This is a genomic window from Agrobacterium sp. CCNWLW155 (assembly GCF_036888815.1).
In the GTDB taxonomy this organism is placed as follows: domain Bacteria; phylum Pseudomonadota; class Alphaproteobacteria; order Rhizobiales; family Rhizobiaceae; genus Agrobacterium; species Agrobacterium radiobacter.
This window is the reverse complement of sequence record NZ_JBAKFW010000001.1, coordinates 561,273-785,447: the sequence shown is the minus strand read 5'-3', so window position 1 is coordinate 785,447 and position 224,175 is coordinate 561,273. Positions and strand designations below refer to the sequence as shown.

The following is a 224,175-nucleotide window of genomic DNA, read 5'->3' as shown; positions in this document are numbered from 1 at the left end:
CGATTCATGATGCTTTATCGGAAGAATTCCGAGCCGCTGGACTTCGATTTCGCGAAAGTGACCGAACAATCGAAGGATAATCCGGTTTTTTACGTGCAATATGCGCACGCCCGCTCAATGTCGATCTTCCGGCAGGCGCAGGAAGCGTTTCCGGGGCTTGCTCCCTCTGCGGAAGAGATGGCGGCATCTGTCACTTTGATCAGTGATATCAATGAGTTGCAGCTGGTTGCAAAGCTCGCCGAATATCCGCGCCTGATCGAATCCGCAGCCCTTTCGCATGAGCCACACCGGCTTGCTTTTTACCTCTATGATCTCGCCAGTTCCTTCCATGGACACTGGAACAAGGGTAAAGACCAGCCGGAATTACGTTTTATTAACGATAAAAACCGAGAATTGAGCATTGCCAGACTTGGGCTGGTGAATGCTGTCGCAAATGTTTTGAGGTCCGGCCTTACGCTTTTAGGAGCGGACGCACCTGCTGAAATGCGATAACATATCACCATTATTTGCTCACAATACGCTGGCAAGAGCTGCAATGCGTAGATGGTGGAACACGTAATGGTCGAAAAAAATGTCGCGTATAACCGGGACACCCGGTCCGAAGGCTTCGCTGACAACGATCCTCTGGCAGAGCTGGCACGTATCGTCGGCTTCGAAGATCGTCCTTCGCATGCGGGTTCCGAAGCTGCGCCACGCGCTGCCTCACCGGCAACCCGCCGCGAACCCGAATTCAACCTCGAAGACGAGCTGCTTCGGGAGTTCGAGGTTTACGATGCGCCGCACGCCGATCCGGTCGTTCTTGATCCGGCAAACGATGTCCGTGCGGGCATCCATCCCAACGATTTCATGCAGCGTGTCGAATCCGTTTTCGCCCGCCGCGAGCCGGAGCTTGCGCCGGTGGCCGAACCCGTGGCCGCGTCTGCGCCAGAGGTGAGGGAAGAGCCGCTTCCGGAAATCGATCAGGCCTATATTCACAACTACGTCGAAACGACCACCCAGGATATTCGCGCGGATTTCCGTGATGATGCCGGCGCGGTGGCCGAAGTTTTCGATGTGCATTCGCGCCAGTCGCGTCCCGCCGAGCCGATGGTTTATCAGCCGGCCGCCCAGCAAGTGGCATGGGAAGAGCCGCAGGCCGCTGAGCCCGTGCAACCCGAATGGCACGCCATGCCGGAGCTCCCGGCCGATGTTTCGAGCAATGTTCAGACCTATGCGCCGGAGCCGCAGGCTTTCGATCTCGCCGATGAGGTGGAAATAGCTGTCGCCGAGGAAGCGCCCGCACCGATTTCCGTGCGTCCGCCGTCGCATGGCGGCCGGTCTTCGCTGGAATTCTCCAGCCTGCGGCTGCCGCTTGCCAATTTCGGCGCGCGCCGGGATGTTTCGGCTGTCGATCCGAAGCGGGTTGAGCCGCGCTCCGAGCAGCAGCCTGCCGCGGCCCGTATCGAGCCGCAGGTCGAAGCCGCTCCCGCGCCTGCCGTCGTTCAGGCGGAAGAGACCGCTCCGTCCTTTACGCCTTCGGTCGCCGAGACCTTCATACCTGCCGCAGAGCCTCTGGCGTTTGAGGTTGCCGAGAAGCCGGCATCGAAACATCTCTCGCCGATGGACGAGCTGATTTACGACGTCGCGAAATATTCCATTCCCGGTCGCGGCGAAACACCGCTCGTGCAGGACGTTCCCGCTGCGCAGGCTGCGGAGGTGGAGCTGCCCGTGGTCGCCGCCGCGCCGGTGAAGGCAGCGCCGATTGTCGCTGCTGCGCCCGCAGCGCCCGCTGAAGAACTGGATTTCACGGATTTCGCCGGCTTTAACGATGATGATTTCGAGCTCGCGCTCGACGATCTCGATCTTGATCTGGATTTGTCTGAAATCGCCGAGGCGGAGGTTGCACCTGCGCCCGCGCCGCAACCCGTTCGCCAGCAGCCGGCCGCTCCGGTTACCGTTGCTGCCGTCGCGCCGCAGCCCGTGAGAGAACAGCCCGCGCCGCAGCCGCGCCCGGCTCCCGTTGCCGCACCGGTCGCTGCTGCTGTGGTTCAGCCGCGTCCCGCTGCTGCAGCACCGCAGCCGGCCGCACCGCAGACGCTGGAAAGCCTGCCTTTCGATCCTTCGCAGATCGGCGAGACGGAAGAACATCCGGAAACCATCGTCGAAATGGATGTGCCGGAACTGCCGGTCGGGGTTTTTGAACCCAAGCCGGCCGCGCGCCGTCACGAGGAAGATCTCGATATCGATACCGAGCTAGCGACGCTGTTTGCGCCTGCTGTCGCCGGCGGTCTCGACCGTCACAAACATGCGGAAAATCGCGGCGCCGCCCAGGCGCGTCCTGTTCAGGCTCCGGAAGAGGCCGATGAATTTGAACGGGCGCTGGAAGAGGATTTCCGTCGTTCCATGCAGGAGGCTGCGGCTTCCCGTGGCAACGCGTCCCGCGACGCCGAGAATACCTATGTGGAGCATCCGGCGGCTTATCGTGACGAGGATGAACGCGGCGGTCGCCGCTGGATCATGCCGGTTGCAGCCGCAATCGGTCTGGTGCTGATCGGTGGCGGCGTTTACGCGCTGGTTTCCGGCGGCTCGTCCAGCACGGGCTCCAATGGCGCACCTGTCATCATCTCCGCCGACAACGACCCGATGAAGGTCGTGCCGGAAAATCCGGGCGGTCGCGTCGTGCCAAATCAGGACAAGGCGGTTTATGACCGCGTGGCTGGCGGCAGCGCTGCCGATCCGAAGCAGCCGGCGCTGATTTCCAGCAACGAGCAGCCGGTGGATGTGGTTCAGCGCACGCTGATCCCCGAACAATTGCCGCTTGAAGGCGAAAACGACGCGGATATGGAAGCCGCCGGCACGCCGGTTGGCGAGACCGAGGATCCGCGTCTGCTTTCGCCGGAAGAAAAGGCCGCACAGAACGAAGGTTCGGCTGCAACCGGCGTTTCGCCGCGCAAGGTCCGCACCATGATCGTCAAGCCTGATGGCACGCTGGTTGCCCAGGAGGTCGAGGTACCTGCAGCCCAGCCGCCGAAGGCCGACAAGGTCGAGGAGCTTGCAGCGCCGCAGACCGCGAAGCCCGGTGAGGGCGCTCCCGCCGTCATCGCCGCATCGCGGGTTCCGGTCGCGCCGGAGCAGGCTCAGCCGCAGGCCAACACACCTGCCGCCGCCGCCAAGCCGGCAGCGCAGTCGGCAGCACCGCTTCCAGCGGCACGTCCGTCCTCGCAGCCTGCCAATGTAGTGGCAACGGTGACCAACCAGGGCAATGTGCGCCCCGCGACCGCTCCGGCACAGCCGCAGGCCGCGCAGCAGCAGACGGCAGCCGCGACCCCGGCAGCGACCAGCACGCCTTCTGCCGGTGGCTACTACATCCAGATCGCCTCGCTGCCGAGCCAGGCGGAAGCCCAGAAGTCCTACCAGAACATGTCGGCCAAGTTCGGCTCGGTCATCGGTGGACGTGGCGTCGACATCAAGGCCGCCGAAATCGCCGGCAAGGGCACGTTCTACCGCGTCCGCATCCCGGCGGGTGACAAGAACGAAGCCGTGGCGCTGTGCGAAAAGTTCCGCTCAGCCGGCGGCAGCTGCCTGGTAGCGCGCTGATAGAGGCTGATCCGGCGTAGAAAGATTGGGGCTGCCGCATGAGGCAGCCCTTAGAGTATTTGGACCTTCCATCACACTCTGCATCATCCTCGGGCTTGTCCCGAGGATCCACAACCCGGAGCGATGGATCCTCGGATCAAGCCCGAGGATGACGGCGGAGAGGTTATCGGACGATTTTCGCAGTCCCGATGGCGCAGTCTCCTTACCCTTACCCCTATCTTCCCTGAGAGCGTGACATCATGACCGATTGCAAAGCTATGATCCTCGGATGCAGCGGGCTTTCGCTGACCGCCGACGAGATTGCCCTTTACCGCGATGAACAGCCCTGGGGCTTCATCCTGTTCGGGCGCAATATCGGCGAGCCGCAGCAGATCACCGATCTCGTCGCCGCCATGCGCGACGCCGTCGGGCGGCCAGACGCGCCGGTTCTGATCGATCAGGAGGGTGGGCGTGTTCAGCGCATCAAGCCGCCGATCCTGCAGGCCTATCCGAATGCCCGCATTCTCGGTGAAATCTATGAGCGCGACCGGGGGGCGGGTCTGCGTGCCGCCTGGCTGATGTCGCGCCTGCATGCCTTCGACCTCATGAAATTCGGTATCAATGTCGATTGCCTGCCGGTGCTTGACGTGCCGGTGGAAGGCGCCAGCAACGTCATCGGCAACCGCGCCTATGGCTACACGCCGACCATGGTGGCCGAGATGGGGCAGGCGGCCGCCGATGGCCTGAAGGCGGGCGGCATGCTGCCTGTCATGAAACATATGCCGGGTCACGGTCGCGGCATGGTGGATTCGCATCATGAACTGCCTGTCGTCGATGTACCGCTCGATGAGCTGGATGCCCATGATTTTGTGCCGTTCCGGGCGCTGAACCACGAATTGATGGCGATGAGCGCGCATCTGGTATTCAATGCCGTCGACCGCGAACGGCCTGCTACGACCTCGCCGAAGGTCATCGAGGAGATCATTCGCGGTCGTATCGGCTTTGATGGCCTGCTGATGTCCGACGACAGTTCCATGAACGCGTTGAAGGGTACGCTGGGCGAGCGGGCTGCGAATATTGTTGCGGGTGGCTGCGATATAGTCTTGCATTGCAACGGCGTGATGGGTGAAATGCTTGAAGTCGTGAAGGAGGTTCCCGTTCTTTCCGGCCGCTCGCTGGAGCGGGTGCGGGCAGTTGAAGCGGGTTTCCCGACTGCGGACCCGTCCGACGAAGCGGAACTGAGAGCCGAATTCAACGCCATGTGGGCCGTTTCCTGACGATCTTGGGGGCGGCCGCTCACTCGGGATCAAGGCCGGACGCCCGGCGGATGGAACAATGGCCGCAGACAAGTCTCGCAATTCAACGCCGATGGACAAGCTCTGGCAGGATGTGACGCCGGAGCGGTTGACGGGTGAGGCCGGGCTGGTCATCGATGTCGCGGGTTTTGAAGGCCCGCTCGATCTTCTCCTGCATCTTGCCCGCACGCAGAAGGTCGATCTGTCGCGCATTTCGGTGCTGGCGCTCGCCGAACAATATCTGCAATTCGTGGAAAGTGCGCGCCGCGTGCGCATCGAGCTGGCGGCCGATTATCTCGTGATGGCGGCGTGGCTCGCCTTCCTCAAATCCAAGCTCCTCATTCCGCAGCAATCCAAAGATGAAGGCCCCTCGGGCGAGGAAATGGCCGCGACGCTGGCCTTCCGGCTGAAACGCCTGGAGGCGATGCGCGAGGCGGCGGAACGCCTCGTCAACCGCGCCCAGCTCGGCCGCGATGTTTTTGCCCGTGGCGCGCCGGAGCATATTCCGCATATCAACCGCTCGGCCTATGAGGCCAATCTTTACGATCTGCTCAGCGCCTATGCCAATCTGCGGCAGCGTCAGGCGATTACCCAGGTCACGATTGAAAAACGGCAGGTCTGGTCGCTTGTCGAGGCGCGCGAGCTTCTGACCCACCTCCTTGGCGATGTCGGGGAATGGACCGTGCTCGATCAATATCTGCTGCAATATGTGCCCGATCCGGCCATGCGCGTGACGGCGATTGCCAGCGCCTTTGCCGCTTCGCTGGAGCTGGTGCGCGAGGGCTCGCTGCAAATCCGGCAGGACGGTGCTTTCCAGCCCATCTATATGCGCCGCGGCGCAAGGGACGACCGTGCCGTGAATGCCGAAAGGACTGATAATGATGAATGACGATGAGACCGCCGAGGCCACCATCGCGGCAGATGGGGCCGAGCCCGAACAGACGGTATTTTCCGAACGGCAGCTGAAGGAGGCCGCGCGGATCGCCGAGGCTTTGGTCTTCGCCTCGTCCGAGCCGGTTTCCGTCGGTTTCATCGCCGAGCGCCTGCCGCGCGGCATGGATGTCGTCGCCATTCTGCAGCGTCTCAAGGTTCTCTATGCGGAGCGGGGCGTCAATCTCGTGCAGGTGGGCGGGCAATGGGCTTTTCGCACCGCCGGTGATCTTTCTTTCGTCATCCGCGCCGAGGAGAAGGAGCCGAAGAAGCTGTCGCGCGCGGCGCTGGAAGTTCTGGCGATTATCGCATATCATCAACCGGTGACACGCGCCGAAATTGAGGAAATCCGCGGTGTTCAGACCTCGCGCGGCACGCTTGATGTGCTGATGGAGGCGGGCTGGGTCAGGTTCCGTGGCCGCAGGCGTACACCCGGCCGGCCCGTGACGATCGGCACCACGGTGGAGTTTCTCGACCATTTCGGCCTTGAGGAACTGCGCGATCTGCCGGGCCTTGAGGAATTGAAGGGCGCAGGGCTGCTTTCCGGCCGCATTCCCTCCAATTTCGGCGTGCCTCTGCCGATGATGAGCGACGAATTGCGTGAGGACGAAGACCCGATCACGCAGCTTGATCTTGAGGAACTGGGCCTGCTTGCGCCTGGCGGCGGCGATGGCGACGATTGATATCGCCATCCTGTTGGCGCGGCCACGAAAACTTTATGCGCACTCGCTGTTGAAGCGACGATTTGTCGTTTGAAAAAGCCTTTCAAACGTCTTACATCGTCTGAAAGCGAAATTCAGGAGTTTCAGTTATGGGTTCTTTTAGTGTGTGGCATTGGCTCATCGTGCTGGTGATCGTTCTCGTCCTCTTCGGACGCGGCAAGATTCCGGAATTGATGGGTGATGTTGCAAAGGGCATCAAGAGCTTCAAGAAGGGCATGGCTGACGAAGACCAGACGCCGCCGCCGGCCGATGCCAACACGAAGACCGTCGACCACAAGGCTGACGAGATCAAGTAAGCGGCCTTGCCGCTTGGTGTGAGACTGACGGGCGTTAGGGTCTCGGGAGCATTTTGATGTTTGATATCGGCTGGAGCGAGCTTCTGGTGATTGCGGTCGTTTTGATCGTGGTCGTCGGACCGAAAGACTTGCCGCCCATGATCCGCGCCTTCGGCAAAACGATGGCCGGCCTTCGCAAGATGGCGGGGGACTTCCGCACGCAGTTCGATGAGGCGCTCAAAGAGGCCGACATGGACGATGTGCGCCAGACGATCTCCGATGTCCGCAATCTCAACCCCACCAACTCGCTGCGCGATGCGATGAACCCGCTTCGACAGCTCGGCAACGAGATCAAGTCCGATCTTCAGAAGGCGACGGCTGCGCCGGATGGCCTTTCGTCCACGCCGGCGCCGGCGACAAGCGAGCCGGTCGCGCCGCTGGTCAGCGTGCCTGAGCCTGAAATGAAGCTGCCGGATGCGCCGCCTGTTGTAGCCGCACCCGCTGCGCCGGTTGCCGCGGCCCTCGCTGCGGAGGAGAAGCCGAAGCGCGCGCGGGCGAAATCTATTGCTACTGTTGAGGCCGAAGCGGTTGCCGCCAAGCCGAAACGTGCAGCCCGGAGCAAGGTTGCCGCAGCGCCCGAAACCGCCGTCACCGCGAAAACCAGTGAGCCCGCCGCCTCGAAGCCCGCCGTGAAGACCGTCGCCAAAAAGGCGGCCGTCCGGAAGTCTTCCGCAGACAAGGCGGCGGTGGCCGATGCCAAGCCGGCGAAGACGGCAAAAACCAAGGCTGCAAAGCCCACAAAGGATGAAGTATGAGCGGGGATATCGAGGATAAGCCGCAGCCGCTTATTGAGCATCTCATGGAGTTGCGCACGCGGCTGATCTGGGCGCTCGGCGCGTTCTTCATTGCCTTCATCGGCTGCTTCGCCGTTGCCAAACATCTCTTCAACCTGCTTGTCATTCCCTATAAATGGGCAGTGCTCTGGGCGGGGCTGGATGTGACGAAATCGTCACTGATCTATACTGCGCCGCAGGAATTCTTCTTCACGCAGATCAAGGTTGCGATGTTCGGCGCCATGGTGATCTCCTTCCCGGTGATCGCCTCGCAGCTTTACAAATTCGTGGCGCCCGGTCTCTACAAGAACGAGCGCGCCGCCTTCCTGCCATTCCTCATCGCTTCCCCGATCCTGTTCCTTATCGGTGCGGCGCTCGTCTATTTCTTCTTCACGCCTATGGTCATGTGGTTCTTCCTCGCCATGCAGCAATTGCCGGAAGATGGCGAAGTCGCGATTTCACTGATGCCGAAGGTGTCGGAATATCTGAGCCTCATCATGACGCTGGTGCTGTCCTTCGGTCTGGTGTTCCAGCTGCCCGTCGTCACCACGCTTCTGGCGCGCGTCGGTCTTCTGACCAGCGACTGGCTCAGGGAAAAGCGCAAGTTCGCCATCGTCATGGCCTTTGTGGTTGCCGCCGTGCTGACGCCGCCCGATCCCATGTCCCAGATCGGTCTTGCACTGCCTGCGATCATTCTCTACGAGATTTCCATCTACATGGCTCGACTCGTGGAGAGGAAGCGCGCTGCGGAATCCGCAAGCACGGAGCTGGAGGAGACCTGATTTTCCTGAAGGTCTCGCCGCTCTGAAAATCTCCTCGCGCCGGGTTCATGCCCGGCGTTTTGCTGTAAAACACGGGCAATGCAACAACGGTCTGGAACGACGATGCACGACATTAAATGGATACGCGAAAACCCCGAAGCCTTTGATGCGGCGCTTGCGCGCCGCGGCGCGGAGCCTGCCGCCAGCGGCCTGATCGCGCTCGATGAAAAGCGCCGTTCCGTCATCCAGTCCCTGCAGGACATGCAGTCGCGCCGCAATGCCGCCTCCAAGGAGATCGGCGCCGCCATGGCGCAGAAGAACATGGAGCTTGCTGACAAGCTCAAGGCCGAAGTCGCCGACCTCAAGGACAACATGCCGCGCGCCGAGGAGGAGGACCGTCAGGTCACCGCCGAGCTGAACGACGCGCTGTCGCGCCTGCCCAACATGCCTTTCGACGATGTGCCCGACGGCAAGGACGAGCATGACAATGTGGTCGCCCGTGTGGTCGGCCAGAAGCCCGGCTGGAACCATGAGGCAAAGGAGCACTTCGAGATTGGCGAAGCGCTCGGCTATATGGATTTCGAGCGTGCCGCCAAGCTTTCCGGCGCACGTTTCACCGTGCTGACCAGCCAGTTGGCGCGTCTGGAGCGAGCGCTCGGCCAGTTCATGATCGACCTGCACACCAGCGAACATGGCTATACCGAAGTCTCCTCGCCGCTGATGGTGCGCGACGAGGCGATGTTCGGCACCGGGCAATTGCCTAAATTCTCCGAGGACCTGTTCAAGACCACGGATGGCCGCTGGCTGATCCCGACGGCGGAGGTGACGCTGACCAACCTCGTGTCCGGCGAAATTCTCGATCAGGAGAAGCTGCCGCTGCGCTTCACCGCGCTGACGCCGTCCTTCCGTTCGGAAGCGGGCTCGGCCGGTCGCGACACGCGCGGCATGCTGCGCCAGCACCAGTTCTGGAAATGTGAGCTCGTCTCCATCACCGATGCGGAAAGCGCCGTTGCCGAGCATGAGCGCATGACGGCCTGCGCCGAGGAAGTGCTGAAGCGTCTTGGCCTGCATTTCCGCACCATGACGCTCTGCACGGGCGATATGGGCTTCAGCGCCCGCAAGACCTACGATCTGGAAGTGTGGCTGCCCGGCCAGAATACCTATCGCGAAATTTCGTCCTGCTCGGTCTGCGGCGATTTCCAGGCGCGGCGCATGAATGCGCGTTATCGCGGCAAGGACGACAAGGCGACGAAGTTCGTTCATACGCTGAACGGTTCCGGCACCGCCGTCGGCCGCTGCCTGATCGCCGTTCTCGAAAATTATCTGAACGACGATGGTTCCGTCACAATTCCGGACGTGCTGCTGCCCTATATGGGCGGGCTGACGCGGATCGAGAAGGCGGCCTGATTGGCCGTCTGTTAAGCGGCCGTCCTACCGGCCTTGCGCCGGTATCCAGCCAGCCCAAGTCATTGGGCTGAAGAGACTCTTCCCGCCGCGCGGATGCGCGTCGACTGGATTCCGGCTCAAGACCGGAATGACGGTTGTGGGGATGCTTCTGTGAGAGAAATCATTGTGTCCTCATAGCGGGATACAGCAGCGGAGGAAAACATGCGGATTTTGCTGACGAATGACGACGGTATTCACGCCGAAGGTCTGGCCGTGCTGGAGCGTATCGCCCGCACGCTGTCCGACGATGTCTGGATCGTTGCGCCGGAGACCGACCAGAGCGGGCTTGCCCATTCGCTGACGCTTTCCGAACCCCTGCGTCTGCGCAAGGTTTCCGACAAACATTTCGCGCTGCGCGGCACGCCCACCGATTGCGTCATCATGGGCATTCGCGAGGTTCTGCCGGAAAAACCCGATCTCGTCCTCTCAGGCGTCAATGCCGGCGCCAACATGGCCGATGATGTCACCTATTCCGGCACCATTGCCGGCGCCATCGAAGGCACGCTGCAGGGCGTGCGCTCCTTTGCGCTGAGCCAGGCGTTCACCTACGCCGAAGGCCGCGTTGTGCCGTGGGAAGTCGCTGAAACCTATGCGCCCGATCTCATTAGCAAGCTCATTGATGTCGATCTGCCTGACGGCACCTTCCTCAACCTCAATTTCCCCAATTGTGCGCCAAAGGATGTGCAGGGCGTGTCCGTCACCGGGCAGGGCAAGCTCGATTTCGGCCTGACGGTGGAGGAGCGGCAGGATGGTCGCGGTCTTCCTTATTATTGGCTGCGCTTCGGCGAGCGCCTCGGCACCTTCCGCGAGGGTACGGATATTCACGCCTTGAAGCACGGCAAGATTTCGGTCACACCGCTTAAGCTTGACCTGACGGACTACACGGTGAAGGATCGGGTTGCGCAAGCACTTGGATTCGGAGTCGCCGATTGAAATCCGCAATGGTCGAAAAGGAAGGTTTTGCCGCTCTCGTTCTCCGCTTAAGGGGCGAGGGGATTTCCGATCTTGACCTTTTGACGGCGGTCGAGCAGACGCCGCGTTCCAAATTCGTGCCGCCGCAATTTGCCGCCGACGCCTATTCCAGCCGCACCATCCCGATCGACTGCGGCGCCTTCATGGAAGGCGCTGACATGGCGGTGAAGATCCTTGCCCGCCTGCAGCTGAAACCCGGCCAGCGCGTGCTGGAAATCGGCACGGGCAGCGGTTTCATGACCGCGATCATTGCGCGCCGGGTGGAGCGCGTCTTTTCGCTGGAGCGCTACAAGACGCTGGTGCAGCAGGCGCAGAACTGTCTCGACGATCTCTCCATCCGCAATGTCGTCATCCGTCAGGCGGATGGCAGCAATGGTCTGGTGGGCGAGGGAACCTTCGATCGTATCGTCTCCACCGCCGCCTTTACCACCATGCCCCGCTTCTTTGCCGAGCAGATCGTTTCGGGCGGCATGATGATCGCGCCGATCATTCTTGAAGGCGACCGTTGCGTGATGACGCGTTTCTCCAAGACCGGTAGCCGCTTCGAGAAGGAAGAGCTGTTCGAGGCGCCTTATCTGCCGCTCAGCACCCATATTGCGCGTCATTTGTGACAAATTGAAAATTTTGGAGACATTCTATTTTTGTCTCCTAATGTTCTGAATTTTCGCAACTATCTGATTTTTAATATCATTATTGTCTCAACATGACGCATCTGGTTTCCGTCATGGTTATCGAAGTGTCAAAAAAGCACTGAGCGGCTTAACGTTTTAACGGCGTGGTAACACTAACGCGCTTTAATCATAAACATCGACGCATGGTTTTCCCCACCTCGGGAAATGGGCCTTGCAAGAAGTGAAATTTGTGCCGGATCGCATCTAGATGCGGCGGGTTGGCGTCAGTGTAGATCGAGTCATGCGTATGAGACATTCGTCTAAAATCGGAAAATCAGTCGCAAAAATGTTCGCAGCGGCATTGCTGGCAAGCGTCGCAACGGGCTGTAGCTCGGATGCAACGCGGTTCAGCGGCCTCTTTTCCAGTGGACCGGATCGGATGACAACGGCGTCAATTCCTGCCCGTCAGGGCGGCGGTGCTTACGGGCAGGTCCCGGTCCCGCAGGGCGACATGAATGGCGGTTACGCCTCTGCCGCGCCGCAGGGTGGTTACGCCAACCAGAACATGGCCGGCAACTCCTATCCGCAGTCCGGTGGTTATGGCGGCGTTCAGCCTTCCACGGCCCGCGCGTCGGCCTCGCCGGTGCAGCGTTCCGAGCTTTCGGCCCCAACCGCCGTGGCAAGCCGCGATCCGTCGACCCGCAACGAAGCCATGGCCCAGCCTTTCCCGTCCGCTCAGCCCAAGGCCGCGCCGTCTCTTGCAGCGCCCGCCCAGCAGGCTGCCGCCCCCGTCGCCGACAACCTGACCACCGCGACCGTACGTTCCGACAAGAATGGCTGGCACACCGATGGCGCTTCCTCCGTGACCCTGCGTCCCGGCGAAAGCATCGCGACACTCTCCAACCGTTACGGCGTTCCGGAAAAGGAACTGCTGCGCGTCAACGGTCTGAAGACCGCATCCTCGGCGCAGGCCGGCCAGTCGATCCTCATTCCGAAATTCGGCCAGGCCCGCAATGCCGCCAAGGATGCCGCCGGCAATATCGCTCTCAACCGCAATGGCGACCAGCCGACCCCGCTGCGCGGCCCCGAGGGGAACGTAGCCGTGCTGCCGTCGCAGACCGCCGTCCGTGACAAGGTTTCCTCCGAAGCCGGCAAGCTGACGCCTCCGGGCGGTAAGCCGTTGCCGCCGACCGGTGGTTACAAGGTTCAGCCGGGCGACAGCCTGGCGAAGATCGCCCGCGAAAACGGCGTATCGGTTGCTGCCTTGAAGGCCGCGAACGGTCTCGGCAATGAAAGCATCCGCGTCGGCCAGACGCTCAACATGCCGGGCGCTTCGACGGATGCCATCAAGACAGCTTCCGTTCCCGCCAAGGAAGCGGCGAAGGCGGTCGAAACCGCATCCGTCAAGCCTGAGCCCTACAAGGCTCCCGCTGCTGCCGCCGCTCCGACTGCGCCTGCCACACCGGCCACGGCAAGTGTCAGCGATATCGAGAAGAAGGCCGACATGGCCTCCATCGCACCGGAATCCACCGGCATCGGCAAATATCGCTGGCCGGTACGCGGTGCGGTCATCAACAATTTCGGCGACAATGTCGAAGGCAGCCGCAACGATGGCATCAACATCTCCGTTCCCGAGGGAACGCCGATCAAGGCCGCCGAAAACGGCGTGGTCATCTATGCGGGCAACGGCCTGAAGCAGCTCGGCAACACGGTTCTCGTCCGTCACGACGATGGCAAGGTCACGGTTTACGGCAATGCCGCCAATCTCGACGTACAGCGTGGCCAGAAGGTCCAGCGCGGCCAGACCATCGCCACCTCAGGCATGACCGGCAGCGCCAAGCGTCCGCAGGTTCACTTCGAAGTCCGCAAGGATGCGACGCCGGTGAACCCCTCCAGTTTCCTTGAATAGGTATTGCGTCTCAAGGAATGATGAAGCCGGGTGAAGAACCCGGCTTTTTCATTTTTGGGGTGGTGCGTGCGGAGAAGGTGCTGGAATGGGTGCCACGGGCTTAGTGGGTGTTGGTTTCCTCGCGGTTTTCTCCTCCGTCATGCCGGACCCGATCCGGCATCCAGTCGACGCGCGTCTGCGCGGCGGAATGAGTCTCCTCAGCCCAAGGACTTGGGCTGGCTGGATACCGGCTCAAGGCCGGTATGACGGATGTGGGGATGCAGCCCAAGTCACGTCGATCCGCTACGTGTCTAGCCCCTGACCAGCCCAACCGTCTTCTCGATGAAGTCTGCGATCGTGGCGGTATCGTCGAGATCGAAGACGGGAAGGGTGGCGTCCGCCACCTCATGATCGGCGGCAATGGCGATGATATGCGGGTCGAGCGGCGCAAGCGGTTCGGTCTTGGCGGCCTCCAGACGGCGCGCCTCGATCTTTGGCACCGGCTCATATTTGTAACCTTCGATCAGCACCAGATCGCAGGGGGCGAGGCGAGCGAGGATGTCCTCGAAGGAGGGTTCCGGTTCGCCGCGCAGTTCACGCATGATGGCGAAACGGGTGCCGGAAACGATGGTAACCTCGTGCGCGCCGGCCTGCCGGTGACGCCAGCTATCCGCGCCGACCTTGTCGATGTCGAAATCATGATGGGCGTGCTTGATGGTGGAGACGCGGTAGCCGCGCGCCGTCAGTTCGGTGACGATGCGCACCGCAAGGCCTGTTTTGCCCGAGTTCTTCCAGCCGGCAATGCCGAAGACCTTTTGTGCCGTCATGGTTCCATGCTCTCCAGATAGCTTCGCGCGAGCGCCAGTTCATCCGGCGTGTTGATGTTGAAGAACGGATCGAGGCTGCCCTTTGCCGTTTCCAGCGGCGGGAAAGCCACGCCGATGGTGACATGCCGGGCAAGATAGGCGCGGATGCGCCGGTTCGCATCGTTCTTCAGCCACGCCTCGAGATCATCGGCGAGGGCCACCGGCCACAGCGCAAAAACCGGGTGAAGCTGGCCGCTGGAGGCGGCGATGACGATCGCATGATCCGATACGTGCTCGCAAAGGCGCGCCACGAGATCGTCGGGAAAAAACGGGCTGTCGGCGGGCGCGGTCAGGAAGTGGCTAGCCGCGTTCTCGCGGTGCTGGAAATGACGCATGCCGGCCAGAATACCCGCGAGCGGCCCGGCATGGCCGTTCAGTGTATCCGGCAGCAGCGGCAGGCCGAAACTCTCCGCCCAGCCATTGGCAGCATTGATGGTGACATCGCAGACCTGCGGCGTGATGCGGCCGATGACATGGGAAATGAGGGGGCGATCGCCCAGCTGCACCATCGCCTTGTTGCTGCCCATGCGCCGCGAAAGCCCGCCGGCGAGCACGAGACCGGGTATTTCAAAAGGGGCCGTCATTCCCGCTTTTCCTGCAGCCTTACGATATAGGTGGTGAGGAGGGCGACAAGGCCGGTCGCCAGCATCACGAGAAGAAGCGGCCAGGTTCCATCCTCTTTGGACAGGACCGAGGAGGCGAGCACCGACAATGCCGCGCCGCCGCCGATGGTCATGGCGCCGCCGAGACCGGAGGCGGAGCCTGCCAGATGCGGCTGGACGCTGACCATGCCGGCATTGGCGCTCGGCAGCGTCACGCCGTTGCCGACGCCGATCAGGGCAAGCGGCACGAAAAACGCATAGGCGCTTTCCGCCCCGGCCGAGATCAGCACCATGGTCGTGACGATGCCCGCAATGGCGATGACATTGCCCGACAGCATCATGCGGGTGATGCCGATTTCGCTGGCATAACGGCCGGAAATGAAGTTGCCGAGCATATAGCCGCTGGCCATGAAGAAGAATTGCAGGCCGAGCATGGCCGGCGCAAGCCCGTAAAGCACGCTGCCGACGAAGGGCGCGCCGCCGAGGAAGGAAAAGAACATGCCCGATGAGAAGGTCGAGGTCAGCGCATAACCCCAGAAGAGCGGCGAGCGCAGCAGCTCCGGCCAGGCGTGAAACTGCTGGGAAAAACTCGCCGATTTGTTGTGGTTGGTTTCTCCGAGGTCGAACCAGGCGAGCACCAGAATGCAGATGCCGAGCAGGCAGAGGAGGGCGAAGCTCGACTGCCAGCCGGAGATGTCGTTGAGCAGCCCGCCAACCGTCGGCCCCACCATCGGCACCACGGACATGCCCATTGTCACATAGCCGATCATCGAGGCCGCCTGTTCCATCGGCACCATGTCACGCACGATGGCGCGCGCCAGCACGAAGCCCGAAACGACGGCCGCCTGCGCGACGCGCCCGATCATGAAAACGGTGATATTGGGCGCCAGCATGCAGACGAGCGTTGCGACGATCATGATGGCGATGCTGACGAGCATGACCGGGCGGCGTCCCAAGAGATCGGAAAGCGGGCCGATGATGAGCTGCAGGCAGGCGGTGGCGGCAAGATAGCCCGAAACGGCAAATTGCATCACGGCATAATCGGTCTCGAAATAGAGCGCCATGGCCGCAAGCGAGGGCAGGAACACGTTCATGCACAGCGCGGCGACGCCGGCGATGACGACTAGCGTGATGATGTGAGGCGGAGTGGTCCTGTCGAGAAAACGGCCGCTGTTCATCTCATTCTCCCGCTTCTTCCGCAACGGCGGCTTTCGTTACGGAATCCGGCCGCACCGTGGTGGCGGCGGTGGGTGTCGCAGCCGAGCGCTTGGCAATCTGCGAACGCTTGCGCAGGCTTTCGCGATAGAAGGTATAGAGGCCCGAACCGATGACGATCATGGCGCCTGCGATGGTGTAGCTGTCGATTTTCTCGTTGAAGAAGAACACGCCGATCATGAAACCCCAGAGCAGGCTGGTGTAACGGAATGGCGCGACAAAGGAGATTTCGCCTGATCTCATCGCGAGAATGATCGCCTGATAGCCCACCAGCACCAGGATGGCGGAACCGGCGAGATGCGACAGGATCATGAAATTCATCGGCTGCCAGCCGCCGAAGGGCACGATCAACAGGCCGCCCACGGCCATGTTGACGAAGGCGGTGATGACGGTGATGGCGAGCGAGGGCACATCCGCATACATTTTCCGCGTCAGCAGGTCACGCGCGGCGGTGACCGCAAGCGATGCGACGACGAGCAGCGCTCCCGGCGTGAAGCCTTCAGGGCCCGGGCGAATGATGATCAGCACGCCGATGAAACCGGTGATGATGGCCGCCCAGCGCCGCCAGCCCACGGGTTCGCGCAGGAAAAGGGCAGCCCCCAGCGTCACCACCAGCGGCAGGGATTGCAATATGGCCGAGGCGTTGGAGAATTCGATGAGGCCGAGCGCCGTCAGATAAAGCACGGCGGCTGTCACCTCGCAGAGACAGCGCAGGATGATGATGGGCCGCAGCAGGGTTTTGAGCGGCCGGAGCGCGCCGAAATGGCGTGCGGCGATATAGATCAGCACCACGGTCATGATGCCGCGCACGAACATGATCTGGCCGGTGTTGATATAGGGAGTGACGGACTTCGTCAGCGCATCATTGGCCGTGAAGCTTGCCATTGCGAGCGCCATGAAAAGTGCGCCGCGCGTATTGTCCGTCAATGCCATTCCCAAATATCCCAGACCATGCGCGGTTTACTCCGTCCGCCCTTGCGGGCGATCTGGAGCCGCCGTTCCGGCGCAACCACGCATTCCTCCATGCAAAGAGACGTGGCACGGCACAGCCGGTATTTCAACCGCTTATATGGGCGGGTGGACGAGAAAGAGGCTCAGCCGCCGGTCACGCTCATGTGGCGGGAGACGGCGGGCCGGTTATGGGTTCGGTCGATGATGAAATCATGCCCCTTCGGCTTGCGCAGCAGGGCTTCATCGATAGCGCTGGAGAGATAGGCGTCGCTGTCGGAGGCGCGCAGCGCCGTGCGCAGATCGGCGGCGTCATCCTGGCCGAGACACATATAAAGCGTGCCGGTGCAGGTGAGGCGCACGCGATTGCAGCTTTCGCAGAAATTATGTGTCATCGGCGTGATGAAGCCCATCCGGCCGCCGGTTTCCTTCACCGTCACGTAACGGGCGGGGCCGCCGGTCTGGTAATCGCTGTCGATGAGTGTGAAGCTCTTTTCGAGATCGGCGCGCAGCTGCGAAAGCGGCAGGTAGCGGTCAGTGCGATCTTCCTCGATCTCGCCCATCGGCATGGTTTCGATGACAGTCAGGTCCATGCCGCGGCCATGGGCGAAACGCATCAGATCGGGAAGCTCGGCGTCGTTGAAGTCCTTCAGCGCCACGGCGTTGAGCTTGACCTTGATGCCCGCGGCCTGGGCCGCATCCAGCCCTTCCATCACCCGGTCTATATCGCCCCAGCGGGTGATATGGCGGAATTTATCGCGGTCGAGCGTATCGAGCGAGACATTGATGCGGCGCACGCCGCAATCGGCAAGTTCGGCGGCGAATTTCGCAAGCTGCGAGCCGTTGGTGGTCAGCGTCAGTTCGTCGAGCGCGCCTGTGTGCACATGCCGGCCGAGGTTCCTCACCAGCGACATGATGTTCTTGCGCACCAGCGGCTCGCCGCCAGTCAGCCTCAGCTTGCGCACGCCGCGCGCGATGAAGACGGAACAGAGGCGGTCGAGTTCTTCGAGCGTCAGAAGGTCCTTCTTCGGCAGGAAGGTCATGTGCTCGGACATGCAATAGGTGCAGCGGAAATCACAGCGGTCGGTCACGGAAACGCGTAGATAGGTGATGGCGCGGCCGAAAGGGTCCACCATCGGTGTGCTGTTTTCCGTCAGGGTTTTCGCTTTTTCAAGCGAGCCGGGGAAACTGTTCACGTCTCCATCCTCATTGCGCCTTGCGCCGGGCACACACGCCTGATGTGTGCTCTATTAGGTGATGTAGTGGCTTGCCTATCGTGAGGCAAGTCCGTAATTCTGACGCATGTGACGAGCTTGCGGAAGTGAAAAATGAGTGATGCCTGGCCGACCGAGCTGCTTGTGTCGAAAGACCGGCGCGAATTGACTGTTTCCTTTGATGATGGAAGCGTTTACCGGCTTGGCGCCGAGATGCTGCGCGTGCTTTCGCCCTCGGCGGAAGTGCAGGGCCACGGGCCGGGACAAAAGGTCACGGTGCCCGGCAAACGCAATGTCGCCATCCGTTCCATGGTCGCGACCGGCAATTATGCGGTTCGCATCGTTTTCGACGATGGCCACGATAGCGGCATCTACACTTGGAAATATCTGAAGGAATTGGGTGAGACAGGGGATGCGCTGTTTGCCGATTACGAACGGCAGCTCGCCGAAAAGGGCTTGAGCAGGGAACCGCGATTCCGGTAGGCGCTTACTTCCCTCATTCCGGTGACAAGCACAGGAATGAGGGGGGAGCACAGGGCATCTGAAGCACCATGTCCCGGCAGCAAATAACCCGTTGAATCTGCGCGCCGTCCGTCAGTAAAATCGTTTTCGCTTTTCCCGTCGATGCGCTAGGAAGTGAGGGAGGGAACACCCTCGTCTTATTGATTTTCAGCGGGGTGGCGTGTGGCTGTAGAAGCGAACGGAAATGATCTGGCCCAGGTGGTCGTATTGTTGGCGGCAGGCGTTGTCGCCGCGCCGATCTTCAAGCGCATCGGCCTCGGCTCGGTGCTCGGTTATCTGGCCGCCGGCCTTGTGATCGGGCCTTATGGTCTCGGTTTCTTTTCCGATTCGCAGGCCATTCTGCATATAGCGGAACTCGGCGTGGTGATGTTCCTGTTCATCATCGGCCTTGAAATGCAGCCCTCGCGGCTGTGGTCGATGCGGCAGGATATTTTCGGGCTGGGTGCCTTGCAGGTGCTGGTCTGTATGGCGGGTCTGACGCTGGTGGGCGTCAGCCTCGGCTTTCCCGTCATCATGTCCTTCGTCGCCGGCACTGGTTTCGTGCTGACCTCGACGGCGATCGTCATGCAGATGCTGCAGGAACGCAACAGCATGTCGAGCCTTAAAGGCCAGCGCATCATAGCGATCCTGCTGTTTGAGGATCTGGCCATTGTGCCGCTGCTGGCGCTTGTCGCCTTCCTCGGTGCGGGCGGCGAACATGTGACGGCGTCGGAGCGCTGGGTCTCCGTCGGCATCGCGCTTGCCGCCGTCGGCGCGCTCATCCTGGCCGGGCGTTATCTTCTCAACCCGTTTTTCCGCCTGCTGGCTGCTTCCGGCGCGCGTGAGGTGATGACGGCCGCGGCGCTGCTGGTGGTGCTCGGTTCGGCGCTTCTGATGCAGGTCAGCGGTCTTTCGATGGCCATGGGCGCTTTCCTTGCCGGCGTGCTTCTGTCGGAATCCTCTTTCCGCCACCAGATTGAGGCGGATATCGAGCCGTTTCGCGGTATTCTGCTCGGGCTGTTCTTCCTCGGCGTCGGCATGGCCATCGATCTTGCCGTCATTGCCTCCAACTGGCAGCTCGTGCTGGTTAGCGTCGTCGCCTACATGCTGCTCAAGGCCTTCCTGATCTATGGCGTGGCGCGGGCGCTTGGCACTACCAGGCGCGAAAGCCTGGAACGGGCGGTACTGATGGCGCAGGGCGGTGAATTCGCCTTCGTGCTTTATTCGGCCGCCGTCAGCGCTGGTATTCTCGACCGGGAGGCGAACGCCATCCTGACGGCGACCATTATCATCTCCATGGTGCTGACGCCGCTGATAGTCATCCTGCATGACCGGCTGGTGCCGGCGGCGGTTCCCAATACCGACGATCTCGACGTGCCCGAGAATGTCGAGGGCAGCATTCTCCTGATCGGCTTCGGGCGTTTCGGCCAGATCGTCAGCCAGCCGCTTCTGGCGCGGGGCTATACGCTGTCGCTCATCGACAAGGATGCCGAGTTCGTGCGCGATGCGGCGGAGTTCGGCTTCAAGGTCTATTATGGCGACGGTTCGCGGTCGGAAATCCTGCATGCGGCCGGCGCCAGCACGGCGCGCGCGGTTCTCATCTGCGTCGATGACAAGGAGGCGGCGGTCAGGATCGCGGAGATCGTCAAGCACGAATTCCCGCTGGTGCCCGTCCTTGCCCGTGCTTACGACCGTGGCCATGCCATCGATCTGCTCAAGGCGGGTGTCGATTACCAGATCCGCGAGACGCTGGAATCGGCGCTGAATTTCAGCGAGGAAGTGCTTGGCGCCATGGGCGAGGAACGGGAAGACGCTGCCCGTCTGGTGGAGGAATTCCGCGACCGCGACGAGGAACGTTTCGCCATGGAAGTCGTCGGCGGCATCTATGCCGGCCGGTCGCTGATCCGCGGCAACGCCCAGCCGGCCGATCTGGTTGCCGCCCGCACGGCGCGCGAGCGGGCCGAGCGGGAAAAGGCGGAAGCGGCAGAGGAATAGGACGCGCCGATCTTTCGATGTCGGCAAAGGGAATTCGTATGGATAGGAACGGATATGACGATCATTCGCACGGTTGAGGAATTGAAGGCCATCTATGACGGCACGAGCGAGGCATCGATCGCCAAGGTGACAGCCACGCTGACGGCCGAATACCGGCTGATGATCGAGACTTCGCCGTTCCTCGCGCTGGCGACGGTCGGGCCGGAGGGCATGGACTGTTCACCGCGCGGCGACAAGGGCGGCGTGGTCAGGGTGGCTGATGACAGGACGGTGCTTCTGCCGGACTGGCGCGGCAATAACCGCGTGGATTCGCTTTTGAACATCGTGCGCGATCCGCGCGTGGCGCTGATGTTCCTGATCCCCGGCTCGAACACGACGATGCGCATCAACGGCCGCGCCGTGGTCTCCGTCGCTCCCGATCTGCTGGAGAGCTTCGAGATGGATGGCAAACATCCGCGCACGGTTATCGTGGTGACGATCGACGAAGTCTATTTCCAGTGCGCCCGGGCGCTGATGCGCTCCGAGCTGTGGAACCCCGATAATTTCGTCGATCCGGCGGCGCTCCCGACACCCGGTCTTCTGCTCAAGGCGGCGAAGGCGGAGTTCGATCAGGAAACCTATGACCGCGAATGGGCGGCGCGGGCGGCGAAGACCATGTGGTGAGGCGCAATAAAGACGCGACCGTCGGGCCGCTGAGGCAAGCCTCGCAAGGCTTACGCCATTGGCGAAAGCGGAGTGTCTCACTCCGTCACCCCGGACTGGTCCGGGGTCTAGCGCGATCAAGTCCTTGATCGCCAGAGACTCTTTTCACGGCGCAGACGCGCCGTGACTGGATGCCGGATCAAGTCCGGCATGACGGGGGAGATAGTGGCGCGTACGCCAACATCCTCAAGTCCGATAAATCAGCCAGTTCTTCCCGACATAGTTCTTCTGCATGCCGTCCTCATAATAGACGGAGCGGTTCCGGCCGGTTTCCTTGGCATGGTAGAGCGCCGTATCGGCATGGCCGTAAAGCTCGCTCGGATTGGTGGCCTGTGCGGCGGAGGCGAAGCCGATGGAAATTGTCACCGTGCCATAGTCGGCGCCCGATCTCGAATTGCGGAACGGCGTGCTTTCCAGCGACAGGCGGATGCGCTCGCACGTCACCATCACCTCTTCGGGCGTGTTGCCATCCAGAATGATGGCGAATTCCTCGCCGCCGCTTCTGGCGACAAAACCATCCTTGCGGACATTGGCGCGGATGACCGAGGCGACGGTGGCGAGAATCTTGTCGCCGACCGGATGGCCGAATGTGTCGTTGACCCGCTTGAAGTGATCGATATCGAGCAGAACCAGCGTGGTATATTGCAGGCCGATGGAGCTGTCATAAACCGATGCCAGCCGGTCGTCGAAGGCGCGCCGGTTGGAGAGGCGCGTCAGCGAGTCGGTATTGGCGATGCGCTTGTATTCGTCCAGTTCGAGGCGCACCTGATGCATTTCCTCGGCATGGCGATTGACGTCATTGAACGCCTTTTCGCCGTCGATGATTTTCGAGCCGGTGGCTTCGGCCAGCAATGAGATTGCATTCCTCAGAATATTGCTGCTGGCGGCGTTCTTGTCGTCGATGCGCTGGCGCGTTTCGCCGAGAATCCTGTTGTAGTTTTCGATGGAGGATTGTTCGCGCCTCAGCGTTCCCAGCAGACCCTCCAGTTCACGCCGCAGCTTGTCATGCGCATCGTCGATCGACCGTGCGGGATTACCTTCGCCGTAGCGTGAGGACAGCTCGTCCAGATCTTCCTGCGTCACCCGGTTGCCGAGCGCGGCCAGATCCTTCGTCAGGGCAGGGTTCGAACCGATATAGGCTTCGTAAAACAGGCTGTAGTTACGCGGGATCGGCGAAACACCCATGCTCCGCATGGCATAGGCAATCTGCCCGGCAATGTCGGGCCCCGTGGTTTTGGGCGTGGATGCCGTGTTCATCAAGAAACTCCAGTGAGTCTGCTTATCGACTATGATTATTATTATGAAGCTAGTTTTGGAAAGCTTAATTTACGGGAAACTAATTTTTGTTTCCAGAAACTCGTTTTTCGCCAATTTTTATTTTAGTTAATTGATAAATATAAGTAATTTTCATTTTGAAGAATTCCGGAGCTTTTTATCTCTACTATTCGTCTTGGTGACAGCATCGCATTTATTCTGTCAATCCCAATAACGGGGTTGGTGTGATTTATTTTGGCACAACAATAAGGAAAGATATTGCCGGGATGAAAAGAGATGAGGTTTTTTGAGTTGGGAGAGACACCGCCTATAGGCGGCGTTTTCTGTCATCCGTGTCGGGATACAGTAACGTTACAGTTTTATTTGCGGCTCCATGCCATGCGGGATGCGGCAGTGCCATTTTGTGACGGCGCCGCAACCATTCGGCAAATTTTGCGAAGGGATCAATTATGCTTCCGGCCGCAGCTTCGGCCGCACCGACTGCGTGTCAGGATTTCAGCCTTATGACCGGGCATTCCGCCCCGGCGGTTGCCGCCGGCGCATGTGGCGGGCGCACGATCAGGCCATCGGAATGGGCCAATATCTTCATCATCGATGAATCCTGCTTCGCGTAGGCTTCCGCCACCAGCATGCCGTTTTCGTCCGTGCTGAAACGGGCGCGCAGATAGTCCTGCCGTTGGTCATTCGCCTTCAGCGGTGTGGCGGTGCGGGCCGTAGCTTCGCGTTGCAGGGGGGCGCGGCGGGCGATGCTGCGGACCAGGGGTTCGAGGAACAGCAGGCCGCAGAGGAGGCTTGCAACCGGGTTTCCAGGCAGGCCCAGAACCTGCATGGCGCCGATGGCGCCGACCATCAGCGGTTTCCCCGGACGCATGGCGATGCGCCAGAAATCGAGCTGCATGCCTTCCGCCTTCAACGCGGCCTGCACGAGGTCGTGGTCGCCAACGGAGGCGCCGCCGAGCGTCACCAGCACATCGACCTTTGCCGCGACGGCCTTGCCGATGGCGGCGCGGATCAGCCTGTCGTCATCGGCGATGATGCCGAGGTCGAGAACCTCCGCGCCGGCCTGCCGGGCAAGGGCTGCGACACCGAAGGTGTTGGAGGCGATGATCTGGGCGGGCTGCGGTGCGCTTCCCGGTGGCAGCAACTCATCGCCGGTGGCGAGGATGGCGATGCGCGGCTTGCGATAGACGGTCAGCGCGGCATGGTTCATCGCCGCCGCCAGTGTGAGGTCGGTGAAGCCAAGTTCACGCCCGGCCTTCAGCGCCGTTTCGCCTTCGGTAAAATCCTGCCCGCGCGGGCGGATATGTCGCCCGGCGGTGACGTCGAAGGCGGTGCGGATCTTTCCGCTCTCCAGCACTTCGGCATCTTCCTGAATGAGGACTGTATCCGCACCCTGCGGCACGGGCGCGCCGGTGAAGATGCGCACGGCCTGGCCTTCACCAACAGTGCCGGCAAAAGCATGGCCGGCGGCGGCCTGACCGATGACAGTGAGGACCGAACCGATATTGAGCGCATCGGCGCTGCGCAGGGCATAGCCATCCATGGCCGAGGCATCAAAGGGCGGCTGGGTGAGACGCGCCGTAAGGTCGGCCGAGAGAACGCGACCATCACATTCGGCAAGCGGCAGGGTCTCGCTTTCGGTCACCGGAACCGCTGCCTCCAGAAGGCGTGTTATGGCCTCATCCACGGGCAGCAGCGGTTTCATTCAGGTCTCCTGTCGCCGGAAATCGCCGGATTTGCCGCCGCTCTTTTCGAGAAGGCGGATATTGACGATTTCCATCGCCTTGTCGGCGGCTTTCGCCATGTCATAGATCGTCAGGCAGGCAATGGAGACGGCGGTCAGCGCTTCCATCTCCACGCCCGTTTTGCCAGACAGTTTCACCATGGCCTCGACTCTCAGGCCGGGCAGGGCGGTATCTTCGGTAATATCGACCGCAACCTTGGTCAGCATCAGCGGATGGCAGAGCGGAATGAGGTTTGCCGTCTGCTTGGCGGCCATGATGCCCGCCAGACGGGCGGTGCCGATGACATCGCCCTTCTTGGCATTGCCGTCGCGGATGAGCGCCAGCGTTTCCAGCTTCATCTTCACAAAGCCTTCGGCCACGGCGACGCGGACGGTCTCGGCCTTGTCGCCGACATCGACCATATGCGCTTCGCCGCTCGCATCGATATGGGTGAGCCTGTTTGCCTCGCTCATCGGGGCTTTATTCCGCTGCCAGAATGCCGGATTGGCCTGTCAGCAGCGCTTTGGTCGCCGCCGTCACATCATCCTTGCGCATCAGGCTTTCGCCGACGAGGAAGGTGCTGATGCCGCTCTTTTCCAGACGCTGGCAATCCTCGAAGGTGAAGATGCCGCTTTCGCCCACCAGCAGCCGGTCAGCCGGCACGAGGCCCGCCAGCTTCTCGCTGGTTTCGAGACTGACTTCGAAGGTGCGCAGGTTGCGGTTGTTGATGCCGAGAAGCGGCGAGGCGAGTTTCAGCGCCCGTTCGGTTTCTTCGGCGTCATGCACCTCGACCAGCACATCCATGCCGAGCGCAAAAGCCTCGTCTTCAAGGCGTTTCGCCTCGTCGTCGGAAAGCGAGGCCATGATGAGGAGAATACAGTCCGCGCCCCAGGCACGGGCTTCATGCACCTGGTAAGTATCGAACATGAAATCCTTGCGCAGCGCCGGCAAAGCGCAGGCATTGCGGGCGGCGGTCAGGAATTCCGGTGCGCCCTGAAAGCTCGGCGTATCCGTCAAAACCGACAGACAAGCGGCGCCACCGGCTTCATAGGCGGCGGCCAGCGCCGGCGGATCGAAATCCGGACGGATCAGGCCCTTGGAGGGGCTCGCCTTCTTGATTTCGGCGATCAGCCCGAACTTGCCTTCGGCCTGCTTTGCCCTCAGCGCTTTATAAAAGCCGCGGGGCGCGCTCTGGTCTGCGGCCATGGCCTTCAGATCGGCCAGCGAAACCTTCGCCTTGGCGGCGGCGATTTCCTCGCGCTTGTAAGTCTCGATCTTTTTGAGAATGTCGCTCATGATCTCGCTCTCATTCTTCGTTGGACACGGCAACCAGACGGTCGAGCGCGGCTGCGGCCTTGCCGCTGTCCAGCGCCTCGCTGACGATCGCCATCGCCTCAGTGAGCGTTTCCGCCTTGCCGGCAATGACCAGCGCTGCGGCCGCGTTGCACAGCGACACGTCACGATAGGCGTTGCGTTTGCCGGACAGGACCTCGCGCAGTGCGGCTGCATTGGCAATGCCGTCGCCGCCCTTCAGGTCTTCCATGGAAGCGGGCTCGACGCCGAAATCCTTCGGCGTCAGGTCGAAAGTGCGGATCTTGCCGCCTTCCAGCGCCGCCACATGGGTAACGCCCGTGGTCGTCACCTCGTCCATGCCGTCGCCATGCACGACCCAGATGCTTTCAGAACCGAGATCGCGCAGCACTTCGGCAAGCGGCACCAGCCAGCGCGGCGAGAAGACGCCGAGCAGTTGGCGTTTTGCGCCTGCCGGATTGGAGAGGGGGCCAAGCAGGTTGAAGATCGTCCGCGTGCCGAGTTCGACGCGGCTGGGGCCGACATGGCGCATGGCCGAATGGTGCAGCTGCGCGAACATGAAGCCGAGACCCGCCTCGCTGATGCAGCGGGCGATGAGCTCGGGACCGATATCGAGCTTCACGCCAAGCGCGGATAGTGCGTCTGCCGTGCCGGATTTGGAGCTCAGCGCCCGGTTGCCATGCTTGGCGACGGGCAGGCCCGTTCCGGCGACGATGATCGAGGCGAGTGTCGAGATATTATAGGTGCCGATGCCGTCACCGCCGGTTCCGACGATATCGATGGCATTGGCGGGAGCCGAAACCGGCAGCATGCGGGCGCGCATGGAGGAGACGGCGCCGACGATTTCGTCCACCGTTTCGCCGCGCACGCGCAGCGCCATCAGGAAGCCGCCAATCTGCGACGGCGTGGCTTCGCCCGACATCAGAACGTCAAAAGCCGCCCGCGATTCCTCGCGGTTCAGGCTCTCTCCATTTGCGACCTTGGCGATCAGCGGCTTCAGTTCGGCCATCTTGTCGCCCCCCGGGTTAGAAGCCGACCATCGCCTGATCGGCGAGGGCCTGATTGATGGTGACACCATAGTCATTCTGCAGGCGGTTGACCATCTGGTCCAGCATGTCGTCGCCGGCCGCGCGGGCAATGGCGGCAAACTGCTGGTCGTCATTGGCAAGCGCGTCTGCCGGGGCATTGGTGTCGACGGAGGTGACCTTGAAGAGGATGCGGCTGGAACCCTCGGCATCGGCGGCGGTGCCGACCACGCCTTCGGCGCCCGAGAAGACGGCGGCGATGGTCTGCCGTCCGAAAATAGCGTCCTCGCTGGTGCGGCGCAGGCCGGATTTCTGCTCGACGGCAAGGCTCAGCTCACCGGCCACGGCTTCCAGCGTGTCGCCCTTTTCGACGCGCGCCTTCAGTTCCTCGGCCTTGGCGGCAAGCGCGTTGCGCTGCTGTTCCGCCGTCCAGTCGGCCACGACATCGTCGCGCACTTCGGCAAGCGTGCGGTCGCGGGCGGCGATGATCTGGTCGACATCGAACCAGATGTAGCCTTCACGGCCGAGATTGATCGGCAGGGCTTCCGTGCCGGGTTCGGTCTTGAAGACCTCCTGCGCGAGCTGCGGGGAGGGCAGGCCCTGAATCGCATCGCCCTTCTCATCGAGGCCGGAAGCGTCGATGGCGGCGATGGTGACGGCCTTCAGGTTCAGCTGCGTTGCCGCATCCGCGAGCGAAGAGCCGCCGGCGCGCAGGTCCTCGTAACGGTCATGAACATTGGTGATTTCTTCCGCAGCGGCGGCGGTGGCGAGGTCCTTGCGGATATCCTCTTTCGCCTCTTCCAGCGTGCGGGTGGTTTCCGGCTTGATGCCGGTGACGCGCAGGAGCACCGGGCCGAAGGAACCTTCGACCACCGGCGATACGCCGCCATCCTTCTGGATGGCGAAAGCGGCATCGGCAATCGACTGGTCGGGGATGGTATCCTTGGTGAATTCGCCGAGCGTGACGTCCGACGCGGCCTTGCCCTGATCCTTCACCACCTGGTCATAGGTGGTATTGCCGAGGCGGATCTGTTCGGCGGCTGCTTCGGCCATTTCCTTTTCAGGGAAGGTCAGCTGCTCCACCGTGCGGCGGCCGGCGGTGCGGAAGCTGTCCTTGTGGCTGTTGTAATAATCAGCGATCTGGGCGTCGGTGACGGAGGCCTGATCGGCAATGTCCGACGGTTCCAGCTTCACATAGGTGAACTTGCGGAACTCGGGCGCGCGGTATTTCGTCTTGTTGGTCTCGAACCAGGGCGTGAGCACATCGTCGCCCGGCGCCTTGACCGGCGGAATGACGGCGTTCGAAAGAATGACGTAGTCGACCGAGCGCTGTTCATTACGATATTGCTTCAGCGCATCCACCAGCACCTGCGGTGCGGCAAAACCATCGGAGACGGCTTCAACGATCTGGCTTCGGACGGCAACCTTGCTGCGTTCCTTGATATAGTCGTCCTCGCGGAAGCCGGAATTGCGCAGGCGCTCGCTGAAGAGATTACGGTCGAACTGGCCGTTGACCGACTTGAAGGCCGGGTCTTCGGCGATGAGGTTGGCGAGGCGGTTTTCCGAAAGGCCGAGATTCATCTTCGAGGCCAGCTCGTCAAGGGCTGCACCGGCCGCAAGCTGGCTGAAGACCTGACGGTCGATGCCGAAGGCCTTGGCCTGTTCGGTCGTCAGCCGGGTGCCGAACTGGCGGCTGAGATCGGAAATCTGGCGCTGATAGGCGAGGCGGAACTCCTCAGGGCTGACCGTCTGGTCGCCCACCGTCATGACGGCGTGGGAATTGGCGGTGACAAGCGATGCGGAGACGCCCCAGACGCCAAACGAAACAACAAGCAGGAGAAGCAGCAGCTTGGCTGCCATGGTTCGAGAAGCATTTCTCAGGGAATCGAGCATCGTTATGCAAACCTCACAGGAACGTCATCGCGGTCGCCGGCTGTCCGGCCCGCAACGTATCGGCGTTCCTTAAATCAATCCAAACGGAAATTGAAGGGAATTTGCCTTTGAAAAACGGGGTTTTGAAAACGGTTGTGTGATTGGAGGCGCCGAAATGGAGGCGATGGTCCGATATCGGCTGCCTCTCCTTACCTCATTCCTGTGCTTGTCACAGGAATTAAGCCAGCTCAAGTCCTTGGGCTGAAAGGACTCCTCCCACTGCACGAGAGCCGCGTCGGCCGGTTTCCCGTGACAAGCACAGGAATGAGGGAAGGAGAGGCTGGCGGCTTGGCAAAACAAAACCGCCCGGAAGGTCCAGGCGGTTGAAAAGAATCATTTCTAAGGGGCCGTCGGGTCGGTTCGCCGCGCTCAGAAGGCGCGGTCGCGCCGGATCGTCGCCTTGAATTCCTCATCCTCCCGCCGCATCTCGGCGACGACTGATATCATTGATGTCACGAACATTACGCTGATCAGGGCCAGAAGCATCGTCAGAAATGTGAACATTGATATCGTCTCCGGGAGTTATGGGGAAATTCTCCCCGTTCCTCAGTAATAATTCATATACTGGTAACGGGCGGTCAGCTGCGGGTAGTCCGGTCCCTGGGTTTCAGGCTTCTGCTCATAAAGGCTAAACGTCGTTGCTACCATTGCGATAACCAGTACTGTCCAGGCGGTGCTGATGACGCTGATTTTCGCCGAAGTAGACTGTTTTTCTCTTACAAACATCTGTCCGTTCCTTTGGTTCTTTCTTAACGCGCCATGTCTCGACATGTTCCGCGTCAACCGTAAAAATCGATTAGCATCGCGCCTGTGAAACTTCCTTGAATGGCTCGTTCATCTGGCGTTCAGGAAACTGGCTAAGGCCGTCATTCGAGAAAAAGATACTCGGCAGCGAATGATGCGATGATCGAAAGGACGATCATGAAGGCCAGCATTTTCAATTCTCCGGATGCTTAACGAGTGAGGGGCGTTTCGGTTTCCCGATGTTGTGCATTTAAACAAAATAGCTGTGAAACCGCACTGAACGGCCCATTCATCCCGGGTTCACGCCGCAGCCGGGCTTGTGAGGGATGGTTATAAAGTCTTGCGCCGCGTGCCTCTCCATGACAAAAGGCGGGCACATGATACCCAGCATCGAAGCGCGCCCACCACCTGAGAGCGATATGACGATTGCCTTTTATCCAGGATCCTTCGATCCGATGACCAACGGACATCTGGATGTGCTTATCCAGGCGCTGAACGTGGCGTCGAAAGTCATCGTTGCCGTCGGCATCCATCCCGGAAAAGCACCGCTGTTCAGCTTCGAAGAGCGGGCGGCGCTGATAAAGCAGGCGCTTTCCGAACAGCTGCCCGATCAGGCGGCGCGCATGGAAGTCGTTTCCTTCGATAATCTGGTCGTTGACGCCGCGCGCCAGCACGGCGCGCATCTCCTGCTGCGCGGCCTGCGTGACGGCACAGATCTCGATTATGAAATGCAGATGGCCGGCATGAACCGCCAGATGGCGCCTGATATTCAGACCGTGTTCCTGCCCGCCGGCACGTCGTCGCGACCCATTACAGCCACATTGGTCCGGCAGATCGCCGCCATGGGCGGCAATGTCGACGCCTTCGTGCCCAAGGCCGTGCTTGAAGCCCTCAACGCCAAGCTGAAGCGCTGACTTCAGCCTCACATTCTGGAGCCAATCCGATGAAACTCGTTCGATTTGCCTTTGCCGGCGCCATGTTTGCAGGCGCGCTTGCCGCCAGCACCCTCGCTTCGGCCGCCGAACTTCTCACCGTCCAGCTGAAGGATGGTCCCGTTGTCATCGAGCTGATGCCCGATGTTGCGCCGAAGCATGTTGCGCAGATCGAGGCGCTGGCCAAGAAGGGCGCTTATGACAACGTCGCCTTCCACCGCGTCATCGACGGCTTCATGGCGCAGACCGGCGACGTGCAGTATGGCAACATGGAGAAGGGCTTCAGCGCCCAGCGCGCAGGTACGGGTGGTTCCGACCTTCCGGATATTCCGGCCGAATTCTCCAAGGTTCCGTTCACGCGCGGTGTGGTCGGCATGGCCCGCTCGCAGGATCCGAATTCCGCCAATTCGCAGTTCTTCATCATGTTTGCCGACGGCCCGTTCCTGAACGGGCAATACACCGTGGTCGGCAAGGTCGTGTCCGGCATGGAAGCCGTTGACAAGATCAAGCGCGGCGCCGGCGGCAACGGCGAAGTTTCCAACCCCGACCGGATGATCAAGGTCACCGTCGGCAAAAAGTAAGGTAGGGCAATAGAGCCCGAACAGAGGAGAATAACCATGGCCGAGATCAAGGATCCGGAAAACACCATCATCATGGAAACGACGACCGGCAAGGTCGTGATCCAGCTGCTGCCGGAAGTTGCTCCGGGCCACGTTGCCCGCATCAAGGAACTCGTATCGGAAGGCGCTTATGACGGCGTCGTGTTCCACCGCGTCATCGAAGACTTCATGGCCCAGACCGGCGACGTGCAGTTCGGCAAGAAGGGTTCCGACAGCTTCAACCCGGCCCGCGCCGGCATGGGCGGTTCCGACAAGCCGGACCTGAAGGCTGAATTCTCCGCCATCCCGCACGTGCGCGGCACCTGCTCCATGGCCCGTTCGCAGAGCCCGAACTCCGCCAATTCGCAGTTCTTCATCTGCTTCACGGATTCTCCGTGGCTCAACAAGCAGTACACCGTCTGGGGCCAGGTCATCGAAGGCATGGAAGCCATCGATAAGGTCAAGCGCGGCGAGCCGGTGAAGGATCCCGATTCGATCGTTTCCATCAAGCTCGCTTCGGCGGCCTGATTTTCGGAAGTTGCAGTTTGACCCGTCCCGCAGTTTATGCGGGGCGGGTTTTGATGTTTATTGACGGTGCTTGATGTGGAGGACGGTGCGGCAGATTTGACGATTGCTGTTCTTTGCGCCGTTTCCTTTTTCCCTCATTCCCGTGCTTGTCACAGGAATCCAGCCAGCCCAAGTCTTTGGGCTGGAAAGCCACCCTCGCCACGCAGACGCGCGTCGACTGGATTCCTGTGACAAGCACAGGAATGAGGGGAGTGGGCGGGATGCGGCGGACCGAAATTCACCGTGCCGTGTAAAGTTTTGATGTCTGGAAGACCCTTGCAATGCGTGTAGACCTGTTCGATTTCGATTTGCCCGAGGAGAATATCGCCCTTCGCCCGGCGAACCCGCGCGACAGCGCGCGCCTGCTGGTGGTCGATCCGAATGAAAGCCGCATGGATGACCACAGCGTCTTCGACCTGCCGACTTTTCTGAAGCCGGGCGATGCGCTTGTCTTCAACGACACCCGTGTCATTCCCGCCCAGCTTGAAGGCGTTCGCCTGCGCGAAGGTGCGCCTGAGACGGCGGTTTCGGCCACGCTGCACATGCGCGCCGACCAATCGCGCTGGAAGGCTTTCGCGCGTCCCGGCAAGCGCATCAAAGAGGGTGACCGCATCCGTTTCGGTTATGAGCGCGACAATGCCTGCGGCCTTGCCCATCTCGAGGCCACCGTCGAGGAAAAGGGCGAAGAGGGCGAAATCACGCTGCTTTTCGACGTTTCCGGCCCTGTTCTGGATGAGGCGATCGCCTCCGTCGGCCATATTCCCTTGCCGCCCTACATTGCCGCCAAGCGGCCGGAAGATGCGCAGGACCAGACCGATTACCAGACCATCTATGCCCGCGAGAAGGGCGCCGTCGCAGCCCCCACCGCCGGACTGCATTTCACGCCCGATCTGTTCGAATCTCTTGATAAGGGGGGTATCGAGCGACATTTCGTGACGCTTCACGTTGGGGCAGGCACCTTCCTTCCGGTGAAGTCCGACGATACCGACGATCACAAGATGCATTTCGAGATCGGCCATGTGTCGCAGGAAACCGCAGCCAGGCTGAATGCCGTGAAGGCGCGCGGCGGGCGCATCGTCTGCGTCGGCACCACCTCGCTGCGGTTGATCGAAAGCGCTGCCTCCGAAGACGGCGTCATTCACCCATGGTCAGGCCCCACAGGCATCTTCATCACGCCCGGATATCGCTTCCGCGCGGTCGATATTCTGATGACCAATTTCCACCTGCCGAAATCGACGCTGTTCATGCTCGTTTCGGCTTTCTGCGGTCTCGAAACGATGCGTGACGCTTATAAGCACGCCATCGAAACCGGATACCGCTTCTATTCCTATGGCGATTCCAGCCTGTTGTTCCGGAAAAACTGATGCACGAGAAATTCACCTTCACCCTGAAAGCCACGAGTGGCGGCGCACGCCTTGGCGAGGTTGCCATGCCGCGCGGCGTCATCCGCACGCCCGCCTTCATGCCTGTTGGCACTGTCGGCACCGTCAAGGCCATGTATCTCGATCAGGTGCGCGAGCTGGGGGCCGATATCATTCTCGGCAATACCTATCACCTGATGCTGCGGCCCGGCCCGGAGCGCGTGGCAAGGCTTGGCGGGTTGCATGAGCTTATCCGCTGGCCGCATCCGATCCTCACCGACAGCGGCGGTTTTCAGGTCATGTCGCTTTCCGGCCTGCGCAAGCTGGACGAGAAGGGTGTGACCTTCAAGAGCCATGTGGACGGTTCGCTGCACCATATGTCGCCGGAACGCTCGATCGAAATTCAGGGCATGCTTGATTCGGACATCCAGATGCAGCTTGATGAATGCATCGCGCTGCCAGCCGAGCGCAAGGAAATCGAGCGCGCCATGGAAATGTCGCTGCGCTGGGCGGAACGCTGCCGCGTTGCCTTTGGCGAACAGCCTGGCAAGGCCATGTTCGGCATCGTGCAGGGTGGCGACCAGCCGGATCTGCGCATTCGTTCCGCCGAAGGGCTGAAGGAGCTTGATCTCAAGGGTTACGCGGTCGGCGGCCTTGCCGTCGGCGAGCCGCAGGATGTGATGCTGGGCATGCTCGACATCACGCTGCCGGTGCTGCCCACTGAAAAGCCGCGTTATCTGATGGGCGTCGGTACGCCTGACGATATTCTGAAATCCGTCGCGCGCGGCATCGACATGTTCGACTGCGTGATGCCGACCCGTTCCGGTCGTCACGGGCTTGCCTTCACCCGTCGCGGCAGGGTCAATATCCGCAATGCCCGCCATGCGGAGGATATGCGGCCGCTCGATGAGCAGTCAAACTGCCCGGCCTCGCGTGATTACTCCCGCGCCTATCTGCATCATCTTACGCGCTCCAACGAGGCGCTGGGCGGCATGCTGCTCTCCTGGCACAATCTTGCCTATTATCAGGAGCTGATGCAGGGTATCCGCAAGTCGATCGAGGAAGGCCGTTTCGCCGATTTTTATGCGGAAACCATCGAGATGTGGGCGCGGGGCGATATAGACCCGGTCTGACGTTTCCCGACCCTTTCTCCTGTTTCGGACGCTTTCATTGGCACATGCGCCTTACGTTCTTTTCCGGGATGATACGACCGGCACGGTGACTGCCTTCACCGAGCCGGAAGAGATCATCGTCGCGGACGAGCCGGAAGCGTTTTTTGCCGCCCTGACGCGCATGGAGCAGCTGCGCCGCGCCGGGAAATACCTTGCCGGCTATATGTCCTACGAGGCGGGTTTCCTGTTCGAGCCGAAACTTGTGGACTTTGCTGCCGAGCCTCGCAACGTGCCGTTCCTTCGCTTCGGCGTCTTTTCCGGCCCACAGCCGGATGAGGGGCGATTTGCGCGGCCCGAAAGTCTGCCGGATGCCGATGCGTTTCTGTCCGATCCCGCGCCCGCATGGAGCCTTGAAGATTATTGCCAGCGCTTCGAGCGGCTGCACGGGCATCTGCGTCGCGGCGACTGTTATCAGGGCAATCTGACGATGCCCGTTCACGCTCGCTGGAGCGGCGATCCGCTCACGGCTTTCTGGTCATTGGTTGAGCGCCAGCCGGTCAAATATGGCGCGCTGGTCGATCTCGGTGGACCGGTGATCCTGTCGCGCTCACCGGAACTGTTTTTCTCGGTGGACGGGCAAGGTTTCATTGAAACCCATCCGATGAAGGGAACGACGCCGCGCGGTGCGAATGCGCAAGAGGACCGGGCGATCATCGCGGCGATGCTTGAGGATGAAAAGACGCTTGCCGAAAACCGCATGATCGTCGATCTCCTGCGCAACGATATTTCCCGAATCACCGAAGTCGGCAGCCTCCATGTGCCGCGACTGTTCGATATCGAGACCTATCCCACCGTGCACCAGATGGTCAGCCATGTGCGCGCGAAGCTTTTGCCTGATGTGACGGTGGAGGATATTTTCGCGGCGCTTTTTCCCTGCGGTTCGGTGACCGGCGCGCCGAAAATGTGGGCGATGAAGATCCTGCGCGAACTGGAACAGACGCCGCGCGACGCCTATTGCGGCGCGATCGGCGCCATATCGCCTGGTGGGGAGATGAGGTTCTCCGTGGCGATCCGCACGATGACGCTGTTCGATGACGGTCGCGCGGTCTTCAATGTTGGCGGCGGTATTGTGTTCGATTCCGATGCCGAGGCGGAATATGATGAGTGTCTGCTGAAATCCAAATTTGCGGTTGGGGACAGACTGTTACGGGGGTGATTATCCCGTGCGTTGCGTCTCAGTTTACCGGTATTGCGAATCTGTAAGGCGGACATCCCGAAAGAACGATTTAATCTTATCCTGCACATTCGCGTCAGGCGTCGTTACTTCATAGAAGCTACTGTCGATTGCCCGAATGGTCACCCATTCCTGATCCAAGGCTGGCGACAACGCAGTAAACTGCCCCCATATCACTTGTTTCGCCTTCTTCGCGAGGTCGGCCAGAACGGCGCCTGAAATACGCGCATCTTTCTGGGCCAACATCTCGAGGTCATCTCGCGATTCACCCACCACCTCAAACCATTCATCGGCGGATTGCAGAGACTTGACCGTGGAAACGACCCAAGTTGCCGTTTGAGAGGCCGGTGCGAGGAGATGAAGGAGATCGTAAAGATCGGCTGCAATTACGCCCTCGCGAATGTCATAAATTCTTAGTGTTTGATGGGGATTTTCGGATGTGAGGGTAGCAATATTGTCTCCAGCCCTATCTCGAGCCGACGTGACAATGGCGATGTCACCATCCTCGATCAGCACTTCCTTCGCCGCCGGATGGCTGAGAAAACCCGAAGGGCTAGCGGTGGCGCCATAGGCGCCCGATTGCAGGATTGCCAGGAGATCACCAGCCTTCAGCTTCGGCAGGGCCGCATTGCGGGCCAGGGTGTCGAGCGGTGTGCAGAGCGGGCCGACGATGGTTGCCGTTTCCTCATAGTCTGCCTGCATCATGGCCGGTGCGACGATGGGGTAGTTGCGCTTGACGATCTGGCCGAGATTGCCGGAGGCGGCGAGGTGGTGGTGCATGCCGCCATCCATCACCACGAAGGTAGTGCCGCGCGAGTTCTTTACCGAATTCACCTCCGCCACATAGATGCCAGCCGGGCCGGCGAGGAAACGGCCGGGTTCGACAATGATATGGGCGTCTGCGACTAGCGGATGCGCCTTCAGAAGCGCCTTGAGGTCGGGAATGGCGGCGCTGACTTTCTCAAGATCGAGCGGTGTTTCCCCGGCGAAATAGGGGATGCCGAGACCGCCGCCAAGATCGATGGTCTCGAGCGGCTTGCCGAGCATCTCGGCCATGCGCGCGGCAAGGGAAATGCCGTGTCGCCATTGGGAGACGAGCATGTCGGCATCGAGTATCTGCGTGCCGCCGTAAATATGGACGCCGATGAGATCGATATGGCGGGCGTCCTTGAAGAGTGGCAGGACATTTTCCAGCTCTTCCTCATCGAAACCGAAGGCCGTGGCCTTGCCGCCCATACGCATCGCGCCGGCCTGTGCATCCGGCACCGGATTGATGCGGATCGAGGCTTTGACCGGCTTGCCGATCGCCTCGATGCGGCCGATTTCCTCGGCGCTTTCGATGTGGATTTCGCCGATGCCGCCCTCGATCACTTCGCGCAATTCGGCTTTGCTTTTGCCGGGGCCGGCGAAGATGATTTTTTCCGGTGCGACACCGGCCTTGATGGCGGCGCGGTATTCGCCGACGGAAGCAATTTCCGCACCGGCGCCTTCCTGGCGGAAAAGCGAGATGATGGCGGGCAGGGGATTGGCCTTCACCGAATAATAGATGTCGGCAAAGCCACTGAGCGCCGTTTCGAGATTGCGATAGGCGCGGCGCATGGCGCTGGCGTCATAGAGAAAGCATGGTGTTCCGGTTCCGGCGACAATATCGCGCACGGGAAGTCCACCGATCATCAGATCGTTTTCGCTTATGCCGAATAACGCGGCTGCAAAGGCCGGGCCGTGGCTCTGGGGTTTATCCGTTGGCGCCATTGTCCGTCCGTTCGCGCACCAGCGCGCGGTAATCCACCTTGCCATTGGCCGTTGTCGGCAGTCGTTCCACCAGTTCGATGGCGCGCGGGATCATGAAGGGGGCGAGCATTTCGGCGGCTTTTTTAAGCGCGGCCGAAACATCGATATTCTGGTTGGCGGCGGTCGCCACGGCATGCACCTTTTCGCCCGCAAACGGGTCGGGCAGGCCGATAACGGCGACCTGCTGGAAAAGCCCTGTCGACATCAGGCTCTCCTCGACCTCGGTCGGGCTGATGCGATAGCCTGAGGATTTGATCATTGCATCGTTGCGGGCAACGAAACTGAAGAAACCGTCCTCGTCTTCCACTGCCAGATCGCCGGAATAACAGACGGTCTCGCCGCCCAGCGCCGCCGGAATGAAGGGGTGAGGGCGCAGCACCTTGGCGGTGTCCTCCGGCCGGTTCCAGTAACCAAGCGAGACGGTCGGGCCGCGATGCACGAGAATGCCGGGTTCACCCGGTTTTGCTCTCTGTCCCTCGGCGGTGACGATGAAGATTTCACATTCGGGAATGGCCTTGCCGATGGAGGTCGGGCGGCGGTCGATTTCATCAGGCGGCAGGAAGGTGGAGCGGAAGGCCTCGGTGAGGCCATACATCAGGTAGATTTTCGTATCCGGCAGCTTCTCGCGCAGCGCTTTTACGGTTTCCTGCGGCACGCGTCCGCCGGAATTGGTGATGTAACGCAGATGCGGCAGAGGCGTCTTTGTGAGCGATGGGGCCGCTTTCGTCAGGATCGCCCAGATGGTCGGCACGCCGGCCAGACCCGTGATGGCGTGGTCGCGCAGATCGCGGACGATCTCATCGCCCAGCCGGAAGGTGGAGATAACAGTGGCCGCGCCCTGTTCCACCGCCGTCAGCAGCTGGTTCAGGCCATAATCGAAGCTGAAAGGCAGGAGGGAAAGAATGCGGTCCCTGCCGGTGATGTCCAGATAGGTGCGCACGATGCGCGCGCCGGCCAGAAGATTGCGGTGCGACAGCATCACGCCCTTGGGCGAGCCGGTGGAGCCGGAGGTATAAAGAATTGCGGCCAGGTCTTCGCCGATCGCCGCCGAAGGCCGGGCGGGTGCGCCGGTGCGGGTCCCAATCTCCTCCGCCAGCAGGATCGTGACATCGGGAAGGTCTGCCAATGCTGCATTCAGCTCATCCATCATCGCAGCGTTGCTGATGACGATCTTTGCGCCGCAATCCCTGATGATATGGCGGATCTGCTGCGCCTTCAGCAATGCGTTGACAGGCACGAAGACGCCGGCCGCCATGCTCACGCCGAAGATCGACCAGCATTCCTCGATGCCGCGCGGCAGATAGATGACGACGCGGTCACCGCGTTGTGTTCCGGCTTCCTGCAATGCCGCTGCACAACGGGCTGCTGCCTCGGCGAATTCGCGATAGTTCAGCGATCGGTCCTTGTGGACGACGGCCGGATCGTCGCTCGCCGCGCGCGCGGTAAGAAGATGGTGCAGCAGGAAATGGGGTGTCATCTCCTCCGTTCCCTGAGGACGAAGGCGATGAGATCGGCCGGCGTGCCGAGATTGTCGGGGGTGAAATGCTCGTCATCGAGAATGATGCCGAAACCCTCCCCGAGGAAGATCATCAACTCAAGAAACCCGAGCGAATCGATCACACCGCCTTCGAGAAGCAGCGTGTCGGCGGAAAAGGGGGCATAGGCGGGAAAACGATTGGAGAGGTAGGAATAGATGGTATCAGCAACGTCGATTTCACTCTTTTGCGCTGCAAGCATGCTCGTTCTCCGATTTCCCTCGTGTTCCCCAGAAGACTGCCCGGAACGGCGCTTTGTCTGTAAAGGCCAAGATTCCGTCAAGTCGCGCACGAATCACTAAAATACCTACGGTGGCAATAACACCAACTCTGAGTATGTTTCGTTAATAAATTGTGGGTTCCATACGCCTTTTACTTGTATGGGTGCAGATTTATGTGCGGCCAGGCCGCCGGCCTTTCGCTCTCCCTCAAGCGCCGCCATGGTCAGCGCAACCCGGCCGTGGCCAAGAAGGTGGCGGGCAATTGCGGATATGTGCCTTTGCGCAACCTGCCGGTCGTCGCAATGGATGAGGCGCGCGGAGGGCAGTCTTCTGGTTGTGGTTTTCAGGAAGACCAGCGGGTGGTGGCGGTTCTCCGCCTCCATCACGGCCACGATGCAGCCGAGGCGGGCGTGGTCTTCTAGCATGTCGCGCGTTTCGGCGGACAATATTCCCGGTTTTATGTCCGCAAGCGGGCGGAGCCGCGCACTCGCCGGGCGAAGTGCAGCAAAGGGCAGCGGATAAAAAAGCGTGCAATCGGTCACCGTCGCAAAGCCCAGCCTCTCATTCAGCCTGCAGGCTTCGGGAGAGGGGGTGAGATCGGTGAAGATTTCGTCCTCATTGGATGAGGCCATCTGCAGCATGCGCGGTGCGAACCAGCGGCAGGAAGGCTCCACATACCAGCTGGACAGGTTGACGATGATCGTGCCGGTACCGGGCAGGCGGCTTTTGATCGTCAGCAGCACACCTGCGGCATCGTCGCCCTTGATCAGTAATTGCCCGATCGGACCCAGTTCGCGCCGCTCGTGATGCTCGCTGATGAGCGACAACCCGCGCGACCAGAAGGCCTCGCTTTTTTCCGGGAAGCCTTTCGCCAGAAGAGCGACGGCGGCGACGCGGTTTCCGTTGTCGATCGGTACGATTTTCAGGGTCGCTCTCCGCTGGTCTGGCGCCGTTCTGGGCGGGGAGGGATTTTCAACTCCACCGCGCAGTATCGGCTTACGACGATAGATTTACCGTCCAGTTAATCGCAATGGCTGCAGGCGGTTGGAGGCGATCACATTTGCATGAAAGGCGGGCGCGCGCGGTTACGCGCGCCCGCCTCCTTCTTATCCAATCAATAAACCACGACGCCGCGGATGCTTTCGCCCTTATGCATCAGGTCGAAGCCCTTGTTGATGTCTTCTAGCGGCATGGTGTGGGTGATCATCGGGTCTATCTGGATCTTGCCTTCCATGTACCAATCGACGATCTTCGGCACATCCGTGCGGCCGCGCGCACCGCCAAAAGCGGTGCCCATCCAGTTGCGGCCGGTGACGAGCTGGAACGGACGCGTGGAGATTTCCTGGCCGGCGCCGGCAACGCCGATGATGACCGACTTGCCCCAGCCGCGATGCGAGGCTTCCAGCGCCTGGCGCATGACCTTGGTATTGCCGGTGCAATCGAACGTGTAATCCGCGCCGCCGATTAGGTCGCCATTACGCTTCGTCATGTTGACAAGATAGGGCACGATGTCCTCGCCGACTTCCTTCGGGTTGACGAAATGGGTCATGCCGAACTTCTCGCCCCAGGCCTTGCGGTCGGGGTTGATGTCGACGCCGATGATCATGTCCGCGCCGGCAAGACGCAGGCCCTGCAGCACGTTGAGGCCGATGCCGCCAAGGCCGAAGACGATCGCCGTGGAGCCGATCTCGACCTTGGCGGTGTTGATGACCGCACCGATGCCGGTGGTGACGCCGCAGCCGATGTAGCAGACCTTGTCGAAGGGTGCATCGGGATTGATCTTGGCCAGCGCGATCTCCGGCAGGACCGTATAGTTCGAGAAGGTCGAGCAGCCCATGTAGTGATGGATCTTGTCCTTGCCGATCGAGAAGCGCGAGGTCCCGTCAGGCATCACGCCCTGGCCCTGGGTGGCGCGGATTGAGGTGCAGAGATTGGTCTTGCGCGAGGTGCAGGAATAGCACTCGCGGCATTCCGGCGTGTAGAGCGGAATGACATGGTCGCCCTTCTTGACCGAGGTGACGCCCGGTCCGACATCCACCACGATGCCCGCGCCTTCATGGCCGAGAATGGCCGGGAACAGGCCTTCCGGATCCGCGCCCGACAGGGTGAAATCGTCCGTATGGCAGATGCCGGTCGCCTTGACCTCAACCAGCACTTCGCCGGCGCGGGGGCCTTCGAGTTGAACGGTCATGACCTCAAGCGGTTTTCCGGCCTGAATGGCAACTGCGGCGCGAACGTCCATATCTTATCTCCTGGCATTGTCTTGTGATTGAACAGGGCTGTTTTGCCCGAGCTTGGCTGGAGGGACAAGGGGCAAACCCCGGTTTGTCGCCCCGAAGAAAACTGCATTGCCGAAATCGGCCCCGTCATGCACGGCATGATGGCCACAATTCATACGTTCTAATTTATTAATAAATGAATTAAGCATATGAATTTACAGCATATTTTCCGGTTTTTGTTGGCCTTTGGTTTACGGTTTCCGTGCTAATAACCCCGTGGATTTTAAGAGGTCGGCGAGAACTGCTCCCGAAAAAGCGTTCGCCAATCGACAGGCAATTTTCAGCACCCGGCGGCAGGCCGGATATTTTTTAGCGTGGCAGAAAGCCGGGCGCACCGCTTTTCACAGTGCGCCTTTCCCGCCGCGATGAGCGACATGAGACGGTGTTTTCAGGATGTTTGAGTGGACAAGAAAAAAAGCTGTTCGTGAAGGGCTGTTTTCGCTTTTCATAGGCGACCGCACGGCCGCCTTTGCGATCATGACGGCGCTGCTTCTGCCGGTTTTTATCATCCTGATGGGACTGCTTTTTGAGGGCGGTAGAGGCCTGAGTTATTTTCTTCAGTCCAAGCGCGTTATGGCGCTTGCCTGTGAGCGCTCGACCAAACCGACGCGTACCGATGTGGGTGCGGATTCGACACGCCGTGAAAATGTGCTGACAACCTTCGATGCGATGATCCAGTCGACAAAACAAAAGGTGCTGGAACGTGATGTCACCATCAACTGGCTGCGGACTGATATCAAAGCCGAATTCAGCTATCGGCTCTTGTTTGCGGATATGTTCGATGTCGATGAGATGAAATATCGCCTTGCCTATTCCTGCGAGGGTATCCCGCCCTATCCATATGACGGTGAAGTACTCGTCGATAATAATTTTGAAAACAATACTCTCGGCCGGGAGCGTATTCTGAAGAACGGCATAACGACCCAGACGCCCAGCGGGTGCTGGGGTGTGTATCCTTACACGGAGTTGAAATGGCACGGCGGAACGGGACCCGGTATCGAATTGCAGGACTGGAGTAGCCCTTGCTGCCGTAAGATCCATGCATGGGAGGGATATCCGGAAGGTTTCGAAAAAGAGGCTGAAAAGGGAGACGAAACCGCAAATGACAAGGCTTGCAAGTTAAAAGGAAATGAAAAGGCAGTGCAGTCAAGTGACAGGCCGCTGTTTGAGGAGGGTGCCAATAGCAGTCTTGCGTCCCTGCCCACTCGCTATGTTATTGAACTGGATAGTGACTGGGGGACATCAATACAGGGCAAGAAGCGCACTGATGCAAACAGCTCGATCTACAAAGACGTCGAACTTCACCCGGGAAAATACGAGATTTCGGTTTGGTACAATGGCCGAAAGAGCAGTTTTAACAACGTGAAAAGTGCCGAACTGACCAATGGTATCGATATATCTCTGCAACCGCTGCTGCCGCAATCCGGGGCGGTGAAAACCATCTTCCAGATGAAACAAGGCCCGGGGATGAAAAACGCCATCGATCAGGTCATCAGATGGCGGCAGTACCGGGAGCAGATCACGGTCGACACTTATTCCATATACAGGCTGACCATTGCGGCTTCGGGGTTAAGTGATAGCTTCGGCGGCATCATTACCGGCTTTGAGTTGCGATATATCGGACGGTACGGCGATGAGCGTTCCTGAAATCGCACCTGCGGCTCATGGCGGCAAGCAATCGCATGACGGTTCACGGCACCGGCTTTTCAGGCGGCTTTACCTGAGGATTCTTGCCGACAGGCAGGCTGCCGCCGCCGTTGAAGTGGGCCTGCTGTTGCCCGTTTTTCTGATTTTGATTTTCGGAATCCTCGAAATCGGGCTGCTGCTGCTCTACCATCTTTATCTCTCAACCGCTTCGAGTGCCGGCGTTGAATATTTGCGCCGAGCTGCGATGCATCGTCAGCAGGTGACGGAGAGGGCATTGCGGCAGGCGATTTCGTCCGGGTTCATCACCGCGACTAGTGCGGATAATTTGAAGATTTCACTCACGCCAATACTTGATGACGACATTGCCGCGGCCCCCGTCGCATTTCCGATAGAGAACAGCTTTCAGTCGCCGACCGCCGCGGCAGGACAATATATTCTGGCGGTGGGGTACAGGTGGAACTTCGTCATGCCGACGACGCACCTGCTCGTTCCAAGCTCAGGGACTGTCCGTCAGCTCCAAAATGTGTCGCTGGCGATAACGGCTGTGCGGGTGACCGAATGAGCATCATGCGACCTATATCCCGTCTGTATTCCATGGGGCTTTGCCGCTCCGGCGCCGCTGCCGTCGAGATGGCTCTTCTGGCGCCACTGCTCATCCTTGTTCTGGCCGTTGTTCTTGAAATCGGACGCGGATGGCTGAGCTACGATCGCTTTGTGACGGCCGTGGACAATACGGCCCGTTGGTCGGCACGGTTTCCGGAGTTCGAGACCCGGGTGAGAACAGGCGTCAAAACGTTCGTGCTCATGTCCGGAAACGGTCTTCTTCAGACCGAAAAGCTTAACCTCACTTTGAGAAGCGCAAAGCTGGTGGGCAATGTTCCCGAGCTGCAATTTCAGCCGTATAATTTCTTCGGTTCAGCCGAAGGCGTAAAATGGGACAAGGCGATTAAGGACGGCAATTTCGGGCCAAATGAAGCGATTATCGTGGTTTCAGGGCGTTACAGCTATCGACCGCTATTTGCCTTTCTGGCCGATACCACCATAGACTTCGAATATGTAACGGCGATCAATCCATTCTTTTCGCGGCACTACCCCTATCAGTCCGGCAAATCCGATTTCAATAAATGGAATGTCATGTAAGCCATGACCGCGCCCCGCCATTGCGTGGAGCGCGGGTGGTCTCAAATTCAGGATGTGGCGACGGAAGCCTTTGAAAGGTCGAGCCATTCCGCGCAATCCCTCAACGCCCGCGCTGCAATCAGCTGGCGTTTCATGATCGTCTTGTCCTTGCCGCGAAAACGCTTCACGCCTTCAGGCTTGACGATCGAGCCCGGCGTCAGTTCCGGGAAGAGGCCGAAATTGATGTTCATCGGCTGGAAGGAACGTTTGCCCGGCTCATCATCGGAGGAGAGGTGGCCGCCGGTGATGTGGTTGAGAAGCGAGCCGAGCGCGGTGGTGGCCGGCGGCAGGCTCGGGGTCTCGCCCTTCTGCTCGGCGGCGGCGAAGCGGCCGGCGAGAAGGCCGACGGAGGCGCTTTCCACGTAACCTTCGCAGCCGGTAATCTGGCCGGCGAAACGCAGGTCCGGCCGGGATTTCAGCTTCAGCGAGCGGTCGAGCAGGATGGGGGAATCGATATAGGTGTTGCGGTGCAGGCCGCCAAGGCGGGCGAATTCCGCATTTTCGAGGCCCGGAATCATGCGGAACACATCCGCCTGAACGCCATATTTCAGCTTGGTCTGGAAACCGACCATGTTGTAGAGCGTGCCGAGCGCATTGTCCTGGCGCAGCTGGACGACGGCATAGGCCTTGACGGTGGGATTATGGGCGTTGGTCAGGCCCATCGGCTTCATCGGGCCATGGCGCAGCGTCTCACGGCCGCGTTCGGCCATGATCTCGATCGGCAGGCAGCCATCGAAATAGGGCGTGCCTTCCCATTCCTTGAAACCGACCGTGTCGCCGGCAATCAGCGCATCGATGAAGGCGTTATACTGTTCCTCGTTCAGCGGGCAGTTGATGTAATCCTTGCCCGTGCCGCCGGGGCCGACCTTGTCGTAACGCGACTGATACCAGCAGATATCCATGTTGATGCTATCGCGGTGCACGATGGGGGCGATGGCGTCGAAAAAGGCGAGCGCATCCTCACCCGTCTCGGCCTGAATGGCGGCGGCGAGATCCGGCGAGGTGAGCGGGCCGGTGGCGATGATCGAGTTGCCCCATTCCCTCGGCGGCAGGCCGTTCACCTCTTCGCGCACGATCGTCACCAGGGGGTGACTTTCCAGCTCTTTCGTCACGGCTTCAGAAAACCCGTCTCGGTCGACGGCGAGTGCACCGCCGGCCGGCACCTGGTGTCTGTCGGCGCAGGCCATGATCAGTGAGCCGGCGAGCCGCATTTCCGCATGGATGACGCCCACTGCGTTCGCCGTTGCATCGTCGGAGCGGAAGGAGTTGGAACAGACCAGTTCCGCCAGCGTATCGCCCTTATGCGCATCCGTGCCGCGCACGCCGCGCATTTCATGCAGGATGACGGGCACGCCGCTTTGCGCGATCTGCCATGCGGCTTCCGAACCGGCCAGTCCGCCGCCCACGACATGAATGGGAGAAGTGGTCTTGTCTTGCATTTCGGTGTCCATAGGCGGCCGCGGGGCAAAGGCTCCCGTCCGGCGGCTGTCTTTCGAGTGATTGTTCCGCGCGGGTCCCGAAGGACGCTGCATTGTTTGCGGATGCACTAGCATGCATGGCCGGGGCAGCCAAATGTTTTTGGGGTGAGGATTACGACGGAGGGGATGTGGTCTTTATGCTAGCAGGTCGCCCAATGTGATTGGTGACCTCGTCTTCGTCTGGATGTGTAATTTGCTGTGATGGTTGGCAGCGTTTTCTTGTAGGGGGCCATCTTCCTCCGTCATTCCGGCCTTGAGCCGGAATCCAGTCAGCCCAAGTCTTTGGGCTGAAAGGACTCTTCCCACGGCGCAGACGCGCCGTGACTGGATGCCGGATCAAGTCCGGCATGACGGGAGAGGAGTGTAGCGGAAGAGCAACCGACAAGGAGGGGGCGACACCACATGGCGTGGTGTGCTGATGTCCTTCAACCGCCGACTGGCGAGAATTTCCAGCATATTCCGCCAGAATCAAAAACGGCGCCAGAGGCGCCGCTTTTTTAACCTGTCGCTCGATCGTCGCGCCCTGGAGGTCGGGCAGCGGGACGATCGTTTACGCCTTAGCGGAACGAACGGGCTGCTACGTTACGGATGTCGTAACGGGTCAGGCCGATGTCGCTCAGAGCCTGGTTGGACAGGCTGCCAAGTTCGTTGATCGTGCGGCGGTAGGAGATCCAGTTCTTTGCGATGCGGATGGGGTTCATGGTCGTTTCCTCAATCTATCTCTGTTGATTTCGTCTGCCGGCTCAGTGTTTCTCTGTGCTCTCGGCTGTTGAGGTTTATATATAGACATTGAGCCATGTTGTGCAGTGCAGAATTTAGGCTACTGCCATGCATTTGTGCACTATGTCGGCTAAATTTGCGGCTTTGAATATCATCTGGGCAAAATATGAGCGGAAATGCCTGCGTTTCAGGCGGTTTTGACTGATTTGGCAGCCTTTGGCGGCGCAGGAGAGGCTTTCCGGCGTCAAAAGCAGGCTTGGGAGAGGCTCCAGCGCGATCCAGGTCTGTGCAAATGGTCGGCCCATCGATGCATTTTTCATCTGCCGATGCGGCGAGTGGCTGTGCAGTCGCCCAAAACGAAAAAAGGCCGGAGGCGGAAGCCTCAGGCCTTTTTGGGTAGGTCGTCTCGCATCCGCCGCAATAAGCGGCGGGGCGTATAATTAGATGCCGACGGCGGTGCGGGCGACGCGACGGATGTCCTGACGGCCGATGCCGAGGTCATTCAGTTCGCGGTCGGTCATGCGGCCGAGTTCGGTTACGGTCTGACGATACTTGCGCCAGTTGGTCAGCGAGCGTGTGATGTTCATTTTCATCTTCCTCTTCGTGCTGTTCAGTCTCTACGGCCAGTCTTGGGAGGCTTTGGTCCGGGGCTGAACTCGATCTCTGTATGACCATGAATATAATCGGTTTAATCAAAACAAAAACAGACAAAGCAAGATGTCACCTATGCATTAAACGCAAGGCAAGTGGAGAAATCGACCCGATTGCGGCGATCCGTGCATAATTTGTGACCAATTTGTGTGCTTTTGGTGATCGAATGGGGTTGGGCGTTGCGAATCCGGGAGGCATGGCCGGATACGGGGTGGGCGCGGCGCAGAAGCCTCGAATTGCAGATATGAAGCGGGGGGGCGGCAATCCGGCAATGTCGGTTGCGGGAGAGGCTATATATAATGTCAATGTAGCCGCATAAATATTGCCTGCTTCCCCGCCTGCTTCCATGCGGATGTGCCGCTTAATGCCCCGCGGTTTCCCGTTTCCAGCCCAGAATCGCCCCAGTCCGATCCTTGCGCCTCATCCCCTGGCGGCGGCGGCAAATAAGCTTAGGGGGCGGCTGCCTCTCCCCGCCGGCGCGGGCAACAAGAAAAGTCCGGAGGAAACGAAAGGCGGGGGAACGGCGTGCTTGACCCTTTCAGAACATTGTGACATACCGCCGCCCAACGTGCGGGTATGGCGGAATTGGTAGACGCATTGGTTTTAGGTACCAACGCTTCGGCGTGGGAGTTCGAGTCTCTCTACCCGCACCACAAGCAAGGCATGGCTGTGCCACGCTTGCGCCAGAGTGCATCTTTATAAGATGCGGGGAGCTTCGGGGTTCTTTTCTCCCCTTTGGTCTTTGGTCTCCGGTGCAGGCGCAAAGGTGTGCGGCAGGCGCTTGTGTAAAGAAATAAGGGAAGCCACGGCCGGGGAACGAAGTTTCCGGCGCAGTGCTCGAAAGTAAACCAACGGCTGTCTGAGCACCGCCGCCATGATGTGAAGGTTTGAGAAAATGCAGGTTATTGAAACGCTCGCTGAAGGGCTGAAGCGCGAACTCAAGATCGTTATCCCGGCTGCCGACATGAAGGCCCGTCTGGACGAGCGCCTGGTTGACGCCAAGGACAAGGTTCGCATCAACGGTTTCCGTCCCGGCAAGGTGCCGATGGGTCACCTGAAGAAGATGTATGGCAAGTCCATCATGGCCGACCTCGTCAACGAGCTGGTTCGTGAAAAGCCTTCCGAAATCCTTTCCAGCCGCGGCGAGAAGTCTGCTACCCAGCCGGCCATCTCCATGACCGAAGACGAGCAGGAAGCTGAAAAGATCCTGTCGGCCGAATCCGATTTCGAATTCACCGTTGCCTATGAAATCATCCCGGCCATCGAACTGAAGGCCAATGACGGCATCAAGGTTACCCGCGAAGTTGTTGAAGTCTCCGAAGACGAAATCAACGAGCAGATCCTCAAGATCGCCGAAAGCGCCCGCACCTACGAGGCCAAGAAGGGCAAGGCCGCCGATGGCGACCGCGTCACCATGAACTATCTCGGCAAGGTTGACGGCGTTGCCTTCGACGGCGGCGCTGCTGAAGACGCTGAACTGGTTCTCGGTTCTGGCCGCTTCATCCCCGGCTTCGAAGACCAGCTCGTTGGCGTCAAGGCCGGCGACGAAAAGACCATCACCGTGACCTTCCCGGCCGACTACCCGGCTGCGAACCTCGCGGGCAAGGAAGCCAACTTCGACATCACCGTCAAGGAAGTTGCTGCCGCCGCTGCTGTTGAAATCAACGACGAACTGGCCACCAAGCTCGGTCTCGAATCGGCTGAAAAGCTGAAGGAAATCGTCAAGGGCCAGATCGAAAGCCAGTACGGCAACGTCACCCGCCAGAAGGTCAAGCGTCAGATCCTCGACCAGCTGGACGAGATGTACAAGTTCGACACGCCGGCTGGCCTCGTCGACGCCGAGTTCGATAACATCTGGCGCCAGATCAACACCGATCTCGCCCAGTCCGGCAAGACCTTCGCTGACGAAGACACGACCGAAGAAGAAGCCCGCGAAGAATATCGCAAGCTTGCTGAGCGTCGCGTTCGTCTCGGCCTCGTTCTCTCCGAAATCGGCGAAAAGGCCGGCGTTGAAGTGACCGAAGAAGAAATGCAGCGCGCGCTGTTCCAGCAGCTGCAGCAGTTCCCCGGCCAGCAGAAGGAAATCCTCGATTTCTTCCGCAACACCCCCGGCGCTTCCGCTTCGCTGCGCGCTCCGATCTTTGAAGAGAAGGTCATCGACAAGCTGCTCTCCGAAATCTCGGTAACGGACAAGACCGTTTCCAAGGAAGAGCTGCTGGCTGACGACGGCGAAGAAGAAACGGAAACCAAGAAGAAGGCTCCGGCCAAGAAAAAGGCTGCTGCCAAGGCTGACGCCGCCGCTGAAGGCGAAGAAGCCGCTCCGAAGAAGAAGGCTCCGGCCAAGAAAAAGGCCGCCGAAGGCGACGCCGAATAATCTTCTTCGGTGCAAGCTGATTGAACAAAGGGCCGCGGCGAAAGCTGCGGCCTTTTTGTTTGGGCGCCGGTTTTCTGGCAGTATTGCCCGCCCGGTTTCGGGCTTTTGACATCGTTGCGTCATTCTGAATCATTATCGTTAGAGACCGTGGCCGCCGAACCGGAAATATAGGCACCATCGCCACGACGCCGGGGAATGTTGAAGGGTCGTGTTATGGGTGTCAGAAACTATTTGATCGAGGGTGTTTCCGGCACCGGTAAAACCTCGGTGGCAACCGAACTCCAGCGACGTGGCTATCATGTCATCCACGGCGACCGTGAACTTGCCTACAAAGGTGATCCTGAAACAGGCGAACCGGTCGATCTCTCGCTGTTTCAAGGGGATGGGGATATTATCTACCGTCATCGGCATCATATTTGGGATGTCAAAAAAGTGCAGGCGCTGGTGACTGATCGACGTCACGCGATCACGTTCTTCTGCGGCGGCTCAAGGAACTTTGGGCGTTTTATAGACCGCTTCGATCAGGTCTTCGTTCTGGATATCGACGTCGCGATCTTGCGAAGACGGTTGATGGAGAGGCCTGAGGACGAGTTCGGCGGAAAGGCGGCCGAACGCGAATTTGTCTTGCAACTCCATGCGACGAAAGAAGACCTACCCGCCTCTGCAACGGTCATTGATTCCTCCAGGCCTTTAGACGTGGTGATTGATGACATCCTGGCCCGCTGCGTTGGCCCGACCTCAGGAAATGAGCAGCACGGGGATTCTTCGTTTTGATCACAATGCGGTGCAGCATGATTTTTTGCTGCATCTGCTCTTGTTCATCTCCCGTTCATCTGGCACCCTGCGCAGCATGATTTGCCCCGGTCGCTGAACGCGGCCGCTCGGGTACTGTGCGCCGCTTTTATGCGGCCTCATCGCTGCCAAACCATTGGCCTTGAGCTTTTACCGTGCCTGCCGGGTCTTCCGGCGCGCCCTTAATCTGCCAGGGGACAAATATGTCGCTCCGAACGGGTTCTGCCCTTGTATTGTCGTTCTTTACCGCCGCCACGGCCGCTCATGCCGATGAGGCCGGGCTGATCTGGAAACCGGTCAAGAATTCCGATCGTTCCTACACGGCGCGCATCGGCGCCAAGCTGCCGGTCGATACGCCGATCCGGGCGGGGCTGGAAATGGGCATGAATGCCTCGAGGACGGGGCAGGTGGTGGATACGCCGGTTCGGCTGTGGGGTAATGTCACGCTGCTGGCGGAACAGCTGCCCGGTGTCTCGCTTGCACGCGATGTCGGTGTCATCGTCAATGCATTGACGGGGTCGAGCAGCCTCTCCATGACATCACAGCAGAAGCGCATCGTCACGCCGGAACTGGATATCGAGGCGAACCGCAATTTCACCGTGCGTTACGACGGCACGGCGCAGCAATGGAACGGTCTTGATGTGTCGCAGTCGTTGCGCCTGTCCCGCTCGGAAACCGGCACGGCCTTCGTGCTGACGGGGGCGAGCCGCAACAGCTTCAACGAGTTCAGCAGCGGCGTGGCGGTGGAGCAGAAGATCGGCGATAATCTGACGGTGCGCGGAACGCTTGACCAGGGTTTTGCGGATCATTTCCGGCCGGGGGTGAGTGCGCGGTATAGTATTCGCTGGTGAGGGGGGCGGGCTGCTTGGGCCGGGATCATCTCTGGACAAGAGGAAAGATGCAGGTGAATGTCTCTCTTCCGTCATGCCGGACCTGATCCGGCATCCAGCCACGGCGCGTCTGCGCCTTGAGGCGAGTCTTTTCAGCCCAAGGACTTGGGCTGGCTGGACCCCGGATCAAGTCCGGGGTGACGAGGAGAGGAGGCTACGACCTTACCACAAGCGCCCGTATGGCGTTGTGCCGTTCCGCTGAATACTCTCTCAATCCTTCTTGATCTCACCCATGCGGTTCCACGCATCCAGCCCGGCAATCTTGTAGGCTTCCGCGAGCGTGGGGTAATTGAACGTATTCTCCACGAAATATTCCACCGTGCCTTTGAGATTCAGCACCGCCTGGCCGATATGCACCAGTTCCGTTGCGCCTTCGCCGACGATGTGGACGCCGAGCAGGCGGCGGGTTTTCAGCGAGAAGATCATCTTCAAGAGCCCGCTGTCGAGACCCATGATGTGGCCGCGGGAGGTTTCGCGGAAATGGGCGATGCCGCATTCATAGGGAATGGCGCGTTCGATGACTTCTTCTTCCGTCAGGCCGCAGGTGGAGATTTCAGGCACGGCATAGATGCCGTAGGGGAAGAATTGCGGCGGTTCGCCGGCCGGTGCACCGACGGCATGGCGGGCGGCGATGCGGCCCTGTTCCATGGACGTGGATGCAAGGCTCGGGAAACCGATGATGTCGCCGGCGGCATAGATGTTCGGCACCGAGGTCTGGAAGGTCTCGGGATCGACCTTCAGGCGGCCGCGGCTGTCGGCCTCCAGCCCGCAGGCCGAAAGGTTGAGCGTATCGGTAGCGCCGACGCGGCCGGCGGCAAACAGCACCGTCTCGGCCTTGAGGACGCGACCATTGCCGAGCGAGACGAGGCATTTGCCGCTGTCGTCACGCTCCACCTTTTCCGCCTTCTGCCCGAAGATCAGCTTCATGTTGCGGTCGCGCAGCTGATAGGCGAAATCCTCGACGATTTCCTTGTCGATGAATTCCAGCATCGTTTCGCGCGGCTCCACCACCGTCACCTGCGTGTCGAGCGCGCTGAAGATGGTGGCGTATTCGATGCCGATGACGCCGGCGCCGACAACGATCATCGAGCGCGGCAGTTCCTTGATCTCGAGAATCTCGTCCGAATCGAGCACCGCTTCGCCATCGAAGGGAATATGCGGCGGCCGGTAGGGGCGGGTGCCAATGGTCAGCAGGATGGATGTCGCGGTAACGGTCATGATCTCACCATCGCTTTTCACCACCTTCATGGTGTTGGCGTCGATGAAGCTTGCCGTGCCGCGAATGTGCTGGACGCGGTTGCGGGCGAACTGGTGCTCCAGCACTTCCACTTCGTGATCCAGCGTGATGAGCAGGCGGCGGCGCAGGTCTTCGGCGTCGATCTCCTGCTTGACACGATAGGCGCGCCCGTAAAAACCGCGCTCGCGCCAGCCGGTGAGGTTGAGCGCCGTTTCGCGCAGGGTCTTCGAAGGGATGGTGCCGGTGTGCACCGAAACGCCGCCGACGCGGCTGCCCTTCTCGATGACCAGAACCTTCTTTTCGAGCTTGGCGGCCTGAATGGCGGCCCGTCTTCCCGCCGGACCGCTGCCGACAACAATCAGATCGAACTGGTGCATGAAAAACCCCGGAACAGAATTATTGCAATGACCGGATGTCGCATCCGGTATGGCGTCGCCGCGAAATGGTCGTGATGCCATTTTGACGATGGGGAGTGATTCCCCCTTCAGCCTTGCCCGCAAGAGTGCAATGCAACAAACGCCTGCGTCAATCTGTAGCGTAAGAATCTGACGGATTCGTAACTGGGGGTGAGCTTTCAGGAGGTTGTGCGATTCTTAGTGGGCGGGGTAAGCCCCGCGAACTTCGGTCGACTTTTCCAGAAAACACTCTAAAACCCCAACAGCTTCATCCCGCACGGCGCTACCGGGCGGGGATGGTTTGGGCGTCGGGCGATTGCCCGGCCGCGCTTTGGTTGGGGTTGGTGTGGGTCGGATGCGTTGCGCAGCCGGGTCTTTCACCATGCCGTATTTCGCAAAGGGCCGTGCACCGCCTGTTGCGAAATGGTCCTTTCCACGAACGTTGCCAGCGTTCCCACCACAGGACCGTCCCTTGGTTTCCGCCACGTCTGGCAGCCACCCGGCAGGACTGCGTTCACTCTAACAGCGCGCCGCGGAGCGGGGAAAAGCGGGGACGAATTTTTCCGGCGTCAGTCTTCCTTGCGGGTAACGTGGCGGTGGAGCGCGGCAAGGTCCTGGCGGAGCGCCGCCAATTCGGCCAGCACTTTCACATCGATCTTTTCATGCAGTGAAAGAACCTCGAGCTCGGCCTTCAGGTTCACCTCATAATCCTTGGCGGCCTCAAAACGGTCACGGGCGGCCTGACGGTTCTGCGACATCATGATGATCGGCGCCTGAATGGCGGCCAGCATGGAGAGCAGCAGGTTGAGGAAGATGAAGGGATAGGGGTCGAAGGCGCGCGTCGTCAGCACGATGGTGTTGACGATGGCCCAGACCACCAGGAAAAAGCAGAAGCTGAGGATGAAACCCCAGGAGCCGCCGACCTTGGCGATATTGTCGGCCAGCCTGTCGCCGAGGCTGGCGCCGGCGGAAAATTCCGCGTTGATGTCGCTCGAAACCAGCTTTTTCTGGTGCGAGAGTTCGAGAATACGCTGCTCCACCTCGCCGATTTCGCGGGAGGAGCGCTTGAAGTGCGAAACGATATAGTCGGAGATATCTGACACGGTGTTTCTCCGGTTCTGATGGGGCGATGCGGATGTTTCCCGAGATAAACCCGCATGGCGGTGGAATTCAAACGATTTCCACCGCCATGCGGTTCAGGCGTCCCCGCCGAAAACCATCAGACCGACGGCGCGCCCTCATGCAGCCAGTTGAAACCGGGGAAGAAGCGCTCGCGGCCATATTGCTGGCCGAACATCATGTCGAACTGCAGCAGGCGGTAATCGCGCACCACGTCGGGAATGGAATTGGGCGCAATCGACCAGTCGGGCAGGGCCTTGCCGTCGGTCGCCACCAGCATATGCCGGTCGATGACGGAGAAGGCCTTCTGCACCTCGCCCAGTGTGCCGGTATAGAAGGGATCGGAGAAGCCGGCCGTCTTCAACACATGATAGGGCAGAAGCGCCGGGCTGATGGTGCCGATATTCTTGCGCACGCCCTTCCTGGAGGACCAGACGACGAGCGGTGTCTCGTGTTCCTTCTTCATCACCTCCAGCGGCGCACGGCGGCTTGCCACCATGCCCGGCATGTAACCGCTTTCCACGAAGGTCTGGCCGAGCGGCGGCAGGTGATCGCCGAAGAGGACGATGATGGTTTCACGGTCGCGTTTTTTTGCCCAGCGCATCAGTTTCAGCAGCGCTTCATCGGCTTCCGCCACCCCTTGCGAATAGGTGGCAAGCGCCTGCGAGGCGGAGGCGGAGAGATCACCTTCGACGCCGATGGTGTTTTCGGCGTAACGGGTGGCCTCGTAAGGGCCGTGTCCCTGCAGGGTGACGGCGAAGAGGAAAAGCGGGTTCTGCGTCCGGTCCGCCGTCGCCATGATCTCGTCCATCAGCGCATCGTCGGAGGCGAAGTTGCCGCGTTTTTCCATGGCTGGCAGCGTCTCTTCCGAGCGGAATTCCTCGAAGCCGAAATTCCTGTAGACCTGCTTGCGGTTCCAGAACCATTCCTGGAACGGGTGCATGGCGATGGCCGAATAGCCTTCACCGCGGAAGAAACTGGCGAGCGAGGGCACCGGGCGGCGAATATATTGCTGATAGGGTATGCTGCCATAGGGCAGGAAGGCGTTGGAAAAGCCGGTCAGCGCCTCGAATTCCACATTCGCCGTCATGCCGCCGAACTCGGGCGAAAAGACGTTGCCCGACTGTTTGGCGCGGATGGTCGGCATCGGATCGGCCGAAAGCTTCACGTTTTCGAGCCGCGCCGGGTCCCAGAGCGATTCGCTCATCAGCATGATGACGTCAGGGTAGTCGCCCTTGTTGGCGGCGAAGGCGGCGGGTTTGGACGTCAGGTCGGCGATGCTGTTTTCACCGTAACCCTGCGGCGCCGAGACATTGGCCATCGGAATATTGAAGGCGAAGGCCATCAGGAAACCGTTGTGGCGGTAGTTTTCCTGCTGATCCCACATCATGGGTATGATGTTAAGACGGTCACGTGCCCAGGAATAGTGCGAATAGTCCATCAGCGAGGCCAGACCGGCAAGAAGCGGCAGCGCCAGCGCGAGACCAGCCGCGCGCTCACGCCAGCGCAGGACGGGCGAATGGCGGCGCGCCAGCAGCCATAGCGCCACAAGTGCCGCAATGGCGGCGCAGATGCCAAGCCCGAGCAGCGCGGCCGTCAAGGGCTGTGCTTTCAGCATGGTCGGCAGAAGCTCGAGGATCTGCCGGCCGAACAGCAGGTCGGAGGGGTAAAGCGGATCGGAAAGATAGGTCTGTTTCTGCGCGGAGATCAGCCCGGTCATCGCGCAGAGCGGTGCAATGGCGATCAGCGACAGGTAACGCCGGCCAAGGATGGCATCCAGCGCCACGAGAAGGGCGAGCACGGCGGCAATGGTGGTCATGCCGGGGCGTGCGGATGAGGTGAGGAAAGCACCGACATCCGTGAGCGAACCGCGGGCGATCCACTCCAGCACCACAACGAGCACAACGGATGCGACCGTCAGATTGGCAAGCGTATAGGCCGTGCCCGAAAGCTTCGAAAGGCTCCTAATCCCTGCAGGCGAAAAGACAAAACCAGCCTTTTCGGAAGCCGTTGTTTTTGGCGCCGAATGTCTCAAACCCATACTCCGGTATTTCAGGCGGCACGGCCGATCCGGGGAGGTGAATCGGGTGTCGCAAAAGTGTCATGTAACTGTCACATAAGCGCGATGAACGCGACATGAACTTTGCGCAGCCTGGCCGGTGCGGCGATAACCTTAGCGTGAACGCGCGCGCCCGATGCGTAACGGCGCCGCCATGCAATTGCCGCGTTGCGGAGCGGGCACGGGCGCGGTATTGAAAAGCCATGAGCGACAGACACGATATCCAGAACCATCTCCGGATTGCCGTCGGGCAGTTCAATCCCACTGTTGGCGACGTGGCGGGCAATCTCGCCAGGGCGCGCGAGGCTAGGGCCGATGCGGCAACGCAGGGCGCAGACCTTCTGCTTCTGACCGAACTCTTCATTTCAGGCTATCCGCCTGAGGATCTGGTGCTGAAGCCGGCTTTCCTGAAAGCATGCCTGAAAGCGGTGGAAGAACTGGCGGCGGAGACCGCCGATGGCGGGCCGGGCGTCGTTATCGGTTTTCCGCGACAGGGCGAGACGGGCCGGCACAATTCCGTGGCGCTTCTGGATGGCGGCAAGATCATCGCGCTGCGCGACAAGATAGACCTGCCGAATTACGGTGAATTCGACGAAAAACGTGTTTTCTCCGAGGGTTCGATTTCCGGTCCCTATAATTTCCGTGGGGTCAGGATCGGCATTCCGATCTGCGAGGAAATCTGGAACGATATGGGTGTCTGCGAGACGCTCTCCGAAAGCGGGGCGGAAATCCTGCTGGTGCCGAACGGTTCGCCCTATTATCGCGGCAAGCTGGATGTGCGCCATCAGGTGGCGCTCAGGCAGGTGATCGAAAGCGGCCTGCCGCTCGTTTTCGCCAACCAGCTGGGCGGGCAGGACGAGCTGGTATTCGATGGCGCAAGCTTCGGTTTCAATGCCGACAAGACGCTTGCCTTCCAGATGAGCCAGTTCGAGGCCACACTTGCCGTCACCGACTGGAAACGCACGGCAGATGGCTGGCGCTGCGAAAGCGGGCCTTTCTCGAAGATTCCCGAAGGTGAGGAAGCGGATTACCGCGCCTGCATGCTGGGCTTCCGTGATTACGTCAACAAGAACGGCTTCAAGAGCGTGGTTCTCGGCCTTTCCGGCGGCATCGATTCGGCGATCTGTGCCGCCCTTGCCGTCGATGCGCTGGGCGAGGAGCGGGTGCGCTGCATCATGCTGCCTTACCGTTATACCTCGGAAGAATCGCTGAAGGACGCGGCCGATTGCGCCAGGGCGCTGGGCTGCCGCTACGATATCGTGCCGATCGTGGAACCGGTGGAAGGGTTCCTCTCGGCGCTGTCCGATCTCTTCGAGGGCACGGAAGAGGGCATTACCGAGGAAAACCTGCAGAGCCGCACGCGCGGCACCATCCTGATGGCCGTCTCGAACAAGTTCGGCTCGATGGTGGTGACGACGGGCAACAAGTCTGAGATGTCGGTGGGTTACGCCACGCTTTACGGCGATATGAATGGCGGTTTCAACCCCATCAAGGACCTCTACAAGATGCAGGTCTATGCCATTTCCAGCTGGCGCAACGCCCATGTTCCGCCGGGTGCTCTCGGCCCTTCCGGCGAGGTGATCCCCGCCAATATCATTTCCAAGGCTCCTTCGGCCGAATTGCGTCCCAACCAGACCGACCAGGATTCGCTGCCGCCCTATCCGGTGCTCGACGATATTCTGGAATGCCTTGTCGAGAAGGAAATGTCGGTCGAGGAGATTCTCGCGCGCGGCCATGATGTGGCCACCGTGCACCGGGTGGAGCATCTGCTTTACCTCGCCGAATACAAGCGCCGGCAGTCGGCGCCGGGTGTTAAGATCACCAAGAAGAACTTCGGTCGTGACCGGCGTTATCCGATCACCAACCGGTTCCGGGATCGGTGATTGAGGGCGCGCGCCATTGATTTCTGGCGGGTGAGTTACTGACTTTCTCCGTCATCCTCGCCCTTGAGGCGAGGATTCATGCGCGGTTGAGATTGTGGGTCCTCGGGTCAAGCCCAAGGATGACGTCGCGTGTGAGGAGCTTTTTGACAGCCCATAGACGGCGCGGAGAACACCCCGCGCCGCTCGCTCATCTCAAATAGCCTGCCCCACATCGATGCGGTTGCCATCGGGGTCTTCAAAGACGAAGGCGCGCAGGCCGTAATCCTTGTCCTGCAGGCCCTTGATGATGCGCAGCCCGTGGCTCTTGCAGAGCGCGTGAAGCGCATCGACATCGCTCACCATCATATGCGCCATGTTGAAGGGCGCTGCCTTGTGCGTGGGCTGCAATGTCAGGTGCAGCTCGGCATTGCCCTGTTTCAGGATCATGAAGCCGACGGGAGCGCCGTTTTCGAAGGCCTTTTCAAAGCCCAGCACGCCAACGTAGAAATCATGGGCTTTTTCGATATTTTTGACAGGAAGCATTGCGGCGATCCGGCCGAAGCGGATGCCGTGATCGGCGATGGTATTCATCGCGGAACCTCGGATTTGGGAGAAACGGCAAGCGGCGCGGACGGTGCCGGGGCGCTGGCGTTTTTTCCGGTTTGAATTTGCAGGACGGTGCCTGCCGCCCTAGGATCATAATCAGGGCCATGGCGGATGCAAACGGAATGTCTGCATTGCCCAGCGCTTTGAACGAGAACACGGACACGCCCCGGGAGGCAGAATGCGCAGCTCCATCGAAATCTTCAACATCCGCACCCGGCAGATGCGGGTGGTGTGGCAGACGCCTGATCTCTTTGAAGCGCCGAACTGGTCACCGGATGGAAAATATCTGCTGTTGAATTGCGAAGGCCTGCTTTATCGCCTGTCTCTTTCCGGTGATATTGCGCCGGAGAAGGTCGATACCGGCTTTGCCACGCTCTGCAATAACGATCACGGCATTTCGCCCGATGGTTCGCTCTACGCCATTTCCGACAAGGTGGAATTCGGCAAGAGCGCCATCTATCTCATGGCCTCCGCGGGCGGCGCGCCACGGCTGATGACGAAGAACCTTCCTTCCTACTGGCATGGTTGGTCGCCGGACGGGAAGAGCTTCGCCTATTGCGGCATTCGCGATCAGGTCTTCGATATCTACTCCATGGATATAGAAAGCGGCGTCGAGACGCGGCTGACCCATGGCGAAGGTCGCAATGACGGGCCGGATTATTCGCCTGACGGTGCGTGGATCTATTTTAATTCCAGCCGCACCGGATTGATGCAGATCTGGCGCGTACGGGTGGATGGCTCCGCCGTCGAGCGCATCACCGACAGCCCCTATGGCGACTGGTTTCCGCACCCGTCTCCGAAGGGAGACAAGGTGGTGTTCGTCTCCTATGACGGCGACGTTTTTGACCATCCGCGCGATCTCGATGTACGGGTGCGGCTGATGGATATGGATGGCGGTAATGCCGAGACGCTGTTTGAGCTTTTCGGCGGGCAGGGAACGATGAACTCGCCTAACTGGTCACCTGAGGGGGACGAGTTCGCCTATGTCAGGTATTTCCCTGTGTAATGGGGGAGGCAGGCCACATTGCCGCACCACCGGCAGAATACTTGCATTCGCAAACTTTTTTGCCCATAGCTTCCTTTGTCAGGTGCCCGCCCTTGCGACGGGAGAATCGGGAATCCGGTGAAAGCCCGGAACGTGCCCAGCGCTGTGAGGCGGACGCTCTTTTTTAGAAGCCACTGAAGCAATTCGGGAAGGCGAAAAGGGCGGATGAAGCCAAGTCAGAAGACCGGCCTGACGGGATAGACCGAACCGCGCGGACGGCGGCAGGTTGTTGTCGAGGCGGGGTGCGCATTTGCGCCCGGCCTTCGCATTGTTGGGGATAAACGATGCCAGCCGATCCGTCCGTGAGCAATCCGCCCGGCGCCAGTTCTTTCGATCATGCGCTGTCACCCGCCCGCCCGTTTTCCGGTGAGGAGCGCGAGGTGATTTACCGCGCCATTGAAACCCGTCGTGACGTGCGCGATCAGTTCCTGTCCGATCCGCTGCCGGATGATCTGGTGGAGCGTCTCCTGAAGGCGGCCCATTCGGCACCCTCGGTCGGTTTCATGCAGCCGTGGAATTTTACCCTCATCACCGATGGCGCGATCCGTCAGGCGGCCTTTGTGGCCTTCAGCCGTGCCAATGAGGAGGCGGCGGCGATGTTCGAGGGCGAGCAACAGGCTCTCTACCGGAGCTTGAAACTTGAAGGCATCCGCAAGGCCCCGCTCAGCATCTGCGTCACCTGCGATCCCACACGCGGCGGCAAGGTGGTGCTGGGCCGCACCCATAATCCGCGCACGGATGTCTATTCCACCGTCTGCGCCATCCAGAATCTCTGGCTCGCAGCCCGCGCCGAAGGCATCGGCGTCGGCTGGGTCAGCATTTTCCACGATAGCGACATTCGCACCATTCTCGGTATTCCCGACCACATCGAAATCGTCGCCTGGCTCTGCGTCGGCCGTGTCGATGCGCTCTATACCGAGCCGGAACTGGCGGTGAAAGGCTGGCGGCAGCGCGTGCCGTTGGAGGAGCTTGTGTTCCGCAACCGCTGGGGCGGGGTGTAAGGCAGATAAAAGTTCCGCGAGGGAAGCGGGGCGTTGCTGCTTGTTCTTATCCCCGGCGGGGAGAAGATGGCCCGAAGGGTCAGATGAGGGGGCAAGCTCTCAGCATATCTCTACCGTAGCCCTCTCATCCCGCTGCCGCGGACTGAAGAAACAAGCGGCGTCCGCTCGCTCCACGACGGCTTCACTGCTGCGGCTGTATACCCTTCAATGCCGGGTTCTTCAGGTCGATCCGGCCTGTCTGGTCCGGCAGAAATTTGGGGCCGATGATGCGCACTTTCGTATCGTTCGGGTCATAGTCGCGTTCGGGAACGGGCTGTTCCGGCGGCTTGGCGGCCTGCTGCTGCTCGGCGGGTTTGGGGGCGGCCTTGTCACCTTGCGGTGAGGGGATTTTCGTGATGCCGGAATAGGGTGTTTCGGATTCCGGCCGGGCGGCTTCTTCCTGCTTCTGCATTTCTTCGTGATAGGCGGCCATGTTACAGGCGCAGCCCGGCACTTTTGCCGGGGCGTTCCTGTAGGCGAAGGCGGTCGGCAGGTCCCTGTAGGGTTTTCCGGTTTCCGCAGACACCATGTCGGCGGTTTCCTGATCCGTCATGGAGTGGAAATAAAGTTCCGTCTCCGTCCCCGGACACATTTTCTGGCATTGCTCGGCCTGGGCGCGGAAATCGAGCGGCGAGGCATTGGAAGCGATGGGGAAGAACGAGCCGTCGCAGGTGCGCACGCACAGTGTACGAAGCCCGCCTTCGGCGGCGGCGTTGGGGTAGGGGGAAAGCCCCGCCTGTCCCGGCTCACCGCCATTCTGCCGGAAGGCGTCGGGGTAACGCGTCACATCGGAAGGCGGCGGCAACTGTGCTTCCGTCTGCGGCGCGGTGCTGCAGCCATTGGCATCGAGGGCGGCGAGGATACGCTGGCGCCTGATATCGCCATCGTTGTCACGCGCGGCCGCCATGGCATCGTCGCGATCACGGATGATGGCGTCGCGTTCGCTTTCCGCTTCCGCCAGTGCATCGCCGATCTCGGCGCAGACACCGGCATTGGGATTGCCGTAGACGATGACGCTGCCAGACGAGCAGCCATAGCCGCGCAGGTCGTTCCTGATCTTGCGAATGACGATGTTCTGGCGGGCGAGCGCATTGGCGTAACGCCGCACCTCGGCCGTATTGCCGATGACGCGTGGCGGCTCGCGCAACTGCGCATAAAGCGTATCGCAGACCTGATCCGCAAAAGCGGTGGCCGGAGCAATGAAAACAAGGGGAAGCAGGAGGCCGATGATGCGGCTGCGCCGGGTCAATTGTGCGATCCGTTCGATGTCCCCGACCGGTGGCAGGGGCGTTATACTTCACGAAATCCGTGTTTCAGGAAGATAACATAAGCTGTTGCCGCAATGCGGCAACAGCATGTTCAAAATTGCGTTAATGCGGCCTCTATCACACCGAAGGATGCGAGGCCTGCACCACGGCAAACGCCGCCATGTTGACGACGCCGCGCGAGGTGACGCTGGGCGACAGGATATGGGCGGGCAGGGCGCTGCCGAGGAGGATCGGGCCGACATGCAGGCCTTCCGTCAGCGTGCGGGTGACGCCGAGCGTGATGTTGGCGGCATCGAGGTTCGGGAAGACCAGAAGGTTCGCCTCGCCCGTCAGCACGCTGTTCGGCATCGCGCGCTTGCGCAGCGCTTCCGAAAGTGCGGAGCCGCCCTGCATTTCGCCGTCCACTTCCAGTTCCGGTGCTGCCGCCTGCACGATCTTCAGGGCGCGGCGCATCTTGCGGGCGCTTTCGGAATCGCGCGAGCCGAAATTGGAATGGCTGGCGAGTGCGATCTTCGGCGTGATGCCGAAGCGGCGGATTTCCTTGGCCGCGAGAATGGCCATCTCAGCCACTTCCTCTGACGTCGGGTCGTTGTTGACGAAGGTGTCGGTGAGGAACAGCGCACCCTGCTGGGTGATGAGCAGGCTGAGACCCGCAAAGGAACGTACGCCTTCCTGCTTGCCGATGATCTGGTTCACGTCGCGCAGGTGCCGGTCATAACGGCCTTCGAGACCGCAGATCAGCGCATCCGCCTCGCCACGCTTCACCGAAAGCGCGCCGATGACGGTCGTGTTGGTACGCACGATGGTACGCGCCGCTTCCGGGTTGATGCCGGCGCGGCCGACAAGGGCGAAATAATCATCGACATAATCGCGGTAACGCGGATCGTCTTCCGGGTTGACCACGGCGAAATCCGTATGCGGCCGGATGCGCAGGCCGAAGCGCTTCAGGCGCGTTTCGATGATCTGCGGACGGCCGATCAGGATCGGGATGCCGGTGCCTTCTTCCAGCAGCACCTGGGCGGCGCGCAGCACGCGCTCGTCTTCGCCTTCGGCAAAGATGATGCGCTTCTTTTCGGCGGCCTTGGCAGCATTGAAGACCGGCTTCATGATGAAGCCGGAGCGCCAGACGAAACGGTTCAGCTGGTCGAAATAGGCTTCGAAATCGGTGATCGGCCGGGCGGCGACGCCGCTCGCGGCCGCTGCACGGGCGACAGCCGGTGCGATGCGCAGGATGAGGCGCGGATCGAAAGGCGAGGGAATGAGGTAGTTCGGGCCGAAGACCGGTGTTTCACCGCTATAGGCTTTTGCCGCGACTTCCGAGACTTCCTCACGCGCAAGCTCGGCGATGGCCTGCACGGCGGCCATCTTCATTTCCTCGTTGATCGTGGTTGCGCCGCAATCCAGCGCGCCGCGGAAGATATAGGGGAAGCAGAGAACGTTGTTCACCTGGTTCGGGAAGTCCGAACGGCCGGTGCAGATCATCGCATCCGGGCGGGCCGCACGCGCCGCTTCCGGCATGATTTCCGGATTGGGGTTGGCAAGCGCCAGGATCAGCGGGTTTTCCGCCATGCGCTCCAGCAGTTCCGGCTTCAGAACACCGGCGGCCGAAAGGCCGAGGAAGACGTCGGCGCCGTCGATGGTTTCGGCCAGCACACGCTTGTCGGTCTTCTGGGCGTAAACTTCCTTCCACTCGTCCATCAGCTCGTTACGGCCGTCATAAACGAGGCCTTCGATGTCGTGGACCCAGATGTTTTCCTTCTTCGCGCCCATGGCGACCAGCAGGTTGAGGCAGGCAAGCGCCGCAGCACCCGCGCCTGACGCGACGATCTTGACGCTTGAGAGCGACTTTCCGGCCAGTTCCAGAGCGTTGGTGACAGCGGCGGCGACGATGATCGCGGTGCCATGCTGGTCATCATGGAAAACCGGGATATTCATTTTTTCGCGCAGCTGGCGTTCCACCTCGAAACATTCCGGCGCCTTGATGTCTTCAAGGTTGATGCCGCCGAAGGTGGGCTCCAGCGCTGCGATGGTGGAAACCATGTCGTTGATGCCGGGCGCATCGATTTCGATGTCGAAGACGTCGATACCGGCGAATTTCTTGAAGAGAACGGCCTTGCCTTCCATCACGGGCTTGGAGGCGAGCGGGCCGATATTGCCAAGTCCGAGAACCGCCGTGCCGTTGGAAATGACCGCGACGAGGTTGGCGCGGGCGGTATATTCCGCTGCCATTTCCGGATTTTCATGGATGGCGAGGCAGGGGGCGGCAACACCCGGCGAATAGGCAAGCGCCAGATCGCGCTGGTTGCCGAGCGGCTTGGTGGCCTGGATTTCCAGCTTGCCGGGGCGCGGGTAGCGGTGGAAAAAGAGCGCCTGTTCCTCGATGTCGGCCTTTGCCGTGTTGGCGGGCGTGTTGTTCTTATCGTGAGAGGTCATTCTTCCACCGTCATGTCTGGTTCAATTCCGGTCCCCTGAATACAACAAACTTTCCCATGGTACAGCCGTTATTTACCGCCCCCTTATGCAAATGCGGCCATGGCTTATTCGCGTTTTCGTGATGGTCTTCGTCATATTCCCTATAAAAACCGGCGTTTGTCATGTTGCTGCAACACGAGTCTGGTTCTGAGAGGTAAGAAAGCCGCAGGGACGCAACCGAACAGGGGGATGAAATCCGTGGCCGGTCAAATCGAAACCAGACAGTTCAGAACGCTTTTCATTTCGGATGTTCATCTCGGCTCCAAGGCGGCCAAGACGGACTATCTGCTCGACTTCCTGAAATATCACGAGGCCGAGACGATCATCCTCGTCGGCGACATCGTCGACGGCTGGCGCCTGCGCCGCAGCTGGTACTGGCCGCAGGGCTGCAACGACGTGGTGCAGAAGCTTCTGCGCAAGGCCCGCAAGGGAACCCGCATCGTCTATATTCCCGGCAATCACGATGAATTCCTGCGGGAATTTCCGGGCATGCATTTCGGCGGCATCGAAGTGGCCGAGCGCATGATCCACGAGGCGGCCGACGGCAAGAAATATCTCATCATCCATGGCGACGAGTTCGACGTGGTGGTGCGCAACGCCCGCCTGCTCGCTTATCTCGGCGACTGGGCCTATGACGCTGCAATCGCGCTCAACATCGTCATCGCCGCCGTACGCCGCCGCATCGGCCTGCCTTACTGGTCGTTCTCGGCCTGGGCCAAGCTGCAGGTCAAGCACGCCGTCAACTTCATCGGCGAATTCCAGCGCGTGGTGGCAGACGAGGCACGCCGCAACAATGTCGACGGCGTCATCTGTGGACACATTCACCATGCTGTCATGGAAGACATGGACGGCATTCGTTACATCAACACCGGCGACTGGGTGGAAAGCTGCACGGCAATCGCCGAAAATGCCGATGGCAGCTTCGAGCTGATCACCTGGATGCAGACGAGCGAGGTTGCCGTCGAACAGGCATCGGATGAGATGGAGCCGGTGGATATTCCGGGGCTGATCGGGAAACACGCGGCCTGATTGAGGTATGCCAGCTTTCGCGACGACGCGTTTCGTTGGGGATGCGCTGGGGCAGGTTGGCTAATGTGTATGAAGGCGATGGTGTGACCTCGCTGGTGGTGCCGACATACTCTGATATAGCTTGCTTATGTCATCCTCGGGCTTGACCCGAGGATCCACAAACCGGAGCGATGGATCCTCGGGTCAAGCCCGAGGATGACAGTGGAGAGGTTTAGATTGCCGTTTGCTGTTGGTGAAGGCCGGCGCGGACGGAATTACGGCACGCAGTCGCGTCATTCTTAGTCCACGCGAGAGCGGCGCCCTCCAATTTCCAGCAGGCCGGATAAATCAGCGACCCTTTAGAGATATGCCCCAGCTCCTTCATGCGAGGCGAGCGCGTGCCGCTTGTGTCTTTCTCCCCGAGGAGGGGAGAAGGTCGCGGCAGCGGGATGAGGGGGCGACGTTAGCGATAACCCGAAAGCTTGCCCGCTCATCCGACCCTTCGGGGCCATCTTCTCCCCGGCGGGGAGAACAAACAAGCGGTGAGGTCGTGCCTTTATCTTGTTTCTCTGCCTTCAATATCTAGGGCTTACCCCCACAATTCCGGCCGCGCCGGATAAACCAGCGAACCCTCATAAACCAGCCCCGGCTCGCGATCCTCGGCCAGCAGCAGCGGCCCGTCGAGATCGGAAAAGGCTGCTCCCTGGGCGGCGAGTATGGCGGGGGCCATGCCGAGCGAGGTGCCGAGCATGCAGCCGACCATGATGGTGAAACCGAGCCGTTCCGCTTCCGCCTTCATGACAAGCGCTTCCGTCAACCCACCGGTCTTGTCGAGCTTGATGTTGATCGCGTCGTAGCGGTCGCGCAGGTCGGCGAGGTCCTTGGTGGAATGCACGCTTTCATCGGCGCAGATCAGCACCGGATGGTCGATACGGGAGAGAATGGCGTCCTTGCCGGCGGGCAGCGGCTGCTCGATCAGCGATATCTTCAGTTCCGCCGCAAGTCTCAGATAATATTCGATATTATAATCGTTCCAGCCCTCATTGGCGTCGATGATGATGCGCGCCTCCGGTGCTGCGGCGCGCACGGCGCGCAGGCGTGCCTCGTCATCGGCGGTTCCGGTCTTGATCTTCAGCAGCGGGCGGCCTGCGTTTTCCGCCGTTTTCGCGGCCATGGTCTCGGGGTCGGCGAGTGAAATCGTATAGGCGGTGACGAGCGGTTTTGCCGCCTGTCCGAGAATGCTTTCGGCGGCGCTTTTACCGCTCATCTTGGCTTCGAGATCCCACAGCGCGCAATCGACCGCATTGCGGGCGGCGCCGGGTTGCATCGCCTGCTGCAATTCCTGTCGGGTCAGGCCGTCGGCGATCCGCTCCGCCATCGTCTCGATATCGGCGATGACGCCTTCGATGCTTTCGCCATAACGCGGATAGGGCACACATTCACCTCTGCCGGCGAAGGAACCATCGAGGATGGTGCACGTTACGACATCCGCATGCGTGCGGGTGCCGCGTGAAATGGTGAAGCTGCCGGCAACGGGAAAACGTTCTGTTGTGGCTTGCAGGTAACGGGGCATGTTTTTTCACTTCCGATTGGGCGGCAAAAGACACATGACGCCAAATTTATCACGAATTGTCGGCGGTCACTGTGGCTTGCCGAAGGCCAAACCGTTATGAAACCTTTAAGAATCTCGTGACGGCTGCACTCGCTCGGAGCATTATGCAAGAACAGGACACACGGCAACAGGCGAACCCGGCCGCCATCACCGAAGACGATAGCGTCTCCGGCGGCGGCTTGCGTTTTGTCATGAGCGGCTCCTGGCGCAACAGCAATCTCTCCGGTGTTTTCCCCAGTCTCGAAAAGATCGAAAAAAGCAGATCCGCCGGCGCGGTGGAAATCGATCTTTCTGCCGTCGAGGCCATCGATACCACGGGCGCATGGATCATCCAGCGTCTGCGCAAGGACCTTGAGGTCAACGGCGCCACCGTCACCGTGACGGGTAATGACCATATTGAAGAGGTCATCGGCCAGTTGCCCGAAAAGGTGGAGATGGAGGGCGAAGCCGGTCCGAAGGAGGGGCTTGCCGAGCGTATTTTTGCGCCCATCGGCAAGGCCGTGATCCAGAACGGCGCGGATTTTCTGGCGGGCATGTATATTCTCGGCTCCGCCGTGCGCGGCGCGCAGATGAAGCTCGGGCGCGGGCGTGGCGTCTCACCGGCGGCGATCGTCAACCAGATCGACCATATGGGCGTGCGCGCCGTGCCGATCATCATGTTGATGTCGTTCCTGATCGGCGCGATCATCGCCCAGCAGGGTGCGTTCCAGCTCAGATATTTCGGTGCGGAAGTCTTCGTTGTCGATCTCGTCGGCATTCTGCAATTGCGTGAAATCGGTGTGCTTCTGACCGCGATCATGATCGCCGGCCGTTCCGGCAGCGCCATCACTGCGGAAATCGGCTCCATGAAGATGCGCGAGGAAATCGACGCGCTGAAGGTGATCGGTCTCAATCCCGTCGGCGTGCTGGTGTTTCCGCGGCTGGTGGCGCTTACCATCGCACTGCCGCTTTTGACCATTCTCGCCAATTTTGCAGCGCTTTTCGGCGCTGCCATCGTGGCGCTGCTTTATTCCGGCATCACGTTCGAGGTGTTCCTGTCGCGCCTGCATGGCGCTGTCGAGGAATCGACCATTGCAGCGGGCATGATCAAGGCGCCGTTCATGGCGCTCATCATCGGCATTGTCGCGGCGGTTGAGGGCATGAAGGTGGGCGGTTCGGCGGAATCGCTTGGCCAGCACGTCACCTCCTCGGTGGTGAAGTCGATCTTCGTCGTCATTCTGGTGGATGGTCTTTTCGCCATCTTCTACGCAGCCATCGATTTTTAAGGGAGGGCGCGTTGGAGAAACTGGACCAGAAACCGCACGAGACCAGAACCGGAAAAGACGGCCGCGAGGTGGTGCTTTCCGTCGAGGGCGTGACCGTCGGTTTCAACGGCCGGAACGTGCTCGAAAATCTCGACCTCGATGTCTATCGTGGTGAAATTTTGGGCTTTATCGGTCCCTCCGGTGCTGGCAAATCCGTGTTGATGCGCGCGATCTTGCGGCTCCTACCGCGGCAGGCGGGTGCGATCCGCATTCTGGGCACCGATTACGACAAGGCGAGCGAAGACGACCGCATGATGCTCGACCAGCGTCTTGGCGTGCTGTTCCAGCAGGGGGCGCTGTTTTCCGGCCTGACGGTGAAGGAAAACATCCAGCTGCCGATGCGCGAATATCTTGACCTGCCGAAAAAGCTGATGGACGAGCTCGCCTATCTCAAGATCGAGATGGTGGGGCTGAAGCCCGATGCGGGCGACAAATATCCGTCCGAACTGTCAGGCGGCATGATCAAGCGCGCAGCCCTTGCCCGGGCGCTGTCGCTCGATCCCGACCTCGTTTTCCTCGACGAGCCGACATCCGGCCTCGATCCCATCGGGGCGGCGGAATTTGATATGCTGATTGCGCGCTTGCGCGATTCGCTCGGCCTGACCGTCTATATGGTGACACACGACCTCGACAGCCTGTTCTCCGTCTGCGACCGCATTGCGGTGCTCGGCCAGAAGAAGGTGCTGGTGGAAGGGACATTGCAGGACATGTTCGCCTGCGACGACCCTTGGGTGCAGTCCTATTTCCGCGGCAAACGGGCGCGCTCTGTCGTTCTTCCGGACGGCAGACACGAAAATCCGGTGGAGTAACAAGAAGCATGGAAACCAAGGCGAACTACACCATAGTCGGAATTTTCACGCTGATCGTGATCGCCGCCGCATTCGGCTTCGTTTACTGGATGGCGGAATTCGGCCGTGGCGGCCCGACGGCGCAGCTTGTCGTGCGTATTCCCGGTTCGGCCAACGGCTTGTCCGTCGGTTCTCCCGTGCGCTTCAACGGTATTCCTGTCGGCACCGTGCGCGGCCTTGCCATCGACCGCGACGACCCGGCCTATTCCATAGCGTTTACTGAAGTGCAGGCCGATGCCCCGGTTTTCCCGTCCACGCGCGCCGTGCTTGAAATCCAGGGCCTGACGGGCGCTGCCTATATCGAGCTTTCCGGCGGCAACAAGGATGGCGAGCGTATTCTGCAGAAAGCCGTCGAAAGCGGCGTTCCCGCCGAGCTGACGGCCGATCTTTCCAGTGTCACCAACCTGCTTGCCACCGCAGACAAGATCCTGAAACGTGCGGACGGCGCGATCGGCGAGCTGCAGGGCTTCGTGCAGGATGCGCGCGGCCCGCTGACGCAGACGGTGCGCAACGCCGAGAAATTCTCCGATGCGCTGGCGGCCAATTCCGACGGCATCAAAAACTTCATTGCAAGCCTCAGCTCGCTTTCGACCACCGTGCAGTCGGTCTCGGTGCGTCTCGATGGCACGCTGACCGCGATCGAAGATCTGGTGAAGGCTGTGGATGCCGGCAAGATCGATTCCATCCTGTCGAATGTCGACAAGGTGACGAAGGATGTGGCCTCGGCTTCGAGCGATATCCAGGGCATCATGGAGACGGTGCAGAGCACGGCGCGCAATTTCGAGGCGGCGAGCACGGAAGTGCAGACGGTCGTGAAGCGCGCGGATGAGCTTCTCGCCTCGGTTGATCCCGCCAAGGTGGGCACCGTCGTCAACGACGTCTCGGCTGCCACGGCCGATGCGCGCGACGCGGTGGCGAACTTCAAGCGGATCGCCGACGATGTCGGCGCGCGCCGCGCCGATATCGACCAGGCGGTTTCCGATTTCACCGAAATGGGCCGCAAGCTGAACCTCGCCTCCAGCCGCGTTGATGGCATTCTCGCCAAGGTGGACGGCATGCTCGGCACGGATGACGCCAATTCGCTGTTTGCCAAGGCCCGCGAGACGCTCACTTCCTTCAAGGCGGTGGCCGACAATCTCAATGCCCGTATCGGGCCGATTGCCGACAATCTCACACGCTTCTCCAGCTCGGGCCTGAAAGATTTCCAGGCGCTCATCGGCAGCACGCGGGTGACGGTCGACAATCTCAACAACGCCATCACCAATATCGACCGCGATCCGCAGCGGTTGATCTTCGGCGGCGAAACCGTGAAACAATATGACGGCAGAACAAGGCGCTAAGAGGGGTATGGGCCAATGAGACTATCGATGAACGGCCAAAGGCGCCGCGCCCTCATTCTGGCTCCGCTGCTTGCCGCGATGATGGCGGGCTGTGCGGGTGCGCCGAAGAACGATACTTTCGATCTTTCCGTCTCTTCGGCGACGGTGACGCAGGGGCCTTCGCTCAGGAGCCGGCAGCTGCTGATCGCCGATCCGACGGCGTTAAAGGCGCTGGACAGCGAAAACATCGTGGTGCGCCTTTCCGGCTCGGAGGTGCAGTATCTCGGCAATTCGCAATGGAGTGACCGCCTGCCGCGCATGGTGCAATCCAAGCTCGTGGAAGCCTTCGAGGATACCGGCAAGCTGGGCGGCGTCGGCCGGCCGGGGCAGGGGCTGGCAATCGACTATCAGGTCGTGACCGATATTCGCGCTTTCGAAATCGATACGGCAAAGAACCTCGCCAATATCGAAATCTCGGTGAAGCTGCTGAATGACCGCAATGGCACGGTGAAGGCGCAGGAAGTGTTCCGCGCCAGCGCCCGTGTCAGCGGCTCCGGCAACGCCAATTTCGTAAAGGCGCTGGATCAGGCTTTCGCTGCCGCCACGCGGGAGATCGTGGCCTGGACGCTGAAATCGCTCTAGGCGTTTCAGCGGTCATTGCCGTCAGAAGAAATCGCTTTATGTTTGCGTCAGACCGGTTGCTGATCGGTCCATATGCAATATTGCCGATCCGTGAGTTCGTGATGCGATTTCTGCTGCTGCTTTGCCTTGTGCTTTCCACCCTGTCTGGAGCCGGTGCCGCCATGGCGGCCGGTCTCCGGCTGATCGAGGTTCCAGCCGCGAATGGCAAAGCTGCCATGAAGGCTGCGGTGTGGTCGCCCTGCGCGGCCGCGCCGGTGGAGGTCAGGATTGGCCCCTTCCTTTTACCCGCTGTCAGGGATTGCCCTGTGCCCGAAGGGAAATATCCGCTCGTCGTCATCTCTCATGGTTTTGGCGGCACCTATTTCAGCCATCGGGACACGGCGGCGGCGCTGGCGGATGCCGGCTTCATTGTCGCGGCGATCAATCACCCCGGAGACAATGCGCTTGAAATGCAGAAGGCGGGTGAACTTTCCGCGCTGACGGGCCGGCCGGCGGAGATTGCCCGCTTGCTGGATCATCTGCTTGAAGGTTTTAGCGAAGCCGGTTCCATCGATGCCGGACGGATCGGCGTTTTCGGATTTTCGCGTGGCGGTTATACCGCGCTGGTGCTTGCCGGCGGCACTCCCGACTTTGCCAATGCCGCGCTGCCCTGTCCGGACCCGCAGGCGCCGATTTGCGCGCAGATGCGGCAGAAGACGACATTACCGCAGCACGGCGGTCAGGATGCACGTGTGAAGGTTGTGGTTGCTGCCGACCCGTTGAATGCCTTTCCCGGCGCGGGCGACCTGAAGAATATCACGATCCCGGTCCAGCTCTGGAGTTCGGAACGCGGTGGTGACGGTGTCGCGCCGCAGGATGTTTTGCGGCTGCGCGGCGATCTGCCGGCGAAACCGGACTATCGGATGGTGAAAGGGGCGGGGCACTTTTCGTTTATCGCCCCTTGCCCCGCCGAGATGGAAAAGGCCGTGCCCCAGATTTGCAGCGATGCGGCTGGCTTCGACCGGGTGGAGTTCCATCGCGGCTTCAACGCCGATGTCGTCAGCTTCTTCAAGGCATCGCTGCGCTGAGGCGCTGCCCTAGCGTGCAGTGGAAGCCGTCGATCAGACGCCGTCCTGCTGCGACTTCCATTCCGGAAGGGGGAAAACCCGGTCGTAGCTCCAGTTGAAGACAAAAGCATAGACCACGTAAAACAGCGCAAACGAGATATCCATCACCAGGGCGTGCGCAAGGCTGATATTCAGATACCAGGCAATGAAGGGCATCAGCACGATCAGGAGGCCCAGTTCGAACAGCACGGCGTGGGCGACCCGAAGAGCGGGCGTTTTCAGCGTCGTGCCTTTCAGCCGCTGCATGGCGTGGTCGAAGCCGAGATTATAGACATAGTTCCAGACCGTCGCCAGCGTGGCGCTGACGAGGCCGACAATGCCGATATCTTCCATAGGCATGCCAAAGAGCAGTGCGCCCAAGGGAATGACGAGCAGAAGGCCGATGATTTCGAAACTGAGGGCGTGGCGGATACGATCTTGCAGGGAACGCATTTCATTCTCCGGTATGTGACCGGGCCGTCCCGCATGCTGTCGCCGATATGGCCGAGGTCGTCCTCGCGCTGGGTCATATAGAACCTTTGGGCGGAATTTTCAAGCGCTGCGCATTTGGGGGGCTGGGAGTGTTCCGCCTGTTTCCTCTCTCGGGCGGGGAGAAGAAAACGCGCGGCAACGCGTTCGTTTCTCTCGCGCGCACCAACGAAACCGTGATCGGAACAAGACCGGCGCATTTTCGTTATCGCTTATGGAAGGAGGCGTGCCATGCAGCAGAATTCCTCTGAAGGAAGAACGATCAAGGCCGCCAACACGGCGAAGGTTTCGACTTACACGCCAAGCCTCATTTCCCTCAAGGGAAGCTATGTGGCGATGATATTTCGCAGACCGCTTTGCCGAAATCCGCTGGATGTGCGGAAGAAATAAGGGCAGGGGAATCTGCCTGTTACTTGGCCCCGCACATTGATGACGACGACTGCCGAAATGATCGAGAGCTTTAGATGTCTCTAAAGTGTGATTTTCAATCCGGCCCGTCTCCACTTAGACTGGAGATCGCCACAAGAGCGAAGGGAGAATGACATGAAATCAGTTCTCATTATCGCCGCTGTCTTTGGTTTTTCCGCCAGTGCAGCGCTTGCGGAATGCGCAGGTCATCAACAGATCAACGCTTCCGTTCCTGCCGTAGACCGTGAATTCAAAACTGCAAGCATCGTTCCGCCGACGGACCCGGTCGAGAAGCCTGTCGTCATCCTGAAAAAGACCGACCGCCTTCCGGCTGCGGTTGCGACGACCGGTGAGCCCGAAGCCGCAATGCAGCGCATGCAATAGACAGAATAATAACCTCTTCATTCAGAAATCCCGTGCGTGAGGTGATCCGCACGGGATTTTGCTTTTTGAAAACGAGAGGGAGGCAGGAATGCTAACGGTAAAGGCCTGCTTCGCGAGCCTTCTCCGGCATTTCCAGGGCGACTAGCTGTCGAGTTTCAGCGACAGCTGTTTCGGCCCTTCGTTCTTTTTCAGCACGTAAAGCGGCCGGGTGATGATGACTTCCGTTCGCCGTTGCAGTTCGCGGCGTCGTTCGAGCGCGCGCTCGCGCATGTCGCGGGAGCGGGCGACAACGGAAAGGGCATTTTCTATGGTTGCGTCTGCTGTGTTCATCGCTGACCTCCATAATGTTCACTTTATGTTCTCATTATTGGTGGCTTGTGTCAACACTATGGCAGGGTTGCGGGCAGGTAATCGATACGTCCCGCCACGCTGGGCACGGCGGTGCGAAAGGCCGCGTGGGAGGCGTGGCCGCATGGGATCGGCTTTGCTCCACGCGGCGACCTTCACGACATGATCTGTTCCGGCAGTGTCGACAGGGACACTCCGGGCCAGCTACGTCGATTTTCACGATGATGTTTCGAAGGCGCGGGGCTGATCCGCCCTGCTTCAGGAGGGGATCAGGAGAGGGGACGTTGATCCGGCGCGGGAAGGCCGCCGGCGGTCAAGAGATCGGTGAGATGCTCGCTGGCGAGCGCGACGATGGCAAGGGCGGCCTGCTGGCGGTTCCAGCCGGCATGTTCCGCTTTTTCGATCAGCCCTTGAATGGAAGGCTCCAGCGCGAACTGGCACTCTGCCTGATAGTCCATGGTGTCGATCGAAAGCGACGGGGAATTGATTGCGGCCCGCATCCTTTGGTCTCCCTGTTTTCCGGCATGCCATCATACGCAAGACGCAAATCGGAACATGCACATTCAGAGGCCGGTGATATCGGGTATGGTCATGAGGCCCGCATATCACTGGCAGCGAATCCCCCAGCAGGCGGACGTTAACGGTAAGTCTTGATCGCTGTCAACGAGCGTGGGGTGGCAGGGGATGTCGCCATGCTCGTTTTCAGAGCCTTCCGCTCCGGAAAGGCTTTCGCCGCCAGATCAGCAGCGCCATCACGTAAAGCGCAAAAAGCACGAACCATGTGACGGGCAGCACCATGAAAAGCGCCGCATAAGCGCAGTTTCCCTCAAAACAGGAGCCGAGAAATCCGGAATCGGCAAGCGCTGCCGACAATAAAAACGCACATATCCCGCTCCCGACTGCGCCGAGAATGAAAAGCAATATGTTGATGAACAATCTCATGACCCCGATCATAGGGATGATTGAGACAGCTTTGGGGAAACGGCGTCACGGCGAGACCTATATTCACCGTTTCGGCAGCATTGAGAAGGAATGAAGATCTTTTCCAGTCGCAACGAATTGACGAAAACATTAAGTCGAATTTTAAATATGACTCGCGTTTTACGGGAATTCTGGTTTTATTACTTCGGGGTTATAAATGGGGATTTTCAGATGATCAGGGTCGTTTTTATTACGCTCGCATTTTTTCTCTTCGCCATACCGCCGTCGGTTGCTCAGGATACAGCTCCTGACTGGAAAAAATTTGGTTCCGAATATTTGACCTATAATGGTCAGGCCCTGACGTTCGACGCGGCAGACCTGCAGCGCCACCAGAACCGCTTGCGTTGCGTTAAAATGAATAATTACGGATGCGTTATGGGGAGAAGCTGGCAAGGGGCAGCCGGCAACGACAGGGCCGGTCATGCCATCTTCGAGCATCCGAAATGGTCGGTACGCGCAGTTGTCCGGGATTATTGCTCGAAGAACCGGAGGGGATTGCGATCTGCAATGCAGATTGCCGAGACCTATTCACCCTGGTGCGATACGCTCGGCACCGTCGGGGTTCGAAACGGCTGGGGCAGATCATGCGCTGGTGGTCCGCAGCCGCCCGCAGGCTTCAAAGGTCCTCTCTGCGCAAAACCCGCAAACGGCACTCCGGCGGCCGGCCAGTGCGGAAGCTGCAATTGCCCCGATGGCGTTGCGCGGGGCATGGCGGCCAGCGTGAACGCCGGGATCAATGACAATCTTGCGCTTTTTGGTGCTGACGGCTCACCGAATGTCGGCAATCTGGTTGCCGTTCTCGGAAGCAAATTCCGGCGGGAGACCGGTTTTGCGGTCAATGAAGGGTTGATCAAGGAAGGTATCGAGCTGGCGGGGCAATGCCGCTGACAGGTTTTTAGCTCCGCGTGAACGATGCACTTTGGGAACACCGACAGAGGCGGCGCAAGCCGCCTTTTAACGGACGGCGTCTAAGGCTCGCAACTTGCCCCTGGGCATCATCGGCCCGTATGGCCGACGCTGGCTGCGTCCGTTAATTTTATGATAAATCAAGGAGTTAATGGTGGGTGATGTAGGGCTCGAACCTACGACCCGCTGATTAAGAGTCAGCTGCTCTACCAACTGAGCTAATCACCCGACCGGCACCGTGTGGCGGTGTGAGGGGGCGTATAAAGGGGAAGTTTGGGCTTGTCCAGCGCGGAAATGAAATTTCTTCGATTTTTGTGACGAAAAAATTTCAGTCGCGCTGGAAAAGCCTGGAAATCCGGGGTTTTACGGATTTTTCCTTTTATTCATCCGCGTCTGAAAGCCCGGCCGATAAGGATGAGGATGCAGGCGCCGATGAAGCCGGCGATGAGATAACCGAGCCAACCTTGCAGAACGATTCCAAATAGCGAAACGATGGCGTTGGCGACGATCGCACCAACGATTCCAAGAAGGATGTTCATGAAAACACCCATATTGCTTTTCATGAATTGTTCGGCGAGCCACCCGGCGACACCACCGATGATGATGGCTGCGATCCAGCCAATGCCAGCAGATTCCATGATTTCCTCCCATGTTGCTGCATCATCAAAGGTGATGATTCCCCTGGTGAAAAGCAAGGCAAACTCCTGAAAACCTCGCTTTATGCGGGTGGTTTTCCGCGCGGCAGGCGCTAAATAGCCTGATGCGGCGCAAAGAGACGAAAGGCATGGATGTGCGGTTGATGTTGGGCGGATTGATGGACGGCAAACGGGTGTTCGGCGGCTTGACGCGGGATCGGCGGCAAAGGACCGCCATGGCGGCGATAATGGCCATGGTGCTGTTCCTGGTCGGCGGTCTTTTGTCGGCAATGCCCGCCTCGGCGCAGGAGGGAACGACATCGCCCGCCCCGGTGGCTATCCAGGCTTCGACCGTCGAACAGGCGAGGGCGGAGCTGGAGAAATGGAAGGCCGATGTCGCGGCAATCGCCAGACAGGTGGAAGCGGGCGGCAGCGACGACGTGCAGCTTGTGGACCTCAAGGGACGGGCCGATACCATTGCCGCCGATGCGGCCGCCGCCAACACCAAGCTGCGCACCCGTCTCGACCAGATCAAGACCCGGCTGGATGCGCTGGGTGCGGCGCCTGCGGACGACCAGCCGCCGGAAGCCAGCATGGTGACGGAAGAGCGAAACCGGCTGACGGCGGAACGGGCCGAGGTGAATGCGATTGCCGGCGAGGTGGAGAGCACGGCCACCAATGCCGCGCAGATCTCCAACAATATCACCGCCGTTCGCCGGGCGCTTTTCGCCGCCACGCTGTTCAAGCGCACGGAAGTTTCGGCGCAGACGCTGGGCGATGCGTCCTCCGCCTTTCTGACCGAGCTGACCAACCTGAACAACGCTTTCAGCGGCTGGGCGAGTTTCGTCTGGAATTACAAGCGCCTGCCGATGTTCGGGGCCGTGACGCTGTCGATCATGGCGGCGCTCCTGTTTCTGGTGGGTGGTTACCGCTTTTTCGGCAGCCGCATGGACCGGCGGGCGTTTACGGGCGAGCCTTCCTATCTGAGACGGCTTTCGGTGGCCTTCTGGTCCACCATGGTGCAGTCGCTGTCGCTTTTCCTGTTTCTCGTCACCTCGGCGTTTTTCCTCGATAATTTCAACGTGCTGCGGTCTGATATCGCGCCCATCCTGTTCGGGGCCATGGCGGTCACGGGCTTCGTTTATTTCGTGTCGCGGCTGAGCTATGCGATCTTTGCGCCGACGCAGTCGGAATGGCGTCTGCTGCAGGTTTCCAATCGCGGCGCACACACGCTGTCCTCGGCCGTGCTGCTGATGGCGCTCGTCAACGGGCTCGATTATCTGTTCGGCACGATCAGCGAGACGCTGTATTCGCCGCTGATCGTCACCGTTGCCAAGAGTTTCGTCGCCTCGATCATTATCGGCCTTATCCTGCTCACCGTGTCGTTCCTGCGGCCGGTCATCGGCGAAGGGCAGGATTACGAGACCGGCAATCAGCGACTGCCGCGCTGGCTCGTCATTCTGCTGCGGGTTGGCGGTCTCGTTCTCATCGGCGCCTGCCTGACGGGTTATGTCGGTCTTGCGCGCTTCCTCGCCACGCAGATCGTCGCCACCGGCGCGGTGCTGGCGACGATGTATATCGGCATTCTCTCCGGCAAGGCGATTTCACGGCAGGGGGCCTTTTCGGAATCCCTTGCCGGCCGTTATCTCGGACGACGGTTCGGCCTCGGCCCGGTTGCGCTCGATCAGGCCGGTCTTGCCGCCGGGCTCGGCATCTATGCGGTAGCACTTGCGTTCGGCGTGCCGCTCATCCTGTTTTCCTGGGGTTTCCAGCCGGGCGATATTGAAAGCTGGGCCTATCGCCTGCTGACCGGCATCACCGTCGGAAATGCCTCGATTTCGCTGATCGGCCTCTTTGGCGGTGTTCTCGTCTTCGCCATCGGTTATATCATCACCCGCTGGTTCCAGAAGTGGCTGGACAACAACGTCATGGCGCGCGGGCAGGTGGATGCCGGGGTGCGCAACTCGGTCAAGACAGGTATCGGTTATCTCGGTATCGCAGTTGCGGCCATCTTCGGTGTCTCTTCGGCCGGTCTCAACCTTTCGAGCCTGGCGCTGGTGGCTTCTGCCCTTTCGGTCGGTATCGGTTTCGGCCTGCAGAACATCGTCTCGAACTTCGTCTCCGGCCTCATCCTGCTGGTCGAGCGCCCCTTCAAGGTGGGGGACTGGGTGGTGACAGGCACGACGGAGGGCACCGTCAAGCGGCTTTCCGTGCGCGCCACCGAGATCGAAACTTTCCGTGGACAATCGATCATCGTGCCGAATTCCGAATTCATCAATTCCTCTGTTGGCAACTGGACGCACCGCAACCGCATCATGCGCGCCGAAATCCCGGTTTCCGTGTCTTACGATTCCGATCCGCAGAAGGTCATGGATATTCTGCTGGAACTCGTGCGCGCCCAGCCGCCGGTGCTGCGCAATCCCGAGCCGCATGTGGAATTCCTGCGCTTCGGCGATTTTTCGCTGGATTTCGAACTGCGTTTCCATCTCGCCGATCTGTCGAACGGGCTTGGCGTGAAAAACGCGCTGCGTATCGCCATCCTCCAGCGCTTCCGGGAGGAGGGGATCGACATCCCGTTCCCGCAGCGCAACCTCAATATCCACGTCGAAGGCGACGCCAATCCGCAGATGCTGGCGGCGCTGCTTTCGGAAGAGGGCGACAAGGCGGTGGTGGCCCATACGGGTGCGGCATCGCCCGTTGCCGGCAATGCGCCGGAAAAGGATGCCGGCAAGGCGGGCGACAAGACTGTTGCGGAACAGCCAGCCGCGGCAAAAGCGGCCGGAAAGGACAAGTGAGCGGCTGCGGCTGGTATCAGTCCGGACGGGTGCGGGGCAGGCCTCGCATCCGACTGTCTTGCGGTGAATGATGGGCGCACCGGGGCGGCTTTTACTTGATGGAGGCGGGATGCGCCCGACTGCCGTCATGAAAATATAATCAGAATACCCGCAATGACTGTATTGTTGTGTAAACTGTAAGTTGATATATTGTGGTTATTATTTAGTTTATTTCTTTTCTGTCGGGGTTCAAATGCCGGATCCAATCGATGAGAATGCCCAGCCTGCCCAGCCTGCCCAGCCTGCCCAGCCTGCCCAGCCTGCCCAGCCTGCCCAGCCTGCCCAGCCTGCCCAGCCTCCGGGCCCGGTTTCTGCGAAAACATCTCTTCGGGAAAGACTGAAGGGTTTTTGGGCGTGGATGCAGCCCCATGCCACCCGGCTGTCCCTTCTGACGGCTGGGGTCGTTATCGGCTCGGCGGGTCTGTTTTTCCTGATGGGCGAGACGGATGTGACCGACGATTACCTGCCCAAACGCTGGAACGAATCCATCCGCCGGTTGGGCATCGAGCCGGTCTATCCTCCGCAGGAGGATATTTATGTCGGAGACATTATCGCCGAAATTGTCGATTCAGGGCACAAATTCAAGTCTTTACCTCCCGATCTTGAAAGTGAGTCCTTCATCGGCCGTTACGTCAAGATAACCCAGATACCAAATTTGCGGGGTTATCTCGGCGTGAAGTCGGAGGCGCCCTATTTTGGCGACAGCACCTGGCTGGAGGACAAGAAGACGCTCTCGGTTGCTCAACCCCGTGCGGAGATTGCAACGGACGGAACCACCTCGGGCCTGCAGGTGAAGGACGCGCTTTTTCCCGTCATCAAGATAGAGCGCAAGGAAGGCATGGCGGGGCTTCTGCGCAATATCGCCTTCGGTGGCGCACGGGCGGATGTCGAGGAAATCGAACTTCAGAATGTTCAGACCTACGCGATCAACCCTTTCCATGCGCAAAATGCGCTGATGGCGTTTTGCAATGACAAAGACACCAAGGTCTATTGTGCGGACGAATATCTTCGCGAGAAACTGTCCTATATTCTCAGCCGCGACATTTTGAGAACCGGGGATACGGAGGATTGTGGTCCGCGTTATATTTACGATATCCGTCTGCTGGTTGTGCGCCAGGCGTTTCTGACACGCGGCGTCAAAGTTACCAACGGACGGGGCCGCTCGGCTTTTCTGGATGCGGGGGGTAACAGGGGAGACCCCGAAAAGGGTATGTCCGATGCCGCTGAGGCTGCGACCACCGCGCCGCAGGGCAAGCAGCCCGCGCCCAAAAATATGGCCGATAGTGACAACAGCATTCACAGCACAAACAGCTCTGGCCTGTTTTCCGATCGCCAGTTTGCGCGGCCGCTCGTCATAGGCTTCAACAGCGTTTCCATAGGCATGCGCAACAGCACGCCTGCCTGGCTGGATGCCGCAGCAAAGGCGGCCGCCGGCAAGGAAGTTAAAGACAGCGCCAGGATTTGTGCGTCTTCGCAGGAGGTTGCGAATTGAGAAGGCTCATTTTTCTCTTCGGTATGTTTTTTCCGGTTTTAGCAAGTGCGCAGGATGTCGTTCGCCCGTCTGTGACTGCAGGGGGCCTTGAGCAATTCACCACTGATTGTATCTATCGCATTCCGCCTTGTGGCGGCGGTGGCTATCCACCGCCACCGCCTCCGCCCGGTGGGGGCGGTGGGATACACAATCTGCCAGGTGGTCCTGTCTTCAAGGACTCGATCATCGTTCCGGGCAATGATGTCCTCAAGGGTTTGAAACTGGACGGCCCGGATGTGCGGGGGCTGCAAATGCAGCTTCAGAACCGATAGTCGGCAAGTCCGGCCCGTGGCCTGCCTTTTGGTCGCGGGTCGCAATCCCGGTCTGTTTCGGCCGGATATTTCTCGATATCTTTGCTGCCGTCTCTGCAAGAGGCGGCGGCAATACGAAAGCCCACCCAGTGGAGGCAATTTCTTCCCTGTCGCAGCACCCTATGGCCATGTCGCAATCAGGCGGCTGAACGGCCGACAAGCGCTTCATATTCCTCCCATCCAATGTCGGCGGAATAAGGCAAGGCCGGCGCTTTTCAGGGGTTCTGTAAATGAAGACACATGCACGGGCGGTGGTGATCGGTGGCGGCGTCGTCGGCGTTTCGACGCTTTATCATCTTGCCAAGAAGGGCTGGAGCGACAGCGTTCTCATCGAGCGCAAGGAGCTCACCTCGGGTTCCACCTGGCATGCCGCCGGGCTTCTGCCGCTGTTCAACATGAGCTATTCGGTCGGCCAGATCCACAAATATTCCGTCAAGTTCTATGAGGAGCTTCAGGAAGAGACCGGCATGAATGTCGGCTTCTCCAAGGTCTCCAATATCCGTCTCGCCCGCACCAAGGATCGCTGGGACGAATATATGTATTATGCCGGCATCGCCGAGACCATCGGTGTGCGGGTCAACATGCTGACACCGGAGCAGGTGAAGGAAATCTGGCCGCTCTGCGAGACGGACGGTCTGCTGGGCGCCATCCAGCATCCGGATGACGGTTATATCCAGCCCGCCGATCTGACACAGGCGCTGGCCAAGGGTGCGCGTGATCGTGGCGCGACCATCTATCGCAACACCACCGTCACCGCCATCGAGCAGCTGGAAGACGGTCACTGGAAGGTGACGACGGATAAGGGCGAGATCATCGCCGAACATATCATCTCCTGCACGGGCTCCTTTGCCCGCAAGACCGGCGAGATGGTCGGCATCAACATTCCGGTCATTCCGGTCGAACATCAGTATATCGTTACCGAGCCGCACCCGGCCATTCAGGAACGTCGCCGCCAGGGCCTGCCGGAAATGGGCGTTCTGCGCGAATCCGACTCGGCCTGGTATATGCGCGAGGAAGCGGGCGGCCTGATCCTCGGTCCTTACGAAGTCGGCGCACCGGTCTGTTATGTCGACGGCCCCTCCGATGACAGCGAATATGAGCTGTTCCAGGAGGAACTCGACCGCCTGATGCCGCATATCGAAACCGCCATGGTGCGTGTTCCGGCCTTCGGCGAAGTGGGCATCAAGAAGGTCTATAACGGTGCTATCGCCTATACGCCTGACGGTAACCCGATCGTTGGTCCCGCACCGGGCCTGAAGAATTTCTGGCTGAACGAAGGCCATTCCTTCGGCATCACCGCCGCCGGCGGCGCCGGCTGGCAGCTGGCCGAATGGATCGTCGACGGCGAGCCGACGCTCGACCTGATGGGTGTCGATCCGCGCCGCTTCGGGCCTTACGCAACGGAAGGTTACCTCATCGCCAAGAACGAGGAAGCCTATGCCAACGTCTTCACCATGCATTATCCGGATGAGGAGCGTTCCGCCGCCCGTCCGCTGAAGACCACGCCGGTTTATGACCGCCTGAAGAAGCTCGGCGGCGTGTTCGGCTCGGTTTATGGCTGGGAACGTGCCAACTGGTATGCGCCGGAAGGTTATTCGCTGCGCGAGGAAGATCTCGGCGTCGGTGCCGATGTCATCACCAGCCACAATCATGCGCCGGCTCTGGATGATGGCCGTATCGTTGAAAAATGGTCCTTCCGCCGCTCGAATTATTTCGAACATGTCGGCAACGAGGTGAAGAACGTTCACCAGAATGTCGGTGTGCTTGATATGTCGGCCTTCGCGAAGATGGAGGTTTCCGGCCCCGGTGCACGGGCATGGCTCGACAGCATTCTCGCCAACATCGTGCCGAAGAAGCGCGGCCGTATCGCGCTCACCCATCTTCTGACGCCGACTGGCGGCGTGAAGGCGGAATTCACCGTCTATGAGTGGGCGCCGGGCCGCTTCTACATGGTTTCGGCCGGTGGTCTCGAGACGCATGACCATGACGTGCTGCGCCGTCTTGCGCCCACCGACGGGTCCGTGGTGCTGCAGCCGATCACGCAGAAATACGGCGTGCTGGTTCTGGCCGGCCCGAAGTCGCGCGATCTCCTGAAGAAGCTCACCCGCACCAGCCTTGATAACAAGGATTTCCCCTGGCTCACCGGCAAGCAGATTTCCGTCGGCGTGGCGACGGCGCATGCGCTGCGCGTCAACTTCGTGGGCGAACTGGGCTGGGAACTGCACCATCCGATCGAGATGCAGAACTACATCTTCGACCGGCTGATGGAAGCGGGCGCCGAATTCGGCATCAAGCCTTTCGGTATTCGCGCCATGGTGTCCATGTCGCTCGAAAAATCCTACCGCAATATGGGCCGCGAACTGTCGGTTGAATATAACGCCTATGAATCCGGCCTCGACCGCTTCGTGCGCCCGGAAAAATCCTTCATCGGCCGCGATGCGCTGGTGGCTTACAAGGAAGCCGGCGCGAAATGGGTGTTCTCGACGCTGACCGTATCAGGCAATACGGATGTCGATGCGCGCGGTTCGGAAGCAATCGTTGATGAAAACGGCGTGCTTGCTGGCCGCGTGACAAGCGGCGGTTTCGGCTGGCGCATGGGCAAGTCAATTGCGCTCGCTATGCTCAAGCCGGATTATGCGGCCGTCGGCACCAAGCTCAAGATCCGCATTCTCGGCACGTCCTATGATGCCGAAGTGGTTGAAGAGAGCCCGTTCGACACCGAAAATGCGCTTCTGCGCGTATAAGACCACATCCCCTCCCAAAGTCGGAATACGGCCCCTCGCGGGCCGTATTTCCTTTTAAGTAAGCATGTGCTCAACTGGCTTTCACGCAAAAGTGTTATTAATCATTCTGAAAAATGAGCCTGCTATCTTTCCCTGACATACGATGGGGGATCGGGGCAGAATGAATTTCCTGGGCATTACGGGCATGCAATATTCTGGCGTGCCTTTTACCAACAGCCGCATCTTGCTGGCGGAAGATACAAATGTGTTCACCCAGATGGTGAGCATGCGCCTGAATGAATTACTGGGCGTTACCGTGGAAGTGTGCCGCAATTTCGAGGAGTTGCAGGCCTGTTACGAACATTCTCCCGAACCGGTGACGCTGGCGATTTCCAACATCAACCTGCCGGGGGCGGAAAAGGGCGAGGCGCTGGAATATCTGATCGATCTTTCGATCCCGACCATCGTTTTCACCAGCACCTTTCACGAGGGGACGCGCGAAACGCTGATCGCCAAGGATGTGGTCGATTATATCCTGAAGGACAATATTTTCGCCGTGGATATGCTGACGGAATCCGTCTGCCGTTTTCTCACCAACCACCGCCACCATGTGCTGATCGTTGATGACAGCCCGACGGCGCGGGCGCTGCTTTCGAGCCGCCTCAAGCGTTATAATTTCCGTGTCAGCCTGGCAGATAGCGGCGCCAAGGCGCTCGAAATCCTGAAGGCCAATTCCGATATCGGCCTCGTGGTGACCGACTATAACATGCCCGATATTGACGGCTTCGAACTGACGCGGCGCATCCGCACCGTACGCGGGTCGCATGAGCTGCGCATCATCGGCGTGTCGTCCTCCACCAACCGGCTGCTTTCCGCACGGTTCCTCAAGGCGGGCGGCAATGATTTCATGCTGCGGCCCTTCATTGACGAGGAGTTCTATTGCCGCGTCAACCAGAACCTCGATACGCTGGTTCAGATACGGCTGGCGAAAGCGGGGGTAAGGCCGGCGGCCTGACGGGGAGCGGCGTGACGGCCTGTCAAAGCTGCGATTCAAACGGCAGGAAGCGCATGATACCGGCGACGATGCGGCGGCTGATGTCGGCGTCGGGTTCGCGCCGGTAGGTTTTCGTCCGGCCCTGTTCTTCCGTCATCCAGACAATATGCCTGCCTTTGTCGATTTCCAGCTCGAAGCTCATGGTGCGGCGGATTTCGTCGGCGAATATCTCATCCATACGGGCGACCAGCGGGGCCGAGTTGAACACGACGCCCATTTCCGTATTGAGCGAGGCGGAGCGTGGATCGAAATTGAGCGAGCCGATATAGCCGGTCTTGCCATCACGGGTGAAGGCCTTGGTGTGCAGGCTCGCCTGTCCCGAACCGCGCAGGGTGAAGTTCGACTGATCCGCCTGCGCGCGCAGCTCATGCAGCTGCACCCCGCCGGAGAGGAGCGGTTTTCGATAGCGGGCATAACCGGCGTGAACGGCGGCAACATCGGTCGCCGCCAGCGAATTGGTGAGGATGGCGACTGACACGCCGTTTTCGGCGAGTTGCAGGAATATCCCCACCCCCTGTTTGCCGGGAATGAAATAGGGGGAGGTTATGTGCAGACTGTCGCCTGCTGCCTGCATCAGCGGCAGCAGGCTTTCCATCAGGAAGTTGTGACCCTTGCGGCGTTTGCCCGCCGCTTTCTCCGGCGGATCGGCAAGGATATCCGCCGCCTCGACCCAGTGCAGGCGGTCCGACATCAGGAAGTGGTCGCGGCCATACTGGCTTTCGACGCGTTCCAGATAGGGTTTGGCCGCCTCGCTTTTCGGCAGGGCATCCAGTTCGCGGCGCAATTTGGCGAGTTTGTTTGGCCTGCGTGAAAGCAGGGAACGCACGGGAACGGAAACGGCGCTGTTCCAGTAATCGTCGAAGATCTCGGTGGCGTCGGCGACGATGCTGCCGAAACCGAGAATATCGAAATCATGGAAATTCGCGCGCTCGGCGGCATCGAAATAGGCGTCGCCAATATTGCGCCCGCCGACGATCACGGCCCGCCCGTCGGCAATCCACGCCTTGTTGTGCATGCGCCGGTTGACGCTTCGGAAACGCAGCACCAGCTCGATGCCTCGATGCAGCATGTTTTCCCGCGCCCGGGTGGGATTGAACAGCCTGAGTTCGATATTGGGGTGGCTGTCGATGGCGTGAAATATACGGTCTGAGATGGAAACGCCGAGATCGTCGAGGAGCAGACGCACGCGCACACCGCGATCGGCGGCGGCGATGACTTCGCGCATCATCAGCCGTCCGGTCAGGTCGGCATTCCACATGTAATACATGAGATCGAGGCTGCGCCCCGCCGCCCGGGCCGCCGCCACGCGCACCGCAAAGGCATCGAGATTGGAATGTAAGAGGCAGAGCGCGTTCTTCTCGTTCCAGCCGTTTCGGATCGATTGCCAGTGCCGGTCCAGCGCCGTTTCATCCTCGGCAACGGGCAGGGCGGTGGAAGGGCGCTTGGGAATGGCCTTTTCCCGCTGCTTGCCGATGACGACGAACAGGCTCGGTCCTATGACCAGGAGAAGAATGATGATGAAGACCGTAAATGCAGTCACTTGTTTTGATCGCTCCCGGCCCGAAGAGTATCAGGCGCAGTGAAAACGCGCGAGGGGAGAAAGCGTTCACGGAATTGGACGCTGTGGATGAAAAACGCTGCCTTCCGCCCGCCGAAGGGACTTGTGAATCAGATAAGTGTGTGCTTATGTGTTGTCATGACTGAGAACGATATTTTCCGTGCGCTGGCCGATCCGACACGCCGCGCCATTTTCGAGAAGCTGGCGGACGGCGCCATGAACGCTTCCGCCTTGCGCGAAGGCATCGAGATTAGCCAGCCGGCCATGTCGCAGCATCTTTCTGTCCTGCGCGGGGCGGGGCTGGTGGTTGAAAGACGGCAGGGCCGTTTCGTCAATTATGAGGTCGATCCGGGAGGATTGACCCGCATTGCGGCATGGCTCGCCAAATATCGCGCCTATTGGCCGCAGCGCATCGAGGCTCTGAAGCTCCTGCTGAAGGATATGGATCAATGAACAGGCAAATACCGGAAGCACCGAAAAACGGTCTGGAGCTTGAATATGATCTGGACGAGCCGCCGCAGAAAGTGTGGCGTGCGATCAGCATTCCCGCCTTTCGCGAACACTGGTTGCCGAGGCAAGCCCTGGCGGAACCAGAGGCGATAAAATCCACGCCGGGGCAGGAGGTCTGCTACCGGCTGCGGGAGGATCATCCGCCATTTCTGGAAAGCACCGTCACGTTCCAGATCGCAGCGAATGACCATGGCGGCACCAGCCTGCGCATCATTCATGACCTGCCCGTAAATACCGGCCGCATGACGAAGGCCGCCGCAAACCACAACGGTTCGCCGATCAAGCTCGCAGCCTGATCCGGCACGTTTCCCGATATTCTTAAACGACAGGAGTTCGCCGATGCGCGAAACGATGCAACTCGTCCCTATGGTAGTCGAACAGTCGTCAAGGGGAGAAAGGTCTTTCGACATCTACTCCCGCCTGTTGCGCGAGAGGATCATCTTCCTCAACGGAGAGGTGAACGATACGGTTTCCGCGCTGGTTTGCGCGCAATTGCTGTTTCTTGAAGCGGAAAACCCGAAGAAGCCGATCCATCTCTACATCAATTCGCCGGGTGGCATGGTGACCAGCGGTTTCGCCATGTATGACACCATGCGCTACATTCGCGCGCCGGTGCATACCTTGTGCATGGGGACGGCCCGTTCCATGGGCTCGTTCCTGCTGATGGCGGGCGAACCCGGCACGCGGACGGCGCTGCCCAATGCCAGCATCCTCATTCACCAGCCATCAGGCGGTTTTCAGGGGCAGGCGTCGGACATGCTTATCCACGCCGAGGAAATCAGGCAGACAAAACACCGCATGACGCGGCTTTATGCCGAACATTGCGGGCGCAGCTACGAGGAGTTCGAGAGGGCGATGGATCGCGACCGCTTCATGACGGTGCAGGAGGCTCTGGAATGGGGCCTGATCGACCGCATTCTGGAAGTCCGCGAGGATGCGGCCGCATAGGGCCGGACTTACTCGGATTTCCGGCTGATATTGGCACCTGCTGGCAGGACTTCCAGGCTGCGCCGGGCAAGCTCAGCCACTACTTCCTCGAAACCGAAGCGGGATGTCCAGCCCAGCTCCTCTGCGGCGCGTGCGGGTGAATAGATCCGGTCAATGGTCGCTGGCAACGTCCATCCCATCTCCGCGAAAGTGGCGGCGACGGCCGGGGTCCGCTGCCGCAGGATGAAGGCTGCATCCCGAGCGAGAATGTCGCTGTCATCAGCGGAAAACGGGGTCGCGGCCGATATGATATAGCGTTGGAAATCGTCTCCAGCATTGCTCAGCGCCTGCACATGGGCATCGGCGACATCGCGGATATCGACGCCGCGATGCAGCCGGTAGGCCGCCATCACATCGGCGGGCTCCGGGAAACTTCTGGACATACGCAGCACGCGCACGGCGAGATGCGGGCCGGCCATCTCCGCCAGCACCTGCTCGGCTTCGAGCTTGGTGCGGTGATAGATGCTTTTCGGCCGGGGCGGCGTCTCTTCATCGATAAATGTGCAGGACCCTGCAGATACCGCCTGTCCGTAAAGCGCCGTGGTGCTGGTGAAAACCAGCCGTGGCACACCCGCCGCCATGGCCGCTTCCGCCAGCATGCGGGTCCCGCCGACGTTGATGCGCTGAAATTCTGCGTCTGGAACGATGCCGACATGCGGTGCATGGAGCGCTGCCGCATGGATCACCGCATCCGCTCGCTCCAGAGCGGAACGCAGCAGTTTTATGTCCGCGAAATCGCCGACAATGTGAGTGGTGGAAAAGGGGGAGCGGTCAATGCCGGTAACATCGTGCCTGCCGGCCAGGGCGCTGAAAATCGCGCGGCCGACCCGACCGGAACTGCCCGTCAGCACTATCCGCATGAGGTTCCCTCCACACCAACACAAAAGGCAGCGCCATGCGCTGCCTTTCAGGGGTGCATCCGGATGATCAGATATCCAGATTATCCGCGAAGGCCGCCCGCTCCTGAATGAAACGGAAGCGGGCATCGGCCTTGGTGCCCATCAGATTGTCGACGGCCTCGCGGGTGCCTTCGAAATCCACATCGTCGATCTCGACGCGCAGCAAGGTGCGCTTTTCGGGATCCATGGTGGTTTCCTTCAGCTGCTGGGCCATCATTTCGCCAAGGCCTTTGAAGCGGCCGATTTCGACCTTCTTGCCCTTGAAGATGGTTTCCATCAGTTCGGCGCGGTGGGCGTCGTCGCGGGCATAGGCGCTCTTGGCGCCCTGACGGATGACGTAGAGCGGCGGCACCGCCAGATAGAGGTGATTGCCGCGAATGAGTTCCGGCATTTCCTGATAGAAGAAGGTGATGAGCAGCGAGGCGATATGGGCGCCGTCGACATCGGCATCGGTCATGATGATGATGCGTTCATACCGCAGGTCTTCTTCGCGGTATTTGGTGCGGGTGCCGCAGCCGAGCGCCTGGATGAGATCGGCGATCTGCTGGTTGGCCGAGAGCTTTTCGCGGCTGGCGCTGCCGACGTTGAGGATCTTGCCGCGCAGCGGCAGAATGGCCTGATTGGCGCGGTTGCGGGCCTGCTTGGCGGAGCCGCCCGCCGAGTCACCCTCGACGATGAAGAGTTCCGCATTTTCCGCCGTGTTCTGGGCGCAGTCCGCCAGCTTGCCGGGCAGGCGCAGCTTGCGCACCGCGGTCTTGCGGTTGACTTCTTTTTCCTTGCGGCGGCGCAGGCGCTCTTCGGCGCGCTCGATCACCCAGTCGAGCAGCTTCGCCGCTTCGCCCGGATTGCCGGCGAGATAGTGGTCGAAGGGATCGCGCAGCGCGTTTTCAACGATGCGCTGGGCCTCGACGGTGGCGAGCTTGTCCTTGGTCTGGCCGACGAATTCAGGCTCGCGGATGAAGACCGAGAGCATGCCGGCGGCAGAGATCATCACGTCGTCGGTGGTGATGTCCTTGGCGCGCTTGTTCTGCGTCAGATCAGCGTAATTTTTGAGGCCCTTGGTGAGCGCGATGCGGAAACCCGCCTCATGCGTGCCGCCTTCGGGCGTCGGGATGGTGTTGCAATAGGAATGAATCTGCGTATCGCCGCCATACCAGGTGACGGCCCATTCCAGCGCGCCGTGGCCGCCGGTCTTTTCGGTGCGGCCAGAGAAAATCTCGCGGGTGACGGTGAATTCCTTGCCGAGCGTGGCGGCAAGATAATCCTTGAGGCCGCCGGGGAAATGGAACACGGCCTTCTCAGGGATTTCGCCGCCGGCCGGCACCATGCCGGGATCGCAACTCCAGCGGATTTCGACGCCGCCGAAGAGATAGGCCTTGGAGCGGGCCATGCGGAAGATGCGGGCCGGTTCGAACTTGGCGTGATCGCCAAAGATTTGCGGGTCCGGATGGAAACGCACGCGGGTGCCGCGACGGTTGTGCACGTCGCCCAGCTCCTCCAGCCCGCCGATCGGCGCGCCGCGCGAAAAACGCTGGCGGTAAAGCTTGCGATTACGCGCCACTTCCACTTCCAGAAGATCGGACAGCGCATTGACCACGGACACGCCGACGCCGTGCAGGCCGCCCGATGTCTCATAAGCCTTGCCGTCGAACTTGCCGCCGGCATGCAGCTTGGTCATGATGACTTCGAGTGTCGACTTGCCCGGAACCTGCGGATGGTTTTCCACGGGAATACCACGGCCGTTATCGGTGACTGTCAGGAAACCTTCGGTATCGAGATGGACTTCGATGAAGTTGGCGTGGCCGGCGACGGCCTCGTCCATGGAGTTGTCGATGACTTCGGCAAAGAGGTGGTGCAGCGCCTTCTCGTCGGTACCGCCAATATACATGCCGGGCCGCATGCGCACCGGCTCCAGCCCTTCGAGCACGCGGATCGACGACGCGCCGTATTCGTCACCGGAAGGAGACACAGGGGCCGGAGGGGCAGGCGGCGTAACGGCCGCAACGGCTGCGGGTTTCGGCTGCACATTCAGGTTGGCGGGCACGTTGGCGGCCGCGGTCGCCGGCGTCTTCGCGGCGTCCTCGTTCGTTTCCGTATCGCTGTTTCGTGCTGCCGGAAGACCGGAGAAGAGATCGTTGCTGTCGTCCATCATGTCCAAAGTTCAAAAGCGTGTGTCAGAATTTCGCCATGCGAATCATTATGCCAGTAGCGTCAATCATAACGCCAAACGCGGTTCCCGTCCGATTGAAGTGGGTCCGTCGGGCAAACGCGGCGCATCCTATGCCACGATTGTGTCAGGGTTTCGCAACAGGAGGATTGCGCTGCCGGCCTTGCAATGGCAAGTCTCGCAGCCACGAATGAACGGTTAGCCAAGGCATGTCCACAGCTCATTTCACGTTTTGTACTCTTTTCAGCCTGACTGTTGCGGCCATGCCGGTTGCGGCTTCGGCCTCCGACGGGCCGCTGCGCCCCTTCAAGGATGAGCTGTTTTCCGCCCAGACGTTGCTTTCCACCGGGGATGGCGGCGCATCCGAGGTCATCGACTATCAGGAAATGCGCGACATCAACGGCCGCGACGAAGTGCCGGAGCGGCGGGTGAAGCGGCAATATGTCGATATGACGCCGAAGAAGGCGCAGGCGCTTGAAACCGTGTCGGTCGAGGGCAGGGCGCTCGAGGTGGGGCGCGTCGGGCCGGCAAGCGGTCAGGCATTCACCGTCATCTTCATCCACGGGCGCGGTGGTGACCGGCGGCTCGGCATGAACGACTACACCTTCGGCGGCAACTTCAACCGGCTGAAGAACCTGGCCGTCGCCAATGGCGGCACCTATTATGCGCCGAGCGTGCGTTCCTTCGATGAGAACGGCGTTGCAGATGTCGCGGCGCTGATTGCCGATGCGGCCAAAAAATCGGGCGGCAAGCCGGTCGTACTGACCTGTGCCTCGATGGGCAGCTTCATCTGCTATGGCATCAGCCGCGACAAGGCTGCTGTCGCCAACCTCAAGGGCATGGCGATCCTCGGTGGTGCGGTCGATCCCGATTTTCCGAAAAGTGCCTTTGCCAAGGCCAGGAAGCCGGTGTGGTTCACCCATGGCAGCGCCGACAAGGTCTATTCGGTCGATCAGCAGGCGACGATCTTCCGTACCCTGCTGAAGGCCGGTGAGCCGGCGCGGTTCACGCGGTATGAGACCGGCAGCCACGGCACGCCGGTGCGCATGACCGACTGGCGGGCGGTTTTGAACTGGATTTTGAGCCGCTGAGGCCTCAATTTGGGTCAGCGGCGGTGAAATTTGCGAAATCGGCCGTCGTTTTGAACCTAAGGGCCGCTTTTTTGTACCATTTGCGGCCTTCTGCGGTTAAAGGAATATCCCGGGATTTCCGGCAGTATTTCTGTCGTGATTAAGGGCCGCTTGCGGCTGAGGGATGGGGCGCCGCCAAAGGCGGGGCCAGAGACAAAGGGAATGGATACGCATGACGCCGAATGTTCGACCGCTTGTTGCCGGAAACTGGAAGATGAACGGCACCCGTGCCTCGCTCGATCAGATCAAGGCCATGGCAGAAGGCGTCAAGGGCGCGCTGTCCGAAAAGGTGGATGCGCTGATCTGCCCGCCCTCGACACTGCTCTATGTCGCAACAGCGCTCTGTGATGACAGCCCGCTGATGATCGGCGCGCAGGATTGCCACCAGAACGCATCCGGCGCTCATACCGGCGATATTTCCGCCGAGATGATCGCCGACTGCTTCGGCACCCATGTCATCGTCGGCCATTCCGAGCGCCGCACCGACCATGCCGAGACGGATCATCTGGTCCGCGCCAAGACCTCTGCCGCCCATCAGGCCGACCTCATCGCCATCGTCTGCATCGGCGAGACGGCGGATGAGCGCAAGGCGGGCCAGACGCTCGATATTCTCAAGCGCCAGCTTGCCGGCTCGCTGCCGGATGAGGCGACGGCCGAAAATACCGTCATCGCCTATGAGCCTGTCTGGGCAATCGGCACGGGCCTGACGCCGACGGTCGAAGACGTGCGCGAGGCCCATGCCTTCATGCGCGACGAACTCGTCAAGCGCTTCGGCGATGCCGGCAAGACCATGCGCATCCTCTATGGCGGCTCGGTAAAGCCGGCCAATGCGCTGGAACTGATGGGCGTCGAGAACGTCGATGGTGCGCTGATTGGCGGTGCGAGCTTGAAAGCTTCCGACTTCCTTTCCATCTATGCGGCATACGAGCAACTGACGGCTTGATCCAAGCTTTCCTGCACGAGTGGCGGGAAAGGGGCTTGGAATAAGCCGTCGCCTCATGTAAAGAGCCGCAAAACCTTCTTTATGGTGCTCCGCGCGGGGCATGGAATGGATTGTCATGCAGACCGTTTTGATTGTTATTCACCTCATGATCGTGCTGGCGCTTGTCGGCGTGGTCCTGATTCAGCGTTCCGAAGGCGGCGGCCTCGGTATCGGCGGCGGTTCGGGCTTCATGTCCGCGCGCGGAACGGCCAATGCGTTGACCCGCACAACGGGGATCCTCGCCGCGCTGTTCTTCCTGACGTCGCTCGGCCTTGGTCTTATGACCCGCTACGAATCGCGCCCGACCGACATCCTGAACCGTATTCCGGCCACGCAGGGTCAGGGCAACGGCATTCTCGACACGCTCGGTCCGGCAACGACGCCGGCCCCGGCTCCGGCTGAAAATGGCGTTCCGACAAATAATGGTGCGGCCGCTCCGGCGCAGACGACACCGGCCCCTGCCGCTTCCGGCACGGCCGCCCCGGCACCGGCGCAGCCCGCCGATCCGAACGCAGTTCCGACCGGTCAATAAGCCCGGTTTTGATTTAACGCTCCGGCAGGCCAAAAGCCTGCCGGTTTTCTTTTGTTCGCATTCCGGCTCGCCCCATCGCGGATTCGTCAACAGCGAATTTTCGAAACCATTAATTTTGGGCTGGCGGAATCAGAGGTAAAAAGGTATCCGGTGAATCCCATGGCGCGATATGTATTCATCACAGGCGGCGTGGTCTCCTCTCTAGGCAAGGGCATCGCCGCGGCAGCACTCGGAGCTTTGTTGCAATCCCGTGGTTATCGGGTGCGGCTTCGCAAACTCGACCCCTATCTGAACGTTGATCCCGGCACCATGAGCCCGACACAGCACGGCGAAGTGTTCGTGACGGATGACGGTGCCGAGACGGACCTCGACCTTGGCCACTATGAGCGCTTCACGGGGCGTTCGGCCACCAAGACCGACAACATCACGACCGGTCGTATCTACAAGAACATCATCGACAAGGAACGGCGCGGCGACTATCTCGGCGCAACCGTTCAGGTCATTCCGCATGTCACCAACGAGATCAAGGATTTCGTGATCGAAGGCAATGACGACTACGACTTCGTCATCTGCGAAATCGGTGGCACGGTGGGTGATATCGAGGCGATGCCGTTCATGGAGGCGATCCGCCAGCTCGGCAACGACCTGCCGCGCGGCACCGCAATCTATCTTCACCTGACGCTGATGCCTTACATTCCGGCAGCCGGCGAGTTGAAGACAAAGCCGACCCAGCATTCCGTGAAGGAACTGCAGGCGCTCGGCATTCACCCCGACATCCTGCTTGTGCGCGCCGACCGGGAAATCCCGGAAGCGGAACGCCGCAAGCTTTCGCTGTTCTGCAACGTGCGTCCTTCCGCCGTCATCCAGGCGCTGGATGTGGCGAATATCTATGACGTTCCGATTGCCTACCACAAGGAAGGCCTCGATTCGGAAGTGCTGGCCGCCTTCGGCATCGAGCCGGCGCCCAAGCCGCGTCTGGAGCCTTGGGAAGAGGTCTGCAACCGCATCCGCACACCGGAAGGCGAGGTAACGATTGCGATCGTAGGCAAATATACCGGCCTCAAGGACGCGTATAAATCGCTGATCGAGGCGCTGCATCACGGTGGCTTCGCCAACCGGGTCAAGGTCAAGCTGGAATGGATCGAGTCCGAGGTCTTCGAAAAGGAAGATCCCACACCCTATCTCGAAAAGGTCAACGGCATTCTCGTGCCTGGTGGTTTCGGTGAGCGTGGTTCCGAAGGCAAGATCATGGCGGCGCAGTTCGCGCGTGAGCGCAACGTGCCCTATTTCGGCATCTGCTTCGGCATGCAGATGGCGGTCGTGGAAGCGGCCCGTCACCTTGCCGGCATCGAAAATGCCTCCTCCACCGAATTCGGCCCGACTTCCGAGCCGGTCGTCGGCCTGATGACGGAATGGGTCAAGGGCAACGAGCTGGAGAAGCGCTCCTCCAAGGGCGATCTCGGCGGTACGATGCGTCTTGGCGCCTACAAGGCGGCGCTGAAGAAAGATACCAAGATCGCCGAAATCTACGGCACCACGGATATTTCCGAGCGCCACCGCCACCGCTACGAGGTGAACGTGGACTACAAGGACCGCCTGGAAAATTGCGGCCTCGTCTTCTCCGGCATGTCTCCGGATGGCGTCCTGCCGGAAACGGTGGAATATCCTGACCATCCGTGGTTCATCGGTGTGCAGTATCACCCGGAACTGAAGAGCCGCCCGCTTGATCCGCATCCGCTTTTCGCCAGCTTCGTTGAGGCGGCGGTGGAGCAGAGCCGGCTGGTTTGACAGTTTGAATGAGATGAAGAGGGCCGCTTTTGCGGCCCTTTTGTTTGGTGATAATGGGCTTGGGACGCGCGGTGCGCTGCGATGCGCCCCATGCATCAGGTCAGAAAGCTGCGTTTCTTAAGCCACGCTTCGTACCATGTCGGCCATGCTTCGGTGAGAGTTCCGGGCTTGCCCATGCCAAAGCCGTGACCGCCGGACGCGATTGGATGAAACTCGACATCCGCGCCGGCCTTTTCGCAGGCCTGCTGCATGATACGGCTGTTGGCCGGATCGGAAATGCGATCGTCATCGGCCTGCGTCAGGAAAATCGGCGGGCAATCCTTTCCCACATGGCTTTCCACCGACCATTGCCGCGTTGCCGCATCCGTCGGATGTCTGCCGACAAGCGATTTGCGGGTCGAGGTATCGTCATAGGGAGCCGATAGCGTGATGACCGGGTAGATCAGCGCTGCGATATCCGGCCGGGCTGATTGCCTGTCGATATCATCGAGGGCATCGTAAGATGAGAAGGCGGAGCGGGCCGCAGTCAGGCCCATCAGGTGGCCGCCCGCAGAAAAGCCAAGCGCGCCGATCTTGTGCGTATCGATCTGCCATTGCGAAGCGCGGGCGCGGATGAGCCTGATGGCACGCTGTGCATCCTGAAGCGGGGCAAGCGGACCGGCGACCCAGCCTTCGATCGGCAGGCGATAGGTGAGGACGAAGGCGTGGATACCCCTTGCGGCAAGCCAGCGTGCTGCAGGATAGGATTCCTTGCCTTCTTCGATGCGTTTATATCCACCGCCACCCGCGATAATGATGGCGGAACCGTTTGGTTTCTCGGGTGCGAATATTTCAAGGCTCGGCAGGCTGATATTGCTGACCGCGCCTTTCCTGCTGATCTCCAGAGCGCCACCCGGACCGCTGCCGCCGGGAGGTGGGCCGGGCCAGAGAGGTATTTGCAGCCGCCTGTCCCGGGCCAAGACATCTGGGATTTTCAAGGCCGCCGCGAAAAGCGCGCCGCCCAGCAGGAGATTGCGGCGGCATATCATGGCGTCATCCTCATCGCGCTTGGGGTTTCGGCATTTGCGCCGGAGACCGGCTCACAAGGACGATCTTCAAAACGGCAGGCGAGGTCAATACCGGACCATCGCAGCCTGTCCAGCTTGGAGCCTGTCCTTATCCATCCGGCAATAAAAAACGGGCCCGAAGGCCCGTTCCAATTCCAGCGATAAATCCCGACCGGCTTATTTCGGGCCGATCATGTTTTCCGGGCGTACAAACTGGTCGAATTCCTCGTTGGTGAGGTATCCGCCACCGACCGTTTCTTCGCGCAGGGTCGTGCCGTTCTTGTGCGCGGTCTTGGCGATCTTGGCGCAGATATCGTAGCCGAGCTTGCTGTTGAGCGCAGTCACCAGCATCAGCGAGTTTTCGACGCCCTTCCGGATGTTATCTTCGCGTGCCTCGATACCGACAACGCAATTGTCGGTGAAGGAGACGGCCGCATCGCCCAGAAGCTGGACCGACTGCAGGAAGTTGTAGGCCATCATCGGGTTATAGACGTTGAGCTCGAAGTGGCCCTGCGAACCGGCAAACGAGAGCGCTGCATTGTTGCCGAAGATGTGGGCGCAAACCTGCGTCAATGCTTCCGACTGGGTGGGGTTCACCTTGCCCGGCATGATCGATGAGCCGGGCTCGTTTTCCGGCAGCGACAATTCGCCAAGACCGGCGCGCGGGCCGGAACCGAGGAAGCGGATGTCGTTGGCGATCTTGAACAGTGCTGCGGCAGCCGCATTGATCGCGCCATGGGAGAAGACCATGGAATCGTGCGACGCGAGCGCTTCGAACTTGTTTGGCGCAGTGACGAAGGGCAGGCCGGTGATCTTGGAGATTTCTTCCGCGACCTTCTCGGCGAAGCCGATTGGGGCGTTGAGGCCCGTGCCTACAGCCGTGCCGCCCTGGGCGAGCTTGGAAAGTGCGGGCAGGGTGGTTTCGATATTGGCGATGGCCGAGGAGACCTGCGCGGCATAGCCGGAGAATTCCTGGCCGAGCGTCAGCGGCGTTGCATCCTGGGTGTGGGTGCGGCCGATCTTGATGATCTTTTCGAACTGCTTGACCTTGGCTTCCAGCGCCTTGTGCAGGTGCTTCAGGCTCGGCAGCAGGTGGTGAACGATCTCTTCCACGCAGGCGATGTGCATCGCCGTCGGGTAGGTGTCGTTCGAGGACTGGCTCATATTGACGTGATCGTTGGGGTGAACCGGCTTCTTGGTGCCCATTTCGCCGCCGAGCATTTCGATTGCGCGGTTCGAAATCACCTCGTTGGCGTTCATGTTCGACTGCGTGCCGGAACCGGTCTGCCAGACGACGAGCGGGAAATGTTCGGTCAGCTTGCCGTCGATGACTTCCTGAGCAGCCGCGATGATGGCGTCGCCGACTTTCGGGTCGAGGCCGGCCAGGGCCATGTTGGCGCGGGCCGCTGCCTGCTTGACGATGCCGAGCGCGCGAACGACAGAGGCGGGCTGCTTTTCCCAGCCGATCTTGAAGTTGCCGAGCGAGCGCTGCGCCTGCGCGCCCCAATAGCGATCGGCCTGAACTTCAATGGGTCCAAATGTATCGGTTTCCGTGCGTGTGGCTGTCATCAATCTTGCCTTTTTACTCGTGTTCCTCCGCCAAAACGGCGCCTTCGCCCGCCTTGCGCGGCCGATATATAGAATCATCGCGCCGGCAATGAAAGCGCTGCAATACGGCGGAGGCAGATATTTCCCGCCGTGCAAAAGCGATTTTACCGTGTGGCGTGGTGCGCGGAGAAAAAGGCGTCGGCGTGTCATTTTTACTACGACGCGAAATGGCCGGAAAACCGGGCTTTACCGGGTGCGCTGACGCTCCGTTGGGGCAGGGTAAAGTGAATGAAATAAATAGAAATTTAACCATTCTCGCCAATTCTGGAAATTACGTTTTTATGGCTTTGGCTGTATCATAAGGTTCATTTCGGCACGGTTGTGGGCTTTGGGCGTTTTCTTTTCAACGGGCCGGCGATCGGCTAGACAGGCATGAAACTGATGCCCGCCCTTTGCTGGCGGTGCTGGGTGCTACGAGGATCAAATTGCAAGTCACATCTGGAAAATCATCGGCAGCGCTGGTGCTGGCTCTCGGTCTTTCCGTTTCCACCGCTCTTCCCGGCAGCGCCGGGGCGGTAACGCTGATGGACCTCCTGCGCGGCGGCCCCGGCAAGATCGCGCGTGATCGCGGTGAATTGCCGCCGGCCGGCATCGTCACCTCGCCCTCGGCCTCTGGACCTGGCGCAGGACAGAGTGCGGACGCTTCCGACCCCGAGCCTTTGCCGCGCGTTTCCGGCCCTCGCTATTACGACTACAAGGCGGATACGGCCCGTGTCGTAAACACCGCGAATTTCGGCGAAGGTCTCGCCAATCTGAAGTTCAGCGCCACGCCTGAGATCGCCAAGGCGCTGGAAGCCTATTATGGCGCCGGCGGCAAGACGCTGTGGGTTTCGGAAGGTGAGCTTACCGCGCGCGCCAATGCCGTCATCACCTTTTTCGAGACGGTGGGCGAAAGTGGCCTCGATCCGGCCGATTACAGCATTTCCGCACCGGCAAAGGACGTGACCGCCAGCATCAGCAGCAACGCTGCCGGCACGACTGCAACGGGTACGCCGGTCGAAACGGCCTCGGCACCCGTATCCGATGCCTATCAGCGGGCGCAGATGCAGTTCGAGCTGGCGCTCTCCGCCAAGGTTCTTGCCTATGTGCAGGATACGACCCGTGGCCGTGTCGATCCGAACCGGCTTTCCGGCTACCATGATTTCAAGCGCAAGACGGTGAACCTCGCACCCGTGCTGAAGCTTGCGGGCCTCAGCCCCGATGTCGCCGCCTATCTGCGCAGCCGCGAACCGTCTAGCGCCGAATATCTTGCGTTGAAGACCGAACTTGCCCGCCTGCGCGGCGAGGGTGACGCGGCGCATGTCGTGCGCGTTCCCGCCGATCTGGTGCTGAAGCCCGGCAACAGCAGCGCGGATATGGCCAATGTCGTCAAGGCCATCGAACATCGCGCTTCGCCCGCCTTCAAGGCCGAGCATGCGGCGATCATTTCCGCGTATCAGCAGACGCCGGATTATACGCCTGATCTCGTCGATCTGGTGAAGGCGTTCCAGAGCGAAAACGGCCTGAAGCCGGATGGCGTGATTGGCCGCGCGACCGTGCGCGCCATGGTCGGCGAAAGCAATGACGCCAAGATCGCCAAGGTGCAAGTGGCCATGGAGCAGGTCCGCTGGCTGCCGGCCGATCTCGGCCAGCGTTACGTCTTCATCAACCAACCCGCTTTCATGGCCTATTACCACAATGACGGCCTGGAACAGTTCGGCATGAAGGTGGTGGTCGGCTCGAAGGCCAACCAGACCTATTTCTTCCAGGATGAGATCCAGACCGTCGAGTTCAACCCCTATTGGGGCGTGCCGCAGTCGATCATCGTCAATGAGATGCTGCCGAAGCTGCGCCGTGATCCGTCCTATCTCGACCGTCTGGGTTACGAAGTGCAGGTGGGCGGCCGTGCCGTTTCTTCCACCAGCGTCAACTGGTACGGCTCGACCAACGCGATTTCCGTGCGTCAGCCGCCGAGCAGCGACAATGCGCTGGGCGACCTGAAGATCCTGTTCCCCAATGCGCATGCCATCTACATGCATGACACGCCGGCCAAGAGCTTCTTCAACCGCGACATGCGGGCGCTGAGCCATGGCTGTATCCGCCTGGTCGATCCGCGCCGCATGGCCGCGGCCGTTCTCGGCACCAGCGTCGACAAGGTTGGCGAGCAGATCGCATCCGGCAAGAACCGGGCCGTGCAGGTGCCGGAGAAGGTTCCCGTCTATGTGGCCTATTTCACCGCGTGGCCGGACAAGGATGGCAAGGTGCAATTCTTCGACGATGTCTATGATCGCGACAGCTATGTTCAGAAGGCATTCGCCGTGACGACGAAGGCGCGGGCCGTGTCGATCTGATCAGCATACCATCAAGAGAAAAAGCGCCGGAGACGGCGCTTTTTTGTTTGAAGGAAAGGCCTTCCCGATTTGTTTGGTGGTAGGGTCCGCCTGCTACATTTGGCGTTAACGGCAACACCGTACTCTGTCACCCCGGACTTGATCCGGGGTCCAGCGCGATCAAGTCTTTGATCGCGAGAGACTCTTCTCACGGTGCAGACGCGCCGTGGCTGGATGCCGGATCAAGTCCGGCATGACGGAAGAAGGGGCGCGCAACCCTCAACGCGGTTGAGTGTGCCGCTCCCTCGCTTTTTCCGCCTAGCCCACAGCCTCTCAGGCCGCAGCGGCACCCTTAGCAACCAGTTCTTCGAACAGCGCCGGCGTCAATTCATTGAAATCGTCGATCACGACATCCGGCTCGAGTTTCACCATCGGCACATCCGTATAACCGAAGGTGACGCCGATCGATGGCACGCCAGCGTTCTTTGCGGCGAGGATGTCGTTGATGCTGTCGCCGACCATCACCGTGCGTTGCGGGTCACCGCCGGCCTTTTCGATGGTGCCGAGGATGTGGCGCGCATCGGGCTTGCGGTACTCAAAGGTATCGCCGCAGGTGATGGCGGCGAAATAGGGCGTGAGGCCGAGTTTTTCGAGTAGCGGCACAGCGAGGATTTCGGTCTTGTTGGTGCAGACGGCAAGCGTGATGCCGGCGGCCTTTAGCGCGTCCAGAGCCGCGACGATGCCCGGATAGGGAAGGCTTTCGCCGGGCATTTCGGCCCGGTAATGGGTGATGAAGCGCTCATAGAGCGGATCGATCTCGGCTTCCGGCAGTTCCGTCTCGCGCAGTGCGAAGGCGCGCTTGATCATCACCCGAGCGCCCTGGCCGACGAGATGCGTCAGGTCGTCATAGGTAACGGGGGCAAGCCCGGCTGCAGCGATGGTGTGGTTAAGGCTCGAGACGAGATCGGCGGCGGTATCGACCAGCGTGCCGTCGAGATCGAAAATGGCGAGCGGGGAGAGCGTGCGGGTTGTCACGGGAACTGGCCTCTTGGAGAATGCGGATTCTGGGATATGGGTGCTTTCATTTGCGCCAAGCCTAGGCAAACGGGCCTGTCTTTGCAACCGCGTCACAACGTTCTGTTCGTTGCCTTGAAAAAGGCTTTCGTTTGGCTTTCGACCCGTGTAAACAGCACGGCGACGACAAAGCTACCGGAGTTTCAGGCACATGGATGCCCGCCAGATGAAGATCAAGGCCGCCGAGGCCGCATTGTCCCACGTTCAGGACGGGATGCGGCTTGGTATCGGCACGGGTTCGACGGCCGAGGAATTTGTCCGGCTTCTGGCCGAAAAGGTCGCAGCCGGTCTCAAGGTCGAGGGCGTGCCGACATCCGAGCGTACCGCGCGCCTGTGCGTCGAGCTTGGCGTGCCGTTGAAATCCCTCGATGAATTGCCGGAGCTTGATCTGACCATCGATGGCGCCGACGAGGTTGATCATGCGCTGCGTCTCGTCAAGGGCGGCGGCGGCGCGCTTCTGCGCGAAAAGATCGTGGCTGCGGCATCCGCCCGCGTGATCGTCATCGCCGACCAAAGCAAGGTCGTCGAGACGCTTGGCGCCTTTCCGCTTCCCATCGAAATCAACCCGTTCGGCCAGGTGGCAACGCGCATCGCCATCGAAAAACTGGCGGCGCGATCAGGCCTTTCGGGCGCGTTGACGATGCGCTCGTCCGGTGATGGCGCCTTCATGACCGACGGTGGACACCTCATCCTTGACGCATCTTTTGGCCGTATTCCTGATGCAGAAGCGCTAGCACGCGAGCTGAACACGATTCCCGGTGTCGTCGAGCACGGACTTTTCATAAATTTGGCATCGCTTGCCATCATCGCGGGTCCTGAAGGCGCCCGCGTGATGCAGGCAGTATAACAGGAGCGAGATTTTCATGGTCAAACTAGCGGGACTGGGCAAAGCTGCCGCTGCTTCGATCCTCATTTCCGGCATCGTGTTCGGTACTGCCGCACGCGCTCAGGAAATTTCGGAAGCGCATATCGCTGCCGCACGGCAGGCTATCACCTCTCTTGGCGTTACCGACCGTTTCGACGACATTCTGCCTGGACTGGCGGAGCGTCTGAAAGCCGAACTCATTCAGGCCTCGCCGAATGTGCAGGACGCGATCACCGAGACCGTTGACGCGAAGGCGCTCGAGCTTGCGCCGCGCCGCGCCGATCTGGAACGCGAAGCCGCGCTAACCTACGCGCGCGCCTTCACCGTTGAAGAGCTGAACGCCATCTCCACCTTCTACAGCAGCGAAGCGGGCAAGAAGCTCCTGAAGGACGGCCCGATCGCCACGCGCGAACTGATGAAGGCCGCCGACATCTGGGCCGCCGGCATCAACCGTGACCTGAACGCCTCCAGCATGTCGGAACTGCAGAAGGTCGCAGGCGCCGATCTGAAGCCGCTTCCGGCCGATCAGAACGCCACGGGCGGCGCTCCGGCAGCTCCCAAGCCCTGATTGAAGAAACAGTTCAGAAATATTCAAAGCCCGGTTGCAAGACCGGGCTTTTCATTTGTGCGTCGCAGCACCTATATGTGCCGTGAATGCGCCGCCACCCGTCTCGAGGCTGAGGACGGCGGTTTTGATCAGGGGTTTTGACTATGACAGCTTATGACTACGATCTCTTCGTCATCGGTGGCGGTTCTGGCGGCGTGCGCAGCGGCCGTGTAGCGGCCTCGCTCGGCAAGCGCGTGGCAATCGCCGAGGAATACCGCTATGGCGGCACCTGCGTCATCCGCGGCTGCGTGCCGAAGAAGCTGTTCGTCTACGCCTCGCAATTCCCGGAACATTTCGAGGACTCGGAAGGATTTGGCTGGAGCGTCGGCGAACGCAGCTTCGACTGGAAGAAGCTGATCGCGGCGAAGGACAAGGAAATCACCCGTCTCGAAGGGCTCTACCGCAAGGGTCTTGAAAACGCCAAGGCGGACATTTTCGACAGCCGGGCGGAACTGGTTGACGCCCACACCGTGAAGCTCACGAAAACCGGCCAGACGTTCACGGCCGAGCGTATCGTGATCGCCGTCGGCGGCACGCCGAACGAGCACAAGGCGCTGCCCGGCCATGAGCTAACGATCTCGTCCAACGAGGCTTTCGATCTGGAAGAGCTGCCGAAATCGATCCTGATCGCCGGCGGCGGTTACATCGCCGTGGAATTTGCCAATATCTTCCACGGGCTTGGTGTCGAAACGACGCTGATCTATCGCGGCAAGGAAATCCTCTCGCGGTTCGATCACGACATGCGCAAGGGCCTGCATGAAGCGATGGAGGCCAAGGGCATCCGCATCATTCTGGAAGACATCATCGAGGACGTCAGCAAGGATGGCGCCGGTGGCTTCGTGGCGCGCACGAAGCAGGGCGGCTCGCTGCATGTCGGCCTGGTGATGCTGGCGCTTGGCCGTGATCCGAACACCAAGGGTCTTGGTCTCGAAAATGCCGGGGTGAAGCTCGATGCGCGCGGTGCGATCATCGTCGATGATTACTCGCGCACGAACGTGCCGAACATCTTCGCGCTGGGTGACGTCACCGACCGGGTACAGCTGACGCCGGTGGCGATCCACGAGGCCATGTGCTTTATCGAAACCGAATACAAGAACAACCCGACCAAGCCGGACCACGAACTGATCGCCACGGCGGTGTTCTCGCAGCCGGAAATCGGCACGGTCGGGCTTTCCGAAGAGGAAGCGGGCCGGAAGTACCCGGAACTGGAAGTCTATCGCGCGCAATTCCGCCCGATGAAGGCGACGCTATCTGGCCGTCAGGAAAAGACGATCATGAAGCTGATCGTCAATGCTGCCGACCGCAAGGTTGTCGGCGTCCATATTCTCGGCCATGAGGCGGGCGAGATGGCGCAGCTTCTCGGCATCACGCTGAAAGCCGGCTGCACCAAGGATGATTTCGACCGCACCATGGCGGTTCATCCGACAGCGTCCGAGGAACTGGTGACGATGTATTCGCCGAGCTACCGCGTGGTGAACGGCGAAAAGGTCTAGTCACCCTCCCACTTCGGCACATCGGTGATTTTCGCCCGATTATCACCGACGCCCGCTGAACAGGCTCTCGTTGCTCTTCAAAAGGGCAACGAGGCGGTCTATGGCGAGCCGCATTTCCGCGGCATGCCGGTCGTCATCGTTGACGACGATCCATAGCGGATGGGATAATTCTTCGATTGCCTCGCCATCGCGGACGAGGCCGGGCAGGGCATCACCAACGAAGCACGGCAGGACGCCTTTTCCCGCGCCGCCCTGGATAAGGCCCGGTAAAAGTGAGGGCGCGTTTGTCCATGTGTGGATAAGCGGTTCCCGATGACGAAATACCCATTTTTCCGCGTCGGACGCCGCCACCTCGGTTCCAATTGAAATCCATTGCGTCAACGCTGCGCCTGAACTGTCCTGCGGGCGATAGGCGCAATAGGCGACGTCGACCGATTTGCGCACGGCAAAATTTCCGGTGGCTGGCTTGTCGTGCCTTATCGAAATCAGGCCGCGCCGATAGGTCAGTTCGTCTTCGTTCTCGCATTGCTTGCAGCACAGCCGAAAAGCGTCGGATGGGGCCCGGATGGCTGCTGTATTGGCCGCTATGAAGCCCGCAATCCAGATGTCGCTCGATATCGAAACAATCGGCAGCGAGAAGGCCTCACCGTGCCATTGCGCGATCTCTGCCGCGCTTTGCCGCATGATCAGAACCTTTTCGAGCAGGACCTCGCCATCCGGGGCGAGCCTGTATCCGTTCTGGCTTCGAATGAAGAGCGTTCGTCCGATCTTGCGCTCCAAAAGGAGCATTTTTCGGCCAATCGTCGGCGCGCTGAGCCCGGCTCTGCCTGCAGCACCGGCCAAACCTCCCTCTGTCGCAACAATGTCGAAAAGCTTCAGATCGTCCCAGTCCACTTCCTTCACGGCATCTTCTCCAAATCACCGCAGCACCTTATGCGCATCAGGGGCCGCTTTCTCCGTTTTTGTATGAAACGGGTCTTTCAAACGTGCATCTATGCTCTCCCGCCGGGTCCGCTTAACTCGTCTCTCCACACCAAGGAGACAAAAATGTTGCCGGAAACCATGTTCCTGATGGAAAAGATGAGACGCACTGAAGCACTGTGCAGGCAAGGCGGGGGCGATGATGAGTGGGAGACCTGGCCATCCTCTGCCATGGACCGACTGGCGGTCTTTCTCTTCCATCTGCCTCTTTCCTTGCGCCAATACATCCGCACAAAACGGGGAATTTCTTGATTGCACGGGAGCAGGCGGACACCATCTTGTGATATTTTAATCGTTTGAAACGATTTTTCTGCGTCAGACGGCATCAAAAGGGTCGGAAAGGGAGGAGCGGGTGCACGAGTGTCTATGCAAACTCGGCGCTTGGAGCTATAAGCCGCTCAATTTTTCGAGGCGGTCGCGCCGCTGTTGCGCGGGCGAGAAAAGGGTAAGAACATGGCACAGAATTGGACCCCCGGCAGCTGGCGGCAAAAGCCAATCCAGCAGGTTCCCGAATATCCTAACGCGGCAGCGCTTGCGGCAACGGAAGCCACGCTTGCGACCTATCCGCCGCTCGTTTTTGCCGGTGAAGCCCGTCGCCTGAAAAAGCAGCTTGCCAATGTGGCTGAAGGCAACGCCTTCCTGCTGCAGGGCGGCGATTGCGCCGAAAGCTTCCTCGAGCATGGCGCGGACAATATCCGCGACTTCTTCCGCGCTTTCCTGCAGATGGCCGTCGTGCTGACCTATGGCGCGCAGCTGCCTGTCGTGAAGGTAGGACGCATTGCTGGCCAGTTCGCCAAGCCGCGCTCTTCCAACGTGGAAGTGCAGGATGGCGTTTCCCTGCCGTCCTACCGTGGTGACATCATCAACGGCATCGAATTCAACGAGGCTTCGCGTATTCCGAACCCGGAGCGTCAGCTCGACGCCTACCGCCAGTCGGCGGCGACGCTGAACCTGCTGCGCGCTTTCGCGATGGGTGGTTATGCCAACCTCGAAAACGTTCACCAGTGGATGCTCGGCTTCATCAAGGACAGCCCGCAGGCGGACCGTTACCGCAAGCTGGCCGACCGCATCTCCGAAACCATGGATTTCATGAAGGCGATCGGCATCAGCGCGGACAGCAATCCGAGCCTGCGTGAAACCGACTTCTTCACCAGCCACGAGGCGCTGCTGCTCGGTTACGAAGAGGCGTTGACCCGCGTCGATTCCACCTCCGGCGACTGGTACGCCACGTCCGGCCACATGATCTGGATCGGCGACCGCACGCGTCAGCTCGACCATGCGCATGTGGAATATTTCCGCGGCATCAAGAACCCGATCGGTTTGAAATGCGGACCGTCGCTGACGCCCGATAACCTGATCGAGCTGATCGATGCGCTGAACCCGGCGAACGAGGCCGGCCGCCTGACGCTGATTTGCCGCTTCGGCCATGACAAGGTGGCGGACAGCCTGCCGAAGCTCATCCGGGCGGTGGAGAAGGAAGGCCGCAAGGTCGTCTGGTCCTGCGATCCGATGCATGGCAACACGATCACGCTCAACCACTACAAGACGCGTCCGTTCGAGCGGATCCTGTCGGAAGTCGAAAGCTTCTTCCAGATCCACCGCGCCGAAGGCACGCATCCGGGTGGCATCCATATCGAGATGACCGGCAAGGATGTGACGGAATGCACAGGTGGTGCGCGCGCCGTGACGGCGGATTCGTTGTCCGACCGTTACCACACCCATTGCGACCCGCGCCTCAACGCCGATCAGGCGCTGGAGCTGGCGTTCCTGCTGTCCGAGCGCATGAAGAGCGGCCGCGATGAGAAGCGTCTGGCGATTGCCAACGCCTGACCTAACGAAATAAACAAAAAAGCCGCCGGGAGACCTTCCGGCGGCTTTTTCGTGCGCGGTGCTGAACTATTGCACCAGCGCGGGTTGCTGGCAGCGGACATCCGTGACCCGCACATCGGCTTCGCCGATCTTGACGCCGAGAACCAGCAGCACGTTGTAAAGCAGCTGATCGACGGGTGCTGTGACCACCGCAAGCGTGTTGGCAAGCGCCGCCTGAATGCCTGCGAGGCCTCCCAGATCAAGGTTGAGGAAGAGAAGCCTGATATCCAGATTGAGGTTCTTCAGCAGTGAACTGACGAGAGTAGTAACGGTGTCCTTGGTGGAGACACTCTTGATCTTGGCCTGGGTGATATCGGACTGCGTGAAGGTCAGCTTGGTCTTGGTCATATTGGTGGCGTTAATGAGGGCGCTGCCATTGATGGCGAGCAGCGCCGAATCCACGATCGCCGCCTTGGTGACGCGCGGATCCTTGCCGAAATTGGCAAAGGCCGTGGTATCGACATTGCCAAGAGCGATTTCCGCAACGCCGGGAACGACCTCGACATCGACGGTTCCCTGTCCGCCGCCCGTGCAGCGAATATCGGCAAGCCGCGCTTCGGCATGGGCGACTTCCACATAGAGCGGAAGATTGACCTTGAGGCCTGCTATGGCCTGAAGCCCGTCAACCACGACATTGACCGCAAGCCGGGTCTGTGCGGTGCGCACCACGGTGCCCTGACCTCCGACGGCAAGCGACGGCGTTTCGACCGGCGGTTCACCGATGGCAAGCGTTGCCTTGACCGAGGCGAGACCGAGAAGATTGGCGTTGAGATTGAGGCCCAGCTGATTGCCGCCATTGCCGGCTACCGCTGCGGCATTGATGAGATCGAAGACACCGGCGGTGACCTTGAGGTTTTCACCCGTACCGATCAGCTTGTCCGAGAACGGGCCGAGATTGAGGATTTCCTCGAGCTTGATCTTGACGTTGCTCTTGTTGACGGTTTTTTGCAGCGTATTCAGTATGTTGACGACCGTCGGCTGTAATCCCGTGGTTTTCGTCAGCACGTCGAGGAACTTGCCGTAGCTGATTTCGGTTTTCAGAACATCCTTGTAGGTGCCGGCGGTGAGGTTGAGATCAATGGCGAGCGCCTCGACGATCTTCAGCGCGTTGACATCAGCGGCGAGAAGCGCCTGATAATCCATCAGCTTCAACGACACCGTGGTGCCGAGCAGGCCGCCGAGCAGGCTGTTGAGAATTCCCTCATCGAGGCTGGCGAGCCGAGATCCGACCGAAAATGCGGCGATCTTCTGGGACGAGGCCGTTCCGACGGCCGAAACCTTGGGCGGCTTGGTGAAGGCGGAGGCGAAGAATATCTGCCCCTGTTCGACGATGTTCACTTTTATCGCATTGGTGGGCAGGGCGTTATCGACGAAACGCTGGCCGACAGGGACCGTCGCATCCGGCTCGTAGTGACCCTTGATGACTTCGGCATAACCCTTGCTGCTGGCGAATTCATTCAGGGGATCGAAGGGTTGGAGCCCCTTGGCGGTCAAAATGCCCTGGGCCGTCCTGACGCCGAGATCCATGCCGTTGAGGGCAAAATATTGCTGAACCGCTTTTTCGGCATCGGCGGCATTGGCTGCCGCCGATATGGCTGCGAGGTCGGCGGTCTGCTGCAATTGCCGTTTCTGCAATGTCAGGTAACCGTAATCGACACCGAGCGCTAATATGCCGATGAAGAGCGGTGCGGTGAGCCCCGCCGAGATGGCGATGTTGCCCGTTCTATCCCTAAGGAAGCGGGGGAGCAGGGAATGGATATCTCGCATGTCATGCTCCTCCGATCCGGATGGTGGAAAAACGCCGGATGACCGGCTCGGGCAGGGTGTAGCTGTAGAGGCTCCAGATCGGCAGGTTGCGGGCGTCATATTCGACCTTGACCGTGAACTGGTTGGAATTGGCGGGATCGGTGGCGACGTTGACGGTGAAACGCGTCTTGTCCATGAAGGCGTAGCTGAGATCGCTTTTGCTGACGAAATCGCGGGCAAGCTGCTGGCGTTCGGTCGTGTTCAGCCCGGCAACGGCCGTTCTTGCCGCATCGGCGGCGATCTGCTGCACCGAATAGGCGGCCATCAGATAAATGCCGTAGGCGATCATGGTGAGCAGGACGAGAAAGAATATCGGTGCGACGATGGCGAACTCGACAGCAGACGAGCCGGATCTATCGCGAAAGAAACGCACTCCATTAAACATAAAGCACCCCCGTTCCTTCAGGCATCAAGGTTCGATGCCTTGATTTATTATTTTCGGAAATGCTAATTTATAGGTGTTAATTTTGTGTTGATGCCGCCTCTATGGGTTGCAACTCGCGTTAAACTTTCGCGTTTGCTTCAGATCAGCCGAAGGCCTTTGAAGCTGGCGTGGCCATCCTTGCCGATGATGATATGGTCGTGAACGGCGATGCCGAGCGGCTTTGCCGTATCGATGATGGTTTTGGTCATCTCGATATCCGCTCGCGAAGGGGTGGGGTCGCCACTCGGGTGATTATGTATTAAAATCAAAGCTGTAGAGGATAGCTCAAGCGCGCGCCGCACGATTTCGCGCGGGTAGACCGGCGTGTGGTCCACGGTTCCCTGACCCTGCACCTCGTCGGCGATCAGGACGTTGCGCTTGTCGAGGAAGAGGATGCGGAACTGTTCCCGCGTCTCGTGGGCCATGGCGGCATGGCAATAATCGATGACCGACGACCAGGAGCCGAGAACCTGCTTGTTGCGGATTTCGCTTTTCAGCATGCGCTGGGAAACGGAGGCGACAAGCTTCAGATCAAGCGCCACGGCTTCGCCCACGCCCTTCACTTCCTGCAGCAAGGCCAGAGGAGCACCGAGAACGCCGCCAAGGGTTCCGAACCGGGCAAGGAGGGCCTTGGCGATGGGTTTGGTATCGCGCCGCGGGATCAGCCGGAACAGCAGAAGCTCCAGCAACTCGTAATCGGCAAGCGCTGCATCGCCGCCATCGCGGTAACGCGCCCGCAGCCTGTCGCGGTGACCGTGATAATGGGCCGCATCCGCTTCCTGTTCTGAGATGGCTGCGGCCCGCTCGGGTTTCCTGGGCGCATTTCGCGGTTCTGCAAAAAAGCCGCGCTCATCCGCCCCTTCAAAGAGATCGCCTTCGCCCGCCTCAAAGCCTGACGTCGTGGAAAGATCGGCGGAAGGCGAGGCGGGGCGTTTTGCCATAGGCGGTCTGGCCTTATGCGGGGGGAAGCGGCGGCAGGCCCGGACGATCAAAACCACCCGGTGACAGCGTGAAGATTTCGCAGCCGGTGGCCGTGACACCAACGGCATGTTCATATTGGGCGGAAAGGGAACGGTCACGCGTCACCGCGGTCCAGCCGTCCGAAAGCACCTTCACATGCGGTTTGCCGAGATTGATCATCGGCTCGATGGTGAAGATCATGCCCTCGCGGATTTCCGGGCCTTCATCGGGGCGGCCGTAGTGCAGGATGTTGGGTGTGTCATGGAACAGGCGTCCGACGCCATGGCCGCAGAAATCACGCACCACGGAGCAGCGTTCCGCTTCCGCATAGGCCTGGATCGCAGCGCCGATCGCGCCGGTGCGTACGCCGGGCTTTACGGCCGCAATACCGCGCAGCAGGCATTCATAGGTCACTTCCATCAGCCGCTCGGCAGCGCGCTTGATCTGGCCGACCGGATACATGCGGCTCGAATCGCCATGCCAGCCGTCAAGCACATAGGTCACGTCGATATTGACGATATCGCCTTCGCGTAGCGGCTTTTCATCCGGAATGCCGTGGCAGACCACGTGGTTGATCGAGGTGCAGACGGATTTCGTATAACCACGATAATTCAGCGTCGCCGGCAGCGCGCCATGGTCGGCGCCGAATTCGAAGACGAAGCGGTCGATGGCGTCAGTCGTCACACCCGGCTTGACGATGGCTGCCAGTTCATCGAGGCAACGCGCCGTCAGCTGGCAGGCCCTGCGCATGCCATCAAAATCCTCAGGCGTATAAAGGCGGATGACGCCGGTATTCTTGAGGGGGGCGGAGGCTGCGTCGATATAGGTGACCATCATAGTGCTTTCTGTCTCTTTACGTCCCTGTTCATAAAACAGCCGGACGCCATTCGTCCATCTTAACCGTTCCGCTGACTGAAATTTGTGCCGGGGAGACCGTGCATTTCACCGCATAGGCCTCCACGCCGCGCGCCATCGCCCGCTGAAACGCCAGCGCATAGACGGGATCGAGATCGTCGCAGATACGCATCCGGTCGCAATCATCGCGCTGGATGAGATAGAGCATCACCGAACGGTAACCAACTTCCGCTGCGTCACCCAGTTCTTCGAGATGTTTCGCGCCGCGTTTGGTGGCGGTGTCAGGGAATTCGGCCAGACCTTTTTCGCGCATGAAATGCACGTTCTTCACTTCCACATAGGCATCCGGCCGGCCGGGTTCCGACAGCAGGAAATCGATGCGGGAATTGCGGCCGTATTTCTGTTCGCGCCGGATCGTCGAATAGCCGCCGAGTTCCGGAATGCGGCCGTTCAGGATCGCCTCTTCCGCCAGCCGGTTCGGCATGCCGGTATGGATGCCGACCACGGTGCCATCGGCCTCGACCATTTCCAGCATGTGACGGTATTTGCGGGTGGGGCTGTCGTGTTCGGAAAGCCAGATGCGGGAGCCCGGTGTCGTCAGCCCGCGCATGGAGCCGGTATTGGGGCAGGAGCCCGTGATCGTCGTGCCGTCTTCCAGAACGGCATCGAACAGGAAACGCTTGTAGCGGGAGATCAACGTTGCGGGAATAAGCGGGGGCGTGAAGAACATGGGGCCTGAAAGATTAAGAGGTAGCGGGCGTGATCAGGACAGGACATAGGTTCCTGGCGCATCGCCGAACACCGGACGCCTGCCATCTCCCGGTTTTCGCGCCTTCACCTTTTCGGCACTCTGGTTTTCGATCCAGCTCTGCCAGTGCACCCACCACGAGCCCTTATGGGCCGTGGCGGCGGCCTGCCAGGCGTCGAAGTCCCCAGCTGGTGACGGCCCCGTCCAATATTGGTATTTCTCAAGCTGCGGCGGGTTGACGACGCCGGCAATGTGGCCGGAAGCGCCGAGCACGAATTCCACCGGCCCGCCAAACAGCGCAGCGCCCGTGAAGACCGATTTCGCCGGCGCGATATGGTCGTCGCGGGTGGCGAGATCGTAGACAGGGATATTGATATCGCCGAGATTGATCCGTTTGCCGGCAACGCGCATCAGTCCACGTGCGAGATTGTTCTCGAGATAACAATTGCGCAGATAAAACGAGTGGCTGGCGGCGGTCACCCGGGTCGAATCGGAGTTCCAGTAGAGCAGGTCGAAGGGCAGGGGCTCGGTGCCGCGCAGGTAATTATCGACCACATAGGGCCAGATGAGATCGGAGGCGCGCAGCATGTTGAAGACGGTCGCCATGATCGAGCCGTCGAGATAACCGACCGCCTGCATGTGCTTGTCCAGCGCCGCCAGCTGGCCTTCGTCAATGAAGACCTTGAGGTCGCCGGCATGGATGAAATCGGTCTGGGCGGCCAGCAGCGTGGCGCTACGGATGCGTTCATCGCCTTCCTGCGCATGCAGCGCCAGCGCCGAGGATAAAAGCGTACCGCCGACGCAATAACCTATGGCGTTGATTTGCCTCTCACCGGTCCGCTCCTCGATGGTATCAAGCGCAAAATCGATGCCTTCGCGGATGTAATCGTCCCAGCCCTTCTCGGCCAGACGGGCATCCGGATTGATCCAGGAGACCATGAACACGCTGTGGCCCTGCTCAAGGCACCAGCCGACGAAGGATTTCTGTGGGTTGAGATCAAGAATGTAGAATTTGTTGATCCATGGCGGCACGATCAGCAGCGGCCGCTTGAAGGCCTTCTGCGTCGTCGGCGCATAATGGATGATTTCGCAGAGCGGGCTTTTCGCCACCACCTTGCCCGGCGTGACGGCGATATTCTGGCCGATGACGAATTTGCTGTAATCGGTCTGGCGCAGTTTCAGGTGGCCATTGCCGGCTGCGACATCTTCCGCCAGCTGCGCCATGCCCTTGACGAGATTGGCGCCGCTGGAAGCCACCGTCTCGCGGAAGACCTGTGGATTGGTGAAGACGAAATTGGCTGGCGAAAGCGCCTCCGTTACCTGCCGCATATAGAACAGCGCCTTGGTGCGGGTATGTTCGTCAAGGCCTTCGGCTTCCGTCACCATCCGGTCGGCAAAACCGACGGTGGTCTGGTAGGCTTTCAGGAGAAAATCGAAGAAGGGATTGGCCTGCCAGTCGGCATCGGCAAAACGCCTGCTCCTGCGTTCGGCAGGACCGCTTTCGGCGGGTTTTTCCGAAGCCGAATCGGCGTCGTCGGAAAACTGCGCCACCGATTTCGCCCAGAGATCGTAATAGCTGGAAAGCAGATGGGTCTGCGCTTCGAGCGAGCGCTTCGGTTCTGCCATCCAGTATTCGGCGACATCGGAGAGCGTCTTGACCAGATCGGTCACGGGATCGGCGCTTGCCTGCGGGATTTCACCGCGTTCGCGTGGCGCCAGCCACTCGGAGGCGGCCTTGCCGAGATTCTCGAGCGCGCGGGCGATATTGATCGCGAAGGTTTCCGGGTCGCGGATCAGGTAGGCCTCGGCGGAAGTAGCGTCGAAACCGGGCGTTTTTCCACCCTTTTTCTCTGCCCCGCCGTCAACACCTGCCATGCGCCATCCTCCACCAAATTTGTGTTTGCACATTCTGCATGAAAACGAATACAAGTTCCACCAGCAAGGGGAGGCCGCAAAGGGCCGAACCGCAGTCGAATTCGATATCGGCGATATCCTTACAGGCGGAACATGACGATGGGCAAGCACATGGGCACATGGGGAACATATGCGGAAAACGCCGCGAGAATCGCTGTTCTTTCGCTCTCCGGCACCTTGCTCGTCACCGCGCTTGCAGCCTGCAAGGCCCCGGAGCCGATTGTTGCGCCCGCCCATATGCGCCGTCCGACGACTGAAATCGTCGGTCCGCGCCCCGTCAGCGACAATGCGGTGAGCCAGAAGCGCGACACCGACACCTATCCGACCTTCTCGCAGCCGCTGACGGCCGCGGGCACCCAGATGGGTGACGATGAGGCCTCCACCATGGAATCGAGCCTGTCGCGCCTCGGTGCGGCACGGCGCAACGGCCAGATTTCGGAAGCCGAATACAAGCGCCGGGTGGCCGAGCTGCGGGCGCTTGCCGAAAACCAGAAGCCGGTTGCGACGCCTGCAGCCTCGCAGTGAGATCATGCCGCGTATTTTGCGCGGTTTCAGAGACTGGCCAGACCATCTTTGTTGACAAGACATGCCCCCAAACGGTCGATTCCCTATGGAGCGAGCGGGTGTGCTTTGTTTCTTCTCTCTGGCGGAGAGAAGAAACATGCGGCGATGCCGAGCTTGTAACCCCTTCTTTACCCTGCCTTTGAACCATCCGCTTACCCAAGATGTTAAGCGGATGGATGAGGTTTGCCGCTATGATGCAGCCATAACAAACAGGCCGCTGAAAAAGCGGGGCACGGGGTGAAATATCATGAAATGCATCGCCGCTTTGCTGGTTCTTGCCGGTTTTGCGCTCGCACCCGCACAGGCGCGGGCGCCGCACATCAATTTCGGGACACCTGCACTTCAGGGGCAGTGAGAGGGCAAATTCCGTCAGTCGTTGCCGGCGGCTTCGCTCAGCACGTCGAGATCAGGCACCGTGATGTGACGGTTGTTCTCGATGCGGATAATGCCTTCCTTGCGCAGCTTGGTCATTTGCCGGCTAACCGTTTCGATGGTGAGGCCAAGGAAATCGGCGATGTCGGCGCGTGAAAGCGGCAGGTCGAAACAGGATTTGTCGTCGTTTTCCGGGTCGATATGGGTGGCGATCATATAAAGGAAGCTGGCAACCTTTTCCTGTGCCGATTTGCGACCCAGCGTCAGCATCCAGTCACGCGCCTCGTCCAGTTCCTTCAGGGACTGGTTGTGAAGCTTGCGTTCCATGTCAGGCACTTCGGACACCATGCGGTCGACAACGCGGCGCGGAAAGAGACAAATCTCCACATCGGTTGCGGCTTCCGCCGTCATCTTGCTTTCCGCCAGGAACGGACGGCCGAGGAAATCCGGTGCGAATTGCAGGCCGACGATCTGCTGACGGCCATCCGACATCATTTTCGACAGCTTCACCACGCCCTTCAGGATATTGCCATAGGAGGTGACGAGTTCGCCCTGGCCGAGAAGCTCGTTGCCGGCTTCCAGCTTTTTGCGGCTGGAATGGCGGTTGAGATCGCAGAGCTGCTGTGGTGTCAGCGTGCTGCAAAGACCGCCGTGACGCGCCTCGCAGGAGCGGCAAACAACGGGCTCTTCCGAATTGTGGATGGTCTTCTGCAGCGTGTCCATAAGCCTTTTCCAATGCTGGCTTTTCGGGACGATTGCGACCGTGGGTATCAAATACGGTCTCTTTGAAGGCTTGCGCCATGTAGCCGTCGTCCCCGCGTCTACTTTAGCAAGAACTTATGGCGCAATTTGATTGAAGTCAAAGTTGCAAACTGTCGCAGCCGTTACTGAAAGAGAGGAAATCGACATTTTCTTGATAAAAGGCAAATCGGGTGATGAATACCGAACTTCTTCACAAATATTCGGGTGCAGTGCCGCGTTACACGAGCTATCCGACCGCGCCGCATTTCCACGAGGGAATCGATAATGGCACCTATCACGGCTGGCTCGGCGCGCTTGGCCACAGGAATCGCATATCGCTTTATCTGCATATTCCCTATTGCGACCGGCTGTGCTGGTTCTGCGCCTGTCACACCAAGCACACGCTGAAATACGAGCCGATTGCAGTTTATCTTGAAGCACTTAAGCAGGAGATTGCGGCGGTTGGCGCGCTTGTTTCGCCTGATGCGGTGGTGAGTGCTGTCCATTTCGGCGGCGGTTCGCCCACCATGCTGAAGCCGGAGGATATGCAGAGCCTGATGGACTGTCTGCGGCGTCACTTCACCTTCGGGCTCGCACCTGAAATCAGCGTCGAGATGGACCCCAATGATCTGGACGACAGCCGCTATGATGCGCTTGCCGCCATCGGCATGTCGCGGGCGAGCCTCGGCGTTCAGGACTTCGATGACAAAGTGCAAAAAACCATCAACCGCATCCAGTCCTTCGAACAGACGAAATCCGTCGTGGATGCCGTGCGGGCGAGGGGCGTGCATTCGGTCAACTGCGACATCCTCTATGGGCTGCCGTTCCAGACCTGTGAGACATTGGAAAGGACCGTCAACCAGATCGTGTCGCTCGATCCCGATCGCATCGCGCTTTTCGGTTATGCCCATGTTCCCTGGATGAAAAAACACCAGTCGCTGATCCCCGAACACGCGCTTCCGGATATTGCCGAGCGCTACCGCCAGATGACGATGGCGGGCGCGATGCTGAAACAGGCGGGTTACAAGGCGATCGGCATCGACCATTTCGCCAAGCCGACCGATACATTATGCCAGACCGCAGAAGCCGGCGCGCTGCGACGGAATTTCCAGGGCTACACGACCGACACGGCCGATGCGCTGATCGGGCTCGGTGCATCGTCGATCGGCAGGCTGCCGCAGGGTTATGTGCAGAACATGGTGGCGACGGGGGAATATCAGCGTATGGCGGGCGAGGGCGGTCTTGCCGTCGTCAAGGGCATTGAACTGTCGGAGGAGGATCATCTGCGCTCGCATGTCATTGAACGGCTGATGTGCGATTTTTCGATCGATCTTTCGGAATTGCAGCACCGTTTCGGTAAGGTGAGCCATTCCGTGAGGGATCAGGCACAGCTGTTCGCCGCAGGCGACAGGGATGGCGTGGTGCGTCTGGATGCCGATATTTTTGCCGTGACGGAGGCTGGAAAGCCGTTCGTGCGTAACATCGCGGCAATCTTCGACACCTATCTCGGTAACGGACGCGGCCGTCATTCGGTTGCTGTTTAGGCAACAGTTTTGGGGCAAATTACAAAGTTACGTCACGAAACCATTGGCTTTTTTGTGCGACTTGCCTATGTGGTGCGTCAGACAGGATAATTCATACGAACGACAATAAGGATTATGGGCGTGACAGCTACATTCGACAAGGTTGCCGACATTATCGCCGAAACCAGCGAAATCGACCGCGAAACCATTACGCCGGAGAGCCACACGATCGACGATCTGGGCATCGACAGCCTCGACTTTCTTGATATCGTTTTTGCGATCGACAAGGAATTCGGCATCAAGATTCCGCTCGAGCAGTGGACGCAGGAAGTCAACGAAGGCAAGGTTTCCACCGAAGAATATTTCGTGCTGAAGAACCTCTGCGCCAAGATCGATGAATTGCGCGCAGCCAAGGGCTGAAGCAACGATGCCCGCTTCAGGCGGGCATTTTTCTTTCTGGACCCAGCCTGTAAAGGCGGGTCGCAACCGACCAGAGACGGGCCGGACAGATGCTGCTTGAATATTTTCAGATGATCGACAAGGTCGAGGCCGTGGACATGGCGACGCGCACGTTGAAGGCGCAGTCGATCGTTCCCGACCAGAGCCCGGTATTCGAAGGTCACTTCCCCGGCATGCCGCTGGTTCCGGGTGTGCTGCTGATCGAAACCATGGCGCAGGCTTCCGGCATGCTGGTTCTGGCCTTCAGCGATTTCGCGTCCATGCCGTTCCTGATGTCGGTCGACGGCGCCAAGATGCGCACCTTCGTGGAGCCGGGCGCGGTTCTCGACATCGAGGCCGTGCTGGAGCATGACGGTTCCGGTTTTGCCGTAACCAAAGCGAAAATCACCTCGGACGGCAAGAAGGTCTGCGACGCGCAGCTTAAATTGCGCACCATGCCGTTCAGCGAAATTCCGCTCGGGCCTATCGTCAAGAAGCGGGCGGAAGAAGTCGGCCTGATGGCGGCGATTGCCGCGGATGCGCAGAAATAAGCGTTTCCACCCGTTTCGAAGGAGAGCGTTTTCCCGTCGGCCCGGTTTTGACGCACGAAATTCGTAGGCTCGCGACGGCGGATCGGGCCTTCACCATTGCCAATCCGCATCGCGCGCTTTATTCCGCAACGCATGAAGTGGTTGTTCGCAACCGCTGTGGATAGCCGTGACCGTTTCTGCGGGGCCGGCTGCAAAGGATGACAGACGATGAAATCTGACAATGATGTGGTGATAACGGGGGTCGGCATCGTGACCTGTCACGGCGTTGGCAGCCAGGCGCATGTGGCGCTTCTTTCTGGAACCGCCGCGCCGGCGACGATTGTCGAGACCGAAAAATTCAAACCCTATCCGGTCCATCCCATGCCTGAGATCGACTGGTCCGCGCAGATTGCCAAGCGCGGCGACCAGCGCCAGATGGAAAACTGGCAGCGGCTTGGCGTTTTTGCCGCCGGTCTGGCGCTCGATGATGCCGGGCTGAAGGAAAATGCCGAAGCCTGTGCCACAATGGACATGATCGTTGCCGCCGGTGGTGGTGAGCGCGACATCAATGTCGATACGCTGATCGTCGACGAGGCGCTGAAGCGCAATGACCGCGAAAAGCTGCTCAACGAGAAGCTGACGACGGAACTGCGCCCGACGCTGTTTCTCGCCCAGCTTTCCAACCTGATGGCCGGCAACATCTCCATCGTGCACAAGGTCACCGGGTCTTCCCGCACTTTCATGGGCGAGGAAGCGGCGGGCATTTCCGCCGTCGAAACCGCATTCCACCGCATTCGCTCCGGCGAATCGAGCCACGCGCTGGTGGGCGGTGCTTTCTCTGCGGAACGTCCCGACATGATCCTGCTGTTTGAAGCCATCGGTGCACATGCGCAGGGCGGCTGGCAGCCGCTCTGGTCGCGTGGTGACCAGGACGGCGGCGGCATGGTTTCCGGTTCGCTGGGCGCCTTCCTTGTGCTGGAATCGCGCAAGCACGCCAGCGAGCGTGGCGCGCGCATCTATGCCCGCATCGACGCCATCGAGGGTGATCGCGGCAGCCGTGACGAAGGCAAGATGGAAAAGCGCATGGAGCGTCTGCTTGCCCCTGCCAAGGACGGCGCAGCCACTGTCATCTTCTCCGGCGCAAGCGGTTATGACGGTGTGACGGCCCGTGAGAAGGATATTCTCGAAAAGGCTCTGCCAAATGCTGTCATCCGCGGTTTCGGCGGTATCACCGGCCACGGGCTGGAAGCGCAGTTCCCGCTTGGGCTGGCGCTCGCGGCGCTGACCCTTGAAAGCGGCGCGAAGGTGCCGGTTTTCGATGCGGCTGAGGAAAAACCCATGGGCGAGGCGGCCAGCGAAGCCGTCGTCACCACCGTCGGCCATGTGCGCGGCGAAGGTGTCGCCGTTCTGTCCCGTGACGTGTGAGGAGAAAGACCATGACTTCCAACTTCAAGGATCATCTCGGTCGTCCCATCGTTGCCGTGACCGGCATGGGCATCATCACGTCGCTCGGGCAGGGGCTCGCCGATAACTGGGCGGCGCTGACATCGGGCAAGTCGGGCATCCACAAGATCACCCGTTTCCCGACCGAGGGGCTTTCGACGCGGATCAGCGGCACGGTGGATTTCATCGATATCCCGGTTCCGAATTCGGTCGAACGTTCCTATGCTTTTGCGCGTGAGACCACCATCGAGGCTCTGGCGCAGGCCGGTATATCAGGTGATTTCGACGGTCCGCTGTTTCTTGCAGCACCGCCAATCGAGCCGGAATGGAGCGCCCGTTTCGAGCTTGCCGACCGATCTCCGCCGGCCGCCCAGCCGGGTGACGCCTATGAGCGGTTCCTGACGGCTTTCCGTCAGCGTCCCGATCCGGCGTTTCAGGAAGCAGCACTTTTCGGCGCGATTTCCGAGCGTCTTTCCGACCGTTTTGGCACGCGCGGCCTGCCGGTCACGCTTTCGACCGCCTGTGCATCCGGCGCGACCGCGATCCAGCTTGGTGTCGAAGCAATCCGCCAGGGCCGCACCGAGCGGGCGCTGACGGTTGCGACAGACGGTTCTGTCAGCGCCGAAGCGCTGATCCGCTTCTCGTTGCTGTCGGCGCTTTCGACCCAGAACGATCCGCCGGAAAAGGCCTCCAAGCCATTCAGCAAGGACCGCGACGGTTTCGTGATCGCCGAAGGTGCGGCGACGCTGGTGCTGGAATCGCTCGAAGCCGCCGTTGCACGCGGCGCGAAGGTTCTCGGCATCATCAAGGGCGCCGGCGAAAAGGCCGACAGCTTCCACCGCACACGCTCTTCGCCCGATGGCGGCCCGGCGATCGCGACGATCCGCGCGGCACTTGCCGATGCGGGCGTGGCCGAAAGCGATATCGGTTATATCAACGCCCACGGCACCTCGACGCCGGAAAACGACAAGATGGAATATGGCTCCATGCTCGCCGTCTTCGGCGAGGGCCTGAAGAACATCCCGCTGTCGTCCAACAAGTCGATGATCGGCCATACCTTGACCGCCGCAGGCGCTGTGGAAGCGGTGTTCTCGCTGCAGACCATGCTGACCGGCACCCTGCCGCCGACGATCAACTACAACAATCCCGATCCGACCATCACGCTCGACGTGGTGCCGAATGTGAAGCGGGATGCTCAGGTGAGCGCGGTTCTGTCCAACTCCTTCGGATTTGGCGGGCAGAATGCAAGCCTTGTCATGACGCGGGAACCGGCCTGACCGGTTTCACCACTAACAGGAGCGTTTTCGCTTGAATTGCGAAAACGCTCTCGCTTCTTTGATTACGCATTCCGGCCGCAAAACCGTTACAGAGGTTTGCTGGAATAGCCCTTTAGATAAACGCCCTCGGGCGAAGGACTGATATATGCGCGCTCTTCAACTCGTGGACGACCGGAAGCTCGAAAAAGTGGACCTGCCCGAACCGGATGCTCCGGCACCGGGCGAGGTGACGCTGCGCGTCAAGGCGGTTGCGCTCAACCACATCGATGTGTGGGGCTGGCGCGGCATGGCTTTCGCCAAGCGCAAGATGCCGCTCACCATCGGTGCGGAAGCCTCCGGCGTGGTCGAAGCCATCGGTCCGGGCGTGTCGAACGTGCTGCCCGGCCAGCTCGTCGCAATCTATGGCGCGCGCACCTGCGGGCTGTGCAAACCCTGCCGCGAAGGCCGTGACAATCTGTGCGAACATGTGCAGGGCGTTCACGGTTTCCATCTCGATGGTTTTGCCCAGGAAAAGATCAATATTCCCGCCCGCCAGCTCGTGCCCGCACCGCATGGCGTCGATGCCGTTGCGGCTGCCCTCGCACCGGTCACCTTCGGCACGGTCGAGCACATGCTGTTCGACAATGCCAAGCTCGAATCCGGTGAGACGATCCTCGTGCATGCCGGCGGTTCCGGCATCGGCACAGCGGCGATCCAGCTTGCCAAGAAGATGGGCTGCACCGTCATCACCACCGTCGGCTCCGACGACAAGATCGAACGGGCGAAGGCTCTGGGCGCCGACCACGTCATCAACTACCGGACCGACCGTTTTGAAGGCGTCGTGCGCAAGCTGACGAAAAAGAAGGGCGTCGACGTTGTATTCGAACATGTTGGCAAGGACACCTGGGCGGGCTCGATGTTCTCGCTGAAGCGCGGCGGCCGTCTCGTCACCTGCGGTTCTACGTCTGGTGTCTCCACCGATATCAACCTGATGATGCTGTTCCAGCAGCAGCTGAAGCTGCTCGGCTCCTTCGGCTGCCGCATGGAAAACATGGCCAACGCCATGCAGAAGATGGCGCGTGGCATCGTGCATCCTGTTATCGACACCGAAGTCACCTTCGACGATATCGACCGGGCGCTGGAACGTATGGAGACGCGTCAGGTGTTCGGTAAAATCGTTCTGCGGATGGATTGACCGTCTTGAAGCTTTTCCTGACACGGATCGTCCTGAAACTGGACCACTTCCGGCAGTGGCTGATCGCGACATTCGCCTTCGGCCTTCTCAACCTGCTGAAGCTCTTCCCCGCCGATGCGGGCATTCGCGCCGCCGACCGGCTGGCGCGCTGGGTGGGGCCGAAGACTGGTCGCCACAAGCTGATGCTTTATAACCTGGCACGCGCCTTTCCGGAGAAGTCAGAGGAAGAGCGGCTTGCGATCGCCATGGATAGCTGGGCCAATATGGGCCGGCTTGCGGCGGAATATGTGTTTCTCGACCGGCTGTTCGATTTCGATCCGGAAAAGAACGAGCCGGGCCGCATCGAGGTCGAGGGCACCTCGACCTTCCTCGAACTGCGCGACAATCCACGACCCTTCATCGTCTTTACCGCCCATAGCGGCAATTTCGAGCTGCTGCCGGTTGCCGGCTCGGCTTTTGGTCTCGATGTGACGGTGTTGTTCCGGCCGCCCAACAATCCCTTCGTGGCTGACAAGGTTTTCAATTTCCGCAAGGAGCGCATGGGTAATCTCGTGCCCTCGCATGCCGGCTCTTCCTTCGCGCTGGCGCGACAGCTGGAAAAGGGTGGCGGCGTGGGCGTGCTCGTCGACCAGAAATTCGGCAAGGGGCTGACGACGAAATTTTTCGGCCTTGAGGTTCGTACCAATCCGCTTCTCGCCAAGCTGGTGCGGCAGTTCAACTGCGATGTTTATCCTGCCCGCTGCGTGCGTCTTCCGGATAATCGCTACAGGCTGGAAATAGAGCCCAGGGTTGAAATTCCGCGCGATGAGAAGGGCAATGTCGATATTCAGGCGACGGCGCAGCTTCTGAACGACAAGGTGGAAAGCTGGGTGCGCGAATACCCCGGACAATGGCTGTGGTATCACGACCGCTGGGACGTGAAGCATCAGATTTGACGGGATCGTGTGCGGCCGGATTTTCGGCGATTCTCACGAAATTCGACGGGAAAATCGTGCGTTTCGGTACTTTTCCATATTTGCGGAACCTCATTTTTCGTTCATGGATTATCGAAATTGAAAAATTAGCGGCTGCTGTGATATTTTGAACAACAATCCTCGCGGCGTTCCTGCGTTTCGTTACGTCATTTTTAAGCGCAAAGACGCTACAATCAGGGGATAAAGGCTTAATCCGTTCGCATAGGTAGCGGGGTTATGCCCGTTCAGGGAGAGTTGGGTTGAAAGATTTGATTGAGTTGTTCTGGCTGCGTTATACGGAACTGCAATCTGCCGTTGGTAAAAACGAAGCCGACAAGATTGCCGTGCTGGAACGTGAACTGGAACAGCTCCTCGAGCGGGTTGTCGGACGCAAGACAGAAAACTCCGAAGATATCCGCGAGCAGTTCCGTTTTGCCATCGATCTCCTCAACCACGAGGCGGAAGACCTTGGCTGCGTGCAACGCAACTCCGAGCTTCTTCGCACGCTTGTCGATCGCTACGTCGGCATGCCGTCAAAGGCGAAGGTCGTCGGTGACGAGGACGAAGACACTCTGGAGTGGCATCACCGCCATCTGATCCTCGATGAGGATATGCTCAACGATCTCGACGAGCCGGTGGTGATCGTTTCCCCTGGCTACCGCGTTTCCTTCGCCAATGCTCTCGATGCATTTCAGCGCAATGCCCCGGAAGGGCTTGTCGGCTGCCATATCGCCGAACTTGTCGGCGTTCACCGGTTCCAGAACAATCTCAGGGAAAAGCTCGACAATTGCTTCAAGGGCGATACGTCGAAATATACCTATGCGGAAGATCAGAATGGCCGCACGGTCGTCAAGTCGCTGGAAATGTCGCCGTGCTACTCGTCCGCCTACAAGCTCGTAGGTGCGATGGTGGTGATCCGCGAAATCGCCGATCGCCGTCGCCGCGCCGCTGGCTGAGGCAGCGAGGCGCTTTCCCATCGTCGTAAAGACGGGAAACGGCGTTCCACCATCCCTTATTTCGGGAAGATGGTTTCCCAGACCGTTGCGATGGACCAGGCGGACGATGCATCGACAAGAAGTTTCGTCGCCATGGCGAGACATGACAGGACGAGAAGCGGGCGTATGATCTTCGCGCCGTTTTTCATCGCGAAACGGGATCCGATCTGCGCGCCGATGAACTGGCCGACCCCCATGGCCAGGCCAAGCTTCCACAAAACCGCGCCACCCATTGCAAAGACGAGAAAGCCGCCGAAATTCGAACCGAGGTTGAGAAGCTTCGTGTGGGCGGTCGCCTTCAGCATTCCAAAACCGGCAAGGCCCACAAAGGCCAGCATGTAGAAGGACCCAGCGCCAGGGCCGAAAACACCGTCGTAAAAACCGATCAGCGGCGCGACCGCAAGCCCGAACACGAAGGGCGTGATGCGGCGGTGGCTGTCGATATCGCTGAGCTGCGGCTTGAAGGCAAAATAAAGCGCGATCGCAATCAACAGGAACGGCATGATGGCGCGCATGAGATCGGCCGGCACGAAGGCGGCTGTCAGCGCGCCGAGCATTCCGCCGGCCATGGCCATCAGCGCCATCGGCAATTGTTCTTTGAGATTCACATGGCCGCGTCTGGCATAGGCAAGGGTCGCAGAGGCGGAACCAAACTGCGCCTGCAGCTTGTTCGTGCCGAGCGTATCGAGCGGGGCGATGCCCATGATCATCATTGCGGGAATGACGATGAGGCCGCCGCCACCGGCGATGGAATCGATAAATCCGGCAAAGATGGCGACGCAGAAGAGAACGATAAAAACGTTGAGGGCGATGTCTTGCACTGGGAATGTCCGGGCAGGCGGGAGGAGAGGGCTTCTTCTTTCACCGAAAAGGCCACCGCGCAATATCTTTCTGTACGTTCGGCTGCGGGAAGGGGGATTGCGGTGTTGCCGCTTATCGTTATGTTTCCGTGGCGCGTCGCCGGAAGGCCTGATGGCGCTTGAGACATACGGATGAGGGCATTATGCATAAAGTGATATTCGATACGGATCCCGGTGTGGATGACGCCATGGCGCTTCTTTTTCTGCACCGCCATCCCGATATCGATCTGATTGGCGTCACCACCGTTTTCGGCAATGCGCCCATCGATATCACCACCCGCAATGCGCTTTTCCTGAAGCGGGAATGGCAGATGACCGCACCGGTCGCCAGGGGCGCCGGCGTGACCTTCGATCCCGCCCGCAAGGAAGGCCACTGGCCGACCTTCATCCACGGCGAAAACGGTCTCGGCGATATCGATATCCCCGAGACCATCGATCTGCCGCTCGATCCGCGTCCGGCGCATCGCTTCATCATCGAGACGGTCAAGGCCAATCCCGGTGAGGTGACGCTGATTGCCGTCGGTCGCATGACCAATCTGGCGCTGGCGCTCAGCGAAGAACCTGACTTCGCGGCGCTGGTGAAGGAAGTGATCGTCATGGGCGGCGCCTTCGACATGAACGGCAATGTGTCGCCGGCGGCCGAGGCTAATATTCACGGCGATCCTGAAGCGGCCGATCTCGTCTTCACCGCGCCCTGGCGCGTGATCGTTGTCGGTCTCGATGTGACGATGAAAACGGTGATGACCAGCGCCTTCATGGCTGACATGGCAAAGGCCGGCGGCAAGCCGGTGCAGCTGCTTTCGGACCTGTCGCAGTTCTACATCGATTTCTACAAGACCCGCACCGGCGACGGCATGGTGGTGCATGACAGCTGCGCCTGCGTCTATCTTGTGGCGCCTGAGCTTTTTGAAACCCGCAGCGGCCCGGTACGCGTCGTCTGCGGCGGGCTTGCCGACGGCCAGACGATCCAGAAGCCGGATGGCCGCGCCTTTCCGCCGGGTGACTGGGATGGGCATCCGAGCCAGCTCGTCTGCACAAATATCGAGCCGGAGCGCGTGCTTTCGGTCATCCGCGCCGCAATTGTGACCGGGGAGCGCGGCTGAAGGGCGGGAATGGCCGTTCTTGAGCATGGCTTGCCTTGCATTTTCCAAGAATCTGGCGTTATGCAAGTTCCCTGATCATAGTGCGCGATCCGCCATGCCGGAGGGGCTGAAAAGGCCGTGCCGGAAGGACGGGCGGATGGCCGCTATGCGGCGTGGGCCGAGAAAACCCCTGTAGGTTTTCCCGTGCTTTACGCTACAATGAATAACGCCTGCCGGGTCGGTTCGTGTCGGCGGCGTTTAACAACAAAAAACGAACCTTCGTTATGGACCGGAAGAACCGGTCCATTCCCATGAGGAAAGAGATGGAAGAGTTTCATAAGGTCCGGCGTCTGCCGCAATACGTCTTCGAACAGGTCAACCGTTTGAAAGCGAGCGCGCGAGCGGCCGGGGCCGATATCATCGATCTCGGCATGGGCAATCCCGACCTTCCGACCCCCAAGGCGATCGTCGACAAGCTTTGCGAGGTCGTTCAGGATCCGCGTACCCATCGTTATTCCTCCTCCAAGGGCATTCCAGGCCTTCGCCGCGCGCAGGCCGGTTATTATGCCCGCCGTTTCGGCGTGAAGCTGAACCCCGATACGCAGGTCGTCGCGACCCTCGGCTCCAAGGAAGGCTTCGCCAATATGGCGCAGGCCATCACCGCGCCGGGCGACGTCATCCTGTGTCCGAACCCGACCTATCCGATCCATGCCTTCGGTTTCCTGATGGCGGGCGGTGTTATCCGTTCGATGAATGTCGAGCCTGATGACAGTTTCTTTGGCCCGCTGGAGCGCGCCGTGCGCCACTCCATTCCGAAGCCGCTGGCGCTGATCGTCAACTACCCGTCGAACCCGACGGCGCATGTCGCCTCGCTTGATTTCTACAAGGACGTGATCGCCTTTGCGAAGAAGCACGAGATCATTGTGTTGTCCGACCTTGCCTATTCGGAGATCTATTTCGACGACAACAACCCGCCGCCTTCGGTTCTCGAAGTTCCCGGCGCCATCGACGTCGCGGTGGAGTTCACCTCCATGTCGAAGACGTTTTCCATGCCCGGCTGGCGCATGGGCTTTGCCGTCGGCAACGAGCGGCTGATCGCGGCGCTGACCCGCGTGAAGTCCTATCTCGACTACGGCGCCTTCACGCCAATCCAGGTTGCGGCGACCCATGCGCTGAACGGTGACGGCTCCGACATTGCCGAAGTGCGCAATGTCTACCGCCGCCGTCGCGACGTTATGGTCGATACCTTCGGCAAGGCCGGTTTCGAGGTTCCGCCGCCGGCTGCGACCATGTTCGCCTGGGCGAAGATCCCGGAAAAATTCCGCCATCTCGGCAGCCTGGAGTTCTCCAAGCTCCTGGTCGAGAAGGCCGATATCGCCGTTGCTCCCGGCATCGGCTTTGGCGAGATGGGCGACGATTACGTCCGTCTCGCGCTCGTGGAAAACGAGCACCGAATTCGTCAGGCAGCGCGCAATCTGAAGCGTTTCCTGTCGAGCGCAGACGAAACGATGCACAACGTCGTTTCGCTTAACGCCCACAGATAAGGGCAACCGAAGGCGGCCGGGCCTCGGCCGCCACCATCACCAGCAAATCAGGAACATACCCATGGCAGATTCATTGAGAATCGGCATAGCGGGGCTCGGCACTGTCGGCGCTTCGCTCGTGCGCATCCTCCAGCAGAGAAGCAACGAACTTGCGATTACCTGCGGACGCGCGATTGAGATTATTGCGGTGAGCGCGCGCGACCGTTCGCGCGACCGCGGCATCGATCTCAAGGGTATTACCTGGTTCGACACGCCCGAGCAGATGGCAAGCGAAGCCGATATCGACGTCTTCGTCGAACTGGTCGGCGGCGCTTCCGGTCAGGCGGAAAATGCGGTGCGCGCGGCACTCGCCCGTGGTCTCCATGTGGTGACAGCCAACAAGGCGCTGCTGGCCAAGCATGGCGTCGAACTGGCGACGATTGCCGAAGACAAGGGTGCGCTTCTCAATTTCGAAGCGGCGGTGGCCGGCGGTATCCCCGTCATCAAGGCGCTGCGCGAATCCCTGACCGGCAACCATGTGTCGCGCATCTACGGCATCATGAACGGCACCTGCAATTACATCCTGACCAAGATGGAGAAGGAAGGGCTGTCCTTCGAGGCCTGTCTGAAGGAAGCGCAGCGGCTGGGCTATGCCGAAGCCGATCCGGCTTTCGATATCGAGGGCAACGACACCGCTCACAAGCTCGCCATTCTGACCACGCTTGCCTTCGGCAACAAGATTTCGGCTGATGACATCTATCTCGAAGGCATCACCAATATCTCCAGCGAGGACATTCAGGCGGCCGCCGAACTCGGTTACCGCATCAAGCTTCTCGGCGTGGCGCAGGTGACCGAATCCGGCATCGAGCAGCGCGTGCATCCGACCATGGTGCCGCTTGATTCCGTCATTGCCCAGGTGGACGGCGTGACCAATGCGGTGGCGATCGAATCCGACATTCTCGGCGAATTGCTGATGGTCGGGCCGGGTGCCGGTGGCAACGCCACGGCGTCTGCCGTGCTGGGTGACATCGCCGATATCGCCAAGAGCCGTCCGGGCGCCCAGCAGGTGCCTGTCCTCGGTCGTCCGGCGAAATCGCTGTCGGAGTATCGCCGCGCCAAGATGAAGAGCCATGAGGGCGGTTATTTCATCCGCCTGACGGTGAAGGATCAGGCAGGCGTCTTCGCCTCCATCGCCACCCGTATGGCTGACAATAACATCTCGCTGGAATCCATCGTGCAGCGCCAGCGCGTGCATGTGGAAGGCGCGCCGCAGACCATCATCCTCGTCACCCATGCGACGATGGAAGATGCGATCCGCAAGGCCGTGAAGGCCATCAAGAACGAGAAATATCTCGTCAGTGAGCCGCAGGTCATCCGCATCGAGCGGACCTGAGACGCTTCATTATTTTGATGACACCGAGAGCCGCGCTTCCATATGGAGGCGCGGTTTTTCGTTGTATGGCTGCCTGTATAGCGCCGGTGGTCCGGCGCCCATAAAATTTGAGGGGAAGGCGTCGGAAGCGCTGGAAAACAAGGCGATTCGGCACTATGGTTAATCCTGTTCACCAAGCGAGGGAGGCGTGGCCGTGACATCGATCATCCTGTTCAAGGACAATAAGCGCGCTGGCATTGCGGCCGCCCATCACCGGGCGCGGCCTCACAATGCCAATGACAATATTCGCACTATGGAATTCGACATGGGGGAGCATGAGCGCAACTGGTGTTCGCTCGCCGTCTTCTCGCTGCTGCTGCTCGTTGGCGCTGTCTCGATCGTCAGCCCGTTTTTCTCGATTTTTTCGGTGTGAAACCTCATATGCGCGTTTTTGCTTGAAAAACGCGCCACCGCCATTTAGCCCGTCTTAAGAGCGCGATCAGGCGCATGACAGGACGAATGGACAGGATGGCAATGATGGAGCCGGCCGATACCGTGGCCCGCGCATTTTTAAGCGTGGAGCGGTCGGCGACAGAACAGCGCTGGGTATCGCGGCTGGATCAGGCCGGGCAGAACCGCGCGCTGGCCATGTCCCAGATTCACGCCATTCCCGAATTGATCGCACGCGTTCTTGCCGGACGCGGGGTGGGTGTCGATGACGCCCTGGCATTCCTTGATCCGACCATCCGCTCCCTGATGCCCGATCCGCATATGCTGACCGATTGCGAGAAGGCCGCCGAGCGGCTGGTACGCGCTATCGAGACCGGCGAGAAGGTGGCGATCTTCGGCGACTACGATGTCGACGGTGCTGCCTCTTCCGCACTGATGTATCGCTTCCTCGCGCATTTCGGTCTGACGCCGGAAATCTATATTCCCGACCGTATTTTTGAGGGCTACGGGCCGAACCCGGCGGCGATGCAGCAGCTTGCTGCCAATGGCGCGACGCTGATCGTGACGGTCGATTGCGGCTCAACCAGCCATGAATCGCTGCAGGCCGCCAGGGACGCGGGAACGGATGTCGTGGTGATCGATCACCACCAGGTCGGCACGGAGCTGCCGCCGGCGGTGGCGCTGGTCAATCCCAACCGCGAGGACGATCTTTCGGGGCAGGGGCATCTCTGTGCGGCAGGCGTGGTGTTCCTCGTGCTGGTCGCCACCCTGCGCCTATTGAAGGACAGGCGGAACCGGCAGGCCTTCACACTCGATCTGCTGTCCCTTCTCGATATCGTTGCGCTTGCCACCGTATGTGATGTGGTGCCGCTGAAGGGCCTCAACCGCGCCTATGTGGTCAAGGGGCTGATTGCTGCGCGCCACATGAACAATGCAGGTCTCGCTGCTCTGTTCAAGAAGGCGGGGCTTGGTGGCCCTGTGACGCCTTATCATTTCGGTTTCCTGATCGGGCCGCGCATTAATGCCGGCGGCCGCATCGGCGATGCGGCGCTCGGCAGCCGACTGCTGACGATAGATGATTCCTCGCAGGCCGAGGTGATCGCGGAGCGGCTGGATGAGCTGAACCGTGAGCGGCAGGCGATGGAAGCGGTGATGCTCGCGGAAGCCGAAGCGGAGGCTCTGTTCGAATATGGCGACGGCTCGGGTGCGGGCGTCATCGTCACCGCCCGGGAAAACTGGCATCCCGGCATTGTCGGCCTGCTCGCCTCGCGTCTGAAAGATCGTTTCCGCCGCCCGGCTTTCGCCATTGCTTTTGATCCCTCCGGCAAGGGCACCGGCTCCGGCCGTTCGATCAACGGTTTCGATATGGGGCGCATGGTGCGCGCCGCCGTGGAGGCCGGTTTGCTGGTCAAGGGCGGTGGGCATGCCATGGCGGCCGGTCTGACGGTTGAGCGCGCCAATCTCGGCAAGCTCAGGACCTTCTTCGAGGAGGCGGCCGCAAAGACCGTGAATGAGCTGGTGGAAAGCAGCGTGCTGAAGATCGACGGCGCCATCGGCGCCTCGGGTGCTACATTGCAGCTTGTCGACCAGTTGGAGCAGGCCGGTCCTTACGGATCGGGCCACTCGCAGCCGATCTTCGCCGTGCCGGCGCATCGTTTGCGCGATGTGCGGCTCGTGGGTACAGCTCACGTCAAGATCACGCTGGAGGCCATGGACGGCTCGCGGCTGGACGGTATAGCGTTTCGCGCCGCAGAAGCGCCTCTGGGGCAGATGCTGTTGAATGCACGCGGCAGGAACATTCACGTTGCAGGCACCGTGGGCGCCGATCTTTGGCAGGGTCAGAGGCGCGTGCAGCTGCGCGTTCTGGACGCGGCTTTCGCGCCCTGAAGGGGCCTTCGCACTTACCTTGAACTTTATGGAACACTGTCTCTGGCGAATGGCCGAGACGCGCCAATGCGTCTTCACGCTACGCGCTAAGATTTTCGTGCAGACTACTGATTTTTATGGAGAAGCAAGTGGCACGCCCTAGGGGAGTCGAACCCCTCTTTTCAGAATGAAAATCTGACGTCCTAACCGATAGACGAAGGGCGCGTGCGCTTGTGGTGTGGCGCCCTTATAGTCAGGCTCCCGTTGCTCCGCAAGCGGAAAAATTGATTTTTTTCGCTTCCTGACGAGTTTTTTTATGGAAGCCGGAACGGCTGTGGAAAACTGCGCCGGGACTGGCCAAGGCCTTGAAATTTCGCCGCTATCACTGCGCGCCGGCAATGCCTGCATGCCTCGTGGAAGGCCCGGGGCGTGCTTTTCCAACCCTTAGCTGGCATCTGCTGCCCGCCAGAAAGAACCGACGTTGTGATTTGGCTGGAAGGGGAAAGGCAAGCCGGTCGATTTGCCCGCTGGCGCTTCATCCGGCTTGCCTTCCATCGGGGGACAGCACTCTAACGTGTCGCCCGGGAATCGGTTCCGGCGCATCGATCACGCGTGACGAATTCGCGATCTACGAATCTGCTTTATATTTTCGAAGGGGGGGGAACACGAAGGCAAGTGGCACGCCCTAGGGGAGTCGAACCCCTCTTTTCAGAATGAAAATCTGACGTCCTAACCGATAGACGAAGGGCGCGTGCGCTTGTGGTGTGGCGCCCTTATAGTCAGGCTCCCGAAGGTCTGCAAGCGGAAAAATGCATGATTTGACAAAAAAATGACATGGACCGCCAGAAGCCCTGAGAAACAAGGATTCTTGTTTCGTAACAAATGGTTAAATGGTCGGGCTGTGGCTATTTTTGAGGCCTGTTGCTTTGGATGTGGGCTGTGAAACGACGACTCAGCACAAGCGTAGGCTGGATTGGAACTAACGGCGAGGCAGTAATGAGGTAGAACATATTTGCCGTCATCCTCGCCCCTAAGGCGAGGATGACGGTGGGTGTGGCCACTGTTTCTGCAATAAAAAACGGGGCCGAAACGGCCCCGTTGGATGATGCGTTGATGGTAAAAGTTCTCAGTGCAGAATCTGGCTGAGGAACAGCCGGGTGCGCTCGTGCTGCGGATTGTCGAAGAATTCGGCGGGCGAGTTCTGTTCGACGATCTGGCCCTGGTCCATGAAGATGACGCGGTTTGCCACCTGGCGGGCGAAGCCCATTTCGTGGGTCACGCACAGCATCGTCATGCCGTCTTCGGCAAGGCTGACCATGGTGTCGAGCACTTCCTTGACCATTTCCGGGTCAAGCGCCGAGGTGGGTTCATCGAACAGCATGATCTTCGGCTTCATGCAGAGCGAACGGGCAATCGCCACGCGCTGCTGCTGGCCGCCGGAGAGCTGGCCGGGATATTTATGAGCCTGCTCGGGGATCTTGACGCGCTTCAGATAGTGCATCGCCACTTCTTCGGCTTCCTTCTTGGGCATCTTGCGAACCCAGATCGGCGCCAGCGTGCAGTTCTCGAGGATCGTCAGATGCGGGAAGAGATTGAAGTGCTGGAACACCATGCCAACCTCGCGGCGCACCTCGTCGATCTTCTTCAGATCGTTGGTGAGCTCGATGCCATCGACATTGATCGTACCCGACTGATGTTCTTCCAGCCGGTTGATGCAGCGGATCATGGTCGACTTGCCCGACCCCGAAGGACCGGCGATGACGATGCGCTCGCCTTTCATGACCTTCAGGTTGATGTCGCGCAGGACGTGGAAGTCGCCATACCACTTGTTCATGCCGATGAGTTCGATCGCTACGTCCGTTGTCGAGACGGTCAGTTTTTTTGTTTGGGTTTCTGCCATTTTGAGCGTCCCTTATCGTTTATGCCCGGTGTCGAGGTGCCGTTCCATGAACAGCGAATAACGCGACATGCCGAAGCAGAATATCCAGAATACGAAACCTGCGAAAATATAACCTGTCATTGCGGTGACGGGTGTCGCCCAGTTCGCATCCGATTGGTTGAGTGTGACAATGCCGAGCAGGTCGAACATGCCGATGATCGAAACCAGCGACGTGTCCTTGAAAAGCCCGATGAAGGTGTTGACGATACCAGGAATGACGAGCTTAAGCGCCTGCGGTAGCACGATCAGTCTCGTCTTCTGCCAGTAGTTCAGGCCGAGCGAATCCGCCCCTTCATATTGTCCCTTCGGAATGGCCTGCAGGCCGCCGCGGATAACCTCCGCCATATAGGCGGATGAGAAAAGCGACACGCCGACAAGAGCGCGCAGGAACTTGTCGAAGGTCCAGCCGTCGGGCAGGAACAGCGGCAGCATGATGCTGGCGAAGAACAGCACGGTGATCAGCGGGATGCCTCTGATGACTTCGATGAAGAGCACGCAGAGCATCTTGATGACCGGCAGGTTCGACCGTCGGCCGAGCGCCAGGAGAATGCCGAAGGGGAGCGACACGGTGATCCCGAAGAAGGACAGGATGAGCGTTACCATCAGGCCACCCCACAACTGCGTTTCCACCTTCGGCAGGCCGAAGACGCCGCCGATGAGCAGGAAAAACGCAATGAAGGGCAAGATGATGAAAAGCACCAGCGCGTTGAGGCGCTTGAAAGGCGCTTTTGGAATCAGCATCGGTATCAGCAGGATGGCGAATGTCACCATCACGAGGATGGGACGCCAGCGTTCGTCGATCGGATAGCGGCCGAAGACGAATTGTCCGAGCTTTGCCGAAACGAAAGCCCAGCACGCACCGGACTGGCCGTCCGGCAGCGCGCCGCCCTGCGAAGCGGTCAGGCAGGCGATACGATCGCTGCCGGTCCACACCGCGTCAATGAACAGCCACTTGATGACCGGCGGCACCAGATAGGCGAGCAGGGCAAGGGCGATCACCGTCAGGACCGTGTCCTTGGGGGTGGCGAAGAGTTTGGTGCGCAGCCAGTGACCGAAGCCGACGGCGCTCGAGGGCGCGGGTCTGGCGTCCTCGATGGTCTGCCGCACGAAAGCGTGATTGCTTGTTGTCATCGTCATCTCTCCACCAGGGCCATTTTCGCGTTGAACCAGTTCATGACCACGGCCGTGAGCAGGGACAGCGAGAGATAGATGACCAGCCAGATCGCAACGACTTCGACCGCCTGACCCGTCTGGTTCAGGATCGTGCCGCCGACGGAGACGATGTCGGCGAAGCCGACCGCGACCGCAAGCGAGGAGTTCTTGGTCAGGTTGAGATATTGACTTGTCAGCGGTGGGATGATGATGCGCATCGCCTGCGGAACGACGATCAGGCGCGTCGTGGTGCTGGAACGAAGCCCGAGCGCATCCGCAGCTTCCGTCTGGCCCTTCGCCACGGCCTTGATGCCGCCGCGAACGATCTCGGCGATGAAGGAGGCGGTGTAGAAGGAAAGCGCCAGAAACAGCGACATGAATTCAGGTGCGACGACCGCGCCGCCCGAGAGGTTGAACCGCCCGGCAATCGGGTAGTCGAAGGTCAGCGGTGAGCCGAGCGCGAGAAATGTCGCGGCCGGTAGGCCGATGATGAGAAGTGTAGCCGTGATCCCGGTGCGGAACTGCTGACCGGTCTTTTCCTGTCTCGCCTTTGCCCAGCGGTAAATGAAAAAGCTGATGACGATGGCGACCAGAAGGGCGAGCGGTATCAGCCACGTGCCTTCGCCCCAAAGGGGCTTCGGAAAGAAGAAACCGCGATTGTTGAGGTAGCTTCCGAGCGGAAGCTCCAGCGAATCACGCGCCTGCGGCAGGACTGAGATGACGCCCTTGTACCAGAAGAAGATGACGAGCAGGGGCGGGATGTTGCGGAAGATTTCCACATAGGCCTGCGCGAGCTTCGAAATCAGCCAGTTGCTGGACAGCCGGGCGATACCAACGATGAAACCGATGATCGAGGCGGCGATGATGCCAAAAAACGCAACCTGGATCGTGTTGAGAATGCCAACGAGCAAAGCCCGGCCATAGGTCGCGTCGCTGGTATAAGCGATCAGCGACTGGCCGATATCAAAACCGGCTCTTCCGTTGAGGAATCCGAAGCCGGACGAAATGTTTGACCGTTGAAGATTGGTGATCGTATTCGTCACGATGATCCAGACGAAGGCGGCCAGGATGACGACTGTCAGGACCTGATAGAAAATTCCGCGTATGCGTGGATCGTAGATAAGTGACGACGCGCTTTGCGCGCGCGATCGTTGCGAACTGACCGCGTTGCCTGCCATAGGCACCTTTCCCTTTTATATGCTCTTTGCGAGCTTATTTATATAATTTTAAAATGGAGGCCGGGCATTGCCCAGCCTCCTGTCATGATCTAGCCGATGATGGGGCCGATCAACGGACCGGCGGTGCGTATTGCAGGCCGCCCTTGGTCCACAGCGCGTTCTGGCCACGCTCGATCTTCAGCGGAGAGCCTGCACCGACGTTGCGGTCGAAGACTTCGCCGTAGTTACCCACCAGCTTGATGATGTTGTAGGCCCAGTCGTTGGTCACGCCGAGATCGGTACCGATCTTGGTGCCTTCTTCCGTGCCGAGCAGGCGCTTGATATCAGGGTTGGCGCTGGTCTTCTGCTCATCGACGTTTTTCGAGGTGATGCCCAGTTCTTCGGCATTGACCATGGCGTAGTGAACCCAGGTCACGATGTCAAACCACTGGTCGTCGCCCTGGCGAACGGCCGGTCCAAGCGGCTCCTTGGAGATGACCTCAGGCAGAACGATGTTGTCGTCCGGGTTCTTCAGCTTGAGGCGGATGGCGTAAAGACCGGACTGGTCGGTGGTGTAGACGTCGCAACGGCCGGAATCATAGGCGGAGGTTGCGTCGGCTTCCTTTTCGAAAACGACCGGGTTGTACTGCAGATTGTTGGTCTTGAAGTAGTCGGCGAGATTGAGCTCGGTGGTCGTGCCGGTCTGAACGCAGACGGCGGCGCCGGAAAGCTCGAGCGCGGACTTAACATTCAAGCCCTTCTTGGCGATGAAGCCCTGGCCGTCATAATAGTTGACGGTACGGAAGTTGAAGCCGAGCGACGTGTCGCGGCTGATCGTCCAGGTGGTGTTACGGGTCAGAACATCGACTTCACCGGACTGGAGAGCCGGGAAACGGTCCTTGCTCGAAAGGGCGACGAACTTGGCCTTCGAAGGATCGCCGAAAACCGCAGTGGCAATACCACGGCAATAGTCCACGTCGATACCGGACCATTCGCCCTTGTCATCGGGATTGGAGAATCCCGGAATGCCGGCGCTGACGCCGCAGGTGACGAAACCCTTGCCCTTCACATCCTGAAGCGTCGCAGCCGAAGCGACCGAGGCTCCTCCCAAAACTGCTGCGCCGATGGCGGCTGACAGAATTGCCTTTTTCATTTTTCCCAACCTTTGTTTGTTATCGTCACTTGGAAGAGGACCGGCATATTGTCTTGCCCCAGCTCCCCCTTCAGCGAGACCTTTTCGATCCGCTTTTTCTATCACAATCGCAATTGGCAGCGGGGTCAAGACGTGCGGGCAATAATTGTGCCTATAAAACGGAATTTTCCAAATTTTGGTCGGGAAGTGTGCAAAGGGTGAAAATATAAGCATATTTTTGCGGAAATTTGAACTTGCACAGTATTTGTATACTTGTTGTATGCTGGCTCTCGGTGGATCAATTCACTCCGTTTGAGAGGAGCCTGCGGGACTTGACCTTGCGGTCCGCTCTTAGCATTGTCGCACGCGTCAATGTTCCTTCGAAAGCTGATCTGAAATGACCAAGACAAATGACCTGCTTTCCGCCGCAGGTGTGAATACGCGCCTGACCCATGGCGGCAACGATCCCGCGGACTGCTTCGGTTTCGTCAATCCGCCCATCGTGCGTGGCTCTACCGTGCTTTTCCCCGATGCCGAGACGCTTTCGACCGAAAACCAGAAATACACCTATGGCACCCATGGCACGCCGACGACCGATGCGCTGTGCAGTCTTGTCGATGAGCTGGAAGGGTCTTCCGGAACCATTCTCGTGCCGTCGGGCCTTGCGGCGATTACCGTGCCGTTCCTCGCCTATCTCGGCGCCGGCGATCATGCGTTGATTGTCGATTCCGTCTATTATCCCACGCGCCGCTTCTGCAACATGATGCTGCGGAAGCTCGGCGTCGAGGTGGAATATTACGACCCGGCAATCGGCACGGGCATCGAGGCGCTGATCCGTCCGAATACCAAACTCGTGCATCTGGAAGCGCCGGGCTCCAATACCTTCGAGATTCAGGATGTCCGGCTGATCACCGAGATCGCCCACAGGCATAATTGTGTGGTGACGATGGACAATACCTGGGCGACGCCGCTTTATTTCAGGCCGCTCGATTTCGGCGTCGATGTCTCCATTCACGCCGCCACCAAATATCCTTCGGGTCATTCGGACGTGCTGATGGGCTTCGTCTCGGCCAATGAAAAACACTGGAAGACGCTTTATCAGGCCAATACCAATCTAGGTATCTGCGTCACCTCTGACGATGCCTATCAGATCCTGCGCGGCATGCGCACCATGGGAATTCGGCTGGCGCATCATCAGAAAAGCGCGCTTGAAATCGCCACATGGCTGGAGAGCCGTGGCGACGTCGTTCGCGTCCTGCATCCGGCCTTGCCGAGCTTTGCCGGGCACGAACTCTGGAAGCGCGATTTCAAGGGCGCAAGCGGTGTCTTCTCCTTCGTGCTGAAGGCGGAAGAGGGCAAATACAAGCAGACGGCGGCTGCCTTCCTTGATGCGCTGACGTTCTTCGGGCTCGGCTATTCCTGGGGCGGATACGAATCGCTTGCTGTTTCGGTGTCGCTTGTCGACAGGACCATTGCCAAGGGCCCCTCGGAAGGGCCGGTCATCCGCCTGCAGATCGGGCTCGAGGATGTCGCCGATCTCCAGAAGGACCTCGAAGCCGGGTTCGCGGCTGCCGCCGGGGTCTGATTTCAGATCCCGCAGCCTTAGCCTTTCGCGTGATAACCGTAGAGCCAGTCGAAGTCCTTCAGGAAGGCTTCCGTCGGACGTGTGGAAAACACGAAGTCCCGCGCGGTGCGGACCGGGCCTCTGGCATGATAGGCAAAACGATTGAGAGAGGCCCGCTTGCGGGCCTTTTCTATGCGCGGCAGGCGCAGGGCCTCGAAAGCGGCAAGGGCCTGCGGCACGGGCAGCGAGGCTCCGGCGTTGCTGCCCGCCATGGTTCCCGCAAGTTCAAACGCATCCTCGATCGCCATGGCCGCGCCCTGGGCGGCGAACGGCATCATGGCGTGCGCCGCGTCGCCGATCAGCACCGTGTCACGGCCATTGTGCCAGCGGCCGGGGCCAGCCTGATAGAGCGGCCAGAAGGTGGGGTTTTCAGACGAATCGAGCAATCGGACGATGTCAGGGCTGAAGCCGCGAAACTGTTCCAGCAGCATGGCTTTCTGCCGTCCGCTCGATTCCGCCCGCCATGTCGCGCCGGGGTCGGCACCGAGCGCGATGGCGACGATGTTGAAGCCGCCGATTTCCTTCAGCGGATAGGCGACGATATGGCCGCCCGAGCCGAGATAGGCCGTGACGGCGCTTTTGTTGATGGCTGACGGCACGTCATTTGCTGTGACCGTGAAGCGCCAGGCCACATTGCCGGAGAAAGTGGCGGTGGGAGCGGAAGGCACGGCGAAGCGGGCCGCCGACCAGACGCCATCCGCGCCGACGATCAGATCATGGTCGCGGAAGGTGGTTGCGGCGATGATATCCGCTGTCGCATTTTCGATGCGTTTTCCGAGATGCAGGCGGCAAAGCGGGTTGCGTATCACCGCCTGGAGAAGTGCGTTTTGCAGCGTCGAGCGGTGCAGCACGCCATAGGGTGCGCCCCAGCGGCTGCGGGCCACCGCGCCCATCGGTAGGGAGAGCAGCGTGGCAAGCGATTTTCCGGAGGCGAGTTCGACGCTGACAGGTTCGGTCCAGCGCGCCTCGATATCAGGCAGTACCCCGAGCGTGGCGAGAATGCGGGCGGCATTGGGGGAAAGCTGCAGGCCGGCGCCAACTTCCGCCAGTTCGCCGGCCTGTTCGATGATGTCACAGTCGATACCGTGCCGGGCAAAAGAAAGGGCAGCGGTGAGACCGGCGATGCCGGCACCGACAATGGCTACGGATTTTATGGGCATGGTGCGCCCCGATCAGAAAAGGTGGAAGGTCAGGCAGCCTTCACATGGAAGACGCAGCCCGGAGGATTGGTCTGCTCTGCCTTCAGCGACGGATTGTAGCGATAAAGGGTCGAGCAGTAGGAACAGACCTTCTCATTGTCGTCGCCCATATCGATGAAGATATGCGGATGATCGAAAGGCACGGAAGCGCCGGTGCACATGAATTCCTTGACGCCGATCTCGATCATGCGGTGTCCGCCATCGTTCTGGAAGTGGGGAATGGAATGGCCGGCCATGTTCGTCTCCAAATGCAACATCGTTATCGAGCCGCCGCTGGTTTTCGCGCATCGGCTCGTCGTTGCGGATATGTAGCCTCAAACGCATTGCATCTCCATAAAAATCGTCAGCAAAACATGTTCAACATTGCTAATTCCTGCCATATGGTCCGGCAAAAAGGATGTCCTTGATGAATCTCAACACGCCGCAGTTTTCCGATTTTTCCCATGACGGCCTTCGCCTTGCCTATTTCGACGAGGGTAATCCGGCGGGCGATCCGGTTTTGCTGATCCACGGCTTTGCCTCCAGCGCCAATGTCAACTGGGTGCATCCCGGCTGGCTGAAGACGCTGGGTGAAGCGGGTTACCGGGTGATCGCCATTGACAATCGTGGCCATGGCGCAAGCGACAAGCCACATGATCCGGAAGCCTATTATCCGCCCGTCATGGCCGGCGATGCGGTGGCGCTGCTCAATCATCTCGGCATCGCCGAAGCGCATGTGATGGGATATTCCATGGGCGCGCGCATTTCGGCCTTCCTTGCCATGGCCCATCCTGAGCGCGTGCGTTCGCTGGTCTTCGGCGGGCTCGGCATCGGCATGGTGGAAGGCGTCGGTGACTGGGATCCGATTGCAGAGGCGCTTCTTGCCCCTTCGCTCGATGTCGTGACGCACGAGCGCGGCCGCATGTTCCGCGCCTTTGCCGACCAGACGAAAAGCGACCGGCTGGCGCTGGCCGCCTGCATCGAGACATCGCGGGTTCTCGTCACGCGCGAACAGGCGGAAAAGATCGACGCCCCGACGCTGATCGCAGTCGGAACGAAAGACGACATCGCCGGATCCGGCGCGGAGCTTGCGGCGATCATGCCGCATGCGCGGGCAATCGATATTCCCGGCCGCGACCACATGCTGGCTGTCGGCGACCGGGTGTTCAAGGCGGCGGTGCTGGAATTTTACCGCTCGCAATGAGCGTGATGGCAAGAAACGGTTTTTCATGCTGCATGAAGAAAAACTGAAGCCTTGCCGCCTTTAAAGTCGTCATTCGAATCCCATTTCTAATGCACGTCTTTTTCTGTATAAAGAACGACTACTGCAAACGAGGAGACCATTCATGGTCGCACGTACCGAGGCCCGTCAGCCCGAACAGCTGGCGATCGTCGATCCGATCTGGGGCAGCCTGCTGCATGAGGCGCGTAGCGCCGCGGCACAGGATCCGCTGCTTTCGGCCTTCCTTTATTCGACGATCCTCAATCACCGGTCTCTCGAAGAATGTGTGATCTACCGTATCTGTGAACTCCTCGATCATCCCGACATGCAGGCCGTGCTTCTGCGCCAGACCTTCCAGGATATGCTGGATGACTGGCCGGAATGGGGAAGCGTGCTGCGCGTCGATATCCAGGCCGTTTACGACCGTGATCCCGCCTGCACGCGCTTCATGGAGCCGCTCCTCTATTTCAAGGGGTTCCAGGCCATCCAGACCCATCGCCTTGCCCATTGGCTGCTGCAGAAGGGCCGCAGGGATCTGGCGCTTTATCTGCAAAGCCGCTCATCGAGCATCTTCCAGACCGATATCAATCCGGCCGCGCGCATCGGCAAGGGCATCTTCCTCGACCATGCCACCGGGCTGGTGGTCGGCGAGACGGCCGTCATCGGTGACAACGTCTCCATCCTGCATGGCGTCACACTTGGCGGCACCGGCAAGGAGGGGGCGGATCGCCACCCGAAGATCGCCAATGGCGTGATGATCGGGGCGGGGGCGAAAATCCTCGGCAATATCGAAATCGGCAGCTGCTCGCGCATCGCCGCCGGTTCGGTGGTGCTGAAGCCGGTTCCGCCGAAGACTACCGTTGCCGGCGTGCCGGCGCGCGTGGTGGGAGAAGCAGGGTGTTCGGAGCCCTCGCGCCTGATGGACCAGCTTATCGGAGCGGATATCTGACTGGCCCTGTCGCGCTCTGATGGGGCCGGCATTTTCACGGTCGTCCGTGTGGAAGACGCGGATGACTTGCCGCTTTCACTTTACTTTGGCCTTTGTCCCATGCCAAAAGCGGCTCAACGCGAACCGCACAGGAGAATAGTGGTGAAAGCCGACGAAATCAAAAAACTCGACGCCTATTTCAAGCGCACTTTCAATGAAAAGATGATTGTGAAGGCGCGTCCGCGCAAGGACGATTCCGCCGAAGTGTATCTTGGCGAAGAGTTTCTCGGCGTCGTTTATATCGATGACGAAGACGGCGACCGTTCCTACAACTTCTCCATGGCGATCCTCGACGTCGATCTCTGATCGTCGCCATCCGGTGACGGATGGAGTTTCGCACTAAAACAGTCGCCCGTGGTGGTTACGCCGCGGGCGATTTGTTTTGTCGCGGGCTCACCTGCATCATCAGGCGGTTTTCCGGCCGCAAGGTGACCCGCATCAGCGGCTCCGTATTTGCCGGGCTTTTGTTGTTGAGGTGGACGTTCTGCAAAAGCACGGCAAGGATTGCGACAGCCTCCATCATGGCGAAGGCATTGCCGATGCAGACGCGCGGGCCGGCGCCGAAGGGCATATAGGCGTAACGGTGGCGCGCCTTGACCTTTTCGGGCTCGAAACGTGACGGGTCGAAGCGGTCGGGTTCGTCCCACAGCGTGGTGTGCCGGTGGACGGCGTAGATCGGCACATAAAGAACGGTGCCCGCCGGGATATCGTGCTCGCCGAGCCTGAAGTCCTGCAATGCGGTGCGTGTCACGACAGGGGCGGGCGGGTAGAGCCGCATCGCTTCCGAAAATACCTGTCTGGTATAGGTCAGGCGGGCGATATGATCCGCCGCTATCGGTTCACCGGCAGTAACGGTTTCAATCTCGTCGATGACCTTGCTTTCCACGTCGCTGTTTTGCGAGAGCAGATGGAAAGTCCAGGCAAGGCCGAGGGCCGTGGTTTCATGACCGGCCGTGATGAAGGTCAGGAGATTATCGATGATTTCCGTGTCGCTCATCATGCGTCCGGTTTCCGGGTCTTTCGCTTCGAGCAGCATGGAAACCAGATCGTTCCTTTCGATCGGATTCTGCCGTCTTTCGGAAATGACGGTCGCAAGGCTGGAACGAAGATAGCCGACCGCCGCGCGGGCCTTGCGCCGGCCCGGATGCGGAAGCCATTCCGGTGCGCCCAGCATGGCGAGCGCGAAGGTCCAGCCCGTGGGTTTCAGATAATCGGTGATGCTTTGCTCGACACGTCCTATATCGATGCCATGGCCGCCGGACATCATGGTTTCGACAATGATATCGAACGTCGTCCGCATCATCTCATGGCCGATATCGATATCACCGGCAGGTGAGCGCCAGCGCCCTTGCGTGCGACGCGCGGCGTCGATCATGACCGGTAGCAATTCCAGCAGCTTCTCGTGCCGAAAGGCCGCGGCGACGGATTGCCTTTGCCACTTCCAGTGATCGCCGTCGGCCGTCAGCAGGCCCTGGCCGAGTGCGGGGCCGAGGGCGCGGCGTACATCTTCGCCCTTGCCGAGCAGATGGGCGTTCTTGACCAGAGCTTCATGAATAAGTGCGGGGTCGGCAAGATGAACCCGCATGACACCGCCAAGGCGCGTAAAGACCGCCGGCTCGCTGAAAATTTCCGGCGGCAGAGCCTTCAGTGGATTGCGGATGAGCGACAGGGCGACGCGTACCGTCGCGAATTTGGAGACGGGAGCGGTTCCGGGCGTATCGGGGGAGGCGGTGCGAATGTCGGTGCCGGTCATTTACAGGTCCTTTGTCCGCGTTGAACACTTACATTTTCTGTTAAGGTGTATACCTTATTTTTGGTATTTAAGGTGCATGCCTTAGGTTTCAATGGTTGGGTTCGACATCAATGAAAAAAATCAATACCGGACGCACGCCCGTTCGTCCCACGCGCCAGAGAATTCTCGACGCCGCACTTGTGCTGTTCAACGAGCGCGGGCCCGATCATGTGACGACGGCCGAAATCGCGAGAGCGGTAGAAATCAATGAGGGCAATCTCTATTACCACTTCCGCACCAAGGAAGCGTTGTTTCTGGCGCTGTTTGCACGGTTCGAGGCCGATGCGCTGGCGATTGTCGGAAAGATCGACGGGGCGGATGAGGGTGCGGCGGCAACCTATGCCGGTTTTCTGCGGCTCTGGTTTTCGCTTGTATGGGACTATCGTTTCCTGTTTCGCGATCTGGTCGGCCTTATCTCTTCCGCCCCGGCGCTGGTGGAGCCCGTGCGAACCATAAGCGCCGCCATGCGCCTTGCCGTCGGCGATATCATCTCCCGCATGGAGAAAGCGGGCCTGGCGGTTATTCCCGAGGAAGAACGGCCGGCCGTCCTCACAAATCTCTGGATCGTCTCCACCTATTGGGCGGCCTATCTCAACCTTCAGGAAGGTGTCACTGAATTTGGACCGCAGCAGCTGGACTGGGGGTTGAAGCAGGTCTCAAGCCTGTTCAGACCCTATCTCTCCCCGGAAGCGAAAGCCGAGCTGGAAGCGATTCTGGTAGCGGAGCCGTAAATCTCACCGGATGGTGACAGAGCCGGAAAACAAAAACACCCGCGACGATATCCGTCGCGGGCGTTTCTACGAGTATCAGCCGTCTACCGCTGAAGTATCAGGCAGCTTTCAGCAGATCGCCATGCGGATCGAGGACGAACTTGGTGGCCGCACCCTGGTCGAAGCTTTCATAGCCCTGCACCGCATCGTCGAGCGCGATGATCTTGGCGTTGACGATATCGGCAATCGGCAGGCGGTCATGCAGGATCGCCTGCATGAGCTGGCGGTTATATTTCAGCACCGGCGTCTGGCCGGTGTGGAAGGATTGCGCCTTTGCCCAGCCGAGGCCGAAGCGCAGCGAAAGGGCGCCCTGTTTTGCCGCATTGTCAACCGCGCCTGGATCTTCCGTGACATAAAGCCCGGGGATGCCGATAGAGCCGGCGGCGCGGGTGATTTCCATCATCTGGTTGAGAACGATGGCTGGCTGTTCACCGCCGGAATGGCCGCGCGCCTCGAAACCGACGGCGTCGATTGCACTATCAACCTCATTGGTGCCGACGATCTCGGCGATCATGTCGCCCAGCCGGTCGCCTTTGGAAAGATCGACGGGTTCAAAACCGACTTTCGCTGCATGGGCAAGGCGATCCTTGTTGAAATCGCCGATCATGACGACGGCAGCACCCAGAATGCGGGCGGAGGCGGCAGCGGCGAGACCCACCGGGCCGGCGCCTGCGACATAGACCGTAGAGCCGACGCCGACGCCCGCCTTGACCGCGCCGTGGAAGCCGGTCGGCAGAATGTCCGACAGCATGGTGAGGTCGCGGATTTTCGACATCGCCTTGTCGCGGTCCGGGAACTTCAGCAGGTTGAAATCGGCATAGGGGATCGTGACATAGCGGGCCTGTCCACCGATCCAGCCGCCCATATCGACATAACCGTATGCGCCGCCGGCGCGGGACGGGTTCACCGTCAGGCACACGCCGGTATCCTGCGACTTGCAGCAGCGGCAACGGCCGCAGGCGACGTTGAACGGCACGGATACGATATCACCGACCTGCAGCATCTCGACGTCGATGCCTTTTTCAATGACTTCACCGGTGATCTCATGGCCAAGAACGAGGCCCGGCATTGCCGTGGTGCGGCCGCGCACCATGTGCTGGTCGGAGCCGCAGATATTGGTGGAAATCACCTTGAGAATCACGCCGTGCTCGATACGGCGGCCATCCGGCGCCTCAAGCTTCGGGTCGTCGATGTCGCGGACTTCGACCTGACCCGGCCGCATGTAGACGACGCCTCTGTTCCTGCTCATATCCATCTCCTCCGTGGTTTGAACACCGTGCCTGTCCGCTCCTCCGCGGGCAGGTGACTCCATGGGTGCAGCAAACCATGTGAGGGGAGATGTGGCGTTCGGGAATACGACACTGGTTGTGGCCGTAACGACACCGGCTTTCATCCGGTGTCACGGTGGCGTTATCTGTCGAGTGGTTTTCTGAGGCGGCCGGCGGCATCCTGAATATATTGCCAGGCAACGCGGCCCGAGCGGCCGCCGCGGGTGGTTGCCCATTCCAGCGCTTCATGATGAAGCGTTTCACGGTCCAGACCCAGATCGAAATGCGTGGCATAGCTGTCGATCATCGTCAGATAGTCTTCCTGGCCGCATTTGTGGAAACCGAGCCACAGGCCGAACCGGTCCGAAAGCGACACTTTTTCCTCAACCGCTTCCGAAGGGTTGATGGCGGTGGACTGCTCGTTTTCCATCATGTGGCGCGGCAGAAGATGGCGGCGGTTGGAGGTCGCATAAAACAGCACATTGTCCGGCCGCCCCTCGATGCCGCCGTCGAGTGCTGCCTTCAGCGACTTATAGGCCGTATCGTCATGGTCGAAGGAGAGGTCATCGCAGAAAACGATGACGCGCTGGCCTGACGCTTTCAGGATGTCGAGCAAAGCGGGCAGGGTGTGAATGTCCTCGCGGTGCACTTCCACCAGTTTGAGCGAAACGCCGCTTGCCGCGCGCACATCTTCGTGAACGGCCTTGACCAGCGAGGATTTACCCATGCCGCGCGCGCCCCACAGGAGCACGTTGTTGGCGGCAAAACCTTCCGCGAAGCGCAGCGTGTTTTCATGCAGGATGTCACGCACATGATCGACGCCACGGATCAGCTTCAGCGCGATGCGGTTGGGGCGGGGAACCGGCTGGATAAAGGAGTTGGTCGGCACCCAGACGAAACAATCGGCCGCATCCCAGTCGTTTACGGCGGGCGCGGGGCCGGCCAGCCGCTCCACGGCGAGGGTGAGCCGGCGCAGTTCTGAAAGAAGCAGGGAGGCCGTTTCTTCTCGAATCATGGTGTTTCTTCCGCTTGTCTGGTGTTCAAAACTCTGTTTTGCGCCCGGCCTAGCATGGTGTTTGGCGCCCATAAAGGTTAAGAGGTCCGGAATCGGTACGGCGTGGGCCCTGCATCTGTTGCAATCCCGGCGTTCCCCACTATATTCCGGCGGCTTGAAAGCTGGGGCGGCATCCAAGGTCGTGCCGTAATTCTGAGGAGTTTTATATGTTCATTAGTCAAGCTTTTGCCCAGGACGCAGCAGGCGGCGCATCTGCCTTCGGTTCCGGCCTTGAAATGCTTTTCCTGTTTGCGCCGCTTATGGTGGTCTGGTACTTTTTCCTTATCCGCCCGCAGCGCGCGCAGATGAAGAAGCGTCAGGAAACGCTCACCAATATTCGCCGTGGCGATCAGGTCGTTCTTGGTGGCGGCATCGTTGGCAAGGTGACCAAGGTCATCGATGACAATGAACTCGAAGTCGAAATCGCTGAAGGCGTGAAAATCCGTGCCGCCCGTGCTTACATTGCCGAAGTGCGCGTGAAGGGCGAAGTGGTCAAGACGGAAACCGCTTCCTGATCCTGCCGGACAACCGAATGCCCGATTGCGAATTTTGACGGGTTGCGCGGAGCGCGACCCCAACCCTGACCGAGATCGAAATGCTTCATTTTTCCCGTTGGAAAACAGTCTTCATCTGGCTGCTTGTGCTGGCAAGCGTCTTCATCGCCTCTCCCAACCTGTTTACGGACAAACAGCTGGAGGGCATGCCTGCCTGGTACAAGGACAACAAGGTAACGCTCGGTCTCGACCTTCAGGGCGGTTCGCACATCATGCTCAAGATCGAGCGTTCCGACATCGTCAAGGAACGGCTTGAAACGATCGTGGGCGATGTGCGCACGCAGCTTCGCGACGCCAACATCCGCTATTCGGGGCTCACCGGCAACGGCCAGCAAATTCAGGTCCGCATCAGCGATCCCGCTCAGGTGGAAGCCGCAAAGAACGCGCTTCGTGACCTGACGCAGCCGGTGTCCGCCGGCACGCTGGTCGGCGGCTCCATCACCGAAGTGACGATGAATGACGGCGGCGACAATCTGCTCCGGCTCAACCTGACGGATGAAGGCATCGACTACCGCCTGTCCTCGGCCGTTTCGCAGTCCATCGAAGTCGTGCGCCGCCGCGTTGACGAAGTCGGCACCACCGAGCCGCTCATCCAGCGTCAGGGTTCGGACCGCATCATCGTGCAGGTTCCGGGGCTTCAGGATCCGCAGCGTCTGAAGTCGCTTTTGAACCAGACGGCCAAGCTCTCCTTCCGCATGGTCGACACGACGATGCCGGTGCAGGAAGCCATGAACGGCCGTCCGCCGGCTACATCAGAGGTTCTGTACTCGCAGGACGATCCGCCGGTTCCCTATCTGGTGGAGCGCCGCGCGCTCGTTTCCGGCGACAATCTCGTCGACGCGCAGGCAAGCTTCAACCAGCAGACCAACGAACCCGTCGTTACCTTCCGCTTCGACAGCCGCGGCGCGCAGCGCTTTGCGCAGGCGACGCAGCAGAATGTCGGCAAGCCTTTCGCCATCGTGCTTGATAATCAGGTCATTTCCGCGCCTGTTATCCGTGAACCGATCATCGGCGGTTCGGGACAGATTTCAGGTAATTTCTCGGTGCAGGGCGCTAACGACCTTGCGGTTCTGCTGCGCGCCGGTGCACTGCCTGCTACGCTGACCGTGGTTGAAGAACGCACTGTCGGTCCGAGCCTTGGTAACGACTCCATCACAGCCGGTCTGACGGCCAGCGTCATCGGCGCCGTCGGCGTCCTCATCTTCATGTTCGTGTTCTATGGCTTCTTCGGCCTGCTCGCGAACATCGCACTCATCGTCAACGTCGTCATGCTGCTCGCTGTCCTCAGTGTGATAGGATCAACGCTGACCTTGCCAGGTATTGCCGGTATCGTCTTGACCATCGGCATGGCGGTGGATTCCAACGTTCTGATCTATGAGCGCATACGCGAGGAGGTGAAGAGCGGCAAACCGCTGATCCAGTCACTGGATAACGGCTTCACCCGCGCCTTTGCGACCATTGTCGACGCCAACCTGACGACGCTGATCGTGGCGAGCGTGCTGTTCTACATGGGCACCGGCCCGGTCAAGGGCTTCGCGGTCACGCTGGCCGTCGGTATCATCACCACCGTCTTCACGGCCTATACGCTGACGGCGTGGATGTTCGGCTACTGGGTTCGCCGCAGCCGTCCGAAACATCTGCCGAAGGGTGTCCGCACCGCCATGTTCGACGGCCGCGACATTCCGTTTATGCGCTACCGTCGCGTGGTGTTCATGATCACCGGCGTCGTCATGCTCGCCTGTGTCGGTGGCTTCGTGGCCAAGGGCCTGAACCTCGGCATCGACTTCCAGGGCGGCTCGGTCATCGAAGTCCGCGCCAAGCAGGGTGAGGCCGATCTCGCCGATATCCGTGATCGCCTGAACCAGCTCAACCTCGGTGAAATCCAGGCGCAGAACTTCGGTACGCCGCAGGACGTTCTCATCCGCATCCAGGCGCAGGACGGCGGCGAAAATGCCGAGCAGTCTGCGATCACCATGGTGCGCGGCGAGCTTGAGGACAAATATGACTTCCGCCGCGTGGAAGTCGTCGGTCCGGCCGTTTCGGGTGACCTCACCTTCACCTCCACGGTTGGCATCCTGCTCGCCATGACGGCGATCATGATCTACATCTGGGTTCGCTTCGAATGGCAGTTCGCCTTGGGCGCCGTCATTTCGATGGTGCACGATGTGGTCTTCACCATCGGTCTCTTTGTGTTCCTGGGGATAGAATTCAACCTCACCAGTATCGCGGCGATCCTGACGATCATCGGTTATTCGCTGAACGACACCGTCGTCATCTATGACCGTATCCGCGAAAACCTCAGGCGTTATAAAAAGATGCCGCTGTCGATGATCATCGACGTGTCGTTGAACCAGACGCTGTCGCGTACGATCCTCACCGGTCTGACCGTGCTTCTGGCGCTGCTGTCGCTCTACCTCTTCGGTGGCGAAGTCATCCGCTCCTTCACCTTCGCCATGCTGTTTGGTGTCGGTATCGGCGTGTTCTCGTCGCTCTACATCGCCGCACCGGTGCTGATCGCCTTCAAGCTGCGTCCCGACAGCAAGGATGCGGAAGACGAGAAGGACGACAAGAAAGAAAACAACACCGGCGCCATCGGCGGCAAGCCTGCCGTCTGATGGCCGGCGGGATCGAAATACGCCCGGCCCATTTTCCCGGCCGGGCGCCCATCGATGCCTATGGCAATGGCGGTTTCCGTTTTGCCGACATGTCTCATCGCGGCTCTCTTCTCCTCCTGCCTTCGGGCATTTACGGGTGGGAGCCCGCCGATGCGAAAGAACTGACCGTCGGGCATTTCGAAAAGGCTCTGGCGGAAGCACAGGATATCGAAGTGCTGCTGATCGGCACGGGTGACGGCATGCGGGTCCTGCCGAAAGAACTGCGCGCCGCCTTTAAGGAGGCGGGCATTTCGGTTGACCCGATGAGTACGGGTGCTGCGGTGCGCACCTACAATATCATGCTTTCGGAATCGCGCGCCGTGGCTGCGGCGCTGATTGCCGTCGAAGGCTGACAGGACGTTTCGCGCGGGGAACCATGGCACCCACAGAAAATCTCGACGTCAGCCTCGCGACGCTGCGCGATACCGATCGCGACCGTTATCTTGCCTGTCTTCTGTCGCCTGCCGACAGGCGCAATGCCCTTGCCGCGCTTTATGCCTTCAACGCCGAAATCGCCCGCATCCGCGATTCCGTGCGCGAGGCGTTGCCCGGCGAAGTGCGCATGCAATGGTGGCGCGACCTTATCGATGGCAATCCGCACGGTGACAGCCAGTCCCACCCGGTGGCTGCAGCGCTTCTGACAACGATCGAACAATATCGTCTGCCGCGCCCGGTTCTGGCCAACATGATCGAGGCGCGGATCTTCGATCTCTATGACGACCTGTTCGAGGATCGCAATGCGCTGGAAGGTTATGCTGGCGAAACCGCATCCGCTTTGATCCAACTTGCAAGTCTCGTGCTTTCCGCTGAAGACGCCGCATCCAGCGCGGAAGGGGCAGGTCATGCGGGCGTCGCGCAGGCCATGGCCGGCATGTTGCTGCTCATGCCGCTGCACCGGCGTCGCGGGCAGGTCTATATTCCCGCCGATATGCTGGCTGCGGCCGGGCTCGACCGCGAGACTTTTCTGGAAGGTAAGGACAGGCAGCGCATCGGCATTGCCATCGAGATTTTTGCGACCCATGCGCTGGATCATATGGAGAGGGCACGACGCGCAAAGATCTCGAAAAATGTTTTTGCCGCCTATCTTCCCGTCGCCCTGTCCGGCCCTGTCATCACTGCGGCGAGAAAGACGGGGAGCGGCGTATTTGACGGCGACCTGCAACTGTCGCAGCTTCGCCGGCAATGGCTGCTGGCAAAGGCCTCCTTCCTCAAGCGTTTCTGATTACGCAGACCGCGTAACGCAGCGAAACGACATCGATCCGGCAGAGCCACACTTCACACAAGCCTCGGTCTGTATGAACCTGAGCCGGGTTCGCGTCTTTTCGATTCGCGAATCGTGATGTTTCGATGCTGAGGGAGCGCCCCGGGTGAGTATTGCGATCTGGATTATCGTTTTCGTGCTGCTTTCGGTCTTCGCTGTCTACGCCTGGCGCATGACGCGGGCGACGGATGAGGATAACAGTCATGATGTGGGGCAGGCGATCATGGATTTCGCCCGTGCCTTTCCCAACGAGGCGATCAGAAGTCTGCACATGACGGCGGATGGTGGTGCTGCCTTCGTGCGGCTGCACGACAACAAGGCCGGCTTCATGCGCAATATGGGGTCGCATTATGTGTGTGTGATGATCGATCCTGAGCGCATCAGGGTCGAAAGTCTGGAAAGCGGTGACGGTTTCGTCGTCACCTTTTTCGATATGCCGAAATATAGCGGCTCATACCGGTTCAAATCGGCCGGAGAGGCGGCCGAGGTTTCGCTGTGGCTGCTTGGCAGTCTTGTGGAGGCGCAGGATCATCACGACGACGGGCCGCCGCCCTCGGATAGTTGAGAGACGGCGAGGGTCGGCAGTCATTGCCCGTCAAGCGGCGGGTTTGCACCGGCTTGCTGGCGCTCGCGCCAGATGATGAACAGGCCGGATGCGACGATGATGAGAATGCCGAGCCATTTTGATGGCGTCGGGAAATCGGAAAACAGCGCATAACCGAGGATAGTCGCCGAGATGATCTCGAAATACTGGAACGGCGCCAGCAGAGAAAGCGGCGCCAGCCGGAAGGCCCTGACAATCAACAGGTGCATGTAGCCGGATATCGATCCCAACAGGATTAGCAGGGTGAGGGCAAAGCCGGATTGCGGAAGCGAGACGGCAAAATCCTTGTCGCCGAGTGCATCACCGGCAAGAAGGGCCGCCCCCATGAACACCGTACCGGCAATGCCGGACATGGTCTGCATGACCAGCGGGCTGTCGGCATCGCCGATGGCGCGGTTCAGGAACAGGTAAAGTGTGTACAGAAAGGCGCAGGCAACCGGCAGAAGCGATGTCCAGCCGAAGATTTCGAAACTCGGCTGAATGACGATCAAGGCGCCGCCAAACCCGACTGCGATCGCCGTCCAGCGCTTCCAGCCAACCTTGTCGCCAAGGAAGATGGCCGACATCATCGTCAGCATGAATGGTTCGACGAAATAGATCGCGAAGACATCCGCAAGCGGCATGTATTTGACGGCGGCGAAGAACATCAGGCTGGCCGAGGCGTGCAGCACGCCGCGCAGGCAGTTCATCCATGGCCGTTTGGCGCTGAACAGCGCCCTGGGTGACACCACAAGAAGTAGCGGCAGGGTGCAGAGCACCTGGAAAAAGAAGCGGTAGAAGGTCACCTGCGCCGGCGACATGCCGCCGCTCACCGCCATGTATTTGGCGATCGCATCCATGACCGGCAGCACCAGCATGCAACCCGCCATGATGGTCATGCCCTTGGCGATATCGTTGAAACCGGTCTGGCTGGTCATGGATCAGGCTGCGCTTTCGACCCAAAGGTCCAACGGGAGAGGGGACGCCTGCAAGGTCGCCCCCCTTCAGGGGTCAGGCGGCCTTCTGGCGCGGCAGGCTCTTCATATCAATGACGAAGCGATAACGCACATCGCTTTTTATCATGCGTTCATAAGCGTCGTTGATCTGATCGATATTGATCATCTCTATCTCGGCGGCGATGCCTTTCTCGGCGCAGAAATCCAGCATGTCCTGCGTTTCGGGAATGCCGCCGATCATCGAGCCGGCAAACGTCTTGCGGCCGGGAATGAGACTGAAGGCCATCACCGAGAGCGGCTTTTCCGGTGCGCCCACCTGCACCAGCGCGCCGTCACGTTTCAGCAGTGCGAGATAGGCGTTGATATCGTGGTCGGCGGCCACAGCGTCGATGATGAGATCGAGACTGGAAGCGGCCTTGTTCATCTGTTCGGCATCACGCGAGATGATGACCTCGTGGGCGCCGAGTTTTTTAGCGTCCTCCGCCTTGCCGGGCGACGTCGTGATCATCACGACAGTCGCGCCCATGGCGTTGGCGAGCTTGACCGCCATATGGCCAAGGCCGCCGAGACCAACGACGCCGACACGCTTGCCGGGACCGGCATTCCAGTGCCGCAGCGGCGAGTAGGTGGTGATACCCGCGCAGAGCAGGGGTGCGGCGGCGGCCGGATCGAGGCCTTCGGGAATGTTGAGGATGTAACGGTCGTCGACGACCACATGGGCGGAATACCCACCAAGCGTATGCGCGCCGCCGCCCATCGCCTTGTCAGGCGAATTATAGGTGCCGGTCATGCCGTTTTCGCAATATTGCTCCAGCCCTTCCGCGCAGCTTGCGCATTCACGGCAGCTGTCGACGATACAGCCGACGCCGACACGCTCACCTGTCTTGAACTTGGTCACCTGCGAGCCCACCCGTGCAACGCGGCCGATGATTTCGTGGCCGGGAACGCAGGGGTAGAGGGATCCCTGCCATTCGCCGCGGGCCGTATGAATATCGGAGTGGCAGACGCCACAGAATTCGATCTCGATTTCGACATCGCGCGGGCCGGGATCGCGACGTTTGATGGTCGCGAGCTTCATCGGCGAAGAACCGTCGTCGCAGGCATAGGCGGACGTTGTGAACATGGTCGTTCCTCCTCTTATGGTGATCGATGCTGGAAACACCGGCCTGCGGCAAAGGTTGCGGTGCAATCAGCCGCCAGCGCCGGTTTCGGGCACTGCCGCGCCAAACACCTCCTCAAAGGCCTCGCGCAGCAGAACGTCGACGTCGCCGATCATAACCGGCAATCCGAGATCGACAAGGCTGGTGACGCCATAGGCGCTGATGCCGCAGGGAACGATGCCGGAAAAATGCGTGAGGTCGGGATCCACATTGATCGACAGCCCGTGAAAGCTCACCCATTTGCGCAGGCGGATGCCGAGCGCGGCGATCTTGTCCTCGGCCATGCCGCCATCGGGCAGAAGAGGTTTTTCCGGACGCCTGACCCAGACGCCGACGCGGTCCTCGCGCCGCTCGCCCCGGACATTCATCTTGTCGAGCGTGCGGATGATGACATCCTCCAGCGCCGCCACATAGGCGCGCACATCCTGCCGCCGCCGCTTCAGGTCGAGCATGACGTAAACGACCCGCTGTCCCGGCCCGTGATAGGTATATTCACCGCCGCGACCGGTGGCGAAGACGGGGAAACGATCAGGCTCAATGAGATCAACGGCATCGGCGCTTGTGCCCGCGGTATAGAGCGGCGGATGTTCCAGAAGCCAGACGAGTTCGTCAGCCTCCCCGCTGGCGATGGCGGCAACTTCGCGTTCCATCTCCTCGATCGCCAGTTCGTAAGGCACGAGACCTTCCGAGATTCGCCAGCGGACGGGCGGCGAACCGGCGGGGGCAAGCATATTTGTCTCGATATCGGTGCGTGTGAGCATGAAAAAGTCCTTTCCACAGCCTTCTCGCAAAATGGCGACAGGGCCGCAACCCCAGCATTTCCGGGCTTCCTGCATATAGGATGGTGCAGTGCGATTTTTAATTTCAAAAAACTGTCACGACGCTCTTGTGCACCGAAAATCCTTTTGCTACATGCACCCCCGTCGGCGCAAGTCGACGCCTACCACGATGCGGTCGTGGCGGAATTGGTAGACGCGCAGCGTTGAGGTCGCTGTGGGGCAACCCGTGGAAGTTCGAGTCTTCTCGACCGCACCAAAGAAACCCGCTTCGGCGGGTTTTTTCTTTTTTAGTCAACTGATTAGCCCTATGCCTTGGAAACCACGAAGGTTCGTTGGTGCGCAAATCGGCCATGTCAATGTTTTCACTCGCAGCCGGAACGCTCTGATTAAAGGGCGGCAAATCACCGACTTGCCGCCGTCCGGATTGAATGGACGAGGTGAACTAGCGTCGGTTGCGCTGCCCGTCACCGACACGGTAGGGGTCGCCGTCCATGACCTGATCCATTCGCCACTCGTTTCCACGATATGGACTATGCCACGTCTGGCACCCGGCTAAAAAGACGGTTGCGGTCAGCAATCCGAAAGTGAGGGCGGTTCGCACCATATTGAACTCCTTCGACATGTCATCGCAAGCATGTAGGCGCAGGCAGGTGGTTTTGCGATGCCTTTTCAGAATTATCGTCCATCTCGGAACGCCATTTGGATTCGGTGATCAGCAGATTTCCGTGGATATCGATACACGCTGCAGTAGCCAGACGTTTCCCCCCATAAAAACGAGGGGTGGAATATTAGAGGTCTGATGTTAGCTTTTGTCAGGAAAAATGTCTGGGGGTTTTCGTGCTGGGGGACAAAACGGATTCAGACAATGCGCTCGGCTACTACATGTGGAGCATTTCCGACAATAGGCTGATCATGGATGCTGTCACCGCGGAATGTCATGGGTTTCCCGAACCGGTTGCGTCGCGCGGGGTGACGATCGAGGAGATTCTCGAAAGAATCGATGTCGAAATGCGCGATCAGGTGGCGCAGGCCATTTTTGAGAGCATCACCACCGGCGTGTTTTTCGATCAGCGCTACAAGGTCAATCTGCCGGGTGGTTCAAGCCGGTGGATCGTGGCGAAGGGCAGGGCGATTTTTGATGCCGACAATACGCCGTTTCTCGGCATTGGCAGCGTCCGGGATATTACGCTGAAAAAAACCTATCAGTTCGAGCCTCGCCAATAGCGATCAAGCGGTTGAAAACCGCGCATAAAAAGAGGCGGCTTTCGCCGCCTTTTTCGTCTGCACTACGCCGGGACATCAGAAGACGGCGAGATATTTCAGCAGCGAAATAATGCCGATGATGATGACGATCACTTGAGCGATCTGTTTCGCACCGCCGCCGACAGGCAGTCGTGCGATAAGCCACAAGACAAGCACAATCACCAGGAAGGTGATCAGAATGCTGACGAGCGTAGATGTAACCATATGTCCCAGCTCCCTTTTTAATCAATATTCGACGGTCGTTCACCGTTGCGTGAGTAAAAGCGCGAGGCTAATTTTGGTTCCATCGGTGAAATCGCGGCGTGAGGTCGGGTGTGAATCAGTTCAGGGTTAAAAAGCGGCCGACAGGGGCTGTCGTTACACTTGGCCGCCTTGGGCATCCCGACGTCGTCACGGCCACCGGAGGCGCCCTGACGGTGGTGACGGGGGCCTCAGAGCCGGGTTTCAATCCGCTCGATCTTCTTTATTCTTCGCTGGCGGCCTGCCTGGCGCTTAGCGCCCGGATTGCGGCGAGCCGCATGGCTGTGCTCGACCGGTTCGAAAAGGTCACGGTGCATGTGTCGGGCGAAAAGGCCGATGAGGAGCCATCGCGGATCGTGCGTTTCGATGTCCGGATCGAGATAAAGGGGGATTTCGATGAGGCCACCCGCAGCGGCATCGCCCATATGGCCGAGGATATCTGTACCGTCAGCAACACGCTGAAGGGCGATGCGGAATTTGTGCTGTCGGTTACCGGCTGACCATCAAGTTTTTCGGGATTTTTCCCATTTTTTTACCAGCCGGTCGCGCTTGAGTTTCGAGAGACGCTTCAGCCAGAAAATACCATCCAGCTGGTCGATCTCGTGCTGGATACAGATGGCGTGAAACCCCTCGGCGGTCTGCCGGTGTTCGCCGCCGGATATATCCTGAAACCTCACCTCGACTTCGGAGGGCCGCTCCACCTCGTCGGTAATGCCCGGCATGGAGACACTGCCTTCCATATGCCGCATCGTCTGTGCGGATTGGCTGACGATTTCAGGGTTGACGTAGGTGAGGACAGTTCCCGGCGTCAGCTCCAGAACGAAAACGCGCTGCTTGACGCCGATATGGGCGGCGGTGATGCCGACGCCGGGCGCGGCGCGCATCGTGTCGATCAGGTCGGTGACCAGATCGTGCAGCTGCTCGTCGAAAACCGTGACCGACGCGCAGATTTCGGACAGACCGGGATGGGGATAGGGCAGGATCGGCCTGATTGCCAAGGTATGCTCCGTTCTTTTCAAATCCGGGATGAAGAGGCGGCAAGTGCCTGTCCTTCTTCAGTCGTCTCCAGAAAGCTGCGCTGGGTGCGGGCGTCGCGTTTTGTGACCCGTACGAAACGCGGTGACAGGAGAGTGATTTCGCGCAGAATAAGGGCGTGTGCAAGCCCAAGCCGGTTGGCGATGCTGCGGCTGTCGGCGGCGATGTTCAGATAAACCGCCAGAAGGATCGCCGCGCCCGTGGCCGTCAGCACCTGTGAGGAGCTTTCCTGAACCCGCTCCACCGCTGCCATGAACGCAGCGGCGGATTGCTCCTCTTCCATCAGGAGGCGTCCGGGCGCAGGCGAACGGAGACGAGCACCGATTTCGATGTCGGCGTGAAGCTGCCTTCGCCATAGCTCGACAGCGGCACCAGCACGTTCAGTTCCGGGTAATAACCGCCGACGCTGCCACGCGGGATATTATAGGGCACCAGTCGGAAATCTTCCGCGATACGCTCCATGCCATCGCCATATTCGCCGATGACATCAACGCGCTGGCGGGAATGGGCGCCGAGCGCTTCCATATCTCCAGGGTTCATGAATATGACGTGGCGTTCGCCATAGACGCCGCGATAGCGGTCATCCATGCCGTAGATCGTGGTGTTGTATTGATCGTGGCTGCGGAATGTCTGCAGCACGAAGAGGTTATCACGCATCAGCGCCTGCTGGTGTTCGGTCTGTTCCGGCAAGGGGCCGCTATAGAAGGTGGCCTTTTTCGCCGGCGTGTTCCATTCCCGTTCGGCCGCCGCATTGCGCAGATGAAAACCGCGGGGCACACGGACGCGTTCGTTGAAATCGTCGAAACCGGGAATGACCCGCTCGATCATGTCGCGGATGAGATCGTAATCATCGGCAAGCGCCTTCCAGTCGAGATGCGCATTGCCAAGCGTTGCTTCGGCGATGCCGGCAACGATGGCGACTTCCGAACGCAGCTCTTCCGAGGCCGGCGGATTGATGCCGCCGGAACCGTGCACCATGCTCATGGAATCTTCCACCGTAACGATCTGCGAGCGGCCGGCCGAATTGCGGTCGATTTCCGTTCGGCCGAGGCAGGGCAATACGAAGGAGGTTTCGCCCGGCACCAGATGCGAATGGTTGAGCTTGGTGGCGATGTTGACGGTCAGCTTCTGCTTTTCGAAAGCCTTGACGATCAGCGGGCTGTCGGGTGTCGCGCGCATGAAATTGCCGCCGAGCGCGATGAAGGCCTGAGCCTTGCCCTCCAGCATCGCGGCGACGGCTTCCACGGTATTGTGGCCGGGTCTGCGCGGCATAGGGGCGCCGAGTTCCTTCTCCAGCGCGTCGAGAAGCGCCGGCGGTGCTTTTTCGTCGATGCCGACGGTGCGGTCACCCTGCACGTTGGAATGGCCGCGCACCGGGCAAAGGCCAGCGCCGGGACGGCCGACATTGCCGCGCAGCAGCATGAAATTGGCGATTTCTCGAACGATGATGACGGAGTGACGGTGCTGGGTGACGCCCATGGCCCAGGTGGCGATGACGGAACCGGCATTCATGTAGATACGGGCCGCCTCCTCGATCTCCGCGCGGGTGAGGCCGGACTGGTCGAGGATGCTTTCCCAGCTCGTCGCTTCAACGGCGGCACGGTAGGCCTCGAACTCCGCCGCATGTTCGGCGATGAAGTCGTAATCGATGATGGCCGGCTCGCCCACCGTCCTTGCGGCCTCGTCGGCGGCAAAGACCGCCTTGCTCATGCCGCGCACCGCCGCCATGTCGCCGCCCTGGCGCGGCTGGTAATAATTGGTGGCAATGCGAGTGCTGCCGCCGGTAATCATCTCGACCTTGTCCTGTGGGTCGGCGAAACGCTCCAGACCCTTTTCCCGGATGGGGTTGAAGACGGCGATCCGGGCGCCGCGAAGGGCGGCGCGGCGCAGGTCACCCAGCATGCGGGGATGGTTGGTGCCGGGATTTTGCCCGATGACGAAAATGGCGTCGGTCTGCTCGAAATCCTCAAGCAGCACGGTGCCCTTGCCGACGCCGATCGATTCCTTCAGGCCGACGCCGCTCGCTTCGTGGCACATGTTGGAGCAGTCGGGGAAATTATTGGTGCCGTAAAGCCGGACCATCAACTGATAGAGGAAGGCGGCCTCGTTGGAGGCGCGGCCGGACGTATAGAATTCCGCCCGGTCCGGGCTGTCGAGACTGTTGAGGATGTCACCGATTTCGGCGAAGGCATCGTCCCAGGAGACAGGCAGATATCTGTCGCTTGCCCGGTCATAACGCATGGGATGGGTCAGGCGGCCCTGTTTTTCCAGATCGTAGTCAGACCAGCTGCGCAGTTCGGAGACGGTGCGGCTGGCGAAGAAATCCGGCGGCACCCGGGCTTCCGTCGCCTCCCATGACACTGCCTTGACGCCGTTTTCGCAGAATTCGAAAGAGGAGCCGTGTTCTGGGTCACCCCAGGCGCAGCCCGGGCAGTCGAAACCATCCGGTTGGTTGGTCTTCAAAAGTGTGCGGGCGCCGGAAATCGGTGCACCGGATTCCAGAAGGCGTTTGCCGACGCTTTTAAGTGCGCCCCAGCCACCTGCGGCGGAGGATGCCTTGCCTATGAAATCCGTCTTGCTCATGGTTGTGATTCCCGGGATATGTCTTCTCGCGCCCGCCTGCCGGCGCTTGTCGTTTGTCAAAAGCAACTTCAAAAGCGCTGATCCACACCGCCTGTCAATGTCTTAATTGTGCATTGCGGTGAAACCCTTATTTGCCCGTTCGACATTTGAAATGGGAACGGCGTAAAGGGGGTGGACGTTGTCGCAAAACAAGCCACAAAGATTGGCTAAACATGCTTATGGCCGCTAGCTGAGACCCTGCCGGCCAATAGGAAGAGGAATGTTGAATGGATTTTGCGCCGCAGTCGGAAAGCTTGTTCATTTGCCGCTATCCGGTTGTTGACAATATACCTTTTAACGCCATTCTGCCTGCGCATCCGTGCACTGCGGCATTTGAATACGAGGGGACGCCAGATGACAGACCGTGACGACGATCCTGTCGCGCCCGAGGACGTGAAGCCGACAGAAGCGCCCTCCGATATTTACGCCGAAGACGGGTCTGTGCGCTCCGACTTTCTGACGATGGTGGGTGCGGCGATCGCTGACCGCGATCTGCTTTTCCTGCGCAAGAATGTGGCGCGGCTGCACGAATCGGAACTCGGCGACCTCCTGGAATCCATCCTGCCTGAACAGCGCCATGCGCTGGTGCGGCTTCTCGGTTCCGATTTCGACATGACGGCGCTGACCGAGGTGGACGAGGGCATCCGTCTCGATATCGTCGACCAGATGTCGAACGAGCAGATTGCCGCCGGCATCGGCGAGCTGGATTCGGACGACGCCGTCTATATTCTCGAGGACCTCGACGACGAAGACCGCGAGGATATTCTCTCGCAACTGCCGTTCACCGAACGCGTGCGGCTGATGAGGGCGCTGGATTATCCGGAAAGTTCGGCCGGCCGCCGCATGCAGACGGAGTTCGTGGCCGTGCCGCCGTTCTGGACCGTGGGGCAGACCATCGATTATCTGCGCGAAGAAGAAGAGTTGCCGGAATCCTTCTCGCAAATTTTCGTTATCGATCCCACGTTCAAGCTGGTCGGTGCGCTTGATCTCGATCGCGTGCTGCGCGCTAAGCGTCAGGTGAAGATCGAAACGATCATGCACGAGACCAACCACTCCATTCCGGCCGAGATGGACCAGGAAGAGGCCGCGCAGCTTTTTGAGCAATACGACCTTCTCTCCGCAGCCGTAGTCGATGACAACGGCCGGCTGGTGGGCGTGCTGACCATCGATGACGTGGTGGACGTCATTCAGGAAGAGGCCGAAGAGGATCTGCTGCGCCTTGGCGGTGTCGGTGACGAAGAGCTGTCTGATAGCATTGTCAGCACCTCGCGCTCGCGTGTGCCCTGGCTTGCCGTCAATCTCCTTACCGCCTTTCTGTCCGCCTCGGTCATCAGCCTGTTCGATGCGACGATCCAGCAGATTATCGCTCTGGCGATCCTGATGCCGGCGGTGGCCGGTATGGGCGGCAATGCCGGATCGCAGACCATGACGGTGTCGGTGCGGGCGCTCGCCACCAAAAGCCTCGATATTCACAACGCCGCCCGCATCATCAGGCGCGAGGCGGGTGTGGGTATCCTGAACGGCATGCTGTTCGGTTGCGCCATCGGCATTGTCGCCGGTGTCTGGTTTCAGGATATCCATATCGGTGGCATCATCGCCACGGCCATGTGTCTCAACATGCTGGCGGCGGCGCTGGCGGGCATTCTCATTCCGCTGGTGCTCGACAAGTTCGGAGCGGACCCGGCCGTCTCCTCGGCAGTCTTCGTCACGGCGGTGACCGATATTGTCGGCTTTTTCGCCTTTCTGGGGATCGCGACCTGGTGGTACGGTATTTCCGGATAGGGGAAGCGGGCGAAAATTGACTTTTACGTGAAGGTCAAATAATATTATCCGGTTATGAATCGGATAGGCCCTTGGACAAGTATTATAGCATAACCGAACTGACACGCGAATTCGGTGTTTCCACCCGTACCTTGAGATTTTATGAGGACGAGGGGCTTATTCACCCTGAGCGTCGTGGGCGCACCCGGCTTTTCAGGGCTGCGGACCGCCGCCTCATTCAGGAAATCCTGCGCGGCCGCCGTATCGGTTTCACCATCTCCGAAATTCGCGAAATCATTCACGTCTACAAGGAGCCGCCGGGCGAATCGGGCCAACTGGTGCTTCTGATGAAGAAGGTCGATGAAAAGCGCGCCGATCTCAGGCAAAAACGTAAGGACATCGAAGAGACGCTGGCGGAACTCGACAATGTCGAAGAAGCCTGTCTGACGCGGCTTGCCGAAATCGGCGTGGGGACCTGAACCCCGTCCTGTAGCGGTTTGGCTATTCCGTTAACGTAACTGTCGAGAAAGGCTCAGAAGCCTTTCCACTTTGCTGCATATGGAACGAGCGGGTTTCGCTCATTTCTTCTCCCCGGCGGGGAGAAGAAATGGATCGTAAGCCCTGACGTTTATCCCTATTGCGCCTCAGCCGTACACTGCTGCGCCACTTCGCTGACCTTCGTCTGCTGATCCGCGCTGAGTTTGCCTTCCATCATCATATCGAACAGGTTTTCGGCCTGCAGCTTCTCCAGCGTGCAGCCGCAGAAACGCTGGCATAGTTCCAACCCGTTTGCCTGCTCGACGCAGCTTTTTTCACAGCTCGATTTGTACAGCTCGACCTGATCGACAGGCGGAGGCGGAGCGATGAGCGACAGGGTGTAAACGAGGCCGATCAGCACCGGCTGGTGGATAAGGTAAAAGGCGAGGCTGTGGCGGCCGGCGCTGGCGATCAGGTTACGAGGTGAACTCGGGCTTCGAAAGCGATCGAGCCAATCGCGTGGCGTGACGAATTGCGAAACCGCAAGCCCGGAGAGGAAGGGTGCAAGCCAGGGCAGCAGTGGAACATAATCGTTCGAGCGGGGCGGCATGGTGGAAAAACCGATCCAGGCCAGCCATTTTGCGTTGAACAGTTCGGATTGCAGATATTGCGGCAGGATGAAAGCGATCACCGCAAAAAGCAGCGTCACGACTGCAGGGGCTCGCAGGAACAGCAGCCCCACGAGGCTTGCGGCGGCGATATTGTGCAATATGCCGAAGAAGATGAAACTGTCCGGAAAGGCGAAATAGGTCGCGACGGTAATGAGCAGCGCCGAACCGGCCACCATCGCAAAACGTTTGCCGAAAGACGGCCAGTTCACGCCCTTGCCATGGGCGAGAAACAGGCTGAAACCGGCCAGAAACAGGAACGAGCTGGCGATGCCGCGCGCATAGAGTTTCCACAGGCCTGTCGTCGCCGTGCCGGGTTCGAGATAGCCGAAATATTCCAGGTTCCATGTGAAGTGATAGGACGCCATGGCGATGAGGGCCAGCCCGCGCAGGGTGTCGAGGCCGCCGATGCGGCCTTTGCGGCGATTTTCGTTTGCGGCTGCGTCTGTGTCCATGTTTCCCGCTTTTTTCAGCTTTTCGAGGGAGCTGACATTCACTTGGATTCGCTCGAAATGACCCGAGGGCTTGGCCCTTGAAGTGCGGCTATTTCAAGGCTGGTTTTCTTCCATGATCGCGCGCCGGGCCTCGGAAAAGAACTGGCGGCGCAACAGCGCCACGATGATGATGACCGTACTGGCAATGAAGACATAGGGGCTGATGAACCAGCCGAGATAACCGATGGACAGAAAGATCGTCCGCAGGCCCTCATTGAAGTTCTTAGCAGCGATGATGTTCATCTTTATGACGTTTTCGGCCGCCCGCTCCGCTGCCTCGCGATCCGCGTTGACATCGTGGACCATGGGGATGGCGCCGAAAAGAATCGTGCAATAGTTGAACAGGCGGTAGGACCAGCCGAATTTGAAGAAGGAGTAACCGAAAAGACAGGTGAGCCCTATGACCTTCAGTTCGAAGGCCGTGCGCCCGGCATAATGCACGAAAGGCATGTCGCGAAACACCGATTCGACCTGTTCGGTCGCGCCCAGAAGAGCGAAACATCCACCGATGGCGAAGATGGAGGTGGAGGCGAAAAAGGCAGTGCCGTTCTGCAGGCCGGCCATGATCTGCGTGTCGATCATCTTCAGGTCGCGCTTCAGCGAATTCATGATCCAGTGGCGACGGCGCTCGGCCATGGCCTGATTGAGGCTGGCTCTCGAAAACAGCCTCGTTCCCGTCGTTACATGGGTATAGATGGCCCATAGCAGGATGAAAACGACGATCGAGATATAGTCCATGACGGTCATCACGGGCAGGCCACCTTGCTGTTTGCGAATCTTCGAAAGCATATTGATTTGAAGGCCATGGCAAGGCAATGGCGGTGACTGCCGTCACTCGATATTCTCCTTCGGCGTTGCGGTTTCATCATTCGTTTTTTCGCTAACTTTCCGGTAACCAAGTCGCTTTATCAATCCACTTGCGGACGACAGGTCTGCCGGTTCCGGGTAAGGTTTTGCGTACCGGTTCCGCGTAAATCCCGGCACGGTCACCCGCCGATTGACAGGATGGCATTTCGCACCTAGCCTTTCATCAGGACCGGTGTTTCCGGTATCCGGGGTAATCAGGGCTTTCCATGTCCCGCATCCTGCGGGCAGGTCTTGTTTCTCCGGTCCGGTATCAGCGGCAGTCCGGCATGAACAACCGGGGGACGCCTTTTTCTACGAATCGTTCCCTTCATGACCGCCTGTCCCTGGCTTGCGTCACCGCAAAGATGCCGGTCCGATTGATTCTTTTCCTTCAGGTTTCCCATGACAGATAAAAACCGCTCCGTTTTCATTCTTGGCGGCGCGCGCTCCGGCAAATCGCGTTTTGCCGAGGAATTTGCGGGAAAATCCGGCGGACGCCTGCATTACCTCGCCACAGGGCGAGCATGGGATGACGAGATGCGCGACCGCATCAGCCATCATCAGGAGCGGCGCGGCGGGGAATGGACCACCCATGAAGCGCCGGTCGATATCGCCGCCGTTCTGCAGCGGCTCGACGACGCGGGAAATGTCATTCTCATCGACTGCCTCACCCTGTGGCTCACCAATCTGATGATGGAGAATGCCGATATCGAGGCTGCCTTCACCGCAGTTGAGGCGGCGATCATATCGTCGCAGGCGACGCTGATATTCGTCTCCAATGAAGTGGGTCTCGGCATCGTGCCCGAAAACCGCATGGCGCGTGAATTCCGCGATCACGCCGGCCGCCTGCATCAGCGAATCGCGGCAATTGCCGGCGAGGTCTATTTTGTCGCCGCCGGGCTGCCCCTGAAGATGAAGGGCTGAGACGACACCCTGGTCGATATCGCCCTGCGTTTTTTGCTTTTACGCAAATTCCTCTCGTAGAGCCGCGCCCTGTTTTGCCAGGGCTGCGACAGCTTTGCATTCTTGATCTGGATCAAGGTGGGCTTTCCCGCGCGGTGGCAATGCTCCAACCGACGCAAAGGCGCGTTCCCGCTCTCCCAGGCGCGTGCCGTGCCTTTCGTCGGTCGGCTTGCACGTTGGGGGAAACCAACAATGAATTACACGTTAGAAACCGCGATCGTGGCCCTCGGGGCCTTTCTCGCGTTGCTCGGGGCAGCCTTTGCCCATGACAGTCTTTTCGCTGCCCATATGTGGGTGCTGTTCTTTACACTTCTGGTCAGCACGGTGCTTCTGCTGCGCCGTGTCTCCTTTGCGCCTGTCGACCAGGCGGCGCGTGCGCGCCTCAAGTCGGAATATTTCGATGAGGTGGTGAAATACGGCGTCATCGCCACCGTGTTCTGGGGTGTCGTCGGTTTTCTGGTGGGTGTCGTGGTGGCGCTGCAACTCGCCTTTCCCGATCTCAACATCGCGCCCTATTTCAATTTCGGCCGCATGCGGCCGCTGCACACATCAGCGGTGATCTTCGCTTTCGGGGGAAATGCGCTGATTGCCACGTCTTTCTACGTGGTGCAGAGAACCTGTCGCGCGCGCCTCTTCGGCGGCAATCTCGGCTGGTTCGTGTTCTGGGGATATAATCTCTTCATCGTCATGGCCGCCACCGGCTACCTGCTCGGTATTACCCAGGGTCGCGAATATGCGGAGCCGGAATGGTATGTCGATATCTGGCTGACCATCGTCTGGGTTGCCTATCTCGTCGCCTTCCTTGGCACGATCTTCATGCGCAAGGAGCCGCATATCTATGTGGCGAACTGGTTCTACCTGGGATTCATCGTAACGATTGCCATGCTGCATATCGTCAATAATCTCGCCATTCCGGTCTCGTTCCTTGGCGTCAAGAGCTACTCGGCCTTTTCGGGCGTGCAGGATGCGCTGACGCAATGGTGGTATGGCCACAATGCCGTCGGCTTCTTCCTCACCGCCGGCTTCCTCGGCATGATGTATTATTTCATTCCGAAGCAGGTGAACCGTCCGGTCTATTCCTACCGCCTGTCGATCATCCACTTCTGGGCGCTGATCTTCATGTATATCTGGGCCGGCCCCCACCATCTGCATTATACCGCGCTGCCGGACTGGGCGCAGACGCTCGGCATGGTGTTCTCGGTCATGCTGTGGATGCCCTCGTGGGGCGGCATGATCAACGGTCTGATGACGCTTTCGGGCGCATGGGACAAGATCCGCACGGACCCTGTCGTGCGCATGATGGTGATGGCCGTTGCCTTCTACGGCATGGCGACCTTCGAGGGTCCGATGATGTCGATCAAGGCCGTCAACTCGCTCAGCCACTATACCGACTGGACCATTGGCCATGTTCATTCCGGCGCACTCGGCTGGAACGGCATGATCACCTTCGGCGCGATCTATTACCTGACGCCGAAACTGTGGGGCAGGGAGCGTCTCTACAGCCTGCAGCTGGTCAACTGGCACTTCTGGCTCGCCACGCTCGGCATCGTCGTCTACGCCGCCGTCATGTGGGTGGCCGGCATCCAGCAGGCGCTGATGTGGCGCGAATATGATAGCCAGGGCTTCCTCGTCTATTCCTTCGCGGAATCGGTCGCAGCGCTGTTCCCCTATTATGTGATGCGTGCATTGGGCGGCCTGATGTTCCTCAGCGGCGCGCTGATCATGGCTTACAACGTCACGATGACCATCCTCGGTCATCAACGCGAGGAGGGCGTCCGCGAGGACGCGGCTCCTTCGCTGCAGCCCGCTGAATAAGGAGAGGCCGATGTCCATACTCGACAAACACGGCGTCATCGAACGCAACGCCACGCTGCTTCTGGTCGGCTCCCTGCTGGTCGTCTCTATCGGCGGCATCGTGGAAATCGCACCGCTCTTCTATCTCGAAAACACCATCGAGAAGGTGGAGGGCATGCGGCCCTACACGCCGCTGGAGTTGGCCGGGCGCAACATCTACATCCGCGAGGGATGTTATGTCTGCCACAGCCAGATGATCCGTCCGTTCCGCGACGAGGTGGAGCGTTACGGGCACTATAGCCTGGCGGCGGAATCCATGTATGACCATCCGTTCCAGTGGGGTTCGAAGCGCACGGGGCCGGACCTCGCGCGCGTCGGTGACCGCTATTCGAACGAATGGCACGTGCAGCATCTGGCCGATCCGCGCTCGGTGGTGCCGGAATCGATCATGCCGTCCTATGCGTTCCTCAAGACCACGCCGCTGAAGATCACCGACGTCTCCATGGAGCTGAAGGCCAACCGCGCCGTTGGTGTGCCCTATAGCGACGAGATGATCGAGAAATCCACGGCCGATCTTGCCGCCCAGGCCGACCCGAATGCGGATTCGTCGGAACTCCTGGCGCGGTATCCCAAGGCGAAGGTGGGCGATTTCGACGGCGATCCAGCCAAGCTCACCGAAATGGATGCGCTGGTCGCCTATCTGCAGATGCTCGGCACGCTGGTCGATTTTTCGACCTATGACGATGCCGCCGGATACCGGTGAGGAGGTGTAAGCCATGGAAACCTACACGGCCATGCGCCATTTCGCCGACAGCTGGGGCCTGCTTGCCATGACCCTGTTCTTCGCCGGCGTCGTCGTTTTCACCCTTCGCCCCGGCTCGAAGAAGGCCGCGGACGATGCCGCCAGCATTCCGCTCAAGGAGGACTAGGATATGTCCGAAAAACACATTGATGACATCAGCGGCGTCGAAACCACCGGCCATGAATGGGACGGTATCCGTGAGCTGAACAATCCCATGCCGCGCTGGTGGGTCTGGACCTTCTACTTCACGATCCTCTGGGCCATCGGCTATACCATCGCCTATCCGGCATGGCCGCTGATCAACGGGGCGACGCAAGGGCTGCTCGGTTGGAGCAGCCGTGGTGAGATCGCCGCCGAAATCGCCGATGCAAAACAGTCGCAGAGCGTTTTTGTCGACAAGATCGCCAAGTCGTCGCTTGCCGATATTCAGGCCGATCCGACCCTGATGCAATTTGCCCTTTCCGGCGGTGCAGCCGCTTTCAAGGTCAATTGCATTCAGTGTCACGGTTCCGGTGCGGAAGGCGGGCAGGGTTATCCCAACCTCAATGATGACGACTGGATGTGGGGCGGCAGCGTTGACGACATCTACACGACGGTGAAGCACGGCATCCGTTTTGCAGATGATGCTGACACGCGCGCGTCGGAAATGCCGGCCTTCGGCGACATTCTCAAGTCGGACGAAATCCGCGAGGTTGCGGCTTACGTCGTCAGCCTGACGGGAAAGCCCGCCAACCCGGCGCTGGTGGAACCCGGCAAGCAGGTCTTTGCCGACAATTGCGCTTCGTGCCACGGCGAGGATGCCAAGGGTAACCGCGAGTTTGGCGCACCGAACCTCGCCGATGCGATCTGGCTGAAGGCGCATGGAGAAGAGGGCATCGTCGCGCAGATCCGTTCGCCCAAGCATGGCGTCATGCCCGCCTGGGGTGAGCGTCTTGGCGATACGACGGTCAAGCAGTTGGCGATCTTCGTGCATTCGCTTGGTGGGGGCGAGTGAAGCAAGCGGAATGTAAAGAAGGGGCGCCGGGGAGGCGCCCTTTTTTATTGTTTAGATCAGGCGTTTTCCGCCCGTCCATCCGGATATTCGGCTGGTCCCTTCAACTCGATCTTGTTGCCGAAGGGATCACGGAAATAGAACGAATGTCCCATTCCTCTCGCGCCGCCGTGAAAGGCTTCCTGTTCTATCGTGACGTTAAATTTCGCCAGATGTGCGCGAAGCGCATCATGGTTCAGAGGGCCGGTCGCTATGCAGATGTGATCGACATTACGTCCTCCGGCGACGGGCGGAGCAGCCTTTGTGCCACCGGGATGCGTGACATCCCACAGCACGATCAAGGCATTTCCGCACCAGACTTGTTCCATCCCGAGAGCAGGGTAAGAGTAACCATCCCTACAACCCAGCACATTCCGGTAAAAATCGAGCGCCCGCATCATGTCGTCGACGATGAAGACGATATGATCGATACCGACCAACGAAAAAGGCGGCGTTGTCAAAGTCATGACGGGCTCCTGCCAATCAGTTTTTCGACCAGACGGCCAGTTCGTATCCATCCGGATCGGTGAAATGAAAACGGCGTCCGCCGGGAAACTCGAAAAGCGCGACGCTGATCTGGCCGCCGGCGGCCTCGACGCGGCGCTGGGCATCCTCGATATCGGCGGCGTAGAGAATCACGAGCGGCCCGCCTTTGGCCGAGACGGGTGCCGTGGTGGTGAACCCGCCGGTCAGCCGGCCGTCGGAAAATTCGCAATATTGCGGACCGTAATCCTTGAAGGACCAGCCAAAGGCGCCGCCGTAAAATTCCTTGCTGCGCTCGATATCGGTGACGTTGAATTCGACATAGTCGATCCGCCGGTCGTTTGTATTCGTGGTCATCGTTCCTCCATCAGTCCTTTTCGAGCAGCGCCTTCAGCGTTTCGAGATCGGCCGTGATCGCTCTTGCATCCTGCTCGAAATCCTCATCCGTCATATCCTGAAGGCGAAGGAGGGTGAAACTCACCTCCGTACCGCTGCCGTTCGGCGTCACCCGTAGCGCGTTATAAACCTTGATGCCATCCGGCAATGTCACGACATGGTCGATGACGCCGAATTCGTTTGCGGGCGCAAAATTGACGCGCACCTCGCCAAGCGGTCCGCCCTCGGCGATCCAGTCCTCGCCATCGGATTTGAGGCCGCCCGCAAGGCCTGCGGCCCAGCTGGGCATGTTCTGCGGGTCTGAGGCGAAGTCGTAGACCTGGGCCCAGGGTTTTTCGATCGACAGATGAATGATTCTCGACTGCATGACAGGCATTTCATCCTCCCTTGGCGGCGCGTTCCCATACTGCGCCACTTTGTCGTCACTTGATGTAAGTCAAGGATGTTTCACCGGGGAGATGGGAGAAAGCAAGGAGATAAAAACGGACATCTTACCATGAACATCTATCGCGCCGGACAGGACAGCCCGCAACAGCCCGTCGAAAGGCTGGAGGCGGAAGCCGTCAATTCCGCAAAAACGCGCAAACCGCTCTACGAAGCCCGCAAGAAGATTTTTCCCAAGCGCGCGGAAGGTCGGTTCCGGCGGTTCAAATGGCTGGTGATGCTCGTCACCCTCGGCATCTATTATCTGACGCCGTTCCTGCGCTGGGACAGGGGGCCTTATGCACCCGATCAGGCTGTGCTGATCGATATCGCCAACCGGCGCTTTTATTTCTTCTTCATCGAAATCTGGCCGCAGGAGTTCTTTTTCGTTGCGGGATTGCTGGTCATGGCGGGGCTGGGGCTGTTTCTCGTCACCTCAGCCGTGGGGCGCGCATGGTGCGGTTATACCTGTCCACAGACCGTCTGGGTCGATCTGTTTCTGGTGGTTGAACGGGCGATAGAGGGTGACAGGAACGCCCGCATGAAACTGGACGCCGCGCCCCTTACATTCGGCAAATTGCGCAAGCGCGTGCTGAAACATGCGATCTGGCTGGTGATTGGCGTTCTGACCGGCGGCGCCTGGATTTTCTATTTCGCCGATGCGCCGACGCTGGCGATGCAGTTCATGACGGGGCAGGCGCCGATGATCGCCTATTCGACCGTCGCCACGCTTACCGCCACCACCTATGTTTTCGGTGGGCTGATGCGGGAGCAGGTCTGTACCTACATGTGTCCCTGGCCACGCATCCAGGCGGCGATGCTGGATGAGAATTCGCTTGTTGTCACCTATAATGACTGGCGCGGCGAACCGCGCTCGCGGCACGCCAAAAAAGCCGCTGCGGCGGGCGAGAGCATCGGCGATTGCGTCGATTGCAACGCCTGTGTCGCCGTCTGTCCCATGGGCATAGACATCAGGGACGGGCAGCAGCTGGAATGCATCACCTGCGCGCTCTGCATCGACGCCTGCGACGGGGTGATGGACAAGATCGGCAAACCGCGCGGGCTGATCGCCTATGCGACGCTTGCGGAATACCAGTCCAACATGGCGCTGGCGACCGGCAACGGAACGCACGCCATCCGGCCTGCCAATGTGCGCGAGGAGGATGGCAGCTTCAGGAAGAGCATCCGCCACTTCAACTGGCGCATCGTCTTCCGGCCGCGCACGCTGCTTTATACGGCCATCTGGTCGGCGGTCGGCATCGGCATGCTGTTTGCGCTGGTGACGCGCGAGCGGCTGGCGCTCAACGTCCTGCACGACCGCAATCCGCAATATGTGCTGGAATCGAACGGTTCGATCCGCAACGGCTATACCGTGCGCATTCTCAACATGGTGCCGCAGCCGCGCACGATGAGCCTCACGATCGAGGGCATCCCGAATGCGGTGATGAAGATAAACGGCATGCCGGATACGGCCTCGCGCACTTTCGACGTCACGGTCGAGCCGGATGAGGCGACGACGCTGAAGGTCTTCGTCACCCTGCCGGGCAAGGATGTCGCGCGCACGGCTGAAAATTTCGAGTTCATCGTCAGCGATACGGGCGGCCATGAGACGGCCCGTTACGATGCTGTCTTCAACGCTCCGGGAGTGAAAAAATGACCGTGAACAATCGCCAGACACCCGGCTTCATTTTTACCGGCTGGCACATGCTTGGCGTCATGCTGCTGTTCTTCGGCACCATCATCACCGTTAACATGATCATGGCCTGGAATGCGGTGAACAGCTGGAGCGGGCTTGTCGTGCCCAATACCTATGTCGCCAGCCAGCAGTTCAACGCCAAGGCGGAAGCCGCCAAGGCACGGGCTGCGACCGGCATCAAGGGCAAGCTCGTGGTGGACGAACAGACCGTACGCTACGAGGTTTTCCATCCCGACACCGGCCCCGTCGATACGGATACGGTGACGGCGCATTTCCGCCGGCCGGTCGGTGAAAGCCAGAATTTCGACATGGAGCTCACCCCGCTGTCCACCGGCGTCTTCACCGGCGCGCATGACATGCTGCCGGGGCAATGGATCGTCGAGGTCACCGCCGTCAAGGATGGCCGGATCATCGTGCATGAGGGGACGCGGATCGCCGTCATCAGGGGGCGCAAATGAGCTGCTGCGCACCGGGAACGGAAGGCTCGCTGCAGCTTGGCGAGCCGGTCAATCCGCCATCGTCGGAGGAATTGCTGCTGGCGAGCCGCGAGCTGGGGCAGGGGCTGCGGCAGACTGATCTCAGCGTGCCGGATGTCTATTGCGGCGCCTGCATCACCACCATCGAAACCGCGCTTGGCCGTCTCCGCCAAGTGGAGCGGGCGCGCGTGAACCTGTCGTCCAAACGCGTCGCAATCGTCTGGAAGGAAGAGGTCGATGGCGTCAGGACCGATCCTTCCGATCTCGCCCGCGCCATTCTTTCGACCGGATATCGCACGCATCTTTTCGCCAGCGGTCAGGATGCTTCCGACGCCTTGCGTTCGCAATTGATCAGGGCGGTGGCGCTGTGCGGTTTTGCCTCCGCCAATATCATGCTCCTTTCCGTCTCCGTCTGGTCAGGCGCGGATGCGGCGACACGCGACATGTTCCACTGGATTTCGGCGATGATCGCCGCGCCGGCGCTGATCTATGGTGGCCGCTTCTTTTACCAGTCGGCCTGGAATGCGCTGAAACACGGCCGCACCAACATGGATGTGCCGATCGCACTTGCCATCACGCTCTCCTATGCCGTTTCGCTGTGGGAAACGATCCATCACGGTGAACATGCGTGGTTCGACGCGACCGTGTCGCTGCTGTTCTTCCTGCTGATCGGCCGCACGCTTGACCATATCATGCGCGACAAGGCGCGTTCGGCCATTGCCGGGCTTGCAAGGCTTTCGCCGCGCGGCGCGACCGTGATCGGTGAGGATGGAACGCGGGAATACCGCCAGCTTGCCGATGTCCAACCCGGAATGTCGATTGCGATCGCCGCCGGGGACCGTGTGGCGGTGGATGCCGTGGTCGTCTCCGGCAGCAGTGATCTCGACATGTCCATCGTCAATGGCGAAAGCGCACCGTGCCGCGTTACGGCAGGTGACAGCCTGCAGGCCGGTACGCTCAACCTCACCGGTTCGCTGATCGCGCGGGTAACCGCCTCGGCAAAGGAGTCCTTCCTGTCGGAGGTGATCGGGCTTATGGAGGCGGCCGAAGGCGGCCGGGCGCGGTATCGGCGTATCGCAGATCGCGCCGCGAGCTATTATTCGCCCGTCGTGCATCTTCTCGCGCTGGTGACATTTCTTGGCTGGGGCTTTTTCGGCGGCGACTGGAAACAGGCGATGCTGATCGCCATTGCGGTTCTCATCATAACCTGCCCCTGTGCGCTTGGCCTTGCCGTTCCCGTCGTGCAGGTGGTGGCCGCAGGAAGGCTCTTCCGGCACGGCATCATGGTCAAGGAAGGCTCGGCCATGGAGCGGCTGGCCGAAATCGATACCGTGCTGTTCGACAAGACCGGCACCCTGACCGTTGGAAAGCCGAGACTGGTCGAGACAGGCGATGTGAAGCCGGCCACCATGGCGATTGCTGCGGGGCTTGCCGCCCATTCGCGCCACCCCCTCTCGAAAGCCCTGCATGCCGCCTATAACGGTGCCATGCCGACCTATGAGACGGTGCGGGAAATTCCGGGCTCCGGCGTCGAGGCCGAGACGGAAGCCGGAACCTACCGGCTCGGCAATCGCCGTTTCGCCTGCCCCGATGAAGCGGGCGTCGACAATGGCGATGCGCGGTCGGAAGTCGTGCTGTCCCTTGACGGCCGGCATCTGGCGAGCTTCGGCTTCGAGGACAATCCGCGCGCGGGTGCGGTTGCGGCATTGCGCAGCCTCTCAGTGCGTGGCCTCGTGCAGGAAATCGTCTCGGGTGACCGGGCGGCGGCTGTCAGCGCCATGGCGCAGCGGCTGGGGATCGGCAACTGGAGTGCAGACCTTTCGCCGAGGGACAAGGCGGCCCGCTGCGCTGCGCTCGCTGGCGAGGGTCGCAGAGTGCTGATGGTGGGAGATGGTATCAATGATGCGCCGGCTCTTGCCGCCGCCCATGTTTCCATGGCGCCCGCCACCGCCGCCGATATCGGCCGGCAGGCTGCCGATTTCGTGTTCATGCAGGAGGATCTCGATGCGGTGCCCTTTGCGATCGAGACGTCGCAGCGGGCAGGAAGGCTCATCCGGCAGAACTTCGCTCTCGCCATCGGCTACAATGTCATCGCCGTGCCGATTGCGATTGCCGGTTATGCGACGCCGATGATCGCGGCCATCGCCATGTCGACATCCTCGCTGATCGTCGTCGCCAATGCGTTGCGTCTTGCCGGCACGGCTGAAACCGTGCGCTCTCGGAACGACGTTAAAACAGGATTTGCGGGAGAGGGGGCGCAACTGGCATGAACATGCTGATCTATCTCATTCCCGTCGCGCTGTTTCTAGGTGCGCTCGGCCTTTTCGCCTTCCTCTGGTCGGTGCGCTCTGGCCAGTATGAGGATATGGACGGGGCCGCCTGGCGTGCACTGGATGACGGTGACGACCGACCCCGGCGATCATAAGAGGCGAGGCGAGCTTGTCGTTTCGAGTCGGCCCTGACCTGTCGCAAATATGCAAAGCTGATTTGCGTCATCAAAATTTAATCGTTTCAGTCGCGGCTAGCCTTGCCGTTTGTTCATTACAGTGCCACAACACGACCACCTAAAAGCAAGATGGAGGCACATCCGTGGAACAGGCAGAAATCGGTTTGATCGGTCTCGGCGTCATGGGCTCGAACCTGGCGTTGAACATCGCGGAAAAGGGCAACAAGATTGCCGTATTCAACCGAACCCCTGAAGCGACGAAAAAATTCTACGCTGAAGCCGGGGACTTGCAGGGACAGCTGATCCCTTGCGAAACCATCGAGGAATTCGTCGCCGCCATTCGTCCTCCGCGCCCGATCATCATCATGATCAAGGCTGGTGACCCTGTCGACCAGCAGATGGAAATCCTTAAACCCCATCTTTCTAACGGCGACATCATGATCGATGCGGGCAATGCGAATTTCCGCGATACGATCCGCCGTTTCGACAATCTGAAGGATAGCGGCCTGACCTTTATCGGCATGGGTGTTTCCGGCGGCGAAGAAGGTGCCCGTCATGGACCGTCGATCATGGTTGGCGGCACCGAGGATAGCTGGAAGCGCGTCGAGAAGGTGCTGACCTCCATTTCCGCCAAGTACAACGATGATCCGTGCGTGGCATGGCTCGGCAATGACGGCGCCGGCCATTTCGTCAAGACGATCCATAACGGCATCGAATATGCCGACATGCAGATGATCGCCGAAATCTACGGCATCCTGCGTGACGGCCTTGGCATGAGCGCAGTCGAAATCGCCGACGTGTTCGCCGAATGGAACAAGGGCCGTCTGAACTCCTACCTGATCGAAATCACCGAGAAGGTTCTGCGCGCCGCCGATCCGATCACCGGTAAGCCGATGGTCGATCTGATCCTCGACAAGGCCGGCCAGAAGGGCACCGGCAAGTGGTCGGTCATCGAGGCGCAGAACATGGGCGTCGCCGCAACCGCCATCGAGGCGGCCGTGGCTGCCCGTATTCTCTCCTCGCAGAAGGACGAGCGCGAAGCTGCCGAGAAGATCTTCGGTCTACCGACCGTTGCACCGGCACCCGCTGACAAAAAGGCCTTCATCGCCGATCTCGAAAGCGCGCTTCTGGCCGCCAAGGTCGGCGCCTATGCGCAGGGCTTCGCCATCATGTCGGCCGCATCGAAGGAGTTCAACTGGAACCTGCCGATGCCGACGATCGCCCGCATCTGGCGCGCCGGCTGCATCATCCGCTCGGAATTCCTCGATGAGATCACCTCGGCCTTCACCAAGGACCCGCATGTGGCCAACCTCATCGTGACGCCGGCCTTCTCCGGCATCGTCAAGGATACCGACGCACCGCTGCGCCGTGTTGTTTCCTATGCCGTTCTCTCCGGCCTGCCGGTTTCGGCACTGGCTTCGGCGCTTGGCTATTTCGACGCCTATCGCCGTGGTCGCGGCAGCGCCAACCTCATCCAGGCGCAACGCGACTTCTTCGGCGCACATGGTTTCGAACGCACCGACGGCGTCGACAAGCCGCATGGCCCGTGGGGCAGCGGCGCCGATATCTTCTGATCGGCTGAAACTATAAACGACAAAAGGGTCGGCTTTGAGCCGACCCTTTTTGCTTGGTGGATATGTCGAAACCTCTCCGTCATTCTCGGGCTTGACCCGAGAATCCACAACCCATTGCGATCAATGGATCCTCGGGTCAAGCCCGGGGATGACGTCGAATTTGGAGCGATATTCGCAAGAATTATCAGGCCCGCCTAAGCGGGCCTTTTCCACGGCATCCGATGATTTCACTCAGCGTGCGGCAGAGAGGCCGACGATCAAGCCGGTGACGGCGTTGATGAGCAGGAACTGGTTGTCGACGCGCACCCAGCGCTGGTCACGGCGCGGCTCGGCAAGACGGTAGCGGCGATAGTCGCGGCGGTCGACCGTGTGACGGCGTTCGCCTGCAGACAGGCGCTGGCCGCGATCCCAGCGGTGCTTCTTGACGATGACCTTTTTCGTGGTGATCTGGCGCTCGACGGTAACACCACGGTGGCGATCGTCATGACGGCTCTGTGCCTGCGCCATCGGAGCAGCGAGAACGGTGGCAGCCAGAAGAATGGTGATGAACTTTTTCATGAATGTTTCCTCGTGTTTCGATGAGGAGAACTTACGAATAAACGAATGAACGGAAACTGAATTTAAAATTACATTTATGTAATGGTTGTTAATGGTTAGGAGCGTGAGTTAATCTTTTATTTTGAGTTTTTCGGGGTAGCCAGACCGCCCGGCGGAACCGGGCGGTCTCTTCTGCATCAGACGCGTTCGGCGGATTTTGCCCAGAGATTGATATCCGCTTCCTTGGCGTAACCGTCGATTTCCGCAAGCTCTTCGGCCGTGAAATCCGGCCGGTCGAGTGCCTTCACGCAATCCTCAACCTGTTCGACGCGGCTTGCCCCGATCAGCGCCGAGGTGATGCGGCCGCCGCGCAGAACCCAGGCAATCGCCATCTGCGCCAGCGTCTGGCCGCGCCGCTCGGCAATGCCGTTGAGCGCCCGGATGTTCTCGACGTTGCGTTCGTTGAGGAAGGCCGGGTTCAGCGACTTGCGCTGCGCCGCGCGGCTGCCATCAGGCACGCCGCCGAGATATTTCGTCGTCAGCATGCCTTGCGCCAGCGGCGAGAAGACGATGGAGCCGATGCCCAGTTCTTCCAGCGTATCGACGAGACCATCCTCCTCGATCCAGCGGTTGATCATCGAATAGCTCGGCTGGTGGATGATGCAGGGCGTGCCGAGGTCCTTCAGGATGGCGGCGGCCTCACGGGTGCGCTTCGAGTTGTAGGACGAGATGCCGACATAAAGCGCCTTGCCCGAGCGCACGATCTGGTCCAGCGCGCCACAGGTTTCCTCAAGCGGCGTGTTGGGGTCGAAACGGTGGGAATAGAAGATATCGACGTAATCCAGACCCATGCGCTTCAGGCTCTGGTCGCAGGAGGCGATTACGTATTTGCGGCTGCCCCATTCGCCATAGGGGCCGGGCCACATGTTGTAACCGGCCTTGGAGGAGATGATCATCTCGTCGCGATAACCTCTGAAATCCGTCTTCAGGATTTCACCGAAGGCGGTTTCGGCGCTGCCGGGCGGCGGGCCGTAATTATTGGCGAGATCGAAATGGGTGATGCCGAGATCGAAGGCGCGGCGGCAGATGGCCTGTTTCGTCTGGTGCGGCGTGTCGTTGCCGAAATTGTGCCAGAGGCCGAGCGAAATCGCCGGCAGTTTCAGGCCGGTCTTGCCGCAATGATTATATTTCATGGACGCGTATCGGTTTTCGGCCGGTTGCCAAACCATGGGTCTTCCTCCACTTGCTGATGACTGGCTGCCGGAGAACCCGGCAACTTTTTGAAGCGATGAAAACAGGCGCAGGTTCACCTGTCATTCCCGAGAGGGATGGTTATGCCTTTCTCCGCATGGTTTCAATGCGAGGATTGGCAGGTATGAAGATCGAAGATGCGGAAATGCGGCTGGGGGCCGCCCGCCTTCGGCGTGAAGATGATACGGCGCGTTTCGCCGGCGGCCAGATCGAAGAGATTGTCGGAATAACGGCCGGGCTGATCTGCCTCCAGCATGACAAAGAGCGCGAGACCTGCAGCGGTGACATCGATTTCGTACTGGTTGTTTTTCAACGGGCCGACGGAAAATTCGAGCCCTGCAGGCTGAAGCTCCAGCGCCTTGTAGGTGTCGCGCACATGGTGGCCTTCGCCGGTCATACCGTTGGAAGCGATGAAGCTCCAGGCGAGGATGGCGCCGTCGGGCAGGCTATCCATGTCTATCTCGGTCAGCGTTGCGGCCCTGTCCGTTGCGCAGGTGCCGTTGGCGGATTTCAGCGGCACGCGGTTGCCGTCCATGGTCAGCGCAACGATGTTCATGTCGATTTCGACGTCTTCCGCCGTGTCGTTGACCATGGAGAAGCTCACCCGGCGCCCATCCTCGGAGGGAATGGCCGAGACGGTCACCGCCTGGAAGAAGCGGCGGGCGGCATAATGCAGTGCTTTCCAGCCGCCGCCATAATCGAGGCTGGACCATGAGGCGACCGGCCAGGTATCGTTGAGCTGCCAATAAAGCGTGCCCATGCAATGGGGCTTCAGGGAACGCCAGTAGTCAACAGCCGTGCGGATGGCCAGCGCCTGCTGGACCTGGCTCAGATAAACGAAATTCTCGAAATCCTTCGGGAAACGGAAATAGCGGAACATGGTGCCGGCGATCCGCTCATTGCCGCCGACATTCTTCTGGTGCAGCTCAATGACCGGGGAGGCGATGTTCATGTCCTTTTCTTCCGCATAGGTGCGGATGACGGGCATGGATGTGTAGGACTGGAAACCGAATTCGGAGCAGAAACGCGGCTTGACCGAGCGGTAATTGTCGAACGACTTGTTTTCGTGCCAGACGGACCAGTAGTGCATGTCACCGGAACCATCCGCATGCCAGGCGTCGCCATAATCGAGATAACCGGAGGCCGGGCTGGAGGGCCACCAGAGCGCTTCGGGAGCGGCTTTTTTCAGGGCTCTTTCGATCGTGCGGTTCAGGCGGTCGTAAGCCACGAGATAACGGTCGCGATTGTTGCGGGATTCATCGAACCAGGTCAGCGCACCCACCAGCTCGTTGTCGCCGCACCAGAGCGCGATGGACGGATGCGAGGAGAGGCGTTTCACCTGGTAGTCGACCTCATGTTCGACATTGTCGAGAAAGTCCTCGCTGCAGGGATAGAGATTGCAGGCAAACATGAAGTCCTGCCAGACCAGCAGGCCGAGCCGGTCGCAGAGATCGTAGAACCAGTCTTCCTCATAAAAGCCGCCGCCCCAGACGCGGATCATGTTCATATTGGCCTCGACCGCAGAGCAGAGGAGATCTTCGGTCTTTTCCCGGCTGGCGAGCGAATAAAGTGCATCTGCGGGGATCCAGTTGGCGCCGCGGCAGAAGATCTCGCGGCCGTTGATGCGGAAGGCGAAGCGGCTGCCGGCCTCGTCCTTGTCCGTCAGAAGCTCGATCGTCCTGAAGCCGATCTGGCGGGTGACGGTCTCATCAGGCAGTTCCACCGTCAGCTTGTAGAGTGTCTGTTCGCCACTGCCGGCCGGCCACCAGAGCTCCGGATTTTCGACGAAGAAGACGTGGCGCACCACCGTCTCGCCGGCGCCGACGCCGCAATCAAGTCTCAGTGTTTCATCGTTGAGGGACAGGTAGACCGGCAGGCTCGCCGGACCCTCGGCAAACAGCGTGACGGCCACATGCAGCTCGACTCCGCCTTCGACATGGTGCTGCGAGGTGACGACATGTTCAATGCGGGCCGTATCGAGGCGCTTCAGCAGGATTTTGCCGTAAAGGCCGAGCGGCGCAATCGCGATGTTCCAGTCCCAGCCGAAATGGCATTGCGGCTTGCGCAGCATGTTGCCATTGGCAATGGGTGAATTACCGGGGTGATAGGGAATGTAAAAAGGCTGTCGCGCCTGCCGCTCCGCACCGGCCATGATGTTGGAATGGAAATGGATGCGGATGGTGTTTTCACCCGGACGGACAGCGCGGGAAATATCCGGGCGGTAGCGGCGGAAGCAATTGTCGGCGGTCAATACCGGGACGTCGTTGACGAAGACGATGGCGACGGTGTCGAGGTAGTCGATATCGAGATACCAGCTGGCATCCGCCTCATCGAGAATGAATGTGCGCTCGATGACCCAGTCGCGCTCAGCCACCCATTGTACCACCTTTTCATTGGCGCCGTGATAGGGATCGGGAATGATGCCCGCATTTTTGAGCGCGCTGTGAATATCACCCGGTACGGAAAGCTGGGTGGTATGGTCTCCTTCCACCGAGGTCAGGCGCCAGGGCCCGGCCAGATCAATGACAGTTTCGGGCGAGGAAGAAGAAATCATAATCGGACCCTGCATAGTATGAATTCGAAGAGGACTGGCCAGCATTATGGTGCAGGCTTGTGTCAGAATCTGGGGGAATGGATGCCCGCAAAGCGGCTGCGACACGCTTATCCGGCTTTGCGATTTCCTCCCTCCGGCAACGTTACCGTAAAACAATCGTTCCGTCATTCCTTTGAGTGACAACGAGCGACAGGAATAATGACGGGCACATCTGCGTCGGGATGACCAGGTCGCATCCTAAGAAAAATTATAAACTTTATATTTTTATATCAGTGATTTGCATCAAGATATTAATCTTGTCAGTTAAGATGTGTATCCGTGGATTTCTGGAAATTCTGTGCCGGAAGAAGGGGGAAGTACCGTGAAATATTTTCCGGACCTATATCGTTTTAGCTGAATTGGCGGATAGTCGGACAAGACCGGCCGTTGACCGCGGACCTTTGCCTTTGCAACAGAGAAAAAGCTATCTATGATTATCGTTCGGTAAAGCGTGGCGAAATGACATGAACGATACTGGCAAATCCGGCGGGGGCGAAACTCCTGCAACGACGGGCGAGCGCCCGACCTTGAAGACAATCGCCTATATGACGGGTCTCGGCATCACCACCGTCTCGCGCGCGCTGAAGGATGCGCCTGACATCGGTGCTGAAACCAAGGAGCGCGTGCGGCTGATTGCCCGGCAGATCGGCTACCAGCCAAACCGCGCGGGCGTGCGCCTTCGCACCGGCAAGACCAATGTGATTGCCCTTGTTCTGAGTGTCGATGAAGAGCTGATGGGTTTCACCAGCCAGATGGTATTTGGTATCACCGAGGTTCTTTCTACGACACAATATCATCTGGTCGTGACGCCCCACATCCATGCCAAGGATTCCATGGTGCCGATCCGCTATATTCTCGATACCGGTTCTGCGGATGGGGTCATTATTTCGAAGATCGAGCCTAACGATCCACGCGTCCGTTTCATGACTGAGCGTAACATGCCCTTCGTCACCCATGGGCGTTCGGATATGGGTATCGAACACGCCTTTCATGATTTCGACAATGAGGCCTATGCCTATGAGGCGGTCGAGCGGCTGGCGCAATGCGGACGCAAAAGGATCGCCGTCATCGTGCCGCCATCGCGGTTTTCGTTCCACGATCACGCCCGCAAGGGGTTCAACAGGGGGATCAGGGATTTTGGTCTCACCGAATTTCCGCTGGACGCCATCACCATCGAAACGCCGCTTGAGAAAATCCGCGATTTCGGTCAGCGGCTGATGCAGTCGGATGACCGCCCCGACGGTATCGTTTCGATCAGCGGTAGCAGCACCATCGCGCTGGTGGCCGGCTTCGAGGCGGCGGGTGTGAGGATCGGTGAGGATATCGATATCGTTTCGAAACAGTCCGCGGAGTTCCTGAACTGGATCAAGCCGCAGATCCACACCGTCAATGAGGATATCAAACTGGCGGGCAGGGAGCTTGCAAAGGCCCTTCTGGCGCGCATCAACGGCGCGCCGCCGGAAACCTTGCAGAGCATCAGCAGCCCGGTCTGGTCTTCGATGGCGCCGAAGCCGTAGATGGCTCGCTTCGCAATACGTGCTGCAAGTCTTGACCCCGTTGCGTTCGCGACTTTTTTAAAGTTTGACTTTAATATGTTAGCGTAAGATGTTGGTATAAATGATATTTTTATCGTGCGCTGACTGGCTTTCGGCTAAAAACCCGGAATGACAGCCGGGGCGTCAGCGCACGACAATACGCATCAGGACAGGCAATCCTTCAGAGAGCCCGCAATGCCGCGCATCAGCTTGAAATAGAGATCGGGACCGGGCTCCAGCGTCGCTGCCTCCGGGTCGAGCGTCGCCGATTTTGCTGCAGTACCCTCGGTGATGACCGAAATCAGCTTCGGCTCGAATTGCGGTTCAGCGAAGACGCAGGTTGCGCCGAGCTGGCGAACCTTTTCCTGCATCTGTTTGACACGGTCAGCACCTGGCAGGGTTTCGGGGCTGACGGTGATCGATCCCGCCGTCTTCACGCCGTAACGATGCTCGAAATACTGATAGGCATCGTGGAAGACGATGAAGGGCTTGTCCTTCACCGGCTTGACCGTTTCCTTGAGTTCGGCATCGAGCGCATCGAGATCGTCGATCAGTTTTTTGGTATTGGCCTGATAGGTCGCGGCATTGCCGGCATCGGCTGCAATCAGCGCGGTTTCTATCGTCTGCGCCATGGCCTTGGCATTGGCGGGATCTAGCCAGAGATGGGTGTCGTATGCGCCATGATCGTGGTCCCCGTGACCTTCCGCATGGTCGTGTCCATGATCGTGTGCGCCTTCCTCTTCGGCGTGGTCGTCATGCGCATCATGGCCTTCGTCGCCATGGTCATGTGCTTCAAAGGGGCCGCCTTCGCGGAAGGGCAGCTTCTCCAGCCCCTTGGCGTCTTCCAGCTCCACCACGGTTGCCTTGCTGGCAAGCGCTTCCAGCGGCTTTTCCAGAAATGCTTCAAGGCCTGGCCCAACCCAGAAGACCACATCGGCCTTTTCCAGCTTGCGCGCATTGGACGGTCTGAGATTATAGGTGTGCGGTGAGGCCGCGCCGTCGACGATGAGCTGCGGTTCACCGACGCCCCGCATGATTGCGGCGACGAGGGAATGGATGGGCTTGATCGAGACCACGACATCGGGCGCGGCGGTGGCGCCGGAAGCGGCGGCTGCGATAGCCACCGATGCCATGAGCGGGATCAGGAACGATTTCATGAAATGCACTCCACTTGAAGAAGTATAGTTATGTTATTACATTTATTGCGTTACTCTATAACGTATGCAATAGCGGTAAGCAACATCGCCGAACGGACAATCCCATGCTTCATTCCGCCCATCGGGGCAACGAGATACTGGTTTCCCTTGCCAATGCCGGCGTGCAGCGCAACGGCCGCTGGCTGGTGCGCGGCGTGGAGTTTTCCGTCAGCAAAGGCGAGATCGTCACGCTGATCGGGCCGAACGGTTCCGGCAAATCAACGAGCGCAAAAATGGCGATCGGTGTGGTGAAGCCGACCGAGGGCGAGGTCTCGCGCATTGCCGGTCTGAGGGTTGGTTATGTGCCGCAGAAGCTCTCCGTTGATTGGACCATGCCGCTTTCGGTGCGCCGGCTAATGACGCTGACCGGGCCGCTGCCAGCCCGTGAAATCGACGCGGCGCTGAATGCGACTGGCATTGCGCATCTCGCCAACGCCGAGGTCCAGCACCTTTCCGGCGGCGAGTTCCAGCGCGCGCTTCTGGCCCGCGCCATCGCCCGTAAGCCCGATCTGCTGGTTCTTGACGAGCCCGTGCAGGGTGTCGATTTCTCCGGTGAGATTGCTCTCTATGATCTGATAAAAAATATCAGAAATTCAAATAATTGCGGAATTCTGTTAATCTCGCATGACCTGCATGTGGTGATGGCGGAAACCGACACCGTCATATGCCTGAACGGCCATGTCTGCTGCCGGGGCACGCCACAGGCGGTGAGCCAGAGCCCGGAATATATGCGGCTGTTCGGCGGCTCGGCAGCCAAGGCGCTTGCCGTCTATAGCCACCATCACGATCATACCCATTTGCCCGATGGCCGGGTGCAGCATGCGGATGGTTCGGTGACCGATCATTGCCACCCCGAGGACGGCCACCACCATATGCATGACCATGGCCACCATCATGACGACCATGGCGAATGCGGCTGCGGCCATCAGCATGAGCATGAGGGCCATACTTCCTCCAGCCAGCGGCAGGGAGAGCGCTATGTTTGACGATTTCTTCGTTCGCGCCATGGTCGCCGGTATCGGTGTCGCGCTCACTGCCGGTCCTCTCGGCTGTTTCGTCGTCTGGCGGCGCATGGCCTATTTCGGTGATACGATGGCCCATTCGGCGCTGCTCGGCGTCGCGCTGTCGCTGCTGTTGCAGCTCAACCTCATCGTCAGCGTTTTTCTGGTGGCATCGGCCGTTTCGATCCTTTTGATTTTCCTGCAACGCCGGCAGGCTCTCTCCTCCGATGCACTCCTTGGCATATTGTCCCATTCGGCGCTGGCGATCGGTCTTGTCATCGTCGCTTTCATGAGCTGGGTGCGTATCGACCTCGTCTCGTTCCTGTTTGGCGATATTCTCGCTGTTACCCGCAGCGATATCGCCCTGATCTGGGGCGGTGGGCTGGTGGTCATCGTTTCCATGGTCTTCCTGTGGCGGTCGCTGCTCGCCTCCACCGTCAATACAGAATTGGCTGAGGCAGAGGGGTTGAACCCGGAGCGCGCGAAGCTGATCTTTACGCTCTTGATGGCGCTGGTGATCGCCATTGCCATGAAGGTGGTCGGCATCATGCTCATTACCTCGCTGCTCATCATACCGGCTGCCACTGCCAGACGTTTTTCCGCGACGCCTGAGGTGATGGCGGTGGTGGCTTCGCTGATCGGTGCGGTTGCAGTTGTCGGCGGCCTGTTCGGCTCGCTCACCTACGATACGCCGTCCGGCCCTTCCATCGTGGTTGCCGCGGTGATCCTCTTCGTTATAAGCCTGTTGCCGGCGCCGGGTTTTTCCCGCGCCGCGGATGAAGGAGGCAAGTCATGAATGTGCAGACCCAGCAGAACCTCACCAAAAACCAGTCGCTGGTCATGAATGCCCTCTCAAATGCGCATCAGCCGCTCAGCGCCTATATGATCCTCGACAAGCTGCGGGACGATGGTTTTCGCGCGCCGCTGCAGGTTTATCGGGCGCTGGAAAAGCTGGTGGAATTTGGTCTCGTGCACCGGCTTGAGAGCCTCAACGCCTTTGTTGCCTGCACCCATACGCAGGCGGAGTGCTGCTCGCACCACCATGGGACTGTCGCTTTCGCCATCTGCGAATCCTGCGGGCAGGTGACGGAGTTTCACGATCATGAGATCGACCACCGCCTTGAGCGCTGGGTAAAGGACAGCAAGTTCAAGGCGGAAAAGACAACCATTGAAATTCGCGGTCTCTGCGCCGCCTGCTCGGCTTAGTCTCGAGGCGGGGCGGGCGTGGATGCCCGCCGTTTCCTATCCCTCGACGATCGCCAGATCCTTCGAAAAACGCTTCCAGTTTTCGATGTATTTTTCCGCCGAGCGGCGGAGCCCTGCGACGGCTTCATCGTCCAGCGTCCGGATGGCGCGCGCCGGCGAGCCGACAATCAGGGAATTGTCCGGGAATTCCTTGCCCTCCGTCACCAGCGCATTGGCGCCAACGAGGCAGTTGCGGCCGATCTTTGCGCCGTTCAGGATTGTCGCCCCCATGCCGATGAGCGAATTATCGCCGATGGTGCAGCCATGTACGATGGCGTGGTGGCCGATGGTGCACATTTCGCCGATGACAGCGGCAAAGCCGGGATCACTGTGCACCATCACGCCTTCCTGAATATTGGTGCCGCGCCCGACGCTGATCGGCTCGTTATCGCCGCGCAGCGTTGCGCCGAACCAGATGCCGACATCCTCGCCGAGCGTGACCGAGCCGATGACATTGGCGTCGGGCGCTACCCAGTAGCTATCCGGGGTAGGGGTCTGCGGCACCCGGTCGGCAAGGCGGTAAAGCGGCATGGTGGTGTCCTCCCTTTTGGTTTTTTCTGACTGCCTTCAGGCAACCGTCACGGCAAGCGTGCCGACACCCTCGACGCCGCATTCGATCCGGTCGCCGCGCACGATGGGGCCGACGCCGGCCGGTGTGCCGGTCATGATGACGTCACCGGCGGCAAGCGTGAACAGCTTGGAAAGCTCGGCAATCACTTCCGGCACTTTCCAGATCATCTGGGCGAGGTCGCCCGTCTGTCTGCGTTCGCCATTGACGTCGAGCCAGATCGCACCGGTAGCGGGATGGCCGATCTTGTCTGCGGGGACGATGGCCGAAATCGGCGCGGAATATTCGAAAGCCTTCGCGCCTTCCCAGGAGCGCCCCATCTTCTTAAGACCGTCCTGAAGGTCCCGACGGGTCATGTCTATGCCGACGGCGTAACCCCAGACATGGTTCAGCGCCTCGGCCGCCGGAATATCGGAACCGCCGCTTTTCAGCACCACGACGCATTCGACTTCATAATGCACATTGGATGACAGCGGCGGATAGGGAAAATCCCGTCCTGCGGGCAGCAGATTGTCCGGGTTTTTCTGGAAATAGAAGGGCGGCTCGCGCGAGGGGTCATGGCCCATCTCTATGGCGTGATCGGCATAATTGCGGCCGACACAATAGACCCGCCGTACGGGGAACAGGTCGCCCGTGCCTTCAACGGGCAGGAGAACGGGTTTTGGAGCGGGGATGACGGTGGCGGCCATGTGGATTTCCTGTCGTCTTTTTTGGGTGCAATTCTTGTCCCGCGATTCCGGGGCGATTTCCAGTTCAAAATGACCCTGCCTGCAAAACTGGCTTTTTACGGTCCTTTGCTGTAGAAGCCGGCGCAAAGAGGTTAATCCATGTACAGACAAGCGCTTGCAAGCGGCGAAAAAATCTTCGCCGTGGCCCCGATGATCGACTGGACCGACACGAGGTGCAGATTTCTGCACCGGCAATTGTCGAAGCGCGCGCTGCTTTATACCGAAATGATCGTCGCCGACGCCATCATCCATGGTCAGCGTGACAGGCTGCTCGGCTATCATCCTCAGGAGCATCCCGTCGCCCTGCAGCTTGGCGGGTCTGATCCGGCCAAGCTTGCCGAAGCGGTGCGGATCGCCGGGGACTACGCCTATGATGAGATCAATCTCAATGTCGGCTGTCCCTCGGATCGGGTGCAATCTGGTACCTTTGGTGCATGCCTGATGCGCGAGCCTGATGTGGTGGCGCAATGTGTCTCGGCAATGAAGGCTGTCGCCCGCGTGCCGGTTACGGTGAAATGCCGGATCGGCGTGGATGATCAGCAGCCGGAAGCGGTTTTGCCGGATTTTCTGAAGCGGGTTGTTGCGGCAGGCGCGGACGCCGTCTGGGTTCATGCGCGAAAAGCCTGGCTGCAAGGGCTTTCGCCGAAGGAAAACCGCGAAGTGCCGCCGCTCGATTATGATCTCGTCTATCGCATGAAGCGGGAAAACCCTGACGTCTTTGTCGGCATCAATGGCGGTATCGCCGATCTCGATCAGGCGAGCGGGCACCTCCAACATATGGATGGTGTGATGCTCGGCCGGGCGGCCTATCACAACACGTCCATCCTTGCCGATGTCGACCATCGCATCTATGGCGAAGAGGCCCGGCAGCCGAACTGGATGGCGCTGCGTGACGCCATGATGGCCTATGCCGCCGACTATATCGCCGCGGGTGGACGTCTCAACCACGTCACTCGCCATATGGTCGGACTGTTTCAGGGCATGCCCGGCGCGCGCCGTTTCCGGCAAATCCTCTCCAGCGATGCCACCCGGCTGGGGGCTGGCCCGGAGGTGATCGAGGCCGCTTTCGCGACCATCGATTTCAGCTCGACGAAGGAAATGGCGGGCTGAAAGCGCTCAGACCGCCTTTTGCAGTTCCTGCGCACCATTGGGCGCATTGACCTTGCCGCCGGTGATGAAGAAAGCGAAGACGTCGCGCGGGGTCATTTCGACTTTTCGCTCCGGTGCGATCAGCGGCAGATCGTCCGGCACGCCACCCTTTGCATAGGTCTTTACCCGCTCGGCCCAGTGGTCGATTTCTTTTTTCGGATAACAGGTCTTGATGTCGTCCTCGCCCTTCTGCAGGCGGCAATAGACGAAATCGGCCGTCACGTCAGGCAGCATCGGATAGTCATGATGGTCGGCGCAGACGACGGCGACCTTGTGCTTGGCGAGAAGATCGATGAATTCCGGAACCTGAAATGTCGGGTTGCGCACCTCGACGACATGGCGAAGACGGATACCGTCCTGCTTCTCGGGCAGGAGCGCCAGAAATGCGCCGAAATCCTCCGCGTCGAATTTTTTTGTCGGCGCGAATTGCCAGAGGATCGGGCCGAGGTGGGACCCGAGTTCCGTCAGCCCCTGCGTCAGGAACTTCGTCATCGATTCACCGGCCTCGGCCAGAACCCTGCGGTTGGTGACAAAGCGGCTTGCCTTTAGCGAGAAGACGAAATCCTCGGGTACTTCGGAAGCCCATTTGGCGAAGGTCTCCGGTTTCTGGCTGCTGTAATAGGTGCCGTTCACCTCAATGGCCGTGAGCTGCCGGCTGGCGTGCTCCAATTGGCGCTTCTTCGGCAATTTTTCGGGGTAAAAAGTGCCTTCCCAGGGCTCGAAGGTCCAGCCGCCGATACCGGTGCGGATCGTGCCTGATGTCGACATGTGTTATTCCTCCTCCGGCCTTCGGCCTTTCGAACCTTTGCGACGAAAGCTGCGGATTACTCCGCAGCCTCCCGTTTTCCGGCCGGCCGGCGCTCCAGAAGCTCCTTCAGGAAGTGACCGGTATAGGAACGCTCGACTTTCACGATGTCTTCCGGCGTACCGGTCGCCACCACTTCGCCGCCGCCCGTGCCGCCTTCAGGCCCGATATCGATGATCCAGTCCGCCGTCTTGATGACTTCGAGATTGTGCTCGATCACCACGACGGAATTACCCTGTTCCACAAGCGCATGCAGCATTTCGAGCAGCTTGTTGACATCGTGGAAATGCAGGCCGGTCGTCGGCTCGTCGAGAATGTAGAGCGTGCGACCGGTGGAGCGCTTGGACAGTTCCTTGGCGAGCTTGACGCGCTGCGCTTCGCCGCCGGAGAGCGTATTGGCCTGCTGGCCGACCTTGATATAACCGAGGCCGACATCGAAAAGCGATTGCAGCTTGTCGCGCACAGCCGGCACGGCGGCGAAGAATTCCACGCCTTCCTCCACCGTCATATCCAGCACGTCGGCGATGGATTTGCCCTTGAAGGTGACGTCAAGCGTCTCGCGATTATAACGCTTGCCGTGGCAGACATCGCAGGTGACGTAAACGTCAGGCAGGAAGTGCATCTCGATCTTGATGACGCCATCGCCCTGGCAGGCCTCGCAGCGGCCGCCCTTGACGTTGAAGGAGAAACGGCCCGGCGCGTAACCGCGCGCCTTGGCTTCCGGCAGACCGGCGAACCAGTCGCGGATCGGCGTGAACGCACCGGTATAGGTGGCCGGGTTGGAACGCGGCGTGCGGCCAATCGGCGACTGGTCGATATCGATCACCTTGTCGATGAATTCGAAACCATCGATGCGGTCGTGCTCGGCCGGGATTTCGCGCGCACCCATCACCCGGCGCGCCGCCGATTTATAAAGCGTCTCGATCAGGAATGTGGATTTGCCGCCGCCCGAAACGCCGGTTACGGCAGTGAAAACACCGAGCGGCACAGCTGCCGTGACATTCTTCAGGTTGTTGCCGCGCGCGCCAAACACCTTGATTTCGCGGCCCTTCTTGGGCTTGCGACGCTCAGCCGGCACGGCGACGCCGAGTTCGCCCGAAAGATATTTGCCGGTCAGCGATTTCGGATTGGCCATCACCTCCTGCGGTGATCCTTCGGCAATCACCTGACCGCCATGAATGCCGGCGGCCGGGCCGATATCGACGACATAATCGGCCGTCAGAATGGCGTCTTCGTCATGTTCGACCACGATGACAGTATTGCCGATATCGCGCAGATGTTTCAGCGTATCGAGCAGGCGGGCGTTGTCGCGCTGGTGCAGGCCGATTGACGGCTCGTCGAGAACATAGAGAACGCCCGTCAGGCCCGAGCCGATCTGCGAGGCCAGACGGATACGCTGGCTTTCACCGCCGGAAAGCGTGCCGGAATTGCGCGACAGGCTGAGATAATCCAGTCCGACATCATTGAGGAAGCGCAGGCGCTCGCGGATTTCCTTGAGGATGCGGACTGCGATTTCGTTCTGCTTGGCGTTGAGGTTTTCCGGCAGCACTTCAAACCAGTCGCGCGCCATGCGGATCGACATTTGGGTGACTTCACCAATATGCAGCTTGTTGATCTTGACGGCGAGCGCTTCCGGCTTCAGGCGATAACCGGCGCAGGCCGGGCAGGGGGCCGCCGACATGTAGCGTTCGATTTCCTCACGCGCCCAGGCGCTGTCGGTCTCTTTCCAGCGACGCTCCAGATTGGGCACGATGCCTTCGAAATTCTTCACCGTCTTGTAGGAGCGGGCGCCGTCCTGGTAGTTGAATTCGATCTTTTCCTCGGTGCCCTGCAGGATGGCGTTCTGTGCGTCCTTCGAAAGGTCCGACCATTTGCTCGAGAGTTTGAAACCGAAGGCCTTGCCGAGTGCTTCCAGCGTCTGGTTGTAATAGGGCGAGGATGATTTGGCCCAGGGAGCTATCGCGCCGTCCCGCAGCGTTCGTGCCGGTTCCGGAACGATCAGGTTTTCATCCACCTTCTGCTGCGAGCCAAGGCCATCGCAGCTCGGGCAGGCGCCGAAGGGGTTGTTGAAGGAGAACAGCCGGGGCTCGATTTCCGGAATGGTGAAGCCGGAAACGGGGCAGGCGAATTTTTCCGAAAACAGCACCCGCTCATGGGTCTCGTTGAGCGACTTGTTGGCGGAGCCGCCAGCGGCGGTTTCTTCCGGTGGCAAAGGCTTGTCAGCAAATTCCGCAATCGCCAGCCCGTCGGCGAGCTTGAGGCAGGTCTCGAGACTGTCGGCAAGGCGTGCTGCCATGTCCGGGCGCACGACGGCGCGATCGACCACCACGTCGATGTCGTGCTTGTATTTCTTGTCGAGAGCAGGAACGTCGGCGATTTCGTAGAACTGGCCATCCACCTTGACGCGCTGGAAGCCCTTCTTCATCAGATCGGCGAGTTCCTTCTTATATTCGCCTTTGCGGCCGCGGACTATCGGCGCAAGAATATAAAGACGCGTACCTTCCTCGAAAGCGAGAATGCGATCGACCATCTGGCTGACAGTCTGGCTTTCGATCGGCAGGCCGGTGGCTGGCGAATAGGGGACACCGACACGCGCGAAGAGAAGGCGCATATAATCGTAGATCTCGGTGACCGTGCCGACCGTGGAGCGCGGGTTGCGCGAGGTGGTCTTTTGCTCGATGGAGATTGCCGGCGACAGGCCGTCGATCTGGTCGACATCCGGCTTCTGCATCATCTCCAGGAACTGGCGCGCATAGGCCGAGAGGCTTTCGACATAACGGCGCTGGCCTTCGGCATAGATCGTATCGAAGGCAAGCGAAGACTTGCCCGAGCCGGAAAGGCCGGTCATGACGATCAGCTTGTTGCGCGGCAAATCCAGATCGATGCCCTTGAGGTTATGCTCGCGGGCGCCACGGATGGAAATCGTCTTCAGTTCACTCATGACAAGGCTCGGACAAAAATAACAGGCTTGATGGCAGCGCGTCCTTATGTAGTGACGCAGCCGGGTGTGTCGAGGTCTATTCCCTCTCGGTCGCAGCTTTTCGGAAAGCTTGACTCGAAATCTGCGATTTAATAGAACAAAAAAGGAACGAAATGCAAGCGCGAATGTCCGCTCCCGCAGCTTAAGATTATTCTTTGTGGATAGTTCCATGCTTGCGGTGCCCTTTGCGGGCGGCGGCAGCTATTGTGTGGCAAATTTTTTGAAATGCAATTGCCGGTCATGATGGCCGGCGGACAGGATGACGAGATGGCTGGTAGCGTAAACAAGGTAATTCTGATCGGGAACGTGGGCGCTGATCCCGAAATCCGCCGGACGCAGGATGGCCGCCCCATCGCCAACCTGCGCATCGCCACCTCGGAGACCTGGCGTGACCGCAATAGCGGCGAGCGCAAGGAAAAGACCGAATGGCACACCGTCGTGGTTTTCAACGAAGGCCTGTGCAAGGTCGTCGAGCAATATGTCAAGAAGGGCGCCAAGCTCTATATCGAAGGCCAGCTGCAGACCCGCAAATGGCAGGACCAGACCGGTAACGACCGTTACTCCACCGAAATCGTGCTGCAGGGCTTCAACTCCACGCTGACCATGCTTGACGGTCGCGGCGAGGGCGGCGGTGCTGCCCGCAGCGGCGGTGGCGATTTCGGCGGCGGCAACGATTATGGCAGCGGCGGCGGCTCCAGCTATGGCGGCGGTTACGACCAGCAGTCCTCGTCGCGCGGCGGCTCTGCCCGTGGCGGCAGCCAGCCCGCCGGCGGCTTCTCCAATGACATGGACGACGACATCCCGTTCTGATCGGACGGTGGATCAAGAAACGCGTGACAGGAGGTGAGCTTGACTGACGAAACCGTGCAGCCGAAACAGCCCGCCACCTGGCGCATCATTCTTGCTTTTTTCCTCGATTTCTGGACGGCGTTTTTCGCCGCCGGATTTCTGGTCGCGACGGTCGCGGGTGGGCGAACGCCCGAAGGTTTTGCCCTCAACGGCGCGCCCGCCTTTATCGCCTTCGCGCTGATCATCGCCTATTTTGTCGTACTCGGTCGGTTCTTCGGCGGTACGCTGTGGCAGCGCCTCCTGAAGGCGAGACGCTGACTTCAGGCTTTGCCGGTTCCTCCTGAGAGGAGGATACTTCCACGTCGCGGCAAGCTATGCCGCGACTTTGTCCGCCAGCATCGCGACCATGACATCGGATTGCGACACGATGCCCACCATCTTGCCCCTGGCATCGATCACCGGCAGATAATGCAGCCCTTCCTCCGCAAAGCGGATGATGGCTTCCTCGATGGAGGTTTCCGGTCGCACGGTTTTCACCGGTGATGTCATGATGTCCTTGACCGTATCATTGGGTGCGCTTGCGCCTGAGAGGATGAGGCGCAGCCGCTGCAGGAAACCGATGGAGGGACGACCGTTTCTCCAGCTCGCCTTTTCCAGAAAGTCCGTCTGGGTGACGATGCCGACGATTTCGGCCCTGTCATTGGTGACGGGCAGCGCCTTGACATGATGGCTGTGCATCAGCGCATGGGCGTGGCGCAGGCTGTCGTCAGGAGCAACGCCGACCACGTCCCGCGACATGACGCTTTCGCAATCGAGATGCAGCGCGCGACGCCGGTAGGAACGCAACTCGGTCCTGCGCAGGATGGTTTCCAGCGCATCGCGGTCGATATCGATGAACTCGTCATATTCCTTCAGCACCTCGTCGAGATCGGTGGAGGAAAAGCCGATTTTCTGGATGGGTGTCGGATCCGTGGTGCCGTGGGCGGCCTTGCCGAGCTTCAGGCCGTGCGGATAGGCGCGACCGGTGGCATTGTTATAGGCGAGGGCCAAAGCAAGAAGGATCAGCGAATTTCCGGCGACCGGCCACAGCAGGAAACCATAGCCGAGGCTGTGCACGGCAGGGCCGCCGAGGACGGCAGTCAGTGCGACAGCACCGCTTGGCGGGTGCAGGCAGCGCAGCGCCATCATGGCGGCGATGGCGAGGCTGATGGCGAGCGCGCTGGCAAGAAACAAATCCGGAACCAACAGCGCCACGGTCACACCAACGAAAGCCGAAACGAGGTTGCCGCAGAGGATCGACCATGGCTGCGCCAGCGGGCTGGAGGGCACGGCAAACAAAAGCACGGCCGAAGCGCCCATCGGCGCGATCATGGCTGGCAGGGTGGGATCGAAACGGAGAGCGAGACTTCCCAAAAGGCCGGTCAGCAGGATGCCGACAAAGGCGCCGGTTGCGGAGCGTAGCCTTTCCCTGTTGCTGACGGGTGCGGCATCCGGGATGAGGCGGCGCAGCGTGGAACGCATGGAGATAACTTTCGAATCCGAAAAAACATGCGTCTTTTAGCCGAAGCAAAGGACGGATTTAAAGGGAGGATTTTCTGGCATTTCAGCGGTTGGCGGGAATTTATTGCGCTAGTGTCGCGAAGCGGCTCAGAACGCGAAGGCCGATTTTATGCCATCGACCACGAATTGCACGGAAAGCGCCGCAAGCAGAACGCCGAGCAGTCGGGTAAGGATCGCGCGGCCGGTATTGCCGAGAAAGCGGTCCATCCGCTCCGAAACGATGAGCGCGGCATAAACAAGGGCCATGGCGAAAGCGAGGATCAGGATGAGCACCACCATCTCGACGGTGGTCTTCATTGAGCCGGCAAGCAGCACGGTGGCGGAAATGGCGCCCGGTCCGGCGATCAGGGGCAACGCCAGCGGAAAGACCGCCAGATTGTGGAGGTGGTCCTTGGTGATGGCGATTTCGGAAGTCTTTTCCTTGCGTTCCTGGCGCTTCTCGAAAATCATCTCGAAGGAGATCCAGAACAGCAGAAGGCCGCCGGCGATGCGGAAGGCGCCGAGCGAAATGCCGAGCAGGTTGAGGATCGCAAGGCCGAAGAGCGCGAAGACGGCGAGAATGCCGAAGGCGATGATGGAACCGCGCAGCGCCACCTGGCTGCGCTGGTCGCGGTTCATGCCGGCGGTGAGCGCCAGGAAGACGGGGGCGAGACCCGGCGGATCGAGTGTGACCAGAAGTGTGGTAAGCGCGTTGATGAGCGTTTCGCTGCTGGCCATTTTTTCCCCGCTTATTGCCTTTTTGCGCGTGAGACTACGCAAGTCGCAATCGCTTTAAAAGGGAGTGGCGACGCTTTTGCTGACCTAAATGGCGAAAAGCGGTGTATGTCTTGCAAATGACGCAAAAGACTGTTCAAAACTCGCCGGGAAATTGGCTTAACGTGGCTGTTTCCGCTATAAAAATCCATCCGATTCTTAACAGAGAATGTGATCCGTTTTGACTGACCAGAGCCCCCCCGGCGGCGGAAAACTTCCGCCAGGCATTGAACCGATTTCCATCATGGAGGAAATGCAGCGGTCGTATCTCGATTACGCCATGAGCGTTATCGTTTCCCGCGCGCTTCCCGATGTGCGAGACGGCCTGAAGCCGGTTCATCGCCGTATTCTTTACGGCATGTCCGAACTCGGCATCGACTGGAACAAGAAATACGTCAAATGCGCCCGCGTTACCGGTGACGTGATGGGTAAATTCCATCCGCACGGCAATTCGGCGATTTATGACGCGCTGGCGCGTATGGCGCAGGACTGGTCGCTCCGCCTGCCACTGATCGACGGGCAGGGTAACTTCGGCTCCATCGACGGGGATCCGCCGGCGGCCGAACGTTATACCGAATGCCGTCTGGAAAAGGCCGCCCATTCGCTGCTCGACGATCTCGACAAGGAAACGGTCGATTTCCGCGACAACTATGACGGCACCTTGCAGGAACCGGTCGTCATTCCGGCCAAGTTCCCGAACCTCCTGGTCAACGGGGCAGGCGGCATCGCCGTCGGCATGGCCACCAATATTCCGCCGCACAATCTGTCCGAAGTCATCGACGGCTGTATCGCGCTGATCGAAAATCCGGCGATCGAACTGCCCGAACTGATGCAGATCATTCCCGGCCCGGATTTCCCGACCGGTGCTCTGATCATGGGCCGCTCCGGCATCCGCTCAGCTTACGAGACGGGCCGCGGTTCGGTCATCATGCGCGGCCGCGCGACCATCGAACCGATGCGTGGCGACCGCGAGCAGATCATCATCACCGAGGTTCCCTATCAGGTGAACAAGTCGTCGATGATCGAGAAGATGGCCGAACTGGTCAAGGAAAAGCGCATCGAGGGCATTTCCGACCTGCGCGACGAATCCGACCGCCAGGGTTATCGCGTCGTCATCGAGCTGAAGCGCGACGCCAATGCCGATGTCATCCTGAACCAGCTTTATCGCTACACACCGCTGCAGACCTCCTTCGGCTGCAACATGGTGGCGCTGAACGGCGGCAAGCCGGAACAGATGACGCTGCTCGACATGCTGCGCGCTTTCGTCTCCTTCCGCGAGGATGTCGTCAGCCGCCGCACGAAGTACCTGCTGCGCAAGGCGCGCGAGCGTGCGCATGTGTTGGTCGGTCTGGCGATTTCCGTCGCCAATATCGATGAGGTCATCCGCGTCATCCGTCACGCTCCCGATCCGGCTTCGGCCCGCGAGGAGTTGATGACCCGGCGCTGGCCGGCGCAGGAAGTGGAAAGCCTGATCCGTCTGATCGACGATCCGCGTCACCGCATCAATGAAGACGGCACCTACAATCTCTCCGAAGAGCAGGCGCGCGCCATTCTCGAATTGCGCCTTGCCCGCCTCACCGCACTTGGTCGCGATGAAATCGGCGACGAGCTGAACAAGATCGGCGCGGAAATCAGCGAATATCTTGAGATCCTGTCGTCACGCCTGCGCATCATGCAGATCGTCACGGAAGAGCTCATCGCGATCCGCAACGAGTTCGGCACGCCGCGCCGTTCCGAGATCGTCGAGGGCGGCCCCGACATGGACGATGAGGACCTCATCGCCCGCGAAGACATGGTCGTCACCGTTTCGCATCTCGGCTACATCAAGCGTGTGCCGCTGACCACCTACCGGGCGCAGCGTCGCGGCGGCAAGGGCCGTTCTGGCATGGCGACGCGCGACGAGGATTTCGTCAATCGCCTCTTTGTTGCCAATACCCATACGCCGGTACTGTTCTTCTCCTCGCGTGGCATCGTCTACAAGGAAAAGGTCTGGCGTCTGCCGATCGGCACGCCGCAGTCCAAGGGCAAGGCCCTTATCAACATGTTGCCGCTGGAGCCCGGAGAGCGCATCACCACCATCATGCCGTTGCCCGAGGATGAGACCACCTGGGAAACGCTTGACGTGATGTTCTCGACGACACGCGGCACGGTTCGCCGCAACAAGCTCGGCGATTTCGTGCAGGTCAACCGCAATGGCAAGATCGCCATGAAGCTGGACGAGGAGGGCGATGAAATCCTCTCCGTCGAAACCTGTACGGACCGCGATGACGTGCTGCTGACGACCGCGCTCGGCCAGTGCATCCGCTTCCCCGTGGACGATGTGCGCGTCTTTGCCGGCCGCAACTCCGTCGGCGTGCGCGGCATCAACATGGCCGAAGGCGACCGCATCATCTCCATGACCATTGTCGGGCATGTGGAAGCGGAGCCGTGGGAGCGTGCAGCCTATCTGAAGCGCTCGGCTGCTGAGCGGCGTGCCGCAGGCGTCGATGAGGACGATATCGCACTCGTTGGCGAGGAAGTGACGGAAGAGGGTGAACTGAGCGAAGAGCGTTATCAGGAACTGAAGGCACGTGAAGAATTCGTGCTGACGGTTTCCGTGAAGGGCTTCGGCAAGCGCTCCTCCTCTTACGACTTCCGCACCTCGGGCCGCGGCGGCAAGGGTATCCGCGCCACTGACACCTCGAAGACCAACGAGATCGGCGAACTGGTTGCGGCCTTCCCCGTGGACGAAGGCGACCAGATCATGCTGGTGTCCGATGGCGGGCAGCTCATCCGCGTGCCGGTCAACGGCATCCGCATCGCCAGCCGCGCCACCAAGGGTGTGACGATCTTCTCTACCGCGAAGGATGAGAAGGTGGTTTCCGTGGAGCGCATCAACGAGCCGGAAGGCGACGACGAAGCAGAGAACGGTAATGGCGAAGATGCCGCCGACGATCTGCCGGATACGCCGGAGGCACCGGAGAACGAGGCGTAAGCCGCCTCGTCATCTTCGGGTACCAATCAAGAAAAACCCCGCGGTGCTCAGGCTCCGCGGGGTTTTTCTTTTGTCGTATCAGCTACGTTTGATTTTCAGCGAATCCGAATATGGACCGGAGCGCGACCCGAACGGCTCGCGACATGAAGGTGGATGTTTGCTTCCGGCTGATTGGAGCGCCAGGCGCGGGCGCCATGCGACAGAAGCAGCGCCACGAGATCGCGTGTTTTTGCCTTGGAACGGTTGAGACCGAGATCGGCGATACGCATTGCCGCCTCGTGAATGGGATGCAGAACCGACAGGCTGCCATGCCCATTGCCAGACGCAATGTCCGAATAATTCTCGTTGACTGCCATCTTGGAAAGCCTCGCTACTCATTACACAATTCGAGGAGACAGGCGATGTTTCGACAATGAAGCACCGCCTGCGGAAACATCAGTTACTGGAGTGACGCCCAGCAGCTGACGCCTTTCTTTTTCAGTACATTACATGCATTCACCGCAGCGTTCTGGCCATCAAAGCCGCCGAAACGGGCGCGGTAGATCTGGGAGCCGTCCTTGCTGAAGGCGACCGTGAAGGGTTTTGCGGAGCGCAATGCCGCGCCGCCTTTTTCCTGCGCGTTCTGCAACAGGCCGCGGGCGGAATTTTCGTCCGGTGATGCGCCGATCTGGATTACCCAGCCGCCTTGCGGAGCCTCGGATCGAGCCGAAACAGAAGGGGCGGAGGCGACAGACGCCGTGGTAATATTGTCCACCTTGGTTGAGTTGGTGATCAACTTGCGGTCCGGTGCAGCGGGTGCCTGAGCAATCGGATCCTTGCCCTTCTGCCAGGTGGCGGCTTCCATGGCCTTGACGGCTGCATTGGAAGAGGAGCCCGCAAAGGCGGTGACCGGCGCTTCCTCGTAACGGGTTTGCGGAACGGGACCTGCATGCGGAAGACCGGAATCGGTCGCTGCGACGGCCACGGAAGGCACAGCTGCAGCCACGGCAACGGGTTCTTCGACCGGAGCAGAACGCGTCTGCGCGATCAGGTTGCTGTTGCCGCCGCGCGATGCCTGCGGCAGGTAAGTAGCAACAAGCTTGCGCATGGTCGCGTCACGGGCAGCACTCGAACGGCCGCCGAGAACGACAGCGACGATCGAGCGACCGTCGATCTGCGCCGACGTGGCAAGGTTGCTGCCGGCTGCGCGGGTGTAGCCCGTCTTGATGCCATCCACGCCCTTCACGGTTCCGACGAGGCGGTTATGGTTGCCGATAACCTGCTTGCCGAAGTTGAAGGTGCGGGTGGAGAAATAGCCGTAATATTGCGGAAAATGCTGGCGAAGGGCGACGCCGAGGCGGGCCTGGTCGCGTGCCGTCGTCATCTGCGCCGTGTTGGGCAGGCCGTTGGCGTTGCGATAGGTCGTGCGGGTCATGCCGAGTGCACGGGCTTTGGCGGTCATCATTCTGGCAAAGCGGTCTTCCGAGCCGCCGATATATTCGCCGAGCGCGGTTGCCATGTCATTTGCAGAACGGGTGACGAGCGCAAGGATAGCCTGTTCCACGGTGATGCTGCCGCCGGCGCGCACGCCGAGCTTGGATGGCGGCTCCTTGGCGGCATTGGCGGAAACCGGCACCTTGGAATCAAGCGAGATGCGTCCGGTATTGAGTGCTTCGAACGTCAGGTAAAGCGTCATCATCTTCGTCAGCGAGGCTGGATAACGCAGGCCGTCAGGATCCTCACCATAGAGGACCTTGCCGGTCTTGGCGTCGATGACGATACCCGCATATTTCGGGTCGGCCTTTGCGGTCTGAACGGATGTTGCGGTTATGAACGCCGCAGCAAGGGTTAACGCAATAAACCTCACGAAAGACGTTGCACCCGCTTTGCGCGAATGTGCTCCAGATAGACTTTTCAACACTGCTGAACTCTTCAATCGCATATTTATGTTCCGCTCGGACACGCCCCGCCCGATGCTCCGAGACGAAACTTTATCGGGATGGCGTTACCAAGTGGTTTATGAAAGGTATCTGCCTTCCATAAAATGCGACTTTTCGCACACAATCTGTGCCGTGCCGTGTCACGGATTTCCGTCTTTTACGAGGCGTCGCTCGATATAGTTTTTCACATCCGCATCCAGCTTTTGCCATTGTGGCAACAGGGCGGAGGAGAAACGGTAGAACAGGCTGAGATCCTGTCCGGTGTGAATATCCCTCTGGCAATCGCTGCCAGTGGCCTCCTGCGGCGGTTGCGGCAGGAGGCAGCGCACCACATAGGCGTTGCCGCCCTCACGCTCGCCCGTCAATATGACTTCCTTGCCGTAGCCGGAATCGGCGCGCAGACGGTGCAGCACGAGGCCGTGCTTCAGCGGCACCGTCTCTCCCTCTGTCAGGCGTGAATAGATCGGCGCGAAGCGACCGGACATATCCTCCGACATGGTGCTTTGCGAAAGCTGGATGAAAATCAACCCCGCAGCCTGCGTCGGATCATCGAAAACAGAGCGATTCGCATCCTCATAGCCCCTGAGGTCCGGCCAGCTTAGATAAAGATCGACGCGTTCGCGTTCTCCGCTGAGGCTCTCGGAAGGCGCTCGTAGGGTGTTTTTCGCAAGCTTCAGCCGGTCGTTGCCGATGACGATCTCCACGTCCTCGGTGGCCGTCGTATGGCCCGCCTGGAGAATCCGCTCGCCGTACCATTTGATGCCGACATTGAGCGCGCCGAGAAAGATGAGAAGAATTCCGGCGATGAGGGCGGTCCGGAGCATGACTGACGATGAAAGCAGGGGTTTCTGGTCTTTCATGGACTTCCATATTCGGTTGGCCGCCGGATGATTTTCCGGGACGGGAAATAGCCGTGCAAAGCTTTAACCTGAGGCGATCGGCATTGAAATGATGTTTTGCCGCTGCTACCTGATAACCACCAAGCAAAGGACGACATATGGCAGCGCGCGACAGATATTCCCGGAAGCTCGAATGTTCCAAATGTGGTCATCAGGGTTTTGCCGAAGCGTCGGAATCGGATGACAAGAGCCGCCGGGACGTCGATTTTCGCATCGATGAAATGCCTAGGGGATTTCGCGCTGAGCGCGTCTCGGGCGATCCGACGGATTTCATGATCCGCTGCGCCCAGTGCGGCAATATATTCCGTTTCCTGCAGAAAACCGCCTATGCGCCGGGAGGCGAGCCGCGCGTGAAGGCCTGAACGGGAGGTGCCCGCATGACTTTACCGCAACAACCTGATGGAGCGCCGCAAAGGCGCAAACCGATCTGGCCGTGGATTCTGCTTCTGGTGCTCACACTCTGCGCCATCTATTCCTATAATCGCGCCAATGAAATCATCGCGGAATTGTCAGACACCTTGCCGCCCGCTCTGCTGAACCTGTTCGAGGATATTCTTCGCGGCGACGGCCGGCATGGCAATGGCGGGCCGGGTATCGGCGTCTGAAGCGAGGACGTCTGGCGCGTAGCCGGCCCCTCGGGCGTGCTTCAGCTTCTGTGATCGCAAATAAAAAAAAGCCCCGCAAATAGGCGGGGCAGGTTGATCGCTCGGGGAAAGTTGGGCAATGCCCGGGAGCGATGGCTTGATATAAGTGACAAGAGTGCTGACGCGATAGGCCACTTCCGACCCAAACAGTACGCCCGCGCATAAATTTTGTTCAATCAGCAGATTTTTAAAAGATGAGCTCGGTAAATCTGTAAGACAACTTGACAGACTTTCCCTTTATTCTTTGCATTGCCTCGAATTGCACATATTCGCCTTTAACATAACGTGACATGAGCAGACGCATGGATAAATCCGGAATTTTCTTCGTGGCGCTTTTGCTAGTGCTGATCGCAATTGTTTTGAGCCTGACGCTATTCGATTCGGCCCAGCAGGTGCCGTCGATACCTTCAGGCGACGGATCCCTGCTGCCGCCGGCAACGACCCCGGGGCAATGATCTGCCAACCATAAAGAGAAGGACGGCGCCGCTCGCCCGGGCGGGATTGACGGCCTTTTTCAAACCGCTATAAAGCCTCACCACCGATGGATGGGTGTCCGAGTGGTTTAAGGAACCGGTCTTGAAAACCGGCGTGCGTGAGAGCGTACCGTGGGTTCGAATCCCACCCCATCTGCCATTCAGTCCGAAAATGATTCTAAAAGAGCAGCGACGAAGGATGCTTCGATCGCGTTGCTTTGCTTTGGAATGGCTGGAGATCGGCGTGAATGGGAAACCCGCCTTTCGGCGGGTTCCGAGCGGCTAATTTGATCAGATTTCCGGACAACCCCGTTCATTCGCGAAGGTGATGCGATCCGGTCCCCGGCGCGTGAAGCCTTCAACGACGACACGACCCGGCGTGACGCGTACGACCTCGGGATCGCGTAAACCTGCCTCACGGGCAGCGGCACGGGCTTCGCGTTCGCTGCAACCGCGCATGCGGGGCGGGCCACGGCGGTCCACATCCCGGTCACGATCTCGGATGACGGGGCGAACGCCGTCAGGGCCGATTCTGAGCTCCATGTCCTGTGCACCTGCAGGGATTGGTGCGGCGAAGGATACGAGGGCGATGCCAATCGCCAGACCTGTGGTTTTCATAAACTTGATCATGTTTCCTCCCTCAGCCGAAACCGGCGGAAGCTCGTTGTTTGCGGGGAGAAAACGCGGTCGTCGTCCATTTGTTCCTTGAGCATGCGGTCGGGAAGGGAGGCCGAGGTGGGTAGATTGGGCCCGACAGATCGGCTTAAAAGATAGAAATCATTAACCACGTTCGTTACAATTTTATCGAATTTGCAGAAGTCGTTCGCATTTTCGCCACGTTATGCACAAGATTAAGCGACTGTTAGGTGCTTCGATGGCAGGGGCAATTATCGAGGCAAGTGAGGGTGCGGTTCTCCGAGCCAATAGCAGCGTGGGGCAGACGATTTGAATTCTTCGGTCAAGAAACTCGGCATCAACGCCAGGTCGGGCGTGAAGTGGCTCGCAATTTCCGTGCTTTGCGCTGCGACTGCATCGTGTTCCACGACGTCCGAGACCAAGCCTAAACCCAAGCGCAGCAAGGAATACTTTTCCGAATCCGAATATGGCGTCAAAGCCAGCCCGCGTGTGGCCGATGGCAAAAGCATTCCCAAGGGCGGCGGGCGCGAGCTGGTCGGCAATGCCTATACCGTCAAGGGCCGCCGTTATTTCCCGAAGGAAGAGCCGGGTTACAACAAGACCGGTCTTGCTTCCTGGTACGGTTCCGCCTTTCATGGTCGCCTGACCGCCAATGGCGAAGTCTACGACAAAGAACATCTTTCTGCCGCACATCCGACATTTCCCCTGCCGAGCTACGCGCGCATCACCAACATGGAGAATGGCGCTTCGGTTCTGGTGCGCGTCAACGATCGCGGACCGTTCCATGAAGGCCGCCTGATCGACGTTTCCAGCAAGACGGCCGATCTTCTGGACATGAAGGCCACCGGAACGGCGAATGTGCGGGTGCAATATGCCGGCCGCGCACCGCTTGACGGTCACGACATGCCCTATCTGATGGCATCTTACATTCCGAAGGGTTCGCGTTCGCCGGGTGTAGCACCGGAAGGGCAGATCGCAACGGGCGTGATGGTGGCTTCGGCCTCTCCGAATTTCGTTCCCGCGCCCACCTCCAACCCGAATTATGGCGGCTCTACCCAGACGGCGCTCGTCGGTTCCAAGAAGAATGCGGCGCTTCAGGCCATGCCGCTGGTCAATGGCCCGGCGCCGGTTTTCGAACAATTCGCGATCCTGCCGGAAATCGGCCCTATCCTGGCCGAGCGTCCGGAAGGCAATTTCATGCGTGAGCCGGCTGCCCCCGGCGGCAATTATCTGCGCGTGCCGACGCCGTCTTCCAAATTTGCCGCGGCCTATTCCGAAGAATCTGCTACGGTTTCCAGGACCGCGAGCGCCTTTGACAGCGTGCTCGTCGATCGTGGCGCGCTCAATGAGCAATCGATACTCGCCCATGTGAAGCGTCAGCAGGCGAAGTCGCGCTGACGGATTGAAGGATACGGCCGGCCTCTCGCCTTTATCGCGGGCAGCCGGTTGCGGCAGGCAGGACTGGGCGGTTTCATGCGCAAGGCCATTCATCGCTCCTATTGTTCGGTCGTCACGGCGGCTGCGCTTGCGTTTTTCAGTGCAGGCCCGGCGCAATCACAGACAGCCCCCTTCATCGCCAAGGCCGAACAGGCCTATATGATCGATGCCGAAACGGGAACGGTGCTTCTTTCGCAGAATGAGAATCAGCCTTTTCCACCTGCATCGCTCGCCAAGCTGATGACGGTGGAGGTGGTGCTGGATGCGCTGTCCAAGGGGCAGGTGACGCCTGAGACCGCTTATCCAGTCTCGGAATATGCCTGGCGCACGGGCGGTGCGCCGTCGCGCACCTCGACCATGTTCGCGGCGCTGAAATCCTCCGTCAGCATCAATGATCTCTTGACCGGCATCATCGTCCAGAACGCCAATGATGGCTGCATTGTCATCGCCGAAGGCATGACGGGCTCGGATGCCGCCTTTGCCAAGCGCATGACGGCGCGGGCGGGCGAACTTGGCATGAGCCGCAGCACCTTTACCAATTCCACGGGGCTTCCCGATCCCGGCAACCAGACGACGGCCAGGGACATGGTGCGCCTTGCCCAGCATCTGCATGACACCTATCCCGACCGTTACGGGCTTTTCACCAAGCCGGATTTCGAATGGAACCGGATTTTCCAGCGCAATAAAAACACGCTGTTGATGCCGGGCAGCGGTATCGATGGTCTCGGGCTTGGTTTTGCCGAAGGCAGCGGTTTTGCCGCCGTCGTCTCGGCCGAGAGGGAAGGCCGCCGGGTCTATCTGGCGCTTTCAGGCATCGTGGACGACAAGACGCGGCAGGAAGAAGCCCGCCGGGTGGTGGACTGGGGCCTGACGGCCTTTGAGAAACGCCATCTTTTCAGCAAGGACGAGGCTGTCGGGTCGGTCAGCGTCTATGGCGGCGATGTCGCGCATATCGATCTTTCGCCGAAGGAAGATGTCAGCGTGCTGGTGCCGGTCAATAATCCGGAGCGTATTTCCGGACGAATCGTCTATCGCTGGCCGCTGAATGCACCTTTGGACGTTGGCGCAAATGCCGGAACGCTCAGGATTTTTTCGGGTGAGCGCCTGTTGCGGGAGGTTCCGCTTTATACGAAGGCGGCGGTCGGCAAGGGATCGCTTACCCAGAATGCAACGGGTGCGCTGAAGGAACTGCTGCTGTTCTGGCTCTGAAAGCCTGCTCCACGCACCGCCTTGTTCCTATGCTTTTGTTCAGGCACCGGTTTTTCTGAAAAGCGCTTCACACATTTCGGTTCGATGCTGTAAACAGGCATTTCGAATTCCAGAAAACCCGTGCAGGACGTGACATTGGCCGAAAAGACCGGATTGTTCATCAGCTTCGAAGGCGGCGAAGGCGCCGGCAAGTCGACGCAGATTCGCACCCTTGCCGAGGCGCTTCGCGGCCGTGGTTTCGAGGTGATTGTGACGCGTGAGCCGGGTGGCTCGCCGGGCGCGGAGGCTGTCCGGCACGTGATCCTGTCGGGTGCGGCCGAGTCCTTCGGCGTGCGCATGGAAGCGATCCTGTTTGCGGCTGCCCGCAACGACCATGTCGAAGAGGTCATTCGCCCGGCGCTCGCGCGCGGCGAGATCGTGCTCTGCGACCGGTTTCTCGATTCTTCTCGCGTTTATCAGGGCACGACCGGCAATCTGGAGCCGGAATTCATCGAAACCCTGCAACGCATCGCAATTGACGGCGTCGTGCCGGAACTTACACTGATTTTCGATATCGCCGCCGAAAAGGGACTCGCCCGCGCCAGAAAGCGTGCGGATGAGGGTGCTGCGCCTGATCGGTTCGAGAAAGAGGAAATCGAAACCCACGAGAAGCGGCGGGAAGCCTATCTGGATATTGCGCTCGCCGAATCGCGTCGCTGCCGGATCGTCAATGCCGACCAACCGGAAGGAAAGGTGGCGGAGGATGTCCTGTCCTTCGTCGAGCCTTTGCTTGAACAGCTGGGAACAGCAGCGGGCGCGGCGCATGAGTGAGGTTCAGGGCGTTCTCGACGGCGCGATTGCGCCACAGCAGAACACGAAGCTTTTTGGCCATGAAGAGGCGGAAGCGTTTCTCACGCAATCCTATCGCTCCGGCAAGGGCCATCATGCCATTCTGATCGAGGGGCCGGAGGGGATCGGCAAGGCGACATTGGCCTTCCGTTTCGCCAATCATGTGCTCAGTCATCCCGATCCATCGCTAGCGCCGGATTTTCTCGCTGATCCTGATCCGCAATCGCTGGTCAGCCGGCAGATCACCGCCGGGGCCTCGCATAATCTCCTGCATCTCACCCGTCCGGTGGACGAAAAGACCGGCCGCGTGAAATCAGCCATCACCGTGGACGAGGTGCGGCGGGCAGGGCACTTTTTTTCGCAGACCTCGGGCACCGGCAACTGGCGCATCGTCATCATCGATCCCGCCGACGATCTCAACCGCAATGCCGCGAATGCGATCCTTAAAATACTGGAGGAGCCGCCAAAGCGGGCGATGTTCCTCGTCCTGTCGCACGCGCCGGGAAAATTGCTGCCGACCATCCGCTCGCGCTGCATGCCGCTCCGGCTCCTGCCGCTTTCCGACGCGGCCATGGTGCAATCGCTCGATCATCTCGGCATCAGCCCATCGGGTGAAAAACGCGACGCCCTGCTTGCCGCCTCCAAGGGCAGCGTCGCGCAGTCGCTCAAGCTGCTGAATTACGGCGGCTCGGACATCGTCGAGGCCTTTGCCGAGGTCATGGGAGCCGAAGGGCCGGGCGCGCGCAAGCAGATGCACAAGCTTGCGGAGATTCTCGCGCAGAAGGACGGAGACATCGTCCTCGGCTTCTTCATGGAGCATGTGACGGAAGAGCTGATGGAGCGCGCAAGGGCGGCGGCGATGGAGGGCGATATCGCGGCGGCGGAAAGACATGCGCGGCTTTCCTCGGCGCTTTCGGAACGCATCACCGTGGCGCAGGCCTATAATCTCGACAAGAAGCAGATGGTGCTTTCCATTCTGGAAGATATCCGTTCGGTTTAGGTGCCGGGATCAGGAATCATACCCGAAATGGGGAAGTTGTTGTTTCGCTGCTGCGCACAATGGTTTAAGAGCGGTCTATCCAAAAAAACAGCCTGTAAAGTCGATAGACCGTCATGACAGACAAGACACCATTCTACATCACCACCGCGATCTCCTATCCTAACGGCAAGCCGCATATCGGCCATGCCTATGAGTTGATTGCGACGGACGCCATGGCACGCTTTCAGCGCCTGGATGGAATGGATGTTTTCTTCCTGACCGGCACCGATGAACACGGCCAGAAGATGCAGCAGACAGCGCGGGCGGAAGGTATTTCGCCGGAAGAGCTGGCGCAGCGCAATTCCGATCAGTTCCGCGAGATGGGCAAGCTGCTCAACGCCTCGAACGATGATTTCATCCGTACCACGGAAGAGCGTCACCACGAGACCTCGCGCAATATCTGGAACCTGATGGCCGATAGCGGCGATATCTACAAGGACAGCTATGCCGGCTGGTATTCCGTGCGCGACGAGGCCTATTACGGCGAGGACGAGACGGAAGTGCGCGCGGACGGCGTTCGTTACGGGCCGCAGGGCACGCCGGTCGAGTGGGTGGAAGAGGAAAGCTACTTCTTCAAGCTCTCCGAATATCAGGACAAGCTGCTGAAGCTTTACGAGGAAAACCCTGAATTCATCGGTCCGTCGGAACGACGCAACGAAATCATCTCCTTCGTGAAATCCGGCCTCAAGGATCTGTCGATTTCCCGCACCACCTTCGACTGGGGCATCAAGGTTCCGAACGACCCGAAGCACGTCATGTATGTCTGGGTCGATGCGCTGACCAACTACATCACCGCCACCGGTTACATCGAGGACAAGAACGGTCCGCGCGCCAAATATTGGCCTGCCGACGTGCATATCATCGGCAAGGACATCATCCGCTTCCACGCGGTTTACTGGCCGGCTTTCCTGATGAGCGCCAAGCTGCCGTTGCCCAAGCGGGTCTATGCGCATGGCTTCCTGCTCAACAAGGGCGAGAAGATGTCGAAGTCGCTTGGCAATGTCGTCGATCCGGCCAATCTGGTGAACCATTTCGGTCTCGATCAGGTCCGTTATTTCTTCCTGCGCGAAGTCTCCTTCGGCCAGGACGGCAGCTATAGCGAAGAGGGTATCGCCACCCGCATCAATGCCGATCTCGCCAATGGCATAGGCAATCTCGCCAGCCGTTCGCTGTCGATGATCGTCAAGAATTGCGACGGCCAGATACCGACAACCGGTGAGTTCACCGATGAAGACAAAGCGATGCTCGCCTCCGCCGACGGGTTGCTGGCGCTCTGCCGTGAGGAGATGGGCAAGCAGCTCATCCACCGCGCGCTTGCGGCCATTATCGCCGTCGTCTCGGAAACCGACCGTTATTTCGCGTCGCAGGAGCCTTGGGCGCTTAAGAAGACCGATCCCGAGCGCATGGGAACCGTGCTTTACGTGACGGCGGAAGTGGTGCGCCAGATCGGCATTCTCTTGCAGCCCTTCATGCCGGAATCCTGCGAAAAGCTGCTTGATCTCGTTGCGGCTCCCGCCGACAAGCGTGATTTCGCTGCATTGGGCGAAGCCGGCCGTCTGGTTCCGGGCACGCCGCTCGAAGCGCCGAAGCCGGTTTTCCCGCGTTACGTCGCGCCGGAAGCGTGAAGGCGACAACCATGCTGATCGATACCCATTGCCATCTGGATTTTCCCGATTTCGAGGCTGAGCGCGACGATATCATCGCCCGCGCCCATGCTTCGGGTGTCAGCCAGATGGTGACGATCTCGACCCGGGTGCGCCGGCTGCCCGAACTTTTGAAGATCACGGAAAAATATCCGTCGGTCTTCTGCTCGGTCGGCACGCATCCCAACAGCGCGGCCGAGGAACTGGATATCTCTGCTGATGATCTGGTGCGGCTGGCGGAGAGCCACGACAAGATCGTGGCGATCGGCGAGGCGGGTCTGGATTACTTCTACGACACGCAGAAGCCGGAAGACCAGAAGACCGGCCTCCTTCGCCATATCGAGGCGGCAAGGAGAACGAAGCTGCCGCTCGTCATTCATAGCCGTAGTGCCGATGACGACATGGCCTCTATTTTGCGCGCCGAGAGCGACAAGGGAGCATTCCCCTTCATTCTGCACTGCTTCTCCGCTGGTCCTGAGCTGGCGAAAGCCGGTGTCGAACTTGGCGGTTATGTTTCCTTCTCCGGCATTCTGACTTTCCCGAAATCGCAGGATATCCGCGATATCGCCGCCACCGTGCCGCTGGACCGTCTGCTGGTGGAGACGGACGCGCCTTATCTTGCGCCGAAGCGCTGGCGCGGCAAACGCAACGAACCTTCATACGTGGTCAACACCGCGGAGGTTCTGGCCGAGGTACATGGCGTTTCCTATGAGCGCATGGCCGAAATCACCACCGAAAACGCCTTCCGCTGCTTTTCGAAGATGACAAGGGTGTAGGCGTGGCAATCTACCGTCGCCGCTTCACGGTTCTCGGATGCGCGTCGTCGCCCGGCGTGCCGCGCATCAACGGCGACTGGGGTGCCTGCGACCCTGACAACCCCAGGAACAGGCGCACGCGCACCGCCTTCATGGTGGAGCAGATCGGCCCGGATGGCGGCAGGACAACTGTCGTCATCGATACCGGCCCGGATTTTCGTGAGCAGATGATCGCGGCGAAGGTGGAGGCGGTCGATGCGGTGCTTTACACCCACGCCCATGCCGACCATCTGCACGGCATCGACGATCTGCGCATCTATTTCGCCATTCAGCAAAACCGCATTCCGATCTATGCCGATCCCGTCACCATGGCGCGCATATGGGACGGTTTCGCCTATTGCCTGGAGACGCCGCCGGGCAGCAGCTATCCGCCCATCGTCGAACCCCGGATCATCGCGGATATCGACGCGCCTGTTATCATCGACGGGGCAGGCGGGCCGATACCTTTTGGCGTGCATATGCAGCAGCATGGCGATGTGCATTCGCTGGGATTCCGCATTGGTGACGTTGCCTATTGTACCGATGTCAGCGATTTTCCGGCCGAGAGCCTACCGAAGCTTGCGGGTCTCGATGTCCTCGTCATCGACGCGCTGCAGCACCGTTACCACCCAAGCCATCTTTCGCTGGAGCAGGCGCTCGGCTGGATCGAGAAATTCGCACCCAGACGGGCGATCTTGACCCACATGCATATTCCGCTCGATTATGACACGGTGATGCGTGAAACGCCTGATAATGTTGAACCGGCTTATGATCAGATGCGTTTCGAGATCGAGATCGAAGCAGCCTGACGCCGCCTGAAAAGGAACAGCATGTCGACCAAGCCTTTCCGTGCACCCAGTATGGCGAGCTTCTTCGACAATCTGCGCGCCAGCCGGTTGCGGGCCATGTTCCGCCGCGGCGAACTGGGGCTGGTGATCCTCGCCGTTTTCATCGGCATCGCCGCGGGTCTCCTGGTGGCGCTGATCGGCGCTCTTAGCACGGCGCTGCATGTGCTGGTCTTCGGCGTCGAGCGGCTGAGTAGCAGCGATCTTTCCGGGCGGATCGTCCTCGCCGGTCCTATCATCGGCGGCATAGTACTTGGCCTGATCATCTTCATTCTATCGAAGACCCGCAAGAAACCCATGGTCGACCCCATCGAGGCAAATGCGTTGCATGGCGGTCGCCTGTCGCTGACGGACAGCATCATTGTCTGCGTGCAGAATATCGTCTCCAACGGTTTCGGCGCCTCCGTCGGGCTCGAGGCCGGTTACACCCAGATCGCCAGCGGCGTTGCCTCGAAGATCGGCATCAAGCTGAAACTGAGGCGAGGGGACATGCGCATCCTCGTCGGCTGCGGCGCCGCAGGGGCGATTGCAGCAGCGTTCAATGCGCCTCTGACCGGGGCGTTCTACGCCATTGAACTCATCATCGGCACTTATACCGTCGTAACGCTTGCGCCGCTCATCGTTTCGGCGCTGGTGGCGACGACCGTTATCGGTGTTATCGGCGGTCATGGCCTCTCCATCGATATTGTCGATGCCAGCCGCGTGACGCCGGCGGATTATGTGCCTGCCATCTTTCTCGGCGTCGTGTGCGCGGCCATCGGCATTATGCTGATGCAGGCGGTGTCCTTCATCGAGGAGACGGCCCGCAAAAGCGCCATTCCCGGCTGGCTACGCCCTGCAATTGGCGGCGTGGCGGTGGGTGGGCTTGCGCTGATTTCACCGCAGGTGCTGTCGAGCGGCCACGGCGCGCTGCATCTCAATATCGACGCAGAACTGACGATATACGGGCTGGCCGGGCTGTTCCTGCTGAAGGCGGCGGCCAGCGCCATTTCCATCGGTTCGAATTTCCGCGGCGGCCTGTTTTTCGCCTCGCTGTTCATGGGATCGCTGCTCGGCAAGATTTTCGCGCTTTGCGCCCCCTATATCGGTTATGGTTCGACGGCACCCATCGTTTATGCCGTGATCGGCATGAGCGCCTTTGCCGCCGCCATCATCGGTGGCCCGCTGACCATGACGTTTCTGGCGCTGGAACTGACCGGTGACTTCCAGATCACGGCTCTGGTGCTTGCCGCCGTCATCACCACCTCGCTCGTGGTACGCACCACATTCGGTTACTCCTTCGCCACCTGGCGTTTTCACCTGCGTGGCGAGAGCATTCGCAGCGCCCACGATATCGGCTGGATCCGCGACCTGACGGTCGGCAAGATGATGCGCGCCGATATCCGCAAGGCCAATGTCAGCATGGGGCTTCCGGCCTTCAGGGAGAAGTTCCCGCTCGGTTCGACGCAACGGGTAATCATGACCCATGATGACGGGCGTTATGCCGGCGTCGTCCTTGTCCCGGAAATCTATGCCGACCCGATGGATCGCGACCCCAGCAAGATCAGCCTCGAAACCTATCTGCACTACAAGAACGACGTGCTGCTGCCGACCATGAATGCCCGTCAGGCGGCGGCGGCCTTCGATGCGGCGGAGAGCGAGGCGCTGGTGGTCGTCAATGACAAGATCGAAAATCGGCCGGTGGGCCTGCTCACGGAAAGCCATACATTGAGACGTTATAGCGAAGAGCTGGATCTTAGGCGTCGGGAGGCATCCGGTGAATTATAATATACATTAGGAAATTTATTTAAATTATTAATAATATTAATTTTTGGATTCATTTCTGCTGTCTCGTTTGTTTTCTTGACAATCCTTTTGTATCCGTTATTCTGGATATATGGATAATTTAACCGCAATAACAGCGCTTGGCGCTTTGGCTCAATCCACCCGTCTGGAGACATTCCGGATACTCGTGCGGCACGAGCCGGACGGCGTTCCCGCCGGTGAACTTGCGCGCCTTATCGATGTTCCCCAGAACACGATGTCGGCGCATCTCGCCACGCTTTCGCGGGCGGGTCTGGTCAAGAGCGAGCGGCAAAGCCGGTCTATCATCTATCGCGCCGATCTAGACGGGTTGCGCCTGTTGACCCTGTTTCTGCTGAAGGATTGCTGCGGTGGTTCGACCGAACTTTGTGCACCGCTGATTGCCGAACTGACACCCTGCTGCAGCCCGGAGGCGACACCATCGCCGGGCCTGTAAGACCACCGATCTAACCACGGACCGAAACCATGACCGACAAGATTTATAACGTGCTCTTTCTGTGCACGGGCAATTCCGCTCGTTCCATTCTTGCCGAATCCATTCTCGCCAGGGAAGGTGAGGGGAGGTTCAACGCCTATTCGGCCGGCAGCCAGCCGAAGGGGGAGGTGAACCCTCACGCCCTGAAGGAACTGGCGGTGCTGGGTTATCCTGCTGCTGGTTTCACCTCGAAAAGCTGGGATGTTTTTGCCGGGCCTGATGCGCCCCAGATGGATTTCATCTTCACGGTCTGCGACAGCGCCGCAGGTGAAGCCTGTCCCGTCTGGATCGGCCATCCGATGACAGCCCATTGGGGTATAGAGGACCCCGCCGCCGCAGTCGGCTCTGAGGCCGAGGTTCAGCGCGCCTTTGCGCAGGCTGCCCGTTTCCTCAAGAACAGGATCGCGGCTTTCGTCAGCCTGCCCCTGCAATCGATCGATCGAATGGCGTTGGAAACCAGGCTCCGGCAGATCGGCGCTTTGGATGGAACTACCAATCGTGAAGGAAAATCGGCCTGATGTCCGTCTTCGAACGTTATCTGACCGTCTGGGTGTTCCTGTGCATCGTTGTCGGTGTCGCGCTCGGCCATTGGATGCCCGGCGTCTTTCAGCTCATCGCTGCTGCCGAGATCGCCAGGGTGAATATCCCGGTTGCGGTCCTGATCTGGCTGATGATCATCCCGATGCTGCTCAGAATCGATTTCCGCTCTCTCTCGCAGGTCGGCACATTCTGGCGCGGTATTGGCGTGACGTTGTTCATCAACTGGGCCGTCAAGCCGTTCTCGATGGCGCTGCTCGGCTGGTTTTTCATCGGCTGGCTATTCCGTCCTTATCTTCCGGCTGGTGAGATCGACTCCTATATTGCCGGGTTGATCATCCTTGCCGCTGCTCCATGCACCGCCATGGTCTTCGTCTGGAGCAACCTGACACGGGGTGAACCGCTGTTTACATTGTCGCAGGTCGCGCTCAACGATGCGATCATGGTCGTGGCCTTTGCTCCCATTGTCGGGCTGCTGCTAGGCCTTTCGGCCATCACCGTGCCCTGGGATACGCTCGTTCTCTCTGTCGCGCTCTATATTGTCGTTCCCGTCATCCTCGCGCAGCTGATCAGGCGGTGGCTCATGACTGACGGAACGTCACGAACACTGGATCGCGTTCTTGCAAGGCTGCAGCCGATTTCGCTGGTGGCGCTGCTTACGACGCTGGTTCTTCTCTTCGCCTTCCAGGGCGAGCAAATCATCGCCCAGCCAGCCGTCATCGGTCTGCTTGCCATCCCGATCCTCATCCAGGTCTATCTGAATTCGGGGCTTGCCTACCTCCTGAACCGGATGACGGGTGAGCGCCATTGCGTCGCCGGGCCTTCGGCCCTCATCGGCGCCAGCAATTTCTTCGAGCTGGCCGTCGCGGCCGCCATCAGCCTGTTCGGCTTTCAATCAGGCGCGGCACTCGCAACCGTTGTCGGTGTTCTCATCGAAGTCCCGGTCATGCTTTCGGTCGTCTGGATCGTGAACCGCTCGAAGGATTGGTATGAGGCTGCCCCCGCCGTTTCCCGAACGATAATGACTGAAAGGCAATGAGTATGGATGCCACGATTTTTCACAATCCGTCCTGCGGAACGTCTCGCAACACGCTGGCGCTGATCCGCGCGGCAGGGATCGAGCCGACCGTGATTGAATATCTGCGGGAGCCGCCGACGCGCGAACGGCTCGCAAAAATGATAGCGGATGCGGGCCTGACGGTGCGCGAAGCCATGCGCGAGAAGGGGACACCCTATACCGAACTCGGTCTCGACAATCCTGATCTGACCGACGATCAGCTGCTTGATGCGATGATAGAAACACCGATCCTCATCAATCGCCCTTTCGTGGTGACACCACTCGGCACCAGGCTCGCCCGTCCATCGGAAGTCGTGCTGGATATTCTGCCCAAGACTTTCAACGGACCGTTCTTCAAGGAGGATGGTGAGCAGGTCCTCGACAATGAAGGAAAGCGCATTGCCTGAGACATTTCCCGCGTTGCAGGCGCAACACCTGCACAACATTGACCCGGATGCACTGCATCCGGCGTTTTCGACCCACAAGCCGCGCATCCTGATCCTTTACGGCTCGCTGCGCGAGGTTTCGTATAGCCGTCTGCTTGCATTCGAAGCCGGGCGGCTGCTCGAACGGCTCGGTTGCGAGGTTCGGATATTCGATCCGAAAGGCCTGCCTTTGCCGGACGAAGCGCCTGTCAGCCACCCGAAGGTGAAGGAGTTGCGTGAACTCTCCCAATGGTCGGAGGGACAGGTCTGGGTAAGTCCTGAACGCCACGGCGCGATGACCGGCATCATGAAGTCGCAGATCGACTGGATTCCTCTCGCGGTCGGATCGGTCCGGCCAACACAGGGCAAGACGCTCGCCGTCATGGAGGTTTCCGGCGGAAGCCAGTCCTTCAACGCGGTGAACCAGATGCGAATTCTCGGCAGATGGATGCGGATGATCACCATCCCAAACCAGTCCTCGGTGGCAAGGGCCTATCAGGAATTCGATGCTGAAGGCCGGATGAAGCCATCATCCTATTATGACCGGGTCGTGGATGTCTGCGAGGAACTGGTGAAATTCACGCTACTGACACGTGACGCTTCCAGCTATCTGACAGATCGCTACAGTGAACGCAAAGAGCAGGCAGAGGAGCTTGAAAAACGAGTCTCGCTAAAATCGATCTGATCGGTTGGCGCTGGTGGTGTTTCGTGTTTTTCAGATATGATCACATCGATCGCGCAGTGGCATCTGTAGCGAGCAACAACCGCACAAATCCAAAGCCACACCACCAAATAAGTTCCATAATCTATCTTATGCGATTATTGTGTGTAGCCGCAAAGTTAAAGTGTCCTGTTTCTGCAAAGTTGGAATGTCACACTCCCCTGGTCTGATTGACGTCTGGGAGATTGCAGATGGGATTGATTACGATGACCGAGCGTGATCTGCAGCGGATCGAGACTTTGTCGAAGGTGATTGCCGGTCGGATGACTATGGTGTCGGCGTCGCATGTGCTTGATCTGAGCGAGCGCCAGGTCCGCCGTCTTCTGGAATGGTCGGCTTTCAGCCGGAAGCCGCAGCCTGTCGATGGCGAAGGCCCGGTTTCAAGGTTCGCGGCGCGGGCCGCTCATGTCGCATTGCTGTTCCTTACCCTTGCCGTTCCCCTCGCCGGCTGGGCCGTCGCTTCGACGGCTCCCCTGCAAATCCCAAGTTACGTCTTCGATCTCGTGGTCGTGCCGGGGTTGCCTCTGGCGATTTCCGATCAGGCGGAGGCGTTCTGGACAGAGGTTCATGCCACCCTCGCCTATCTCGCCGTAGCCATCGTATTTCTACATGTGACGGCAGCGCTATGGCACCATTTCATCCGCAAAGATTCAACCCTCCGGCGTATGCTTCCGTCTCCGGCAGCCGCGAATAACAGGCGCAAAACTGTGTCCTACCGGAAATAGAGTCGCAGCCCATCTGGTGACATCGTTTTGACCGCGGAATGGGCAGGCTACCCGAAGTTGCACAAAAGTCACATCGCAGTGGCTTTCGGCCGCTGAGCGCGCCGCATGCTTCCATTTCTGACCGATCATTTGTTATCGTTACCGCCGAAGAGCATTGGCGCATCGAGGTAGACTTTGCCTAAGTAAATACCGGTCTCAATCCAGTTTCACCCGTACTGCGGATGGCCACAGGCTGTCGGCGTATGATCACGTTCATCGGGTGGTGGCAAGAGACCGGTCTGGCATTGTTAAAATGTGCCCTGCGCAGCTTTGCTGTCTCAGCTCTTCACCCACCCGAAACATCGCCACGCCGTTCCCGTCAGGGTTTTCTCCTGCACCATCTTGGTGGACTTCCAAATGGAAGACCAAGACAATATGTGCAATGTACTTCGGGTCCAATGGACCATTACACCACGAACGGCGCCCCAGCCCTGGCTTGCATGCAGCGGATGTGGCGACCTGAGGGCGTTTCAAGCCAGCGGCAAGATCCGGCTTAATGCCAACGGCCGCAAACTGGATGCCTGGCTCATCTATAAATGCCTGATCTGCGACAAAAGCTGGAACCGGCCAATTTTCGAGCGGCAGAACGTCCGCGACATCAGCCCTTCCGTTATGGAAGCGCTGCAGTCGAACGATCCGCAATGGATAAGAGCGGAAACATTCAACCTCGAAGCCCTGAGACGCAAATCGCAACGCATCGACGAGTTTCCCGAGTTCGATATCGAGAAAAAGATCAAGGACGAACCTCCCGACTGGACCAAGGCCGAGATTGATCTCACGGTTCCGCTCCAGACCGGCATACGCCTTGATCGTCTGCTGGCGTCCGAACTGGGGCTTTCACGGTCGATGCTGCAGAAGCTTCACGATGGCGGCACCATACGGGCACCATCCGACCTTCTGCGGCGACGTCTCAAGAACGGCACCCGCATTGTGATCGAGTGCTGCGATGGTTTCGATCGGGAGCTATTCTTGAAACCCGTGACGGTGGGTTTCTAAAGGTGTCGCGAGGGTCTGTCAGGTCAGACCCTCGCGCTGAGACTGGGTTAGACCGCAGCGGCAGTCTTTCCGACCGTCGCTCAGCCGTTCGACGCAGCCTTGAAAATCGCCAATTGGTCGGCAAATGCGCGTTTATAGGCGGGGCGCGCTTCGCCCCGGGCGACGTAGGCCGAGAGGTTCTCATATTCGTCGAGGATGCCTGAGCTTTTTATCCTTTGCAGCACGGACACCATCAGCAGATCGCCGGCGCTGAATCCGCCGTCGAGCCAGTCGGCGTCACCGAGGCGGTGGGACAGTTCGCCAAGCCGCTTGCGAATACGGTCATGGACGATCTGCAGGCGCTCGCTGTGCCAGCTCTTGTCCCTTTCGAGAAAGCCGGCGACAAAATGCTCGACGATGGGCGGCTCCATGGTGCTGAGTGCGGCGAACATCCACATGATCGCACGCGCCCGCGCATCCGCATCCTCTGGCAACAGGCCGGCATGACGTTCGGCTATATGCAGCACGATCGCCCCGGATTCAAACAGGACGAGTTCACCCTCCTCATAGGTCGGGATCTGCCCGAAGGGTTGAAGCGCAAGGTGCGCCGGCTCCCGCATCGCCTTGAAGGAAAGAAGGCGGACATCATAGGGCTGGCCCACTTCTTCGAACGCCCAGCGGACGCGCATATCGCGGGCGAGACCCTTGCCGCCATCGGGCGAGTGTTCAAAGGCGGTAATGGTGATTGTCATTGCTGTTCTCCATCACTCCCTGTGCGGAAACGCCCCGGAATGCCGTCGCCTGACGTGGCGTCACAATATGCGCTGGGATGAGCGAAAACAACGCCGGGATCGCCTTTCGAGTAATCCTGTCCTCCTGAAACAATCAACCGGGTGGAAATCGCGCAACTGCGACAAACGATGGAAATCAGGGTCATCAAATCTCTGTGGGGCTGAAGCAAACGCCACTGAGGCCGGATGAAAAGGCTGGCCATTTCATGCAAAAACTCTAAGCTCCAGCGCCGGACACGAATTGTCGAAAACCATCAGATTTTCACTTCAAATCATCAGGGAGAAAGCATCAGATGAGCCTGCGTATCAACGATATAGCACCAGACTTCACCGCCGAGACCACCCATGGTCCGGTGAGCTTTCACGACTGGATCGGCGACGGTTGGGCGGTCCTGTTTTCGCATCCGAAAAATTTCACGCCCGTCTGCACGACGGAACTTGGTGCGATGGGCGGCCTGCAGCCGGAATTCGAAAAACGCGGCGTGAAGATCATCGGCATTTCGGTCGATCCGGTTGAAAGCCATGAAAAATGGAAGAACGACATTCGCACCGCGACCGGTTTCAACGTCGATTATCCGCTGATCGGCGACAAGGACCTGAAGGTCGCGAAGCTCTACGACATGCTGCCGGCCGGTGCTGGCGACAGTTCCGAAGGCCGCACGCCTGCCGATAACGCCACCGTGCGCTCCGTCTTTGTCATCGGTCCCGACAAGAAGATCAAGCTGGTCCTCACCTACCCGATGACCACCGGCCGTAATTTCGAGGAAATTCTCCGCGCGATCGATTCCATCCAGCTCACCTCCAAACACCAGGTGGCGACACCTGCCAACTGGAAGCAGGGCGAGGATGTCATCATCACCGCAGCCGTTTCCAACGAAGATGCGATTGCTCGTTTCGGCTCCTACGACACGGTTCTTCCCTATCTGCGCAAGACCAAGCAGCCCGGCTGATTTTGAAACCTGTGATGGGGCGGTGAAAACGCATCGTCCCATCCGTTCTGGGGTATGACGGCGCGCCCTAGCCGGCTTCCTGCTTCGCGACGAGCAGCATTGGCCGATCATCGAGTTCGGCGGGGGTGAAGCGCGCAAGAAGATCGAAAGATGTTATGGCTTCACCGGCGGCGAAGCGTCGTCCGTTGACAACGAGATGTCCGAGGCCGAATATGGTGAGAAGCGCTTCCGTCGCATCTCCCGCTGGGCTATCGAAAAGCAGATTTGTCTGGCCGAAATGTTCCAGACCCGTTGTCCAGGCCCTGATCTTTTCCCCCTCTTCCGTCACAAAGGCTCCGAAGGCCAGCATCGTCGCCATTTGCTGCGGCTGATCCAGATGGCTGTTTGCATAGTTCAGATAGTCATCGAGATTGGCGCGGCCGACGATCATGTCCAGATAGTGCAACGCAACCGCCTGCATGGGGGCGAGCTGATGGATGCCGAGCAGGGTCGAGGCGATCTCGTTATGCGCGATGTCTGGATCATCTTCATCCGCCAGGATGAGAAATCTGAACTCGCATTGGTGTGTCGCATGGGTGAAATCGTCATATGCCGCTTTTGCATCGATACAAAAGGTCTTTGACCAGTCGACCCTCGCCTCTGCAACTTCCGGATATTGGGCCGGCGCAACCGGCGTCGCCACGACCGGCTCGGGAGTACCGACAAAAACCCTGGTTGCACCGCGCAGTCCGTCAAACACGCCCTTTTCGCCCAACCGCTCGCATTCATATCCCTCCTCGCCCCACGCTTCCGTCAGGGTCAAGTCCGAGATCGCGGGTTCGCTGTCGAAATAGAGTGTCGCCTTGAAAAATTGAGCGTCGCCATTTGCCATTGCAAATTCCCGTCCATGGCATTTCTTGCGCTCTATGGCTTTATGATCCCACCATGATAGTCAAGCCGGTACGTCTCGACATGTCCCCGGTAAATGCGCTCGACGCCAGTGAAGGACTGGAACTCACCCGCATTCGTATCGACATAGACCAGATTTTCCACCGGGTGGGTAAAGCCGCCGAGAAAGCGGCCCTGCCGATAGAGCGTGGAAAGCGACCGCTGAATGACCATTCCGGCTGTCGCACCGTCGATCATGTCGGGCCGGAGGATACGGCCGTAATAACTCATCGCCCAGAGGGCCGTCCCCTGATGCCAGACGACCTCCTGACCGATGAAATCAGTTCCCCCGAAATAGCTGTCGATATAGTGCCAGTCGCCGTTCTGATAGCCGAGATCGTGCGATCCCTTGCGCGTGGGCGTCGCGGATTTGTTGCCGCCGCCAACATACGTGGCAGACTTGGCCTGCACGATGAACTCTTCCAGCATGGTATCCCTCGAAAACAAGAACATAAAGGGAACATATGCCGTTTTTACGATCGTCGCAAGTACCACCTGCGCCCGCCATCCATCCCGTATTTCAGCTGTCGTGGGCTTGGTAATCGCGGCGTTTGCGCTTAGAAGCGTGGCAGGAAATGTCCGAAAAGAGTGTCCATGCCGCAAAACCCGCAAATCTATGTCGATGCCGATGCATGCCCCGTGAAGCCGGAGATTCTCAAGGTGGCGGAACGGCATGGGCTGGAAGTGACCTTTGTCGCCAATTCCGGTCTGCGCCCGTCGCGAGATCCCATGGTGAAAAACGTCATTGTTTCCGCCGGTTTCGACGCTGCGGACGACTGGATCGCCGATCATGCCGGTGAAAACGATATCGTCATCACCGCCGATGTGCCGCTTGCTGGCCGCTGTGTCGCCAAGGGTGCACTGGTCACCGGGCCGACGGGGCGCGTTTTTGACCAGTCGAATATCGGGATGGCGACGGCGATGCGCGACCTTGGTGCACATCTGCGTGAAACCGGTGAAAGCAAGGGATACAACGCGGCTTTTTCACCGCGCGATCGCTCCGCCTTTCTGGAGACGCTTGACCGTTTCTGCCGTCGTGTCAAAAAGTGACGGTGCCAACAGAAAGGTGCCGCCCATGACCCCGGCCAATATGAAAAGCAGCAGCTATCGCCGCCATCAACCTTTCGTCATTGCTTTTCTTGTCGGCGCCATGGGCCTTGGGCTGGCTCTGGTTCTGGCGCCGCCGCTGGCGATCGAGATCGCGGCCGTTCTGTTCTTCCTGACCTATCTCACATTGATTGGCTTTCGCCTGTCGGGCCTGACGGCGCAGCATCTGAAGGCGCATGCCGATAGCGACGATCTGCCCGCGGTCGCCATCATCGCCGTCACGCTGCTAGCCGTCGCTGTCGCCGTGGTGTCGCTGTTCCAAGCGCTCAACCACACGGGCGAGACGGTCTGGACGCTGCTCATCGCCTTTGCCTCGGTGATCTTGGGCTGGCTGACCATCCACACCATGACAGCCCTGCATTACGCCCATCTTTACTGGCGGCCGGCCACGGTGGACGGCAAGCGGCAGCATCGCGGCGGCATGGATTTTCCGGCGACCAAGGAACCCTGCGGTTACGACTTTCTCTACTTCGCCGTGGTGATCGGCATGACGGCGCAGACATCGGATGTGGGAATAACCACGACCGCCATGCGGAAGGTCACGCTGCTGCATTCCATCGTTTCTTTCTTCTTCAACACAGTTCTGGTAGCGGCGGCGGTCAATGCCGCGGTCTCGCTTGCGGGCTGAGCCGGATTTTTTCACAAGGAATGTCTTCATGAACATCATTTCGCAAAATACGGCCTTTGGCGGCATGCAGGGCGTATTTTCGCACACATCGGAAACCCTGAAATGTGAGATGACCTTTGCGGTTTACGTGCCGCCGAAGGCGATCCATGAGCCCTGCCCCGTCCTGTGGTATCTTTCCGGCCTCACCTGCACCCATGCCAACGTCATGGAAAAAGGCGAATATCGCCGCATGGCCGCCGAACTCGGGCTCATCATCGTCTGCCCGGACACCAGCCCGCGCGGCAATGACGTGCCGGACGAACTGACCAACTGGCAGATGGGCAAGGGCGCCGGATTTTATCTCGATGCCACGCAGGAACCCTGGTCCGAACATTACCAGATGTACAGCTATGTCACGGAAGAACTGCCCGCCCTCATCGGCCAGCATTTCCGTGCGGATATGAGCCGCCAGAGTATTTTCGGCCATTCGATGGGCGGCCATGGCGCGATGACCATGGCGCTCAAGAATCCCGGCCGTTTCAAAAGCTGCTCTGCCTTTGCACCGATCGTGGCTCCCTCGTCAGCCGACTGGTCAGAACCGGCGCTGGAAAAATATCTCGGTGCGGACAAGGCCGCATGGCGTCAATACGACGCCTGTGCGCTGGTCGAGGATGGCGCGCGTTTTCCCGAGTTCCTGATCGACCAGGGCAAGGCCGATAGTTTCCTTGAAAAAGGCCTGCGCCCCTGGCTCTTCGAAGAGGCGATCAAGGGCACGGATATCAGCCTGACGTTGCGCATGCATGACCGCTACGACCACTCCTACTACTTCATTTCCACCTTCATGGATGACCATCTGAAATGGCATGCCGAGCGGCTTGGATAAGGGTGGAGAAGCAAGCCGGCGGCGCCCTGTGAGCGCCGCCGTTTCAGGTTTGACCCGCTATTAAGGGATACGGGCAATGACCTTGATCTCGAAATCGAAGCCCGCGAGCCAGTTGACGCCGACAGCGGTCCAGTTCGGGTAAGGCTTTTGGCTGAAAATCTCCTGCTTGACGGTCATGATCGTTCCAAACTGGTTTTCCGGATCCGTGTGGAACGTCGTGATATCCACAATGTCGTCGAAAGTGCAGCCCGCCGCCTCGAGCGTTGCCTTGAGATTTTCGAAGGCCAGCCGGACCTGCCGTTCAAAATCAGGTTCAGGCGTTCCATCGGCACGGCTGCCGACCTGGCCGGAAACGAATAGCAAATCACCGGATTTGATGGCAGCAGAGTAGCCATGCTCTTCGTAAAGCGCGTGCCTGTGGGCGGGAAAAATTGCTTCGCGTTTACTCATTTCCATCTCTCTTTCAGCTGAGTGACGATGCCGCGCTCTATAGCGTCAGCGTCCAGTTTACATACGTTGCGTATGCGAGATAGGAACATACACTGCGTATGTCAAATAAATATACGCGATGTATGTGAGTGCGACACGCGGAACCAATGGTGGCGCGACATTGAGAAACGACGCATCGTGATTGTGCCACCGCTTCCGCGGACGTTACGGGAAGAGCGCCGTCGCAAGCGTCGTCGGGCCGGATCGGCTGAGCCTGAATTCGCGGATCACCCGTTCTGCAACGCCATAGGCGAGTTCCTGCTCGATAGACTGATTGTCGAAGCTGACGACAGTGGCGGTGAATTTGGCTTCGGCGATCACTTCTCCCGTCGCCACGGCGGCGGCGCGGACGATGACCTTGGCCGACGCCCTTTCTCCGAACAGGAAGGGGCCGCGCGTAACGGATGCGAGACGGATGGTCAGCACCACGCGCGGGCGGGTCTCTCCACGCGCCGTGGTCTTGATCGCATTCTGCACCTGCGCATGAATGGACTGCATCAGCGCCGGAGCGACATCCGGGCGGGCGGCGACGAATGCGCCGCGCACATCGTAAAGCAGCCGGTCGGTATTGGTCGCTTGCGGTTCCAGCCTGAAAGACATGAGCGTGAAACACGCCAGCACAAGAATGCCAAGGCGTTTCAGCGTGGTGATCATGATCAGCGGCTCCCCTTACGTGAGGTAGCCGCATATTCGGCCATCAGGGTTAGAAAAGCGTTAAGAAGCGCTCTTCAGGGACTCCAGAACATTGAGTGCCGCGCGCATGTCGACAAGCCTCACGGCGCGGCGCTCCAGCGCCTCCTCGTCCTCCCCCCATTGCTCGGCGGTCCAGTCCTCATCGAGATGGGCAAGCGCCCATGCTTCCTCCTGCGTCAGCTGCCCTTCCGCCAGCGCAAGCGCCAGAATGGCGGAGCCGGTCAGCGACGTCATGGTGTGAAGAGCGGCAAGTGCGATCGGTGTGTCATATTTCTTCAGCGTTACCGCGAAAGCCGCGATGGCTTCGCGCGGCTGGTCTTCATGCATCACGCCTTCAACGAGAATGAAGCGCGCGCCGAGCACATTGGCCGCCCAGTCCAGCACGGGATCCCAATGGTCCGTCTGTCGCGCAACCAGCGCTTCCGGGTCACCGGCGCGGTAGCAGAGAAGATCGGAGGAAGAAAACCGGAGGATATCCTCGAAAACCGCCTGGGTGTCGTTGGCGACGCCATCGATGGCGGTATTCACATGGCGCGATACCGGCATGACCACCGGGTTCACCACCTCCTTCTGGGCATCCCACTCCTCGCGAAGCAGTTCAGCCAGCGCGTGCGACGGGACGGTCAGCGGCTTCTTGGCGGGCGTGCGCAGCGGCTTGCCATCGAGAAGGATGGTAAAGCCGCCCTCCTCCACCTCTCCGACGGTGACATCCTTGTAGAACCGCTTCGGCAAAGGTTTCTGCATCTGGATTTGCGCGCGCAGGATCGGGTCGGGGTGGCTCAGGCCCTCCGAAAGGTCGTTCAGGAGATCACGCATGGCACGTCCTCATCAGTCGGATAGAAAGGTTAGAGATTATCGGCCGGAACATAGGCCGGAATTTCACGCGGATGGCTGACAACCGCATCTGCGCCCGCCGTCCAGAGTTCATCGACGGAAGCATAACCCCAGGCGACGCCGATCGCTTTTGCGCCCGCAGCCTTGGCCATCTGCATGTCATAGACCGCATCGCCGATCACGATAGTATCGGCCGGAACCATGCCGGTTTCGTGGCAACACTCCATGACCATGGCCGGATGTGGCTTCGACGGGCAATCATCCGCCGTGCGCGAAACGATGAAGTGTTTGGCAAAGCCGTGGGTTTCGAGAATATGGGTGAGCCCGCGCCTTCCCTTGCCGGTCACCGCGCCGATCAGCACGTCGTCCCGTTTCGAAAGCGTGTCAATCAGCGGCGCGATACCGTCGAAGAGCGGCGTCGTCATGTCGGGACGCTCGCGCAGGGGATGATAAACTTCCCTGTAACGCTGCGTCATCGCCAGCGCCTCCTCATCCACATGCGTCTTGCCGAGCATGCGGGCGATGGCGATATCGAGCGTCAGCCCGATGATTGCCTTGGTCTGCGAGATATCAGGCCGCGGCTTACCAAAATCGGCAAAGGTTTCGACCATGACCGCATGGATCAGGCCGGCGCTGTCCACCAATGTGCCGTCGCAATCGAAAAGAACGAGCTTCATAGCTTTCAGTCTTCCCTGTCGCCATCGGCCACGTCGAGGCCGAGCAGGTTCCAGGTCTGCACCATATGCGGCGGCAAAGGTGCGCTGACCCGAAGCCGGCCCCCATTCGGATGCGGAATGTCGATATGGCGCGCATGCAGATGCAGGCGCTTCTGGATGCCGCCTGGGAAATCCCAGTTCGGATCGTCGATATAATATTTGGGATCACCGATGA

217 protein-coding genes, 6 tRNA genes, 3 pseudogenes and 1 riboswitch (2 of these 227 running past the window's edge) are annotated in these 224,175 nt (G+C 59.8%); of the genes and pseudogenes, 129 read left to right on the top strand and 97 right to left on the bottom strand.

Going from position 1 to position 224,175, the window contains the following annotated elements:
- The 12 genes from argS to V6S97_RS03875 form a co-directional block, all read left to right on the top strand.
- On the top strand, window positions 1-492 hold the end of the coding sequence (gene argS / locus V6S97_RS03930; protein WP_003509727.1) for an arginine--tRNA ligase. 1,266 nt of this gene lie to the left of the window's left edge; the window shows 492 of its 1,758 coding nt (coding positions 1,267-1,758); its start codon lies off the left edge, out of view; the stop codon is at window positions 490-492.
- A gap of 66 nt (window positions 493-558) precedes the next feature.
- Window positions 559-3,576: an SPOR domain-containing protein gene (locus V6S97_RS03925; protein ID WP_113083610.1), complete on the top strand. Its 3,018-nt coding sequence runs from the start codon at window positions 559-561 to the stop codon at window positions 3,574-3,576.
- 239 nt (window positions 3,577-3,815) lie between these two features.
- Entirely contained in the window at window positions 3,816-4,832 is a 1,017-nt protein-coding gene (gene nagZ / locus V6S97_RS03920; RefSeq protein ID WP_003509725.1) for a beta-N-acetylhexosaminidase, read from the top strand.
- A gap of 58 nt (window positions 4,833-4,890) precedes the next feature.
- Complete coding sequence (locus V6S97_RS03915; protein ID WP_003509724.1) at window positions 4,891-5,739, top strand: segregation and condensation protein A; 849 nt, start codon at window positions 4,891-4,893, stop codon at window positions 5,737-5,739.
- Window positions 5,729-6,463 (top strand): SMC-Scp complex subunit ScpB, encoded by a 735-nt coding sequence (gene scpB, locus V6S97_RS03910; RefSeq protein ID WP_003509723.1) that lies wholly within the window; start codon window positions 5,729-5,731, stop codon window positions 6,461-6,463. The genes V6S97_RS03915 and scpB overlap by 11 nt, the downstream gene beginning before the upstream one ends.
- Window positions 6,464-6,591: 128 nt before the next feature.
- A complete protein-coding gene (locus V6S97_RS03905; RefSeq protein ID WP_003509722.1) occupies window positions 6,592-6,798 on the top strand; it encodes a twin-arginine translocase TatA/TatE family subunit in 207 nt (68 codons plus the stop codon).
- Between the two features lie 56 nt (window positions 6,799-6,854).
- The gene (tatB, locus tag V6S97_RS03900; protein ID WP_087744120.1) at window positions 6,855-7,592 is read left to right on the top strand and encodes a Sec-independent protein translocase protein TatB; all 738 of its coding nucleotides are present in this window, start codon (window positions 6,855-6,857) and stop codon (window positions 7,590-7,592) included.
- Window positions 7,589-8,392 carry a twin-arginine translocase subunit TatC gene (gene tatC / locus V6S97_RS03895; protein WP_003509720.1) on the top strand — a complete coding sequence of 268 codons (804 nt, stop codon included), beginning with the start codon at window positions 7,589-7,591 and terminating at the stop codon, window positions 8,390-8,392. Before tatB ends, tatC begins: the two co-directional genes overlap by 4 nt.
- A 102-nt stretch (window positions 8,393-8,494) precedes the next feature.
- The gene (gene serS, locus V6S97_RS03890; RefSeq protein ID WP_111834458.1) at window positions 8,495-9,778 is read left to right on the top strand and encodes a serine--tRNA ligase; all 1,284 of its coding nucleotides are present in this window, start codon (window positions 8,495-8,497) and stop codon (window positions 9,776-9,778) included.
- Between the two features lie 201 nt (window positions 9,779-9,979).
- Window positions 9,980-10,750, top strand: a complete 771-nt coding sequence (gene surE / locus V6S97_RS03885; RefSeq protein ID WP_334426109.1) for a 5'/3'-nucleotidase SurE — start codon at window positions 9,980-9,982, stop codon at window positions 10,748-10,750.
- A complete protein-coding gene (locus V6S97_RS03880; protein ID WP_026364136.1) occupies window positions 10,747-11,400 on the top strand; it encodes a protein-L-isoaspartate(D-aspartate) O-methyltransferase in 654 nt (217 codons plus the stop codon). Before surE ends, V6S97_RS03880 begins: the two co-directional genes overlap by 4 nt.
- A 346-nt stretch (window positions 11,401-11,746) precedes the next feature.
- Complete coding sequence (locus tag V6S97_RS03875; RefSeq protein WP_065695407.1) at window positions 11,747-13,309, top strand: LysM peptidoglycan-binding domain-containing M23 family metallopeptidase; 1,563 nt, start codon at window positions 11,747-11,749, stop codon at window positions 13,307-13,309.
- 290 nt (window positions 13,310-13,599) lie between these two features.
- Here the strand turns inward: V6S97_RS03875 and mobB are convergent, their stop codons facing one another.
- From mobB to moaA, 5 genes are all read right to left on the bottom strand, one after another.
- The gene (gene mobB, locus V6S97_RS03870; protein WP_334426108.1) at window positions 13,600-14,115 is read right to left on the bottom strand and encodes a molybdopterin-guanine dinucleotide biosynthesis protein B; all 516 of its coding nucleotides are present in this window, start codon (window positions 14,113-14,115) and stop codon (window positions 13,600-13,602) included.
- Window positions 14,112-14,738, bottom strand: coding sequence for a molybdenum cofactor guanylyltransferase MobA (gene mobA / locus V6S97_RS03865; protein ID WP_003509706.1), 627 nt, complete (start codon window positions 14,736-14,738; stop codon window positions 14,112-14,114). The genes mobB and mobA overlap by 4 nt, the downstream gene beginning before the upstream one ends.
- On the bottom strand, window positions 14,735-15,934 hold the full coding sequence (locus tag V6S97_RS03860) for a multidrug effflux MFS transporter (protein WP_334426107.1): 1,200 nt from the start codon (window positions 15,932-15,934) through the stop codon (window positions 14,735-14,737). The genes mobA and V6S97_RS03860 overlap by 4 nt, the downstream gene beginning before the upstream one ends.
- 1 nt (window position 15,935) lies before the next feature.
- Window positions 15,936-16,904, bottom strand: coding sequence for a DMT family transporter (locus V6S97_RS03855; RefSeq protein WP_003509703.1), 969 nt, complete (start codon window positions 16,902-16,904; stop codon window positions 15,936-15,938).
- A 161-nt stretch (window positions 16,905-17,065) separates the two neighbouring features.
- Entirely contained in the window at window positions 17,066-18,115 is a 1,050-nt protein-coding gene (gene moaA / locus V6S97_RS03850) for a GTP 3',8-cyclase MoaA (RefSeq protein WP_003509701.1), read from the bottom strand.
- Between the two features lie 132 nt (window positions 18,116-18,247).
- Here moaA and V6S97_RS03845 point away from each other — a divergent pair, with 132 nt between their 5' ends.
- From V6S97_RS03845 to V6S97_RS03835, 3 genes are all read left to right on the top strand, one after another.
- A complete protein-coding gene (locus V6S97_RS03845) occupies window positions 18,248-18,616 on the top strand; it encodes a gamma-butyrobetaine hydroxylase-like domain-containing protein (RefSeq protein WP_003509699.1) in 369 nt (122 codons plus the stop codon).
- Window positions 18,617-18,817: 201 nt separating this feature from the next.
- Window positions 18,818-20,629: a monovalent cation:proton antiporter-2 (CPA2) family protein gene (locus V6S97_RS03840; protein ID WP_334426106.1), complete on the top strand. Its 1,812-nt coding sequence runs from the start codon at window positions 18,818-18,820 to the stop codon at window positions 20,627-20,629.
- A gap of 54 nt (window positions 20,630-20,683) precedes the next feature.
- The gene (locus V6S97_RS03835) at window positions 20,684-21,292 is read left to right on the top strand and encodes a pyridoxamine 5'-phosphate oxidase family protein (RefSeq protein ID WP_003509696.1); all 609 of its coding nucleotides are present in this window, start codon (window positions 20,684-20,686) and stop codon (window positions 21,290-21,292) included.
- Between the two features lie 225 nt (window positions 21,293-21,517).
- Here the strand turns inward: V6S97_RS03835 and V6S97_RS03830 are convergent, their stop codons facing one another.
- The 8 genes from V6S97_RS03830 to V6S97_RS03795 all read right to left on the bottom strand — a co-directional run bounded on the left by V6S97_RS03830 (window position 21,518) and on the right by V6S97_RS03795 (window position 29,324).
- The gene (locus V6S97_RS03830; RefSeq protein WP_003509694.1) at window positions 21,518-22,588 is read right to left on the bottom strand and encodes a GGDEF domain-containing protein; all 1,071 of its coding nucleotides are present in this window, start codon (window positions 22,586-22,588) and stop codon (window positions 21,518-21,520) included.
- A gap of 505 nt (window positions 22,589-23,093) precedes the next feature.
- Complete coding sequence (locus V6S97_RS03825) at window positions 23,094-24,311, bottom strand: molybdopterin molybdotransferase MoeA (protein ID WP_111784433.1); 1,218 nt, start codon at window positions 24,309-24,311, stop codon at window positions 23,094-23,096.
- A complete protein-coding gene (gene moaC, locus V6S97_RS03820; RefSeq protein WP_060726302.1) occupies window positions 24,312-24,803 on the bottom strand; it encodes a cyclic pyranopterin monophosphate synthase MoaC in 492 nt (163 codons plus the stop codon).
- Window positions 24,804-24,810: 7 nt separating this feature from the next.
- Entirely contained in the window at window positions 24,811-25,626 is an 816-nt protein-coding gene (gene trpC / locus V6S97_RS03815; protein ID WP_060726301.1) for an indole-3-glycerol phosphate synthase TrpC, read from the bottom strand.
- 10 nt (window positions 25,627-25,636) lie between these two features.
- Window positions 25,637-26,650, bottom strand: a complete 1,014-nt coding sequence (gene trpD, locus V6S97_RS03810) for an anthranilate phosphoribosyltransferase (protein ID WP_003503036.1) — start codon at window positions 26,648-26,650, stop codon at window positions 25,637-25,639.
- A 16-nt stretch (window positions 26,651-26,666) separates the two neighbouring features.
- The gene (locus V6S97_RS03805) at window positions 26,667-28,559 is read right to left on the bottom strand and encodes a peptidylprolyl isomerase (protein WP_077998375.1); all 1,893 of its coding nucleotides are present in this window, start codon (window positions 28,557-28,559) and stop codon (window positions 26,667-26,669) included.
- Window positions 28,560-28,967: 408 nt separating this feature from the next.
- A complete protein-coding gene (locus tag V6S97_RS03800; protein ID WP_003503032.1) occupies window positions 28,968-29,102 on the bottom strand; it encodes a hypothetical protein in 135 nt (44 codons plus the stop codon).
- A gap of 42 nt (window positions 29,103-29,144) precedes the next feature.
- On the bottom strand, window positions 29,145-29,324 hold the full coding sequence (locus V6S97_RS03795; RefSeq protein ID WP_003503030.1) for a hypothetical protein: 180 nt from the start codon (window positions 29,322-29,324) through the stop codon (window positions 29,145-29,147).
- Between the two features lie 437 nt (window positions 29,325-29,761).
- Here V6S97_RS03795 and coaD point away from each other — a divergent pair, with 437 nt between their 5' ends.
- From coaD to V6S97_RS03765, 6 genes are all read left to right on the top strand, one after another.
- A complete protein-coding gene (gene coaD, locus V6S97_RS03790) occupies window positions 29,762-30,256 on the top strand; it encodes a pantetheine-phosphate adenylyltransferase (RefSeq protein ID WP_003503029.1) in 495 nt (164 codons plus the stop codon).
- Window positions 30,257-30,285: 29 nt separating this feature from the next.
- Window positions 30,286-30,855 carry a peptidylprolyl isomerase gene (locus V6S97_RS03785; RefSeq protein ID WP_059760168.1) on the top strand — a complete coding sequence of 190 codons (570 nt, stop codon included), beginning with the start codon at window positions 30,286-30,288 and terminating at the stop codon, window positions 30,853-30,855.
- Between the two features lie 36 nt (window positions 30,856-30,891).
- Entirely contained in the window at window positions 30,892-31,401 is a 510-nt protein-coding gene (locus tag V6S97_RS03780; RefSeq protein ID WP_003503025.1) for a peptidylprolyl isomerase, read from the top strand.
- 320 nt (window positions 31,402-31,721) lie between these two features.
- Window positions 31,722-32,804 (top strand): tRNA preQ1(34) S-adenosylmethionine ribosyltransferase-isomerase QueA, encoded by a 1,083-nt coding sequence (queA, locus tag V6S97_RS03775; protein ID WP_112355644.1) that lies wholly within the window; start codon window positions 31,722-31,724, stop codon window positions 32,802-32,804.
- The gene (tgt, locus tag V6S97_RS03770) at window positions 32,804-33,934 is read left to right on the top strand and encodes a tRNA guanosine(34) transglycosylase Tgt (protein ID WP_006314436.1); all 1,131 of its coding nucleotides are present in this window, start codon (window positions 32,804-32,806) and stop codon (window positions 33,932-33,934) included. Before queA ends, tgt begins: the two co-directional genes overlap by 1 nt.
- 37 nt (window positions 33,935-33,971) lie before the next feature.
- Window positions 33,972-35,129 (top strand): aminodeoxychorismate synthase component I, encoded by a 1,158-nt coding sequence (locus V6S97_RS03765; protein WP_112355645.1) that lies wholly within the window; start codon window positions 33,972-33,974, stop codon window positions 35,127-35,129.
- Between the two features lie 501 nt (window positions 35,130-35,630).
- Here the strand turns inward: V6S97_RS03765 and V6S97_RS03760 are convergent.
- From V6S97_RS03760 to V6S97_RS03740, 5 genes and pseudogenes are all read right to left on the bottom strand, one after another.
- A pseudogene (locus V6S97_RS03760) lies at window positions 35,631-36,899 on the bottom strand (type III PLP-dependent enzyme); the annotation flags it as partial.
- Complete coding sequence (locus V6S97_RS03755; RefSeq protein ID WP_003503015.1) at window positions 36,883-38,415, bottom strand: AMP-binding protein; 1,533 nt, start codon at window positions 38,413-38,415, stop codon at window positions 36,883-36,885. The pseudogene V6S97_RS03760 and the gene V6S97_RS03755, both read right to left, overlap by 17 nt.
- The gene (locus tag V6S97_RS03750; RefSeq protein WP_003503006.1) at window positions 38,412-38,675 is read right to left on the bottom strand and encodes an acyl carrier protein; all 264 of its coding nucleotides are present in this window, start codon (window positions 38,673-38,675) and stop codon (window positions 38,412-38,414) included. Before V6S97_RS03750 ends, V6S97_RS03755 begins: the two co-directional genes overlap by 4 nt.
- A 105-nt stretch (window positions 38,676-38,780) precedes the next feature.
- Window positions 38,781-39,521: a DUF922 domain-containing Zn-dependent protease gene (locus V6S97_RS03745; protein ID WP_161974080.1), complete on the bottom strand. Its 741-nt coding sequence runs from the start codon at window positions 39,519-39,521 to the stop codon at window positions 38,781-38,783.
- Window positions 39,522-39,808: 287 nt separating this feature from the next.
- A complete protein-coding gene (locus tag V6S97_RS03740) occupies window positions 39,809-40,936 on the bottom strand; it encodes an S-(hydroxymethyl)glutathione dehydrogenase/class III alcohol dehydrogenase (protein ID WP_003503003.1) in 1,128 nt (375 codons plus the stop codon).
- Window positions 40,937-41,366: 430 nt separating this feature from the next.
- Here V6S97_RS03740 and V6S97_RS03735 point away from each other — a divergent pair, with 430 nt between their 5' ends.
- Window positions 41,367-42,620, top strand: a complete 1,254-nt coding sequence (locus tag V6S97_RS03735) for a TadE/TadG family type IV pilus assembly protein (RefSeq protein WP_003503001.1) — start codon at window positions 41,367-41,369, stop codon at window positions 42,618-42,620.
- Window positions 42,621-42,663: 43 nt separating this feature from the next.
- Here V6S97_RS03735 and V6S97_RS03730 read toward each other — a convergent pair whose 3' ends face one another.
- On the bottom strand, window positions 42,664-42,810 hold the full coding sequence (locus tag V6S97_RS03730) for a hypothetical protein (protein WP_223564881.1): 147 nt from the start codon (window positions 42,808-42,810) through the stop codon (window positions 42,664-42,666).
- Between V6S97_RS03730 and V6S97_RS29155 the strand changes: the two genes are divergently transcribed.
- Window positions 42,748-43,182 (top strand): pilus assembly protein TadE, encoded by a 435-nt coding sequence (locus V6S97_RS29155; protein WP_349643426.1) that lies wholly within the window; start codon window positions 42,748-42,750, stop codon window positions 43,180-43,182. The two genes, V6S97_RS03730 and V6S97_RS29155, sit on opposite strands and share 63 nt — an antisense overlap.
- On the top strand, window positions 43,179-43,760 hold the full coding sequence (locus V6S97_RS03725; RefSeq protein ID WP_060726292.1) for a TadE/TadG family type IV pilus assembly protein: 582 nt from the start codon (window positions 43,179-43,181) through the stop codon (window positions 43,758-43,760). Before V6S97_RS29155 ends, V6S97_RS03725 begins: the two co-directional genes overlap by 4 nt.
- A 47-nt stretch (window positions 43,761-43,807) precedes the next feature.
- Here the strand turns inward: V6S97_RS03725 and trmFO are convergent, their stop codons facing one another.
- From trmFO to V6S97_RS03710, 3 genes are all read right to left on the bottom strand, one after another.
- Window positions 43,808-45,250 (bottom strand): methylenetetrahydrofolate--tRNA-(uracil(54)-C(5))-methyltransferase (FADH(2)-oxidizing) TrmFO, encoded by a 1,443-nt coding sequence (trmFO, locus tag V6S97_RS03720; RefSeq protein WP_003502995.1) that lies wholly within the window; start codon window positions 45,248-45,250, stop codon window positions 43,808-43,810.
- Window positions 45,251-45,834: 584 nt separating this feature from the next.
- Window positions 45,835-45,978 (bottom strand): DUF1127 domain-containing protein, encoded by a 144-nt coding sequence (locus V6S97_RS03715; RefSeq protein ID WP_003495735.1) that lies wholly within the window; start codon window positions 45,976-45,978, stop codon window positions 45,835-45,837.
- Between the two features lie 459 nt (window positions 45,979-46,437).
- Window positions 46,438-46,584 (bottom strand): DUF1127 domain-containing protein, encoded by a 147-nt coding sequence (locus V6S97_RS03710; RefSeq protein WP_003502992.1) that lies wholly within the window; start codon window positions 46,582-46,584, stop codon window positions 46,438-46,440.
- Window positions 46,585-47,218: 634 nt separating this feature from the next.
- Here V6S97_RS03710 and V6S97_RS03705 point away from each other — a divergent pair.
- From V6S97_RS03705 to V6S97_RS03690, 4 genes are all read left to right on the top strand, one after another.
- Window positions 47,219-47,301 (top strand) — tRNA-Leu (locus V6S97_RS03705).
- Between the two features lie 242 nt (window positions 47,302-47,543).
- Window positions 47,544-49,022 (top strand): trigger factor, encoded by a 1,479-nt coding sequence (tig, locus tag V6S97_RS03700; RefSeq protein WP_060725748.1) that lies wholly within the window; start codon window positions 47,544-47,546, stop codon window positions 49,020-49,022.
- Window positions 49,023-49,235: 213 nt separating this feature from the next.
- Window positions 49,236-49,796 (top strand): nucleoside kinase, encoded by a 561-nt coding sequence (locus V6S97_RS03695; RefSeq protein WP_111794640.1) that lies wholly within the window; start codon window positions 49,236-49,238, stop codon window positions 49,794-49,796.
- 221 nt (window positions 49,797-50,017) lie between these two features.
- A complete protein-coding gene (locus V6S97_RS03690; protein ID WP_111834442.1) occupies window positions 50,018-50,665 on the top strand; it encodes a hypothetical protein in 648 nt (215 codons plus the stop codon).
- A 249-nt stretch (window positions 50,666-50,914) separates the two neighbouring features.
- On the opposite strand, the gene sthA is transcribed toward V6S97_RS03690, so the two are convergent.
- The 3 genes from sthA to V6S97_RS03675 form a co-directional block, all read right to left on the bottom strand.
- On the bottom strand, window positions 50,915-52,318 hold the full coding sequence (sthA, locus tag V6S97_RS03685; RefSeq protein WP_111834537.1) for a Si-specific NAD(P)(+) transhydrogenase: 1,404 nt from the start codon (window positions 52,316-52,318) through the stop codon (window positions 50,915-50,917).
- 587 nt (window positions 52,319-52,905) lie between these two features.
- On the bottom strand, window positions 52,906-53,439 hold the full coding sequence (locus V6S97_RS03680; protein WP_003502984.1) for a DUF1003 domain-containing protein: 534 nt from the start codon (window positions 53,437-53,439) through the stop codon (window positions 52,906-52,908).
- A gap of 116 nt (window positions 53,440-53,555) precedes the next feature.
- Window positions 53,556-55,496: an LTA synthase family protein gene (locus V6S97_RS03675; RefSeq protein ID WP_334426097.1), complete on the bottom strand. Its 1,941-nt coding sequence runs from the start codon at window positions 55,494-55,496 to the stop codon at window positions 53,556-53,558.
- A 221-nt stretch (window positions 55,497-55,717) separates the two neighbouring features.
- Between V6S97_RS03675 and V6S97_RS03670 the strand changes: the two genes are divergently transcribed.
- On the top strand, window positions 55,718-57,397 hold the full coding sequence (locus V6S97_RS03670) for an NAD+ synthase (RefSeq protein WP_020809560.1): 1,680 nt from the start codon (window positions 55,718-55,720) through the stop codon (window positions 57,395-57,397).
- A gap of 192 nt (window positions 57,398-57,589) precedes the next feature.
- Here V6S97_RS03670 and V6S97_RS03665 read toward each other — a convergent pair whose 3' ends face one another.
- The gene (locus tag V6S97_RS03665; protein ID WP_111817193.1) at window positions 57,590-57,967 is read right to left on the bottom strand and encodes a glyoxalase superfamily protein; all 378 of its coding nucleotides are present in this window, start codon (window positions 57,965-57,967) and stop codon (window positions 57,590-57,592) included.
- A gap of 193 nt (window positions 57,968-58,160) precedes the next feature.
- Between V6S97_RS03665 and V6S97_RS03660 the strand changes: the two genes are divergently transcribed.
- Entirely contained in the window at window positions 58,161-58,988 is an 828-nt protein-coding gene (locus V6S97_RS03660; protein ID WP_334426093.1) for a TolB family protein, read from the top strand.
- Between the two features lie 63 nt (window positions 58,989-59,051).
- Window positions 59,052-59,234, top strand: a riboswitch (cobalamin riboswitch).
- A gap of 77 nt (window positions 59,235-59,311) precedes the next feature.
- Entirely contained in the window at window positions 59,312-60,028 is a 717-nt protein-coding gene (gene bluB, locus V6S97_RS03655) for a 5,6-dimethylbenzimidazole synthase (protein WP_099085380.1), read from the top strand.
- Window positions 60,029-60,209: 181 nt separating this feature from the next.
- On the opposite strand, the gene V6S97_RS03650 is transcribed toward bluB, so the two are convergent.
- Window positions 60,210-61,316, bottom strand: coding sequence for a DUF2865 domain-containing protein (locus V6S97_RS03650; RefSeq protein WP_162690804.1), 1,107 nt, complete (start codon window positions 61,314-61,316; stop codon window positions 60,210-60,212).
- A 136-nt stretch (window positions 61,317-61,452) separates the two neighbouring features.
- Entirely contained in the window at window positions 61,453-63,768 is a 2,316-nt protein-coding gene (locus V6S97_RS03645; protein WP_003502976.1) for an NADP-dependent malic enzyme, read from the bottom strand.
- Window positions 63,769-63,996: 228 nt separating this feature from the next.
- Here V6S97_RS03645 and V6S97_RS03640 point away from each other — a divergent pair, with 228 nt between their 5' ends.
- A complete protein-coding gene (locus V6S97_RS03640) occupies window positions 63,997-64,836 on the top strand; it encodes a UDP-2,3-diacylglucosamine diphosphatase (RefSeq protein ID WP_003502975.1) in 840 nt (279 codons plus the stop codon).
- 568 nt (window positions 64,837-65,404) lie between these two features.
- Here V6S97_RS03640 and dgcA read toward each other — a convergent pair.
- Entirely contained in the window at window positions 65,405-66,388 is a 984-nt protein-coding gene (dgcA, locus tag V6S97_RS03635) for an N-acetyl-D-Glu racemase DgcA (RefSeq protein WP_087744088.1), read from the bottom strand.
- A 143-nt stretch (window positions 66,389-66,531) separates the two neighbouring features.
- On the opposite strand from dgcA, the gene V6S97_RS03630 reads away from it, so the two are divergent.
- From V6S97_RS03630 to V6S97_RS03610, 5 genes are all read left to right on the top strand, one after another.
- Window positions 66,532-67,692 (top strand): ABC transporter permease, encoded by a 1,161-nt coding sequence (locus V6S97_RS03630; RefSeq protein WP_003502973.1) that lies wholly within the window; start codon window positions 66,532-66,534, stop codon window positions 67,690-67,692.
- 11 nt (window positions 67,693-67,703) lie between these two features.
- On the top strand, window positions 67,704-68,540 hold the full coding sequence (locus V6S97_RS03625) for an ABC transporter ATP-binding protein (protein WP_065656139.1): 837 nt from the start codon (window positions 67,704-67,706) through the stop codon (window positions 68,538-68,540).
- Window positions 68,541-68,548: 8 nt separating this feature from the next.
- A complete protein-coding gene (locus tag V6S97_RS03620) occupies window positions 68,549-69,919 on the top strand; it encodes an MlaD family protein (protein ID WP_003502971.1) in 1,371 nt (456 codons plus the stop codon).
- Window positions 69,920-69,934: 15 nt separating this feature from the next.
- Window positions 69,935-70,540: an ABC-type transport auxiliary lipoprotein family protein gene (locus V6S97_RS03615; RefSeq protein WP_080866166.1), complete on the top strand. Its 606-nt coding sequence runs from the start codon at window positions 69,935-69,937 to the stop codon at window positions 70,538-70,540.
- A 101-nt stretch (window positions 70,541-70,641) separates the two neighbouring features.
- On the top strand, window positions 70,642-71,607 hold the full coding sequence (locus V6S97_RS03610; RefSeq protein WP_035212521.1) for an alpha/beta hydrolase family protein: 966 nt from the start codon (window positions 70,642-70,644) through the stop codon (window positions 71,605-71,607).
- Between the two features lie 33 nt (window positions 71,608-71,640).
- Here V6S97_RS03610 and V6S97_RS03605 read toward each other — a convergent pair whose 3' ends face one another.
- Window positions 71,641-72,078, bottom strand: coding sequence for a PACE efflux transporter (locus V6S97_RS03605; protein ID WP_334426089.1), 438 nt, complete (start codon window positions 72,076-72,078; stop codon window positions 71,641-71,643).
- A 47-nt stretch (window positions 72,079-72,125) separates the two neighbouring features.
- On the opposite strand from V6S97_RS03605, the gene V6S97_RS03600 reads away from it, so the two are divergent.
- The 3 genes from V6S97_RS03600 to V6S97_RS03590 all read left to right on the top strand — a co-directional run bounded on the left by V6S97_RS03600 (window position 72,126) and on the right by V6S97_RS03590 (window position 72,906).
- A complete protein-coding gene (locus tag V6S97_RS03600) occupies window positions 72,126-72,365 on the top strand; it encodes a hypothetical protein (RefSeq protein ID WP_099085383.1) in 240 nt (79 codons plus the stop codon).
- Window positions 72,346-72,504 carry a hypothetical protein gene (locus V6S97_RS03595; RefSeq protein ID WP_003502964.1) on the top strand — a complete coding sequence of 53 codons (159 nt, stop codon included), beginning with the start codon at window positions 72,346-72,348 and terminating at the stop codon, window positions 72,502-72,504. The genes V6S97_RS03600 and V6S97_RS03595 overlap by 20 nt, the downstream gene beginning before the upstream one ends.
- A 153-nt stretch (window positions 72,505-72,657) precedes the next feature.
- The gene (locus V6S97_RS03590) at window positions 72,658-72,906 is read left to right on the top strand and encodes a hypothetical protein (RefSeq protein ID WP_003502962.1); all 249 of its coding nucleotides are present in this window, start codon (window positions 72,658-72,660) and stop codon (window positions 72,904-72,906) included.
- A gap of 141 nt (window positions 72,907-73,047) precedes the next feature.
- Here V6S97_RS03590 and V6S97_RS03585 read toward each other — a convergent pair whose 3' ends face one another.
- The 3 genes from V6S97_RS03585 to V6S97_RS03575 all read right to left on the bottom strand — a co-directional run bounded on the left by V6S97_RS03585 (window position 73,048) and on the right by V6S97_RS03575 (window position 74,208).
- Window positions 73,048-73,236: a hypothetical protein gene (locus tag V6S97_RS03585; RefSeq protein WP_020012681.1), complete on the bottom strand. Its 189-nt coding sequence runs from the start codon at window positions 73,234-73,236 to the stop codon at window positions 73,048-73,050.
- 287 nt (window positions 73,237-73,523) lie between these two features.
- Window positions 73,524-73,754, bottom strand: a complete 231-nt coding sequence (locus V6S97_RS03580) for a hypothetical protein (RefSeq protein ID WP_003502959.1) — start codon at window positions 73,752-73,754, stop codon at window positions 73,524-73,526.
- 202 nt (window positions 73,755-73,956) lie between these two features.
- Entirely contained in the window at window positions 73,957-74,208 is a 252-nt protein-coding gene (locus tag V6S97_RS03575) for a hypothetical protein (RefSeq protein WP_020812120.1), read from the bottom strand.
- Between the two features lie 78 nt (window positions 74,209-74,286).
- Here V6S97_RS03575 and V6S97_RS03570 point away from each other — a divergent pair, with 78 nt between their 5' ends.
- Entirely contained in the window at window positions 74,287-75,123 is an 837-nt protein-coding gene (locus V6S97_RS03570) for a hypothetical protein (protein WP_223568624.1), read from the top strand.
- Between the two features lie 170 nt (window positions 75,124-75,293).
- Here the strand turns inward: V6S97_RS03570 and V6S97_RS03565 are convergent.
- From V6S97_RS03565 to V6S97_RS03555, 3 genes are all read right to left on the bottom strand, one after another.
- A tRNA-Lys gene (locus tag V6S97_RS03565) sits at window positions 75,294-75,369 on the bottom strand.
- A gap of 155 nt (window positions 75,370-75,524) precedes the next feature.
- On the bottom strand, window positions 75,525-75,779 hold the full coding sequence (locus V6S97_RS03560) for a GlsB/YeaQ/YmgE family stress response membrane protein (protein ID WP_035212520.1): 255 nt from the start codon (window positions 75,777-75,779) through the stop codon (window positions 75,525-75,527).
- Between the two features lie 25 nt (window positions 75,780-75,804).
- The gene (locus tag V6S97_RS03555) at window positions 75,805-76,032 is read right to left on the bottom strand and encodes a hypothetical protein (protein WP_334426575.1); all 228 of its coding nucleotides are present in this window, start codon (window positions 76,030-76,032) and stop codon (window positions 75,805-75,807) included.
- On the opposite strand from V6S97_RS03555, the gene V6S97_RS03550 reads away from it, so the two are divergent.
- The 4 genes from V6S97_RS03550 to V6S97_RS03535 all read left to right on the top strand — a co-directional run bounded on the left by V6S97_RS03550 (window position 75,926) and on the right by V6S97_RS03535 (window position 84,190).
- Window positions 75,926-78,571 carry a mechanosensitive ion channel family protein gene (locus tag V6S97_RS03550; protein WP_245364510.1) on the top strand — a complete coding sequence of 882 codons (2,646 nt, stop codon included), beginning with the start codon at window positions 75,926-75,928 and terminating at the stop codon, window positions 78,569-78,571. The genes V6S97_RS03555 and V6S97_RS03550 overlap by 107 nt on opposite strands.
- A gap of 397 nt (window positions 78,572-78,968) precedes the next feature.
- Window positions 78,969-80,102, top strand: a complete 1,134-nt coding sequence (locus V6S97_RS03545; RefSeq protein WP_003502953.1) for a hypothetical protein — start codon at window positions 78,969-78,971, stop codon at window positions 80,100-80,102.
- A 580-nt stretch (window positions 80,103-80,682) separates the two neighbouring features.
- The gene (locus V6S97_RS03540; protein WP_003502951.1) at window positions 80,683-83,196 is read left to right on the top strand and encodes a GcvT family protein; all 2,514 of its coding nucleotides are present in this window, start codon (window positions 80,683-80,685) and stop codon (window positions 83,194-83,196) included.
- A 160-nt stretch (window positions 83,197-83,356) separates the two neighbouring features.
- Entirely contained in the window at window positions 83,357-84,190 is an 834-nt protein-coding gene (locus tag V6S97_RS03535; RefSeq protein WP_107675664.1) for a response regulator, read from the top strand.
- A 22-nt stretch (window positions 84,191-84,212) separates the two neighbouring features.
- Here the strand turns inward: V6S97_RS03535 and V6S97_RS03530 are convergent, their stop codons facing one another.
- The gene (locus V6S97_RS03530; RefSeq protein ID WP_334426082.1) at window positions 84,213-85,769 is read right to left on the bottom strand and encodes a phospholipase D family protein; all 1,557 of its coding nucleotides are present in this window, start codon (window positions 85,767-85,769) and stop codon (window positions 84,213-84,215) included.
- A 156-nt stretch (window positions 85,770-85,925) separates the two neighbouring features.
- On the opposite strand from V6S97_RS03530, the gene V6S97_RS03525 reads away from it, so the two are divergent.
- The 3 genes from V6S97_RS03525 to V6S97_RS03515 are packed head-to-tail and all read left to right on the top strand — an operon-like array spanning window position 85,926 to window position 87,245.
- On the top strand, window positions 85,926-86,240 hold the full coding sequence (locus V6S97_RS03525) for an ArsR/SmtB family transcription factor (RefSeq protein ID WP_003502944.1): 315 nt from the start codon (window positions 85,926-85,928) through the stop codon (window positions 86,238-86,240).
- The gene (locus V6S97_RS03520; protein ID WP_087744084.1) at window positions 86,237-86,593 is read left to right on the top strand and encodes an SRPBCC family protein; all 357 of its coding nucleotides are present in this window, start codon (window positions 86,237-86,239) and stop codon (window positions 86,591-86,593) included. The genes V6S97_RS03525 and V6S97_RS03520 overlap by 4 nt, the downstream gene beginning before the upstream one ends.
- A 43-nt stretch (window positions 86,594-86,636) precedes the next feature.
- A complete protein-coding gene (locus tag V6S97_RS03515; protein WP_111834438.1) occupies window positions 86,637-87,245 on the top strand; it encodes an ATP-dependent Clp protease proteolytic subunit in 609 nt (202 codons plus the stop codon).
- 8 nt (window positions 87,246-87,253) lie between these two features.
- Here the strand turns inward: V6S97_RS03515 and V6S97_RS03510 are convergent, their stop codons facing one another.
- Together V6S97_RS03510 and parE are read right to left on the bottom strand one after the other, a co-directional pair.
- Window positions 87,254-88,144 carry an NAD-dependent epimerase/dehydratase family protein gene (locus tag V6S97_RS03510; protein WP_334426081.1) on the bottom strand — a complete coding sequence of 297 codons (891 nt, stop codon included), beginning with the start codon at window positions 88,142-88,144 and terminating at the stop codon, window positions 87,254-87,256.
- A gap of 67 nt (window positions 88,145-88,211) precedes the next feature.
- Window positions 88,212-90,335 carry a DNA topoisomerase IV subunit B gene (gene parE, locus V6S97_RS03505; protein WP_334426080.1) on the bottom strand — a complete coding sequence of 708 codons (2,124 nt, stop codon included), beginning with the start codon at window positions 90,333-90,335 and terminating at the stop codon, window positions 88,212-88,214.
- 224 nt (window positions 90,336-90,559) lie between these two features.
- Between parE and V6S97_RS03500 the strand changes: the two genes are divergently transcribed.
- From V6S97_RS03500 to V6S97_RS03485, 4 genes are all read left to right on the top strand, one after another.
- On the top strand, window positions 90,560-91,441 hold the full coding sequence (locus V6S97_RS03500; RefSeq protein ID WP_080866159.1) for an alpha/beta fold hydrolase: 882 nt from the start codon (window positions 90,560-90,562) through the stop codon (window positions 91,439-91,441).
- 211 nt (window positions 91,442-91,652) lie between these two features.
- Complete coding sequence (gene tpiA / locus V6S97_RS03495) at window positions 91,653-92,423, top strand: triose-phosphate isomerase (protein ID WP_087744079.1); 771 nt, start codon at window positions 91,653-91,655, stop codon at window positions 92,421-92,423.
- 115 nt (window positions 92,424-92,538) lie between these two features.
- Window positions 92,539-92,994 (top strand): preprotein translocase subunit SecG, encoded by a 456-nt coding sequence (secG, locus tag V6S97_RS03490; protein WP_003502931.1) that lies wholly within the window; start codon window positions 92,539-92,541, stop codon window positions 92,992-92,994.
- Between the two features lie 159 nt (window positions 92,995-93,153).
- Complete coding sequence (locus V6S97_RS03485) at window positions 93,154-94,782, top strand: CTP synthase (protein WP_003502929.1); 1,629 nt, start codon at window positions 93,154-93,156, stop codon at window positions 94,780-94,782.
- Window positions 94,783-94,877: 95 nt separating this feature from the next.
- Here V6S97_RS03485 and V6S97_RS03480 read toward each other — a convergent pair whose 3' ends face one another.
- Window positions 94,878-95,810: an alpha/beta hydrolase gene (locus V6S97_RS03480; RefSeq protein ID WP_060726281.1), complete on the bottom strand. Its 933-nt coding sequence runs from the start codon at window positions 95,808-95,810 to the stop codon at window positions 94,878-94,880.
- A gap of 195 nt (window positions 95,811-96,005) precedes the next feature.
- Window positions 96,006-97,397, bottom strand: a complete 1,392-nt coding sequence (gene fumC / locus V6S97_RS03475) for a class II fumarate hydratase (RefSeq protein ID WP_080866156.1) — start codon at window positions 97,395-97,397, stop codon at window positions 96,006-96,008.
- A 500-nt stretch (window positions 97,398-97,897) separates the two neighbouring features.
- On the opposite strand from fumC, the gene V6S97_RS03470 reads away from it, so the two are divergent.
- The gene (locus V6S97_RS03470; protein WP_161974166.1) at window positions 97,898-99,766 is read left to right on the top strand and encodes a L,D-transpeptidase family protein; all 1,869 of its coding nucleotides are present in this window, start codon (window positions 97,898-97,900) and stop codon (window positions 99,764-99,766) included.
- Between the two features lie 312 nt (window positions 99,767-100,078).
- On the opposite strand, the gene gph is transcribed toward V6S97_RS03470, so the two are convergent.
- Window positions 100,079-100,780 carry a phosphoglycolate phosphatase gene (gph, locus tag V6S97_RS03465; RefSeq protein WP_003502925.1) on the bottom strand — a complete coding sequence of 234 codons (702 nt, stop codon included), beginning with the start codon at window positions 100,778-100,780 and terminating at the stop codon, window positions 100,079-100,081.
- 190 nt (window positions 100,781-100,970) lie between these two features.
- Between gph and rpiA the strand changes: the two genes are divergently transcribed.
- The 3 genes from rpiA (at window position 100,971) to gor (ending at window position 103,784) form a co-directional block, all read left to right on the top strand.
- A complete protein-coding gene (gene rpiA / locus V6S97_RS03460) occupies window positions 100,971-101,666 on the top strand; it encodes a ribose-5-phosphate isomerase RpiA (RefSeq protein WP_003502924.1) in 696 nt (231 codons plus the stop codon).
- A 16-nt stretch (window positions 101,667-101,682) separates the two neighbouring features.
- Window positions 101,683-102,252 (top strand): DUF2059 domain-containing protein, encoded by a 570-nt coding sequence (locus V6S97_RS03455; RefSeq protein WP_003524811.1) that lies wholly within the window; start codon window positions 101,683-101,685, stop codon window positions 102,250-102,252.
- Between the two features lie 143 nt (window positions 102,253-102,395).
- Window positions 102,396-103,784 carry a glutathione-disulfide reductase gene (gene gor / locus V6S97_RS03450; protein WP_080866155.1) on the top strand — a complete coding sequence of 463 codons (1,389 nt, stop codon included), beginning with the start codon at window positions 102,396-102,398 and terminating at the stop codon, window positions 103,782-103,784.
- A gap of 42 nt (window positions 103,785-103,826) precedes the next feature.
- On the opposite strand, the gene V6S97_RS03445 is transcribed toward gor, so the two are convergent.
- The gene (locus V6S97_RS03445) at window positions 103,827-104,687 is read right to left on the bottom strand and encodes a LysR family transcriptional regulator (protein ID WP_111794630.1); all 861 of its coding nucleotides are present in this window, start codon (window positions 104,685-104,687) and stop codon (window positions 103,827-103,829) included.
- A 144-nt stretch (window positions 104,688-104,831) separates the two neighbouring features.
- On the opposite strand from V6S97_RS03445, the gene V6S97_RS03440 reads away from it, so the two are divergent.
- Both V6S97_RS03440 and V6S97_RS03435 read left to right on the top strand, forming a co-directional pair.
- The gene (locus tag V6S97_RS03440) at window positions 104,832-105,017 is read left to right on the top strand and encodes a hypothetical protein (protein WP_003502917.1); all 186 of its coding nucleotides are present in this window, start codon (window positions 104,832-104,834) and stop codon (window positions 105,015-105,017) included.
- Between the two features lie 201 nt (window positions 105,018-105,218).
- The gene (locus tag V6S97_RS03435; protein WP_003502915.1) at window positions 105,219-106,595 is read left to right on the top strand and encodes a class II 3-deoxy-7-phosphoheptulonate synthase; all 1,377 of its coding nucleotides are present in this window, start codon (window positions 105,219-105,221) and stop codon (window positions 106,593-106,595) included.
- Between the two features lie 66 nt (window positions 106,596-106,661).
- Here the strand turns inward: V6S97_RS03435 and V6S97_RS03430 are convergent, their stop codons facing one another.
- From V6S97_RS03430 to V6S97_RS03405, 6 genes are all read right to left on the bottom strand, one after another.
- Window positions 106,662-108,401, bottom strand: a complete 1,740-nt coding sequence (locus tag V6S97_RS03430; RefSeq protein ID WP_112277857.1) for a TadG family pilus assembly protein — start codon at window positions 108,399-108,401, stop codon at window positions 106,662-106,664.
- Between the two features lies 1 nt (window position 108,402).
- Window positions 108,403-108,825 (bottom strand): TadE/TadG family type IV pilus assembly protein, encoded by a 423-nt coding sequence (locus V6S97_RS03425; RefSeq protein WP_080866152.1) that lies wholly within the window; start codon window positions 108,823-108,825, stop codon window positions 108,403-108,405.
- 137 nt (window positions 108,826-108,962) lie between these two features.
- On the bottom strand, window positions 108,963-109,805 hold the full coding sequence (gene radC / locus V6S97_RS03420; RefSeq protein WP_003502909.1) for a RadC family protein: 843 nt from the start codon (window positions 109,803-109,805) through the stop codon (window positions 108,963-108,965).
- A 13-nt stretch (window positions 109,806-109,818) separates the two neighbouring features.
- On the bottom strand, window positions 109,819-110,658 hold the full coding sequence (gene map / locus V6S97_RS03415; protein ID WP_174067359.1) for a type I methionyl aminopeptidase: 840 nt from the start codon (window positions 110,656-110,658) through the stop codon (window positions 109,819-109,821).
- 31 nt (window positions 110,659-110,689) lie between these two features.
- Window positions 110,690-111,409, bottom strand: a complete 720-nt coding sequence (gene sfsA, locus V6S97_RS03410) for a DNA/RNA nuclease SfsA (protein WP_334426076.1) — start codon at window positions 111,407-111,409, stop codon at window positions 110,690-110,692.
- A gap of 33 nt (window positions 111,410-111,442) precedes the next feature.
- Window positions 111,443-113,302: a PHA/PHB synthase family protein gene (locus tag V6S97_RS03405; RefSeq protein WP_174067064.1), complete on the bottom strand. Its 1,860-nt coding sequence runs from the start codon at window positions 113,300-113,302 to the stop codon at window positions 111,443-111,445.
- A gap of 138 nt (window positions 113,303-113,440) precedes the next feature.
- On the opposite strand from V6S97_RS03405, the gene V6S97_RS03400 reads away from it, so the two are divergent.
- Entirely contained in the window at window positions 113,441-113,866 is a 426-nt protein-coding gene (locus tag V6S97_RS03400; RefSeq protein ID WP_223564854.1) for a hypothetical protein, read from the top strand.
- Between the two features lie 408 nt (window positions 113,867-114,274).
- Here the strand turns inward: V6S97_RS03400 and fnrN are convergent, their stop codons facing one another.
- On the bottom strand, window positions 114,275-115,000 hold the full coding sequence (fnrN, locus tag V6S97_RS03395) for a transcriptional regulator FnrN (RefSeq protein ID WP_003502897.1): 726 nt from the start codon (window positions 114,998-115,000) through the stop codon (window positions 114,275-114,277).
- A 212-nt stretch (window positions 115,001-115,212) separates the two neighbouring features.
- Between fnrN and hemN the strand changes: the two genes are divergently transcribed.
- The 8 genes from hemN (at window position 115,213) to V6S97_RS03355 (ending at window position 123,312) form a co-directional block, all read left to right on the top strand.
- A complete protein-coding gene (hemN, locus tag V6S97_RS03390) occupies window positions 115,213-116,562 on the top strand; it encodes an oxygen-independent coproporphyrinogen III oxidase (protein WP_112589929.1) in 1,350 nt (449 codons plus the stop codon).
- Between the two features lie 114 nt (window positions 116,563-116,676).
- On the top strand, window positions 116,677-116,961 hold the full coding sequence (locus V6S97_RS03385; RefSeq protein ID WP_003495848.1) for an acyl carrier protein: 285 nt from the start codon (window positions 116,677-116,679) through the stop codon (window positions 116,959-116,961).
- Window positions 116,962-117,050: 89 nt separating this feature from the next.
- Window positions 117,051-117,530: a 3-hydroxyacyl-ACP dehydratase FabZ family protein gene (locus V6S97_RS03380; protein WP_099085397.1), complete on the top strand. Its 480-nt coding sequence runs from the start codon at window positions 117,051-117,053 to the stop codon at window positions 117,528-117,530.
- Between the two features lie 207 nt (window positions 117,531-117,737).
- Window positions 117,738-118,934, top strand: coding sequence for a beta-ketoacyl-ACP synthase (locus tag V6S97_RS03375; RefSeq protein ID WP_060725787.1), 1,197 nt, complete (start codon window positions 117,738-117,740; stop codon window positions 118,932-118,934).
- Between the two features lie 11 nt (window positions 118,935-118,945).
- Window positions 118,946-120,229 carry a beta-ketoacyl-ACP synthase gene (locus tag V6S97_RS03370; RefSeq protein WP_003502883.1) on the top strand — a complete coding sequence of 428 codons (1,284 nt, stop codon included), beginning with the start codon at window positions 118,946-118,948 and terminating at the stop codon, window positions 120,227-120,229.
- Window positions 120,230-120,374: 145 nt separating this feature from the next.
- Window positions 120,375-121,403, top strand: a complete 1,029-nt coding sequence (locus V6S97_RS03365) for a zinc-binding dehydrogenase (protein ID WP_003502882.1) — start codon at window positions 120,375-120,377, stop codon at window positions 121,401-121,403.
- A gap of 5 nt (window positions 121,404-121,408) precedes the next feature.
- On the top strand, window positions 121,409-122,338 hold the full coding sequence (locus V6S97_RS03360) for a lipid A biosynthesis lauroyl acyltransferase (RefSeq protein WP_003502881.1): 930 nt from the start codon (window positions 121,409-121,411) through the stop codon (window positions 122,336-122,338).
- A 278-nt stretch (window positions 122,339-122,616) separates the two neighbouring features.
- A complete protein-coding gene (locus V6S97_RS03355) occupies window positions 122,617-123,312 on the top strand; it encodes a hypothetical protein (RefSeq protein ID WP_003502880.1) in 696 nt (231 codons plus the stop codon).
- A gap of 56 nt (window positions 123,313-123,368) precedes the next feature.
- On the opposite strand, the gene V6S97_RS03350 is transcribed toward V6S97_RS03355, so the two are convergent.
- Window positions 123,369-124,172 carry a TSUP family transporter gene (locus V6S97_RS03350; RefSeq protein ID WP_060725789.1) on the bottom strand — a complete coding sequence of 268 codons (804 nt, stop codon included), beginning with the start codon at window positions 124,170-124,172 and terminating at the stop codon, window positions 123,369-123,371.
- A gap of 182 nt (window positions 124,173-124,354) precedes the next feature.
- On the opposite strand from V6S97_RS03350, the gene V6S97_RS03345 reads away from it, so the two are divergent.
- The 5 genes from V6S97_RS03345 to recJ all read left to right on the top strand — a co-directional run bounded on the left by V6S97_RS03345 (window position 124,355) and on the right by recJ (window position 130,525).
- Window positions 124,355-125,314: a nucleoside hydrolase gene (locus V6S97_RS03345; protein ID WP_031233911.1), complete on the top strand. Its 960-nt coding sequence runs from the start codon at window positions 124,355-124,357 to the stop codon at window positions 125,312-125,314.
- A 302-nt stretch (window positions 125,315-125,616) separates the two neighbouring features.
- Entirely contained in the window at window positions 125,617-126,837 is a 1,221-nt protein-coding gene (locus V6S97_RS03340; RefSeq protein ID WP_003502876.1) for an LL-diaminopimelate aminotransferase, read from the top strand.
- 61 nt (window positions 126,838-126,898) lie between these two features.
- Window positions 126,899-128,209: a homoserine dehydrogenase gene (locus V6S97_RS03335; RefSeq protein ID WP_020012584.1), complete on the top strand. Its 1,311-nt coding sequence runs from the start codon at window positions 126,899-126,901 to the stop codon at window positions 128,207-128,209.
- A gap of 187 nt (window positions 128,210-128,396) precedes the next feature.
- A complete protein-coding gene (locus tag V6S97_RS03330; RefSeq protein WP_035212441.1) occupies window positions 128,397-128,621 on the top strand; it encodes a hypothetical protein in 225 nt (74 codons plus the stop codon).
- Between the two features lie 95 nt (window positions 128,622-128,716).
- The gene (gene recJ, locus V6S97_RS03325) at window positions 128,717-130,525 is read left to right on the top strand and encodes a single-stranded-DNA-specific exonuclease RecJ (RefSeq protein ID WP_080570139.1); all 1,809 of its coding nucleotides are present in this window, start codon (window positions 128,717-128,719) and stop codon (window positions 130,523-130,525) included.
- Window positions 130,526-130,654: 129 nt separating this feature from the next.
- Here the strand turns inward: recJ and V6S97_RS03320 are convergent.
- From V6S97_RS03320 to V6S97_RS03295, 6 genes are all read right to left on the bottom strand, one after another.
- Window positions 130,655-130,729 (bottom strand) — tRNA-Glu (locus V6S97_RS03320).
- 451 nt (window positions 130,730-131,180) lie between these two features.
- A tRNA-Glu gene (locus V6S97_RS03315) sits at window positions 131,181-131,255 on the bottom strand.
- A gap of 375 nt (window positions 131,256-131,630) precedes the next feature.
- On the bottom strand, window positions 131,631-132,404 hold the full coding sequence (locus tag V6S97_RS03310) for an amino acid ABC transporter ATP-binding protein (protein ID WP_111834429.1): 774 nt from the start codon (window positions 132,402-132,404) through the stop codon (window positions 131,631-131,633).
- Window positions 132,405-132,416: 12 nt separating this feature from the next.
- Window positions 132,417-133,574, bottom strand: coding sequence for an amino acid ABC transporter permease (locus V6S97_RS03305; protein WP_003502867.1), 1,158 nt, complete (start codon window positions 133,572-133,574; stop codon window positions 132,417-132,419).
- A 2-nt stretch (window positions 133,575-133,576) separates the two neighbouring features.
- Window positions 133,577-134,773, bottom strand: coding sequence for an amino acid ABC transporter permease (locus V6S97_RS03300; protein WP_003502865.1), 1,197 nt, complete (start codon window positions 134,771-134,773; stop codon window positions 133,577-133,579).
- A 109-nt stretch (window positions 134,774-134,882) separates the two neighbouring features.
- Window positions 134,883-135,905, bottom strand: a complete 1,023-nt coding sequence (locus tag V6S97_RS03295) for an amino acid ABC transporter substrate-binding protein (RefSeq protein WP_003502863.1) — start codon at window positions 135,903-135,905, stop codon at window positions 134,883-134,885.
- 376 nt (window positions 135,906-136,281) lie between these two features.
- Here V6S97_RS03295 and V6S97_RS03290 point away from each other — a divergent pair, with 376 nt between their 5' ends.
- Window positions 136,282-137,469, top strand: coding sequence for a cystathionine beta-lyase (locus V6S97_RS03290; RefSeq protein WP_003502861.1), 1,188 nt, complete (start codon window positions 136,282-136,284; stop codon window positions 137,467-137,469).
- A gap of 17 nt (window positions 137,470-137,486) precedes the next feature.
- On the opposite strand, the gene V6S97_RS03285 is transcribed toward V6S97_RS03290, so the two are convergent.
- Complete coding sequence (locus V6S97_RS03285) at window positions 137,487-138,668, bottom strand: FAD-dependent monooxygenase (protein ID WP_003502859.1); 1,182 nt, start codon at window positions 138,666-138,668, stop codon at window positions 137,487-137,489.
- Between the two features lie 29 nt (window positions 138,669-138,697).
- Window positions 138,698-138,943, bottom strand: a complete 246-nt coding sequence (locus V6S97_RS03280; RefSeq protein ID WP_003502857.1) for a zinc-finger domain-containing protein — start codon at window positions 138,941-138,943, stop codon at window positions 138,698-138,700.
- Window positions 138,944-139,113: 170 nt separating this feature from the next.
- Here V6S97_RS03280 and V6S97_RS03275 point away from each other — a divergent pair, with 170 nt between their 5' ends.
- The 3 genes from V6S97_RS03275 (at window position 139,114) to V6S97_RS03265 (ending at window position 141,202) form a co-directional block, all read left to right on the top strand.
- The gene (locus V6S97_RS03275; RefSeq protein WP_080866580.1) at window positions 139,114-139,890 is read left to right on the top strand and encodes an alpha/beta fold hydrolase; all 777 of its coding nucleotides are present in this window, start codon (window positions 139,114-139,116) and stop codon (window positions 139,888-139,890) included.
- Between the two features lie 142 nt (window positions 139,891-140,032).
- Window positions 140,033-140,857, top strand: a complete 825-nt coding sequence (gene cysE, locus V6S97_RS03270) for a serine O-acetyltransferase (protein ID WP_003502853.1) — start codon at window positions 140,033-140,035, stop codon at window positions 140,855-140,857.
- A gap of 141 nt (window positions 140,858-140,998) precedes the next feature.
- A complete protein-coding gene (locus tag V6S97_RS03265) occupies window positions 140,999-141,202 on the top strand; it encodes a DUF3126 family protein (protein WP_003502851.1) in 204 nt (67 codons plus the stop codon).
- Window positions 141,203-141,257: 55 nt separating this feature from the next.
- On the opposite strand, the gene V6S97_RS03260 is transcribed toward V6S97_RS03265, so the two are convergent.
- Window positions 141,258-142,649: a cytochrome P450 gene (locus V6S97_RS03260; protein ID WP_334426073.1), complete on the bottom strand. Its 1,392-nt coding sequence runs from the start codon at window positions 142,647-142,649 to the stop codon at window positions 141,258-141,260.
- A 110-nt stretch (window positions 142,650-142,759) separates the two neighbouring features.
- Between V6S97_RS03260 and V6S97_RS03255 the strand changes: the two genes are divergently transcribed.
- On the top strand, window positions 142,760-143,419 hold the full coding sequence (locus V6S97_RS03255; RefSeq protein ID WP_020809427.1) for a TetR/AcrR family transcriptional regulator: 660 nt from the start codon (window positions 142,760-142,762) through the stop codon (window positions 143,417-143,419).
- Between the two features lie 97 nt (window positions 143,420-143,516).
- Here V6S97_RS03255 and fdhA read toward each other — a convergent pair whose 3' ends face one another.
- Window positions 143,517-144,707, bottom strand: coding sequence for a formaldehyde dehydrogenase, glutathione-independent (gene fdhA / locus V6S97_RS03250; RefSeq protein ID WP_003502846.1), 1,191 nt, complete (start codon window positions 144,705-144,707; stop codon window positions 143,517-143,519).
- 161 nt (window positions 144,708-144,868) lie between these two features.
- The gene (locus V6S97_RS03245; protein ID WP_020809425.1) at window positions 144,869-145,741 is read right to left on the bottom strand and encodes an ATP-binding protein; all 873 of its coding nucleotides are present in this window, start codon (window positions 145,739-145,741) and stop codon (window positions 144,869-144,871) included.
- Between the two features lie 206 nt (window positions 145,742-145,947).
- On the opposite strand from V6S97_RS03245, the gene yajC reads away from it, so the two are divergent.
- The 5 genes from yajC to V6S97_RS03220 all read left to right on the top strand — a co-directional run bounded on the left by yajC (window position 145,948) and on the right by V6S97_RS03220 (window position 150,814).
- Entirely contained in the window at window positions 145,948-146,295 is a 348-nt protein-coding gene (gene yajC, locus V6S97_RS03240) for a preprotein translocase subunit YajC (RefSeq protein WP_020012565.1), read from the top strand.
- 80 nt (window positions 146,296-146,375) lie between these two features.
- Complete coding sequence (gene secDF, locus V6S97_RS03235) at window positions 146,376-148,949, top strand: protein translocase subunit SecDF (RefSeq protein WP_077998381.1); 2,574 nt, start codon at window positions 146,376-146,378, stop codon at window positions 148,947-148,949.
- The gene (locus V6S97_RS03230; protein ID WP_060726269.1) at window positions 148,949-149,341 is read left to right on the top strand and encodes an Mth938-like domain-containing protein; all 393 of its coding nucleotides are present in this window, start codon (window positions 148,949-148,951) and stop codon (window positions 149,339-149,341) included. Before secDF ends, V6S97_RS03230 begins: the two co-directional genes overlap by 1 nt.
- Window positions 149,342-149,364: 23 nt before the next feature.
- A complete protein-coding gene (locus tag V6S97_RS03225) occupies window positions 149,365-150,210 on the top strand; it encodes a phytoene/squalene synthase family protein (RefSeq protein ID WP_080866145.1) in 846 nt (281 codons plus the stop codon).
- Window positions 150,211-150,355: 145 nt separating this feature from the next.
- Entirely contained in the window at window positions 150,356-150,814 is a 459-nt protein-coding gene (locus V6S97_RS03220) for a hypothetical protein (RefSeq protein ID WP_060726268.1), read from the top strand.
- Between the two features lie 20 nt (window positions 150,815-150,834).
- Here the strand turns inward: V6S97_RS03220 and V6S97_RS03215 are convergent, their stop codons facing one another.
- From V6S97_RS03215 to lipB, 3 genes are all read right to left on the bottom strand, one after another.
- The gene (locus V6S97_RS03215; RefSeq protein WP_162690824.1) at window positions 150,835-151,770 is read right to left on the bottom strand and encodes a DMT family transporter; all 936 of its coding nucleotides are present in this window, start codon (window positions 151,768-151,770) and stop codon (window positions 150,835-150,837) included.
- A gap of 73 nt (window positions 151,771-151,843) precedes the next feature.
- Window positions 151,844-152,911, bottom strand: coding sequence for an NAD(P)-dependent alcohol dehydrogenase (locus V6S97_RS03210; RefSeq protein ID WP_111797803.1), 1,068 nt, complete (start codon window positions 152,909-152,911; stop codon window positions 151,844-151,846).
- A gap of 66 nt (window positions 152,912-152,977) precedes the next feature.
- A complete protein-coding gene (gene lipB, locus V6S97_RS03205; RefSeq protein WP_060725802.1) occupies window positions 152,978-153,709 on the bottom strand; it encodes a lipoyl(octanoyl) transferase LipB in 732 nt (243 codons plus the stop codon).
- A 189-nt stretch (window positions 153,710-153,898) separates the two neighbouring features.
- Between lipB and V6S97_RS03200 the strand changes: the two genes are divergently transcribed.
- Window positions 153,899-153,983 (top strand) — tRNA-Leu (locus tag V6S97_RS03200).
- A 581-nt stretch (window positions 153,984-154,564) separates the two neighbouring features.
- On the top strand, window positions 154,565-154,951 hold the full coding sequence (locus tag V6S97_RS03195) for a PAS domain-containing protein (protein ID WP_003502828.1): 387 nt from the start codon (window positions 154,565-154,567) through the stop codon (window positions 154,949-154,951).
- Window positions 154,952-155,026: 75 nt separating this feature from the next.
- On the opposite strand, the gene V6S97_RS03190 is transcribed toward V6S97_RS03195, so the two are convergent.
- Window positions 155,027-155,194, bottom strand: a complete 168-nt coding sequence (locus tag V6S97_RS03190; protein ID WP_003502827.1) for a Thivi_2564 family membrane protein — start codon at window positions 155,192-155,194, stop codon at window positions 155,027-155,029.
- A 110-nt stretch (window positions 155,195-155,304) separates the two neighbouring features.
- Between V6S97_RS03190 and V6S97_RS03185 the strand changes: the two genes are divergently transcribed.
- Entirely contained in the window at window positions 155,305-155,730 is a 426-nt protein-coding gene (locus tag V6S97_RS03185) for an OsmC family protein (RefSeq protein WP_003502825.1), read from the top strand.
- A gap of 3 nt (window positions 155,731-155,733) precedes the next feature.
- Here the strand turns inward: V6S97_RS03185 and V6S97_RS03180 are convergent, their stop codons facing one another.
- From V6S97_RS03180 to V6S97_RS03170, 3 genes are read right to left on the bottom strand one after another with little or no spacing between them, the layout of a single operon-like run.
- A complete protein-coding gene (locus V6S97_RS03180) occupies window positions 155,734-156,228 on the bottom strand; it encodes a peptide deformylase (protein ID WP_334426072.1) in 495 nt (164 codons plus the stop codon).
- Window positions 156,229-156,245: 17 nt separating this feature from the next.
- Entirely contained in the window at window positions 156,246-156,548 is a 303-nt protein-coding gene (locus tag V6S97_RS03175) for a hypothetical protein (protein ID WP_107675562.1), read from the bottom strand.
- Window positions 156,548-158,848, bottom strand: a complete 2,301-nt coding sequence (locus V6S97_RS03170) for an FdhF/YdeP family oxidoreductase (RefSeq protein WP_334426071.1) — start codon at window positions 158,846-158,848, stop codon at window positions 156,548-156,550. The genes V6S97_RS03175 and V6S97_RS03170 overlap by 1 nt, the downstream gene beginning before the upstream one ends.
- 393 nt (window positions 158,849-159,241) lie before the next feature.
- Here V6S97_RS03170 and mgtE point away from each other — a divergent pair, with 393 nt between their 5' ends.
- Both mgtE and V6S97_RS03160 read left to right on the top strand, forming a co-directional pair.
- Window positions 159,242-160,669 carry a magnesium transporter gene (mgtE, locus tag V6S97_RS03165; RefSeq protein ID WP_003502821.1) on the top strand — a complete coding sequence of 476 codons (1,428 nt, stop codon included), beginning with the start codon at window positions 159,242-159,244 and terminating at the stop codon, window positions 160,667-160,669.
- Window positions 160,670-160,740: 71 nt separating this feature from the next.
- Window positions 160,741-161,127, top strand: coding sequence for a MerR family transcriptional regulator (locus tag V6S97_RS03160; RefSeq protein WP_003495942.1), 387 nt, complete (start codon window positions 160,741-160,743; stop codon window positions 161,125-161,127).
- Between the two features lie 155 nt (window positions 161,128-161,282).
- Here the strand turns inward: V6S97_RS03160 and V6S97_RS03155 are convergent, their stop codons facing one another.
- Both V6S97_RS03155 and V6S97_RS03150 read right to left on the bottom strand, forming a co-directional pair.
- Complete coding sequence (locus V6S97_RS03155) at window positions 161,283-162,248, bottom strand: DUF1624 domain-containing protein (RefSeq protein ID WP_020812809.1); 966 nt, start codon at window positions 162,246-162,248, stop codon at window positions 161,283-161,285.
- A 93-nt stretch (window positions 162,249-162,341) separates the two neighbouring features.
- The gene (locus V6S97_RS03150; protein ID WP_334426558.1) at window positions 162,342-163,034 is read right to left on the bottom strand and encodes a DUF599 domain-containing protein; all 693 of its coding nucleotides are present in this window, start codon (window positions 163,032-163,034) and stop codon (window positions 162,342-162,344) included.
- A 501-nt stretch (window positions 163,035-163,535) separates the two neighbouring features.
- Here V6S97_RS03150 and cobU point away from each other — a divergent pair.
- The 5 genes from cobU to ccoP all read left to right on the top strand — a co-directional run bounded on the left by cobU (window position 163,536) and on the right by ccoP (window position 167,686).
- Window positions 163,536-164,057, top strand: coding sequence for a bifunctional adenosylcobinamide kinase/adenosylcobinamide-phosphate guanylyltransferase (cobU, locus tag V6S97_RS03145; protein ID WP_003502816.1), 522 nt, complete (start codon window positions 163,536-163,538; stop codon window positions 164,055-164,057).
- A gap of 231 nt (window positions 164,058-164,288) precedes the next feature.
- Window positions 164,289-165,911 carry a cytochrome-c oxidase, cbb3-type subunit I gene (gene ccoN, locus V6S97_RS03140; protein ID WP_003502814.1) on the top strand — a complete coding sequence of 541 codons (1,623 nt, stop codon included), beginning with the start codon at window positions 164,289-164,291 and terminating at the stop codon, window positions 165,909-165,911.
- 10 nt (window positions 165,912-165,921) lie between these two features.
- Window positions 165,922-166,653 carry a cytochrome-c oxidase, cbb3-type subunit II gene (ccoO, locus tag V6S97_RS03135; protein ID WP_003502812.1) on the top strand — a complete coding sequence of 244 codons (732 nt, stop codon included), beginning with the start codon at window positions 165,922-165,924 and terminating at the stop codon, window positions 166,651-166,653.
- Window positions 166,654-166,666: 13 nt separating this feature from the next.
- The gene (locus V6S97_RS03130; RefSeq protein WP_003502810.1) at window positions 166,667-166,819 is read left to right on the top strand and encodes a CcoQ/FixQ family Cbb3-type cytochrome c oxidase assembly chaperone; all 153 of its coding nucleotides are present in this window, start codon (window positions 166,667-166,669) and stop codon (window positions 166,817-166,819) included.
- Between the two features lie 3 nt (window positions 166,820-166,822).
- Window positions 166,823-167,686, top strand: a complete 864-nt coding sequence (gene ccoP, locus V6S97_RS03125; protein ID WP_003502808.1) for a cytochrome-c oxidase, cbb3-type subunit III — start codon at window positions 166,823-166,825, stop codon at window positions 167,684-167,686.
- Between the two features lie 56 nt (window positions 167,687-167,742).
- Here the strand turns inward: ccoP and V6S97_RS03120 are convergent, their stop codons facing one another.
- From V6S97_RS03120 to V6S97_RS03110, 3 genes are read right to left on the bottom strand one after another with little or no spacing between them, the layout of a single operon-like run.
- On the bottom strand, window positions 167,743-168,189 hold the full coding sequence (locus tag V6S97_RS03120) for a VOC family protein (RefSeq protein WP_003502805.1): 447 nt from the start codon (window positions 168,187-168,189) through the stop codon (window positions 167,743-167,745).
- Between the two features lie 16 nt (window positions 168,190-168,205).
- Entirely contained in the window at window positions 168,206-168,562 is a 357-nt protein-coding gene (locus V6S97_RS03115) for a VOC family protein (protein ID WP_003502804.1), read from the bottom strand.
- A 10-nt stretch (window positions 168,563-168,572) separates the two neighbouring features.
- Window positions 168,573-168,977 carry an SRPBCC family protein gene (locus tag V6S97_RS03110; RefSeq protein ID WP_003502802.1) on the bottom strand — a complete coding sequence of 135 codons (405 nt, stop codon included), beginning with the start codon at window positions 168,975-168,977 and terminating at the stop codon, window positions 168,573-168,575.
- Window positions 168,978-169,097: 120 nt separating this feature from the next.
- Here V6S97_RS03110 and ccoG point away from each other — a divergent pair, with 120 nt between their 5' ends.
- The 5 genes from ccoG (at window position 169,098) to gndA (ending at window position 175,216) form a co-directional block, all read left to right on the top strand.
- Complete coding sequence (gene ccoG, locus V6S97_RS03105; protein WP_003502800.1) at window positions 169,098-170,681, top strand: cytochrome c oxidase accessory protein CcoG; 1,584 nt, start codon at window positions 169,098-169,100, stop codon at window positions 170,679-170,681.
- A complete protein-coding gene (locus V6S97_RS03100; protein WP_003502798.1) occupies window positions 170,678-171,178 on the top strand; it encodes a FixH family protein in 501 nt (166 codons plus the stop codon). Before ccoG ends, V6S97_RS03100 begins: the two co-directional genes overlap by 4 nt.
- On the top strand, window positions 171,175-173,466 hold the full coding sequence (locus V6S97_RS03095) for a cation-translocating P-type ATPase (RefSeq protein ID WP_111794618.1): 2,292 nt from the start codon (window positions 171,175-171,177) through the stop codon (window positions 173,464-173,466). The genes V6S97_RS03100 and V6S97_RS03095 overlap by 4 nt, the downstream gene beginning before the upstream one ends.
- Window positions 173,463-173,621, top strand: a complete 159-nt coding sequence (ccoS, locus tag V6S97_RS03090) for a cbb3-type cytochrome oxidase assembly protein CcoS (RefSeq protein WP_003502794.1) — start codon at window positions 173,463-173,465, stop codon at window positions 173,619-173,621. The genes V6S97_RS03095 and ccoS overlap by 4 nt, the downstream gene beginning before the upstream one ends.
- 164 nt (window positions 173,622-173,785) lie before the next feature.
- On the top strand, window positions 173,786-175,216 hold the full coding sequence (gene gndA / locus V6S97_RS03085) for an NADP-dependent phosphogluconate dehydrogenase (RefSeq protein WP_003502791.1): 1,431 nt from the start codon (window positions 173,786-173,788) through the stop codon (window positions 175,214-175,216).
- Window positions 175,217-175,447: 231 nt separating this feature from the next.
- Here the strand turns inward: gndA and V6S97_RS03080 are convergent, their stop codons facing one another.
- From V6S97_RS03080 to V6S97_RS03070, 3 genes are all read right to left on the bottom strand, one after another.
- On the bottom strand, window positions 175,448-175,774 hold the full coding sequence (locus V6S97_RS03080) for an RcnB family protein (protein ID WP_003502789.1): 327 nt from the start codon (window positions 175,772-175,774) through the stop codon (window positions 175,448-175,450).
- 176 nt (window positions 175,775-175,950) lie between these two features.
- Window positions 175,951-176,982 carry an L-glyceraldehyde 3-phosphate reductase gene (gene mgrA / locus V6S97_RS03075; protein ID WP_080866137.1) on the bottom strand — a complete coding sequence of 344 codons (1,032 nt, stop codon included), beginning with the start codon at window positions 176,980-176,982 and terminating at the stop codon, window positions 175,951-175,953.
- Between the two features lie 125 nt (window positions 176,983-177,107).
- Window positions 177,108-179,573, bottom strand: a complete 2,466-nt coding sequence (locus V6S97_RS03070) for a beta-mannosidase (RefSeq protein ID WP_334426068.1) — start codon at window positions 179,571-179,573, stop codon at window positions 177,108-177,110.
- Between the two features lie 488 nt (window positions 179,574-180,061).
- On the opposite strand from V6S97_RS03070, the gene V6S97_RS03065 reads away from it, so the two are divergent.
- Window positions 180,062-181,114: a LacI family transcriptional regulator gene (locus V6S97_RS03065; protein ID WP_003502783.1), complete on the top strand. Its 1,053-nt coding sequence runs from the start codon at window positions 180,062-180,064 to the stop codon at window positions 181,112-181,114.
- Between the two features lie 182 nt (window positions 181,115-181,296).
- Here V6S97_RS03065 and znuA read toward each other — a convergent pair whose 3' ends face one another.
- On the bottom strand, window positions 181,297-182,289 hold the full coding sequence (znuA, locus tag V6S97_RS03060) for a zinc ABC transporter substrate-binding protein ZnuA (RefSeq protein WP_112977605.1): 993 nt from the start codon (window positions 182,287-182,289) through the stop codon (window positions 181,297-181,299).
- A gap of 104 nt (window positions 182,290-182,393) precedes the next feature.
- Between znuA and znuC the strand changes: the two genes are divergently transcribed.
- From znuC to zur, 3 genes are read left to right on the top strand one after another with little or no spacing between them, the layout of a single operon-like run.
- Window positions 182,394-183,314 (top strand): zinc ABC transporter ATP-binding protein ZnuC, encoded by a 921-nt coding sequence (znuC, locus tag V6S97_RS03055; RefSeq protein ID WP_334426066.1) that lies wholly within the window; start codon window positions 182,394-182,396, stop codon window positions 183,312-183,314.
- On the top strand, window positions 183,307-184,125 hold the full coding sequence (gene znuB, locus V6S97_RS03050; protein ID WP_003502777.1) for a zinc ABC transporter permease subunit ZnuB: 819 nt from the start codon (window positions 183,307-183,309) through the stop codon (window positions 184,123-184,125). Before znuC ends, znuB begins: the two co-directional genes overlap by 8 nt.
- On the top strand, window positions 184,122-184,535 hold the full coding sequence (gene zur / locus V6S97_RS03045; RefSeq protein WP_003502775.1) for a zinc uptake transcriptional repressor Zur: 414 nt from the start codon (window positions 184,122-184,124) through the stop codon (window positions 184,533-184,535). Before znuB ends, zur begins: the two co-directional genes overlap by 4 nt.
- A 36-nt stretch (window positions 184,536-184,571) precedes the next feature.
- Here zur and V6S97_RS03040 read toward each other — a convergent pair whose 3' ends face one another.
- Both V6S97_RS03040 and V6S97_RS03035 read right to left on the bottom strand, forming a co-directional pair.
- Entirely contained in the window at window positions 184,572-185,105 is a 534-nt protein-coding gene (locus tag V6S97_RS03040) for a gamma carbonic anhydrase family protein (protein ID WP_003502773.1), read from the bottom strand.
- Between the two features lie 36 nt (window positions 185,106-185,141).
- Entirely contained in the window at window positions 185,142-185,831 is a 690-nt protein-coding gene (locus V6S97_RS03035; RefSeq protein WP_003502771.1) for a fumarylacetoacetate hydrolase family protein, read from the bottom strand.
- A gap of 138 nt (window positions 185,832-185,969) precedes the next feature.
- Here V6S97_RS03035 and dusA point away from each other — a divergent pair, with 138 nt between their 5' ends.
- Window positions 185,970-186,980, top strand: a complete 1,011-nt coding sequence (dusA, locus tag V6S97_RS03030; RefSeq protein WP_003502768.1) for a tRNA dihydrouridine(20/20a) synthase DusA — start codon at window positions 185,970-185,972, stop codon at window positions 186,978-186,980.
- A 6-nt stretch (window positions 186,981-186,986) separates the two neighbouring features.
- Here dusA and V6S97_RS03025 read toward each other — a convergent pair whose 3' ends face one another.
- On the bottom strand, window positions 186,987-187,787 hold the full coding sequence (locus V6S97_RS03025) for a DUF72 domain-containing protein (RefSeq protein ID WP_003502766.1): 801 nt from the start codon (window positions 187,785-187,787) through the stop codon (window positions 186,987-186,989).
- Between the two features lie 56 nt (window positions 187,788-187,843).
- Complete coding sequence (gene uvrA / locus V6S97_RS03020) at window positions 187,844-190,765, bottom strand: excinuclease ABC subunit UvrA (RefSeq protein WP_003502764.1); 2,922 nt, start codon at window positions 190,763-190,765, stop codon at window positions 187,844-187,846.
- 264 nt (window positions 190,766-191,029) lie between these two features.
- Between uvrA and V6S97_RS03015 the strand changes: the two genes are divergently transcribed.
- Both V6S97_RS03015 and V6S97_RS03010 read left to right on the top strand, forming a co-directional pair.
- Window positions 191,030-191,614, top strand: a complete 585-nt coding sequence (locus tag V6S97_RS03015) for a single-stranded DNA-binding protein (protein WP_003502762.1) — start codon at window positions 191,030-191,032, stop codon at window positions 191,612-191,614.
- A gap of 33 nt (window positions 191,615-191,647) precedes the next feature.
- A complete protein-coding gene (locus V6S97_RS03010; RefSeq protein WP_223564850.1) occupies window positions 191,648-191,911 on the top strand; it encodes a hypothetical protein in 264 nt (87 codons plus the stop codon).
- Between the two features lie 54 nt (window positions 191,912-191,965).
- On the opposite strand, the gene V6S97_RS03005 is transcribed toward V6S97_RS03010, so the two are convergent.
- Together V6S97_RS03005 and V6S97_RS03000 are read right to left on the bottom strand one after the other, a co-directional pair.
- Window positions 191,966-193,114, bottom strand: a complete 1,149-nt coding sequence (locus tag V6S97_RS03005) for an HPP family protein (protein WP_334426063.1) — start codon at window positions 193,112-193,114, stop codon at window positions 191,966-191,968.
- Between the two features lie 126 nt (window positions 193,115-193,240).
- Window positions 193,241-193,870, bottom strand: a complete 630-nt coding sequence (locus tag V6S97_RS03000; RefSeq protein ID WP_003502754.1) for a MarC family protein — start codon at window positions 193,868-193,870, stop codon at window positions 193,241-193,243.
- Between the two features lie 217 nt (window positions 193,871-194,087).
- Between V6S97_RS03000 and gyrA the strand changes: the two genes are divergently transcribed.
- The gene (gyrA, locus tag V6S97_RS02995) at window positions 194,088-196,880 is read left to right on the top strand and encodes a DNA gyrase subunit A (protein WP_060724999.1); all 2,793 of its coding nucleotides are present in this window, start codon (window positions 194,088-194,090) and stop codon (window positions 196,878-196,880) included.
- A gap of 95 nt (window positions 196,881-196,975) precedes the next feature.
- On the opposite strand, the gene V6S97_RS02990 is transcribed toward gyrA, so the two are convergent.
- The 3 genes from V6S97_RS02990 to V6S97_RS02980 all read right to left on the bottom strand — a co-directional run bounded on the left by V6S97_RS02990 (window position 196,976) and on the right by V6S97_RS02980 (window position 199,659).
- The gene (locus V6S97_RS02990) at window positions 196,976-197,236 is read right to left on the bottom strand and encodes a hypothetical protein (protein WP_003502750.1); all 261 of its coding nucleotides are present in this window, start codon (window positions 197,234-197,236) and stop codon (window positions 196,976-196,978) included.
- A gap of 83 nt (window positions 197,237-197,319) precedes the next feature.
- The gene (locus tag V6S97_RS02985) at window positions 197,320-198,801 is read right to left on the bottom strand and encodes a D-alanyl-D-alanine carboxypeptidase family protein (RefSeq protein ID WP_080570138.1); all 1,482 of its coding nucleotides are present in this window, start codon (window positions 198,799-198,801) and stop codon (window positions 197,320-197,322) included.
- Window positions 198,802-198,939: 138 nt separating this feature from the next.
- Entirely contained in the window at window positions 198,940-199,659 is a 720-nt protein-coding gene (locus V6S97_RS02980; protein ID WP_334426062.1) for a hypothetical protein, read from the bottom strand.
- A 137-nt stretch (window positions 199,660-199,796) separates the two neighbouring features.
- Between V6S97_RS02980 and V6S97_RS02975 the strand changes: the two genes are divergently transcribed.
- The 4 genes from V6S97_RS02975 (at window position 199,797) to V6S97_RS02960 (ending at window position 200,975) form a co-directional block, all read left to right on the top strand.
- Window positions 199,797-200,060, top strand: a complete 264-nt coding sequence (locus V6S97_RS02975) for a hypothetical protein (protein WP_003502742.1) — start codon at window positions 199,797-199,799, stop codon at window positions 200,058-200,060.
- 15 nt (window positions 200,061-200,075) lie between these two features.
- Window positions 200,076-200,303, top strand: coding sequence for a hypothetical protein (locus tag V6S97_RS02970; RefSeq protein ID WP_003502740.1), 228 nt, complete (start codon window positions 200,076-200,078; stop codon window positions 200,301-200,303).
- 341 nt (window positions 200,304-200,644) lie between these two features.
- A complete protein-coding gene (locus tag V6S97_RS02965; RefSeq protein ID WP_003502736.1) occupies window positions 200,645-200,797 on the top strand; it encodes a hypothetical protein in 153 nt (50 codons plus the stop codon).
- 88 nt (window positions 200,798-200,885) lie between these two features.
- Window positions 200,886-200,975, top strand: a tRNA-Ser gene (locus V6S97_RS02960).
- A gap of 131 nt (window positions 200,976-201,106) precedes the next feature.
- Here V6S97_RS02960 and V6S97_RS02955 read toward each other — a convergent pair.
- Window positions 201,107-201,445, bottom strand: a complete 339-nt coding sequence (locus tag V6S97_RS02955; RefSeq protein WP_020012516.1) for a hypothetical protein — start codon at window positions 201,443-201,445, stop codon at window positions 201,107-201,109.
- 315 nt (window positions 201,446-201,760) lie between these two features.
- Between V6S97_RS02955 and V6S97_RS02950 the strand changes: the two genes are divergently transcribed.
- The 16 genes and pseudogenes from V6S97_RS02950 (at window position 201,761) to V6S97_RS02875 (ending at window position 216,024) form a co-directional block, all read left to right on the top strand.
- The gene (locus V6S97_RS02950; RefSeq protein ID WP_099085419.1) at window positions 201,761-202,849 is read left to right on the top strand and encodes a septal ring lytic transglycosylase RlpA family protein; all 1,089 of its coding nucleotides are present in this window, start codon (window positions 201,761-201,763) and stop codon (window positions 202,847-202,849) included.
- A 75-nt stretch (window positions 202,850-202,924) separates the two neighbouring features.
- Window positions 202,925-204,097: a D-alanyl-D-alanine carboxypeptidase family protein gene (locus V6S97_RS02945; RefSeq protein WP_087743916.1), complete on the top strand. Its 1,173-nt coding sequence runs from the start codon at window positions 202,925-202,927 to the stop codon at window positions 204,095-204,097.
- A 135-nt stretch (window positions 204,098-204,232) separates the two neighbouring features.
- Window positions 204,233-204,907 (top strand): dTMP kinase, encoded by a 675-nt coding sequence (gene tmk, locus V6S97_RS02940; RefSeq protein WP_035212427.1) that lies wholly within the window; start codon window positions 204,233-204,235, stop codon window positions 204,905-204,907.
- Complete coding sequence (locus V6S97_RS02935) at window positions 204,900-205,925, top strand: DNA polymerase III subunit delta' (protein ID WP_003502726.1); 1,026 nt, start codon at window positions 204,900-204,902, stop codon at window positions 205,923-205,925. Before tmk ends, V6S97_RS02935 begins: the two co-directional genes overlap by 8 nt.
- A 113-nt stretch (window positions 205,926-206,038) precedes the next feature.
- On the top strand, window positions 206,039-207,589 hold the full coding sequence (gene metG / locus V6S97_RS02930; RefSeq protein WP_003502724.1) for a methionine--tRNA ligase: 1,551 nt from the start codon (window positions 206,039-206,041) through the stop codon (window positions 207,587-207,589).
- 11 nt (window positions 207,590-207,600) lie between these two features.
- Entirely contained in the window at window positions 207,601-208,383 is a 783-nt protein-coding gene (locus V6S97_RS02925; RefSeq protein ID WP_003502722.1) for a TatD family hydrolase, read from the top strand.
- A gap of 2 nt (window positions 208,384-208,385) precedes the next feature.
- A complete protein-coding gene (locus tag V6S97_RS02920; RefSeq protein ID WP_060726205.1) occupies window positions 208,386-209,210 on the top strand; it encodes an MBL fold metallo-hydrolase in 825 nt (274 codons plus the stop codon).
- A gap of 21 nt (window positions 209,211-209,231) precedes the next feature.
- Window positions 209,232-211,013: a chloride channel protein gene (locus V6S97_RS02915; RefSeq protein WP_442886006.1), complete on the top strand. Its 1,782-nt coding sequence runs from the start codon at window positions 209,232-209,234 to the stop codon at window positions 211,011-211,013.
- Window positions 211,014-211,122: 109 nt separating this feature from the next.
- On the top strand, window positions 211,123-211,485 hold the full coding sequence (locus V6S97_RS02910; RefSeq protein ID WP_035212424.1) for an ArsR/SmtB family transcription factor: 363 nt from the start codon (window positions 211,123-211,125) through the stop codon (window positions 211,483-211,485).
- Between the two features lie 29 nt (window positions 211,486-211,514).
- On the top strand, window positions 211,515-212,042 hold the full coding sequence (locus tag V6S97_RS02905) for an arsenate reductase ArsC (protein ID WP_060725008.1): 528 nt from the start codon (window positions 211,515-211,517) through the stop codon (window positions 212,040-212,042).
- Window positions 212,042-213,100 (top strand): ACR3 family arsenite efflux transporter, encoded by a 1,059-nt coding sequence (gene arsB / locus V6S97_RS02900; protein ID WP_003502712.1) that lies wholly within the window; start codon window positions 212,042-212,044, stop codon window positions 213,098-213,100. The genes V6S97_RS02905 and arsB overlap by 1 nt, the downstream gene beginning before the upstream one ends.
- Before the next feature lie 2 nt (window positions 213,101-213,102).
- On the top strand, window positions 213,103-213,525 hold the full coding sequence (gene arsC / locus V6S97_RS02895; RefSeq protein ID WP_003502710.1) for an arsenate reductase (glutaredoxin): 423 nt from the start codon (window positions 213,103-213,105) through the stop codon (window positions 213,523-213,525).
- Entirely contained in the window at window positions 213,503-214,228 is a 726-nt protein-coding gene (arsH, locus tag V6S97_RS02890) for an arsenical resistance protein ArsH (protein WP_162691793.1), read from the top strand. Before arsC ends, arsH begins: the two co-directional genes overlap by 23 nt.
- A gap of 227 nt (window positions 214,229-214,455) precedes the next feature.
- A pseudogene (locus tag V6S97_RS02885) lies at window positions 214,456-214,593 on the top strand (ISNCY family transposase); the annotation flags it as partial.
- A pseudogene (locus V6S97_RS02880) lies at window positions 214,594-214,989 on the top strand (cytochrome b); the annotation flags it as partial.
- A gap of 414 nt (window positions 214,990-215,403) precedes the next feature.
- Entirely contained in the window at window positions 215,404-216,024 is a 621-nt protein-coding gene (locus V6S97_RS02875) for a DUF1062 domain-containing protein (protein WP_035212419.1), read from the top strand.
- A gap of 80 nt (window positions 216,025-216,104) precedes the next feature.
- Here the strand turns inward: V6S97_RS02875 and V6S97_RS02870 are convergent, their stop codons facing one another.
- Window positions 216,105-216,755: a glutathione S-transferase family protein gene (locus V6S97_RS02870; protein WP_060724176.1), complete on the bottom strand. Its 651-nt coding sequence runs from the start codon at window positions 216,753-216,755 to the stop codon at window positions 216,105-216,107.
- Entirely contained in the window at window positions 216,752-216,940 is a 189-nt protein-coding gene (locus V6S97_RS02865) for a hypothetical protein (RefSeq protein ID WP_128286763.1), read from the bottom strand. Before V6S97_RS02865 ends, V6S97_RS02870 begins: the two co-directional genes overlap by 4 nt.
- 147 nt (window positions 216,941-217,087) lie before the next feature.
- Here V6S97_RS02865 and V6S97_RS02860 point away from each other — a divergent pair, with 147 nt between their 5' ends.
- Window positions 217,088-217,744, top strand: coding sequence for a peroxiredoxin (locus tag V6S97_RS02860; protein ID WP_035217366.1), 657 nt, complete (start codon window positions 217,088-217,090; stop codon window positions 217,742-217,744).
- Between the two features lie 67 nt (window positions 217,745-217,811).
- On the opposite strand, the gene V6S97_RS02855 is transcribed toward V6S97_RS02860, so the two are convergent.
- Both V6S97_RS02855 and V6S97_RS02850 read right to left on the bottom strand, forming a co-directional pair.
- Window positions 217,812-218,615 (bottom strand): hypothetical protein, encoded by an 804-nt coding sequence (locus tag V6S97_RS02855; protein ID WP_111793892.1) that lies wholly within the window; start codon window positions 218,613-218,615, stop codon window positions 217,812-217,814.
- A gap of 32 nt (window positions 218,616-218,647) precedes the next feature.
- On the bottom strand, window positions 218,648-219,100 hold the full coding sequence (locus V6S97_RS02850) for a DUF5680 domain-containing protein (protein ID WP_080866574.1): 453 nt from the start codon (window positions 219,098-219,100) through the stop codon (window positions 218,648-218,650).
- 165 nt (window positions 219,101-219,265) lie between these two features.
- Here V6S97_RS02850 and V6S97_RS02845 point away from each other — a divergent pair, with 165 nt between their 5' ends.
- The 3 genes from V6S97_RS02845 to fghA are packed head-to-tail and all read left to right on the top strand — an operon-like array spanning window position 219,266 to window position 221,268.
- Window positions 219,266-219,721, top strand: coding sequence for a YaiI/YqxD family protein (locus V6S97_RS02845; protein ID WP_003502698.1), 456 nt, complete (start codon window positions 219,266-219,268; stop codon window positions 219,719-219,721).
- 25 nt (window positions 219,722-219,746) lie between these two features.
- Complete coding sequence (locus V6S97_RS02840; protein ID WP_080864270.1) at window positions 219,747-220,406, top strand: DUF1345 domain-containing protein; 660 nt, start codon at window positions 219,747-219,749, stop codon at window positions 220,404-220,406.
- A 28-nt stretch (window positions 220,407-220,434) separates the two neighbouring features.
- A complete protein-coding gene (gene fghA, locus V6S97_RS02835; RefSeq protein ID WP_080866126.1) occupies window positions 220,435-221,268 on the top strand; it encodes an S-formylglutathione hydrolase in 834 nt (277 codons plus the stop codon).
- A 60-nt stretch (window positions 221,269-221,328) separates the two neighbouring features.
- Here the strand turns inward: fghA and V6S97_RS02830 are convergent, their stop codons facing one another.
- The 5 genes from V6S97_RS02830 to V6S97_RS02810 all read right to left on the bottom strand — a co-directional run.
- Window positions 221,329-221,718, bottom strand: a complete 390-nt coding sequence (locus tag V6S97_RS02830) for a RidA family protein (RefSeq protein WP_003502695.1) — start codon at window positions 221,716-221,718, stop codon at window positions 221,329-221,331.
- 204 nt (window positions 221,719-221,922) lie between these two features.
- Window positions 221,923-222,411, bottom strand: coding sequence for a hypothetical protein (locus V6S97_RS02825; RefSeq protein ID WP_003502694.1), 489 nt, complete (start codon window positions 222,409-222,411; stop codon window positions 221,923-221,925).
- A gap of 60 nt (window positions 222,412-222,471) precedes the next feature.
- Window positions 222,472-223,266: an ATP12 family chaperone protein gene (locus V6S97_RS02820; RefSeq protein ID WP_003502693.1), complete on the bottom strand. Its 795-nt coding sequence runs from the start codon at window positions 223,264-223,266 to the stop codon at window positions 222,472-222,474.
- 29 nt (window positions 223,267-223,295) lie between these two features.
- On the bottom strand, window positions 223,296-223,961 hold the full coding sequence (locus V6S97_RS02815; RefSeq protein WP_003502692.1) for an HAD family hydrolase: 666 nt from the start codon (window positions 223,959-223,961) through the stop codon (window positions 223,296-223,298).
- Between the two features lie 5 nt (window positions 223,962-223,966).
- Window positions 223,967-224,175, bottom strand: the end of a protein-coding gene (locus V6S97_RS02810; RefSeq protein WP_003502691.1) for an RluA family pseudouridine synthase. 781 nt of this gene lie beyond the right edge of the window; 209 of the gene's 990 nt are visible here — the last part of the coding sequence; its start codon lies off the right edge, out of view; it ends in the stop codon at window positions 223,967-223,969.

What these genes read in the sequence shown, in the direction of transcription:
- tatB (WP_087744120.1), top strand. Translation starts at nt 6,855, where the DNA reads ATGTTTGATATCGGCTGGAGCGAGCTTCTGGTGATTGCGGTCGTTTTG.
- V6S97_RS02820 (WP_003502693.1), bottom strand. Translation starts at nt 223,266, where the DNA reads ATGCGTGATCTCCTGAACGACCTTTCGGAGGGCCTGAGCCACCCCGAC.
- V6S97_RS03590 (WP_003502962.1), top strand. Translation starts at nt 72,658, where the DNA reads ATGAAATCAGTTCTCATTATCGCCGCTGTCTTTGGTTTTTCCGCCAGT.
- V6S97_RS03725 (WP_060726292.1), top strand. Translation starts at nt 43,179, where the DNA reads ATGAGCATCATGCGACCTATATCCCGTCTGTATTCCATGGGGCTTTGC.
- trpC (WP_060726301.1), bottom strand. Translation starts at nt 25,626, where the DNA reads ATGAGCGACATTCTCAAAAAGATCGAGACTTACAAGCGCGAGGAAATC.
- V6S97_RS03855 (WP_003509703.1), bottom strand. Translation starts at nt 16,904, where the DNA reads ATGGCATTGACGGACAATACGCGCGGCGCACTTTTCATGGCGCTCGCA.
- V6S97_RS02980 (WP_334426062.1), bottom strand. Translation starts at nt 199,659, where the DNA reads ATGAAAGACCAGAAACCCCTGCTTTCATCGTCAGTCATGCTCCGGACC.
- mobA (WP_003509706.1), bottom strand. Translation starts at nt 14,738, where the DNA reads ATGACGGCCCCTTTTGAAATACCCGGTCTCGTGCTCGCCGGCGGGCTT.
- V6S97_RS03620 (WP_003502971.1), top strand. Translation starts at nt 68,549, where the DNA reads ATGGAAACCAAGGCGAACTACACCATAGTCGGAATTTTCACGCTGATC.
- nagZ (WP_003509725.1), top strand. Translation starts at nt 3,816, where the DNA reads ATGACCGATTGCAAAGCTATGATCCTCGGATGCAGCGGGCTTTCGCTG.
- V6S97_RS03070 (WP_334426068.1), bottom strand. Translation starts at nt 179,573, where the DNA reads ATGCAGGGTCCGATTATGATTTCTTCTTCCTCGCCCGAAACTGTCATT.
- V6S97_RS03555 (WP_334426575.1), bottom strand. Translation starts at nt 76,032, where the DNA reads ATGGCCATTATCGCCGCCATGGCGGTCCTTTGCCGCCGATCCCGCGTC.
- V6S97_RS03375 (WP_060725787.1), top strand. Translation starts at nt 117,738, where the DNA reads ATGAAATCTGACAATGATGTGGTGATAACGGGGGTCGGCATCGTGACC.
- V6S97_RS03025 (WP_003502766.1), bottom strand. Translation starts at nt 187,787, where the DNA reads ATGTCGACATCAGGCACGATCCGCACCGGTATCGGCGGCTGGACCTTC.
- V6S97_RS03640 (WP_003502975.1), top strand. Translation starts at nt 63,997, where the DNA reads ATGAAATCCGTGGCCGGTCAAATCGAAACCAGACAGTTCAGAACGCTT.
- V6S97_RS03780 (WP_003503025.1), top strand. Translation starts at nt 30,892, where the DNA reads ATGGCCGAGATCAAGGATCCGGAAAACACCATCATCATGGAAACGACG.
- hemN (WP_112589929.1), top strand. Translation starts at nt 115,213, where the DNA reads ATGAATACCGAACTTCTTCACAAATATTCGGGTGCAGTGCCGCGTTAC.
- V6S97_RS02815 (WP_003502692.1), bottom strand. Translation starts at nt 223,961, where the DNA reads ATGAAGCTCGTTCTTTTCGATTGCGACGGCACATTGGTGGACAGCGCC.
- V6S97_RS03825 (WP_111784433.1), bottom strand. Translation starts at nt 24,311, where the DNA reads ATGAAACCGCTGCTGCCCGTGGATGAGGCCATAACACGCCTTCTGGAG.
- V6S97_RS03525 (WP_003502944.1), top strand. Translation starts at nt 85,926, where the DNA reads ATGACTGAGAACGATATTTTCCGTGCGCTGGCCGATCCGACACGCCGC.
- V6S97_RS03585 (WP_020012681.1), bottom strand. Translation starts at nt 73,236, where the DNA reads ATGAACACAGCAGACGCAACCATAGAAAATGCCCTTTCCGTTGTCGCC.
- mgrA (WP_080866137.1), bottom strand. Translation starts at nt 176,982, where the DNA reads ATGGTTTGGCAACCGGCCGAAAACCGATACGCGTCCATGAAATATAAT.
- V6S97_RS03875 (WP_065695407.1), top strand. Translation starts at nt 11,747, where the DNA reads ATGTTCGCAGCGGCATTGCTGGCAAGCGTCGCAACGGGCTGTAGCTCG.
- moaC (WP_060726302.1), bottom strand. Translation starts at nt 24,803, where the DNA reads ATGAGCGAGGCAAACAGGCTCACCCATATCGATGCGAGCGGCGAAGCG.
- V6S97_RS03580 (WP_003502959.1), bottom strand. Translation starts at nt 73,754, where the DNA reads ATGCGGGCCGCAATCAATTCCCCGTCGCTTTCGATCGACACCATGGAC.
- tatC (WP_003509720.1), top strand. Translation starts at nt 7,589, where the DNA reads ATGAGCGGGGATATCGAGGATAAGCCGCAGCCGCTTATTGAGCATCTC.
- V6S97_RS02970 (WP_003502740.1), top strand. Translation starts at nt 200,076, where the DNA reads ATGACTTTACCGCAACAACCTGATGGAGCGCCGCAAAGGCGCAAACCG.
- V6S97_RS03345 (WP_031233911.1), top strand. Translation starts at nt 124,355, where the DNA reads ATGCATAAAGTGATATTCGATACGGATCCCGGTGTGGATGACGCCATG.
- secDF (WP_077998381.1), top strand. Translation starts at nt 146,376, where the DNA reads ATGCTTCATTTTTCCCGTTGGAAAACAGTCTTCATCTGGCTGCTTGTG.
- trpD (WP_003503036.1), bottom strand. Translation starts at nt 26,650, where the DNA reads ATGGCCGAACTGAAGCCGCTGATCGCCAAGGTCGCAAATGGAGAGAGC.
- V6S97_RS02990 (WP_003502750.1), bottom strand. Translation starts at nt 197,236, where the DNA reads ATGGCAGTCAACGAGAATTATTCGGACATTGCGTCTGGCAATGGGCAT.
- V6S97_RS03150 (WP_334426558.1), bottom strand. Translation starts at nt 163,034, where the DNA reads ATGACCGTCATGGACTATATCTCGATCGTCGTTTTCATCCTGCTATGG.
- V6S97_RS03675 (WP_334426097.1), bottom strand. Translation starts at nt 55,496, where the DNA reads ATGGGTTTGAGACATTCGGCGCCAAAAACAACGGCTTCCGAAAAGGCT.
- tig (WP_060725748.1), top strand. Translation starts at nt 47,544, where the DNA reads ATGCAGGTTATTGAAACGCTCGCTGAAGGGCTGAAGCGCGAACTCAAG.
- V6S97_RS03510 (WP_334426081.1), bottom strand. Translation starts at nt 88,144, where the DNA reads ATGCGGATAGTGCTGACGGGCAGTTCCGGTCGGGTCGGCCGCGCGATT.
- queA (WP_112355644.1), top strand. Translation starts at nt 31,722, where the DNA reads ATGCGTGTAGACCTGTTCGATTTCGATTTGCCCGAGGAGAATATCGCC.
- V6S97_RS03285 (WP_003502859.1), bottom strand. Translation starts at nt 138,668, where the DNA reads ATGCCCATAAAATCCGTAGCCATTGTCGGTGCCGGCATCGCCGGTCTC.
- V6S97_RS03120 (WP_003502805.1), bottom strand. Translation starts at nt 168,189, where the DNA reads ATGACTTTGACAACGCCGCCTTTTTCGTTGGTCGGTATCGATCATATC.
- V6S97_RS03310 (WP_111834429.1), bottom strand. Translation starts at nt 132,404, where the DNA reads ATGGCAGAAACCCAAACAAAAAAACTGACCGTCTCGACAACGGACGTA.
- V6S97_RS03570 (WP_223568624.1), top strand. Translation starts at nt 74,287, where the DNA reads ATGAAGATCTTTTCCAGTCGCAACGAATTGACGAAAACATTAAGTCGA.
- V6S97_RS02855 (WP_111793892.1), bottom strand. Translation starts at nt 218,615, where the DNA reads ATGGCAAATGGCGACGCTCAATTTTTCAAGGCGACACTCTATTTCGAC.
- sthA (WP_111834537.1), bottom strand. Translation starts at nt 52,318, where the DNA reads ATGCACCAGTTCGATCTGATTGTTGTCGGCAGCGGTCCGGCGGGAAGA.
- metG (WP_003502724.1), top strand. Translation starts at nt 206,039, where the DNA reads ATGACAGACAAGACACCATTCTACATCACCACCGCGATCTCCTATCCT.
- dusA (WP_003502768.1), top strand. Translation starts at nt 185,970, where the DNA reads ATGTACAGACAAGCGCTTGCAAGCGGCGAAAAAATCTTCGCCGTGGCC.
- yajC (WP_020012565.1), top strand. Translation starts at nt 145,948, where the DNA reads ATGTTCATTAGTCAAGCTTTTGCCCAGGACGCAGCAGGCGGCGCATCT.
- V6S97_RS02975 (WP_003502742.1), top strand. Translation starts at nt 199,797, where the DNA reads ATGGCAGCGCGCGACAGATATTCCCGGAAGCTCGAATGTTCCAAATGT.
- V6S97_RS03785 (WP_059760168.1), top strand. Translation starts at nt 30,286, where the DNA reads ATGAAACTCGTTCGATTTGCCTTTGCCGGCGCCATGTTTGCAGGCGCG.
- V6S97_RS02955 (WP_020012516.1), bottom strand. Translation starts at nt 201,445, where the DNA reads ATGATCAAGTTTATGAAAACCACAGGTCTGGCGATTGGCATCGCCCTC.
- V6S97_RS03260 (WP_334426073.1), bottom strand. Translation starts at nt 142,649, where the DNA reads ATGACCGGCACCGACATTCGCACCGCCTCCCCCGATACGCCCGGAACC.
- V6S97_RS03280 (WP_003502857.1), bottom strand. Translation starts at nt 138,943, where the DNA reads ATGGCCGGCCATTCCATTCCCCACTTCCAGAACGATGGCGGACACCGC.
- V6S97_RS03035 (WP_003502771.1), bottom strand. Translation starts at nt 185,831, where the DNA reads ATGGCCGCCACCGTCATCCCCGCTCCAAAACCCGTTCTCCTGCCCGTT.
- V6S97_RS03645 (WP_003502976.1), bottom strand. Translation starts at nt 63,768, where the DNA reads ATGACCTCTCACGATAAGAACAACACGCCCGCCAACACGGCAAAGGCC.
- V6S97_RS03535 (WP_107675664.1), top strand. Translation starts at nt 83,357, where the DNA reads ATGAATTTCCTGGGCATTACGGGCATGCAATATTCTGGCGTGCCTTTT.
- V6S97_RS03800 (WP_003503032.1), bottom strand. Translation starts at nt 29,102, where the DNA reads ATGTTCACATTTCTGACGATGCTTCTGGCCCTGATCAGCGTAATGTTC.
- V6S97_RS02840 (WP_080864270.1), top strand. Translation starts at nt 219,747, where the DNA reads ATGACCCCGGCCAATATGAAAAGCAGCAGCTATCGCCGCCATCAACCT.
- V6S97_RS03845 (WP_003509699.1), top strand. Translation starts at nt 18,248, where the DNA reads ATGAGTGATGCCTGGCCGACCGAGCTGCTTGTGTCGAAAGACCGGCGC.
- mgtE (WP_003502821.1), top strand. Translation starts at nt 159,242, where the DNA reads ATGACAGACCGTGACGACGATCCTGTCGCGCCCGAGGACGTGAAGCCG.
- V6S97_RS03550 (WP_245364510.1), top strand. Translation starts at nt 75,926, where the DNA reads ATGGATGTGCGGTTGATGTTGGGCGGATTGATGGACGGCAAACGGGTG.
- V6S97_RS03500 (WP_080866159.1), top strand. Translation starts at nt 90,560, where the DNA reads ATGTCCACAGCTCATTTCACGTTTTGTACTCTTTTCAGCCTGACTGTT.
- V6S97_RS03835 (WP_003509696.1), top strand. Translation starts at nt 20,684, where the DNA reads ATGACGATCATTCGCACGGTTGAGGAATTGAAGGCCATCTATGACGGC.
- gor (WP_080866155.1), top strand. Translation starts at nt 102,396, where the DNA reads ATGACAGCTTATGACTACGATCTCTTCGTCATCGGTGGCGGTTCTGGC.
- V6S97_RS03610 (WP_035212521.1), top strand. Translation starts at nt 70,642, where the DNA reads ATGCGATTTCTGCTGCTGCTTTGCCTTGTGCTTTCCACCCTGTCTGGA.
- arsB (WP_003502712.1), top strand. Translation starts at nt 212,042, where the DNA reads ATGTCCGTCTTCGAACGTTATCTGACCGTCTGGGTGTTCCTGTGCATC.
- V6S97_RS03710 (WP_003502992.1), bottom strand. Translation starts at nt 46,584, where the DNA reads ATGAACATCACACGCTCGCTGACCAACTGGCGCAAGTATCGTCAGACC.
- znuA (WP_112977605.1), bottom strand. Translation starts at nt 182,289, where the DNA reads ATGAAATCGTTCCTGATCCCGCTCATGGCATCGGTGGCTATCGCAGCC.
- V6S97_RS02860 (WP_035217366.1), top strand. Translation starts at nt 217,088, where the DNA reads ATGAGCCTGCGTATCAACGATATAGCACCAGACTTCACCGCCGAGACC.
- V6S97_RS03715 (WP_003495735.1), bottom strand. Translation starts at nt 45,978, where the DNA reads ATGAACCCCATCCGCATCGCAAAGAACTGGATCTCCTACCGCCGCACG.
- V6S97_RS03255 (WP_020809427.1), top strand. Translation starts at nt 142,760, where the DNA reads ATGAAAAAAATCAATACCGGACGCACGCCCGTTCGTCCCACGCGCCAG.
- V6S97_RS02925 (WP_003502722.1), top strand. Translation starts at nt 207,601, where the DNA reads ATGCTGATCGATACCCATTGCCATCTGGATTTTCCCGATTTCGAGGCT.
- V6S97_RS03730 (WP_223564881.1), bottom strand. Translation starts at nt 42,810, where the DNA reads ATGGTAGAGCAGCAGCAGCCCGATTTCGAGGATTCCGAAAATCAAAAT.
- V6S97_RS02870 (WP_060724176.1), bottom strand. Translation starts at nt 216,755, where the DNA reads ATGACAATCACCATTACCGCCTTTGAACACTCGCCCGATGGCGGCAAG.
- V6S97_RS03695 (WP_111794640.1), top strand. Translation starts at nt 49,236, where the DNA reads ATGGGTGTCAGAAACTATTTGATCGAGGGTGTTTCCGGCACCGGTAAA.
- fumC (WP_080866156.1), bottom strand. Translation starts at nt 97,397, where the DNA reads ATGACAGCCACACGCACGGAAACCGATACATTTGGACCCATTGAAGTT.
- V6S97_RS03290 (WP_003502861.1), top strand. Translation starts at nt 136,282, where the DNA reads ATGACCAAGACAAATGACCTGCTTTCCGCCGCAGGTGTGAATACGCGC.
- V6S97_RS02845 (WP_003502698.1), top strand. Translation starts at nt 219,266, where the DNA reads ATGCCGCAAAACCCGCAAATCTATGTCGATGCCGATGCATGCCCCGTG.
- arsH (WP_162691793.1), top strand. Translation starts at nt 213,503, where the DNA reads ATGAAGGAAAGCGCATTGCCTGAGACATTTCCCGCGTTGCAGGCGCAA.
- coaD (WP_003503029.1), top strand. Translation starts at nt 29,762, where the DNA reads ATGACGATTGCCTTTTATCCAGGATCCTTCGATCCGATGACCAACGGA.
- rpiA (WP_003502924.1), top strand. Translation starts at nt 100,971, where the DNA reads ATGGATGCCCGCCAGATGAAGATCAAGGCCGCCGAGGCCGCATTGTCC.
- V6S97_RS03425 (WP_080866152.1), bottom strand. Translation starts at nt 108,825, where the DNA reads ATGTTTAATGGAGTGCGTTTCTTTCGCGATAGATCCGGCTCGTCTGCT.
- parE (WP_334426080.1), bottom strand. Translation starts at nt 90,335, where the DNA reads ATGATGGACGACAGCAACGATCTCTTCTCCGGTCTTCCGGCAGCACGA.
- V6S97_RS03830 (WP_003509694.1), bottom strand. Translation starts at nt 22,588, where the DNA reads ATGAACACGGCATCCACGCCCAAAACCACGGGGCCCGACATTGCCGGG.
- fnrN (WP_003502897.1), bottom strand. Translation starts at nt 115,000, where the DNA reads ATGGACACGCTGCAGAAGACCATCCACAATTCGGAAGAGCCCGTTGTT.
- V6S97_RS03515 (WP_111834438.1), top strand. Translation starts at nt 86,637, where the DNA reads ATGCGCGAAACGATGCAACTCGTCCCTATGGTAGTCGAACAGTCGTCA.
- V6S97_RS03080 (WP_003502789.1), bottom strand. Translation starts at nt 175,774, where the DNA reads ATGAAAAAGTTCATCACCATTCTTCTGGCTGCCACCGTTCTCGCTGCT.
- V6S97_RS02935 (WP_003502726.1), top strand. Translation starts at nt 204,900, where the DNA reads ATGAGTGAGGTTCAGGGCGTTCTCGACGGCGCGATTGCGCCACAGCAG.
- V6S97_RS03335 (WP_020012584.1), top strand. Translation starts at nt 126,899, where the DNA reads ATGGCAGATTCATTGAGAATCGGCATAGCGGGGCTCGGCACTGTCGGC.
- V6S97_RS03690 (WP_111834442.1), top strand. Translation starts at nt 50,018, where the DNA reads ATGTCGCTCCGAACGGGTTCTGCCCTTGTATTGTCGTTCTTTACCGCC.
- V6S97_RS03305 (WP_003502867.1), bottom strand. Translation starts at nt 133,574, where the DNA reads ATGACAACAAGCAATCACGCTTTCGTGCGGCAGACCATCGAGGACGCC.
- sfsA (WP_334426076.1), bottom strand. Translation starts at nt 111,409, where the DNA reads ATGTTCTTCACGCCCCCGCTTATTCCCGCAACGTTGATCTCCCGCTAC.
- V6S97_RS03225 (WP_080866145.1), top strand. Translation starts at nt 149,365, where the DNA reads ATGGCACCCACAGAAAATCTCGACGTCAGCCTCGCGACGCTGCGCGAT.
- V6S97_RS03605 (WP_334426089.1), bottom strand. Translation starts at nt 72,078, where the DNA reads ATGCGTTCCCTGCAAGATCGTATCCGCCACGCCCTCAGTTTCGAAATC.
- V6S97_RS03735 (WP_003503001.1), top strand. Translation starts at nt 41,367, where the DNA reads ATGTTTGAGTGGACAAGAAAAAAAGCTGTTCGTGAAGGGCTGTTTTCG.
- V6S97_RS03805 (WP_077998375.1), bottom strand. Translation starts at nt 28,559, where the DNA reads ATGCTCGATTCCCTGAGAAATGCTTCTCGAACCATGGCAGCCAAGCTG.
- V6S97_RS03660 (WP_334426093.1), top strand. Translation starts at nt 58,161, where the DNA reads ATGCGCAGCTCCATCGAAATCTTCAACATCCGCACCCGGCAGATGCGG.
- arsC (WP_003502710.1), top strand. Translation starts at nt 213,103, where the DNA reads ATGGATGCCACGATTTTTCACAATCCGTCCTGCGGAACGTCTCGCAAC.
- ccoO (WP_003502812.1), top strand. Translation starts at nt 165,922, where the DNA reads ATGTCCATACTCGACAAACACGGCGTCATCGAACGCAACGCCACGCTG.
- V6S97_RS02910 (WP_035212424.1), top strand. Translation starts at nt 211,123, where the DNA reads ATGGATAATTTAACCGCAATAACAGCGCTTGGCGCTTTGGCTCAATCC.
- V6S97_RS03915 (WP_003509724.1), top strand. Translation starts at nt 4,891, where the DNA reads ATGGCCGCAGACAAGTCTCGCAATTCAACGCCGATGGACAAGCTCTGG.
- V6S97_RS03435 (WP_003502915.1), top strand. Translation starts at nt 105,219, where the DNA reads ATGGCACAGAATTGGACCCCCGGCAGCTGGCGGCAAAAGCCAATCCAG.
- fghA (WP_080866126.1), top strand. Translation starts at nt 220,435, where the DNA reads ATGAACATCATTTCGCAAAATACGGCCTTTGGCGGCATGCAGGGCGTA.
- V6S97_RS02945 (WP_087743916.1), top strand. Translation starts at nt 202,925, where the DNA reads ATGCGCAAGGCCATTCATCGCTCCTATTGTTCGGTCGTCACGGCGGCT.
- V6S97_RS02825 (WP_003502694.1), bottom strand. Translation starts at nt 222,411, where the DNA reads ATGATCACCACGCTGAAACGCCTTGGCATTCTTGTGCTGGCGTGTTTC.
- tpiA (WP_087744079.1), top strand. Translation starts at nt 91,653, where the DNA reads ATGACGCCGAATGTTCGACCGCTTGTTGCCGGAAACTGGAAGATGAAC.
- V6S97_RS03400 (WP_223564854.1), top strand. Translation starts at nt 113,441, where the DNA reads ATGGGCAAGCACATGGGCACATGGGGAACATATGCGGAAAACGCCGCG.
- V6S97_RS03905 (WP_003509722.1), top strand. Translation starts at nt 6,592, where the DNA reads ATGGGTTCTTTTAGTGTGTGGCATTGGCTCATCGTGCTGGTGATCGTT.
- V6S97_RS03380 (WP_099085397.1), top strand. Translation starts at nt 117,051, where the DNA reads ATGCTGCTTGAATATTTTCAGATGATCGACAAGGTCGAGGCCGTGGAC.
- ccoN (WP_003502814.1), top strand. Translation starts at nt 164,289, where the DNA reads ATGAATTACACGTTAGAAACCGCGATCGTGGCCCTCGGGGCCTTTCTC.
- V6S97_RS03405 (WP_174067064.1), bottom strand. Translation starts at nt 113,302, where the DNA reads ATGGCAGGTGTTGACGGCGGGGCAGAGAAAAAGGGTGGAAAAACGCCC.
- V6S97_RS03175 (WP_107675562.1), bottom strand. Translation starts at nt 156,548, where the DNA reads ATGGAAGAGGAGCAATCCGCCGCTGCGTTCATGGCAGCGGTGGAGCGG.
- V6S97_RS03115 (WP_003502804.1), bottom strand. Translation starts at nt 168,562, where the DNA reads ATGACCACGAATACAAACGACCGGCGGATCGACTATGTCGAATTCAAC.
- recJ (WP_080570139.1), top strand. Translation starts at nt 128,717, where the DNA reads ATGGCAATGATGGAGCCGGCCGATACCGTGGCCCGCGCATTTTTAAGC.
- V6S97_RS03210 (WP_111797803.1), bottom strand. Translation starts at nt 152,911, where the DNA reads ATGTTCACAACGTCCGCCTATGCCTGCGACGACGGTTCTTCGCCGATG.
- V6S97_RS03000 (WP_003502754.1), bottom strand. Translation starts at nt 193,870, where the DNA reads ATGGCCAGCAGCGAAACGCTCATCAACGCGCTTACCACACTTCTGGTC.
- trmFO (WP_003502995.1), bottom strand. Translation starts at nt 45,250, where the DNA reads ATGGACACCGAAATGCAAGACAAGACCACTTCTCCCATTCATGTCGTG.
- V6S97_RS03430 (WP_112277857.1), bottom strand. Translation starts at nt 108,401, where the DNA reads ATGCGAGATATCCATTCCCTGCTCCCCCGCTTCCTTAGGGATAGAACG.
- V6S97_RS03545 (WP_003502953.1), top strand. Translation starts at nt 78,969, where the DNA reads ATGCAGCCCCATGCCACCCGGCTGTCCCTTCTGACGGCTGGGGTCGTT.
- V6S97_RS03385 (WP_003495848.1), top strand. Translation starts at nt 116,677, where the DNA reads ATGGGCGTGACAGCTACATTCGACAAGGTTGCCGACATTATCGCCGAA.
- V6S97_RS02875 (WP_035212419.1), top strand. Translation starts at nt 215,404, where the DNA reads ATGTGCAATGTACTTCGGGTCCAATGGACCATTACACCACGAACGGCG.
- znuC (WP_334426066.1), top strand. Translation starts at nt 182,394, where the DNA reads ATGCTTCATTCCGCCCATCGGGGCAACGAGATACTGGTTTCCCTTGCC.
- V6S97_RS03215 (WP_162690824.1), bottom strand. Translation starts at nt 151,770, where the DNA reads ATGACCAGCCAGACCGGTTTCAACGATATCGCCAAGGGCATGACCATC.
- V6S97_RS03015 (WP_003502762.1), top strand. Translation starts at nt 191,030, where the DNA reads ATGCAATTGCCGGTCATGATGGCCGGCGGACAGGATGACGAGATGGCT.
- V6S97_RS03740 (WP_003503003.1), bottom strand. Translation starts at nt 40,936, where the DNA reads ATGGACGTTCGCGCCGCAGTTGCCATTCAGGCCGGAAAACCGCTTGAG.
- V6S97_RS03520 (WP_087744084.1), top strand. Translation starts at nt 86,237, where the DNA reads ATGAACAGGCAAATACCGGAAGCACCGAAAAACGGTCTGGAGCTTGAA.
- V6S97_RS02905 (WP_060725008.1), top strand. Translation starts at nt 211,515, where the DNA reads ATGACCGACAAGATTTATAACGTGCTCTTTCTGTGCACGGGCAATTCC.
- V6S97_RS03110 (WP_003502802.1), bottom strand. Translation starts at nt 168,977, where the DNA reads ATGCCTGTCATGCAGTCGAGAATCATTCATCTGTCGATCGAAAAACCC.
- dgcA (WP_087744088.1), bottom strand. Translation starts at nt 66,388, where the DNA reads ATGCCCCGTTACCTGCAAGCCACAACAGAACGTTTTCCCGTTGCCGGC.
- V6S97_RS03295 (WP_003502863.1), bottom strand. Translation starts at nt 135,905, where the DNA reads ATGAAAAAGGCAATTCTGTCAGCCGCCATCGGCGCAGCAGTTTTGGGA.
- V6S97_RS03600 (WP_099085383.1), top strand. Translation starts at nt 72,126, where the DNA reads ATGGCCGAGGTCGTCCTCGCGCTGGGTCATATAGAACCTTTGGGCGGA.
- V6S97_RS03170 (WP_334426071.1), bottom strand. Translation starts at nt 158,848, where the DNA reads ATGAGCAAGACGGATTTCATAGGCAAGGCATCCTCCGCCGCAGGTGGC.
- V6S97_RS03190 (WP_003502827.1), bottom strand. Translation starts at nt 155,194, where the DNA reads ATGGTTACATCTACGCTCGTCAGCATTCTGATCACCTTCCTGGTGATT.
- serS (WP_111834458.1), top strand. Translation starts at nt 8,495, where the DNA reads ATGCACGACATTAAATGGATACGCGAAAACCCCGAAGCCTTTGATGCG.
- znuB (WP_003502777.1), top strand. Translation starts at nt 183,307, where the DNA reads ATGTTTGACGATTTCTTCGTTCGCGCCATGGTCGCCGGTATCGGTGTC.
- V6S97_RS02865 (WP_128286763.1), bottom strand. Translation starts at nt 216,940, where the DNA reads ATGACCCTGATTTCCATCGTTTGTCGCAGTTGCGCGATTTCCACCCGG.
- V6S97_RS03485 (WP_003502929.1), top strand. Translation starts at nt 93,154, where the DNA reads ATGGCGCGATATGTATTCATCACAGGCGGCGTGGTCTCCTCTCTAGGC.
- V6S97_RS03755 (WP_003503015.1), bottom strand. Translation starts at nt 38,415, where the DNA reads ATGACACCCCATTTCCTGCTGCACCATCTTCTTACCGCGCGCGCGGCG.
- V6S97_RS03245 (WP_020809425.1), bottom strand. Translation starts at nt 145,741, where the DNA reads ATGATTCGAGAAGAAACGGCCTCCCTGCTTCTTTCAGAACTGCGCCGG.
- V6S97_RS03860 (WP_334426107.1), bottom strand. Translation starts at nt 15,934, where the DNA reads ATGAACAGCGGCCGTTTTCTCGACAGGACCACTCCGCCTCACATCATC.
- lipB (WP_060725802.1), bottom strand. Translation starts at nt 153,709, where the DNA reads ATGCTCACACGCACCGATATCGAGACAAATATGCTTGCCCCCGCCGGT.
- V6S97_RS03925 (WP_113083610.1), top strand. Translation starts at nt 559, where the DNA reads ATGGTCGAAAAAAATGTCGCGTATAACCGGGACACCCGGTCCGAAGGC.
- V6S97_RS03795 (WP_003503030.1), bottom strand. Translation starts at nt 29,324, where the DNA reads ATGTTTGTAAGAGAAAAACAGTCTACTTCGGCGAAAATCAGCGTCATC.
- V6S97_RS03670 (WP_020809560.1), top strand. Translation starts at nt 55,718, where the DNA reads ATGAGCGACAGACACGATATCCAGAACCATCTCCGGATTGCCGTCGGG.
- bluB (WP_099085380.1), top strand. Translation starts at nt 59,312, where the DNA reads ATGCCAGCCGATCCGTCCGTGAGCAATCCGCCCGGCGCCAGTTCTTTC.
- V6S97_RS03040 (WP_003502773.1), bottom strand. Translation starts at nt 185,105, where the DNA reads ATGCCGCTTTACCGCCTTGCCGACCGGGTGCCGCAGACCCCTACCCCG.
- secG (WP_003502931.1), top strand. Translation starts at nt 92,539, where the DNA reads ATGCAGACCGTTTTGATTGTTATTCACCTCATGATCGTGCTGGCGCTT.
- cobU (WP_003502816.1), top strand. Translation starts at nt 163,536, where the DNA reads ATGACAGATAAAAACCGCTCCGTTTTCATTCTTGGCGGCGCGCGCTCC.
- V6S97_RS03480 (WP_060726281.1), bottom strand. Translation starts at nt 95,810, where the DNA reads ATGATATGCCGCCGCAATCTCCTGCTGGGCGGCGCGCTTTTCGCGGCG.
- cysE (WP_003502853.1), top strand. Translation starts at nt 140,033, where the DNA reads ATGGTCGCACGTACCGAGGCCCGTCAGCCCGAACAGCTGGCGATCGTC.
- V6S97_RS03005 (WP_334426063.1), bottom strand. Translation starts at nt 193,114, where the DNA reads ATGCGTTCCACGCTGCGCCGCCTCATCCCGGATGCCGCACCCGTCAGC.
- V6S97_RS02965 (WP_003502736.1), top strand. Translation starts at nt 200,645, where the DNA reads ATGGATAAATCCGGAATTTTCTTCGTGGCGCTTTTGCTAGTGCTGATC.
- V6S97_RS03665 (WP_111817193.1), bottom strand. Translation starts at nt 57,967, where the DNA reads ATGAATACCATCGCCGATCACGGCATCCGCTTCGGCCGGATCGCCGCA.
- V6S97_RS03560 (WP_035212520.1), bottom strand. Translation starts at nt 75,779, where the DNA reads ATGGAATCTGCTGGCATTGGCTGGATCGCAGCCATCATCATCGGTGGT.
- V6S97_RS03155 (WP_020812809.1), bottom strand. Translation starts at nt 162,248, where the DNA reads ATGGACACAGACGCAGCCGCAAACGAAAATCGCCGCAAAGGCCGCATC.
- V6S97_RS03095 (WP_111794618.1), top strand. Translation starts at nt 171,175, where the DNA reads ATGAGCTGCTGCGCACCGGGAACGGAAGGCTCGCTGCAGCTTGGCGAG.
- V6S97_RS03275 (WP_080866580.1), top strand. Translation starts at nt 139,114, where the DNA reads ATGAATCTCAACACGCCGCAGTTTTCCGATTTTTCCCATGACGGCCTT.
- V6S97_RS03615 (WP_080866166.1), top strand. Translation starts at nt 69,935, where the DNA reads ATGAGACTATCGATGAACGGCCAAAGGCGCCGCGCCCTCATTCTGGCT.
- scpB (WP_003509723.1), top strand. Translation starts at nt 5,729, where the DNA reads ATGATGAATGACGATGAGACCGCCGAGGCCACCATCGCGGCAGATGGG.
- ccoS (WP_003502794.1), top strand. Translation starts at nt 173,463, where the DNA reads ATGAACATGCTGATCTATCTCATTCCCGTCGCGCTGTTTCTAGGTGCG.
- zur (WP_003502775.1), top strand. Translation starts at nt 184,122, where the DNA reads ATGAATGTGCAGACCCAGCAGAACCTCACCAAAAACCAGTCGCTGGTC.
- radC (WP_003502909.1), bottom strand. Translation starts at nt 109,805, where the DNA reads ATGGCAAAACGCCCCGCCTCGCCTTCCGCCGATCTTTCCACGACGTCA.
- tgt (WP_006314436.1), top strand. Translation starts at nt 32,804, where the DNA reads ATGCACGAGAAATTCACCTTCACCCTGAAAGCCACGAGTGGCGGCGCA.
- V6S97_RS02915 (WP_442886006.1), top strand. Translation starts at nt 209,232, where the DNA reads ATGTCGACCAAGCCTTTCCGTGCACCCAGTATGGCGAGCTTCTTCGAC.
- mobB (WP_334426108.1), bottom strand. Translation starts at nt 14,115, where the DNA reads ATGACGGCACAAAAGGTCTTCGGCATTGCCGGCTGGAAGAACTCGGGC.
- V6S97_RS03130 (WP_003502810.1), top strand. Translation starts at nt 166,667, where the DNA reads ATGGAAACCTACACGGCCATGCGCCATTTCGCCGACAGCTGGGGCCTG.
- V6S97_RS03750 (WP_003503006.1), bottom strand. Translation starts at nt 38,675, where the DNA reads ATGCTTGCAGCGCAAAAGAGTGAAATCGACGTTGCTGATACCATCTAT.
- V6S97_RS03365 (WP_003502882.1), top strand. Translation starts at nt 120,375, where the DNA reads ATGCGCGCTCTTCAACTCGTGGACGACCGGAAGCTCGAAAAAGTGGAC.
- map (WP_174067359.1), bottom strand. Translation starts at nt 110,658, where the DNA reads ATGGTCACCTATATCGACGCAGCCTCCGCCCCCCTCAAGAATACCGGC.
- fdhA (WP_003502846.1), bottom strand. Translation starts at nt 144,707, where the DNA reads ATGAGCAGGAACAGAGGCGTCGTCTACATGCGGCCGGGTCAGGTCGAA.
- V6S97_RS02830 (WP_003502695.1), bottom strand. Translation starts at nt 221,718, where the DNA reads ATGAGTAAACGCGAAGCAATTTTTCCCGCCCACAGGCACGCGCTTTAC.
- ccoG (WP_003502800.1), top strand. Translation starts at nt 169,098, where the DNA reads ATGAACATCTATCGCGCCGGACAGGACAGCCCGCAACAGCCCGTCGAA.
- V6S97_RS03370 (WP_003502883.1), top strand. Translation starts at nt 118,946, where the DNA reads ATGACTTCCAACTTCAAGGATCATCTCGGTCGTCCCATCGTTGCCGTG.
- V6S97_RS03065 (WP_003502783.1), top strand. Translation starts at nt 180,062, where the DNA reads ATGAACGATACTGGCAAATCCGGCGGGGGCGAAACTCCTGCAACGACG.
- V6S97_RS03595 (WP_003502964.1), top strand. Translation starts at nt 72,346, where the DNA reads ATGCAGCAGAATTCCTCTGAAGGAAGAACGATCAAGGCCGCCAACACG.
- V6S97_RS03340 (WP_003502876.1), top strand. Translation starts at nt 125,617, where the DNA reads ATGGAAGAGTTTCATAAGGTCCGGCGTCTGCCGCAATACGTCTTCGAA.
- V6S97_RS03630 (WP_003502973.1), top strand. Translation starts at nt 66,532, where the DNA reads ATGCAAGAACAGGACACACGGCAACAGGCGAACCCGGCCGCCATCACC.
- V6S97_RS03100 (WP_003502798.1), top strand. Translation starts at nt 170,678, where the DNA reads ATGACCGTGAACAATCGCCAGACACCCGGCTTCATTTTTACCGGCTGG.
- V6S97_RS02985 (WP_080570138.1), bottom strand. Translation starts at nt 198,801, where the DNA reads ATGCGATTGAAGAGTTCAGCAGTGTTGAAAAGTCTATCTGGAGCACAT.
- V6S97_RS03440 (WP_003502917.1), top strand. Translation starts at nt 104,832, where the DNA reads ATGTTGCCGGAAACCATGTTCCTGATGGAAAAGATGAGACGCACTGAA.
- V6S97_RS03300 (WP_003502865.1), bottom strand. Translation starts at nt 134,773, where the DNA reads ATGGCAGGCAACGCGGTCAGTTCGCAACGATCGCGCGCGCAAAGCGCG.
- V6S97_RS03230 (WP_060726269.1), top strand. Translation starts at nt 148,949, where the DNA reads ATGGCCGGCGGGATCGAAATACGCCCGGCCCATTTTCCCGGCCGGGCG.
- V6S97_RS03540 (WP_003502951.1), top strand. Translation starts at nt 80,683, where the DNA reads ATGAAGACACATGCACGGGCGGTGGTGATCGGTGGCGGCGTCGTCGGC.
- V6S97_RS03575 (WP_020812120.1), bottom strand. Translation starts at nt 74,208, where the DNA reads ATGATCGGGGTCATGAGATTGTTCATCAACATATTGCTTTTCATTCTC.
- uvrA (WP_003502764.1), bottom strand. Translation starts at nt 190,765, where the DNA reads ATGAGTGAACTGAAGACGATTTCCATCCGTGGCGCCCGCGAGCATAAC.
- ccoP (WP_003502808.1), top strand. Translation starts at nt 166,823, where the DNA reads ATGTCCGAAAAACACATTGATGACATCAGCGGCGTCGAAACCACCGGC.
- V6S97_RS02850 (WP_080866574.1), bottom strand. Translation starts at nt 219,100, where the DNA reads ATGCTGGAAGAGTTCATCGTGCAGGCCAAGTCTGCCACGTATGTTGGC.
- V6S97_RS03455 (WP_003524811.1), top strand. Translation starts at nt 101,683, where the DNA reads ATGGTCAAACTAGCGGGACTGGGCAAAGCTGCCGCTGCTTCGATCCTC.
- surE (WP_334426109.1), top strand. Translation starts at nt 9,980, where the DNA reads ATGCGGATTTTGCTGACGAATGACGACGGTATTCACGCCGAAGGTCTG.